This window comes from Pseudoalteromonas sp. SWN166, assembly GCF_015864485.1.
Classification (GTDB): Bacteria; Pseudomonadota; Gammaproteobacteria; order Enterobacterales; family Alteromonadaceae; genus Pseudoalteromonas.
Window position 1 is genome coordinate 1 of the sequence record NZ_JADYXB010000005.1, and the last position, 186,575, is coordinate 186,575.

The 186,575-nt window shown below is 38.4% G+C and carries 129 protein-coding genes, 1 tRNA gene and 5 pseudogenes; 36 read left to right on the plus strand and 99 right to left on the minus strand.

The features are described from left to right. Window positions 1-284: 284 nt before the first annotated feature. From I6F49_RS04310 to I6F49_RS04320, 3 genes are all read right to left on the minus strand, one after another. Entirely contained in the window at window positions 285-722 is a 438-nt protein-coding gene (locus I6F49_RS04310; RefSeq protein ID WP_197178640.1) for a hypothetical protein, read from the minus strand. A gap of 218 nt (window positions 723-940) precedes the next feature. Further along, window positions 941-2,929, minus strand: coding sequence for a DEAD/DEAH box helicase (locus I6F49_RS04315; RefSeq protein ID WP_197178642.1), 1,989 nt, complete (start codon window positions 2,927-2,929; stop codon window positions 941-943). 267 nt (window positions 2,930-3,196) lie between these two features. Then, entirely contained in the window at window positions 3,197-3,925 is a 729-nt protein-coding gene (locus I6F49_RS04320; protein WP_197178650.1) for an endonuclease, read from the minus strand. A gap of 153 nt (window positions 3,926-4,078) precedes the next feature. Between I6F49_RS04320 and I6F49_RS20620 the strand changes: the two genes are divergently transcribed. After that, window positions 4,079-4,384 carry a DinB/UmuC family translesion DNA polymerase gene (locus tag I6F49_RS20620; protein WP_442961243.1) on the plus strand — a complete coding sequence of 102 codons (306 nt, stop codon included), beginning with the start codon at window positions 4,079-4,081 and terminating at the stop codon, window positions 4,382-4,384. Window positions 4,385-5,284: 900 nt separating this feature from the next. On the opposite strand, the gene I6F49_RS04325 is transcribed toward I6F49_RS20620, so the two are convergent. Beyond that, window positions 5,285-6,892, minus strand: a complete 1,608-nt coding sequence (locus I6F49_RS04325) for a hypothetical protein (RefSeq protein WP_197178651.1) — start codon at window positions 6,890-6,892, stop codon at window positions 5,285-5,287. After that, complete coding sequence (locus I6F49_RS04330) at window positions 6,882-7,907, minus strand: hypothetical protein (RefSeq protein ID WP_197178654.1); 1,026 nt, start codon at window positions 7,905-7,907, stop codon at window positions 6,882-6,884. The genes I6F49_RS04325 and I6F49_RS04330 overlap by 11 nt, the downstream gene beginning before the upstream one ends. A 1,056-nt stretch (window positions 7,908-8,963) precedes the next feature. On the opposite strand from I6F49_RS04330, the gene I6F49_RS04340 reads away from it, so the two are divergent. Next, window positions 8,964-9,356 carry a hypothetical protein gene (locus I6F49_RS04340; protein ID WP_197178657.1) on the plus strand — a complete coding sequence of 131 codons (393 nt, stop codon included), beginning with the start codon at window positions 8,964-8,966 and terminating at the stop codon, window positions 9,354-9,356. Between the two features lie 250 nt (window positions 9,357-9,606). On the opposite strand, the gene I6F49_RS04345 is transcribed toward I6F49_RS04340, so the two are convergent. Then, complete coding sequence (locus I6F49_RS04345; RefSeq protein ID WP_197178659.1) at window positions 9,607-9,972, minus strand: hypothetical protein; 366 nt, start codon at window positions 9,970-9,972, stop codon at window positions 9,607-9,609. 393 nt (window positions 9,973-10,365) lie between these two features. After that, the gene (locus I6F49_RS04350) at window positions 10,366-10,896 is read right to left on the minus strand and encodes a hypothetical protein (protein WP_197178661.1); all 531 of its coding nucleotides are present in this window, start codon (window positions 10,894-10,896) and stop codon (window positions 10,366-10,368) included. A gap of 128 nt (window positions 10,897-11,024) precedes the next feature. On the opposite strand from I6F49_RS04350, the gene I6F49_RS04355 reads away from it, so the two are divergent. Further along, the gene (locus I6F49_RS04355; RefSeq protein WP_231615031.1) at window positions 11,025-11,243 is read left to right on the plus strand and encodes a helix-turn-helix domain-containing protein; all 219 of its coding nucleotides are present in this window, start codon (window positions 11,025-11,027) and stop codon (window positions 11,241-11,243) included. A gap of 183 nt (window positions 11,244-11,426) precedes the next feature. Then, on the plus strand, window positions 11,427-11,576 hold the full coding sequence (locus I6F49_RS20625) for an antitoxin Xre/MbcA/ParS toxin-binding domain-containing protein (protein WP_442961244.1): 150 nt from the start codon (window positions 11,427-11,429) through the stop codon (window positions 11,574-11,576). A 202-nt stretch (window positions 11,577-11,778) separates the two neighbouring features. On the opposite strand, the gene I6F49_RS04365 is transcribed toward I6F49_RS20625, so the two are convergent. Genes I6F49_RS04365 through I6F49_RS04375 form a run of 3 tightly spaced genes read right to left on the minus strand, consistent with a single transcriptional unit; the run spans window position 11,779 to window position 17,551 of the window. Further along, window positions 11,779-12,444, minus strand: a complete 666-nt coding sequence (locus I6F49_RS04365) for a hypothetical protein (protein ID WP_197178663.1) — start codon at window positions 12,442-12,444, stop codon at window positions 11,779-11,781. Continuing rightward, window positions 12,445-16,026: a VPA1269 family protein gene (locus tag I6F49_RS04370; RefSeq protein WP_197178671.1), complete on the minus strand. Its 3,582-nt coding sequence runs from the start codon at window positions 16,024-16,026 to the stop codon at window positions 12,445-12,447. A 13-nt stretch (window positions 16,027-16,039) separates the two neighbouring features. Beyond that, complete coding sequence (locus I6F49_RS04375) at window positions 16,040-17,551, minus strand: tyrosine-type recombinase/integrase (RefSeq protein ID WP_197178673.1); 1,512 nt, start codon at window positions 17,549-17,551, stop codon at window positions 16,040-16,042. Window positions 17,552-17,637: 86 nt separating this feature from the next. Here I6F49_RS04375 and nrdB point away from each other — a divergent pair. Together nrdB and yfaE are read left to right on the plus strand one after the other, a co-directional pair. Further along, window positions 17,638-18,441, plus strand: a pseudogene (gene nrdB, locus I6F49_RS04380) (class Ia ribonucleoside-diphosphate reductase subunit beta); the annotation flags it as partial. Continuing rightward, on the plus strand, window positions 18,441-18,713 hold the full coding sequence (gene yfaE, locus I6F49_RS04385; RefSeq protein ID WP_197178675.1) for a class I ribonucleotide reductase maintenance protein YfaE: 273 nt from the start codon (window positions 18,441-18,443) through the stop codon (window positions 18,711-18,713). The pseudogene nrdB and the gene yfaE, both read left to right, overlap by 1 nt. An 87-nt stretch (window positions 18,714-18,800) precedes the next feature. On the opposite strand, the gene aldA is transcribed toward yfaE, so the two are convergent. The 3 genes from aldA to I6F49_RS04400 are packed head-to-tail and all read right to left on the minus strand — an operon-like array spanning window position 18,801 to window position 22,072. Then, entirely contained in the window at window positions 18,801-20,249 is a 1,449-nt protein-coding gene (gene aldA, locus I6F49_RS04390) for an aldehyde dehydrogenase (RefSeq protein ID WP_166419025.1), read from the minus strand. A 4-nt stretch (window positions 20,250-20,253) separates the two neighbouring features. After that, window positions 20,254-21,018: a 2,5-didehydro-3-deoxy-L-galactonate 5-reductase gene (locus I6F49_RS04395; RefSeq protein ID WP_033016439.1), complete on the minus strand. Its 765-nt coding sequence runs from the start codon at window positions 21,016-21,018 to the stop codon at window positions 20,254-20,256. Window positions 21,019-21,049: 31 nt separating this feature from the next. Continuing rightward, window positions 21,050-22,072, minus strand: coding sequence for a zinc-dependent alcohol dehydrogenase (locus I6F49_RS04400; protein WP_197178677.1), 1,023 nt, complete (start codon window positions 22,070-22,072; stop codon window positions 21,050-21,052). Window positions 22,073-22,362: 290 nt separating this feature from the next. Here I6F49_RS04400 and I6F49_RS04405 point away from each other — a divergent pair, with 290 nt between their 5' ends. Further along, a complete protein-coding gene (locus tag I6F49_RS04405; RefSeq protein WP_197178679.1) occupies window positions 22,363-24,318 on the plus strand; it encodes a CRTAC1 family protein in 1,956 nt (651 codons plus the stop codon). A 70-nt stretch (window positions 24,319-24,388) separates the two neighbouring features. Here the strand turns inward: I6F49_RS04405 and I6F49_RS04410 are convergent. The 11 genes and pseudogenes from I6F49_RS04410 to I6F49_RS04460 all read right to left on the minus strand — a co-directional run bounded on the left by I6F49_RS04410 (window position 24,389) and on the right by I6F49_RS04460 (window position 41,113). Beyond that, window positions 24,389-24,885, minus strand: a pseudogene (locus tag I6F49_RS04410) (helix-turn-helix domain-containing protein). Window positions 24,886-24,999: 114 nt separating this feature from the next. Next, a complete protein-coding gene (locus I6F49_RS04415) occupies window positions 25,000-27,363 on the minus strand; it encodes an alkaline phosphatase D family protein (RefSeq protein ID WP_197178681.1) in 2,364 nt (787 codons plus the stop codon). Between the two features lie 305 nt (window positions 27,364-27,668). After that, window positions 27,669-27,794: pseudogene (locus I6F49_RS04420) on the minus strand (IS3 family transposase); the annotation flags it as partial. A gap of 98 nt (window positions 27,795-27,892) precedes the next feature. Beyond that, complete coding sequence (locus I6F49_RS04425; protein ID WP_166376309.1) at window positions 27,893-31,360, minus strand: TonB-dependent receptor; 3,468 nt, start codon at window positions 31,358-31,360, stop codon at window positions 27,893-27,895. 465 nt (window positions 31,361-31,825) lie between these two features. After that, a complete protein-coding gene (locus I6F49_RS04430) occupies window positions 31,826-34,165 on the minus strand; it encodes an alkaline phosphatase D family protein (RefSeq protein WP_197178683.1) in 2,340 nt (779 codons plus the stop codon). Between the two features lie 67 nt (window positions 34,166-34,232). Continuing rightward, a complete protein-coding gene (galE, locus tag I6F49_RS04435; RefSeq protein ID WP_197119162.1) occupies window positions 34,233-35,261 on the minus strand; it encodes a UDP-glucose 4-epimerase GalE in 1,029 nt (342 codons plus the stop codon). Between the two features lie 10 nt (window positions 35,262-35,271). After that, window positions 35,272-36,426, minus strand: coding sequence for a galactokinase (galK, locus tag I6F49_RS04440; RefSeq protein WP_197178685.1), 1,155 nt, complete (start codon window positions 36,424-36,426; stop codon window positions 35,272-35,274). Beyond that, window positions 36,423-37,478 (minus strand): UDP-glucose--hexose-1-phosphate uridylyltransferase, encoded by a 1,056-nt coding sequence (locus I6F49_RS04445; protein WP_165740989.1) that lies wholly within the window; start codon window positions 37,476-37,478, stop codon window positions 36,423-36,425. Before I6F49_RS04445 ends, galK begins: the two co-directional genes overlap by 4 nt. A 12-nt stretch (window positions 37,479-37,490) precedes the next feature. Beyond that, window positions 37,491-38,573, minus strand: coding sequence for a glycoside hydrolase family 117 protein (locus tag I6F49_RS04450; protein ID WP_165727475.1), 1,083 nt, complete (start codon window positions 38,571-38,573; stop codon window positions 37,491-37,493). Window positions 38,574-38,582: 9 nt separating this feature from the next. After that, window positions 38,583-39,521: a sugar kinase gene (locus I6F49_RS04455; protein ID WP_197178687.1), complete on the minus strand. Its 939-nt coding sequence runs from the start codon at window positions 39,519-39,521 to the stop codon at window positions 38,583-38,585. Further along, on the minus strand, window positions 39,518-41,113 hold the full coding sequence (locus tag I6F49_RS04460) for an MFS transporter (RefSeq protein ID WP_165727473.1): 1,596 nt from the start codon (window positions 41,111-41,113) through the stop codon (window positions 39,518-39,520). The genes I6F49_RS04455 and I6F49_RS04460 overlap by 4 nt, the downstream gene beginning before the upstream one ends. 326 nt (window positions 41,114-41,439) lie before the next feature. Between I6F49_RS04460 and I6F49_RS04465 the strand changes: the two genes are divergently transcribed. Both I6F49_RS04465 and I6F49_RS04470 read left to right on the plus strand, forming a co-directional pair. Continuing rightward, window positions 41,440-43,779 (plus strand): agarase, encoded by a 2,340-nt coding sequence (locus tag I6F49_RS04465; protein ID WP_197178689.1) that lies wholly within the window; start codon window positions 41,440-41,442, stop codon window positions 43,777-43,779. A 171-nt stretch (window positions 43,780-43,950) separates the two neighbouring features. Next, a complete protein-coding gene (locus I6F49_RS04470; protein ID WP_149605600.1) occupies window positions 43,951-44,565 on the plus strand; it encodes a GntR family transcriptional regulator in 615 nt (204 codons plus the stop codon). A 291-nt stretch (window positions 44,566-44,856) separates the two neighbouring features. Here I6F49_RS04470 and pbpC read toward each other — a convergent pair whose 3' ends face one another. From pbpC to I6F49_RS04510, 8 genes are all read right to left on the minus strand, one after another. After that, window positions 44,857-47,247 carry a penicillin-binding protein 1C gene (gene pbpC / locus I6F49_RS04475; RefSeq protein ID WP_197175231.1) on the minus strand — a complete coding sequence of 797 codons (2,391 nt, stop codon included), beginning with the start codon at window positions 47,245-47,247 and terminating at the stop codon, window positions 44,857-44,859. Next, complete coding sequence (locus tag I6F49_RS04480; RefSeq protein ID WP_197178691.1) at window positions 47,228-53,152, minus strand: alpha-2-macroglobulin family protein; 5,925 nt, start codon at window positions 53,150-53,152, stop codon at window positions 47,228-47,230. Before I6F49_RS04480 ends, pbpC begins: the two co-directional genes overlap by 20 nt. Before the next feature lie 65 nt (window positions 53,153-53,217). Continuing rightward, window positions 53,218-53,811: a DUF1287 domain-containing protein gene (locus I6F49_RS04485; protein WP_197160966.1), complete on the minus strand. Its 594-nt coding sequence runs from the start codon at window positions 53,809-53,811 to the stop codon at window positions 53,218-53,220. Window positions 53,812-53,838: 27 nt separating this feature from the next. Further along, entirely contained in the window at window positions 53,839-54,318 is a 480-nt protein-coding gene (locus I6F49_RS04490; protein WP_197178829.1) for a hypothetical protein, read from the minus strand. Window positions 54,319-54,539: 221 nt separating this feature from the next. Beyond that, window positions 54,540-55,262: a SapC family protein gene (locus I6F49_RS04495; RefSeq protein WP_166419035.1), complete on the minus strand. Its 723-nt coding sequence runs from the start codon at window positions 55,260-55,262 to the stop codon at window positions 54,540-54,542. Window positions 55,263-55,285: 23 nt separating this feature from the next. Then, window positions 55,286-56,839, minus strand: coding sequence for a tryptophan halogenase family protein (locus tag I6F49_RS04500; protein ID WP_197139631.1), 1,554 nt, complete (start codon window positions 56,837-56,839; stop codon window positions 55,286-55,288). An 80-nt stretch (window positions 56,840-56,919) separates the two neighbouring features. Then, window positions 56,920-59,691 (minus strand): TonB-dependent receptor, encoded by a 2,772-nt coding sequence (locus I6F49_RS04505; RefSeq protein WP_197178693.1) that lies wholly within the window; start codon window positions 59,689-59,691, stop codon window positions 56,920-56,922. Window positions 59,692-59,942: 251 nt separating this feature from the next. Then, window positions 59,943-60,710 (minus strand): IclR family transcriptional regulator, encoded by a 768-nt coding sequence (locus tag I6F49_RS04510; protein ID WP_165727465.1) that lies wholly within the window; start codon window positions 60,708-60,710, stop codon window positions 59,943-59,945. A 235-nt stretch (window positions 60,711-60,945) separates the two neighbouring features. Here I6F49_RS04510 and I6F49_RS04515 point away from each other — a divergent pair, with 235 nt between their 5' ends. Together I6F49_RS04515 and I6F49_RS04520 are read left to right on the plus strand one after the other, a co-directional pair. Beyond that, window positions 60,946-61,719: a phytanoyl-CoA dioxygenase family protein gene (locus tag I6F49_RS04515; protein ID WP_007378079.1), complete on the plus strand. Its 774-nt coding sequence runs from the start codon at window positions 60,946-60,948 to the stop codon at window positions 61,717-61,719. Window positions 61,720-61,796: 77 nt separating this feature from the next. Further along, window positions 61,797-62,900 carry a 6-bladed beta-propeller gene (locus I6F49_RS04520; protein WP_197178695.1) on the plus strand — a complete coding sequence of 368 codons (1,104 nt, stop codon included), beginning with the start codon at window positions 61,797-61,799 and terminating at the stop codon, window positions 62,898-62,900. A gap of 234 nt (window positions 62,901-63,134) precedes the next feature. Here I6F49_RS04520 and I6F49_RS04525 read toward each other — a convergent pair whose 3' ends face one another. After that, entirely contained in the window at window positions 63,135-65,600 is a 2,466-nt protein-coding gene (locus I6F49_RS04525; RefSeq protein WP_197178696.1) for an agarase, read from the minus strand. Window positions 65,601-66,100: 500 nt separating this feature from the next. Between I6F49_RS04525 and I6F49_RS04530 the strand changes: the two genes are divergently transcribed. Then, window positions 66,101-67,096 carry an alpha/beta fold hydrolase gene (locus I6F49_RS04530; protein ID WP_197160968.1) on the plus strand — a complete coding sequence of 332 codons (996 nt, stop codon included), beginning with the start codon at window positions 66,101-66,103 and terminating at the stop codon, window positions 67,094-67,096. A 136-nt stretch (window positions 67,097-67,232) separates the two neighbouring features. Here the strand turns inward: I6F49_RS04530 and I6F49_RS04535 are convergent, their stop codons facing one another. Further along, entirely contained in the window at window positions 67,233-67,661 is a 429-nt protein-coding gene (locus I6F49_RS04535; protein ID WP_007586178.1) for a hypothetical protein, read from the minus strand. A gap of 663 nt (window positions 67,662-68,324) precedes the next feature. Between I6F49_RS04535 and I6F49_RS04540 the strand changes: the two genes are divergently transcribed. After that, window positions 68,325-68,711 carry a YkgJ family cysteine cluster protein gene (locus I6F49_RS04540; protein ID WP_007586180.1) on the plus strand — a complete coding sequence of 129 codons (387 nt, stop codon included), beginning with the start codon at window positions 68,325-68,327 and terminating at the stop codon, window positions 68,709-68,711. Here I6F49_RS04540 and I6F49_RS04545 read toward each other — a convergent pair. From I6F49_RS04545 to I6F49_RS04560, 4 genes are all read right to left on the minus strand, one after another. Beyond that, window positions 68,682-69,023 carry a hypothetical protein gene (locus I6F49_RS04545; RefSeq protein WP_166418992.1) on the minus strand — a complete coding sequence of 114 codons (342 nt, stop codon included), beginning with the start codon at window positions 69,021-69,023 and terminating at the stop codon, window positions 68,682-68,684. The two genes, I6F49_RS04540 and I6F49_RS04545, sit on opposite strands and share 30 nt — an antisense overlap. A gap of 198 nt (window positions 69,024-69,221) precedes the next feature. Further along, the gene (locus tag I6F49_RS04550; protein WP_231615032.1) at window positions 69,222-70,973 is read right to left on the minus strand and encodes a beta-agarase; all 1,752 of its coding nucleotides are present in this window, start codon (window positions 70,971-70,973) and stop codon (window positions 69,222-69,224) included. Window positions 70,974-71,154: 181 nt separating this feature from the next. Further along, the gene (locus I6F49_RS04555; RefSeq protein WP_165727460.1) at window positions 71,155-71,973 is read right to left on the minus strand and encodes an alpha/beta hydrolase; all 819 of its coding nucleotides are present in this window, start codon (window positions 71,971-71,973) and stop codon (window positions 71,155-71,157) included. 11 nt (window positions 71,974-71,984) lie between these two features. Further along, window positions 71,985-73,094 (minus strand): Zn-dependent alcohol dehydrogenase, encoded by a 1,110-nt coding sequence (locus I6F49_RS04560; RefSeq protein ID WP_197178698.1) that lies wholly within the window; start codon window positions 73,092-73,094, stop codon window positions 71,985-71,987. A 36-nt stretch (window positions 73,095-73,130) separates the two neighbouring features. On the opposite strand from I6F49_RS04560, the gene I6F49_RS04565 reads away from it, so the two are divergent. Then, window positions 73,131-73,985 (plus strand): helix-turn-helix transcriptional regulator, encoded by an 855-nt coding sequence (locus tag I6F49_RS04565; RefSeq protein WP_231615033.1) that lies wholly within the window; start codon window positions 73,131-73,133, stop codon window positions 73,983-73,985. Here I6F49_RS04565 and I6F49_RS04570 read toward each other — a convergent pair. The 8 genes and pseudogenes from I6F49_RS04570 to I6F49_RS04600 form a co-directional block, all read right to left on the minus strand. Further along, the gene (locus tag I6F49_RS04570; protein ID WP_197178699.1) at window positions 73,971-75,248 is read right to left on the minus strand and encodes an NAD(P)/FAD-dependent oxidoreductase; all 1,278 of its coding nucleotides are present in this window, start codon (window positions 75,246-75,248) and stop codon (window positions 73,971-73,973) included. The genes I6F49_RS04565 and I6F49_RS04570 overlap by 15 nt on opposite strands. A gap of 16 nt (window positions 75,249-75,264) precedes the next feature. Then, on the minus strand, window positions 75,265-75,573 hold the full coding sequence (locus I6F49_RS04575; RefSeq protein WP_197178701.1) for a 2Fe-2S iron-sulfur cluster-binding protein: 309 nt from the start codon (window positions 75,571-75,573) through the stop codon (window positions 75,265-75,267). A gap of 60 nt (window positions 75,574-75,633) precedes the next feature. Then, window positions 75,634-76,806 carry a cytochrome P450 gene (locus tag I6F49_RS04580; RefSeq protein ID WP_197178703.1) on the minus strand — a complete coding sequence of 391 codons (1,173 nt, stop codon included), beginning with the start codon at window positions 76,804-76,806 and terminating at the stop codon, window positions 75,634-75,636. Between the two features lie 449 nt (window positions 76,807-77,255). Beyond that, window positions 77,256-78,365 carry a mandelate racemase/muconate lactonizing enzyme family protein gene (locus I6F49_RS04585; RefSeq protein ID WP_165741463.1) on the minus strand — a complete coding sequence of 370 codons (1,110 nt, stop codon included), beginning with the start codon at window positions 78,363-78,365 and terminating at the stop codon, window positions 77,256-77,258. A gap of 316 nt (window positions 78,366-78,681) precedes the next feature. Further along, window positions 78,682-78,915, minus strand: a pseudogene (locus I6F49_RS20310) (SMP-30/gluconolactonase/LRE family protein); the annotation flags it as partial. A gap of 62 nt (window positions 78,916-78,977) precedes the next feature. Next, window positions 78,978-80,252: an RNA-guided endonuclease InsQ/TnpB family protein gene (locus I6F49_RS04590; RefSeq protein ID WP_331461440.1), complete on the minus strand. Its 1,275-nt coding sequence runs from the start codon at window positions 80,250-80,252 to the stop codon at window positions 78,978-78,980. Window positions 80,253-80,296: 44 nt separating this feature from the next. After that, complete coding sequence (locus tag I6F49_RS04595; RefSeq protein ID WP_331461441.1) at window positions 80,297-81,040, minus strand: SMP-30/gluconolactonase/LRE family protein; 744 nt, start codon at window positions 81,038-81,040, stop codon at window positions 80,297-80,299. A 282-nt stretch (window positions 81,041-81,322) separates the two neighbouring features. Further along, the gene (locus tag I6F49_RS04600) at window positions 81,323-83,650 is read right to left on the minus strand and encodes a beta-galactosidase (RefSeq protein WP_197178705.1); all 2,328 of its coding nucleotides are present in this window, start codon (window positions 83,648-83,650) and stop codon (window positions 81,323-81,325) included. A 439-nt stretch (window positions 83,651-84,089) separates the two neighbouring features. On the opposite strand from I6F49_RS04600, the gene I6F49_RS04605 reads away from it, so the two are divergent. Next, a complete protein-coding gene (locus I6F49_RS04605; RefSeq protein WP_197178707.1) occupies window positions 84,090-86,459 on the plus strand; it encodes a TonB-dependent receptor in 2,370 nt (789 codons plus the stop codon). 363 nt (window positions 86,460-86,822) lie between these two features. On the opposite strand, the gene I6F49_RS04610 is transcribed toward I6F49_RS04605, so the two are convergent. The 7 genes from I6F49_RS04610 to I6F49_RS04640 form a co-directional block, all read right to left on the minus strand. Then, window positions 86,823-87,443 carry an FKBP-type peptidyl-prolyl cis-trans isomerase gene (locus I6F49_RS04610; protein ID WP_197178709.1) on the minus strand — a complete coding sequence of 207 codons (621 nt, stop codon included), beginning with the start codon at window positions 87,441-87,443 and terminating at the stop codon, window positions 86,823-86,825. A 69-nt stretch (window positions 87,444-87,512) separates the two neighbouring features. Further along, window positions 87,513-87,899, minus strand: coding sequence for a hypothetical protein (locus I6F49_RS04615; RefSeq protein WP_197178710.1), 387 nt, complete (start codon window positions 87,897-87,899; stop codon window positions 87,513-87,515). Between the two features lie 53 nt (window positions 87,900-87,952). After that, window positions 87,953-88,043: transfer RNA gene (locus tag I6F49_RS04620), tRNA-Ser, on the minus strand. A gap of 136 nt (window positions 88,044-88,179) precedes the next feature. Further along, window positions 88,180-88,557: a hypothetical protein gene (locus I6F49_RS04625; protein WP_197139600.1), complete on the minus strand. Its 378-nt coding sequence runs from the start codon at window positions 88,555-88,557 to the stop codon at window positions 88,180-88,182. A 203-nt stretch (window positions 88,558-88,760) separates the two neighbouring features. Continuing rightward, the gene (locus I6F49_RS04630; protein ID WP_197178712.1) at window positions 88,761-89,309 is read right to left on the minus strand and encodes an NAD(P)H nitroreductase; all 549 of its coding nucleotides are present in this window, start codon (window positions 89,307-89,309) and stop codon (window positions 88,761-88,763) included. 128 nt (window positions 89,310-89,437) lie between these two features. Then, complete coding sequence (locus I6F49_RS04635; RefSeq protein WP_197178720.1) at window positions 89,438-90,121, minus strand: HvfX family Cu-binding RiPP maturation protein; 684 nt, start codon at window positions 90,119-90,121, stop codon at window positions 89,438-89,440. A 93-nt stretch (window positions 90,122-90,214) separates the two neighbouring features. Then, complete coding sequence (locus tag I6F49_RS04640; protein ID WP_197178728.1) at window positions 90,215-92,176, minus strand: oxidoreductase; 1,962 nt, start codon at window positions 92,174-92,176, stop codon at window positions 90,215-90,217. 219 nt (window positions 92,177-92,395) lie between these two features. On the opposite strand from I6F49_RS04640, the gene sppA reads away from it, so the two are divergent. Both sppA and ansA read left to right on the plus strand, forming a co-directional pair. Further along, on the plus strand, window positions 92,396-94,261 hold the full coding sequence (gene sppA, locus I6F49_RS04645) for a signal peptide peptidase SppA (protein WP_197178730.1): 1,866 nt from the start codon (window positions 92,396-92,398) through the stop codon (window positions 94,259-94,261). A gap of 82 nt (window positions 94,262-94,343) precedes the next feature. Continuing rightward, window positions 94,344-95,354 (plus strand): asparaginase, encoded by a 1,011-nt coding sequence (ansA, locus tag I6F49_RS04650; protein ID WP_197178740.1) that lies wholly within the window; start codon window positions 94,344-94,346, stop codon window positions 95,352-95,354. Window positions 95,355-95,423: 69 nt separating this feature from the next. Here ansA and gndA read toward each other — a convergent pair whose 3' ends face one another. Continuing rightward, window positions 95,424-96,797, minus strand: coding sequence for an NADP-dependent phosphogluconate dehydrogenase (gndA, locus tag I6F49_RS04655; RefSeq protein WP_197178741.1), 1,374 nt, complete (start codon window positions 96,795-96,797; stop codon window positions 95,424-95,426). 379 nt (window positions 96,798-97,176) lie between these two features. On the opposite strand from gndA, the gene pyk reads away from it, so the two are divergent. Further along, complete coding sequence (gene pyk, locus I6F49_RS04660; RefSeq protein ID WP_166419052.1) at window positions 97,177-98,613, plus strand: pyruvate kinase; 1,437 nt, start codon at window positions 97,177-97,179, stop codon at window positions 98,611-98,613. Between the two features lie 278 nt (window positions 98,614-98,891). Here the strand turns inward: pyk and I6F49_RS04665 are convergent, their stop codons facing one another. The 10 genes from I6F49_RS04665 to thrS all read right to left on the minus strand — a co-directional run bounded on the left by I6F49_RS04665 (window position 98,892) and on the right by thrS (window position 109,691). After that, complete coding sequence (locus tag I6F49_RS04665) at window positions 98,892-99,716, minus strand: LytR/AlgR family response regulator transcription factor (RefSeq protein ID WP_197178743.1); 825 nt, start codon at window positions 99,714-99,716, stop codon at window positions 98,892-98,894. Beyond that, entirely contained in the window at window positions 99,713-100,786 is a 1,074-nt protein-coding gene (locus I6F49_RS04670; RefSeq protein ID WP_197178745.1) for a sensor histidine kinase, read from the minus strand. Before I6F49_RS04670 ends, I6F49_RS04665 begins: the two co-directional genes overlap by 4 nt. Before the next feature lie 252 nt (window positions 100,787-101,038). Further along, entirely contained in the window at window positions 101,039-102,595 is a 1,557-nt protein-coding gene (locus I6F49_RS04675; RefSeq protein ID WP_197178747.1) for a SulP family inorganic anion transporter, read from the minus strand. A gap of 127 nt (window positions 102,596-102,722) precedes the next feature. Next, on the minus strand, window positions 102,723-103,181 hold the full coding sequence (locus tag I6F49_RS04680; RefSeq protein WP_007375323.1) for an Lrp/AsnC family transcriptional regulator: 459 nt from the start codon (window positions 103,179-103,181) through the stop codon (window positions 102,723-102,725). Window positions 103,182-103,287: 106 nt separating this feature from the next. Then, the gene (locus I6F49_RS04685; RefSeq protein WP_197178749.1) at window positions 103,288-103,929 is read right to left on the minus strand and encodes an MBL fold metallo-hydrolase; all 642 of its coding nucleotides are present in this window, start codon (window positions 103,927-103,929) and stop codon (window positions 103,288-103,290) included. A gap of 1 nt (window position 103,930) precedes the next feature. Further along, entirely contained in the window at window positions 103,931-105,748 is a 1,818-nt protein-coding gene (locus I6F49_RS04690; RefSeq protein WP_197178751.1) for a M14 family metallopeptidase, read from the minus strand. A 624-nt stretch (window positions 105,749-106,372) separates the two neighbouring features. Further along, complete coding sequence (gene rplT / locus I6F49_RS04695; protein WP_002960711.1) at window positions 106,373-106,732, minus strand: 50S ribosomal protein L20; 360 nt, start codon at window positions 106,730-106,732, stop codon at window positions 106,373-106,375. Window positions 106,733-106,747: 15 nt separating this feature from the next. Beyond that, the gene (rpmI, locus tag I6F49_RS04700) at window positions 106,748-106,948 is read right to left on the minus strand and encodes a 50S ribosomal protein L35 (RefSeq protein WP_002960713.1); all 201 of its coding nucleotides are present in this window, start codon (window positions 106,946-106,948) and stop codon (window positions 106,748-106,750) included. A gap of 212 nt (window positions 106,949-107,160) precedes the next feature. Next, on the minus strand, window positions 107,161-107,721 hold the full coding sequence (infC, locus tag I6F49_RS04705) for a translation initiation factor IF-3 (protein ID WP_007375325.1): 561 nt from the start codon (window positions 107,719-107,721) through the stop codon (window positions 107,161-107,163). 59 nt (window positions 107,722-107,780) lie between these two features. Continuing rightward, window positions 107,781-109,691, minus strand: coding sequence for a threonine--tRNA ligase (gene thrS / locus I6F49_RS04710; protein ID WP_166419058.1), 1,911 nt, complete (start codon window positions 109,689-109,691; stop codon window positions 107,781-107,783). 355 nt (window positions 109,692-110,046) lie between these two features. Between thrS and I6F49_RS04715 the strand changes: the two genes are divergently transcribed. Further along, window positions 110,047-110,493 (plus strand): DUF3010 family protein, encoded by a 447-nt coding sequence (locus I6F49_RS04715; RefSeq protein WP_007582681.1) that lies wholly within the window; start codon window positions 110,047-110,049, stop codon window positions 110,491-110,493. Window positions 110,494-111,144: 651 nt separating this feature from the next. After that, window positions 111,145-112,878 (plus strand): AMP-binding protein, encoded by a 1,734-nt coding sequence (locus tag I6F49_RS04720; protein WP_197178753.1) that lies wholly within the window; start codon window positions 111,145-111,147, stop codon window positions 112,876-112,878. 99 nt (window positions 112,879-112,977) lie between these two features. Here I6F49_RS04720 and hflX read toward each other — a convergent pair whose 3' ends face one another. The 7 genes from hflX to I6F49_RS04755 all read right to left on the minus strand — a co-directional run bounded on the left by hflX (window position 112,978) and on the right by I6F49_RS04755 (window position 120,984). Further along, window positions 112,978-114,330, minus strand: a complete 1,353-nt coding sequence (gene hflX, locus I6F49_RS04725; protein WP_166419060.1) for a GTPase HflX — start codon at window positions 114,328-114,330, stop codon at window positions 112,978-112,980. Window positions 114,331-114,505: 175 nt separating this feature from the next. After that, window positions 114,506-115,858, minus strand: coding sequence for an NADP-specific glutamate dehydrogenase (gdhA, locus tag I6F49_RS04730; RefSeq protein ID WP_197178754.1), 1,353 nt, complete (start codon window positions 115,856-115,858; stop codon window positions 114,506-114,508). A gap of 372 nt (window positions 115,859-116,230) precedes the next feature. After that, window positions 116,231-116,704, minus strand: a complete 474-nt coding sequence (locus I6F49_RS04735) for a DUF1456 family protein (protein WP_002960721.1) — start codon at window positions 116,702-116,704, stop codon at window positions 116,231-116,233. A 117-nt stretch (window positions 116,705-116,821) separates the two neighbouring features. Beyond that, entirely contained in the window at window positions 116,822-118,066 is a 1,245-nt protein-coding gene (locus I6F49_RS04740) for a lipoprotein-releasing ABC transporter permease subunit (protein ID WP_197178762.1), read from the minus strand. Then, complete coding sequence (gene lolD, locus I6F49_RS04745; RefSeq protein WP_197178764.1) at window positions 118,056-118,754, minus strand: lipoprotein-releasing ABC transporter ATP-binding protein LolD; 699 nt, start codon at window positions 118,752-118,754, stop codon at window positions 118,056-118,058. Before lolD ends, I6F49_RS04740 begins: the two co-directional genes overlap by 11 nt. Next, window positions 118,747-119,964: a lipoprotein-releasing ABC transporter permease subunit gene (locus I6F49_RS04750; RefSeq protein WP_197178770.1), complete on the minus strand. Its 1,218-nt coding sequence runs from the start codon at window positions 119,962-119,964 to the stop codon at window positions 118,747-118,749. The genes lolD and I6F49_RS04750 overlap by 8 nt, the downstream gene beginning before the upstream one ends. Window positions 119,965-120,111: 147 nt before the next feature. Continuing rightward, a complete protein-coding gene (locus I6F49_RS04755; protein WP_197178835.1) occupies window positions 120,112-120,984 on the minus strand; it encodes a LysR family transcriptional regulator in 873 nt (290 codons plus the stop codon). 129 nt (window positions 120,985-121,113) lie between these two features. Here I6F49_RS04755 and I6F49_RS04760 point away from each other — a divergent pair, with 129 nt between their 5' ends. Further along, a complete protein-coding gene (locus I6F49_RS04760; RefSeq protein ID WP_197178772.1) occupies window positions 121,114-122,235 on the plus strand; it encodes an S-(hydroxymethyl)glutathione dehydrogenase/class III alcohol dehydrogenase in 1,122 nt (373 codons plus the stop codon). A gap of 67 nt (window positions 122,236-122,302) precedes the next feature. Beyond that, a complete protein-coding gene (fghA, locus tag I6F49_RS04765; protein WP_197178774.1) occupies window positions 122,303-123,145 on the plus strand; it encodes an S-formylglutathione hydrolase in 843 nt (280 codons plus the stop codon). Here the strand turns inward: fghA and I6F49_RS04770 are convergent. Further along, window positions 123,099-123,473 carry a hypothetical protein gene (locus I6F49_RS04770; RefSeq protein WP_197139555.1) on the minus strand — a complete coding sequence of 125 codons (375 nt, stop codon included), beginning with the start codon at window positions 123,471-123,473 and terminating at the stop codon, window positions 123,099-123,101. The two genes, fghA and I6F49_RS04770, sit on opposite strands and share 47 nt — an antisense overlap. 76 nt (window positions 123,474-123,549) lie before the next feature. Continuing rightward, window positions 123,550-125,055, minus strand: a complete 1,506-nt coding sequence (locus I6F49_RS04775; protein ID WP_331461442.1) for a BCCT family transporter — start codon at window positions 125,053-125,055, stop codon at window positions 123,550-123,552. A gap of 221 nt (window positions 125,056-125,276) precedes the next feature. Between I6F49_RS04775 and I6F49_RS04780 the strand changes: the two genes are divergently transcribed. Next, on the plus strand, window positions 125,277-125,693 hold the full coding sequence (locus I6F49_RS04780; RefSeq protein WP_197178776.1) for an MgtC/SapB family protein: 417 nt from the start codon (window positions 125,277-125,279) through the stop codon (window positions 125,691-125,693). Between the two features lie 106 nt (window positions 125,694-125,799). Continuing rightward, window positions 125,800-126,984, plus strand: a complete 1,185-nt coding sequence (locus I6F49_RS04785; RefSeq protein ID WP_197178778.1) for a DUF1624 domain-containing protein — start codon at window positions 125,800-125,802, stop codon at window positions 126,982-126,984. A gap of 77 nt (window positions 126,985-127,061) precedes the next feature. Here the strand turns inward: I6F49_RS04785 and I6F49_RS04790 are convergent, their stop codons facing one another. Then, a complete protein-coding gene (locus I6F49_RS04790) occupies window positions 127,062-128,969 on the minus strand; it encodes a beta-ketoacyl synthase (RefSeq protein WP_197178780.1) in 1,908 nt (635 codons plus the stop codon). A 126-nt stretch (window positions 128,970-129,095) separates the two neighbouring features. Here I6F49_RS04790 and I6F49_RS04795 point away from each other — a divergent pair, with 126 nt between their 5' ends. Next, the gene (locus tag I6F49_RS04795; protein WP_197139550.1) at window positions 129,096-130,106 is read left to right on the plus strand and encodes a GlxA family transcriptional regulator; all 1,011 of its coding nucleotides are present in this window, start codon (window positions 129,096-129,098) and stop codon (window positions 130,104-130,106) included. A gap of 62 nt (window positions 130,107-130,168) precedes the next feature. On the opposite strand, the gene I6F49_RS04800 is transcribed toward I6F49_RS04795, so the two are convergent. Genes I6F49_RS04800 through I6F49_RS04810 form a run of 3 tightly spaced genes read right to left on the minus strand, consistent with a single transcriptional unit; the run spans window position 130,169 to window position 133,200 of the window. Continuing rightward, a complete protein-coding gene (locus tag I6F49_RS04800) occupies window positions 130,169-130,681 on the minus strand; it encodes an MgtC/SapB family protein (RefSeq protein WP_165740703.1) in 513 nt (170 codons plus the stop codon). Window positions 130,682-130,688: 7 nt separating this feature from the next. After that, window positions 130,689-131,801, minus strand: coding sequence for a GNAT family N-acetyltransferase/peptidase C39 family protein (locus tag I6F49_RS04805; protein WP_197178782.1), 1,113 nt, complete (start codon window positions 131,799-131,801; stop codon window positions 130,689-130,691). 4 nt (window positions 131,802-131,805) lie between these two features. Next, the gene (locus tag I6F49_RS04810; RefSeq protein ID WP_197178784.1) at window positions 131,806-133,200 is read right to left on the minus strand and encodes a RimK family protein; all 1,395 of its coding nucleotides are present in this window, start codon (window positions 133,198-133,200) and stop codon (window positions 131,806-131,808) included. A gap of 306 nt (window positions 133,201-133,506) precedes the next feature. Between I6F49_RS04810 and I6F49_RS04815 the strand changes: the two genes are divergently transcribed. Further along, entirely contained in the window at window positions 133,507-133,848 is a 342-nt protein-coding gene (locus tag I6F49_RS04815) for a zinc ribbon domain-containing protein YjdM (RefSeq protein ID WP_197178786.1), read from the plus strand. Between the two features lie 148 nt (window positions 133,849-133,996). Here the strand turns inward: I6F49_RS04815 and I6F49_RS04820 are convergent, their stop codons facing one another. The 6 genes from I6F49_RS04820 to I6F49_RS04845 form a co-directional block, all read right to left on the minus strand. Then, window positions 133,997-134,500 carry an REP-associated tyrosine transposase gene (locus I6F49_RS04820; protein WP_165727428.1) on the minus strand — a complete coding sequence of 168 codons (504 nt, stop codon included), beginning with the start codon at window positions 134,498-134,500 and terminating at the stop codon, window positions 133,997-133,999. A gap of 270 nt (window positions 134,501-134,770) precedes the next feature. Further along, entirely contained in the window at window positions 134,771-135,778 is a 1,008-nt protein-coding gene (locus I6F49_RS04825; protein WP_197178788.1) for a DUF4238 domain-containing protein, read from the minus strand. Window positions 135,779-136,167: 389 nt separating this feature from the next. After that, window positions 136,168-136,644 (minus strand): GreA/GreB family elongation factor, encoded by a 477-nt coding sequence (locus tag I6F49_RS04830; RefSeq protein WP_197178790.1) that lies wholly within the window; start codon window positions 136,642-136,644, stop codon window positions 136,168-136,170. A gap of 185 nt (window positions 136,645-136,829) precedes the next feature. Next, window positions 136,830-137,780, minus strand: coding sequence for a protein translocase subunit SecF (gene secF / locus I6F49_RS04835; RefSeq protein WP_197178792.1), 951 nt, complete (start codon window positions 137,778-137,780; stop codon window positions 136,830-136,832). Beyond that, entirely contained in the window at window positions 137,773-139,611 is a 1,839-nt protein-coding gene (gene secD, locus I6F49_RS04840; RefSeq protein WP_197178793.1) for a protein translocase subunit SecD, read from the minus strand. The genes secF and secD overlap by 8 nt, the downstream gene beginning before the upstream one ends. Before the next feature lie 110 nt (window positions 139,612-139,721). Beyond that, window positions 139,722-140,183, minus strand: coding sequence for a hypothetical protein (locus tag I6F49_RS04845; RefSeq protein WP_197178795.1), 462 nt, complete (start codon window positions 140,181-140,183; stop codon window positions 139,722-139,724). Between the two features lie 108 nt (window positions 140,184-140,291). On the opposite strand from I6F49_RS04845, the gene I6F49_RS04850 reads away from it, so the two are divergent. The 4 genes from I6F49_RS04850 to I6F49_RS04865 all read left to right on the plus strand — a co-directional run bounded on the left by I6F49_RS04850 (window position 140,292) and on the right by I6F49_RS04865 (window position 147,048). Next, window positions 140,292-142,070: an ABCB family ABC transporter ATP-binding protein/permease gene (locus tag I6F49_RS04850; RefSeq protein ID WP_197178797.1), complete on the plus strand. Its 1,779-nt coding sequence runs from the start codon at window positions 140,292-140,294 to the stop codon at window positions 142,068-142,070. A 551-nt stretch (window positions 142,071-142,621) separates the two neighbouring features. Next, the gene (locus tag I6F49_RS04855; RefSeq protein ID WP_197178799.1) at window positions 142,622-144,700 is read left to right on the plus strand and encodes a M13 family metallopeptidase; all 2,079 of its coding nucleotides are present in this window, start codon (window positions 142,622-142,624) and stop codon (window positions 144,698-144,700) included. A gap of 265 nt (window positions 144,701-144,965) precedes the next feature. Further along, complete coding sequence (locus I6F49_RS04860) at window positions 144,966-145,679, plus strand: YebC/PmpR family DNA-binding transcriptional regulator (RefSeq protein ID WP_024592923.1); 714 nt, start codon at window positions 144,966-144,968, stop codon at window positions 145,677-145,679. Between the two features lie 79 nt (window positions 145,680-145,758). After that, window positions 145,759-147,048 carry a leucine-rich repeat-containing protein kinase family protein gene (locus I6F49_RS04865; RefSeq protein ID WP_197160510.1) on the plus strand — a complete coding sequence of 430 codons (1,290 nt, stop codon included), beginning with the start codon at window positions 145,759-145,761 and terminating at the stop codon, window positions 147,046-147,048. 93 nt (window positions 147,049-147,141) lie between these two features. On the opposite strand, the gene I6F49_RS04870 is transcribed toward I6F49_RS04865, so the two are convergent. From I6F49_RS04870 to glk, 6 genes are all read right to left on the minus strand, one after another. Further along, entirely contained in the window at window positions 147,142-148,266 is a 1,125-nt protein-coding gene (locus I6F49_RS04870) for a sterol desaturase family protein (RefSeq protein WP_197178801.1), read from the minus strand. Window positions 148,267-148,478: 212 nt separating this feature from the next. Then, entirely contained in the window at window positions 148,479-149,483 is a 1,005-nt protein-coding gene (gene gap, locus I6F49_RS04875; RefSeq protein ID WP_165727417.1) for a type I glyceraldehyde-3-phosphate dehydrogenase, read from the minus strand. Window positions 149,484-149,492: 9 nt separating this feature from the next. Next, complete coding sequence (gene eda, locus I6F49_RS04880) at window positions 149,493-150,113, minus strand: bifunctional 4-hydroxy-2-oxoglutarate aldolase/2-dehydro-3-deoxy-phosphogluconate aldolase (RefSeq protein ID WP_002959756.1); 621 nt, start codon at window positions 150,111-150,113, stop codon at window positions 149,493-149,495. A 33-nt stretch (window positions 150,114-150,146) separates the two neighbouring features. After that, window positions 150,147-151,997: a phosphogluconate dehydratase gene (edd, locus tag I6F49_RS04885; RefSeq protein ID WP_197178803.1), complete on the minus strand. Its 1,851-nt coding sequence runs from the start codon at window positions 151,995-151,997 to the stop codon at window positions 150,147-150,149. 336 nt (window positions 151,998-152,333) lie between these two features. Then, on the minus strand, window positions 152,334-153,347 hold the full coding sequence (locus tag I6F49_RS04890; protein ID WP_165740595.1) for a LacI family DNA-binding transcriptional regulator: 1,014 nt from the start codon (window positions 153,345-153,347) through the stop codon (window positions 152,334-152,336). A 38-nt stretch (window positions 153,348-153,385) separates the two neighbouring features. Next, on the minus strand, window positions 153,386-154,378 hold the full coding sequence (gene glk, locus I6F49_RS04895) for a glucokinase (RefSeq protein WP_197178805.1): 993 nt from the start codon (window positions 154,376-154,378) through the stop codon (window positions 153,386-153,388). A 291-nt stretch (window positions 154,379-154,669) separates the two neighbouring features. Here glk and I6F49_RS04900 point away from each other — a divergent pair, with 291 nt between their 5' ends. The 3 genes from I6F49_RS04900 (at window position 154,670) to I6F49_RS04910 (ending at window position 161,108) form a co-directional block, all read left to right on the plus strand. Then, window positions 154,670-155,686, plus strand: a complete 1,017-nt coding sequence (locus I6F49_RS04900; protein ID WP_165727413.1) for a LacI family DNA-binding transcriptional regulator — start codon at window positions 154,670-154,672, stop codon at window positions 155,684-155,686. Window positions 155,687-155,941: 255 nt separating this feature from the next. After that, the gene (locus I6F49_RS04905) at window positions 155,942-159,127 is read left to right on the plus strand and encodes a TonB-dependent receptor domain-containing protein (RefSeq protein WP_197178807.1); all 3,186 of its coding nucleotides are present in this window, start codon (window positions 155,942-155,944) and stop codon (window positions 159,125-159,127) included. 73 nt (window positions 159,128-159,200) lie between these two features. Beyond that, the gene (locus tag I6F49_RS04910) at window positions 159,201-161,108 is read left to right on the plus strand and encodes an alpha/beta hydrolase family protein (protein WP_197178809.1); all 1,908 of its coding nucleotides are present in this window, start codon (window positions 159,201-159,203) and stop codon (window positions 161,106-161,108) included. Between the two features lie 338 nt (window positions 161,109-161,446). Here I6F49_RS04910 and I6F49_RS04915 read toward each other — a convergent pair whose 3' ends face one another. The 6 genes from I6F49_RS04915 to I6F49_RS04940 form a co-directional block, all read right to left on the minus strand. Continuing rightward, on the minus strand, window positions 161,447-163,855 hold the full coding sequence (locus I6F49_RS04915) for a glucan 1,4-alpha-glucosidase (protein ID WP_197178811.1): 2,409 nt from the start codon (window positions 163,853-163,855) through the stop codon (window positions 161,447-161,449). A gap of 10 nt (window positions 163,856-163,865) precedes the next feature. Next, window positions 163,866-165,371: an MFS transporter gene (locus I6F49_RS04920; RefSeq protein ID WP_010555040.1), complete on the minus strand. Its 1,506-nt coding sequence runs from the start codon at window positions 165,369-165,371 to the stop codon at window positions 163,866-163,868. Beyond that, the gene (locus I6F49_RS04925) at window positions 165,364-167,223 is read right to left on the minus strand and encodes an alpha-amylase family glycosyl hydrolase (protein WP_197178813.1); all 1,860 of its coding nucleotides are present in this window, start codon (window positions 167,221-167,223) and stop codon (window positions 165,364-165,366) included. The genes I6F49_RS04920 and I6F49_RS04925 overlap by 8 nt, the downstream gene beginning before the upstream one ends. Before the next feature lie 90 nt (window positions 167,224-167,313). Then, the gene (locus I6F49_RS04930; RefSeq protein ID WP_197178815.1) at window positions 167,314-169,164 is read right to left on the minus strand and encodes a glycoside hydrolase family 13 protein; all 1,851 of its coding nucleotides are present in this window, start codon (window positions 169,162-169,164) and stop codon (window positions 167,314-167,316) included. Window positions 169,165-169,166: 2 nt separating this feature from the next. Then, a complete protein-coding gene (locus tag I6F49_RS04935) occupies window positions 169,167-170,660 on the minus strand; it encodes a tryptophan halogenase family protein (RefSeq protein WP_197178817.1) in 1,494 nt (497 codons plus the stop codon). A gap of 109 nt (window positions 170,661-170,769) precedes the next feature. Beyond that, the gene (locus I6F49_RS04940) at window positions 170,770-173,553 is read right to left on the minus strand and encodes a TonB-dependent receptor (protein ID WP_197178819.1); all 2,784 of its coding nucleotides are present in this window, start codon (window positions 173,551-173,553) and stop codon (window positions 170,770-170,772) included. Between the two features lie 662 nt (window positions 173,554-174,215). Between I6F49_RS04940 and I6F49_RS04945 the strand changes: the two genes are divergently transcribed. Then, window positions 174,216-175,838 carry an alpha-glucosidase family protein gene (locus tag I6F49_RS04945; protein ID WP_197178821.1) on the plus strand — a complete coding sequence of 541 codons (1,623 nt, stop codon included), beginning with the start codon at window positions 174,216-174,218 and terminating at the stop codon, window positions 175,836-175,838. Window positions 175,839-175,929: 91 nt separating this feature from the next. Here I6F49_RS04945 and I6F49_RS04950 read toward each other — a convergent pair. Next, window positions 175,930-176,131, minus strand: a pseudogene (locus I6F49_RS04950) (TIGR00645 family protein); the annotation flags it as partial. Between the two features lie 198 nt (window positions 176,132-176,329). Between I6F49_RS04950 and I6F49_RS04955 the strand changes: the two are divergent. After that, window positions 176,330-176,572 carry a hypothetical protein gene (locus tag I6F49_RS04955; RefSeq protein ID WP_007582596.1) on the plus strand — a complete coding sequence of 81 codons (243 nt, stop codon included), beginning with the start codon at window positions 176,330-176,332 and terminating at the stop codon, window positions 176,570-176,572. A gap of 225 nt (window positions 176,573-176,797) precedes the next feature. On the opposite strand, the gene topA is transcribed toward I6F49_RS04955, so the two are convergent. Continuing rightward, window positions 176,798-179,518: a type I DNA topoisomerase gene (gene topA / locus I6F49_RS04960; RefSeq protein ID WP_197178823.1), complete on the minus strand. Its 2,721-nt coding sequence runs from the start codon at window positions 179,516-179,518 to the stop codon at window positions 176,798-176,800. 248 nt (window positions 179,519-179,766) lie between these two features. After that, entirely contained in the window at window positions 179,767-183,741 is a 3,975-nt protein-coding gene (locus I6F49_RS04965) for a beta strand repeat-containing protein (RefSeq protein WP_231615035.1), read from the minus strand. Window positions 183,742-183,934: 193 nt separating this feature from the next. Here I6F49_RS04965 and I6F49_RS04970 point away from each other — a divergent pair, with 193 nt between their 5' ends. After that, window positions 183,935-185,269 (plus strand): dicarboxylate/amino acid:cation symporter, encoded by a 1,335-nt coding sequence (locus tag I6F49_RS04970; protein ID WP_166421854.1) that lies wholly within the window; start codon window positions 183,935-183,937, stop codon window positions 185,267-185,269. A 99-nt stretch (window positions 185,270-185,368) separates the two neighbouring features. Here the strand turns inward: I6F49_RS04970 and sohB are convergent, their stop codons facing one another. Further along, window positions 185,369-186,385 (minus strand): protease SohB, encoded by a 1,017-nt coding sequence (sohB, locus tag I6F49_RS04975; protein ID WP_197178825.1) that lies wholly within the window; start codon window positions 186,383-186,385, stop codon window positions 185,369-185,371. Window positions 186,386-186,575: the final 190 nt, after the last annotated feature.

The window sequence follows — 186,575 nt, forward strand, 5'->3', positions numbered from 1 at the left end:
ATCAACGGATATTACAACAACGTTAGGCCGCATCATTATAATGCCGGTTTAGCGCCAAATGAATCTGAGGTTAGATATCAAGATTCTAAAACTGTGGCCAAATTTTATTGACCACTACAATATTGAAGTATTCGAGGGGCGAAGTACGAGGTAAACATGAGGAATCAAGGGAGATTTGAAGCTCCCTGACCCTATTAACTTTTGGAATTTCGTATTATTGTTGATTAGTTAAACTCTTCTTCATGAAGTAGCTTGTAAACTGTTTGAATAAAGTTGTTATGCATTTATTTAACCCTAGCAGAGTCTACTAAGTACTTTTTTGATTGTGTTTTATCTGCTAGTGATAAAAAACACTGTAACTCTGCTGGTCTATCGTAGCCAATTTTTAGCGAGCAGGTATTTTTAAAGAATACGTCAAAATGATACCTAGGGTGGATGTCTCCATTAACGTTGTCAATATCATCATCAAACCTAAAATAGCCATGATCCTCAGAAAGAATAGACACAAACGCATCTATGTATTTCGATATCTCTTTCCAATCAATTTCAAAGCCTTGATGAATTGATAGAACTATATCGTCATAGGAATGACCTGACTCACGAACAGTTTGAATCGCGTTCTTCATAACAGCTATAAATAGTCCACTAACTGGCTCTGCCATTTGATCGCAATTGAACGAGATTGTGTCATTACCAAAGTTGACTTGGAAAGGGTTAGCCATCGAGAAATATCCACTATCTTTATTGACGACAAACCGTTGTAAATCCTTCGTAAATACGGCAATATCAAAGCCATCTTGAGGAGTGATTGTTCTCAATTCAGGGTGAGAATTAATTACCTCTATAATGGTTAAGATATTCCATAGGTTATCTAATGGGGTTCTTACCGCGCATAACTTGTCTATAAGATATGCGGGGATATCATTAAAATAATACGTATTCATAATTTTTCGAAGCGTTTGAACTCAACATTGATGATTGCATTGAAATATTCATCGTCAAAATCCTCATCGCCCATCACTTCCGTCATTCTGTGGATTAATTTTGCCTTGAGTCTAGGGCTAACCCCCTTCTCTTCACAGTATATGGTCACCTTATCCTCTATAGAAGGTTCCTCTAGCCATACGATTAAATCCTGCTGGTTCTCTATTTCTTCCCTAGTGGGGATTCGAAGGTTCATGTGTCCATTGTTATTAATGCATTCTAAGCCTTCATTTAAATTTTTTAATAAGTTAGCGTCTGTTCTAGTCCCTAAAATTAAATGACTCTCTAGAAATGAACGAGCCATCATTGTGTATAGACCATTACGGAAAGATGAATTGACTCGAAGGTCTCTTGCAACACAAATAACAAAAGGGAACTCTAATCCCTTCGCGTTGTTGATATTCGAGATGAAAAACTTAGCGGAATCACTAGTTTTAGTTTCGTGTGATATATTCACAGGCCAGCCTAACCGTTCGATAATTTTACCAGATAGCTTTGTCATTTCATCATAGATATAATTAGCTTTATCTAAAAAAAGAACAGCTATATCTCCGGCTTCTACAGTTTTATGTCGATCCTGAATTTGGTTTATAACCGAAAAAATTGAATCAGAAAGACCTTGATTACGTTGCGATAAATGGATTGATGTAGATGAAAATTCTTGTGGGAGATCTTCAAATCTGCGTAATGGATCTCTACTTATAATTGCACGGGTATCTACTTCTTTATAATTATATCCACACGCAGCCCATTCATTATCTTTAAGCCACCTAAGCACTGGCTGTTCATACAACCCCATGCCTAGAGCATGAGAAAACATTAAATTCTTAGGATCTGTTCGGTAGCACTTTTTTAAAACTAAATCAGCATGACTAACTGAGTCATCAATTGTTCTAAAGATATTTTGAAATACATCACCGGCAACGAACACTTTTTTCTCAGTTACTAATTCACATAACTCTACAAAATGCTCACCGAAATCCTGACTTTCATCAATAAAAACATAATCAAAAATGTATTCGTGATCTTCATTGGAGCGATTATTCTTTATGTTTTCTATAGCTTGCTTGCATAACTGATCAAAGCTTCCTGCTGCGAAAGTGCCAAACGGTATTCCATACATATGGCAAATATAGCGATACATACCTGAATTTGGATATCTACCACTTCCCCATGAATGGAAACAAAAAAGCTTATTTTCCCAATCAATCTGTTTTTCGACTTTCATAAAGTTAAAAAATTCTGGAATACGGCTTTTCATACTTGAGGCAAGTATCTTATTGAAACAGGTAAAAGCTATCCTTGCTTCTTGCTCATTAGAATAGACCTCTTTGAGTTTATGCAGAAGAAGCTCTGTTTTACCAGAACCAGCTAAACCCTGAATCATAAACCTTTTATTCGTATTCATCTTAAATACAAAACCTGTTTGATCTGTATCAAAGAGAACAATCTTAGACTTTATACTGTCAAGCAGATTATTTGCATCAAGGTTGACTCTGTTTACATCATTGATACTTCCTATAACCAAAGACGTTAGTAGATCTGCAATTCTTTTATCTCTCGGATTTTCTAGCTTTAGAGAGGTAAGCTCTAAGTCACCATGCTCTGTAATTTCGATTAGCTCACGCCAATGCTTTTTTCTACCAATTTTCTTACGATATTCAAATTTCTCTGACAAAAAAGCTATGTCATCTATAAAATCATCGACGAATTCTTCAAATTTATCTACATTACTTCCAGTATCAACAAAGCATGGTTTATAGCCCGAAGCAAAAATTACAAATCCTTGTTCATAATCATAAGTGAGATCTTCTTTCGATAATGGTCGAGTTAAAACATAAATTTGCTTTTTGTTATTTTCTGCAAATAGTTCTAATAAATATTTGAGGTTAGCTGATTCAGCTAGTGCCTGAGACTCTGGGGTAAAAAAACAATATTCGGACATTACGTTTCCTTGAGTAGTTTTAGCTCTGAGCTACCGATGCTTTTTATATAGTGCCCTAGCCTATTAAATTACTTGGGATTTGTCATCAGGTATCGAGAAATAAAAACTAATAAACCTAGACTAAGGATTGCACCTTGATGTTCATATATAAGAGCTATCGATTGACTGCCTGTAGTCAATCGAGGATCATTTAAGGCCGATTACAGAAGCACTCTATTTCATTTATAAGACTGAAAAGGCTTGTTTATTGAAAAGACCTTGTAAGAATTATCTCACTTCACACCTACTTTTAACTACATTGTTCTCGCTTTTCTGTAAGCTAGATATTTTTTTTGCTCTAGTACATTCCCAGTCATCTACAGGGTACATTTTATCCCACGCATTCATTAGCTCTCGCTGTGATGAGCTCATATTATAACGTTTATAAGCGCCCTCCATATAAAGGTAAGTACGTGCAATCTCTCCTCTAGCTGATTCAGGCGGTTCTGCTTTTCTGTTATCTATCCTCATCGCACAACTACCGAAATCACTTTGTGCTGAGGGCAGCATAGTGAAGTTATAATTACTTCTTAACGCATTAACTGCACCTATAGCAGGATAAAGGTTAAACATGTCAGCCTGCATAAGGCGATACTCAGTATTAACTTTCTCCGCACATCTTCGACCTTTAAATAGCTTCCCTTTGCTATTAATACATTGACTATGTCCATCTCTCCATTCACTGAAAGTACGGCCAAAGTTCTCCGCAGGCACAATATGCTCCCACTCAACTTTTTTGGCACGCTTAAGATACTTAGTCGTGATAAAGCCTTTTGGTGCTGTTACTTTTTTCTGAGAATCAAATTCAGCACCGCAGTACAGCGTACTTCGGTGATTGTTATAAACTTGCTTTTCTAAAATCTTTTTCGCTTTACTAAATGATTCGATTTCTTGATTTGCAGCTAAGACCTTTGAGATACCTAATATTATAAGTAGTAAGGTTATTATTAATTTCATAGAGTTACCTGATAATTATTCTTTCGTATGAATATGCCTATAACTATGAAAGAGTTCAATATATAGAGTGGTAAGAGATAAATTTAAATAAAATGGTTTATTTATTAATATAGACTTGGACCCTTGGTAATAATGGGGTGGTATACAAATATTATGGTAGTTGACCACTACACTGTAAGCGAACTCAATGGCATCGCCTGTTTGAGCTGGGGTGAAGTAAAACAGAATAAAAAAGAAATCTACTCTACAAGAAGTTTCGAGGAAAGAGTGAGTGATTTAAATACATTAAAATCAGCCCTTGTGATACACGTAGTGATTGTTGAACGTAAGCTACTGGAACAGCAGTCATTAGTAAAACGACTCGTTATATTCGCTCCAAGCTCGCCACATGAGGATGTGTATTATAAAAATCTTTGCTCTATGATTTTCCTATACGTACATCTGATACAAGTGTCATAGCAGATGCTGTTATACATGTTATTAATGATATTTTTAAATCTAACACCCGCTTCTATCGCTGCGGTATTAGCGCAATAGAAATAGAAATAGAAATAGAAAGTGAAAAGATCACAAAATCATGGAACATCAAACAAGCTTTTTTATCGCCGTACTACACAACACTTTGTGTCAGATATCCCAATCATAAATTGTGATTAGATAATGTTATTCACAAATAAAATTGGATGAAACTAACGAAGTTAAAATTTGCAATGCATTCCGTAATAATTAAACTAGAGTCTGCTAAAACTTATGAAAAAAGGGTTGTTACAATACTCGGCTAAAGGAATTTGTAAATAAAATGCAAGTAGATGCAGTTTTATGAAATTTTATTCCTTTATTTGTAGAAGTCCGTATCTGACTATAGATTTTAATGAATAGGTTCATATTTGTAATTGCTTTCATTAATGAACAAGGTGAAATGCTTAGCAGCAAGCGTTTAAATGATGATATTCTGTCATTTTATCTTTTTTAGCCCTTTATAAAGACGAGCTTGCAGGGCTTGTTGTTGAATCAACCTTTAATTGGTGTTGTTTATGTGAAAGCATAATCCACAGACTTGTTATAACGCAGTGTGTAAGCACTCTCAGAAACTGGGCTGGCATTGGTGTTAAACGACGACTGAGACGAAAGCCAAGTGCCTTAATTAATAATGCTTAGATTGTTAGTATGCAATATGAGAGCTACCTCTTTGTTCGTTTTGATTTAAAGATTCGACACATTTATCAAAACGGGTAACTCACACTTTTGTCAACTTGATGTGTCAGAGCAAATACATATAAAAATATCGCCTGCTTAACCGGAGTTTTCTAATGGGTTACTCCTTTTATTTTTAATTTGATAGCTCTGCTTAATATCAGACTAAAAGCCAACGATTTTAAACTGAGTACAAAGAGTATTGAATTGAAGTATGTATTTCTGACTTAATATCTGGCTATCTCTATGAGAACTATAATCCAAAGCAGTTGAAGATTTATAAGACTCATACTTTTCACTTTCATACTCTTCTCTTTTTAATGTAGAAGTCACTACTACTTGATTACCAATACTTTCAAATATTTCAATCATTTTAAGTTCTTTATCAGTAGATAACTCTCTGTCCCGAAAAGAATCAATTATGAGCGGAAACTCATGTTTAAATATAAAATGAAAGGCATATAATTTAGCAAAGTAAAATTCTTGCTCTTCACTGCCTGAATAATTAATAGACTTTCTTGTAAATAAACTGTCAAATACTTGAATGCCATTTTCATCGATTAGCTTATACGCCATATTCATTACTTCTATTATGGTCCTAATAAGCTGACCTTGTTGGACTGATAATCCTTGTTGTTTTGAGCTAGAGTCATGTAATTTTTGCTTTAATGTTTCAATTTCTTTTTGTTTTTTATCTAGCTCTTTGTCTAGGCTACCAGAATTTTCTAGTTCATCTTTAAATAATATGATGTCTCTTAATTCGGGGGTGACTTGTATAAGTTCTTTGTTTATTTCTGATTGAGTGTTATTAATTTCATAATCTAAGCGAGATATTATTTCTTTCTTTATTTGGATATTCTTATCGACAGAAACCAAAATAGAATTTCTTACCTGTTTGTTACTTACATCAAAAGTTACTTCCTTCGATTTATAAGTAATGTTAGTACTTCCGCAGTCATTGCAATTAACTTGTCCAATACTGATGGTTCTATTTAAAGAATTTAATTCAGCTTGCAGATTGTAATACTTATTTATACGACTACTTTCCCTATTTCTTTGCTTCCTTAATTCAGTAATTTTATTATTTAATGTTTTCAGTAAAGCTTCTTGTTCTTTGTAAAACTTAAAGTTAGCCGAGGATTTCACATTTTGTAACACTGTTTTACTGATCTTAAATCTATCAATTTCTTTTACCAACTTCGTTTCTGAACTACGAAGTTGAGCTAATGAATCCTTAATTTTTTTTATCTGTTCAATTGACAGTTCAATCCCAGTTATGCCTTTTAATGCGTATAACATTTCAATAAAGTCAGTTTTATTGTAAAAACCACTATTAAATATCGAAGAAGTATCTCTTTTGTCCTGTCCAACAAAGAATAATTGATAAAACAAATTTAAATCGACTAATTTAGGAAAGCTTCGGTGAACGATTTCAGGTAACTTATAAATGTTTTTATCGAAATAGTACTTAAAATCAGAAAGCGACTCCAAAATATTAATTTCATCATCAACCAAAACAGTAAAAGTATCTTTTTTTCTAAGTATTTTGTACGTTCGATTGTGCATTTCAAAATGAATAAAGAAATAATATTTTGCTTGTTCGAAACCTGCAGGCCAAATAGGTTCATTACCTAAAGTAAACATTAAGCCCTGTATGACAAGAGTTTTGCCTTTATTGTTATCGTTGCTAAAAATAATATTTAGATTTTTACCAAATCGATCTTCTACAAATGCTTCAGATTTATTACCAAATGCAAATTTTTTAATTATCATTTATCAGTCCATCCCTTACCATCGCAACTAAAAAGAGGGTCGAATCAGAGTCCATATGTTCAACTTTATCTATTAAATTTGTTCGAATATTACTCACAACATCTGTAACTTTCTTATTTTTATCTTCGCAAAACTCTTTGAATATAGCTTCAAATAAGCACCAGAAATTTATTTGGTTATTTTTATTAAAGAATGCTCTGCTTAGAGCTGCATTTTGCTCATATATGTGATCCTCAATATCATCTTCATCATGAAACCGTCTCGTGAATCGGATATAACTTGCAGGGCACTTCCTGGAATTACTAAATACATCACCACCGACAAAACGGTTTAAAACAAACACCTGCAATTGTTCCGTTTTTAAGCTTCTATCTAGTGTTAAAACATCAATTGGTTGTTCGATTCTTATATTTTCAATTTCTGAATTTTTTAGTGCAGTTTGTTTATCTCTTATTTCGGTAAATATAGCTTTGAAAAACTTATCATCATCAAGTTTAGATGATTGGAAACGCATCAAACCTTTTACATACATTTTTTCTTCAGAGCGATCTTCTACGAATAGAATTCTATCAAAAAAACCTTTTAAATTTATATCATCACTTAAACTTGCTTTAGCCTTTAAACCTGCAATTAATTTTTGTTTGTGGGTCTCTTTAAAGTTTTTAATGTCGTAACAAGATAGAGATGGTTCCTCTACATAATCTTCTTTAAGATGAGGCATAAAGAAAATAAACTCTTTAAAAAAAGGTTTGAATTCAGATATATAGTTATTATAAAGTGTTATCAAATATTTCCCAATTTTTCTAGGAGTAAGATTTTTCTCATTTTTGGCTTGTATATCCCATAAATTTTCTTCATCGCACATCCCAGAAACATCATTAAAACAATCAATAGTTAATATACTGATTTTTTTATATTTTGGACTTTGAGTAGCTAGATAAAGAAGGGATTTAGTCTCGAAAACAGAAGCCTTAAAATTATTTCGTTCAGTGTTCGTGAATACATAGTGCATCAATTTGATTCCATTCGAATTAACTTAGCATCCCGAGTGAATAAAAGTCCTGAAGCAAAGTTATTAATTTTTTATTTAGTTTACAATATTTATCAAAAGTAACAACTTTTTCCTATACAGCCTCATCATATGGACCATAAAATATGGAGTTTTTTTATAAAATTAATTTAATACTTTGTCTTACCATAATTTACTCGGCACCAAATAAGTTACATTTACCGGGTTGCTCGTGTAATCGGTAATCGGTAATCGGTAATCGGTAATCGGTAATCGGTAATCGGTAATCGGTAATCGGTAATCGGTAATCGGTAATCGGTAATCGGTAATCGGTAATCGGTAATCGGTAATCGGTAATCGNATCGGTAATCGGTAATCGGTAATCGGTAATCGGTAATCGGTAATCGGTAATCGGTAATCGGTAATCGGTAATCGAGCATTGATATTAGTTAAATACCAAAGTTAATTGTTCTTGATACTATATTAAAATAATTGAGCTAAGAGCATTGATTCCTCCCAGCTTAAACTAAAGATAATCTAATGCTTAGTAGCATGAAAATATCAATTAACTTCTTAATATTTAATTAATTAGTGTGATATCGAAAAAAGTATGGCATGATTTTCTATGTATTTAATTGTTAATAGGCAAAGGGAGTTCAGTGGATTATCACGATGCTTGAAGCATTTACCAACTTTACCGATAATAATTTGTATATCAATTCCAAAAAAATCTTTTACTAATAATACTAATTGTTACGGTACTCTACATGGTGCATTTACAGATTGTGATTATGAAGAAGGTAATCAAATATAGTTGATTAGAGACCTTAAAATATTAAAATTTTTATTTCACAGAGTATTTCTCTCTGTTATAGGGAGAGGGCCACATTATATTGACTATTATTCGATTGGCTTTCCTAACAAATGACCATAGTTCCAATTACAGCTATTTGCATATGCCCGGTGAATGTGGAGGAGATTATGACTTTTGTGATTGACCACCATCATCACAACCAGAACATAACAATGTGTTAAGTTTAAAGTATTTACTTGTGAGCAGTGATGAAGATAAAAAAATTATTATTTATAATCAATGGTTTATGGAAGTCAACTAAAGCTGGCAGATTTGTTAGACTGGCTTTTGGTTATGTCGAGCCCGGATTTGGAGATATAATTGAAGGCTTTGTAAATAAAGTAGTGTCATTGTTTTCAATCGCGGGGCTTATATGTCTATATACCGATATTATTTTTAACTTAGGATATGTTGAAATAGCTAAAACATTCAGTGATATAGTAATATCATCTTTTTCTGTCTACACAACAGTATCAAGCGTTGTAAAGTTCTTATTTATGCCTGTAATTGCTGTTAAAGCCTATTTAGACGTAAAATTATTCTGGCATATAATGACATCTATCGTTTTGGTTGCATTTCCTTTTGTATATTTTTCCTATTAAATAATTGAATCGTCAATATCCAAATATTTTTCATTTGATAATTATAAAAGTTCCGTTTTATTTTAGAATATGAAACACCTGCTGAATTTTCATCAGCAGTCAATGTAAGGTGTCAGTGGCACAACTAATGTATGAATGTTAGTACTTCTTTGCATGAACTATCAATATTATTATCCCAATTTGAATGCTAATTCATCATAAAGCCAACTTAGTTGCAAAAGCAGCCGCTAAACTAATACAACTCCTAGGTTTAATTAACGACAGCGTAATCAAGTACAACAAGATCATCAATGAACTCTTTGCCAATCCCAAACTTTTTGGCCAATAGAATTCCCTCTCCGGACTGTATCCCGTGTAAATTTGTATCCCATAAACAAAGACCAACTAAATAAGGTTTATCTAGATTCACACCTCCAATAGCCTGTTTTTCACACAGCATATCAAAGTCATCTCTAGCTTTCCCAATAAGATATATTATGCCATTACTTGCTTCATATGGAGGGAAATCTTTATCGTCTATTGAAATATACCCAGAAGCAAGCTCTAACTGGATAGTTACACCGTAGTTGAGCAATGAAATTAAGTCTGTTAAATTTGTTTCTTCTGTTGCCAGCATTAATATTAATCCTCACTTTTATATTATTACTTCATACAGTGCTAAAAATATGATCTAGTCATTTTAATCGACAATCAATTCACCATACTTATTTATTTAATTTCAAACATAGAGATGTTCGGGTAAATATTAACCCTATAATTTATTAATACCATTAAATGATATACTTGTTAAACAGTAATTACTTTAAATGGTTAGCTTAAGCTAATTTAGTTAATATTATTTCCTTACGGACATGCAAGTCAGTATTATTAAACTAAATACCCTGTTATTAAAGCTAAAAAATATGGAGGAATTAAAACCAAAAGTAGAAATAGCCAAGAACAATATTATGCATATGACTTCCTCAAAATTAAATATGCCCATAGACTAGTAGACAAAAATTATTACAAATTAATAGTCAGATTTAAGTACTAATAGGACTTCTTTGTTATAAAGCTCAATTAATTGATCTATAACCCCTATTTTGTTTTTAAGAAGGCTAGATTTATTTTTTAATAATTCATGAGCAGGCTTCATTATTTCTTCTAAATCATGACTATTTGCGTATGATTTAGAATACGCCTCAAGGGCTTTGTCATATTCGAACATTTCAAAAATAAATCTAGCTCTTTGTGCTCGACAATCTTTAATAAACTCAGTTAACAACCAAGCTCTTGTCTTAGTAATGTCATTACTATCATAAAATAAACGAGTTTTTTTATAAGTTTTGAACTTATTATTTGCAATTGATGACTCTTCTAACTGTCCTTTTTTAAGCAATTTTTTTACATAGCCAGACACTTTTTTCTCTATTTCTGAGAGCTCAAAATGTTCTGTTTTAGTCAAACAACAAAAACCGACACTTACCTCTTTCATAGTAAAGTGATCTACGTTACTCATACTAATCACAGTGTGAAAAAATGAATCCAGATTTAAATCCATGAACCTTCTCATTTTATGACTTATAATACATATAATATGTACTATAGTACATATGTGAGTGACTAACAATATGGGATTATTATCTTTTTTAAGATTCGGGTCCTAATAGAATGCGGTCAGTAATAAAGATGATTGGTAAAAATATAAAACTAGCACGTGTAAAAAAAGATTGGAGCCAAGCAGATCTAGCTCATCTATTAAATGTAGAACAAGCCTATGTCAGCAGAATTGAATCTGGCGCTGTAGCTGTCTCATGTGAAAGAATATATGAAATAATGAACTTGTTAGATTGCGATACTGTTGATATATTTCCACCAATCTCGACAGTGAGAAACAACGTTAGTTAAAGAGGTTATACAATATTTAGGTACATATCTTAAGGTGGAGCCAGTATGAAACATGAATCAAGTAAGTCAAATAAGGTTACCTCCGAGACATTTTTTAAATGTTCAAAATGGGAATTTTATAGAGTTAAATTCTGAAGTAATTAGAAAATTACGTGTTTAATCGGTATATATAAATTTTTTAGAATATTATTTCACTCAAAAATCCAAGCTGATACTTGGGTTAGAAGACCGAATAAAGCTTTTGAAAACCTATCGGCTTTAGAATTTATGTTAAAAGACAACAAAGAAAATATTGATCACGTTTATAGATATCTACGCGCACAACTATTCTGAGGTTAATAACTCTTATTTGTTAATTATGATTTTAGGCCTAATGACTAGGCAATTAACTGGTTACTAGAATAGATAATTTAAGATCTATAATAACTTACTAAGCCTTCTTTTCCTGTAGCTCACAGTCATACATATACTCATATTCAGCGGTCCACATGTCAAACAAATACAATTAAGCTTTAGCCGTATAAATTAGTGCAATTTAAATCAAACTATTAAGGGCTTTTAAGCTAATTGGCTTTAATATCGTTTGTTTACTCAATGAACAGACAAGTCTCTGGCTATTCCCTTCCCCTTTCAAGTCACAATCTCTATCAAGCAACTCATGAAATATAGTTGTTATAGCTAATCTTTGAATATCAGATATCAATGTAGAGGCTCTATCTATATCTATGGAATCATCGCCGCTTGATCCTGCTTCAACAAGCTCTTGTATTGAAATCCCAGTAGATGCTTCACGTATCAAAAATTGTTCTTTTAAAATATTTTCCAACATTCTATTTCTATTATTCAAATTATTAATAATGATTTGAGCTGTTAGCGGAAACTCTGTCTTCGATTTACCCTTTATCGAACTATCTGCCTTTTTAGTTATTCCTAGTTGCTCATATAAATCGAGCAAAGCCTTATAATTACCCGCTTTTTGCCTATCATTATAGATAAACTGTGCTGTAATTTTTCTTTTTCCAAACTGAGTATATTTTTCAATCTCTATAGGTGAGACTTCATTCCCTTCTTTTATTATTTTATTACATACTTCTTTTAATTCTTCCAGAGTATTTTTAACTCTTTTGTTATTAGTATCTTGAATTAAAGCGTTTACTTTTGCATTAGTAAAATCTAAAGTATCTTGTGTAATATTACTCATTTAATTGACCTCGATTAAAGACTCTTCAATGGATGTTAAGCTTGTACCTAAAGCATTGAATTTTTCTGTACCTAAATTCTGAAGTAAGAGTTCTGGTGAACTGAACTCTTCATCGGTAATCTTTCTACCCATCATTTCACACACATCATATAACTTATAAAGTATTGCTATTTTTTTTATATTCTCATCGGGTATGAGGTGGAGTGGGTTCGATTGCTTTGATAACGATGCTACTGTTGATAAAAACTTTTCTAAGTATTGCGAAGACAACTCCAAATTAGAGTCTTCTAAACCTAATACTACAGCCTGCGTAGTAACTTCCATACAAGCATCAAATAAACTCATCTCTTCAATATTAACACCATCAGGCTGTGCATCAGAATTCAAGTTCAGTGGAAGGTTCTTGTTTTTCGAAGCAAGAGATACAGACTCATCAATTAACTTTTTTCTTCGCCTAGATTCAGTCACTTTAAATGCTAGAGTTTTTGTTAATTTATCAGCTTGTCTTTCATATCGTTCAGCGATGATATGACCATCTTGTAGCGATGGATTATCGTAATATGTATTGGCTTTTTCAATCAGTTGCTCTCTTTCATCTAGTAATTTTTTTATTTCCATACCTATAATATTAAAATAATATATCTGCTCTGCGAGGAATCGAGGCCCAGTTCTAAAATATCGACAATTACCACAATTAAAATCACCTCCCACAACACGACTCAATTCAACTTTAACCCCACCCTTAACATAGCTGACATCAATTCCACCGTCAGCACAGTTAAAACTCGAACAAATGCCACCATTAATAACTTGATCACGTCCACCATCTTTGAAGTTAGGTCTAGCTTTATAAATACCCTCAACATTCCACTCATCAACAACATCAAATAATGCAATTAAATCTTCATCATTAGAACCACCATTTTTCAATAGTTCCCGTTCATTAGCTATTGAAATACCGGTTGATTGTTTTGCATCTCTTAAAATTTTCATGAACTCTTCTCTAGACTTCTTATAGTAATATAAAGTCATAATATGAGATGCGTGGCCAACTATCATTTGAACAACTTCAAGCGGTACTCCGTTATCTAGTAGGTCTGTAATACCGTAAACCCTCAATGAGTGTAAATCATATCTAGAAAGACCATCATCACTAAATGCTATATATGAGTCTTTAAATTGAGGATACTTGTCTTTATAAAGATCTTCAGCTTTTGTCAGTACCTTATGAAATAATTTGGTTATGCTATCAGAAGTAATTGGCATCAATAATTGATCTCTATTGAGTGCATCTAATTTCGAGACTGACTCAGTTCGTCTCCTGAATAGCGGTGTATAATATGGTATATTTATCTTTAGGCCTGAATATATAAAAGGGCTTTCATCTCTTTGGTTACAAGGCATGACTATTGCTGGAGAGTACTTATTATTAAACTTCTTTTGTTCATCTAACAAACGCCAAACAACATTAAGTGTTTCATTATCCGTATTAGTTGGCCAAGGGATTTCATACCCTATATTTTTCCCACCACTTAAAAGCTCTAATCTACTTTGAGTTTTATTTGTATTTATGAAAATATTTAAATCTTCATTTCCTTCACTCGACTTTGAACGTAATACTCCCGTACGTCCAAAATTCTGAGTATGAGTTTTCCCATTAGGATAAATAAATTGACTAAGTGGGTGACTGTTTTTTACATACTTTTGAAGATCGTAATCCCAGATATAATCATCTAACAGGCCTTCATCCAACCATCGAGCCTGCATACCTCTCACAGGAAGAGACAGTAGCATATGTAAACACCTCGGTATTGTAGCGTCAAAAACATCACTATCTACCGATTTTGTTTCGAAGTTGTAAAGTCTTAACTGTTTACGGTTTAGGCCATCTCGATATAATTCATAGTTGTTACGACTTAACACTTCTACACAAAAGCTATGTAATATACTTGGCATTGATTCACGAGTCGTTACTGAGTTTTTACTAGGGGAACCGAATGGTTTATTCTCAATAACAGGACTAGCTACATTTTCTCCAAGTTCAATCGACTCCTTCTTTGACCACCAGACAAAGAACGCTTTAATATTACTCCAATCATTTTGTTTTGTGTATAAGCTAGAAGAACCCTCATCTTGATCTAAATATTCAAATAAAGTACGTCGGAGTGAAGTTTTTTTCTCTCCATTTGAATAAATAAAATTATTTTTAATTTCGCGTAAATTTCCAATTGGTAAATTGATGGACTCTTCGACAATCCAAGCCCCAAACTTGTTCAAAGAGGTTATTACCGACTTTGACTTACCTCTAGAAAACTCTTTAAGGTTTTCAACAACAGATTCATCAGTATATAATTTCATGAAATAGAATTGAGCGCTTTCCAAAAGAGTGTGCTGTGTCCTGAGCATTCTATTTGATGTTTTATTAAAATCAGTTCGGTTGAAACGACCATGATCACGTAACCAATCCTCATTTTCGATATACTCAAAAAGATTCCGCCATGCACCTAAGGAAACGCCCCCGGTTGAATAGCCTTTAGCTCTATAGAAATCACGATAACTACCTGATATATCAAGTATAAAATCCTTCGGGATATCTTGAATTTTTATAATGTTTGAACAAGATACGACTCCACGAAGTGATAATCGGTGACCAGTCATATCTTTAATATCAAGTTGTCCGATGTAATTTAGATAGATAGATATAAGAGAGTCAGAATCTGTTGACATATATTTAGTGACTATATTGTTTGTCGAATATGAAAATAAATAAGGTAAGAAGAGATAATTTCTATTAGCTAAAAATAGGAGTAGTGAGCCTAAACTAGCTTTAAGTATTCTAAAAACATCAGAAATAGGAACTCGGCTACATTTTCTTTTAAATGCTCTCAGATAGTCGTCTAAAGTATCTTCAATAGGTTCAATGCAACTGTAAGCGATTTCAACAGATTCTTTAACTTTGAGTATTGATGTCAGTTTACCTATTGGAGACTTTAATATGCCAGCTACACTCTTATATCCTTTTAGAGGCTTCCTTGTATCACTTGGTAAAGTAGGGAAAGTACGCCTTGTCGCATATACTAACCACTTGATAATTTCAATATCTGAATACCCTTCAAATGTCTTCTCCCACGAAATCCACAAAATAGAAAGTTGGTGAGTTGTGAGACCTTTTTTAATTTTATTTTTAGACGATATTACTTCAAATTCTAGATTATAAATAAAGTTGATTTGTTCAGATAATGCGGCATCTATATTAAAACCAGCTTTTACTAGTTCATTATATGTATTAACTGAAGGAAAGTTATTATATGCATCTCTTGTTATACACCCATCAACTGCGACTGATTCTAGCCTCTGCTTTAAAATTAACTCGGAGAATTCATTTAGTAAATTTACAACCCCACCAACATGGGTAACTTTATCTATATTTATAACTACTGTGTTATGGGAGTTATTATAAAGTACAGTATTTCCTGAACTATAGCCTTTATCACACACTAAGAAGCTGAGGTCTGTCGTGAACTTTACAGACTCTAAAGGGTTTGAATTAACTATTTCTTCCCATTCATTAAAGAGATCCATGCCTGCCCTACTATTAGTTTATTTTCGATAAATTAGCTAAGCATTTGAAGTCTTGTGACTGCCAATTTGTATTTTTCGCCTGTTTAAATGCCAAATTTTGACTCAAATAATTTCTAGATGTTTCATCCTGCAAATTATAATAAATTGCAGTCGAGCTATGCCGTTTATGTCTGAGAATTACTTTCGCGAAATCAATACCTTTCTTCAGGGTATTCGCTATATAGAAACCACAAAAATGTCTCAAACAATGCGTACCGTAACTTTCCCCACATAATTCAGTAGAGGCACGACTAAGCCTCCTATAATAAGTGTTATAAGTTAAAGGTGTACCGTTTGTATTTAAACAAAATAAATATGGATGACCTAATCTTGATTGTTCAAGTAAATGAGGTATTAATCTTTCAAAAGCCATTCGTGCATAATCATTAACCCAATCTAAAGTGTATCCATATTTTGAATTTGCACCGTAGGGAACTGATATTCCTTTCCAACCTAAATGGTACTTCCCCACAGCATTAGTTCTCGGTTTAGGGTCATTGAGATACTTTAGTGTGGATTTGTCTAAAGAAATATGACTGGTATCATCTAGTTTGAAATTCAATAAAACTTGCTTCCTATCGATTAATTTATTCGAAGTTGGACAATACGTTTTACTATGAGGAGGTGATAAAATGATGTCACTGCAAATAATACTTGTTTCACTTGCAACAATATCAGTGACCATAATGTTAAGGGCCTCACTAGCCCTTAGCCCAGTGAAAGCACAGAGCAAGTATAATGCTCTTTGATTTATATCATTTGTTCTATCCAGTAGGGATTCAAGTTTATCAGGAGGGAAGAACGAATACTTTGAATTACTATTATGAAACACCATTTTAGGATCATGTTCATAAGTGACCCCACTATTATTCCAACTATTTGTTTTGGAGCCTAGGTCTAAGTGCTCTAATAACGAATAGGTATTATTTTTAAAAAATTTATTTCCCTGTGCAGACATTCCTGAAAATAAATCTCTAATATTAAGTATGTTGTAATCTAGGTAATTAGATACATAGGCAGCATATTGGTCAAACTCATTTATCAATTTTCTTATCGTAGTCAAGCTTACCCCATCCCAACTTAAACCATACAAACAAGTGTTATTTACTGTACCGCAATATAAATCCTCGAAAAAACATAAGAGCATTTGTTGTGGATGCTTTTCCCATTTTGAAATCATATCTGAACGATGAAGGCAATACTGAGTTAGGTCACCTACGACCCTGAACAAATCATATAGTTTAGTAGTATTTTTACCTCGCTTCGTTTTATACAAATGATTTATATAGCAAAGTAAAGAATAGGACAATGTACCATTACATAAGTAAACTAAAGGAAACTCTCGTTCAGGAAATTCAGCGCAACTCGTCCATTGAACAATATAAGAAGTTGATTTTTTAAAATTCAAAGTGGCACTTTTGATTATATAATGAATGTCCATAGTATGAGCAACAACTCGAACATTAGCAATATTTTTATTATCCATCTAAAACTATCAAATCATACTTGAAATAACTAAATATCAGTTACTTATCTAAAAAATAACTTAGGTTATATTTCTTGTCCATAAAAGAAACGTGGGCATTTAGTGAAACGATTCACAGCCGCTCGTACACGCATATTATTCGTAATGTTACACAAGCCCCTGAACTTATTTTTGATGACATAGTTAGCAACGATAAAATCAGCGAACGCGCCGATGCTGTAACCACATACTATGATGACTTAATTAATTCAGTATCGCTTTACAACCTTTACGGTGAAGGCAAGCATGAAATTAACGGCAAAACAGTGATCGTTAATTTGTTCGAACTTAAAAAGAAACTTTACCTTGCCATGATGTCGGTAAATATTCTTGAAGCCATTCGTTTTTATGTAAGCTTTGCGTGTTCGTTTGCGTTTGCTGAGCGTGAATTAATGGAAGGTAACGCTAAAATCATTAAGCTTATTGCGCGTGATGAAGCACTTCATCTTTCGGGTACTCAGCATATTTTAAATATTATGCAAGACGGTAAAGACGACCCAGAAATGGCAATTGTTGCAGCTCAGTGCCGCGACGAAGCTATTAAAATGTTTGTAGAAGCCGCAGAGCAAGAAAAAGAATGGGCAGAGTACCTATTTAAAGATGGTTCTATGATTGGTCTAAACAAGCATATTTTATGTCAGTACGTTGAGTACATTACTAACGCACGTATGACCGCTATTGGCTTACCAGCACAGTTTGAAAATAACAGTAACCCTATCCCATGGATCAATTCATGGTTAGTGTCTGATAACGTGCAAGTAGCACCACAAGAAGCAGAAATTAGCTCATACCTTGTTGGTCAAATCGACTCGCAAGTAGATGCCTCTGAATTTGGTGACTTTGATTTATAATGAGTGACAAGTCTACTGCAAGCATAACGCTTGCAGAAAACAGCCAGTGTATAGAATTTACCACTAGCTGCCCTTCTGTTTTACAGTGCTTAGAATCAATGAAAATAGACGTTGCATTCCAATGCCGCGAAGGTTACTGCGGCGCCTGTAGAGCAACGTTAGTGTCAGGTAACGTCGAGTATAACGAAGAGCCACTGGCGTTTGTGCGCGAAGGCGAAATACTCCTGTGCTGCTGCAAGCCTAATGGTGACATAAGCATAAATTTAAAATAATTTATGAACAAAATAAAAAGCCGATAATAAATTATCGGCTTTGTTATTTATAAATCAACGACCCAGGGAGATTGTTGTTTAATTATATTATTTTTCTTTTAAGTAAACGGTTTTCTTTTCTAGATATTGCTCTAAACCAAACTTACCGTCTTCACCGCCAAAACCACTTTGTTTCCAGCCATTATGAAAACCTTGATGCTGCTCACCCATACCACGGTTAATATATACCTCACCCACTTCTAATTCGTTAATAGCTTTATTAATATCAAAAAAGTTTTGAGTGAATATATAGGCGCTTAAGCCATAAATACTGTCGTTACAGTACTGTATTGCTTGGTCCATATCTTTAACTTTTACAATAGGGAGTACTGGGCCAAAAGTTTCTTCGTGTACTGCAATGTTATCTTGCTTAACGTCTACAAGTAACGTTGGTTCGTACCAACAACCACCTTCGAAACCCTCAACAGAAGCAACTTTACCACCAGTGGCGACAGAAGCGCCTTGTTGAATACTTTGTTGAACAATGTGGTCAATGTTGTCTATTTCACGTTGATTACATTTAGGCCCCATTTGTGTATCTGGGTTCATAGGATCCCCAACACGAAGTGCTTTTACTGCTGGTATAAATTTAGCCATAAATGCATCGTACACAGACTCTTGAACATATAAACGCTCAACACAGGTACATACTTGCCCGCAGTTAGCAAAGCGACCCCAAAGCGCACCTTCAACAGCCTCATCAAGGTCGGCATCTGCCATAACAACCATCGGGGCTTTACCGCCAAGTTCAAGCATTACAGGCGTCATGTATTCTGCGCTAGTTTTATAGATTTGCTTACCTGCAGCAGTAGAGCCTGTCATGGTGATCATTTTAGTAATTGGGCTTTCACACAATGCTTGGCCAACAACAGAACCTGATCCATTAATAACGTTTAGCACGCCAGCAGGAATCCCCGCTTCGTTTGCTAAACGACCCAGCTCGGTGGTTGCTAAAGGTGTTTCTTGGGTAGGTTTTAATACAATAGAGTTACCTGTAATCAACGCAGGTCCAATTTTACGACCAGCCAATGCCAGCGGAAAATTCCACGCAGTAATACCAACAACTACGCCACGCGGCACTTTATGAATGTATATTTTTTCATCTTCGTTATCTGAAGGTAAAATATCGCCTTCAATAGTAAGTGCATGGTCGCATGCATAGTCAATAAAAGTCGCTGTTACGTCGACTTCCATTTGTGCAACTGATAGCAATTTACCTTGCTCTGCAACAAGCATTGGTGCAAGAATATCTTTATTTTCACGAATTTTATTAGCAAACACGCGCAATATATTTTGACGTGTGCGAGCTGTCAATTTAGCCCACTTTTTCTGGCCTACATTCGCTGACTCAAGTGCATACTGCGCATCTTCTATACAGCCTTTTGGTATTTCACCAATTTTTTTACCCGTAGAGGGGCTTAGTATTTCAATGATGCCGCTCGCTTTAGACGCAACATATTCACCGTTTATAAAATTTACATTATTATGGAAGTTCATTGAACTATCTCCCCATCCATCCGCCATCAACCAATAAAATAGCGCCGTTTACATAACTAGCAGCCTCAGAAGCCAAGAACACTGCGGGCCCTTTAAAGTCTTCAGGATTTCCCCATCGACCTTGTGGAATGCGCGCTAAGATGGCTGCATTACGCTCTTTGTCATTGCGTAATGCTTCAGTGTTATCGGTATCAATGTAACCTGGCGCAATGGCATTTACATTAATGCCTTTACCTGCCCATTCGTTAGAAAGCGCCATAACCAATTGCCCAATAGCACCTTTACTAGCTGCGTAACCTGGTACTGTAATACCACCTTGAAAGGTAAGCAAAGAAGCTGTAAAAATAACTTTACCCTCGCCATGTTCTATCATTTGTTTGCCTATTTCGCGGCTTAAAATAAATTGAGCATTTAAGTTAACTTCAATCACTTTATCCCATAAATCATCTCCATGCTCAGCCGCAGGAGCACGTAGGATTGTACCTGCATTATTGACTAAAATATCAATTTTAGGAAAATCGCTTTTAACATCATTAATAAAAGAATAAAGCGCATCACGATCACCAAAGTCACATTGATAGGCTTTAAAGTTTCGGCCAAGGGCTTTAACTTCTTTTTCTACTTCTGAGCCTTCAAGCTCTAAGCTTGCAGACACACCAATAATATCAGCGCCAGCCTGTGCTAAACCTAGTGCAATACCTTTACCAATACCGCGCTTACAACCTGTAACAAGGGCTACTTTGCCTTCTAAGCTAAATTTTTCTAACATATTATTCATTTTAATACCTTTATAATTTTTATTATTGTGGATTACATTCAACAAGCGCTTTCATGCCTTCTGGATTTCCATCCATACTCGAAAATGCACTACTAATATCAGTTAACGAACTAACCGAACTAATAAAAGGTTTAAGATCTATTTGGCCCGATGAAATTAACTCTATTGCCCAATCAAAATCTGCCGCTTCGTATACGCGCGCACCTAATAACTCCAACTCTTTCCAAAAGAATTGAAATAAATCGATTTCAGGTTTAACACTGTGAATAGCCACCATGACTATACGACCCCGACGCCCTGCTATTTCGGTCATAGCCTCTATTGCGGGTTTTACGCCTGATACTTCAAATACAACATCTGCACCTTTTGTTTGCGTCCAGCTATCTACATAGGCTGCTAAATCTTCTTCAATGGGATTAACCGATTTAACACCTAGCTCATTGGCAAAAGCACGGCGGCTTTCGTTAGGCTCAGACACGAGCACTTCTGCACCAACACTTTTAGCAACCGCAGCAACTAATTGCCCAATTGGCCCGCCACCAAGTACAACCACTTTCTCACCCGCTTGTAAGCGCGAGCGTCGTACATCATGGCACGCAACCGATAACGGCTCTATTAATGCGCCTTGTTTTAAATCAACGCCTGCTGGTAATTTATGCAAAGTACGCGCTTTAACTGTCCAGCTTGACTGAAAAGCACCTGGCGTATCTATTCCCATAAACTTTAAGTTTTGACAAATATGCGTATGCCCTGCATTACACGTAGGACAATCGCCACACCAATCTAATGGACGTACTACCACGTTTTCGCCTACAGCAAAGCCTTCAACGCCTTCACCTATTTCTGCAACAACACCTGATATTTCATGGCCAATTGTTTGCGGAATAGACACTCGTTGATCCATTACGCCGTGGTATATGTGCATATCTGTACCGCAAATCCCAACGTATCCAACACTCAATCTAATCTCACCCGCTTTAGGTTTAATAGATGTGCCTTCAACAATGTTAAATGACTTGTTACCTATATATTGTGCAGCTTGCATATTTTTATACCTTCAAGAATGTTTAATTAAATAGTAACCAAGTAAAGCATCATTAAAACAATGCCGATACGAGGAATATCAAAGTGAACTATCACACCTTAATATGGTTTATTGTTAACAATTTACACCTAGGTATGTTGTTTGTAAAGCCACTATCAAAATTTAATATAACTTTAGAGCGCAAAAGCCAATACGTTAAAAAGCATTAAGAATAGTTATTAAAATTTACTTGTATGTTTTAATATCAACATATATTGTCAACAATTAACACGGTATAAAGAGGGACAATAATGATTAAAAACAAAAAATCTGCGCTTAGCGTAGTGATTATCAGCGCTCTAAACTTAGCGGGATGCAGTCAAAACATACAAACACACACGCCCAGTAGTAAAACAAATAACAACGTAGTCTTTTCTGACGTATCTGAACAAGCAGGTTTAATAACACAAAAAAATTGGAAGTATGGCGGCCCTACCATTGCAGATATAAACAGTGATGGTCACTATGACCTACTACTAACAAATCACGACACCACTCCTATTCGGTTATTTATGGCAAATGGCGATAATACATACACACTACAAGATAATATTTTTCCACGAGCAGATCTTCATGGGATGTCGGCCGGTGATTACGACAACGATGGCGATCTCGACGTACTTATTGCCCTAGGTGGCGGAAATGGCACCAAACCTAAACCACAACGATTACTTAAAAACAATAATGGCAAATTTGAAGATAAAACTGTTGAAGCTGGCTTATCTAAAATGGGAGCTCGCGGGCGCTCTGTGCGTTGGATTGATGTAGATGGCGATGGCGATCTGGACTTTATACAGATAAACGCCGAGAAATTAATTCACGAAAACTCGCCACGTAATATAATTTTTGAAAATATTGGTAACGGAAAATTTGCTCATCACCCCTCACCTTCTTTTGAAAATATAAAAGCCGAGCGCGTATTATTAACCGATTATAATAACGACAACATACTCGATATTTTTGGCTTCGATGCTTATAATAATTTAAGTATATACAAAGGAAATAACGACTTTTCATTTACTGATGAAACTAACAACGTTATTACAAATAACAAAGAATATAAAAACACGTTAGTTATTGCTCAAGCTGATATTGATAACGATGGTGATATGGATTACTACCTAGCTCGCGGTAAACCAAATTACCAAATAGCTAATAATAGTATCTCGTATAACAAAGAAAATAAGCGGTTAGATTTGCGCGATGAAGGTAACAAGAGTCACGACGGTATAACACTCATTACAGACAACACAAACTCAGGAAGCCTTATATTAAGTGACTTTTATCACTTCCCACGCGCCAAACTATTAAGCCAAATGGATGTATATATCGGAGAGCAAAAAAAATTAATTAATACACCTAATAAAAATACAACTATTAGCCAACAAAAAGCGCTCGGTTTTCCAACTAAGCTTGATAAAACCGGCTGGTACATTGGTTATTTAGGTAATAATAAATGGCGTGTTGAATGGGTACTTACAGATAACCTTGCATGGGATATACGTGCATCGTTCAAAAATGTAGCTGAATACCAAAGTGATTGGCAGCCACAAAATCAAGTCCTTACCGATGTATTACTACGTAACGATAACGGTAAGCTAGTTGATATTTCATCTAAATTACCAGCATTAACAAACAGTAATAACTGGGGTGTTGTACCAGGAGATTTTAATAATGACACTAAAATAGACTTTATGGTTTATCGCTTTGGTAAGTTAAAAGAGCGTATTTCTGATGTACTCTTAATAAATCAAGGCGATTACAAGTTTGAAGCAACAACAGTACATAATGCCAATACTGAAATAGGCCAAGATTCTCATGGTGATATGGGGGCTGCCTTTGATTATGACCAAGATGGTAAATTGGACCTACTCAGCGGTGATACAGACAACGGCCAGTGGCATTTGTATAAAAATACCACTGAGTTAAGCGACGCTCATTATACCCTTATAAGAGTTGGCTACTCAAAAAGTGGTATTGATCCGTATGGTGCAAAAGTACAAATTAAAACGCCAAGTGCAGCTCAATATCAAGTTATTGGTTCGCAAAGCGCATCTCACTCGCAAAGCTTACTTAATATTGTGCATTTTGGATTAGCACAAGCTGATACGCTTTCATCAGTTGTAATTACATGGCGAGATGGCAGCCAAAAAACGCTCACTAATGTTAAGGTAGACTCACTAATAAAAGTGGGAGAATTTAAGTAAGTCCTGTTTAATATGTACTAGCTCAGGCTTGATCTGACAGTTACCCATTTTTCTAATGATGACTGTTAGTTTAGATTTGAGCTAAATTCTTTTCTGCCCAAACCGTTTTTCCATCCAGTAATGTTTTAAGTGGTGTTCGACCGCAACATACTTTCCCTTGATGAGTCCGATCATTGTTGTAGTAATCCATCCATTCGTCCAGATCTTTTTATAGTTCTTCCTTAAGCGTATAGCTAACAATTGAACGAACACCACTACCTGAAACAAACACGCCTAATTTACGAAGCTCATTGCTGCTTCTATGATGGCCGTGAGCAGGATAGTCAACTGCATATTTAATGACGGCTTGCTCTGTTTCTTCGTCAACGCGATTCTTTATATTTGGTGTACGGCGGTTCTTTTCGATTAATGCATCAATCCCCCCTCATTAACGAGTTCTTGATAACGATAAAATGTATCTCGTGATACGCCCATGACTTTAAAGGCTCTTGATACATTGCCTAGTTCTTCAGCGAGGTTAAGTAAACCAGCTTTGTGTTTTATGGTTGGGTTGTTAGTATGCAACATGAGAGTTACCTTTTTGTTTGTTTTGATTTAAAGATTCGACACCTTTATCAAAACGGGTAACTCTCACTTTTTCAAGTTGAATTGTCAGATATTGTCTGAACTAATACATATAAGTTAACTTAATATATTTTTGCCTTTATTCTCTTGTTGATGAATAGTTACTGGCCATCCTGGATACTGATTACTTGCTTTACCATCGGCTATATCTATTAAAAACTTATATGCTTCCATTGTGTATGTCAGCTTTTCAGAATCAAATGTAATAAAGCCAAAACCACTCCCTTTCTCATGTGCCTTTACATAACGATTACTGGATTTACCAACCTGTGGATTTCCTACCGCATAGACATAAATCTTATTACCGAAAGTGTCATTATATTCGCCAGTTTCTCCAAGGCCGTGTGCTGGCCGGTTTTGGTAAGGCATGCTCATCGAATCAGGTTTCCACCATCTTGGCCAACCGGCAGAAATAGCTGGCGTACAAAAAGCCCAATTGCTATCTCTTTGCTGGTTTACGCCATATTGCGATAAAGAACCTAAATGGGTATCTCCACAAATATGTAACGCCATAGAGTCACGCATTGCGTCAATTGCACGGTTACGTGCAGATGCAGGCCAACCACTCGAATCAAAATCATATTTCAAGAAGCGATCAGGCAAGGGCTGATGAGTAGAAATAGCAGCAAACACCGTTTGACTTAATACCGCTTTTAATTTATGTCCACGCCAATCATTACCCCACTTTATAAGAAAGTTCTCTTGGCGGTTTCCTAACAGGTCTAAGCCGGGGGGATTGAATATAGGATTATAAAAAAGTGGGTCTTCATCTTGTCCCGTTTCGCCAACCGCAACATTAATACGCTCTGGGCCACTTTTCCATTGTCTGTCGGCAAGAATCGCAAAACCGACACCGCCATATAGCATAGTGCCATAATACGAGCTAATACCATTAGTTGGCGTTGGATCATAAGGATCTGGATTATGGTTGAGAGTGGTTTTATGTATCATATTTACCACGCGTGCAGAATCAATATAACCACCTAATGCACTTGCTGAAGGGTCTTTGGAAATGTTTTCCATCCTTGCACCACCTTCCCCCCACAAATTACCTTGGAGTACATCATGATCATCGGGCAAACAAATTGTCGGTTGATTACGCATTACCTCTTTGAAAGCCAAGCCAAACTGATAGAATTTGCGTAAGTAATTTAAAATCGCTAAATTATCTGGAGTACGAATTACACCAAATCCGCCATGACTTTCATAAATTTGATCACCAGAAAAGAACACCAAATCGGGGTTTAGTTTTTCGACATTTTGAGCAACAGGTTGGTACGGAAAACCATAATCATTTTGACACGTGAGCGCGGCCATTCGTAATTTTTCACTCGCTGGGTTCGCTTTTATAATCCCTGAATATATATCTGGGGTTTGTGTACCATCTGTGTGTTTTTCACGGTATACAACCCGAAAAGGCGTATCGCGTGTTTCATCCCAATTAGCAATACGAAAGGTCGCCAACCAGCCATCATGGTCTATGACTTGCGAATCAATAGCGAGCCACTGATCATCACGCTGTATTTGTAGTTCTATTTGCTGATTATCTTGCTCACCTATAGGCCCTGTGTAAGCACTCAACTTCATCACAAAGCCTTCATCACTCAATGTATCGTTTAACGAATACATAGTCCAAAGTATCGGACCAAACGCTTGTTCATCTATTACTGAAAATGCTTCACCTTGCATGGTCCAATTACTAAATTTATATCGTGCGCCCAACTTGTCTTCAGGTGCATTTTCATATGTGACGGATGGAATCGAAAAGTTACTCACCAACGCCACATTGCCTAATAATTCAGTGGCTGCAGCCAAATGAGTGAGAGTACCTATCACTTTTCCTGACGACGTTAAACTAGCCGTTAACTCTAAAGCCATGGCACCTGATTGAGGTGTTCCAGTCAGCGTTAAAGTAACAGCTTGATCCTCTATCGGAATCGATATAGGCACGGTGTTATTGCCTAACACTAAATCGTTGTTTTTAATACCAAGGTCATAACCCTGCTGTACAAAACAATTACTACGGTATTCATTTAATTCACTTTTAGCACCAAGACGAATACCCGCGCCACCATCGTTGCTGTTTTGCTCTAAGCGAGACACTTGCACCGACATTGTAAAAGCTTGGTCAAGATGCGCTATTTGGTGAGTGAGTGAATGAACACTACGATTACCACCTCTACTTCTACATTCAGCAGCACCATTAACTACGCGCCAATCCTCCATTGGATTAGCCCAATATTGTTTTCCAAGCCATACTCTATCATACGTTTTATACCAATTATCATGATGAGATTTAGTACCGCGGGTAGTTGTTGAAGCCACTGTCCCAAAACTGCTAGTGCAACCAGAAATTCCTGTAGCAGCAACACCAGCAGCTAGTATTTTGAGGACTGAACGACGAGATATGTTTTTGTTCATAGTTTTAATCTCACAAATCAAATATTGTTAACAGTAAACAAACTATATTTGATTTTTTACTAAAGATCAGCATTTTTTTTCTAAAAACGGTTACAAATTGATAAAAGTTAATTGCAAGTATTATCAGAGATGTTTACCTAGACACTAAATATTTTAGCTAGCTTGTTATAAAAAGGTATTATTGCAGATAGTTTTCTTAACCCGCCCTATATAAAGCTTTGTTTAGATAACCGATTAGAGCTTCCCACTATGAGAAAACTACAGTAACAATTTCTAAAATGAGATAGATTCTCCACTTTCAGTTAATAAATTTTTTGGGCTTGTTTATAAGTCATATCGCCTTTTTCTACAGCGTCGACAACTTGCAATTTAAAGCCTAATGAATAATCTCGTTGTGTTCTTTTAATCGGTGTATTATTTGACTTGGTCATAATAAGCCCTAAATGTGTAAACACATTTCAGGACGAGACAAGTAACAAAAGCCAAAAAGCCCGCAGCAATGCTGCGGGCTTTTTATTAGATTAAAAATTTAGAAATTAATACGGGTATTAAGTCTAAATGTACGTCCGGTATGATACTGGTAGACCGTGCGTGACTTAGTTGCATCCCCTTCTAGTGGGCTGCCTTCGGAGAACGTTTGGCCACCAGCATTTAAGAAACGACTCGTAAAGTATTGGCGTACGCCTTCGTCGGTTACATTGGCAACTTGTAGTGATACCGTCATGTAGTTATTTACTTTATAACTTGCAGAAAAGTCGAGCGTTTTACGTCCCTCTTCCCACAGCGATCCGTTTTCCCATGAGCGTTGTACAAGCTGATCGGTTGTCCCTTGGTAAGATAGACGTAATTGATGACCATCTTTTTCCCAAAAACCCGTTACGTTGTAGCTATGCTCTGGCGTATAGGCAACCGCCAATGAAGGAATTTTTACATTATTATCAATCGATGATACTTCTTGATCGTACTTACTGTCTTGATATGTATAGTTAGCCTGTAAGCCAAGGCCGGACCAAATACCCGGTAAGTTATCGTAGGTTTGCATGTATTGAAGCTCTAACCCTTTAATACTTGCCCCTTTACCATTTTTAATACGGGTAGTGTTAAATTTGGCACACATTTGCTCTAAGTCACCTGAATACATCCACTCTTTTTGATAATCCTGGCCACCTTGGAACCGTTTAGGCATACACCCTTCTAAGCTATCTTGGCCAGCAATCAGTACTAAATCATTTGGATCATAGGTTTCGCCTTCTGTTAAACCTACGTCACGTAAATCATCCATGTAAGTAACGATTGTTTCTGATTCTTCAAAGTTAGTCATATCTTTATAGAATAACGTCGCGGCTAATAAGCCGGAATCATTAAAGTACCATTCATAAGATAAATCTAAATTAAATGATTCAAGAGGGTCTAATTTAGGATTAGTCAGTGTAATTGAGTTATTACGATTTTCGCCACCCCATTGCGTTTCTCTCACTTTAAAACCAGGGCGAAGCGAGTCAATTTGCGGGCGTGCCATTGTTTTTGATGCTGCGAAACGAATAATGGTATCTTCACTGTATAAGTAATTTAGATTTAAACTCGGTAAAAATAAATCATATTCATGCTCATCCGTAACGGCAAAAGAGCGTAAACTTCTGTCTTCCGTTGGTAATAAATTCCCTGCTTCATCATAAACTCGTTCACCGTAAATCCAATGTTTTTCTGTCGAAACATCAGAATGACGCCATAAATACCACTCAGATTCAAACTCGCTACCTTGTATCGCGTTAGGATCATGACACGGGCCTTGATCTGGTATCCTAACATCATCAGTCTTATCATTGGTTCCTAAGGTGTCATAACCCAAACCATCCGTTCTAGACCAACGAATTTCTTCATTATAATTAGTGCCATAAAACGGAGTCGCTGCACAAAGCGGTAAACTTGGGTCACGCAGTTCTGCAAGCTTGAATGGATCCATTAAACGGGCATTATTTGATGGGTCATAAGCAAACTGCACACCTGATGCACCTTGAACTTCAACCGTTGTTTTAACATAACGAACACCGACATCACCACTAATGCGTCCATCTAATAACTCAAAGTTGAGCTTTGTGTAAAATGCTAGGTTATCGAATTCTGTATTTCTTGTATTTGAATTATCAGTATTAAATGCCACTTCTGGGCTACCTAACGCAACTTCAAACGCTTTGAAAGCTGAAAAGCTATTCCAACCATCAGTTACATTATCGCGACCATAACCAAGGCCTGCCATAAAATCATCTACTGGGAATTCATTGCCGTCTGTAACCATTGCCCCGGTGATATCACGTAAGCCACTGCCTAAAACCGCAGGTAATCCAGTATTTGGGTTTGTAATTACAACGCCTTCACCTACACTGTTAAAAGACCCTTGCTGTGCATCAACATACTTAGAACGTTTAGACCATTTAGCACCAAATTCGATTGAACGAAAGTTATTTGAATCTAGAACGTAGTCAAAGTCGACAAATAATGACTTTTGTTCATCTTCTACCCTATTTAAAGTTCTGCCCATGTAAGATAAATGCTGAGCATCTAATTCGTCAGGGTTAAACCCGGTAGTGCTATAGTTATCCCACAGGCTTTCTGGATCACCAAAGGTATTATTTTCGCCATAGTCAATTAAGCCCGTACCGGTTACTAAATTACACTTCCCACTAATACAGTCATAACCCACAGGTTCCATATCTTCAGGCGGAACATTTTTTAAACTCCATGCACTAATGTTTGCAAAATTTTGTAATGCTACATATACAGAATTATTGGGTATTTGCTCAGTTTTAGAGTAACCAACTCCCGCATCCATCGTTAATGAATCACTAAAATTATGGTTCATATCTAAAGAAAATATTTGATTGTTATTTTCAAAATCCCCTTCAGATTGTACCAAGCCACCACTGCCAAAGCGGTTAACAAATTTAGTAAATGTATTCGTTTCTAAATCAATGGTACGCCAGTCTTGTTCAGGATCTGTATATTCAGCAGTTACACCAGCCAAACCAGGGTCTTCACCTTCAACCAAGTTTTTAGTTTCTACTGAGCGGGTGTTAATTCCATGCATAGAATTATTTATATCTTGCTTACCAACAATAGCATTAAAGTTAAATTCTGTATTTTCTGTTGCGCGCCATTGTAAACCTAGACTGAAATTCACACGATCATTTTGACTTTCTTGATATTGATACTGTACGGCTCGAGGTGTAATACCTACAGCATTTTCAATAACATTACCGTTAGTATCTTTCGCTAAAGGGGATTCTAAGGCATACCAATCTGTTGCCGAGTATTGATCTTTACGATACGCATTGGTTTCTTTAACTGCTGTTACAACCACGCCAAACGTATCATCAAAAAACTTTCTTGAAAATGTACCCGACACTTTGTAATTATCTTCTTCTGATAAGTCATTGTAACGACCTTCGAGCGTCATGGTGTTTATTTCGTAGTTTAAATCTAACGGCTTAGTTGTTGTTAAATTTATATTGGCACCTAATGCCCCCTCTTCATGATCGGCACTTGGGGTTTTAACCACTTCTATTTTAGATAAGATATCTGAAGAATACTGCGATAAATCGACACCTTGACTATAACCTGTTGAGCCAAGCTGGACACCATTCATACTGATGTTATTTTGTTGTGAATTAGCGCCACGAACAGTCACCCGTGCGCCTTCACCATCAACAGATTGCACCGACACACCAGTTACACGAGAAAGCGCATCAGCGATGTTTTGATCAGTGGACTTACCAATGTCTTCAGCGTTTATGGAGTCAACAACGTTTTCAGCAAAACGCTTATCATTAATAGATTTTTTAAGACTGGCGGCTAACCCGCTGACTTCAATTATTTCAATATCGGCTTCTACTTTCGATTTTTCTTGTGTGCTTTCGTCTTGCTTGGCGTAAACCAATTGTGTTGCAAGTACTGCAGCTGTAATCGCGCTCAACTTGAACGCTTTGTTGATGATTGTCATGTGTGTTCCCTTTCTAAGGTATTATTATGTTGTCAGGTTAATCTTTTGTAAACAATAATATAATAACCAAACAATTGTCAACTGTATTTTGTTAACAATCTTTGCTTAATTATAAAAAAGCAACTTAATGCGTAAGCATTAAATTGCTCTTAATTAACAGTGTTAAAGTAAATATTTACACAGAGTTTATCTAGGGCGTGTTGATCTTTGGTGGGTTAATTTGCAGCAGTATGTTTGGTTTTTAGGCAAGGCAGAGCCTATAAAGTGTGGTTATTCCCCATAAATAGGCGATAACGCAGCATAAATACCAAACATGCGCTGCCTGTTGGGTTCTTTCTAGGGACGATTAACTCTTTGTTGCTCGGTTTTTACTTAGCCCACTAGGTTACAAACCTCGCGCCGCGATTAAATCGCCCCTAGATTGAACAAATTTCAATCCACAAAGATCAACACGCCCTAGCCTAATCAAAATTCTTTTATATACGGCCAACCAGCAAACTGTTTGCCTATAGAAGGATCGGTATTCCATTCCCAACACTCTAACTGATAATATTTTTTAGCGTGATTTATTTTAATAATTCCGTAACCTTCGCTTTTTAAGTTTCGGTCTGCTAAAAATTTACCCCACGTTGTATTTTGTTTAGCAAAAAGCTTATGCGTTACTTTTGGATTAGCTGCAGCCAGTACACGCATTTTATTACCAAACGTGTCGGTAAAATCACCGGTATTTTTGTCGTTGTTTCGCTGATTGGGTAAAGGTGCGTGGGGTTCAAACCAACGCTGCCAAAACGCCGCACTAGCTGGGCCTGCAAAAAATAAGCTGCCATCATCAAAGGTATTGATTCCTTGGTAGGCAAGCAACCCGAGGTGTTGATCTCCCGCAATTACTAATGCATTAGCGTCACTTACTAGTTTTACTGCGCGTGTACGCCCATCCGCCGGGTAGCCATGTGCATCGTAATCTATTAATGCTTTGCCATTTTCATCGGTTTGAGGCGACCCCCACATGGAAGCTGTAATACATATTTTAGGTTTACCCGGGTGCATAGTTTGCCAGTCTTTTAAAAAGGCTTCTTGGCGTTTACCTAATAACTCACCCGTTGTGGCAAGCTTATTAGCTTTGTAGTCAGGTGGCGTTTTAAATTTACGATCCTCAACCATCGCAAAGCTAATTCCGCCATATTCAAAAGTGGCGTAGGCTACAGGAATATCATATTTAATAGGCGTAGGGTCGTAAGGGTCTGGATTATGCCCATTTTGCATACGGTAAATCATTCTAACTAAGTCTTTATCCCACTTATAACCACCGTCTTCTTCTTTTGGCATATCGGAGTGCTCGGCTCCATCGCCCCACAAGTTACCTTGCAGTACATCATGATCATCAACCAAAACAAGTGTAGGCTTATCTTTTATACTATCGGCAAATGCCCAGTACCATAAGTACCATTTATATAAGGTATCTAGTTTGGCATCTTTTGTGTGCCGACCATAACGAGTTGGGTATGTTTCATAGTACTGATCGCCACAAAAAACATACATATCAGGGTTATGATAATTGGCATTTTCAACAAGCTCAGTGTGAGGGAATAAAATATTATCTTTGGTGTAACGCCCTAAATCGCGCTCGCTGCTAATAAGGCGCGTGTAATGTGTGTTGTCTAAGCTTTTGGAGGTAGGAATAATACAAGAGTACAATGCAATCGTGAATTCTTTAGTATTTTGTGGGTCCTTAGCAATAGTGCCAAAGTATAAAGTGTCTTCAGGCTTTTGTGGGTTAACAATTCTGTATTGAGCTTGTTTTAAATAGTTCCAATTACTTAACCTAAACCTTGCTACAAACCCATCTTCAATTTTTGCTGTGCCTGCATGCTGCCAATCCAATTGGTTTTCAAACTTATATTGCAGCTCTACGCGTGAAAATTCTTTAATATTAATAGGCATTAACTGACAAGATAACTTGAGGACCTGTTTATTAACGCTATACATACACCCCATAACCGGGCCTAAGGTATTGGCATTATTTAGAGTTATTTTACCGCCACCGGTTTCAATATCACTAAACCCCCAACGTGCGCCTGCTACAAAAGGCTCTGAGGAGCTTAATAACGAAATCCCCCCTTGCAGTTGATCTGCGGGTACTTTGTGAAGTACTGCAAATCCTAACTCCTGGGCTGTATTTGTGTTACTTGCCACAAGACGAATATCAAAATGGTGTGCATCTATTGGGTCTAAATGGCAATCGAGTGTTATTTTATCGCCGCTTTTATATTGTTGTATATTAAATGGAGCACGATTAATAATAGTAAAATCAAGCGCTTTGCTTTCATCATCAAACTGTCTAAATGATAATTTACCTAAACTGTCAAAGGCGGCAATTATTCCGCCATTTTCGCCACCAGCTCGCTGTGCTAAAGCAGCACCTTTAGCTGATAGCTCACCTTTGCCAATTCCTAATAAAAATCCACAAAAGCCCTCTTCATTCGGTGTTAAATTGCGTACGGTGGCTTTTATACGCCCACTTTGTAATGAGCCATTAAGTTGCCTGGTGAGTAACGATACAGTACGCGCTTCAAAATCTTTTCCTTCTCGGGTACATAAAAGCTCATTACCTATACGCTGCCAATCTTGTAGTCTGTTGCCCCAAAAATGCTTACCAAGCCACACCTGCTTACTAAAATTCGTATTATCTAATGGCGCAGTTGAGGTTAAGTCACCTCGGTATGATGCAAATAATCCGCTGCAACCACTTAACAGGCTTGAACTTAGTAGACCAGCGCTGAGTTTTAAAAAACTTCTCCGTTTCATTTTAATCACCTTTATTATTGTGTGTGGATTAGGGCGCCTTGTGTAGACAGTGCTTTACATAAGGAAGTTATACATTTGGATAGCCATTAGGGTTATTACTTTGCCAGCGCCATGTGTCTTTCATCATGTCTGCGAGGGTATATTGACATTGCCAGCCTAAAACAGACTGGGCTTTAGATGAATCGGCCCAAAAGGCAGCTAAGTCGCCATCTCGGCGCTTTACAATGTCAAAGTTAATATCAACTCCGGTATACTCAATAAATGCTTTTACTATGCCAAGCACAGAATAAGGAGTACCAGTGCCTAGGTTAAATGCTTCATATAGACTGTGGTGTTGCTCGCCAAGCCATTTAAGGGCTTTAATATGACCATTGGCTAAATCACTAACGTGTATATAGTCACGCTCACATGTACCGTCTTCAGTAGGGTAATCGCCTCCAAAAATAGCTAATTTGTCACGTTTACCTACAGCAACTTGAGCAATAAAGGGCATTAAATTGTTAGGAATACCTAATGGGTCTTCTCCTATTTGGCCGCTAATATCTGCGCCAATAGGATTAAAGTAGCGCAGGCTGGCTACTTGCAAACCGGTATTTGAGGCGACTATTTCTTGTAGTATTTGCTCAATCATTACCTTTGTTTGCCCATACGGGCTTGCTGCACGCCCTAGAGGTAAACTTTCGGTATAAGGCACCGATGCGCCTTGTCCATAAACTGTAGCTGATGAGCTAAACACGAGTTTATCAACATTATATTTAAGCATGCATTGGCATAAATTTAAGGTAGACACCAAGTTGGTATAATAATACTCAAGTGGTTTTTCTATGGATTCGGCTACCGCTTTTAAACCTGCAAAGTGAATAACCGAATCAAATTTATGCTCGCTAAACGTGGCAGACAACTTATCGTTATCAAGTAAACTGGCGTGAATAAATTCAACTTTTCGCTTTGATAACGCTTCTACGCGAGTTAGCGATTCACGACTCGAGTTACTTAAATCGTCTATTACTACTACGTCAAAACCATCTTTTAATAAGCTTAAAACAGTGTGGCTGCCAATATATCCCGCCCCTCCTGTTACCAGTACTTTTTTCATTAGATTGTCCTTATGCTCTTATAAGTGATACACCAGCTGAAGGTACGCTTATGTAAATCGTTTCTTTTAATCCTGTTTGTTGCTCGTACTGCGTTTCAATAGCACTAATTACATTCTCTACCAAAAAATTAGGAACAAACGCCACTACACAACCACCAAAGCCACCGCCCGTCATTCTTACGCCGCCGTGTTCATTAATTACTTTTGCGATAATATTCACAAGAATGTCAATTTGGGAGGTGGTTATTTCGAACAAATCACGCATAGAGGCATGGCTTTGTGCCATTAGTGTACTTAGTTTGGTTATATCGTTATTACTAAAGGCTTGCATGGCTTCTAATGTGCGCGCATTTTCATACACAATGTGCTCTACACGCTTGGCTACTTCAACGCTTAATGTATGTTTTTTTGCCTCAAACTCATCAATACTTACATCGCGCAAGCTCGGTTTAGACAAAGCTTCTGCCCCTGCATAACATTGCTCTCGGCGTAAGTTATATTCGCTATCAAGCAAGCCTCGTTTAACGTTTGAGTTAACCATTAAAATAGTCATCTTTGGGTCAATGCTCACTTCAATTAAATCAAGTGAGCGGCAATCTATACCCAATGCTTGTCCTTGCTGACCACACGCCGATATAAGCTGATCCATAATTCCACAGTTGCAGCCCACAAAATTGTTTTCAGCGGCTTGTGCAATTTGAGCTATGTCTTTTCGCTCAATAAACAATTCACATAAATGATTAAATGCATAAGCAATACCTACCTCAAGTGCAGCCGATGAACTAAGACCAGCTCCTTGCGGGACATTACCTGTGATGCATATATCGCAGCCACTGAGTTTATGATTTCGTTTTTGCAGTTCATCAACTACGCCGCGAACATAATTACTCCACGTTTGCGTACTGTGGCTATTAAGCGGTTTATTTACTAAAAAGTTGTCGGTTTGGTTATCGCAATCAAGTGCAAGTACATTTACTACATCGTCAGTTCGAGGGGACACCGCAATGTAAGTAGCGTATTCAATGGCACAAGGCAGTACAAAACCATCATTGTAATCGGTGTGCTCACCAATTAAATTAACACGCCCTGGGGCTTTGACAACAAAGTCGGCATCGCGTCCAAAGTGGTTTGAAAAAGCTAACCGTGCGCTTTGTTCAACATTCATTTAGTGTTCTCTTTATAATGCGTTAGTGATTGTTTCTTCAAAATAGTGGCAGCTTGCTCGGGTGTAATATCACGCTGTGCTTCGGCCATCATCTCGTAACCAACCATAAATTTTTTAACACTGGCTGATCGTAGTAATGGCGGTAAAAACTGCGCATGTAATTGCCAAAATAAGTGGCTTTGACCATCATAAGGCGCGCCATGCCAGCCCATAGAGTACGGAAATGAACATTGAAATAAGTTATCGTAACGAGTTGTTATATTTTTAATAATTTCAGCTAGACTACTTTGTTGAGCGTCTGTCAGCTGTATCATTTGAGTAATCGCAAACCGAGGCAATAGCAGTGTTTCAAATGGCCATGCAGCCCAATAAGGCACAACCACCAGCCAATCATCGTTTACACAAACCACGCGTTCTTGCTTTTCAATTTCACGTTTTGCGTAATCAAGCAGTAAATTACTTTTATACTTTTCGTAATATCGTTTGAGGTTTTCGTGTTTACGCGCAACCAAACTAGGTAATTTATTTTGTGCCCAAATTTGACCATGTGGATGTGGGTTAGAGCACCCCATTACAGCGCCTTTATTTTCAAATACCTGAACCCATTTGTAAGTTTTTGATAACTCTATGCATTGCTCTTGCCATGTGCTTACTACATTTGTAACTTGCGAAACACTAAGCTCTGGTAGTGTTTTTGCATGATTAGGCGAAAAACAAATAACACGCGCAGTGCCACGCTCTGTATGCATACTAAATAGGGGATCGGTTTGCTCCACATCAGGCACACCTTCACGCAAGGCGGCAAAGTCATTAGTAAACACAAAGGTGTTTTTGTAATCTGGATTTACTTCACCGTTAATACGCGTATTGCCTTTACATAAAAAGCAGCTTTCGTCGTATTCTGGTTTAACCTCAATATCTACACTTTCTTCTTGACCTTGCCATGGGCGTTTAGCCCGGTGTGGCGACACCAACACATATTCATTTAATAATGGGTTTAAACGCCGGTGTGGATGCTCTGTCGGGTCAAATTGATTTTGTTGCTCACTCATTCTTTACTTTCCCTAGTTACTGTTTTGAAAGGTACCGGCGTCGAGCACTTGCTTACGAGGAGTAAAACGACAAATATAGTTCCAGTTCCAACTGGCATCGTATTTATGGCACAACCCCCAGCTAATTCCAGGTGCTGGATTTTGCTCAAACCCTTGCGCTGGTCGATATAAGCCTATCGCTTCTGGACCGCCTTTTATATGCGCCATAATTTCAAAATTAATACCGTCCTGAGCAAATTGAATGGTGTTTTTTTCAGGGCCATCGGTTGTTAGCAAACTAGCAATACCCCCTTTATAATTCCAAACAACGACCTCATGACCGCTATTTGAAATAGGGTTATAAGGCGATTTAACATAAGGACCTAATACATCATCAGCAATAGCAACACCGTGTTTTATTTCACGACCACCAAAGTTCATTCCTTCACCTTGGGTTTCGCCTTTGTAGTACAAGTAAAATTTATTATTAAAAAATACTAAACATGGGTCGTGTACTTTATGACTATCAAAACTACCTTTAGCTGTTACTGCAAAACGACTGTCTTCATCACCAAGCCATTTACCATCTTTGCTTGGGCTTACAATCGGTTTTGGTGATTTTATCCACGGCCCAAATGCAGATTCAGAGTGAGCTATTGCAATATGTTCGTACTGACGATTTGTATAAGGTGTTTGTACTGTTTGATAAACCAAATAATAATGACCTTGGTGTTCAAACACTTCAGGCGTAAAAATTGCTCTGTCGTCGTAATCACCTGGTTTACCTGGGCTTACAGCTAAGCCTTGTTCTTGCCATGTAATACTGTCTTTTGAGGTGGCATGCCAAACTTGCGTTAAATCCCATGGAAATACTTTGTCATTCGGATTAGTAGAGTTAAAACCAACCGTTTCCCCCTCACCTTTGGTGTACCAACAATGGTAAACACCATCAATGTATAAAACAGATGAAGGATCGCGACGTATAACCCCTTCTTCATAGGCAAAATCACCCAGCAACGGTTCTATATCAAATTCTGTAAGCCACTGCGGGCCATATTTATCGTAGCCACGCTCTATTGCACGCTTACTTGCTAAACTTAATTTTTTATCAGACATGTTAATTCCTTACTTACCTAGGCTTATATTTAGCGACTGGTATACGTCAAGAGGTAAAATCGCGCCTTGATACTGCACAACTTGTGAGGCAACACTGTCAGCCATTTCTAATGCATTTTGAGGGTTTTGTGCACACATTCTGGCGGCTAAGTAGGTTCCGGCAAATGAGTCACCTGCCGCTGTACTATCAACTTGCTTTGCAGCGGGTGTAAACGGACATGACGCTTTAAGATCATCTTTGCAATAAACCTGCATCCCGGCACTACCAGCTTTAATAACAATTTCGTCGATATCAAATTGTGTACAGTACTGAACAATCTCTTCAATGCTTGAATGACCGAATAACACACGGTGATCATCAAGACCTGGTAAAACTACATTACTAAGCGCATAAGCACGCTCTAGCCATTCAATAGCGTGGCTTTTTGATTGCCACATACGCGCGCGATAATTAGGGTCGAACGCAATTGTGCAGCCTTGTTTTTTAAGAGCAACTAATAATGTGAGTAAACCTTGTTTAGATTCATCATCTAAAATACCTAAACTAATGCCACTGAAAAACACCCAGTCTGATTCTTTCAAACCTAAATTAAATGGCTTTTGAGTATATAAACTCATCATATGCTTCGCTGCTGATTGATTACGCCAATAATCAAAGCTTCGCTCACCATCAGCATCCGTTGAAATAGCGTAAATACCCACGTTATAGTCTGCTGTTGTAATCACGTTTTGTGTATTAATACCTTCTTGTTGCCAACATTTGAGCATATTGGCACTCAGGACGTCGCTACCTACAGCTGTAAATAGCGCGCAATTTAGTGTGTTAGCAAAACGCTTTGCATACACAAGAGCATTGTAAGTATCGCCCGCAAATGACTGCTTGCATTCGCTAATACCTGTTGGTACTAGCTCAACCATACATTCGCCTATAGCGAGTAAAGTACTCACACACCCTCCTGTACTTTTTTAGTGTGTAGGCCTTCTAGGTAGACTTCAATTTCTTCTATCGATTTATTTTTAGTCTCTGGCATAAACTTAAATAACAATGCAAAGCCGGCTACACCCGATACGGTATAAAGTAAAAAGATGTTTGCAGCGCCTAAATTACTTAGCTGCCATGGGAAAAACTGCTGAACAAAATAGCTAATTACACTGGCTATAAATGCAAAGGTAGGAATGGCCACACCTCGAATACGAGTCGGGAATATTTCAGAAAATATTACCCACATAATTGGCCCAATCGAAAAGTGAAAGGCTGCAATAAAGCCCGCTATACCAAATGATATAAGTGGCGCGTTTATAGTTGCTGCGCGTGAAATTAAATCGCTTTCAAATAATTGCTGTTGCGAAGCTGTAAGTACGCTCGCTAAAGCCTGCTTAAATTCAATATCACTGTGATACACGGTACCAATTATGTGCTCCAGTCCTGTAATAGAGTTTAACGCTGAAAACGAGGTTATATCTTCAGCCGACAAACTATATTCTGCCTGGCTAAAGCCTAAATAACACATAAACAAACTAATTGTTGCAGCTGCTAATCCCCAAATAACAAGGGGTCTGCGCCCTAACTTATCTATCAAAGCAATAGCTACCACAGTAAATACAATACTGACTAAACCAATTAAAACAGCGTTAAAAAAAGCAGCATCAGTGCCGACTCCCAGTTGTTCAAACACCGTTGGAGCATAAAACATTATGGCGTTAATCCCCGTCACTTGCTGCACAATAGCAATAGTAAAAGCAATAATGACAGCTGTGCGAACACGACTTTCGAGTAGTTGTTTAAATGAAGAAAAATACCCACCTGTTTCGCTGTAATCAACCAAGCTCTCTTTAATACTCTTAAGTTGCTCTTGGGCCAATTCAGTATTTTTATTTAAACGATGCAAGATAGTTATAGCGCGTGTTTCGTTGCCTTTCATAACTAACCAACGCGGGCTTTGGGGAATAGTAAATAATAATAAAAACCATAAAATAGCAGGAATAATCTCAACGCCTAGCATCCAGCGCCATAAATTATCTTGTACATTCCACTGTGTTACCCACTCAAAATTACTGTGAGCTAAATCAACAAGTAAGTAGTTAGCAAAATACGCTGCGGATAATCCAACAACAATATTTATTTGAATCATAGACACTAATTTACCACGGTACTTAGACGGTGCAACTTCACCTATATACATAGCAGCGACCGATAAAGACGTGAATGCTAATCCACCTATAAAACGAGCAGTAACTAATAGCTCGTAACTTGGCGCGAAAACCGATGCAATTGCCGACAGTATGTATATAAACGCAATGCCTATTAAGGTATTTTTTCGGCCAAACATATTGCATATGTAACCGGTAATGACTAAAGCAAATAGCACACCAAAACCAGGCGCACTTACTACAGTGCCTATTTGGATGTCAGATAAATTAAATTCTGCAGATACAAAACGAACCGTACCTGAAATAAGAGCAGCGTCTAATCCAAAAATAAAGCCACCAAAGGCGACGATAAATGCAAAGAAAAACACATTACGTTTGCTACCATTCATACTTCTATCCAACTTTGTTGTTATCATTGTGTGTTGCTTTATATAGAGAATAAAGCGAGTGCTAGTGTCAAAACCCAACATTGTTAACAATTAACCATGAGTAATAACTTCGAGACTATTTCAAAATTAACGCACTTGCAACATCTATTTTAAGAAATCATGCTTTAACTTAAACTCTTTTACAATTAACATTAAAAATTAGTTAAACAAAATCAAAAGTTTATTATAAATAACACATAAAAACAAAAATTGCATATTGTCAACAATATTCAATTTGGTTTTTTTGTTGTATGGTATGTTAAATTGTAATTAAAGGTTGAACAGCAATGAAATATAAAAAGAACATACTACTCACATCGCTCTTACTTGCGCTAAGTGCCTGTAACCAACAAGAAATCAAGGTTGAAAAACCAACCAATGAGCCTACAGAGGTTAATTCAGCAGATACATTAATGTATTTATTTGCTGATGCTGCACACACACAGCTAACCCCAGTTCAATACAAAAGTAATGCAGCCACTGTAAAGGCAGAAAACTCTGTATTAGATGTGACATTTCAATCTAAGAAAAATTCGTACGCTAGTATTGTTTTTTCACCGGAAAAACCTTGGGATTGGAGTGAATTTAGTGATTTTAATCTTGCCTTTGAATTGGCAAACCCAGGAACACACTCTGTACAAATCTATTTAGATATCTCCGATATTGACGGTGCTAACTATACGCGTAGCGTTAATGTACCGGTAGGTGGATACAACACGTATTACGCAAAGCTTGACGGCCACGACCTTGCAACCCCTGATGGCGAGGAAAATGTAGAACTAAACTTTACCTCAGGACTTCGTTCAAACCCTGATACATGGGAGTCTGATGAGGTACAGTTTATTTCTATGTGGGGTAAAAAAAATCTTAACTTAAAAGGCATCGCTAAAATAGCAATTAGCGTGCAAAGTACATTGCATGACAAAGAGCTGGCAATAAAATCTATTTCACTTCGTAAAAACCCTCAATTTAATACTGCTTTTTTAACCAAAATTGTTGATGAATTTGGCCAAAATGCCAAACAAGAATTTTCAGGGAAGGTACATTCAGAAGCCGAGCTATTGAGCGACAAAAAACAAGAAGCAGCACAGTTACTTTCTAAACGCCCTACTAATCGCTCACGCTTTGGTGGCTGGGCAGAAGGTCCAAAATTAGAAGCTACTGGTTATTTTAGAACGGCTAAATATAATGATAAATGGTCATTAGTCGACCCTGATGGCTATTTATACCTTGCAACTGGAATTGATATTATTCGTCTTGCAAACTCAACAACACTAACTGGTTACGATTTTGATCAAGCGTTGTTGGCTAAACCAGCTAATGCAGGTGTAACACCTGAGGATTCAAAAGGGTTAAACCAAGTAAATAAAGAAGCGCTTAAAAGCCGCTTTGTAGCGTCACAAGTGCGTAAAAATTTATTTGAATGGCTACCTGATTATAATGAGCCTCTAGGTAAACATTTTGGCTATCGTAAAAGTGCGCATTCGGGTCCGTTAGAACACGGCGAAACATATAGCTTTTACGCAGCTAATTTAGAACGTAAATATGGTCAAAATAATGCAGATTACATGCAAAAATGGCGAGAAGTGACTCTTGATAGAATGATCACATGGGGCTTTAGCTCACTGGGTAATTGGACTGATCCGAGTTATTACGATAATCAAAAAGTGCCCTACTTTGCCAATGGTTGGATTATAGGTGATTTTAAAACCGTATCAAGCGGAAGCGATTTTTGGGGAGCCATGCCGGATGTATTCGACCCTGAATTTACAGTGCGTGCTAACGAAACCGTTAGTGTTGTTGCAAAAGAAGTTAAAAATTCGCCTTGGGCAGTAGGCGTATTTATTGATAACGAAAAAAGCTTTGGCCGCCCTGATTCCGTTAAAAGCCATTATGGTATTGTAATAAACACATTAGGCCGTGATGCTAAAACAGTGCCTACTAAAGCTGAATTTTCTCGCTTAATGAAAGAAAAATATACTGATGTCGCTAAACTTAATAAGGTATGGCACTTAAACTTAGCCTCATGGGTTGAGTTTGACAAAGGTGTAACGGTTGATATAAAAAATGAAGAACAACTGAGTGATTTTGCTATTTTACTTACAGCCTATGCCGACAAGTATTTTAGTGTTGTAGATGCTGCTATGGATAAATACCTGCCAAATCATATGTATTTAGGTGCACGTTTTCCGGATTGGGGCATGCCAATCGAAGTGGTTAAAGCATCTGCTAAGTATGTAGATGTAATAAGCTTTAATGCATACAAAGAAGGCTTAAGAGAAGATAAATGGGCATTTTTATCACAATTTGATAAACCAGCAATTATTGGCGAATTTCATATTGGCGCATCTGACTCGGGTTTGTTTCACCCTGGGTTAATACATGCAGCTAACCAGCAAGACAGAGCAAAAATGTATACAGATTACATGAACTCAGTCATCGACAACCCTTACTTTATTGGCGCACATTGGTTTCAATATATCGACTCGCCAATTACTGGTAGAGCCTACGATGGCGAAAACTATAATGTTGGCTTTATTAGCGTTACAGATCGCCCCTATACTGAAATGGTTGAAGCAGCTAAAGCAATGAATGAGTCTATGTATGAACGACGTTTTAAAAAATAATCGTAAATACAGCCATTAATTGTACATTTATTGGTCTATTGTAATGTGTTGACAATAGACCATTCCACTTTTTTTATATACACTGAGATAAGTACATGATCTTGACTAAATTAACAAAGCTTATTAATTAATGTTAGGGTCAGATAAAGTTAATCAAATTTAGGAATAAATATGGCTGGTAACAGAGCAACTAAAATTTTATCTGTAAAAGATCAAATAGCTGAGCAATTACGCTCAGATATAATCTCTGGTGAAATGCCACCACAAACTAAGTTAAATGAAAAAGAGCTGGCAGAGCGATTTGGTCTTTCTCGCGGCCCTATTCGCGATGTTATATTACAGCTTACAAAAGAAGGTTTACTTATTTCTCGCAATAACTGTGGTGCGTCTGTAAATAGTGTTTTAGAGCCTAAATTACAACGCTTAATGATAAAACTTCGCCGTAGTATTGAAGAGTACGCAATCACTGAATTAAACGGTAATTTAACTGATCAAAACATTGCTGAACTAGAAGGCATTTTAGCATCTTTAGAAGACGCGCTCGATAGAGAAGATTATACCGAAGTAACTAAAATTGATATTTCGTTTCATCAGTATTTAATATACCAAGCTGGTGGCGAAGAACTTGTTAATATTTGGTATCCGTACGTAATGCGTATGCGCTTAAACTATAAGCGAATTACTTCAAGTTCTGAATGTGTAAACGAGCACCGCGCTATTCTAGAAGCACTAAAAGCACAAGATAGCGCCGCAGCAGTTAAAGCAGTAAAACATAATATTAAGTAACGTACTTTCGAAGTCATTTTGATACTCCGCTATGTGAACTAGCGGCTATGAAGTCATAAGGGCGTGTTGATCTTTGTAGATTGAAATTTTTTCAATCTAGGAGCCGATTTAATCGCGGCCCGAGATTTGTAGTCTAGTGGGCTACCGAGCAAAAGCTCCGCGTCCAGCTCACGCCCTTACCATCATCCACATCCATGTAGGTAAGAAAGAGTAAATCGCTCTCGTTTATATAAATTTCAGTTATAAAAAACTACCCTTTATTTATTACATTAAATGCATGAACACTCAATATCACTGAACGAGCTTTACACGCATTGAAACTGATGCGCTACGCCCTAAATTATCAACCACTCTTACGTCAAATTCGCCTACTTGCGGGTGCCAGAAAAAAGGCGTATCTCGCTCTACTTTACCTACAAAACTGTTATCTACAAACCAGTATAAAATACGTGAATCTGTATCTGTGGTTGCACTAAAAGGCAGGCTTTCTTGCTTTAATTTACTGGCTCTTATCGTGTAGCTAATTAAGTTACTCGGAGATGTAATAGTCGGTGCTGAGCCTTGTGTACTCGTGTTATTAATTAAGCATGAATCTAAATAAGGTGGAGGCTGGCGTTTAACAATACCTGCTTGCTTAAATAATCTGACTAAGTCAGATGGCCAAAATTCATAAACTGCTTTTGTCGTTGTAAATTCATCATACTGACAAGCACGTAATCCCGACGCTTTATCAATATAAATTTCACGATGTATATCGGACACTTTAATTGGCGACTTACCTGGGATAAAAAGCCCTTTTTCTGTTTTAGGGCAATGCACATTAGGTAAATCACCTGTTGTTGAACAAATATCTACTTCTGTAATATTTAAACCACCTGGTTTTATATTGCCTTTGATTAAGCCGTAACTATCTAATGAACGTATTATTTCAAAAAATAAAGGCGCGGCTGCTTGTCGCCCAATAAAAGATGGGTGCCCTTCTCCTGAAAAATTACCAACCCATGTAGCTAAAACATACGGGCCAACAATACCTACTGACCATGCATCACGAAAAGCAAATGAAGTACCGGTTTTCCAATATACAGGATATGATTGCCTTCTTTCTTTTTGAAATGAGATCTCATCAACTGCACTATTTTTACTTAGCATTTGTAAAGTCAGGTAGGCTGCCTCTGGGCTGATGAGTTGCTTGATATGTTTGTTTGGGTTGTTTGGGCTGTTTGGGTTGTTTTGGTTAATAACAGCGGCGTCTTTTTTTAATATAACTTCATCCTTATACACCCCTAAATTAGCTAACATGGCGTATAACTTAACGAGCTCTAGCATCGTTACTTCACTGCCGCCCAGCGCAAGCGCTAAACCATAAAACTCTTTAGGCTGAAGCTTTTTAACATCGGCAGCAACGAGTAAATCGTATAACCCCACTTTTTGTAAGCGATACATCAAATTAACGGCAGGCACATTACGGCTCAACACGAGCGATTCAGTAGCTGATATAGGGCCTAAAAACTGTTGATCGTAGTTCTCTGGTGTATATCCTCCAAAGCGTTTGGGGGCATCTTTTACAAGCGTTAATGGATGAATTAACCCTTCGTCTATAGCAAGCGCATAAATAAATGGTTTAAGGGTTGAACCTGGCGACCGTTTAGCTCTTACACCATTTACTTGACCGCTAATGTCATTATTAAAAAAATCCACAGAGCCTAATTCAGCAACTACTTCCATAGTTTTATAATTTAGTAAAATAGCAGACGTATTACTAAGCCCGTCTCTTTGCCTACGATTAATATAATTTTTTGCATGGCGCTGAAGTAAGTTTTGTAAATTAAGGTCTATCGACGTTTTATATTCTCCCGGCTTTAGGTGCGGGTACTCGCTTTGTAAATTATTAATAAAATGTGGGGCTTCAAAAGGTAAGTCTGAAGAGGCATATACCTTTATCGGTAATTGCATAGCTGCTAGCCAATGTTTATCCTCTGGATATTTTTCAAGCCAACGAGTAAACAGTTTTTTTCTTGTTTCTAGCAATACCAATTTAGCCGACTTTTTAATGGGATTTCGTTTGGTTGGGTTTTGCGGAATTAAGCTAAGTAATAATGACTCAGGTAAATTAAGATCAATGGCTGGTTTCTTAAAGTAAATTAAACTGGCTGCACCAACACCTTCAATATTTGATCCATAAGGCGCTAAATTAAAATACGCCTCGAGTATTTGGTTTTTACTGTAGTGTCGCTCAATTTGTAACGCTCGAAGTATTTGTTCTACTTTTCCAAAAATAACATGCGTGTTCATCCCAAAGTGCAACCGGGCTACTTGCATTGTTATTGTTGAGGCACCAACTCGGTGACTTCTTTTAATATAGCTAGTATAAAACGCATTTATTAAAGCAATAAAATCGACACCAGTATGCTCATAAAAGTCTTGGTCTTCATACAATAAAGTCGCTTGTTGAACGCTCAAAGGGATTTTATCTATTGGCGTCCATAATCTATATCTATCGTCTGCGGCTAAATTTAAACGAAGTAATTTACCACTGCTATCGTAAAAAGCCGTTGAGTAAGCATTAGGCTGAGTAATATCAGGCTTTGGAGTAAATAAATACAACAGCACTGCAAGCAGTGCTGTTGTAAAAAAAGCCGTTTTTATTATAAAACTAAACTTTTTATTTAGCGGCGGTAACATCAAAACGACCCGATTTTGAGTGCGCTTTAATACTTAAATCATACATAGATTCAGCATAAGCCGATGGCACTACAAAGCTGCCAGATGCAGTAGCCTTAACTTTGTAAGTCAGCTCAGTCATGCTATCGCCAAAGCTGCCATACAATATAACGCGATCCTCTCGTATATCTTTATAGTCAGAGGTCCAGCGGTTATAGCTATTGCGAACGCTGTCTCTGAGCACTTCAAAGCCACCAGGTAGCAAATCAATAACAGCAACATCCGAAATATTTTTACCCGTTGTACTACGCACTCGTAATACAACGTTTAGCTCTTGACCTTGAACAGCGGTGGTTACAATATTACCTTTATCGTCTTGGTATTCTCTGACAACTTCTAAACCATTACTTAATGACTTTTGTGGCACGTTTGTATCAAAACCAGCTTGGCTCATCATGTAAAATGAGCGAGGTGGCGCTAATACATCAAGCGTTTTAACGTCATTTAAAAACGAGGCTTTAGGATAAGGTGCATAAGTTACGTCTAATGCCTTTTTATCTGCCTTTGTCGTTGTTGCCATTATTTTTACATCTTCAGGCTGGGCTTGTGATAACGCAACTTTTGAGTATGCCGTCATAGCAAGTACAGACCAAGCAGACGACAACGTGTTGTAGTCTCCTTTAAAAATAGGGTCAACTACAGTAAACAAATCATCTTTAGTTAACTGCTTTAAGCGAGCAGGAAAATGTTTTGATAACAAATAAATATACTGTCCGTCGTGAGCTAGACGAGAGTCGTAAGCGCCCCAATTATCGTGTTGCGTATTTTGCCCAATTTTATAGCTATTGATCAGTGCTTGCGCTTTATCGCTTGCACGTAATAGCTGATAAGTTGCGCCCATAAACGCGGACGTTATATCTTGCTGCCATATTTTGCTATTACTCGCATTTACGCTTTTTTCTAAATCAGATAAGTAATTAGTTGTTACCTCACCTTGTCGTGTTAGCAAATAAATAGCATAAGCGCGGTTTCTGTCATTCGTCTCTAAAGATCCGCTCGCTATACTGCGCACACCTTCAAAACCACTGTTCCACATATCATAAGGTATTGCGACGCCCGCTTCTTTTGCATCTAATAAAAAATGCATAACATAAAGAGAAGAATAAATAGATGCACTAGAATTACCCGGCCATAACATAAATCTACCATCAGGTAACTGACGTTGACGAAGGGTGTCTATTAAGTTGTTTATACGCTCATGTTTATAAGATACGTCGCCCATATAACTTGGGTGTTCTAAATAACTCAGCACCGGAAACACACTACTCACCACTTGCTCGGTACACATATGAGGAAAGTTATCTAAATAACTAATAAGACCATCAACAAGGGCTAACGGGCTTTGTGAAGCGGTAATATTATTTTGTGCTAAATTAGGATATAGCTGTCTCGAAACCGCTATTTCTTTTTTACCTGATTCACTAAAGCCACTTTCAAAGCTACTAACAAATGCAACCGCAGGGCGTACACTTAACGTAGCCGTACGTTGGCTAACATTGTCTCCCGACAGCGCAGTAAATGTAATTGATGCAGCGCCAAGCTTGTCGAGCACTTTTACTCTAAACGTTAATGTGTCTTCTGATTTTTCATCAATATTTAGCGTTAGTTTTTTATCACTTATTATTTCAATGTTGCTTGAAGCAAGCGCTTCTACCGTAATTGGCAGTTGTTTACCTGAATCCTCAACGCCATTGGCAATACCAAGTACAATATCAAACTCATCGCCTGGTGCCGCTGTCGTTAATATATTAGGGCTTAATACAAAGGGCCCTTTTACAAGTGTTGTACTTTCTTTAACACCAACACCCTCGTCATTTACGGCAATCGCAATTACACGTACCTGACCTACAAAAGTATCTGGGATAGTGAACGTATGTTTTTTCGTTTTAGCATCAGCCGATAAAATACCAGACCAAAATGCGACTGGTTTTTGTACCTTACGAGAAAACGGGTTAAGTTGCTTGCTCTTGCGGTTCATTGCCATTGATTCAGCATAACCACCACCGGCAGCAGCAAGCTCTTGCACTAGTTTAAATTCAGGTAAAATAAGATCAACAATTTGCATAGTGCTAACTTCTAATGCACGTTTTTGTAAGAAGTGATTTAACGGCTTTGGCGTCCGATAATTCGCCACTTGTAAAATACCTTCATCTACAGCAAATAACAGAACACGTGAAGGTGATTTGGCACTATATGAAATGACTAAATCGTCACCTGGTTTTACTTTATCAGGTATGTTTACGTCAAAATCTATTGCGCGTTTACTACGATCAATCGCAAATGGTTTAACTGCGTAGCTTAATGGGCTTGTAAATATTTCTTTCGATTCAAGGCTTCGAACAAATGAAACATTAACATACGCATTGCCTTCTATTCCTTTAGGTAGCGTTATTGTTTGTATGCTACTTGTTGTTTTACTCTCAAACCATTTAAAAGCGTGTACTTTATTGGTTTCAATTGTAATTAAACCCGAGCCAACATAAGGCGCTACAATACTTATTTCAATTGTTTCGCCCGGTTTGTAATCCGGTTTATTTAATTTAACTTGCAGTTCAGCATTTTTTTCAAGCTTACCCGCTATGTTACCCGTACCGGTTACCGTAAACGATACTCTACTGACGGTATTCCCTTTGCCATCAACGAGTTCTACTAAGTAATCACCTGGCTCAGCAGTGGGTAATTCGTAGTCTGCGCCATCTTCTTTAATGTAAAACGGATTGCTTGATACCTGTTTGTTTTTTCTAACCGATTGGTACTTATAAGTGCCGTTATTTTGTTGCACCAACGTAGATACATATTGTTGTTCTATTAAATTTAGCGATAAATCATCACGCGCAACTTGCTCAGTTTCTGAATTAATATTAATAAATTTTACAACACGTTTTGACTCTTTTGATATGTAGCTTAAATCGCCATCGGCTTTATAACCAACTAATTGCTCAACTGGCGAAACAAGCACCGAGCTGCTTGCGCGAACACTTTTACCACCGCCTTCTTCATACCCTTGTACTGCAAAATTTAACTGATAAGTACCTGCCTCATAGCGGGTTAAGTCAATATCAAACTCTGCCTTGCCTTGTTCATCAGTTTTGGTTTCGGTTAATGATTCATTACTGTGTCTAATATTTTTCCCTTCACTGTGGGGATCAGAAAACACATAATCTTTGTATTCATTAAAGTAAAAACCAGCTGGAGATAAACGTAAATCAGCAGTAACACGTCTATTTTGAGCAGGTGTACCAAATAAGTTTTGAAGGCTCACCAATGCTTTAAATTTTGAGCTGTTTACCCACCCCTTTGCAGATGACTGAGAAAATTGACTGCTGATTTTCAATCTATCGGGCACAAACTCTTCAACTTTAAACTCAGTACTGCCTAATTGGTCGCGGCTATTATTATTTTTAATAAGCTGGACCGATACATAATACGTTCCAGTGTTGGCGCTATTTTGTGTTTTAAAGTCAAAATCAAGCAATCCGTACTTATCCAAGCTCACACGTTTATTATAAACAGTTGCCCCTTTAGGATCGGTAATTATAAGTTCAAGCGGTATATCGCCCAGTTTTGTAAAGTTTTGTTGCTTCACAATCGTGGCAAGTTTAACGCTATCGCCTGGTCGATAAATTCCACGGTCAGAAAAAACAAACGCATCTATTTTATTACTACCACTGAGCCCAGAACTTACACCGCCGGTATCAAACCGAGAGTAGTTAACCATTCGGGCATAGCGATTATAAGGAATAAAAGACATGTCACTTTTAGTTTCTACTACAAAAGCAACGGGAGTTTGATCATCAGTAAACCACTTTGTGTTGTCGAAAAATGCGTGCCCCTCAGAATCTGTTTTAGTATTTAAAATAACTAATCCGTTTTTACCCAATAACGACACCTTCGCTTTTGCTACCGGTTTTCCTGTTTCAATAGATTGGACAAATATATCGCGAGATCCATCTGCATTATTTTTTACCAAAATACCTAAATCAGTAATAAGGATAAGTCGTTTTTCTTGGGGTCCATATACGTAATTATCTTTTGTATTTAACGCTTGAGCATTTATAAAAAATAAGCCTAAACCAACTGACTCATTATACTTACTACTCAAATCAATAGATGAATAGACCGCTTTTTTAGGGTGCTCCGATTTTAAATTAACTTGTCTGGTAAAAATTGAACTTATGTTTTCTTCTGTAAAGTAATAATTATTAAATTCTGGATTAGAAATATCACCACTGGTTTGACTTATAAGGTGGTTAATTTGATTGGCTTCTACCCTACCTACTTTAACTTGAAGTGCGTTTACACCACGGGTCAAAAATGACAATTTATGGTCACCATTTTTTGATAATATAGACCCTTTAGACATAATATTTACTTGTGTCGGATACGCCGGCGTATCTAAAATAGTGTCGTATTTATTCACCATTGTAAATTCACCCGTCGACTTTAATCCCTTATCAATCGCGATATAAACTTGCTGGTTTTGAGGGGCGTCAAACGTAAAACTGTGTAACTTAGTTGTATCTTGCGCGGTAGGAATCGCATTTAACTTAACTTTTTGAGATTGCTTAAGCACTGCATCAGTAACCTCTCGTGGACTACCGAAGTACTTATAATTACCTTTTGAATCTTTAGTCGGTAATACGTAAGCAATCGTTTTACTAATCACATCTTGCGATGAAATATCGTCTGTGAAGTCTAAAACAAGTGTTTGTTCGGGCTCCCCTTGCGTATTTTTTACCATCAACACATTGGCAGTATTTACTCTAAAAAAGCTATTTACACTTGGGATCAACACGGCGTCTTTAATCTCTACTATTGTTTGAGAAGGACCCATAACCGGCTTTACACCGTTATTAAGAACAAAATACAGATAGCTTTCGGTATCTTGAATACGTATTTGCTCTGAAGTAATGTAAATCTCTCGTTGATGCTTGTCGTAAGTAACATCAAATTTATATTGTGCGAGTTCGTTCTTGCCATCTTGATCAAGTGATTGAGTCAGCTTTAGATTATGTTTTATAGTGCTTATATCTGTTGGGTGAGTCGCGTTTAATGTTGCAACCACCTTGTGACTTTTTTTAACGTTAGGATCTTGATAAAAAGCGAGCGAGCTAAGTGTTAGTTCAAAATCGGGAGTTTTAAATACATGCTCATTATCGCTTAGATGTATATCACTTTTAAAAATAGATGAATCAAAACGTACTGTATATTCTTGCCCTGCTGACCAATCTTGTTTTGGGATAAATTTAAGCTGGCTTTCACTATTCCAAGACCACTGTCCAATGAGCTCTGGCGTGACTTTTATACCTGTGGGGATCACTTTGCCAACAAGCGCAAGCTTGGCCACAGAGTAAGACACTGCATCCGTGTTTTCTACATCATCTAAAACAGGAGCAAAATCAATATAAAGCGGTTCAGGGTTTAAAACATCAGATAAAGTGGTAACAGCAGGTGTAGAGTGAGTTGCTTTGTAACTAATTGGCTGTGGTAAGGAAAGAAAAAAACAATAGCCTGCTATAATTAATATCAGCATTAGCACGGCGCTAAAAAATGCTGTTTTGCGCTCTTTAGCAAACCTAAGCACATTATTTATAGCAGTAATTAACCATTTCGGTTTATGCCAAATAATGACACCAAATACATTTAAAATAACAAAAAATGTGGTCAGTAAAACCCACACACTGCCAACTGCTTTTTCGGTTACATTTACGTTGCCAAGTAAGCTTGCAACCAAACTAAACAAACCCGTTCCTATGGCTGAAAAAACAATACTCATAAATAAGCTCGCTATTTTGGGAGCGAGTTTACTTTGTTTAAGATTAACCTCTTTTGGGTTAGCCTCTTTTGAATCGGTTTTTGTATTCACGTTCAAAATCCTTTTTCTTTATACTGCAATATCAATAAATGAGAGAACTCATACTTATAATCTGATTATTTATATTCTTGTGGGACGAAACGGTAATGCCCCGTAATTTTAAAATCGAAAAGCATGTCGCTTTTTTCAGGTCCTCGTCCAATATTATGAACAATTAATGGATTCCCTGTGTCTTTTGCTAACTCATTCACAACCATACCAATATGCGGCAAATTACCTGGCAGCATCCACGTTACAATGTCACCCGTTTTATAGTCGTTCGCGTTATTTGATTTAGTGAGCACTTGACCATGATTTTTAAAGTAAGCCTGTAAGTTTGGCACTCGGCGGTGATCTATATTTTTATCAGGTTTGGTTAAACCCCAAATACGCTTAGAGGGATATAGCTCAAAGCTTTTTAGCATGTCCTCATGCACAAGCTTTTGCAAATCAATACCTAAAAGTCGATATGATCGAATAACAACATCGGTACACACCCCAACATTAGCGGGCACATCGCCACCCGGATAAGCAATAGAGCGATAAGACCCATCGTAGGTAACGTTATGTGTTGTTCTTTCAAGCAGCGCTGCAACAATATCGTCATCAAACGATGCCGCATAGGCATTTACACTAAGTAAGCTCAGTAAAAAAACAGTAAAGCGTGTCATATGCAATCCTTTGAAAATGTTAATTAACTACAACGCTTGAACCACGTGTTCAGGCACGTTTATTTTCTTGCCATTATTTGTAAAGTGCTTATCAAGACCATACGCCATTACTTCAAGTGGTGCAGCATCATAACCAACCTGCTGAATTTCGGTTATGTAACGCAACATAAAAGCCTCGGCGCCAAGTTCACTCCATTGGGCTACGTGAACAAGTTCATGAAAATGCACAGCTAAATTATCAGCCACGTAAGGAAGCATGTAGTAAGTGTTTTTGTATGTAGTACCAGCCGCATCCATGTCAATAAAATCGCCTAGCCCCATTTCACGCAAAAAAGGAAAGTTAGGTTTGGGTATTTCATCGACAATAACGTAAAAGGCATTTTTTAAAAATTCAGTAGGATAAAACCCAGCAAACTCACTGGCAAATTTTTCACAGCTAATTCTTTGGTTTTTATATTTAATATTTGTTGCATCAATCCATTGTTCTATTTGTTCGAGCATGTCCATTCTCTTAATCATCAATGTTTACTGGCTAGACATTTCCCATTGCGATACAAGCCGATAAGTTAAATGATACCAAAACCAAGGCAAATAATCGAACTCCAAAACCTAAGAAGTGAACACATAATAGTCTCGAGTTGTAGTTCATTCCTTATTTCATAGGTATGAGCATTAACTAATTCACACGAACAATCAGTGGGTGTAAGTAACGCTAATTAATAAAAAACTTATTTTAAATCGTGTAACCATTTTACTAATTTTTGAACATGTCCGCTCGAACATATAATTAGATGACAAGCTTGTATGTAACCCATTGAGTGCAGAACGTTTAGTGTTTCTGCAGATAGTTGTTGTAGTGTATCTGCGGCAATAGAATACAAGCCATTGTAGCCTTGTGTTTTGCCATTTGGTTGAGTGATGTTTAGCTGCACTGCTTCAATTAAATCGTGTTTTAGTAAGGTATTGATAAACGCGGTTGTGCGTTCGCCGCCGTTCATAAGCTTAATTAGCTGCTCACTCACATTAGTTAGATAAGCAGTTGGCTCTGAATTTTCATCAAATAATTGTACCCCTTCGCTATTACTTACTCTTGGGTGCTGCTCGTTAATTGTAACGGCTAACTGGGTTTGCTCACTATTATTTGAAAGCCTATTACCTACGCCTAGCTTAAATGGTTGTCGCTGAATGTGTAATGGCACGTAAGTAGCTTGCCAGATATCCTTTTGTAAAAATAGATTTTGTCCCTCATCAAAACCGGTTAAAGCAAACAGCTCAAATTGCCCAGTCTGATTATTTTTCATAAAATAGACTGGGTAGTCTAATGCAAGTTGAGAAAGCTCATCGGCAACAACCGGAATGTAGTTTATTGCCTCACCGTACTGTGCACCTCGCTCAGTTTTAATGCGAGTGTACTTATGTGTATTTTTATCGAGTAATACTGAGTTTGTCATAGTGTGTCGCTCTTATGTTTTAACTATATTTGCTGCATACCAAATTGATTAATTTGCACTAATAATTCTTTATTTGTAGGTAATTTATTAAGTAATTTTTGGGTGACTTGCTGGTTGTTATTAACAAGCGCAATGGCCTTTTTAAAATAACTTTCTGAGTTGCCATACAGTTCGCTTGAGCCTGTAAACCCCATGCCATACATCACATATTGATAGCTTGCTGCTGGAAACACTTCTTGTGAATGATCAAAGTGGTTATCGCTTGGTGTATGAAATTCCCAAAGTGATAAGTTATCTTTTAAGCTTTGTGGAATAGTACTTTGATGACAGTGCGCTTGCCAAAATGGGCTGTCGGTTCGTTTACTCAACATATAATGCAACTTTAAAAAGTCGATTATTCGCTCCCATCGATAACTAAATGTGCGGTTAAAACGCTGCGCAGTTATATTCATTACATGCCTATTGGCCGGAAATTGCTGGGCAACAAAATTGGCTGATATTTCTACCAGTAATAAAGCAGAGGCTTCCAGTGGCTCCAAAAAACCAGCTGAGAGGCCTACTGCGACACAGTTTTTATGCCAAAATTTTTCACGATGTCCTGGTTCGAAACTAAGCTTTTTAACTTTGTATTCGCTTTGCTGATCTTTATTAATATTTAAGTAATCAAATAATTGCTGCTTAGCATCTTCATCACTAATGTGTTTACTAGAGTACACATGCCCTACTCCACGGCGTGTTTGTAACCCTATATCCCAAATCCAGCCAGATGTTTGTGCTGTAGATAAAGTATGCGAGCATATTGGTTCGTCATCTTTGTATGGCATGTGTATGGCAAGCGCACTATCAGCAAATAATACATCTTTACAAGATTTAAACCCCACCCCTAAGTTCTCACCTAGTAATAACGATTTAAAGCCACTGCAATCAATAAATAGATCCCCAGCTATCTCTATTTTATTATTAAGGCTAACGCTTTTAATATCGCCATTTGTGCAATTGTTTACACCGACGACAGTGCCTACAATGTGTTTAACATTAAGATTATTAATGCAGTGGTTTTTTAAGAATGTAGCGAATAAGCCTGCATCCAAGTGATAAGCATAATTTGCTATTGCACTAAATTCGGGTGTGGTGATTTGTTTGGGAGCTAATCCGCTTTCGCATATTGATTGCTGCGCACTTACATACTGGGCAAAAGGAAGTTTTGGCTCGTTTTTAGTTAGCCAACTAGTAGCTAAGTTATGTTCATACATCCCTGTTGGTAGTTCAAGCGGGTGATAGTAATAGTCGTCCTCTTCACCTGTAATCCATTTGGCAAACTTGGCGCCTTGTTTAAACGACACATTACACTTTTGAATAAACTCACTCTCACGTATTCCCATATCTTTAAGGGTTCTTCGCATAGTAGGCCACGTCCCCTCACCTACTCCCACTGTTGGAATATCAGATGACTCTAACAGCGTAATATTTATTTTTTTACTGTGATGCTTTTGTAAATAAGCTGCAATTATTCCTGCACTTAGCCATCCTGCTGTTCCACCGCCAACTATTACTATTGATTTAATATCATCGTTCATAGCAACCTCGTTAGTTAAAAGGCAAAAACGACAGCGCTGAGCTGTCGTTTTGTATTATTTGTCAAAAACTAACTTATCATTTACCATTTAGCACTTAAGCCAATGCTAAAGCGCGGACCATATTGCTCAGCAGATACTAATTGCTCTGCAAAACGACCATGGCGGCGTGTTGTTTCATTAGTCAAATTAAGTGCATCAAAGCTAACACCCAAGGTGTCGTTAATGGTGTAATTAAAACTAAAATCTAGCTGACCGTACGCCTCTGTAAATGTAGGCTCAGTTCCCAAAGACAGTAAGAAATCATCGCGCCAGTTATAGGCTAAACGAACTTGGTAATCATCGTTTTCGTAAAAGCCGACCAAATTACCTGAGTCGCTTAGTCCTGCTAGTGCAATTGTTTGGTCAAAATCATACGGTTTAAACGATTCATCGCTATTAACTATCGTATAATTAGCAACGACGCCAAAGCCTGTATCAGGCACCATGTACTGCGCATTTAATTCCCAACCATCTACTTCACGATTTTGAAGATTATCTGGCGTTGCAATATCAAATTTAACAATCGGGTCTGACGCTTGGCTTAAACATGCTGGGTTAGGTGTATCTGAACTATCAGGACAACCAGGGCGGGGGTTAACACTTGGATCGCGTAACGGCTCGCCATTTACATCATTTAGCGTACCTTGCACTACGCCTGCACCAATGAAGTTTTCAACAAACTTTTTAAAGTAACCAACCGATGCATAGCTTCCGTCGTCTCCATACCACTCAACTGAAAAATCAAAGTTATCTGATGTAATTGGCAATAAGTTAGGGTTACCTTGCGATGCATTAAACGGTCCTTCAGGACGGGCATTAATGGTAGTTGATGGGAACATACCACCAATACCTGCACGGGCTAATGTACGACTATATGAAAAACGAGTTTTAAAGCCGTCATCTAAGTCGGCGCTTATATCAAAGTTTGGTAATATACGTGTATAACCACCTTCAAGCTCCTGCGGTGTTGCTGTTGCAGCAAATACAGGGCGAAGTTCTTCAGCATGACGATAGTTAAAAGCAACAACCCCAGGCTTGACTGAATAACCTGTTACATCGGTGTCTTCGTAGCGCACACCGACATTCATATCAATTGGAATATCGTTAAATTCGGTTTTAAGATCAAATGATACATATATCGCGAGCGTTTGCTCCTCAACCCCATTTGTAGAAATATTTGGCTCAATAAATAATCCTTCATCTCTGACAATATCTACAAAATCGTTGGCACTGTAAAGTGGAATAAATGGAAATAGCTGATCAGAACCTGAAAACTCATCAGCAAAGTCACCTTGTTCATCAAAGGTTAGCCCTAGGTTGTCTAGGGGAATATCGACAAATGAAAACTGCTCAGAAAGATAAGTATCAATTTGGTAATCGGTATACATTACACCAAAATTAATAGCGCTGAGTGCCCCACTCTTCAAATTCTCCCATTGTCCACTTGCATGATACTGCTTAATGGTATTTTTCATTTCATAGCCACGGCGCTGATATAAATCAGATACGATATTAGCAGGATCGTATGCACCGCCTGGCAATGTAGAGTCATCGACAGTAATACTCGGAATATCACCCGAAAAGTTAGCGCCAATTGATTTAACAGAACCCGGTACATTTTTTAAGTTAGCAATCGTTTCGGCAGTATCTCCATCAGGGTTTGAGTGCGATGTAGAGTTATGAGCGTCAAACGTAAGTTTCAATGAATCGCTGGCTTGCCACGCTAAGTTAAGGCCTAGTGAATCATTTTCTTTTTTTTCGTAGAGTTCCCACGCCCAAAAATTCAACTCATCATTTGCATTTTTAATATCAACTAACGTACCGTTGGCATCAGTTGTACCGGTTGGATTATCGAACCAAAATGCCATTTTATTGGTGTTACTAGTTTCTTCGAAGCGCGATAAAGTGTAATCCAGCGTAGCCGTTAAGTTATCACTTGGAGCATACTGTAAAACCAGCTGCGCATTTTGACGCTCGCGCTTAGTTTCAAATCGCTCCATTTCTGGCGTCCAAGGTACCCAATAAGTACCCGTTGGATTAGCTGTTGTATCAATTGCACTGCTATCTACTCCTGTGGGGTTAGCGCGATTACGTACCCAGCCTTGCGATGTACCTACGCGCTCTCGGCCACTTTCTCGCTCTGAATGCGACAGCGCAAGTAAAACACCAAATGTATCGTCTGCAAATGTTTGGCTAACCATTCCCGAAATTTCAGGTGTTAAATTAGAATCTTCAGAGCTGGTATCTAATATTCCTTTTGCATTAGCAAAGGCTTTAAAGCCATCAAAATCAAACGGCTTTGCTGTATTTATATTAATGGTTGCGCCAATCCCTCCGGAGGCTACATTCGCTTTACCTGTTTTATAAACAGACACACCCGATACACTTTCTGCTGCTATTTCTCTAAAGTTAAAGCTGCGTGAAACACCCGCCTCTTGCAATACAGAGGAGTTAGGCATTTGGCGGCCATTTAAGGTGACAAGGTTAAAACCTGGACCAAAACCACGGACACTAACTTGGTTGCCTTCATTGTTTGCACGGTCGATTGATACACCACTAATACGTTGCAGCGATTCAGCTAGGTTAGTATCTGGTAACTTACCAATATCTTCAGCTGAAATAGCATCTACCACGCCCGATGAGTCTTGTTTTATTGACGCAGATTTACTTAATGCGCTTCTAATACCAGTTACTTGGATAACTTCAACATCACTTTGTACAGTTGTCTCGTTTTCCTGTGCGGCATAACTTACAGGAGAAGTTATCAGCATTGCTGCGCAAATCGCATTTAATTTAAATTGTGTGTTAGTCATTTTTGCACCTAAATATTGTGTTTATTACGTGTAATCGTTGACGGATTATTTACGGGATGCTTATTGTTACCAAAATATTGTTAACAATTAACTTTACAATAAATTAGTTTAGCTAACTAAGTCAAACAAATTGACCATTTATTTTACAGTTAGCGTTGGTTTTTTATTCGATATTGTAAGCAAGCAGTAAAGTACTGAGACTTATGCATGATTGTTGAGCGGGTTGCTTCCTACAAAAGCGCCAGTTGGTATTAGCGCTCTAATAACGAGGTTATTTTTTTTGCGGTATTTTTAAGCTCGCTAATTACACTGTGTTTATTAGCGTGAGTGTTTAGGGTTGAGTCAAAAGAAGAAATGGTCAATGCAGCTATTAAATTTGCATTAGGCTTGCCAATTAAGACACTAAAATCGTGTACTCCGGCGATAAGTGGATTGCTTTGCATTATGTGCCCTTGCACTTTGATTGTGTTTAGCTCATTTAATAATGCTTTATAGGCGTCTTTACTAGCACTGTAAATTTCATCGTGTTCGATAAGCATTTGCCGCACTTCGTCATTACTGTTGGCTAAAAGCAGTTTACCCGCGCTTGAGCTACTAAGTGGAAATAAAGCCCCCTCTGCAATACTCAAATGCATAGGGCTTTTGCTACGCGCTTGCACTACCACCATAGCTTGGCTTTGATAAAGCATACTTAGATGACATGACTGTTCAATATTTACAGCTAGATCTTCCATATGTGGCAAGGCCGATTTTAGTACATTATCCATTGGTGAAATACTTCGCGATAAATTATACAACTTTAATGACAAATGATATCGACCAGAGGTTTCAGAGCGAATTAGATAACCGCGCTTTTCAAGCCCAACAAGTACTCTATAGACTTCGTTAGGTGTTTTTAAAATACCAGCCGCTATCTCACTTTGTGTACAAGGCCTTTTATTTTTTGCTAAAAATTCTAATATATCCAACCCCTTATCTAAAGCAGGAACTGCATATTTAGTTTTTGATTTATCGTTCATTTGTACTTATTTATGCCTTTTAAAATTGATAAACAATACGTTTGTTTATATATAAATTTAAAACTTTTTTTTAGTTTGAAATTTTCAATAATAATTTAAAATCAATAACTTAATAAAACAAAACCCATTCATATATGAATTCTATATTTTTATATAAATTACGCTTGACCTAAATGCTTAACCGAGCAATCATTGTTAACAATATACAACTGTAAGAGAAAATGGAAATATATTTATGTCACACACTTATTTAACACCACAACAAATAGCTGATTTTCACCGTGATGGTTATATTATTGTCAAAAATTACTACAGCGCTGATGAAATTGAGCTATTACAACAAACTGCTTTTAATGACGATACACTCTATGAGCGAGCATGGGACAAAAAAGACGCCGACGGCGCTGTAAGTAAAGTCTGTTTATGGCAAAAAACAGGCGACGATTTATACAGTATGTTTTCTCGCGGTCGTCGTTTAATTGAAGTATGCGAAACACTTATTGGCGAAGAGGTGTACCACACCAGCACTAAAATTATGATGAAAGAACCATTTGTAGGTGGCGCCTGGGAATGGCATCAAGATTTTGGCTACTGGCATCGTGATAACTACATGCTTTATCCAAAATCAATTAGCTGTATGGTCGCCATTAATAAAGCGACGCAAGAAAATGGTTGCTTGCAAGTACTTAAAGGCTCACATCATTTGGGACGATTAGATCACAGTAAAACGGGTGACCAAAAAGGCGCCTGTTTAGAGTTTGTAGAAGAAGCAATGAAGTACCATGAACTTATCAATGTAGAACTTGAACCAGGTGATGTACTGTTTTTCCACTGTAATTTACTGCATAAATCAAATCAAAACCGTGCTGCAGAACCTCGCTGGTCAATGATCAGTGCTTACAATGCGATTAGCAACCAACCATTTAAAGAAAACGAAGCTGTTTATTACCCTTTAAATCGCGTTAACGATGATGCTATTTTAAATTTTAAAGCAAAAGAACGCACTTAAAGTAACCTTCTAGCCTAAACCAGCTTATGCATTATAGCCCAATGCATAAGCTGGTTTTTTTATATGGAAAATTCTGTATGTTAACCTCAGAGCAAAAACACCTTATACCTCACGCTACTCCTAAAAATGACGAAGACCCGCACGGGAAAATAATTGGCCAAGGTCAATTTAAATACAAAATAGACGCCCACTGGGGGAAGTTAAACCCAAATAAATACCCTATAGAAAATTGTCATGCGATGGTGATGGACTCACAAGGGAGAATATTTATGATCACCGATAACACGACTAATAATATTTTAGTGTATAGCCAAAACGGTGAATTACTTGACGCTTTTGGAAGCTCTTTTCCTGGTGGACACGCTATAAAAATTGTAAAAGAAGGCGAGCAAGAATTTTTATACATTGTAGATAGTGGCTGGATTGTTAATCGCCACTGGGATGGTCACAGCACAGAGCAATGGGATAGCCCTACTAACAATGTCATTCCACAGGCTGGCTTTATTTCCAAAATGACCTTAGATGGCAAACTGATTTACAGTATTGGCCACCCACAAACGTGCGGTGCTTATAAACCCGAGCAACCTTTTCGTCCTACTGATATTGCCATTGCCCCCAATGGGGACTTATATGTAACCGATGGTTATGGCAGCGACTTTTTACTGCATTATGATAAACAAGGCCGCTATATAAACCATTGGGGCGGTCACCATAATGATGACGAAAATTACAATTTACACAACACCCACGGTATTGAAGTAGACTTACGCGATCCATCAAATCCCACATTAATAGTAAGCTCTCGTTTTGAGCAATGTTTAAAAGTATTTTCGTTTGATGGTAAGTACCTTGATAGAATTAGCGCTAATGGGGCATATATTGGCGGTCCCGTGTTCAAAGGCGAACTATTTTATGCACCTGTTTGCTGGTCGCATATTGACAATAAAAATGCTGACGACTCTGGCTTTATTAGTATATTTGATAAAAATAACACGCTCATAGCTAATTTAGGAGCACCGCAACCCCAGTACAAAAATGGTGAACTACAGCCGATGCAAAGTAACGGGGACATTTTTAATCACGTGCATTGTATTTGCGTAGATCAAGACGACAACTTATATGTAGGCCAGTGGAACTCCTCTAAAACATACCCAATTAAATTAATAAAACAACCATGCTAAGTTTAACGCTCTGAGAATAGTGTTTATTTTTAATAATGAGTACCTTGTACTCATTATTAAGCATAAAACTCACAGGCTTAACAGCAAAAATACACCTAAAGCCATTCCTCGCATATTTAGTATTAGTTTATTTGTATTGTGTTAGGCAGTTGTAGCGATACAAATAAAAAACTGCGAAGCTATCATATAGATAAACCCGCAGTTTGTTTATTACTAAACCTTTATTACACGTTTTTAGCGAGTAATGCTTTTACTCATTTTAAAGTTTTGTAATGTAAGTGAACTAACAGCGCCGCCAGTGTCTGGAAATGTCACTTCAATACTATTCGTTTTTGCAAGGTCGCTATAAGGTACCGGTATTTCAAGTACACCAAAGAAACGTTCGCGTCCTAACCCTCCATTAACCTGGTCGTACCCTCTAAAATCAGTAGGTACAGCGACTTTATTACCATTAACAGAAACCGTAGGTGTAAGCGACTTACCATGAGGACGACCAACACCTAAGCGTAATACTGCCTCGCCATTAGTTCCTTTATCAACGTTATTAATTGTAAAAAACTGAGTTGAGTTAGCAACAATATCTTTAACCACAGCACTTGCGTAGTGCTTAGTTTCTTGATTAATATTATTAATTATCACATTACTTTGATGACTAATTTTAATGATCATCGTTGACTCTGTGCCCAAATTAACTAAATCAGGTAATACTGTACTATCGTTATCATCAAGGACTGGTTTACCTTGAGCATCAGGATGTAAATGCTTAATGTTTACGCCAGTAACGCTATTAGAACCACCGCCTAAAACACTTAAATCAATATTGGTTGGTGAATTTTCAAGGCTGTTTAATACCAAATAAACATCTTTGCCATCAACATAAGCATCTGCTTGTATATCCAAATCACTCGCCCAGCTATCGATTCGCGTCCCTTTAATATCTGACCAAAGCTGGTAAAACTTAACCATTTCGGTGTAAACCCACTGCTCGCCGGTTTCACCTTCTCCCTCTTTAGCTTGACGTAGTAAACGCCAGTAATACGGAATGGTATCGCTTATACGGCCCCACTCTGCTTTTAATGGAATAAACGGTATGGCTTTATCAATACGGTTAGGCCTTTCCATAAAGCTCATAAGCATAGAGCTCATTGCTTTTAAACATAGCCAATCACGTTGCGGTGTCCATTTAGTGCCAAAAGACCCTTGCAGTTGCGATCCATATTCCGAAATGACTATTGGTTTAATACTCCCCCATTTATAAGCCATGTATTGCTCAACCATATCAAGAGTCGCTTCCATGTTACTACCTTTACGGTATTGCTCTTGATGTTGACCACCAGGGCCGCCTGGAAAGTTTGGAAAATCGTATAAGTGCATCGAAATAAAATCCATTTTATCTCCTGCAATATCTAGAAATGCCTTGTCGCGTTGCTTCCAATTATCAAAATAGTTTGCCCCTTTTTCATAATCAGGAAATGCCACTGTAAAACCGCCTACTTTTACATCGTTCAATGCTGAATTATTATGAACTACATCTGCAACTGAGTTATGTAGCCTAAAGATGTCATATAGACTTTCTTTGTCATAACCTTTATGAGGAAAGTCGTGTAGTTCAAATAGTGGCTCGTTCATAACTTCAAGGTATGTTGGGCGCTTTTGACCTAGAGTATCTGATGCGCCAGCTTTAAAGTACTTTTGTAAAAACTGCGCCATATAATCACCAAGCGCGGTGCCTAGTGGTTCGCCGGCAGTATCAGTTTGCGAAAAAGACCAGTTTTGGTTACCAATTTTAGTACCATCTGGGTAATAAGGGTGCTGCTGTGCTGCGACAATTAAATCACTGTTACGCCCTTCATGCTTTCGCATTGCTTTAGCTTCATCTGTGGTAATATTGGAGTAATTCCATTTAACACCGCCACCATTAGTTGTAGCCGTTACCGCACTTGCATAACCTGGTTTAGCCGAATCTTCTGGTAACTGTGTTAATTGATATTTCATGCTGCCGGTATCGCGGCCAAAATATACATCATAATTTTCTAAAAAGTTCGTCATTAAATTAGGATCAGCATTAGGCGCATTTAAACTTTGAGCATTATTTCCAAACCAGTCACTTTCGGTATTAGATGAGTGCAATGTAATAAACTTACGACGATCAAAACTATCAAACTGACCCACCGCATGCTTAGTATCAATATTAAACTGTACCTTGACTGTATCGTTACTAACGTTTGCACCGCTATTTACTTGTTGCTCAACAACAAACTTACTTTGATTTGCACCACACTGCGATTTAACAACTAAATTACTACCGTCTGATGTGTTAGTTGGTTGAACACATTTACCTCCTGATACATGCTTAATAGCATTAGCCGACGTTTTAGTAAACTTCACTCGGTTATCAAAGTCACAACCCGACCACAAAACAAGTTGCTGTCCATCGACGGGGTTTGCTAAGCCGCCAGGGTGGACGCATAAACCCGACTTAACGTGCTTTATACTCCCACCAGATGTCCAGCTAAACCCTGCTGCATCACCGCTACAGTTATTGTTTAATACTACTTGAGTACCATTTACTGCATTATCAGCGGTTCTAAAACACATTTGTGAAGACGTTTGTTTAATAACAGTGCCAGCGTGTGCATTAAAAACGCTTGAAAGTAATAGCGCGCTCGAAATCGCGCAATACAATGAGCTTTTTTTCATTTTTTGTTACCTATCTTGGTGTGAAAATTAATCCTTTGTGTAAAGGCATCGAATTCACAATCAATATAATGTCAACAATTAACTGTATGCAACAATAAATTAATGATTTGTTCAAATTTCACGCTTTAGTACCATAAATAGGCACGTGAATTTAAAGTTTAAATGAACAACATGAACACAATATTTATAGTTACAAATAATAGTCACTTATAACACACACGACAAAAAACAACCGTAAGCATATGTTACTAAATACTTTTTAATTTATCGGCATGAAATAAGTACAAGAATTAAATTTTTATATATGCACTTAGTTTTTTAAGAATATATTTTTTTACGACAGATTCGAATTGATATTTTAGAGGTTAAACTGTTAACAATTATTATATTTTATACTTAGACATTTAAGTAAATTGGAAGTTTTAATGAATGTAATTATTAAGATGGCTGGTCTAATTTGTTAATAAAGCAGTATTACCAAAACATTAACGAGTTTAGTTATGCACCCAGATATACAAAACAATCTTAAAATAAGACCTGCTCACATCGCCTCATTTATTGTGTTTTTATTAGTATCTATGTCTACACTTACCGCCAAAGTGTACGCCACAGATGCTGTATGGCCTTCAAAAACCACTTACAAATATGCAAACGTAAATGGTAAAAAAATATTTTATCGAGAAGCAGGCAAGCAACATGAGCAAACAATTGTACTTTTACATGGTTATCCGTCGTCATCACATAGCTACCGTGAGCTTATTCCTCTTTTATCAGGGCGTTATCATGTGATAGCACCTGATTATTTAGGCTCAGGTTATAGCGACCGCCCAAACCCAGAAACTCAAAAATATACATTTGAGTTACTGGCTAGATATGTTGAAGGACTACTGACAACGCTTAAAGTAAAGCGCTACAGCCTCTACATTCAAGATTTTGGAGCACCTGTAGGCTTTAGAATGCTGTTAAGTAATCCTAATAAACTTGATGCACTTATTGTACAAAATGGTAATGCGTATTTAGAGGGGCTAACCCTACCGAGGCAAGCATTTTTTAAAGCCGCGAATGAAGATAGTTCGAAAGCTCAGCAAGATAAAATTTATTCGTTCACGTCTGAACAAGCCATTATTAATAAGCAGTATTTACGAGACGTACAAAGTAACCCAGAAGTGATGAGCCCAGATAGCTGGACGCACGATCTTCACTTTTTACAAACCAAAGCCGATAGAGTAATTCAAGTGCAATTGCTACAAGATTACTACAACAACCTTCTCGACTATCCAAAGTGGCAAGCTTATTTACGCAAGTACCAACCACCAACGTTAATTGTATGGGGTAAAAACGACCCAGCATTCATAGCCGAAGGCGCTAAAGCATACTTAAAAGATGTACCGAACGCTGAACTCTATTTACTCGATTCAGGGCACTTTAGCGTTGAAGAAAAACCAGTAGAAATTGCAAAGTACATTATCGACTTTATGAATAAGCTAGCTCAATAGTAAGCCTTTTATTTTGGTTTAGTATTTATAGCGAACATAAAAAAACGCTGAGGGTATAAACCATCAGCGCTTTATTAAGCTCAAGCTAAATCCACAAAAATCACATTTAATATGGATAAGTTATACTTTTATGTATTTAACCTTCTTCTTCAATAAGCGACTCTAGTAGGTCGTGTATTTCAGCTTTAAGCTCTTTGTCTTCAATTTTATTGGCGCTGACTTTAGCATTTTGAAGGTTTTTAATAGCTTCATCTTTTTGGCCAAGCTCAAGCTGTAATGTAGCCATTGAAAAAGAAACCGACGACATGTGATCTTTGTTATTAATCGCAATCGACTTTTCTAATGCTTTTTCGTAAGTAGTAATTGCCTCTTCTAACTCTTCGGTAAAATCAGCTAAAGTTTCCCATTGTACAGGGTGATCTTTTGAGGTGTTTTCGTTTTCAATACAAATAGCTTTTAATTGAGCAAATAACGACTCAAACTTTTCACGGTTATTTTTGTTAGCCGCCGCCATTAAATCTTCTGCTAGATCATGTACCGCTTTATATACTTTTGTATTCATCATCACTGGTTATCCTTTAATGCAGCTAAACTCATTTACTCACTCAATTTAGCTAAAATGTATCATTACAGTCATTATAAAACGTATTTAAACAACTGATTTATTTAATTTGGTGTATAGCGTAATAATACATTAATAATGAACATCGCGTAGGCGTTAAACACTCTGAGATTAAACTTTATCGCAATTACTCTTGGTAAACTTACACGCTGAATAAACTTGCAACCCAATCCAACGTAAAAATGGTCGTAAAGACTTTAAGTGCAATGACAACTAAAAATAATAGGATGATTGCCGCTTTGGCTTTGCTACTTTTAAGATTGTTCCAATACAATAGCTTTGCATTAAATTCTGTTTTTAACTTAGTGACAGCCTCCTTCATAATAACGCCCTGCTTAGGTATCTGCGCTCAGCAACATTTAACAATCACACAGTTGCTCAAGCGGGGTTTGTAATATTTTTCGCTACCTTTAGAGTAAACCATTAAATAAAGCCTGTACTATATAAAATGTAACAAAGGGTTTTAACTTAAGTTATTGTATCTAACTATTGTTTACACACCCAAAAATTAAAGGAAGGGTAAATTCAGTAGAGCGTTAATAATAAATTTGGTGCTACACTAATAACTAACTTAAACTCGTTAACAGCCAACCAAATTAGCAAATTATGAAAGAATGCAACCAGTGTGGTAAATGCTGTATTAAATATGGCGGCGGCGATTTAAGCGCAACGAAAGAGGAAATAGATTTATGGGAGCTCTTTAACCCCGAAATTTATGAATACGTTAAAAACAACGAAATTTGGTTTGACCCAAAAACAGGCTTAAGACTTCAAGTGTGCCCATTTTTAGAAATTGCGCCTAAAAAAGATCCTCTCGCTAAAAATATGTATACCTGCAGTATTTACCTCGACCGCCCAGAGGACTGTCGCCACTACCCAAGCCTCATTCCTGAAATGATCAGAGACGAATGCGAAATGATTGAACCTATCGACATAAAAAATCAAACCAGGGCTCAACATAAACTAGATATACTTATGATTGATAGTCGGTAACTCTCTTTTAAACTGCAACAGGTTATTGGTTATTTTTTTATTTTTAAATAAGAGTAAACGTGTATACCAACAACCTATAGCCACAACAATAGAGCCAAAGCAAATTACAAATAAGGGTATTATAGGCTCATTCCATCCCATTGGAATAATTATAATAAATGGAGTTACACTCGCTAAAAGAACCATAGGTAAATTAAAAACATTAAATTTTTTTAATAAAATTGATATTGGTACCCCATAAACAAGTAGTGCGGGATAAACATAAAATAAGCTTCCGCCAACCATTAAGGCATCTGTTTTCTTTTCGGCCAATAGCACAAGTAAATATAATACACATAAAGATCAATCACTAATGCATACGAATTATGCCATCTATTTTTAAAATTTAATAAGACTTCTGTGATAATTAAAGATTGTCTATGAATTTAAAAAGCGGACGAATAACAACTAAGGCCACTAATAATTAGTGACCTTGCTTTTTATATCATAACAAATAGTTAGTTTTTTAAATTAAATATCATCACTGTACTCAAACGCTTGGAGCGTCACGCTGCTAACAAATCCGCCATCATCAGGATATGTAACTAATATTGTATTATTGGTTTTTAACAGTTCGTTTGGTACTTCGATTTCTAGCATACTAAATACTTGTGGGCGAAATACTTGCTCATCACCGGCATAATCGGTTGGTACAGTAACTAAAGTGTCATTTACTTTAACGATAGGTTGTTGAGCTAAATCATGCTCTCTACCAAAACTTAAACGCAATATACCTTTACCATATTCACTTATTTTTACATCGTTAATGTTAAATTTAAGCGCTGTATTGGCTTTAATTGCCTGTTTGTAGGTTGTTGCATAGTATTTATGCTCGTCAGACTCAGCAATAATTTTTATATTGTCGCTGAACGTATATTCAATAATTACTGTGGCTTCTGCGCCTATGTTAATGCTTTTTGGTAACTCATTTTTTACACCAATATTTTGTGATGTTGTTGTAAGTGTTGGCTCACCATTAGCAAAGTGCAAGTGCTTAATTTTAATGTTATTAATCGGATTGCTTGGTAGCTCTGTTAAATTTAGCAAGGCGCTATTAGCACTTGTTTCTAAATTACTGATAATTACATATGCTTTGTTATTGTTTACATAACTATCTACTAGTAAGTCGGCTTCGTTTGATTCAGTATTAACACGTGTGCCATTTACATCTGACCACAATTGATAAAATTTAATAATGTCGGTGAATACATATTCATCGCCTGTTTCACCTGTTTTTTCGTCATTGTGGCGTAGTAAGCGCCAAGCATAATCGCGTCCCTCATTACCACTCCACTCTGCTTTTGCTAAACTAAATGGAATGGCTTTAAGTATGAGATTCGGTTTAGCCATAAATTGCATCATCATAGGGCTAAACGATTTCATAGTTTGCCAGTCATTTATTGCAGTCCATGGCGTTGCTTCTGTTTTATGGTCACGCCCGCCGTATTCCGAAATCATGAAAGGTTTTACCTTACCTAGTTTAAGCTTTTCGTATTGCTCCATCATATCCATAGTGGCTTCTATACGGGCTCCTTTAAAGTTAGCAACGCCTTTATCGCGGTTTAAGTAGCCAAAGTCATAAAGGTGAATCGAAAAATAATCCATGTATTCACCGCTGGTATCTAAAAATAGCTTCATTCGCTCATCCCAACGATTGAAATTGTTATCGTCAAACCATGGAAAGGCAGTGGTGTACCCACCAATCTTAATACTTGTATTAACTTTTCGTATGCCTTGGGCTACTTCGTTATGAAAAATAAATGTATCGATAGGCTTACCGTGATGTACATCAACAAGTTCGTAAAGTGGCTCATTAAGTATTTCAAGGTATTGTGGGCGTGCTGGGCCTTTGTTCGGTCCTTGGTTGTCATTTCGATAAAATTCATTTACAAAATGTCCCATGTATTGACCCACGGCATCGGTATTAGCAAAGCTCCATTCGCCTTTGCCTTTATGATTACCAATCCAAAACTGATTAATTTGCCCGCCTATCATTACATGGGCTCTATTGTCGTATTTATGAAGCTTCGACAACGTTTTACCATAATAATCTTCGCGAGCAGTTTTGCCATAAGCAGCGATACTCTCAGGGCTTGCGTACCCTAGATTATTTGGGTTTTGCTCAACTTGAGTCGCGTAATACGGCATAGAACCGTTATCACGACCAAAGTACACATCAAGGTCGTTAAGTAAGTAGTCGAGCTTATCTTTTCCCCCTTCCAATCGGTTGTTGTTAGCATCGAGTGCATAACAATATATTTGCTTCTATCAAAGGTTGATAGGCCGTCAATACTTCGCTTTACGTTTAAATTTACGGATACTTCTGGCTGTGCGACTAAATTGCTTGATGCAGTACATGCAAATGCAATTAAAAGTGAGCTAATGACTTTCATGGGTTATTTCCTTATTTTAATTGTGTGTGAGTTTTGCTTTCTAATTGAGCAAAAAAGATCATAGTTTTAGCTACATGTTCGTGCCAATACTCCCAGCAATGGGTGCCTGCAAAAATATCGAACGTATGAGGAACATTTTCATCAACTAGCTTTTTTGCAAGCGCAGTATTAGCACTAAAAAGTACATCGTCTTTTCCGCAATCAAATCGCAGTGGCGGTAATGTCTTTTTATTCGCGCTCAATGTTTTAAACACGTCGCCTTTGTACTTATCAGTGGTTTTTTTTAGTGGCTTTAGAGTGTGTTCATCAACAAAGTGATTAAAGTCGTCAAGCTCAGTAATTGATGAATGCGCTGATATACCGCTAAAAATAGTTGGATGCTTTGCACCTAAACATAATGCTCCATACCCTCCCATTGAAAGGCCCGTAATATAAATATTTGATGAGCTCGAGCACATTGGTTGAGTTTGAATAACAGCGCTAATCACATCATCAACTATCCATGCTTCATAATCTGCATTTTTAAGTGGCAAATACCCGCTGCCCTCGGCGTGCGCGCCATCTGATGGCATCACTAATACAAACTCGTTAAGGCCACTGCTACGAAGCTGCTGATACACTTTATGTACGCCCCCTAGCTGGCTCCACACCCAGTGGCTACCATACACACCATGCAGTAATACAATTATAGGTACATTTTTATTACTGGTTGCTTCTTGGTAAATGCTTATATCACCTCGCCCTTTTAAGTGGCTGCTATACGCGGTTAGCGTTACAAAGTTATCAGCGGTGTAGCTGCTATTTGATATTTCTAAACGATGAATTGCCATTTTATACTCCTTTAATCATCAAACACGACGACACCTTTAGCGATACGCCCTGCTAGCATGTCGTCAAAGCCTGTTTGTAACTCATCTAACGAGTAAGTTTTTGTGACTAGCTCATCGAGCTTGAGCTTTTTTGCGTCATAAAGGTCTAGTATTTGAGCAAAGTCGCGCTTAGGATTACATTGCCCGTAGAGCGGATTTATATAAATTTTATCCCACTCAAATAGTTCGCAATCAAAATCTATTTTTTGCTCAATGCCACTCACTTGTACCGCAACTCCCGCGCTGCGTATTAATGCTAATGGCGCTGAACCAAGTGCCGGCACTGCTGTACACTCAAAGGCATAATCGGCTCCGCGACTATTTGTTAGCGCTTTAACTTCGTTTATCATGTGAACTAAATCAGGGTCATACTTTTTAGCAAGTACGGTATGTGTAGCACCAAATGCTTTAACTTGTGTTAATCGCTCCGGTGACAAATCAATTGCTATTATTTTAGCGGCGCCTGAAATTGCAGCCCCTTGTATTGCATTTAGTCCTACGCCTCCACAGCCTAATACGGCCACTGAAGAACCTGCTTTTACTTTAGCTGCATTAACTACTGATCCGTAACCGGTCATTACGCCGCAACCAACAATACTTGCACTTGGAAAAGGAATGTCACTGTGTATTTTTATAACTGCAGCAGCCTTAACGACGGTGTATTCGCTCATCGTACCTAAATGAAATGAGCGCTCTAAGCTATTGCCATTATGCTCACACGCTTGTTTACCTGCGTGTCCGCATAAACCATTGCCAGTTACGGGGCTATTTACTTCACAAATGTGTAAATTACCCTCTTGGCACTGGAAACACTCACCACACGGAATTGCCCAATTTAGTATTACTTTATCGCCGATAGTAAATTCCGTTATACCTTCGCCCAACTCAACAACGGTTCCTGCGCCTTCATGACCAATGATAAATTTTTTATTCCACGTTTTAATTGAATCCCAATCTGTATGACAAATACCTGAGGCTTTTATTTTAATTTTTACTTCGCCAGCACTTGGTTTTCCGACATTAACGGTATCGAAGAAAAAACCGCCTTTTCCATCTGCAATTGCAGCTTTTGCCTTGTACATGTAGACTCCTAAGTCTCTAAATATAAGTATTATGTTATGAAGCAACCGACAATTTACTGTGAACCGTTTTGTATAAAAGACGGTTACGATTTCGAAATTCATCATGTAAGTTATCTTCAGCACGATAGCTATTCATGTTTTATGCACTTTCATCAGGTGCATGAATTTATATTTTTTGAACAAATTGACGGCACTTATTTTTATCATCAAGGTGAATCGATTCTTTCTGATTTTGAGGCCGTTTTTACACCCGCTATGGAAACCCACGACTTTGCTTTAAATCCGCGCCCTAAATCTTGGTATATTGTGCAATTTATGCCTGAACGCCTTAATAATCAGGCCTTACAAGAATTTATAGAATTACTAAAAACTGGTTTGCATTTAAGCTTTAGCATTGAAATGCAAAAAAGGATTCATAAGTTGCTCGCTTGGATGCTTAGCGAATTTAACGAAAATCCTAAAAGTAAAACCTGTGCTCAACTGTTTGATAGCTTAATCACTATGGTGTGCGAATATGGTAAAAGCAGTTTATCTAAGCAGCAAACGTCATTAAGTAGCTCAGCAAGTTTTAAAAAGCTTGCTCCGGTAATTAATGAGCTTAAAACAAATAACGGCCTTAACCTGTCACTTGAGCAAGCCGCAGCCCTTTGCCATTTATCACCTTCGTATTTTTCAAGGGTATTTAAAAAGCACTTTAGAGTGCCTTATTCCGACTACCTGATTCAGCACAAGTTATATAATGCCGCACGGTTACTCGGGCAAAGTGATGTTTCGGTGACTGATATATCTTACGATTTAAGCTTTTCTAGCCCGTCGTATTTTATTAAGCAGTTTAAACATCACTTTAAAGTGACTCCGCATCAGTATCGACAGCAGTTACGCCTGAAATAACTGAGGTTTTGCAAGTGCTATAGTCAAATTGTTCAATACCTGTTTGTTTACCTTTAAACCTTGCTTAATAGCCTGTGTGCCAAGTACATAGGCCTTTGCATAATTAACAGCTTCCACACAAAGCAGTGTGTCGTTATTAAAGTACCAAAGTGAAAATTGACCGGGAGCTTCTTGGCGCTTAATAATCTCGTTATAGCCTTGTGATAAACCTACTATTTGTAATTTATATTCGTATTGATCTGACCAAAACCAAGGGAGTGCAGGAGCTGACGTATTATTTTTAGCTAAAAACTGCGCAGCAACTTTAGCTTGGTCAACTGCGTTTTGTACCGACTCAAGTCTGATCCAACGATTATAAATTTTATTAAAATGAATAGTGCAATCACCAATTGAGTAGATATCAGGGTGTGATGTTTGGCATACGTCATTTACTTTTATGCCTTGCTCAACCACCAGCTCAGCATCTGTTGCAAGTTGTGTATTTAGCCTTACACCTACGCCAATTAAAATAAAATCGGCGGGATACTCACTGCCATCACTACATTGCACATAATGTTTATTGTTTGTGTGCTTAATTTGTACAATATCTTTTGCTGTTTGCAGGTCTACCCCCTTCGTTTTGTGTAAATCAGTTAAAAAGTTAGACATAGCAGATGATGTGACTCGCGATAGTATTTTTTCTTGTTTTTCGATAACCGTTACTTTAGCGCCAAGTGCAATAAAGGATGACGCCGATTCAAGGCCGATATAACCTCCACCAATAATCACCACTTCTTTGTTAGTGCTTGCACTTAGCGCTTTTTTTATTGCTACGGCATCACTATGTGTTCGCATTGCGAAATATTGAGAGGTGCCATATTCATCTACAGTTTCACTAAGGCCTTTAATGGGGGGTATAAAGGGCGAGCAACCAGTCGCGATCACTAATTTATCAAAATCTAGTTGTTTATTATTTTTAAGAGTCACTGTTTTGTTATCTTTATTAATTGCAGTAACACGCTCACCTAAACATAAATCTATATGGCTATCTGTGTAGGATTTTTGCACCTTTAAAGGTATTGATTTTACCTCTAACGATTGCAGCGTTTTTTTAGACAGCGGTGGCCTGTGATATGGCAGTTCAGGATCGCTATCGAGTAATATAATTTTACCCAGCCAACCTTGCTGGCGTAAGTTAAATGCAAAGTTAACGCCGCCATGGCTTGCACCAATAATAACAACGCTTTGCTGCAGTGAGTTTGGCTCTAATTGTGTGTTTTGCATAATGCTGTACCCGCTTTTAATTGGCTACTCTGAAGGTCATGCCATCAATATTTTCAGACACCTCAATTTGGCAACATAAACGGCTGTATTGCGTTACGCTATCGTCCAGCTCTAGCATGTCGCTTTCTATCTCATCGGGTTTACCTACTTTTTTAAAGTCATCCGGTGTTAAGTAAATATGACACGTTGCACACGAACATACACCGCCACAATCACCATCAATACCAGCAACACCATTTGCTGATGCCAGTTCCATTAGCGAGCCACTGTCGCCCTCTACTTCAACTGCATCGTTTTTTTTGGTTATAAATATTACTTTCGCCATCGTATTAATCCTCTACTTTTACTTGTTACTGTATTTATTTAACTATTTTCTACGGTGTTTTTATTTTGATTTAAAGCTAACGTGCAGACTGTTAAAGCCTACCTTTCTTGAAAACTCACCGAGTTTTTCAATATTTTCATCTGCTTTTATTGTCTCTATTTGAGCAACTTTATTAGCAAGTGATAACACTAGTTGATGTAGAATTTGGCGGGCATGCGTTGCGCCCAAACAATTGTGATGGCTAAAACCAAAACTAATATGCGGGTTAACTTTTCGATCGAAGTCGACATTGTTGGGATCTTTGAATACCTTTTCATCGCGATTAGCCGACGCCCAACATAACGAAACTCGTGTGTCGGCTTTTATAGCGTGCTCACATACGCTTGTGTCTTGCGTAGCGACACGGCCCATTTGCGTAAGCGGCGAAAAATAGCGAATTAGTTCTTCTACGGCCCTGTTTAATATTTCAGGCTGATCATCAATACGCTTTAAATCGCTGATGTTTTCGCTAAAGTAGGCAATAGAGTTTGTGATCGCGTTTATAACGGTGTCGCGCCCCCCTGCAAAGGTGAGGATCATCACACCTTTTATTTCTTCTTTACTCAGCTTTTTACCGTTCGCCTCTGAATTTAAAAGCACTGAATATAAATCATCACCCGGGATTGCAATGGCGTTTTCTATTTGCTCATCAATGTAGTTGTATAGAATATTGGCTTTATCGCCATCAAGGTCACTGTCTTCACTTCTAAATACATGAGTACCCCAATCTATCCATGTTTGTGCTTTATCCATTGAGGTATTAAGTAACAGCGTTAACGCTTTAGATTGAAGTGGTAAAGCAAATTGTGACACCACATCAAACGACTCTGCTTTAAAGGCGTTTTCAATAGTTTCATCAATAATGGTTTGTAAACGCGCTTGGTAACATTCATCTAATGGGCGTTTAAACCAAGGGTTTAATAATTCACGAAAGCCACCGTGCTGAGGAGGGTCTACTTCAAACGGAATTTGGCGTGTTTCACGTATTGCCACTTCTGATGGAATTACAATACGTCCAGGTTTAGCACCCGATTGAAAAACAGCACAATTATGCGCTGCTTTTCGTACATCTTTTAAGCCTAAGATCATATTTACAGGATCGTTTTGGTCATCCATTTGACCCATTCCTGTTACTTTTCGTTGCTGTGCAAACGCATCGGGAAACTCGCTAATACCAGTTACTTTTGACGTCATAATGAAACCTAATTTCTATTATTAATCTATTTTTGATACACCATTTTAATCACAACTTAATGATACAAATACACGGATTTGGCTTAAAAATGGTAATTTGATGCTCTTTATTGCTATTTTTAAAATATAAAAAAAGCCAGCAATTTAAGCTGGCTTTGGTGGGGTTGTGAGAGCCCTTAACTAATTAATTTAAAGCATTGAAATAAAACTATTCTCGGCGTTAATTACAACCATCGGGTTTACAGCAGACTTAGCAATTTGGGTTTGTGTAAAACAATCAATATTTGCAATGGCAATAACTATTTACCTTTATAAAAGCGTCCACAAAATCAGTACTCATAAATTAAAACTTATGACAAAGAGATTATCATTCATTCCTTGATAAATAATTTCTACACTGAATTTGTGGACACACAACAACTCTTTTCTTTTATTACTAATTTTTCTAGTTACGACTGTTTAATTAAATGTGTTCTCATTAGTTGAGGGTCAAATTCTACACCCGTCCCAATTATATCTGGCGCGCACGCTTGCCCATTTTCAAGCTTTAAAGGACGTGTTGTATATTCATCTATAGGGAATGAATGAACTTCTAAAAAACCAGCGTGAGGCTGAGATGCCAACAGTGATACATGTAGTTCATGCATGCCATGGCTACAAATAGGTAAATTATGGGTATATGCCATACTCGCTACATGTAACCACCCTGTTATGCCACCAATATTTGATGCATCTGGTTGTAAAAAACCTAATTTAGCTTGACTAATCGCATAGCCAAATTCGTGCAATGTATGCAAATTTTCACCCATTGCAAGCGGTATTGAAGTCGCTTGTGCTATGCGAGCAAAGCCTTTGTAATCATCAGGTATAGTCGGTTCTTCAAACCAGGTTATGTCGTATTTTTCAATTGATTTAGCAAAACGAATAGCTTGCTCAACAGTCATTGAGTAATTGGCATCTACCATAAGTATTTTATCTTTACCTATTAGCTCTCTTACTGCGGCTACACGTTCTATATCTTCTTTAAAGTTGGGTTTACCGACTTTAATTTTTACTGCATTAAAGCCACGATTTAAATAACCATCTATATTACTAAGCAGTTTTTCTTGGCTAAAGTTTAAATCTATTCCGCCTGCATAGCATTTTGTTTGGTCACTGCTACCACCCGCAACTTGCCATAATGGTGCATTTAAGCGCTTACACTTAATATCCCACAGCGCTATATCAACTGCTGAAATCGCAAAGCTAAGTAGTCCACCTCGGCCAACATAATGAAGATCCCACTGCAATTTGTCCCAAATTGCCATGATAGACATAGAATTTTGTCCAATTAGACCGGGCTTTATTTCATCGTTAAGGAGTGAATAAATTGCGCGACCACCTTTGCCGCCAGTGTAGGTATATCCCATCCCTTCATACCCGTCGTGAGTCATAATATGCACTGTAATAACTTCAAAGTGAGTGTGATCGCCATGCTTTGCATCACTTAACACTTCTGCTAGCGGAATTTGGTAATACTCGACTTTTACACTTTTGATTGTTTGTGATGATACTTTCATTAAGCCACCGAATTAGTTAACATGACACTGTTCATTGTTAACAATTTACAACAGGTATTTGTTGTTGTAAAGGTTATCTGTTTAATTAAGCGAAATTATCCGAAGGTCTGTTTATCTTTGAGAATTAAAATTTGTTCAAACTCGAGACTATTTAATCGCAGCGTGAGATTTGTAACCTAGTGGGCTAAGTAAAAACCGAGCAAAGCTTCCGCGTCCTGCTCACGCCCCTTACCTTCATTCATGTAGGCAACAAAGAGTAAATAGCCCCTATCAAGCGTGTTTATAGGGGCTTTAATTTAACAATAGAATAACAAGACTATTTTAAATCAAGTGCCAATAGCTGTGTATGCGCTGTTATATAAACGCGGTTTTGTGATTGATTAAACGTTAGATTAGCACTAATATTTGGCATTTCAATTTGAGCTAGTAGCTCAGCATTTTTATTAAATAACCATAACCCATTGGGACCTGTAGCAAATATAATCCCACTTTTATGTACCTTTAAACCATCTGGTAAGCCTAGGTCATGCTTAATTGCTGGTGGTAATTCTTGACATCCTCCCCCACCTCGCTAAGCGCCTGAACAAGTTCAGGAAAGGAGGGGGATTCCGATTAGTTTAAAACCATCGGGGCTTTGTGATCACTCACAATGCAAGTTCCTGCTTCAACAAGCTGACTAATGTCAATCTCTCCACAGGCTAGAACGCGATGACCTCGCGCTAAAATATTTAATGCGCCAACATGATCCGCATTATTTTGATAACAGCACTTCACACACTCAAACTTAGACTGCGTTAATCGGTTATCTTTTGATTGATGATCACACGCCGGACACGTTTGACTGGTATGTTTCGGATCAACAAAAATAACCTGACCGCCGAGCCAATCCTGCTTATATTTCAGCATCTCTTTAAACATTCCCCATCCTTGATTGAGAATGACGCGGTTTAAGCCAGATTTTTGTTTTACCATTTTTCCATACTGCTCACTGTTGCCTTTGCTGTTTTTCGTCATATTTCTAATTTTAAGATCTTCTAGCACGATGATTGCGTGGCTTTTGCTCAACTGTGTTGAGATCTTATGTAATTTGTCATGACGAATATTGGCAACTTTCGTATGAAATGTTGTGATCTTTGCTTTTAATTTTTTCCAGTTACTTGAAAATTTCACTTTTCTAGCAAGTTTCTTCTGTAATCGTTTGATCCTGATTGTCTGTTTACTGGTATCTATCGGCTCCACAAAACTGCCATCAGAAAGGGTAATTAGGCGTTTCACGCCTAAATCTCCGCCAATCATGGCGTTTGATGGGTGCTTAGGTGGTGCGACTTCTTGTTCAACTTGGATTGAAACAAACCAGTGCTTACCTTTTTGTGAAACAGTGACGTTTTTAGCTTTACCTAAAATAGCTTGGCTTTTTCTAACATTAACCCAACCGATTTTAGGTAAAAAAATACGTTTCCCATTCTTGTCGATTTTAAAGCCTTGAGGAAAACTAAAGCTATTCACCTCTCCTTTTTTCTTAAAAGTAGGCATCCGTTTGAGTGGTTGGTTTTTATCGAATGCGTCTTTAAAGGCGCGTTCAAGCTGTTTTAATGTTTGTTGGATAGTTTGTGCGGGCGATAGTATTAAAAAGCCATACACCTCGCTTTTCTTCCAAAGTTTGGAAAAGAAATCCAACTCTTGGTAGTAGCAAATCTTTTGCTTATTCTGTAACTTAAATAAGTTAATCGCTAAGGCTTTATTCCACAAGAATCGACAATTTCCCGCATATTGCGCCATTTTAGCGTTAATATCGGGTGTTGTTTTTAAGCGGAATTTATAAGCTTTGCGAATAATCATACTGTTATTATATACAGTCAATAAAAAAGGAACAACCCATTTAGTCACTTCGCGACTATCGCCTTATATCACCGACCTAAAGGAACGGTGTTTTACGGCAAAAGTTGTTGAAGTACTCCTAGATAAAATAAAGATTTACTTACCACTGCACCACTGTCATTTAAATCATACTGATACCACGCAGGTTTATTAGCATTAGATGCCGCCACATATAACGTTTTATTATCAGCTGATAATGCGACCCCATTAGGATAAATAAGATCACGATCCAATAAGGTAAGTTCCCCTGTATTTTTAAGTGAATATACCCCCTGAAACTTAAGCTCTTTGCCTTCATCATCTAATTGATTAGGTAAACCATAGGGTGGATCACTAAAATAAAGCATGCCTAGGTCGTTAAAAACGCCATCGTTTGGGCTGTTAAACTTTTGTCCATTATAATGACTTACAATTTGTAGGTATTGTGGTTTAGGCGTGCTTAATGGCGTCTTCATTTTTGATATAACACGTGAGCGCGATTGCAAAAGCACAAGCTCATTTTGTTTATTTACAATTAAACCATTTGAATAGCCACTATGCGCTAAGTACAAACTTGCACCTTTACCTGGTGTATATTTATAAACCTGATGATTAGGTATATCAGAATATAATAAATATCCTCCTTGATTAACCCAAACCGGCCCCTCTAGCCAGTCATAACCCGAAGCGAGGGTTTTAACATGGCTATTTAAGTTAAGCACTTCAAGCGCTTGCTCATTAAATATTTTGTAGGGGCCTTGCTCGAATAAAAGTGTGTTACTTTGCTTAGCAGATACACCAAAACAGAAAACACACACAGCGTTTAGGCCGTGTTGATCTTTGGTGGGTGAATTTGCAGCAGTATGTTTGGTTTTTAGGCAAGGCGAAGCCTATGTAGTGTGGTTATTCCCCATGAATAGGCGATAACGCAGCATAAATACCAAACATGCGCTGCCCAAAGGGTTCTTTCTAGGGACGATTAACTCTTTGTTGCTCGGTTTTTACTTAGCCCACTAGGTTACAAACCTCGCGCCGCGATTTAATCGCCCCTAGATTGAACAAATTTCAATCCACAAAGATCAACACGCCCTAGTATATATTTAATTTTTTGCATTATTATACCTGCGTTCATATAACGATTTATTCACGCTTTTAGCTGCATCTACAAGCGGTTTGTAAGGAATGTCAGCTACATTTACAAAGCCTACATTGTAGTTTTCACCATCGTATGCTCGCCCAGTTAGTGGAGAGTCTATGTATTGAAACCAATGCGCACCAACAAAATATGGGTTATCTATAACGCTATTCATATATTTTTTGTATTTAGTACCACGCTCTTGCTGAGATTGAGTGTGTATAAGGCCTGGGTTTAATAGCCCAGAATCAAGCGCACCATTATGAAATTCACCTATTATGCTTGGCATATCTATATCAGATAAAAATGCCCAAAAATCTTCATTTAATCCCTCTCGGTAATAGTTGTAGCTCATCACATCTACATGCGCGGCAGCGGCGGCTCTTATTTCAGGCGTCATACCCCAGTCAGCAAAACGTGCTCCCATATTCAGCTGGTTGGGAAGATGTTTAGCTATAGCAGCGTCAACCACTGCAAAATACTGATTAGCATAATGAAATAACATCGCTGATAAATCGATATTAGTTTGCTCGTTAAACTGCGTGAGTGTCACGCCTGAAGCAAACTCATCCCATGAGGCAATACGTGTATTCCACGCTTTATTAAGTTTGCTAATTTGGCTGTACTTATTTTTCATTAAGGTAACAAATTGCGCTTTTGTCGGGCTATTTTGAGCATTATTTTTAAGTGTATTAATTGCTATGCCGTAACGTGCGGCGTCAGAATTCATCATGCCCCAGCTTTTTTCGTTATCAATAAATACACCAACACACCAAGGGCTGTTTTTAACTTGCTGGGCTACTTTTGCAAGCGTTACATCTGCGCGCTCAACGAATAATGGATCAAATGGGTCAGGTAATGGGCTCCAGTAGTCGTTACCACTGCTTACCGTTTTGAAATTACCAATGATCCACGCATTAGCAAAGTAAGGTAATTGGTTAGTATGGTAATAGTCTTCTTCTATCCAATTGCCAAAAGAAGTAAAGCCCCATGAAAGCATGCGTTTCACTGTGGTGTTTTGCCACTGTTTCATTAAGTCATTGTTGTTATGGGTTTGATATTTTCGCTCTAAATTAGCGCGATAAAAGCTAAACGTTTCACCTTTTTTAATTGCACCACTGTGAACTTCGCGTCTGTAGCCGTAGTTATCAGCTAAAGGGTTATTTTGCTCGGGTAACCAATTAAACATATCAGCTCTAAGTGCTGAGCTTTTATAGCGTGTTGGCCACGCTGCCTCTGGGGCTGGGTTTAACCCAAGAGAATCCTCTGGTGTTAAATCACCAGCTTCGCGCTGCTTAATATAGCTTTGGTCAAAATCGTAACCGGTTATAGTTGAAGTATTTGCCATACGAACGTTATCAATGCCGGTTGAAAAAAACAGATAACCTTCTGGGTCGACTAAACTCCATTTACCTTGGTATTTTTCGGTTCTAAAATATCCCGTTGCCTTTAATTGTGGGCCGTTTTTCCAGCCACTATATTTAGAACGTCCTTTCATTGGTGAGTTTTGTAAGTTAATTTGCTCTTTTTGAGAAATAACTTGTAGCTGCTCTGTTGAAGATACTTTATTGGTAAAGTCTAATTTTGCATTTTGCCCAAATTTATCAACTAACCCTTTAAGATAGTGAGTATCAAAATTAGTTGGCTTTATAAGGCGTAAGTTGTCTATTAAAAAACGTTTATCCTCTAGTAGCCCTTTTACTCCAAATGATATTTTTACAATGCTGCTAACGTCGATAGTTTTTTGTCCGCCTCTATAGATTATTGGCGTATAACTGCTTTTCCAACTTGGTGGGTTTGAGCGAATACCTGAATTAACATTTAAATTTGCGCCTTTTAATTCTATGTAATACGTATTTTGAGACTTTGCTGGCACAACAACACTTCGAGATTGAAATTGTCCCGACTTGTCTATTGTCTTTATGTATAGGTGAGTAGAAGCCTCATCAGGGTTTTGTATATCAAGTGCAAGGGCAAAGCTTCCTGTTGCTTGCCAATCCCATCCTTTTGGATTAATGAATTCAAAGTCACTTTCTACATTAGATTTAGATTTTAATGTCACCGCTAATTTATGGTTTCCACCTTCCTTTATTAATGTACTAAAGCCATTAATTGTATTTATATATTGGCTGTAATTATCCTGTTCAAAATCAAAAATTATATGCTCTTTTTTTAATGGAGTGGCTCCTTTAGTTGAATCTTGATCTGAAGCTTTCGCATTGTGACACCCTGCAAGTACCGATAAACAAAAAAACGAGGATGCTAATTTTACACTATAAGGATTGAGAAACATGTTGGCCTACTATTGTGCGTGTTTAAATGTGTACTTTTGAGCAATAATTGATAGCTAAAAAGCGTTAAAACTACACAAGATAATTACACATACGACGATATAAAACAATTAACTGTTAACAATATGGTGAATTTAAGAAGCGTTATATAATAGATGGAGCTATTAAAAAATATAAATTATAGGTAAAAAACATAAAATTCAATACTTTAAACACTACTCTCCATAATCATTAGCAGATATTCTTTGAGGGTACTACGAGTAGATTTGTTACAGTAAAGTAGAGTTAATGCCAGATTAACTTCTATAGTAAAGCAAACAGTTTATCGGCACTTTTAGTGGTTTGAACGCAAAATACAAAGTTATACTATAACATTGTTGATTCGTTAATTTTACGGTGTTATATTATATCACAACATAATAACCACGAACCAATATATCCATGACAAAGTTAACATTAATCTCCTCTGCTATTTTTTCTGTTTTATGTTCTCAATCAGCTTTGGCTGCAACCGTTACTGGTAAAGTAATGGATGATAAAAATCAACCAATTAAAAATGCCTCTATCCATGTGCATGGCAAAAACCAAAGCGTTAAAAGTAATGATTTAGGCGAGTTTGCTATCGATATAGATGCAAACAGCCAATTACATATTAGTAAAGACAACTACATAGACTCTCGTATTGCTGTTACCGAATCTTCAAATAATCTGTCTGTGTCACTTAAACCAACATCGGTTGAAACAGTGGTTGTTTATGCCTCTGCACTTCATAAGAACAGCCTAGAAATGATTTCACCTGTAAGTGTGCTTTCAGGTGATGAATTAAGAAATAAATCTAAACCAACACTTGGCGAAACTCTTAAAGGTTTACCAGGCGTAAATGCTAGTTACTTTGGCCCTGTATCATCAAGCCCAATTATTCGTGGTTTAGATGGCCCTCGCGTTAAAATTATGCAAAACGGTTTAGATGCCAGCGATGCATCACGCATTGGCCCTGATCATGCAACATCAAGCGATAGTTTAGCTGCAGAGCAAATTGAAGTATTACGTGGTCCAAGCACCCTACTTTATGGCTCTGGCGCTATTGGTGGTGTAGTAAATGTGGTTGATAACCGCATTCCTACTAGCAATATTGACGATTTAACAGGTGCGGCTGAATACAGCCACGACACTGTATCTAACGCAAACACAGTTGCTGCAAAGCTTGAAACTGGTAATGACGGCTTTAATTTTCATTTTGATGGTACAAAACGCAGCGGCGACGATTACCAAACACCAAACTTTACTATCACCGATGATGATGGCGATGTTGAAAAAGAAGATTCAGTAGAGAACACCTTTATTGATAGCGAAACGCTTAACTTTGGCACTAGCTATGTTGGAGAGCACCTAACGGTTGGTTTTTCTTACGGCAGCATTGATACTGATTACGGCATTCCTGGGCATGAGCATCATCACGATCACGAAGGTGAAACTGAAGAAGAGCATGCAGAACATGAAGATGAAGCTGCTGAAGAGCCAGTTTACGCACATTTAGAGCAAGACCGCTGGCAAGGGCTTGTAAGTTACGCTTTTCATAATAACTGGATTGAAACCATCAACCTACGTGTTGGCTATACAGATTATTCGCACAGCGAAATTGAAGATGGCGAAATTGGTACTACTTTTAAAAATAAAACGACTGAAGCACGTTTAAATGTAGAGCATAAATTTGCTGATTGGCATGGCATGGTTGGCTATCACTACAGCGATTCTGACTACGATGCAATTGGTGAAGAAGCATTTACACCCGCGAGTGTAACGACAACTAACGCATTATATTTACTAGAAGAGCGTGAGTTTGGCGACGTGACAATAGAGCTTGGTGCACGTGTAGAAGATTACAAAATTGAAAGCCAAATCACGGCACACGAACATAGCCACGATGAAGTAGAAATAGATCATAGCGACGAAGAAACTATTGGATACAATAAAAGCTTTACCAATTTAAGCGCCTCTGCCGGTGCCATTTGGCAGTACAAGCCGGGTCATAGTATTGCGACAAGTATTTCTCACTCAGAACGAGCACCACTTTCGGCAGAGCTGTTATCAAATGGTTTACACATTGCAACTGGCACTTATGAGCTAGGTCTTGGTTACAACATTGAAGATAATGAAGCGCATTTTGAGCCAGAGAATATCAAGCAAGAAACCTCAACAAACCTAGATTTAAGCTTTAGACGTTTTAGCGGTGATTTTGGTTACACCGTTAACTTTTTCTATAACGATATTAAGAACTTTTATTTCCAAGAAAATACAGGTTTAGTTTACGATGAAGAAGATGGTTTAGAATCAGCTATTGGTGCACATGACGATGCTGTTGCGGTTTATCAGTTTACAAGTAAAGACGCAGAGCTTTATGGAATTGAGTTTGACGCACATTACCAAGTAACCCCAAGCGCTATGGTTAAAGTATTTGGTGACTCAACTCGTGCAAAACTAAAAGACGACGAAGGCAACTTACCGCGTATCCCTGCCAATAAATTAGGCTCTGAGTTACAGTACGATTTAGGTGACTTACAACTAACACTGACGGGTACTCATTACTTTGATCAAAACGATGTAACTGCATTTGAAACAAAAACGGACGGCTATACGTTATTTGATGCACAAGCTAATTACCAATTAGGTTTAGGCAGTGTAGATGCACAGCTTTATATAAACGTGGATAACATTACTGATGAGTTAGGCTTTGTGCATAGCTCATTTATTAAAGATAAAGCCCCACTACCTGGCAGAAACTTCCGCTTTGGTATCCGTGGCTACTTTTAATAGCTGACAAGCTCTTTAGTTTATATATTTAAAAACCGCATTTTATTAAGGCGGTTTTTTATTTTTAGAATATATAATATCAACACGCAGTAATACTTAATCGATTTGAAGGATTAAACCTGACGCTAACTGCGTTAATAATTTCTGATATACGACTGCATGGATGCAGGAGGTAGAGCAATGCAAAAGCAATTAGTGGTAACAACTAAACAACGAAATTTTTGCCTTGTTATCGACACAATTTTCTTAGCGAAAAATAGATCACTTAATTAAGCTAATTGGTATAAAACTCTTAAATTACAAACACAAAAAAGCCGTGTTCAAATTGAACACGGCTTTTTAAATTCTTAATTAGTAGTTAAATTAAGAAAGGATTTCGTGTAGCTCAACGTCAAATACAAGCGTTGAGAAAGGTGCGATTGCAGCACCTGCGCCACGTTCACCATAAGCAAGCTCATGAGGAACGTAAATACGCCATTTAGTACCTACAGGCATCATTTGTAGTGCTTCAGTCCAACCTTTGATCACGCCACCAACTGGGAATTCAGCAGGTTGACCGCGCTCGTATGAGCTATCAAAAACAGTACCGTTTACTAATGTACCGTGGTAATCAACACGTACTGTAGACTCAGCAGTCGGCTTTTCGCCTTCGCCAGTTGCTAGTACTTCATATTGAAGACCAGACTCAGTTACTGTGATTTCAGGACGTTTTGCGTTTTCTTCTAAGAATGCAATACCTTCAGCAGAAAGTACTTGTGACTCTTCTTCACGACGAGCTTGAATCTCTTCGTTAATTTTTTCGAATGCAGCTTGGATCTCAGGGATCTCAACTTGAAAAGCGCTACCAGCGTACGCATCTTTCATGCCTTCAAATACTGAATTTAGGTTTAAGCCTTCAAAAGGATTAGACTTAAGTTGCTCACCCATTTGTAAGCCAATACCGTAACTTGCTTTTTCAGCATCTGTAGTAAAATTATCTGACATAATGTGTTGTTCACGTTTTGTTAGTTAAAAGACACATATATGCTATCACAAAATAAACCGTGTTTGGGGCTAGTTTTTGCTGACTTTCACCTTAATTAGGCCAACAATGTAGCTGCAAAGCGGTAAAGTGAATAAAATTCCAGCAAGTAAAGGGATCGCTAGTAATCCTGACTCACCAAACAGTAAATAGGGTACGCCAAGTAGTCCTATACAACCAATAAAAATAGAACCGATTACCGGCCAATGTTTGTCGTATTTGGTAATGAGATGAGCAGCTAAAATATTAAAGCCCGCACAATAAACTAAAGCGGTAATGAGGGAATTTTCTGGTTGTGCGTCACTCGCCATTTTGACCAATAAAGTAATAGCGCTTTGATAGCAGTAACCAAACACAGTCCATAATAAAAGATGCTTTATTAATTGCTGCGAGGTTGAAAGGTTTGTTGCTTTTGTCACTTACTAAACTCCACAAAGCAAAAAACCGCCCATAAGGCGGTTTTTTTAAATAATGGTGGAGAGATAGGGATTTGAACCCTAGATGGGCTATAAACCCATGCCGGTTTTCAAGACCGGTGCATTCGACCACTCTGCCATCTCTCCGCACGGCGCGAATAATATGGTTAAACGTGTTATTTGTAAAGGGCTAAATATAAATTAATCGTAAATATTAGTTAATCGATTAAAAACAAATCACTTTACTCTTTTGTTACGCTAAAAAAGTTACAAATTTATTCGTTTAATAATATTGTTTTGGTCTGCGCGCAATCCAAGAACAAATTAAGCATGCTAATAAACTCAGTGCTGTGAATGTTACGCTTTGAAAAATTAAATCAAATCGATTTAAATCATCGCTTGGCACAACCACAAACATAAAAGCAGGTAATATGCTAAGTAGTAAAACATAGCAGCATATTTTAAATGCACGGCCAAAATCAAAACGCTTGGTCTGTTGCATCCAAACAGTGAGCAACACCAGCATGCCGATCGCAGAGCCTGCTATAAAGTGCGATGCATTTGTATTCATTGCAACATACAGTGTTACAAAGGCACCAATGATTCCCCAAATCGACCACGCTAGCCAATTCTCTTTTTCTTGTAAAAATAAATTTCCCATAGTTTTCGTCTTCTTTATCGTTATTTTTATTAAGACTTTCCATAATGTATCAAAAAACAACCGATTAAAAAACAAACTGAAGAAGATTTAGTAAATTTAGTGCTTCCAAGCGCTTCTTGCAGCCAAGCCATTAACTTTTGAATAATACTCTTTGTAACCTTAATGAATTATGACTATGTAAATTGCGCAAAGTTCATACTATTTCACAAATTACTAAAATAGTGTTCTGGCTTATGGCGAGGCGATTTTTTACAATCGACTTCTGGTGTACCTATATATAAATACCCTACTATTTCATCTTGCTCATGTAAGTTAAGTGCTTTTTTTACTGCCGCACTTTGTGCAAAGTAGCCTGTGCGCCAAATGCCGCCTAAACCTTGGGCAAATGCAGCTTGTTGCATTGCAAGCACACTGCACCCTGCACTTTGTACTTGTTCAATACGAGGAACTTTTGGGTGTTCTTGATATTTAGCAATCGCTATAACAATCATAGGTGCACGAAGGGGAAGCTCTTTCGCACGGTTAATTACTTTTTCTGCTTGTTGCTCTGCTACTGCACTTTGATGATAAATATCACCCAATTTATTACGCGCTTCACCTTCGACAATTATAAACTGCCACGGGGCAATGCAACCATGATCGGGAACGCGTAATGCTGCTTGCTTTATTATGTCGAGCTGCTCAGGTGTTGGGCCTGGCGAAGTTAGTTTAGAGTCTGATTGTCGGGTAAGTAAAAGCTCGATAGCGTTCATAACAGTTTCTCGAAAGTCAAAATACTAGAGTAACATTTAAAACCTTAATAAATAAATACTGGGAGCCTAAAACGTAAAATGACCGCACAAAATGAATTTATGCGGCCTTTCTTAAAGTAGGTTTAGCGCTATTGATTTAAAATATTTCGCTTTAACCAGAAGTCGATGCTAACAAAGCGACCTCCTCCCATAAAAAATAAGCTAAGGAGCATCGCAAAGTATATTGCAGAAAACTCTATACCATTATTTAAAATAGATGGTTTGCCTTTTTCGTAGAGGTAATCAGGAAAGCCGTGATCTTCAACTAAGCCACGGATTTTTCCTATACGGTCTTGTACTTCTAATGAATTTTCGAGGCTTTCTTTAGCACCGGGAATTGATAACCAGTCGAGTACTTGCGCAGCACTTGTTTCTGGATTAGTTGGCGCAACTGCAAACCAACCGTTATGCCAATGCACTGAGGTTGCTGCAACGACCATTGTGAACATAAGTGGGATACTGACCAAGCGAGTTAAAAGGCCAAATAATAAAAACCAACCACCTAAAAACTCACTCCAACCAGCTAAAAAGGCCAGTAAGTCTGGAAACGGTAATCCTAAACCCCATTCACTATTACCAAACCACTGAACCACATCAGGCGATGCTAAAAATTTATCAAAAAAGCCTTCTGTTTCACCGCTTATAGAGAGTTTATTATAACCCGCTATAATCATTACTGGGGCTAAAATCAGGCGAAATAGTAAAGCGGGTAAACCATCTAAAAATGATAATTTACTCAATACTGTATTATAAATATTGATTAGTTTATTCATGCGTATCCTGTGTGTTCAATGTTTATTAAGTTATAGACTATAAACAACAAAGACCGCATGAATTGAGAAACTAATTCAATTTATTTACAAATATTAAATACTTCTTGCTACTTGTAGGGCTTCAAAAATAGCGCGTTTTGCATCAATAGCTGCAGCTAGTTTAGCCCCACCAATTACATGTACTTGTGCATTTTCGCTCTGATTTTTTAGCACTTCATTATTAGAAACCTGACCAATACAGGCAATAACAGTGTCTACTGGCAGTACTTGAGTTTCGCCAGCAACATTAATAGTTAGCCCGTTTTTATCAAAACTTTGGTATTGGCAATCAGCAATTTGTTTAACACCATGCTGCTTAGCAACTTGACGATGTATCCAACCGGTTGTTTTACCAAGCTCACTACCAAAACGTCCCGCACTGCGTTTTAACATATACAATTGACGTTCGTCTTTATGCGGTTGAGGTTCACACTCAATGCCCCATTGCGATTTAAAGTCGCTAATTGTTTGTGATTTATGCTCACTTAAAAACGCAACCATATCAAAACCAATACCGCCGGCCCCTAAAATAGCAATCGATTTACCCAGCTCTACTTCGCCGCGTATAACTTCATCATAAGCAAACACACGCTTATCATCGCTACACTTAATTGATGCTTCACGTGGGCGAACGCCAGTTGCAAATACGATATCGTCATAGTTTTTAAGCATTGAATCGTCATAAGCTTTACCAAGCTCTACAGTTACTTTTAATCGCTCAAGTTCATTAGTAAAGTAAGTAAGGGTATGGTTAAAGTCTTCTTTACCCGGTATTTGCATGGCTAAATTAAATTGACCACCCATTTGCGATTTTTGATCGATTAACGTGACCTTGTGCCCTTTTTGAGCCAAGTAACAACTTGCCGATAAACCCGCAGGACCCGCACCAACTACTAATACATTTTTAGCTTTGGTTGCTTGTTCTAACGGGTAATCTAGCTCAAATGCAGCTTGTGGATTAACTAAACACGTAGCACGTTTATTTTTAAATACATGGTCTAAACAACCTTGGTTACACCCTATACAAATATTAATTTGCTTAGATTGATTATTTGCGTATTTATTAAAAAACTCTGGATCGGCAAGTAATGGGCGAGCCATTGAAATTAAATCGGCTTCGCCTGCATTTAAAATATCATTAGCAATGTCTGGCGTATTAATTCGGTTAACAGCAATAACTGGCACGCTCACCACGTCTTTTAAACGTTTTGATGCTTCTTTAAATGCACCTGGCGGCACCATACTCGCAATAGTCGGTACACGTGCTTCGTGCCAACCAATGCCAGTGTTAAAAATATCAACGCCCGCTTTTTCAAGCTCGGTAGCTTGAATAGTTACTTCATCGGGTGTTGAGCCGTTAGGAATTAAATCAATAACCGACAATCTAAAAATGATTAAAAATTGTTCAGATACTTTTGCCCTTACCGCTTTTACTATTTCAAGCGCAAGTCGCATTCTGTTTTCTAGGCTGCCACCAAACTCATCTTCACGTTTATTGGTGTGTGGCGCCATAAACTCATTAATCAAATACCCTTCAGAACCCATCACCTCTACGCCATCGTAGCCGGCTTTTTCAGCCATATAGGCAGAATGCGCAAAGTCTTTAATTGTTTTTTTAATAGAGCTAAGTGACATCGCTTTAGGTTTATAAGGATTAATAGGTGCTTTTATTGCACTGGGTGCTTGGTTAAATGGGTGGTATGCATAGCGACCTGCATGTAATAATTGCAAACAAATTTTTCCGCCGTGCTTATGCACCGCATCTGTGTACGCGCGATGTTTAAATACATCGTAATAACTATTAAATGAAGATGAAATGGGTGTTAACTTGCCACGTAAATTTGGGCTGTATCCGCCCGTAATTAACATAGCAGTGCCGCCTTTAGCACGCGCTTCATAAAAAGCACGCAAGCGCTTGCGGTTATGCCAGCCTTCTTCAAGGCCCGTATGCATTGAGCCCATGACTAAGCGGTTACGTAATTGTGTGTGTTTTAATTGTAATTGTTGTTCTAACATCCTGTGCCCCGTTAACTGGTCTAACCTGTATACATTAGCTAATTCTGCTTTAATGGCAAGCAATAAGCAATATGTGCCTTCATTTAATTAAAAATAGCTGTAAAAACATGTGCTAATACCATCTCATAAACACTTCGTTACGATTTAGCAGTTAAATTTATTTTTATTCTAGGCTAAGATGGAACTAATGTATTAACTGTACCAAATTAAGGAGCTATTTTGATAGCAAAGGTATTTAAAGGTATTTGGGCTGGAATCAACTTTTCACGCCGTTTAATACTCAACATTCTGTTTTTATTACTGGTCATCGTTTTTTTCGTTTCGCTTTCAAGTGACGACGATAAAATAATTGTAGAAAATGGCTCTGTGCTTAGGCTTAACCTTAATGGCCCTATTGTTGAGGAAAAAACTTATATAGATCCAGTCGAAGCTGCAATTAGCGATGCTACTTCTGGTTCTGAAGCGCCAAGCGAAATTTTACTCGACGATATTGTTGAAGTAATAAACGAAGCGACTAAAGACGACCGTATTACGGTGATGCTGCTTGATTTACAAGAAATGCCTAAAGCGCATTTAAATAAGCTCAAGCAAATTACTAATGCTATTGATTCATTCAAACAAGCAGGTAAAAAAGTAATTGCATCGGGTTATTACTATACTCAAGCACAATATTATATTGCATCACATGCTGATGAAATAGCTATGCACCCGTACGGTAGCGTAGGTATTGAAGGTTATGGCATGTACCCACTTTACTTTAAAGATGCTCTTGAAAAGCTTGAAGTAACGCAGCATATTTTCCGTGTTGGTACATTTAAGTCAGCGGTAGAACCTTTTATTCGTAACGACATGTCTGATGCAGCTAAAGAAGCTAACCGCGTTTGGTTAGGCGCTCTTTGGAGTGAATACAAACAAGATGTTGCCGCTGTTCGCCCTTTTGATGAGTCAAACTTTGACGAAACAATGGACGTATATCTTGAAAAAATGAAAGCTGCCGATGGCGATGCAGGTAAATATGCACTTGATCACCAGTGGGTTGACTCATTAAAAACTAATCAACAAGTTCGCAAACAGTTAATTGATTTAGTTGGCGCACAAGAAGACGGTAAAACGTTTAAGCAAGTTTCATTTCGTGAATACTTGAGCTTGGTTAAACCTCCTATTGAATTTGATAATCCTATTACTGAAAAAGTAGCCGTTGTTGTTGCTAAAGGTACGATTGTTGATGGTGAGCGTAAAGCCGGTGAAATTGGTGGCGACTCTACAGCAGCCCTTCTTCGTAAAGCGCGCCTTGATGACAAAGTTAAAGCGGTTGTACTACGTATAGATTCAGGTGGCGGGAGTATGTTTGCCTCTGAAGTTATTCGTGCAGAAGTATTAGCACTTAAAGCTGCTGGTAAGCCCGTTATTGCATCTATGAGCTCTGTAGCTGCATCGGGTGGTTATTGGATTGCTTCTGCTGCAAACGAAATTTGGGCAGCACCGAGTACTATTACAGGTTCAATTGGTGTGTTTGGTACGTTCATGACATTTGAGAAAACTTTATCTAAAATTGGTGTTTATTCAGATGGCGTTGCAACCACCGAAATGGCTGGTTTTTCAATCACTCGCCCACTTAACGAAAAAATGGGTGAAGTAATTCAAATGAGTGTTGAAGAAGCATACGGTCGCTTTTTAAATGTTGTCGCTGATGCGCGTAATATGACACCTGAGCAAGTTGATAAAATTGCCCAAGGTCGTGTTTGGATTGCATCTCAAGCGCAAGAACTTGGTTTAGTTGATAAGCTAGGCGACAAACAAGATGCGATTGAAGCCGCTGCTGCACTTGCTAAACTAAATCATTATGAAGTTAAAACTATTAAACAAGATTTAAGCCCGCAAGAAAAAATGATTCAAGACATTTTTGGTAACGCGTCTATTAAATCTATGCTTGGTTTTCAAACACAAAAAACATCAGTGTTAGCAACGCAAGCTAACTTGCAAAGCGTTATTAACCAATTAAGCACTGAAGTAGAAAACCTTAAAGATTACAACGATCCACAGGGTGTATATGCTCGTTGTTTAGTGTGTAACGTTGCACAATAAAAGTGCACCTACTACTCTAAGCAGCTGTATTTAAAGTTACTTAACGTTATACTAAGCCCAGTTTTTTTACTGGGCTTTTTTTATGAAACGTAAACGCATTTATATCGCTTATACAGGCGGTACTATAGGGATGAAAAAATCGAGCCGAGGCTATATTCCGGCTGAAGGTTTTTTAACAGAAACAGTGGTTAATAACGCAGAGTTTAACCGCGATGAAATGCCTTTATTTGATATTCACGAATACTGCCCGCTTATTGATTCATCAGATATGTCTCCTGAGCATTGGCAACTTATTGCTGATGACATTAAAAGCAAATATCAAGACTATGACGGCTTTGTTGTCCTACATGGTACCGATACCATGGCATATACAGCCTCAGCACTGTCATTCATGTTCGAAAATTTAACTAAACCTGTGATTGTAACAGGCTCACAAATACCACTATCTCAATTGCGATCTGACGGACAAGTTAACTTACTCAATGCCATGTATTTAGCAGCCAACTACCCTATTGCTGAGGTAAGCTTATTTTTTAATAACCAGCTATTTAGAGGTAATAGAGCAACTAAAGCACATGCTGATGGTTTTAATGCATTCGCCTCACCCAATCTCGATCCTTTAGCGCTATCAGGTATTAGCATTGAGCTTATTAAAGGCCAGCTTAGCCCTTATGTTGAAAACGAACTTCAAGTAACCCCTATTACACCTCAACCTATTGGTGTGCTTTATTTATACCCTGGTATTAGTCAAGAAGTGGTTAAAAGTTTAGTTAATGGCAGTATTAAGGCGCTTGTGTTACTTAGCTTTGGTGTGGGTAATGCACCACAAGATCCTAACTTTTTATCAATACTTGAAGATGCAAGCAAGCGCGGTGTCGTCATTGTTAATTTAACCCAGTGCTTAAAAGGCCATGTAAACATGGGCGGTTATGCTACAGGTAATGCGCTGTTAAATATTGGTGTAATTAGTGGGTACGATATGACCCTTGAGGCCTGTTTAACTAAATTGCATTATTTATTTAGCCAAAAGCTAGAGGTCGAGACGATTCGTCATTTAATGCAAGACAATTTACGTGGTGAGTTAAGCCGTTAAATTTCGCAAAGCTAAAAATACAAAAGGCACGCTAAATAGCGTGCCTTTATCGTTTTAAACAACTGTTTATTATCTAACTTTAGCGTCAATATCTACTAGGTCAGTTAAATGGCATGTTTCACCACTGTGGGTTTTTACGCCATGCTCACCAAAGTAATCACGCTGGGCTTGTACTAAATGCCCATTACTCGGTGTCGTTAATGTTGCTAAATATGTTTGTGTAGCGCCCAATACTGGAAATGCTAAACCCGTCATTATTGCTTGGCCGGTAATTTTTCGTAAAGAGTTAGACTCTTTTTCAAGGGTATCAATAAACTGAACACCTTGTGCAACACTATCAAGGTAGTCAGCACGAATAATACAACCAGCACGCCACGTTTGAAGCGTTTTAGATAAATCAACTTTCCACTGGTGAGTACGAGATGCACCTTTAATTAGCGCTAAACCTTGACGATATGCAAGTAAACTTGCAAGTAAGAAGGCTTCTTTTAGCTCTTCTAGATCAATCTCAACACTGTTAGTTGATTTAGACGCATATGACATTTCTTGTGCAGCTGTTGTATTACACGCATTAGTTAAATGACGAGCTTGTACAGCAGCAACGAGTGATGGCACAGCAATGCCAAGCTCTAATGCATTTTGGGCAGTCCAAAGGCCAGTACCTTTAGCGCCTACTTTATTATCAATTAAATCTGCAAGCGGCACATTATTATGATTTTCAAGTGACAATATATGGCTAGAAATAGAGAGTAAGTAGCTGTTTAATTGACCTTCTGACCAGTCATTAAATATCTCAGCAACTTCTTTAGGTGAACGGTCTGTGCCGATACGTAGTAATTGATATACTTCTGCAATAAGTTGCATAAGTGCATATTCAATACCGTTGTGAACCATTTTTACAAAGTGTCCACTGGCTGATTGACCAACACGTGCAAAACACGATTCGCCATTAAAGCTTGCTGCAGCTTTTTCGAACCAAGGTTCTATTCGACCCCAACCGCCTTCAGAGCCACTTGCCATCATTGCAGGACCGTGGCGAGCACCTTCTGCCCCACCTGAAATGCCCATAGTGGCAAATTCAAATTTATTTTGGTATTTGAGTTTGCGAGTTATACCATCTTTATAATTACTGTTACCGCAATCAACAATGATATCGTTACATTCTACGCCTGCTTCAACTAGTTCATTACAAACAGAATCAACTAATTCGCCAGCAGGAACAAGTAACAAAATAGAACGAGGTGCTTCTAAACGTCTAACCATGTCTCTTAAGTCAGAAACAATGTGAAGCCTATCAGCCATGCCTTGAGATTTAGCACAACTTAGTAACTCTTCACCCGCATGTGGGTTTTTGTCATAAGCGACTAGCGTTATCCCTTTTTCAATCAAGTTTAGGGCAAGATTTTTCCCCATAACGCCTAACCCTACTAATGCAACTTGCATTTAGTGTCCTCCTCGGTAACAACTATTTGGGTAGAAAATTCAGTGTATAAATTAAATAATACCGCGTGCATTATACTCATGCAGTCATAAAATGCTAACCATGAGCAAGTAACAACATGCTTTTTTATTACAGATAAATAAGCTATGTAATTATATCAAACATCGATGCTCTCGGGTTGACTAAAAGCAAAGCTAATTGAAATTAAGATCATTGACGCATTCTGACACCGGTGTCATAATGATGACACAATAGTTTTGTATAAAATAGTGGCAAACATTTGAAGTTTGCTCATAACTAAAATATTTTGTTCTAATATAGTTAGATTAAGTCAACAAAATAATCGTCAACATGCTTTCACCAAGCACTCAGGAGAAATTGATGCTAAGACGCACAAAGATAGTCGCTACCCTTGGACCTGCTACCGATAGAGATAACAACCTAGAAAAAATTATTATCGCTGGGGCAAATGTAGTACGTTTAAACTTCTCACATGGTGTTGCCCAAGATCATAAAGACCGTGCACAAGCAGTGCGCGATATCGCAAAAAGATTAGGCAAGCATATTGCTATCCTTGCTGACCTTCAAGGTCCTAAAATCCGTGTTTCTACTTTTAAAGAAGGTAAAGTAACACTTGCTGTAGGTGCAAAATTTACCCTTGATGCAAAAATGGAAAAAGGCGAAGGCGACGTAAACTCTGTAGGTATCGACTACAAAGAGTTACCTAACGATGTAACCACTGGCGATTTACTTTTACTAAACGATGGCCTTATCCAACTTAGTGTTGATGAAGTTGCTGGGCATTTAGTACATTGTACTGTAACTGTTGGTGGCGTTTTATCTAACAATAAAGGCATTAACCGTTTAGGTGGTGGCTTAACGGCTCCAGCATTTACTGAAAAAGACAAAGAAGATTTAATAACTGCCGCTGAAATTGACGTAGATTACATTGCCGTATCATTCCCACGTAGTGGCGACGATATGCGCTACGTACGCTCACTTGCTGAAGCTGCTGGTTCAAAAGCACAACTACTTGCAAAAATTGAACGTGCTGAAGCCGTTGAAACACAAGAAGCCGTTGATGACATTATTCTAGCGTCTGACGCAGTAATGGTTGCTCGTGGTGATTTAGGTGTTGAAATTGGTGATGCTGCACTTATGGGCAAGCAAAAACTAATTATTCGTCGTGCTCGTTCATTAAATCGTACTGTAGTAACAGCAACGCAAATGATGGAATCGATGATCGATAACCCTATGCCTACACGTGCAGAAGTTATGGATGTGGCAAATGCTGTTCTTGATGGTACTGATGCTGTTATGCTTTCAGCTGAAACAGCAGCGGGTGATTATCCTGAAGAAACAGTGGCAACTATGGCACGTGTTTGTTTAGGTGCTGAGTCGCAAAAAGAAACACACGTTTCTAAGCATCGTTTAGATAGTCGTTTTTCTAACAACGCTGAATCTATCGCGCTTTCTGCTATGTATGCAGCTAATCACTTAGATTCGGTTAAAGCAATTATCACACTCACTGAATCTGGTAGTACGGCTAAATTAATGTCGCGTATAAGCTCAGGTTTACCTATCTACTCGCTTTCTCGTCATGCAAGCACATTAGGTCAAACTGCACTTTATCGTGGTGTTTACCCGGTGTTTTTTGATTCTACAAAAACTGAAAAAGACGGCATGGTAAAAGCAGCACTTGATACACTTGTAGCTCAAGGCTCACTACAAGCTGGCGATACAGTTATTATTACTCACGGTGACTCAATGGAAACTGTGGGCGCAACTAATACAATGAAAATTGTAACCGTTGCATAATTAATACCAATTCGCTTAATTAAGTGATCTATTTTGAGGATAGAAAAACGTGTTGATAGCTAGGCAAAAAACTCGCTATTTAGTTGTTCTCGGCAATTGCTCCTGCATTGCTCTACCTTCTGCATCCATGCAGTCGTAAATGAGAATTTTTTAACACAGGTAGCGACACGTTTAGTCCCGCAAAATGATTAAGTATTATTGCGGATTGGTATAATTACTAAATATAAAAAATGCGAGCTTAGCTCGCATTTTTTGTATCTGTAGTAAAAGCGTTGGTTTTAACTTGCTAGTGCTGCTTTTACTTTATCACGGTAGCTACGGCTTACTTTAAGCTCTTGTCCGTTTTCAAGTACTAATAAATACTCACCACTTACCTGCGTAACTAACTTACTAATTTGCTTTGTATTTACTATTGCACTGCGGTGTACGCGTACAAACAACTGAGGGTCGAGCTCTTGTTCTAGCTCTTTCATTGTTTTACGTAAAATATGTGTTTGACCATCTTCACAATGTAAACACATGTAGTCGCCAGCAGCATCAACCCATTGAATAGTAGCAACGGGGACTCTAACTATTTCCCCCTGCTCTTTTACAGCGAGTGACTCTGGGTAACGCCTGTCTGTTAAGGTGTCGCCAGTGGCTAATTTTTTTAGAATTTCTTCGCAATTATTACCAGTGATCCCGGCTACAAAACTCGCTAGTTTTTTCTTATGGGCGTTGTCTTGCTGCGTTTTTAAGTAGGTATGCACTTTTTCTACCGCCTGTTTTAGTCTGTTATCATCAACGGGTTTTAAAATGTAATCTAAAGCATGAATTTCAAACGCTTTAACAGCAAATTGATCAAAAGCAGTTACAAACACAATAGCAGGAAGCACTTTTGTGCTTTCACTAAGCGCTCGGGCAACTTCAAAGCCATTCATGCCTGGCATTTGAATATCTAGAAATACTAAGTCTATTTTTTCGTTTTTACATGTTTCAATAGCATCAGCACCTGAGCTGCATAGTTTGATTACTTCAATATCAGCAAACTCTGCAAGCCTTACATCTAAACCTTTACGTGCTAATGGTTCATCATCAACAATAAGTGTTTTTATTTTTATCATTTCTTCACAGCCTTCTCAAACGGGATTCGCAGATTAACTTTTAATCCACTTGGCGTATTATGTGATAATACAAACGAATAATTATTCTCGTAGAGCGTTTTTAATCTATCTTTTGTGTTTGCTACACCAACGCCCTGTGCATTGACTAACTGGCCATCTTTTATGTCTGTACCTGGGCCGTTATCGCCAACTTCTAATAATAATTCGTTAGCAAACACCTGCGCTTTAATATCTATTACACCACCTTCTGTTAGATGAGCAATAGCATACTTAATTGCATTTTCAATAATCGGTTGCAAAATTAAGCTTGGCAATAATGCTTGTTTAGCTTCCTCGCTTACTTCAACGTTAACTTTTAGTCGTTCGTCAAAACGAACACGTTCAATTTCAAGGTACAACATAAGTGCATGCAGCTCTTGCTCCAACGGTACTTTTTTAATTGGATCGGTATTGAGTGTATAACGCAAAAAATCACTAAGCTTCGACACCATTAAATTAGCATCTTTGTTTTCTTTTACCAAAATTAATGTGGAAATAGCATTAAGTGTATTAAATAAAAAATGAGGATTAAGTTGGTATCTCAACATTTTTAATTGTGCTTCGTGTGCCATGGTTGTCGCTTTAAGCGCTTTTTGGCGTTCACCTTGTAACAATTGATAATACTTAACACCAAAATATAATCCGCTCCAACACAGTATAATATAAACTGAATCTAAGCCTTGTTGCAGGTAATAAAACCACTCCTCAGGCCTATAGCCATGGCGATATATTTCCCACAAATTAAATTTTTGAACAACAGCCCATAAAGTACCTGTTATATAAGAGGCACCAAATACTACAATCATTAATACCCAGGGCGAAGCATTCCAAATTTTACGGTAGATATACCTAAGCGGCACTGTCATTAAGCAACCAGCGTAAGCATTGAGTAAAATAACAAATACGTAAATATCACGCATTTCAAATACTTTAGAGCCAATATAATTTACTAACGCATAACCAATCCAGCCTGCAATTTGCAAAAGCCAAAAAAAGCGTTGTCTGTTATCGACTAAAGATTGCCAGTTCAAAATAGATATTTACTCCGTATAGTTAAAGACTAATTTTATAAAATAGGCGTTTGTTATTCTTTATTATTTTTACCTATGTAGGGATGATTTTTATAAAATTAGGTAGTCTTATTATATAGATTTATGAGTTTGCATAGCACTACAGCCTACCTTGCTTTTTAAGAGTCTTACCGCAAACAGATAGTCGAAGCACTAAAAAAGCGAAAGGTTAATTCACCTTTCGCTTTTTAGACATAAACAGCTTGGTGTAAATTAAGCTAGTTTGTCTGAGGCTACTTTATAAGTAGGATCTTCAATTACATTTACTTCAACTAAATCGCGTGCTTTGTGTAGTAACTGCGTACAGTCTTTACTCAAATGACGTAAGTGAAGTTGCTTACCCGCTTTAGTGTACTTATCAGCGAGTGTATCTATCGCTTCTATTGCACTGTGATCTGATACACGGCTATGTTTAAACTCAATAATGACATTTTTAGGGTCGTTTTTAACATCAAACAATTCTGCAAAGTTTTTAACTGAACCAAAGAAAAGTGGACCATGTAGCTCATATACTTTAGCCCCGTCTTCATCAATGTAGTTCGTTGTGTATATGTGTTTAGCATGCTGCCAAGCAAATACCAGCGCAGATACAACAACACCTACACACACTGCAATCGCTAAATCAGTAACAACCGTAACACCCGATACAAGTACTATTACGAAGGCGTCAGATAGAGGCACACGCTTCATCATTTTAAAGCTAGCCCATTCAAACGTACCTAATACAACCATAAACATAACACCCACTAGCGCAGCTAATGGGATCATCTCAATTAAGCTTGAAGCAAAAATAATAAACGCCAGTAGCATTAAAGCGGCACTAATACCCGATAAACGCGAGCGACCACCTGAGTTAATGTTGATCATTGATTGACCAATCATTGCACAACCACCCATAGCACCAAACATACCACAAGTAATATTTGCAGCGCCTTGGCCTATACACTCTTTATTACTATGACCACGGGTTTCTGTAATCTCGTCAATTAAACTAAGCGTTAATAAAGATTCAATTAAACCAATAGCCGCTAAAATAAGTGCATAAGGAAAAATGATTTGCAGCGTTTCAAATGTGAACGGTACCATTGGAATATGAAATTGCGGTAAACCGCCAGCAATTGTTGCAGCTTCGTCGCCAGTCATACCTTTTAAGAAATCAACAACAGTATGCGCTTCTAAATCCAAGCCAATTACTAAAGCTGTTACTGTAATAATAGCAACTAGCGTAGAAGGTACAGCCGTAGTTAGTTTTGGTAAAAACTGAATAATAGCCATCGTTAAAGCCACTAATCCAAGCATAATGTATAGCGGATTACCCGTCATCCATTCTTGTCCACCCATACCATCAGGGACTTTAAATTGCCCTAATTGGGCTAAAAATATAACAATGGCTAAGCCATTTACAAAACCAAGCATTACCGGATGGGGAACCATGCGGATAAACTTCCCGAGCTTAAAGACACCGGCGAGTATTTGCAGTATGCCCATGAGCAGCACAGTTGCAAATAGGTACTCAACACCATGATCAAGTACTAAACTTACCATAACAACAGCTAGTGCACCGGTTGCACCTGAAATCATACCAGGGCGGCCACCAAATATAGCCGTAATTAAACCAACGATAAACGCGGCATATAGACCAACTAAAGGTTCTACATTTGCAACAAAGGCAAACGCAACAGCTTCTGGAACTAAGGCAAGCGCCACAGTTAATCCAGATAGAATATCGTTTTTAGCAGAGCTAGGCGCCCTACTGAGTAAGTTAAACATTGAGTTCCTCAAATGGAGTTATGGGTATAAAAAAAGCGCTAAATTCTATCAAAATAGCGCTCAGTTAACAATTGTCATTGTGCGGTAAAGCTAAACTAAAAGGGGTTTAGCTTTACAAAGAAGTGCTTTATAAAGGAAGAGAAGTACTGCGTTTTACACATGTCATAGTTACGTTAGAATGTACTTCCTGTACATATTCTAAGCTTAACAAGTTATCGCGAACAAAGTGCTCATACCCTTCAATGCCTTGTGAAATTATGCGCAGCATAAAGTCCATTGTTCCGGCCATTGTGTAACACTCTGTGACTTGATCGTAACTCATTATAAGTTTTTCAAATTCAGCAAGGTTCTTTTTACCGTGGTTTGATAAACGCACATGTGCGTATACCAGCATATCAAAGCCAAGCTTTTTCTCATCTAAAAGAGCCACTTTGCTTTTTATATAACCATCTTGCTCTAGCTTGGCAATTCGACGCCAGCATGGAGATTGAGACAAGCCTACTTTATCTGCAATTTCTGCGGTTGATAAACTAGCATCTTGTTGTAAAAGTGCCAATATTTGGCGATCTACGTGATTTAGAGACATTTTATTTCTTATTTATCAAATAAACTGGTTAAATTATACAGCCATTTTAAAACACAGTCTGCTTATTTTTAATTTTTATACAGTTAACTAACCTTAAATAAGTTATTTAACCAAACTTACCACTGACAAAGGGATTTGTTTGTTTTTCAAAACCGACTGTCGTGTCGCTTCCGTGTCCAGCTAAAATTTTAGTGCTATCCGGCAGTGTAAGAATTTGCGTTTTAATTGATTCAATAAGTTGCTCACTATTCCCCTTAGGAAAATCAGTGCGCCCTACTGAGCCCTTAAAAATAACATCACCTACTATAACGCACTCGTGCTCTTGTTGATAAAACACAATGTGACCTGGTGTATGCCCCGGGCAATGTTTCACTAAAAAGCTAAGTTTACCTACGCTTACGGTGTCGTTATGGTTTAACCAAATATCTGGATAAAACGGCTCAATAGCTTTAAACCCGAACATTTGTGCTTGCATAGGCAAGTTTTCAAACCAAAAGTACTCATCTTTTTGTGGACCAATAATTTGTACGTTAAATTGATTTCGCAAAATATCTGCCGCACCCACATGATCTAAATGCCCGTGCGTTAACCAAATAGCATTTAGTTTTAATTTATGCTCATTTAGGGCCGCGATTATTTTTTCTGCATCGCCACCAGGATCCACAACTACCGCTTGTTTAGTTTCGCTACACGCAATGATACGGCTATTCTGTGCAAATGCAGTGACGGGTATAGTTATTATTTGCATATTAGATTTCTTTACTTTTTTGATCCGGGATAACCACTTCTTCTTCGAATGACATAAGTATCGGATACTTTAAGTACGCTTGATCATAAAATGGACTTTGCTCATATAACCAATTTAATCGTGCATCAGCGTCATTCGCGAATGATTTATCTTTAAGCTTCTCGTCAAACTTAAGCGCTAACTTTGGATTGTCTTTTAACATTTGGCGTGCAAACGGAATTAGCGCATAATTTTCCATGTACTCAGTACGCTGAAAAATTGTATTAAATTCCCCCCAAGCAAAAAATGAATCAGGTGCCTCAGGGTGCAACAAATGCACAGCAAGCTCACCTGCTTTTTGTTGGGTATTGACTTGATACCAACCATCTAAATCGACATTGATAGCAGGCACATAATCAAAAGTTGCTGACACTCTAAAACGCCCTTCAAATGGTGCTTTATCAAACGTATAGTCTTTTACTTTAGCTACTTTTAAAGGCTGTGTATTCGCCCCTTCAAGTTTATTAATAGAGACACCGTGTAGCTTTAACTTTTCAACAATATTGCCATATACAGGCGGAATAAAAAACGCTTTAGGGACCTCAACTGTGTGCTGTACATCTTTTTGCCAATAAATAGGTAAGTCGGTATAGGTGTGTGCTTTACCTAAATACTTAACTTCATTTTGGCCAGAAAGTGCATTCATGCTTGATGAATACTCAATACCTTTAAACTGCGCAATTGTATCAGCTTGCTTGGAATAGCCACGCTTTACTATTAACTGTTTAGGAACAAATTCCTGTTCTTTTTTTACTGCATTAGCTAATTCATGGCTGTGCTTTGATAGCGCAGTAATAGCACCATCTAAAAATACGTAAGTTCCTAATACACGTTGCTTGTAAGGCTTCAATGAGTGGTTTTCTACTAAAATAGTCGGTAATGACTTTAAATCGCCCCAACCATTTGAAAAGCGCGGCGTGGCAACCCATCCCGCTAATCCTTTTTTAAAGTCGCGCTTGTCCATAACAAAAACAAGTGGCCCTGGCGTGTGGCCTTGTTCAGCCAGCGTATCGTCAATCAGAGGCTTAAAAAACTGGTTTAGTGCATCAGATACCGCAGGCGACTCGCTTGAAAATACTGGATTGTAGCCATAAGTCACATCGTATTGGTAATCTGCACCATCGGTTACGTGTACATCAATGTATAAATTTGGGTTGTAGTCGTTAATAACCTTTAAAACACTTCTAACTTCTGGCGTATCAAGTTTAGTAAAATCACGATTTAAATTAAGGTTGTTTGCATTTGTTCTAAAGCCCATTTTTGCAGGGCCCCGTTGATTGATGCGATTGAATGCACTGCTACGTTCGTGTCCATCTACATTTAAAATAGGAATAAATAATATGTTTACCTTTTTTAAAATGTCACGACGCTTACCCGTCGCTATGTCTCTAAGTAGCATAAACATGGCATCTTTACCGTCTATTTCGCCAGAATGAATACCTGCCTGAATAAAAATAGTCGGCTTTGTACTATTAGCCATTTGTCTTGCTTCAAAAAAGCCTTGCTCACTGGCAATTAGCATTTTTATTGCACGCTTGCTATTACTATAGCCAATAATTTGAGATTGAAACTGAGTCGGATTTGCAGCAACTAACCTATCTACGAATGCCATTGTATTTGCATAATTTGGTGACGCTTCACCTGAAGATAATTCAAAGTCGGTAGTTAACGGACCTTCTTTTTGTAAAAGCTCTACACTTTTTCCTTGCCACTCTATGAGTGGAGGTAAGTGCGCGTCATACGCCACACTTGCAGATAAAACTAGTAAACTTGCAAACATAAAATTCTCTAACAAACGCCTCAATTATATAAATTATATCAACTAAATTTTTTATAATGAGAAAACTGCGGTGATTCAACAAAAAAATACAGCCAATTACATGTCACTCATTCACGCATGTCTTTTAAGGCTTTATAACACTATTAAGTACAGTCATTCATTACATTACTATTTATACCAATTCCAATAAATAGCTGATCTATTTTACTTGCTAAAACAACCCATTTCTTTGTTGTAAATTTCGCAAAGGGAACACCATTTACATCAATTTACGCCTAGAACTGAATTATTTTTTCGGCGTAAAATTTAGATCACATACTTAATGGAATTGGTATTATAAACCCAATTTAAAAAACACATAAAACAACTCCGCTAAATTATTAAAACCAAAGTAATACCAATCCGCAATAATACTTAATCATTTTTAGGAGCTAAACGTGTCGCTACCTGCGTTAAGAAATTCTCATTTAGAACAACTAAATAGCGAATTTTTTGCCTAGCTATCAGCACGTTTTTCCACCCTCAAAATAGATTACTTACTTAAGCGAATTGGTATAAGTTATTAAATTACAGGCACAAAAAAAGGAGCCATAGGCTCCTTTTTTAATACTTATATGAAAAAGCTTAAGCGGCTAGGCCTTCTTTTGCTTTTTCTACAAGCGCTGCGAATGCAACTTGGTCGTAAACAGCGATATCTGCAAGGATCTTACGATCGATTTCTACAGATGTCTTTTTAAGACCATTGATAAAACGGCTGTAAGACAGACCATTTTGACGTGAAGCAGCATTGATACGTGCAATCCATAATTGACGGAAAGTACGTTTCTTCGCACGACGGTCACGGTAAGCGTATTGACCCGCTTTAGTAACAGCCTGGAAAGCTACGCGGTAAACACGTGAACGTGCTCCGTAGTAACCTTTTGCTTGTTTTAAAACTTTTTTGTGACGTGCACGTGCGACAACGCCGCGTTTAACTCTTGCCATTTCTAAAAACCCCTATTAAGCGAACGGTAACATACGTGAAACTAGACCATGGTCATTTTTATGAACCATCATCTTAGGACGTAGGTGTAACTTACGCTTAGAAGTTTTCTTAGTCAGAATATGACGAAGATGCGCTTGTTTACGCTTGAAACCGCCAGAAGCAGTCTTTTTGAAACGCTTAGCAGCGCCACTGTGACTTTTTAGCTTATAAGCCATTGCAATAACTCCAAATTGTATTGCTTTTAAATTAGTAAGCAGGCGTGAGATATATTTCTATAGCTCCACTTTTAGGCCTAACTTACTGCCATGTTCCGGTGAAGACCCAGCATAAATGCCGCAATCTTACTTTAAAACCGGTTAACTCAGGTGAATATTCGCATATTACTTGCAGACCTGAGCTAATTTCGGTGCGTATTATCGCTTAAAAATTATTTTTTAGCAACAGGCGCCATCATCATAACCATTTGGCGACCTTCAACACGATTTGGGAAAGACTCAACTACTGCAAGTTCTTCTAAATCGGTTTTGATACGGTTTAATAATTCTATACCAATTTCTTGGTGAGCCATTTCACGACCACGGAAGCGGATAGTAATCTTAGCTTTATCGCCAGCTTCTAAGAACTTACGTAAGTTGCGAAGCTTAACCTGATAATCACCTTCATCCGTACCAGGACGGAATTTGATTTCTTTTATCTGGATCTGCTTTTGCTTCTTCTTCTGCTCTTTTAGTTCTTTGCTTTTTTCAAAGATGAACTTACCGTAATCCATGATTCTACAAACAGGCGGCTCAGCGTTTGGACTGATCTCAACAAGATCAACACCCGCTGCATCGGCCATAGTTTGCGCGTCTTGTAATGACTGAATTCCAGCTTGTTCGCCTTCAATGTCAATTAAACGAACTTCTTGCGCTGTAATTTCTTCGTTAATACGATTTTTTTGAGCTGTTTGTTGCCCTTTCTTGCCGCCTCTAATAGTACGTTCCTCCAAGAATATCAATAATATAAGCGTGTAATTGGCTGTTTGTTAATGCCTTACACGCTCGATTTTTACTGTCGATTTTTAATTTCTTCGCTAATTTTAGCTACAAAATCATCGACATTAAATTTGCCTAGGTCTTCACCTGTGCGAGTACGCACTGCTACTTCTTGTTGTTCAACTTCTTTATCGCCAACAACAAGCAAGTATGGAATACGCTTAAGTGTATGCTCACGGATTTTAAAGCCAATCTTCTCATTTCTCAAGTCAGCAGCGGCTCTAATTCCAAGTTTATTTAATTTTTGTACAACTTCTTTAACATAAGGAGCCTGTTTATCGGTAATATTCATGATTACCGCTTGCTTTGGCGCAAGCCAAGTCGGGAATAAACCAGCGTACTCTTCTGTTAAAATACCAATAAAGCGTTCAATAGAACCTAAAATGGCACGATGTATCATTACAGGTGTACGACGTTCGTTATTTTCTGCTACATAGGTAGCGCCTAAACGACCCGGTAATGCAAAGTCTAATTGCACTGTACCACACTGCCACGCTCTGTCTAAACAATCGTACAAAGTAAATTCAATTTTCGGACCGTAAAATGCGCCTTCGCCCGGAAGATAATCAAATTCAATATCATTTAGCTTAAGTGCTTCGGCTAAAGCAAGCTCTGCTTTATCCCACATATGGTCTTCACCAATGCGTTGTTCTGGACGAGTTGAAAGCTTAACTACAATCTTCTCAAACCCGAATGTCTCATATGTATCATAAACCATCTTAATACACGCTGAAACTTCGTCCATTATCTGCTCTTCGGTACAGAAAATGTGAGCGTCATCTTGTGTGAAGCCACGTACACGCATTAAGCCGTGTAATGCGCCTGATGGCTCATTACGGTGACAACAGCCAAATTCAGCCATACGAAGTGGTAAATCACGGTACGATTTTAAACCTTGGTTAAAGATTTGCACGTGTCCTGGGCAGTTCATTGGTTTGATTGCGTATTCACGCTTTTCAGACTCAGTGGTAAACATTGCTTCTGAATACTTTTCCCAGTGACCTGATTTTTCCCAAAGTGAACGGTCCATCATCATAGGACCTTTTACTTCTTCGTACTCATATTCGCGTAATTTTTCACGTACAAATTCTTCAAGCTCGCGGTAAATGCTCCAACCATCGTTGTGCCAAAATACCATGCCTGGCGCTTCTTCTTGCCAATGCCATAAATCAAGCGCTTTACCAATACGACGGTGATCGCGTTTTTCAGCTTCTTCAAGGCGTTTTAAATACGCTTTAAGTTGCTTTTTATCGCCCCACGCTGTGCCGTAAATACGTTGTAGCATTTTGTTGTCTGAATCACCACGCCAATATGCACCTGCCACTTTCATTATTTTGAAGTTTTGGCAAAATTTCATGTTAGGAACGTGAGGTCCACGACACATGTCTACATATTCTTCGTGATGATATAACCCTGGACGGTCATCTTTAGCAATGTTTTCGTCCAAAATTTCTATTTTGTATGTTTCGCCACGCGCTTCAAATGTATCGCGTGCTTCTTGCCAGCTTACTGTTTTTTTCACTACGTCGTAGTTTGTTTTAGCTAGTTGCAACATACGCTTTTCAATTGCTTCAAGATCATCTTGTGATAATGAATGTTCCATATCGATATCGTAGTAAAAACCGTTATCAATAGTAGGACCAATTGCCATTTTTGCGTCTGGGAAAAGTTGCTTAACTGCATGACCAATTAAGTGAGCACAAGAGTGACGAATAATTTCAAGGCCGTCATCGTCTTTTGCGGTGATGATCTCAAGGCGAGAATCTTCACAAATTTTATCACATGCATCAACACGGTCGCCATTAACACGACCGGCAATGGTCGCTTTAGCTAAACCAGGACCAATATCGTTTGCAACATCAAGCGTGCTTACAGGGTTTTCAAAACTACGTTGACTTCCGTCTGGAAGAGTAATAACTGGCATTATAAATCCTTACTACAGTGGTGACACCTACAATGTATCACGTGTATTTTTATTAAATTAAATGAGAATGGCTCGACAACGCTTTTACGAATAAGCATTGACTAATTAATGTAGATGACGAGTCTATTCAACTACAAGCATATATTGTCGCGTGCTGTGCATTTAATTACAAGTTTAAAGGGGTGAAATCCACCCATTTTGAGCACAAAATGTAGCTTTTAGTGCAAAAAAAATCATTTAATTAAAATATAAAAGCATCAACGCGCTAATTACGCGCCTACAGCTATACCTGTACTCGCATTTTAATGTACGTTGCGTATAATACTGCGTAATTAAGTAATTTTAGAGAATAGACATGAGAACATGTGGTGTAGAAATTACCGGTAGTGATGTACTACTTTGTATTTTAAGTAAAGATAATGACGTATTTGATATTCGCGATGTGCGCCAAACACGCTTTACCTTAGGTAACGGTAACGACACTGAAGTAATGCGTAAATTTCAATTTGATTTTGCAAAACTAATGCAAGACTACCAAATTGATTCTGTTGCAATTCGTGAGCGTCAGCCAAAAGGTAAATTTGCTGGCAGCGCAAAAGGATTCAAAATGGAAACCGCGATTCAATTAATCGACAATTTAGATGTACGTTTATTTACCACAACAGAAATTAAAGAACAGGTAAAGCGTAATCCTATTCCTATTGATTTTGAAGAAACGGGTCTTAAAAAGTACCAAGAAAATGCATTTGTAAATGCCTACGTTTATATAATGAAAAAAACATACCGCAGCGACGAAATGTAAACTCATTGCTCGTTTAAAAACGCGTACTTACTTTGTAAGACGCGTTTTTTTGTATCTAAAAAACATGATTAGATTTTATAAAGGTACTCATACCAACCTGCTTATATACGGGGTCTATTTAACGTTAAGAAAATTACGCTAGAACTAGGCAAAAATTTTTGTATCTAGGGCGTGTTGATCTTTGTGGATTGAAATTTGTTCAATCTAGGGGCGATTTAATCGCGGCGCGAGGTTTGTAACCTAGTGGGCTAAGTAAAAACCGAGCAACAAAGAGTTAATCGTCCCTAGAAAGAACCCAAAGGACAGAGCATGTTTGGCATTTATGCTGCGTTATCGCCTNACAGAGCATGTTTGGCATTTATGCTGCGTTATCGCCTATTTATGGGGAATAACCACACTGCATAGGCTCTGCCTTGCCTAAATACCAAACAATCTGCTGTAAAATCAATCACGAACGGTCAACACGCTCTAGTTGTTCTAAATAAAAAATTTTTAACGACGTTATAGTGCAATTTAATTCGTTAAATTGATCAAAGATTTATGCAGGTTGGTATAATACATTAGTCTAACCACTCTTCTCTTTGTCGACAATATGTGTTTATTTTAACTTTGTAGTTTACATAACTCACACACATTTTCATGGAGAGAGCAATGCACACACACACTATTGCGGTAAAAGAAGTAGAACAAATAAATCACTTACCGTTATCGCAAAGCTATTTTAAAGGTATACAAAGCACACCTTTAACAAATTCAACCATTGGCGAGTACTTTGACTTTATTGTCGACAAAAACCCAGAGGCTTTAGCCGTTGTCGTTCATCATCAAGATATTCGTTTAACATATAAAGAGTTTCAAAAAGAAGTTAATCAACTTGCTATGGGCTTACTGGCCCTTGGTGTAAAACCAGGAGAGCGCGTTGGTATTTGGTCTCCCAATAATATTGAATGGTGCTTAACCCAGTTTGCAACAGCTAAAATTGGCGCAATAATGGTGTGTATTAACCCTGCATATCGCCCTAACGAATTACAATACGCTTTAAATAGTGTTGAATGTTCAACTTTAATCACAGCATCAAACTTCAAAGGGAGTGATTATTTAGAAATGCTTAATAGTTTGGCTCCAGAACTTGCAAGTTGCGATAAAAACAAACTTAATTTAAAAGCACTGCCTACTCTTAAAAATATAATTCGTATCGGTGATGAAGAATCTCCTGGTATGCATGCGTTTAATGATGTTATTAACTTGCCAACATCGGCACATGAGCTTGAATTAAAAGCAATAGGTGCAAACTTAAATGCAGAGCAAGATATTAATATCCAATTTACATCAGGCACAACAGGCAACCCAAAAGGCGCAACGCTTACACATAAAAACATTTTAAATAATGCGTTATTTGTTGCTGAGTCTATGCACTTTACAAGCGATGATAAATTATGCATTCCGATCCCGCTGTATCATTGCTTTGCTATGGTACTAGGTAGCTTATTATGTGTTAGTAAAGGTGCTGCAGCCATTTACCCAGGTGATTCGTTTGATGCAAAAACTACCCTTGATGTCGTGCAACAAGAAGGCTGTACAGCGCTGCATGGTGTACCTACTATGTTTATTAGTGAGCTTGAACTAAGTAACTTTAACGATTACGACCTAAGTACTTTGCGCACAGGTGTAATGGCCGGTTCAACGTGCCCTGAGCAAGTAATGCGAAAAGTGCAAACACAAATGAACATGCATCAAGTGCTCATTGCTTACGGGCAAACTGAGTGCAGCCCCATAAACAACATTACCGAAACAGATTCATCAATAGAACGTCAAGTAACGACCGTTGGCCGTGCGCTTGCGCATACCGAGGTTAAAATTATTGACGAATTGGGTAACATTCAACAAATTGGTCAACCTGGAGAGGTGTGTAGTAAAGGTGCAGGTATAATGCGCTGCTATTGGAATGACGAATCTAAAACAAAAGCCACAATAGATGACAGCGGTTGGCTGCACTCTGGCGATTTAGGTGTAATGGATACTGAAGGGTTTGTCACCATAGTCGGCCGTATTAAGGATATGATTATTCGCGGCGGCGAAAACATTTACCCGCGCGAAATAGAAGAAGTGCTTTACACCTACCCGGGTATTCAAGATGCTGCCATATTTGGTATAACAGATGAAAGGTATGCCGAGGAAGTGTGCGCTTGGATCCAACCAAAAGAAGATGCAGTGCTTGATGAGCAAGCAATTCGTGAGTTTTTAAAAGACAAACTAGCCTACTTTAAAATGCCACGACATATCCGCTTTGTAGAAAACTACCCAATGACAGTAACAGGTAAACTGCAAAAATTTAAAATGCGAGAGCAAATGCAAGAAGAGCTAAGCGACAAAGCCTTCTCCTAATTTTTTCTCTACAAAAGCCTGAGCTCTGAATAATAAATCTACCTCAGCAACGATTAAAAAGCACAGCCAATTGGCTGTGCTTTTTGTGTGCTGGACTTATTATAAATCTAACATTCTCTTTTTTAAACGTTCTAAATCAATCGCACTTGAGCGTACTGTTAATTTAATATGGCTATATTCATACTCTTCTTTAACCACACTCATACTTGATCGAATTTCGCCTACTATACCTTTAGCGGTGTACGGTATAATAACGTCTTCTTCAATCATGTCCTCTTGAGCAATATCAACAATATATTTATGCAGTTTACTAATGTCGTCAGGGTTACGAGTAGAGGTCATCATCGCATCAGGAAATTCTTCCATCAGCGATTGCTGTTGCTCAGTACTTAATTGGTCTGATTTATTCAGCACTAATAATTTTTTGCTGCCTTCAACACCGACTTCTGCCAATACTTTATGTACTACTTCAAGTTGCGAGCGAAAAGAAGGGTCTGACGCATCAACAACATACAAAAGTAGCGACGCATCATGTGCTTCAGCGAGCGTTGAGTGAAACGAAGCAACCAAATCGTGAGGTAACTTTTTAATAAAACCAACTGTATCCGATACGAGTATACGAGGCTGCGTAATGGGATATAACGCACGAACTGTAGTATCTAGCGTAGCAAAAAGCTTATTTTCGCCCTCTACATCACTGCCAGTAATAGCACGCATCATTGATGACTTACCGGCATTGGTATAACCAATTAAAGCCACTGAAAATAGCTCAGAGCGCTGCGTTCGTCTGTCCATCATTACATCTTGAACACTAACAAGTTCGCGCTTTAATTCTGCTAGCTGGTCACGTACTTTACGGCGATTTAGCTCAAGTGTGGTTTCACCCGCACCTTTACCCATTTGGCGTTCTTTATCACCGGTTGATGTTTCACGAAGTCGAGGCGCTACATAATTAAGACGAGCAATTTCAACTTGTAATTTTGCAGTTTTAGTTCGCGCATGGCGGCTAAATATTTCAATAATTATGCCGGTACGGTCAAATACTTCTACACCTAACTGGTTCTCAACATTACGTAGTTGAGAAGGCGTTAAATCGCAGTCAAAAACTACAACATCGGCACAAGCAAAATCTAAATCGTCTGATGGGATTTCTGACGGCATGTCGGATAATGGATCGTCATCAAGAACATTTTCATCCTCTTGCTCTTCTGCAGCAGACCCTTTATTACCAGTAAGGTGCGCTATTTCTGCTAGTTTGCCTGAGCCAAGTACATTAACCTTTTGGGTAGAACTTTGCTTTTGCGATTGAGTACCTACTACTTTAAACCCTAAAGTAGTCACCAAGCGCGCAAGTTCTGCAAGCGACTCTGTAGCTTCGTCTCCTTTAAACTGTGGTGTGCTAATAGAAATAAGTAAGGCGTTTGGAAGTGATGCTTTTGCAGTTGTTTGCATAAATTTTTGTGTTAATGCACTAAGGTGCAAACCTATTTTTCATTCGAAAGTAAGTTGATCCTACGCTGTTATAGCTCAGCTTTATAGAGTTATAATTAACTAATCACATTTATAACTAAATCTAGCCACAATTAGGTATAAATTTATGGCTAGATTTGGCATTTAATCGTGTTTTTTATACTACGCCTTGCTCAATCATTGCATCGGCGACGCGCCTAAAGCCTGCAATATTAGCACCTAATAAAAGGTTTCCTGGCTTACCAAACTCTATTGCGGTGTCGTTGGCTGTCACAAATATATTTTTCATAATTTGCTTTAGCTTTTCGTCAACCTCTTCAAAGGTCCAGCTTTGCATACTCGCATTTTGTGCCATTTCTAATTGGCTTGTTGCAACGCCGCCAGCATTTGCGGCTTTACCTGGCCCATACGCAATTTTTGCAGCAATAAAGCTCTCAATAGCCTCTTTTGTAGAAGGCATATTTGCGCCTTCACTTACTAATAAGCAGCCGCCGGTTAATAATGCGTTTGCATCGCCCTGTGTTAATTCATTTTGTGTGGCGCATGGAAAAGCAGCGTCTGCGTTAAATCGCCAAACAGCATGCCCATCTTTAGGGTAGTCATTTACAGCAATATAAATAGCATCGGGGTGAGTTTGTTTGTATGCACTTAAACAATCACGCGATTGCTCTTTTAAACACTTAATAAGGTCTAAATCTATACCCGACTCATGATACACAGTGCCACGAGAGTCGCTGCAACTTACTGGTGTTGCCCCCATTTGATAAAGTTTTTCCATAGCATAAATAGCAACATTACCTGCGCCTGAGACTAAACAGCGCTTACCTTGTAGGCTATCGCCGCGTGCTTGTAGCATGTAGTCAGCAAAATAAACGGCGCCATAACCCGTTGCTTCTTTGCGTACTAGCGATCCGCCCCATAACAAGCTTTTGCCTGTTAATACACCTTCATAGCGACCAGTTAAACGTTTATATTGACCAAACAAGTAACCTATTTCTCTCGCGCCTACACCTATATCTCCAGCGGGTACATCGGTTGTAGGGCCAATATGGCGATAGAGCTCGCTCATAAATGATTGACAAAAACGCATTATTTCAGCGTCCGATCGACCTTTTGGATCAAAGTTTGCCCCACCCTTACCGCCACCGATTGGTAAACCCGTTAAAGCGTTTTTAAATATTTGCTCAAAACCTAAAAATTTAATGATGCTGGCGTTTACACTGGGGTGAAAACGTAAACCACCTTTGTAGGGGCCAAGTGCAGAATTAAACTCAATTCTGTAGCCTTTGTTCACCTGAATATTACCTTCGTCATCAACCCAAGGAACTCTAAACATAATTTGACGTTCAGGCTCAACTAAGCGTTGAATAATGGCATTTTTTTTGTATTTTTCTGAGTTTTCTAAGATAGGTTCGAGTGATTCAAGTACTTCTTCAACAGCTTGATAAAACTCGCATTGTGCAGGACTACTATTTTTTAATTGTGCAATTGTGCTATGGATATAATTCATAATTATTCTTCCGCGTTAATAATAAAAGTATTTATCAAATGTTAAAATAAACGTGATCAAGTTTATGATTCATGCTTTAAAGTCTTAATTTAATATGATTAACTGCTACCTTAGCATGGAAAGTTAAGATATTTAACGTGCAGCACTTGAATTATTTTTAATTGGAAGTTTGATTTTTATTTATTAAAGATGAATTTAAATTCACAGTTACACGTAAAGATTTGTGCAAGGCTAAACTGTAATGTTTTTAAAAGGGAATTTTAGAAGTGTTAGGTTAGGTGTGGGTTTGTTTAAAAATATAACAATTAATGGGCTTTATACTGCATTGCGCTCGCAAAACCCATTAACTAAAAGCTGATTAGCTAAAACCAGTTACTCAGCAGATTCTTCTGGACGGTGCTGCTTTTGAACACCAGTTAAAAACAAGCGTAGTATTTGATCGTTACAAACACGGTAATGTTTGTTGTCTACTTTACGAGAAAATGCACTTAACTCATGTTTGCTTAAGTCAAAATCAACAAGTGCCAGTGTTGCAATAACATCTTCTGCTTTCATGTTTAAAGCAATACGCAGCTTCATGAAGATAATATTGTTATTTAGCTTTTTCTCAGGCTCTGGTTGCTCACCTTCGCGTTTGCCACGTTGGGTGTTAATAAACCCATTTAAAAAGCTAGCAAACTCAGTATCACTTATTGGGGTAAAAGCCTCTTCACCTTCTTTAGTTAACCATGCAATTACTTGCTCTTTGGTAACAGTATGCTCTGCTGATGCAAAAACATTGACCATAGCAGTATCAGTTAAGTTAAAAGTGTAGCGAATGCGGCGTAAAATATCGTTATTAGTCAAAGTAAATCCCAAAGTGAGGTATAGCAACCAAGCAGTTATTGCTTAATTTTAAATAAGCACCTAGTTTAACAGGTTTACTAATACCACCCTATTAATTTTTATTTAAGCTTCTTATACCTAGTTACCTAGCACCTTGGCAGGATCTACGCGCGTTGCTTGCCATGCAGGATAAATAGTGGCAAGTATCGCTAGCACAAACGTAACAATCACTGTAATACCAATGTCTTCAAGTGCTAATTTACTTGGTAAAAACTCTATAAAATAAACACCTTCAAGCGGGTTAGCACCAAATAATTGGCTTATCCAGGTAAATAGCTCGCTTATGTTAAGCGCCAATACCACTCCAATTAATGTCCCGAGCGCGACTCCTACAAATGCTTGCATTAAGCCCTGCATTACAAAGGTGGCTAAAATAGTACTGTCTTTTGCGCCCATGGTTTTTAAAATAGCAATATTGCCTTGTTTTTCGCGCACTTCCATCACCAAAGACGACACAATATTAAAACTAGCTACCGCAATAATTAAAAACACCACAATATAAACAATGGTACGTACCATTTGAATATCTTGATACAGGCTGCCTTGCGTTCTAAACCAGCTAGAAATATACACATAGTCATCAATAGTTTGGCCCACTTTTAGCGCTATTTGATGCGCCGAAAACACATCATCAACGCTTAATCGTAGCCCTGTTACTTGAGTATCGTCGTAACCTAATGCTTGCTGCGCCTTGTTAAGGTGGATAAACGCAGCGGTACTATCAATTGGGCCGCCCATTTCTATAACGCCCGCAAGGTTAAGTGTTACGCGTTTAGGTGCTAATAATGACTTACCTTTTTGGCTTATTTGGGGAATTAGCAACGTAATATTATCGCCGACTTTGGCATCTAACTGTTTTACTATTTGCTTGCCTAAAATAACGTCATCAAGGCCTAACTGGCTCACTAATTTACCGCTGGTAAACTGGTTTACCGCCGATACATTACTCTCGAGCGATGGCTCTACACCACGAATTTCAACCGCTTTTAACTGGCTTTTATATTGCGCCATACCATTGACAGCAATAAATGGCGCAGCCCCTGTTACATGCGGTTGTGTTTGTAAATCCTTAACTTTTTGCGACCAATTTGCAATAGGCCTACTTGGTGCTACATATTCAACCTGCGGTACCACGCTTAGCAAACGGTGTACTAGTTGCTGCTCAAATCCATTAATTACCGACAGCGCCACTATTAAAACCGCAACCCCTAATAAAATACCAATGGTTGACGCTTTAGCGATAAAACTAACAAAGCCGTTTTTTTCGTCTTTATGGCCTGAGTAAGCTCTAAAGCGTTTACTTAAAAATGCACTAAGCAACATGCTGCGACTCTTTAATGGCTAGTTTTCCATCATCTAAATACGCTATTTTACCCAGCTTATCGGCAAGTTCTAAGTCGTGTGTAACCACTACAAAACTGGTGTTTAAACTTTGGTTTAGCTCGTTAATTAGATCGTAAATTTTAATCGCATTTTGTTTATCTAAATTACCGGTTGGCTCATCAGCAAGCACAAGCGCAGGTTTAGTAACCAGTGCACGGGCTATTGCCACGCGTTGGCGCTCTCCACCAGAAAGTGCAGACGGTTTATGTGAGCTGCGATGTGCAAGGCCTACTTTTTCGAGCATATCGAGGGCTTGTACTTTAGCCTCTTTTGCACTTAAGCCTTTAATTAATAATGGCATAGCTACGTTTTCTACCGCGCTAAACTCCATTAATAAATGATGAAATTGATAGATAAACCCTAAGTTTTGGTTTCTAAATGCGGCTTGCTCTGTTCGCGAAAGCTTGGCAACTTCTTGGTTTTTTATTTTAGCGCTACCCGAACTTGCGGTATCTAATGTACCAAGTATATGTAAAAGCGTACTTTTACCAGAGCCTGAGCTACCCACAATCGCGAGCATTTCGCCTTGCTGCAAAGCTAAATCAACGCCTTTTAATACTTCGACTTGGTTGTTGCCGTCTTGATAAATTTTACTTAAATTTTCACAACTAATAACTAAATCATTCATAACGTAATACCTCTGCTGGTTTTACTTTTGCGGCTTTACGCGCAGGATATAAGGTAGCTAAAAAGCTCATAGTAATACTGGCAAACGCTATTATTACTAAACTCAAAATATCAAATTTTACCGGAAGCTCTATACCTGCAAGTAAGTTTAAACCTACTAATGCAAGTAACTCATTTATATACAAACTAAATATAACACCTAAAAACGCACCTATTGCAGTACCTATTACGCCGTTATATAAGCCTTGCACCATAAATACCTTTTGAACTTGGGAAGGTGTTAAACCTAGCGTTTGAAGTATGGCCACTTCACCTTGTTTTTCACTCACCATCATGGTTAATGCCGATACAATATTAAACACCGCCACCAATACAATAAGCGCAAGCAACATCGACATAATGCGCTTTTCCATAGCAACGGCTGCAAATAAAGTCCCTTGAGTACTGCGCCAATCACTATAATTATGATCATTTAAAATAAGCTGGCTGGCTTCAATAAATTCATCTAGCTCGAACGGTTCGTGCAACGAGATACTTAAATTAGGGGCGGTATTTTTATCAAGCTTAAGCACGCGTTGCAGCGAAGCGCCACTGGTAAACGCAAGTGCCATATCGATTTCAGAGCCGGTTTCGTATATTGCGGCAACTTTAAATAAACGCTGGCTAGGTACTCGCCCAAGAGGTGTATATGTTGAAGCATTAGGCATAATAACGCGCAGCTTATCACCCACGCTAACGCCTAATTTACGGCTCAAATAACGGCTTATTGCAATACTGTAGTTTTTGTTAAGTACAGTTTTCCAATCGCCTTGCACTATTTTGTCGGTTATTTTATATAAAGACCCGTTATCGTCATAAAGGCCCTGCAATAAAACACCGTGTAAATCTTTATTAGTTTGTAAAATAGCTTCGCCGTGGCGATATAAGCTTACATGGTCAACATAGGGAGATTGTTCGAGGTCGGTTTTTAGGGTATTCATTTGTGCAGCAGTATGTGCTTCCGCTTTTATTTCAACATGAGGAATAAGCCCTAACATGTTCGTTTTTAAGCTATTTTCAAAGCCATTCATTACACTGCTGACCGTAAATAAAGCCATTAAACCAATAGCAATACCGGCGATAGAAAAAAACGATATAAACGATATAAACGCATTTCCCTTAGAGGAGCGACTATATCTAAGCCCTATAAATAAGCTAACCGGTTGAAACATATTATTTTTAACACTTATCCTAAAAGTATTGAGCAATAGTAGCACGAAAAAAGTGCCTTTGGGTATGACGTAAAATGTAAGAAATAATTTAAAAATCTGATACTTGGCTATATTTAAAGCAATATGTATTTAACCATTAACTCGCGGTTAAGCTTTAAGTCCTGCGACTAAATAATCGAGTAATACGCGTACATTAGTGGCCACAAACTGCCTTGGTGGATACACGCCCCATACGCCCTCTTGCTGTGGTTGATAAGCCGTTAGAATAGGAACTAATTCGCCAGAAGAAATTTCGTTGCCAATGTAGTAGTCGGGTAACTGTACAATACCCAACCCTTTTTTTGCACCATCTACCAGTGCCCAACCGCTATTACACTGCAAGCGGCCCGCAATTTTAATGTGCTTATCACGATTGTTTTCGTTTACGCGCCAATAACTACTATTACCAACTAAGCATTGATGATTATTTAATTCACCTAAAGTATGAGGCTCGCCAAAACGCCTTAAATATTCAGGCGCAGCACACATAATAAAGCGCCTTGCACTTAACCTGCGAGCTTTTAAGCTTGAATCTTTTAGATGCCCTAACCTTATTGCTAAATCAAAGCCGCCTTCTAGCAAGTTTTCTTGCTCGTTACTTAATGTGGCAACAACTTCTACCTCAGGATGGTCATACATAAAGTTATTCACTAAAGGCATTATGAACGTTTCCCCGTACATAACCGGAGCCGTGAGTTTAATTTTACCCTTTGGTGTAGTTTGGTGCGTGGCAAGACCTTGCGTTGCTTCATCCATTGCATACTGTAAGTGCTTTATTTGATGTAAATACGCTTCACCCTCTTTAGTCAAAACGACTTTACGGGTTGTACGGGTTAAAAGTTGAGTATTTAAACGTTGCTCAAGCGCTGTTACATGTCGGCTAATATGCGCAACCGACAGCCCAAGCGTTTTAGCCGCTGCGGTAAAACTGCCCTCTTCACCTACCGCTATAAACTCATCTATCCCATCCCAACGCGCCATTATTACCATACTGTAAAAGTGTTTTAATAAATCAGAGATTATCATTGTTTGAGAAACAAATACAATAGCCACATTGCCCAAGCAAATTGGGTCTACAATTATTATCTAACCACTACAAAGGATAAACACATGTCTGAATTTATTAAATCAAAAGCTGCCATTGCTTGGGGTCCTAATCAACCACTTAGTGTTGAAGAAGTTGATGTGATGATGCCTAAAAAAGGCGAAGTAATGGTAAAAATTACCGCTACTGGTGTATGTCATACCGATGCATTTACATTATCGGGCCAAGATCCTGAGGGCATATTTCCTGCTATTTTAGGCCATGAAGGCGCAGGCGTTGTATACGCAATTGGCGAAGGCGTAACCAGTGTTGAAGTTGGGGATCATGTTATTCCTCTATACACGGCTGAATGTGGCGTGTGTAAAATGTGTACTTCAGGTAAAACTAACCTATGTTCTGCTGTGCGCGAAACACAAGGTAAAGGCCTTATGCCAGACGGCACAACACGCTTTTTTAAAAACGGCCAACCTATATACCACTACATGGGTTGCTCAACGTTTTCTGAGTACACAGTACTTCCAGAAATTTCATTAGCCAAAGTAAATAAAGAAGCCTCTTTAGAAGAGATTTGTTTACTAGGTTGTGGTGTTACAACAGGCATGGGTGCAGTAACAAACACTGCAAACGTAAAACCTGGCGACACAGTAGCAATTTTTGGTCTTGGTGGTATTGGTTTATCAGCCATTATTGGCGCAAAAATGGCAGGTGCGGGTCGTATTATTGGTGTTGATATAAACACCACTAAATTCGATTTAGCAACAAAACTTGGTGCAACTGATTTAATTAATCCAAAAGATTTTGATAGGCCAATTCAAGAAGTTATTGTTGAAATGACCGACGGTGGTGTTGACTACTCGTTTGAATGTATTGGTAATGTTGATGTAATGCGCTCTGCGCTTGAGTGTTGTCATAAAGGTTGGGGTGAGTCGGTAATTATTGGCGTAGCCGGTGCTGGCCAGGAAATATCAACCCGTCCGTTCCAACTGGTAACTGGGCGTGTATGGCGTGGTAGCGCATTTGGTGGCGTTAAAGGTCGCTCGCAACTACCTGAAATAGTAGAACGTTATATGGCTGGCGAATTTGCTCTTAACGACTTTATTACCCATACAATGGGCCTTGAAGATATTAACGAAGCATTTGATTTAATGCACGAAGGTAAAAGCATTCGTACGGTAATTCATTACTAATATTTGCTTAAATACGTTTAATAATAAGCCGTAATACTTTTAAGTTTACGGCTTTTAAGGATTAAGTATGTTAGAAAATATCTCAAGTGTAAAAGTGTCTGGCGGTTGGCATAAACAATATACTCACGCTGCAACAAGTACACATTGCACTATGCGCTTTGCCGTATTTTTACCGCCTGGTGCAAGTGAGGCAAACAAAGTACCTGTGCTTTATTGGTTATCAGGTTTAACCTGTACTGACGAAAACTTTATGCAAAAAGCAGGCGCGTTTAAAAAAGCAGCAGAGCTGGGTATTGCAATTGTAGCGCCTGATACCAGCCCGCGCGGCGAAGATGTACCCAATGAAGACGCTTACGATTTTGCACAAGGTGCTGGCTTTTACGTGAATGCAACGCAAGCTCCTTACAACACCCATTTTAATATGTACGATTATGTTGTTAGTGAGTTACCGGCTCTTATTGAACAACACTTTCCCGTCACAAGCACAAAGGCAATTAGTGGTCACTCCATGGGCGGGCACGGTGCATTAATGGTCGCGCTTAAAAACCCTAAAGCATACGTTAGTGCATCTGCGTTTAGCCCTATCGTTAACCCAATAAACTGTCCGTGGGGCGAAAAAGCATTTACAGGGTATTTGGGCAGTGATAAATCGCTTTGGGCACAGTACGACACGTGCGAGCTGATGAAAAAAGCCAAACAAACTGATTACTTACCGATGCTGACTACTCAAGGCGATGCTGATGGTTTTTTAGAGGAGCAACTTAAACCACAAAACTTAGTGGCTGTTGCTAACGAAAAGAGCTACCCGCTAACACTGGAGATGCAAGAAGGTTACGATCATAGTTACTTTTTTATAAGTAGTTTTATTGACCAACACTTATTATTTCATCATCAGTTTTTAACTGCTTAGACTCATTAGTGTGTAGAGATGACTTTTCTACTTCTACACACTCTTTTAGACTTTTAGTGACCTGCCTACATACTTGCGTTGTAGTGCTTTCCCCCTTCACTAGGCTAACAAGAGCCGAATCTATCTTTAATCCCATATCAGTAAAGTTAAATCCGTTTTTATCTGTAGGCACAGGTTCGAGTGGATTTTTATAAGGCTCTGAACGAGCAGGACTATTATTATATTTATTATCACGTGCATTTGACTGTGCTTGGCCGTCAATAATAGCGCCGGCAACTGTGCAGCCACTTAGGTAAATAACACATAAAAATAAAGTTAGCGTTCTCATGATTCATCCTGTTCAAAAACATTACCTAAATTATATACAACTTTAAAAATAGCATTGTAAAAATATGTAGGCATGATTACCTGAACTCATTTATAAACTCTTTTGTAAAACCCACCAGCTGAAAAATAAAAATAACTAAAAATGGCAAAGCGCCAATAATCGCAACACTTCTGTTTAACGGTTCGTTATTTTGCACTAACAAAACAAACGCGCATAAACCTAACGCAAACGACCAAGCATATAAGCTCCATGTTTGAGCTTCATTTGCACCACTCAGTTCACGAATTACTAAAACGGCAGAATCCGCTGAAGTTGCTACAAAAATAAGTAACAGTAATAAGCTTGACCAAATTAATAAGCCACCTTGCCACCCTAGCTGCTCAAAAAATACAAATAGCCCTTGTGTATAATCGGCTTTAATAGCCGCTAAAATACCTGCATTATGCGTTTGATCCCACGCAATCGCAGAGCCCGAAAACACACTAAACCAAATAATGGTCACTAAGGTTGGTACAAATACAACACCAACAATATATTGCCAAACTGGGCGCCCTTGGCTTATTTTAGCTAAAAACACACCAACAAACGGGCCCCACGCTAACCACCAAAAATAGTAATTGTATGTCCAGCCATTTGCCCACTCAGGCTTTTTTAGTACGCTTTCAAACTGCCATGTGCCTGTGGTTATAAGTTGAATGTAATCCCATGTGCCTCCCAAAGCTATATCTATAATTGGCTGTATAGGCACAAAAATTAATAGCCATACAATAAGCATAAAAGCTAAAAGTACATTAAATTTACTGAGCGTTTGAACGCCTTTTTTAAGCCCTAATGTTGCCGATACCGTATACAAAATAACGATTAAGCTAATAATGATAAAGCCAGAAAGTAAAACTGACTCTACGCCTAACTTTAGCTCGAGGCCCTTGCGCAGTAGCAAAGTTGAATTTGCAATAGTGCCTACAACACCAAAAAATATCGCCAATATGGCTATTAACTTAATGCTAAACCTTAGCTTTAGTTGCCAGCCTCTATTTATTAAACCTTTTACAGCACTCATTACTGGTGCACTTATGTCACCCGCTTTACCGCTATTGCTAGTAAGCCCACCTAGCACCAAACCAAATACTGCATAAAGTGCCCACGCATGTGCACCCCAGTTAACTAAGGTAAGCGCTAAACCACTTGTTTGAGTATTTGGATATAAGCTTTGTTTTAATGGCGAGCTAACCGTATGTAAAGCAGGCTCTGCAACGCCCCAAAATATTAATCCAGAACCCATACCTGCTGCAAATAACATAGAAAGCCACCCAAACAGGCCAAACTCAACCTTTGCTTGTGCGCCTCCAATTTTACGCTGTCCTAAGGGACTTATCGCAATAGCTAAAACGGCAAAAAGTAACAGGTTAACTAATATAAAAAATGGCGACCCTAAATAACCTAATAACTCACTAATAATAGGCTGTAAGCTTGTAGTTAATAATTGTGGAAATAAAAAAGCAATAACAGATAAACTTAAGCAAAGTACTAAGGCTGTTTTCTCGAGTCTGGTTGGCGTGTTATTTAGAGGCAAAAGGTTCACATAACAGTATTTAAGTTTGCCGAAAAGAATACGTCCCTTTAGTACGCAGATCAAATTTGATCAATCAAATTGTTGTGTAAAAGCGTTAAATAGCTGTGTAAATGTTTCTCTATTAGTTAACTTTTTTGTATTTAAAAACCTTAAGATACTGAATTTAAATTAATTTATAACTGGCCTAATGATTGCTATTTGTTTACAAAGTTTATCAACAGAGAACAGTAATGGAAATTGATTTGCAGTGGAACGAAATCATAGATAATTTAATTCATCTTGGTATCGCTTACATACTTGCCCTACCTATGGCTTACGACAGAGAGCGTAGTAATGATGGCGCAGGGCTTAGAACCTTCCCGCTTGTTGCAGTTGCATCATGCGGGTATGCACTTATTGCTATGTCGGTTTTAGATGGTGCAGAAGCACAATCAAAAATATTGCAAGGGATCATTACCGGTATTGGATTTATCGGCGGTGGCGCCATTTTAAAAAATAACCAATCAACATCCGGCACAGCCACTGCAGCAAGCATATGGAATATGGGCTTAATAGGTATTGCTGTTGCGTACAGCCGTTACGAAATAGCTATATTACTTGCAGTAATTAACTTTATAACGCTCAGGTACGTTAAAAAGTTTAAATAGCTTTTAATGAAGCTAATACACAGTCGAGGAGTGAGCAACCGAACTCGCACACTGATACTATATAACATATAATACACGCAAATTTTATAACGTGCTTTGAATCTAAATGTCGGACTCAGCTTTAACCCCCCGATTACATCATATTGATTTACTTCGGGGTATTATCATTATATTCATGGTTATAGACCATGGCATGTACTATTGCCTAAACTACTCGGTAACCGATCCGATGACCATTCCCGGTACCGATGCACTCACTTTTTTTACGCGTTTTGTATCCCATTTTTGCGCGCCACTTTTTGTATTTTTAGCGGGCCTATCGGCTGCTATAACGGAGCACAAATACGCATCCACTAAAGCATTTTCACAGAGCTTGATTGTTCGCGGCTTAGTGCTAATTTTATTTGAATTTACTATCGTTTCTTGGTCTTGGAGCTTTAACCCATTATACCCAATGCTATACGCACAAGTTATTTGGGCAATCGGCTGGGGGTTTGTAATATTAGGTCTTTTACGTTTACTAGGCATCTATGCCGTTTTTGTAGCAGGCTTATTGTTAGTATTCGGACATAACCTGTTTAATGGTATAAGCTTTGAGCCTAATACATTTGCACACACTGTTTGGTCCATTGCACATCAAAAAAATGTACTGGATCTCCCTTTTGATTTTAAAATTAGAACAACCTACCCAGTTGCCCCTATTATTGGCTTAATGGCATTGGCCTATTGTGCTGGTGTTTATTACAAAGGCCAGCAGTACAGTGCAAAAGTAATTAACTATGCAGCATTAATAGGTGCTAGTTGCCTTGCTTTATACACTTTACTTCGTGGTTTTAATTTGTATGGCGACACTTCAATATTTACTGTCCATAGCAGTACTTTTGATACAGTTATGTCGTTTTTAAATCCAACAAAATACCCACTTTCGTTGCAGTTTATGCTGTTAACCGTTGGCATTGGGCTAATAGCCCTTAAGCTTTTAAGCCATGCTAAAACTGACTTTTCACGTAATTTTTTACAAGTGCTAGGTAAAACCAGTATGTTTTCATACCTAATTCACTTGTATTTATTACATGCTATTGCGTGGCTACTTATTCCTGCTTTAGGGTTAAACTTTAGTGATATGACTTACGGCGACACTCTCGTTGGCTTGCCTGAAGGTTATGGCATGAGTTACACGGCAACACTTTTATTTATAGGCGTTGTTATTGGCCTAACAACCCTACTCGCTAAGCGCTATATTGGCTGGAAGCGAAATAACAAGCACAGCTTAATTGCTAAATATATATAGCGTTTATACAAGTTAGCATCAAATAATAGACATTAAAAAAGGCGCTTAAAAAGCGCCTTGCTAACAAGTATATGTGCTTAAAACATATCTTGATAGGAATTTGTTGTACTAAACGTAATTGCTTTTTCAAAGCCTGGCAACTGAATGCTTTGCTCGTCAATTACAATGTCGTTGTCGTCAATGAGTCCGTCGCCAAAGCGGTAAATAAGCTCGTACTGGCCTAAATCGGCTTGCGTTTTATACGTTTGCTGCGCAGCTTTAATTGCTACATTTTTCTGCGCGTAACTAGTCATAACCTCATTGCCATGGCGCTTAGCGAGCATTTGCATTGTCACTTTTGGCGAAAGCGCGACAGCGGTTGCATTGTTACCGCCAAAGCCTTTTGAATTTATAAAAGCTATATCCATTTCACCGCATTCGTAATGGCTATTACGAATATCAAGGTGGTCGGTATAAACATCGTCAGCCACTTTATCAATCGTGGTAATACCCGGCATAATATTGTGACTAAATACACCTAGAGCTATCGCTAATTGATCGCCACTTGCAGGAGCTATAGTATGTCCAACATAAGCTTTTGGCGCTGTCACTTTCCAATTATCAATAGCAAATGTTTGTGCTACTTTGTGATATATCAACGATTCTGTTACGCGGTTTAACGGTGTACTTGAGCCATGCGCTAAAATAAAGCTACGTTCTTGCAAAGCTTCTTTGCCTAAAAGGCTCGTTGCCAAAGCAGCCGATTTAGCCATGGTGATATAGTTACCAGGACCAGGTGACGTAATTGATTTTTTTATGCCATCTGCATTAACAAATACATCAGGTACAGAGCCCATAATGTCAGCGCCTAACTCAAGAGCTAAGGCATCATCCATCAAAATCGCAACTTGTGCACCTTCACCTAATGTAAAGCCACAGTTATCCCCAAACGGACGGCTGCTTTTACGGTAATCAGGTTCTTCATCATTTGATAAGTTATCTAAACGGCGCAAACCTTCAACATTGGCAAGTGCGCTCATGTTACCAAAGCCTTCAATCACTTCTGGTGTAATAGCACACTCAACACTTGCTACAACTGCAACACGCGTACGCCCTGCCTGTATATCGTTAACCGCTGCACGTAAGTTATATAAAAACGTAGCACAGGCTCCTGAGGTCGAAAATGTAGTCCCCACATTGCCAGTAACATACGCGTTAATAAAATCAGTCGACATGGTATTTAAACCCAGAGCTAACTGTTTAGTGCTAACACGGTCGCCTTGTTGGCGCGCTTTTACTAAACCGCCAAGGCCTTTGTCGTCCATTTGGCCAATAACCGATGCTGAATAGGTACCAATTTTATCTGGCTCTACGCTATTCATAATATGCTGCCAATCAAGCCCTGTTGATTTAATCGCATCGGTCGCTGCAAAAATTGTCGCTTGTAGGCCACGTGGCTGATAACGGCTGTTATACATAACAGATGGATCAAAACCAGTTGGAAATTGCCCTGCAGATTTAATTGGGTTATCACGCGTTGAGTTGTGTTTTACATCAATGTCGGCGGCAATAGTTACTTTAACTTTTTTGCCTTCAAGTTCTTCAACCTGCCAACTCGCCGGAACCGGCGTTGGTAAATCGCGAGCGCGCGTTTCAAACACAATAGCGTTTTCGCTTGATGCGCTTAGTGTCATTTTTTGCTGCCACGGTGTGGCATCGGCATCAAAGTGTTCCTTTTCAATTTTACGAATAAGTGTACCAGCAATAATTTGCTCACCAAAGCGTGCTTCTATGTCGCTTTGCTCAACATTATTACCTTGTGTATCTTGTAATTGGCCGTTTACAACGCTTACTAGATTCATCAGTGTGGCGAGGCCTAAAAATGTTTCACTGCGATCTTGAGCGTTTAAACTATCTAACACGATACGGCGATAACCTTGATGAAAAGAAGTACGGCCAGCGGCGTTAATACCACCCATGCCTACTATAACGGGTAATGCAGTCATAATTTACCTTTAAAAAACGTGTTATTAGAAGAACAGCCAGTTTAAATGGATTATGCACTATGCATTGTGCTTTAATAGCCAAATATTCAGCACAAAAGGCCAAAATGTACTGGTCGGAGCATTTATATGACTGACAAACACACTAATCCACCACTAAACATTGCTATAGCGGTTTATCCGCATTTATTAGTGACTAGTTTAACGCTGCCAATTGAGATGTTAAGAGCCGGCGAGGCCTTTGCTAAAGGCCATATTGATAAACATGGCTTTAGACCGCTTGCTATAAATTTAGTGGCTAAAAATGCAGAATCTATAGCTACTCGCGCAGGCCTTGCGATAATTCCTGATTGCATAACAACTAATGCGCCCTATAGTGATTTAATTATAGTGCCTGGTATTTGGCGCAATCCGCGCCCAGTGGTGCGTACAAATCAAGACGTAGTTGACTGGCTAAGCGAGAGCTTTAGCGCAGGCAGCCATATAATTGGTGTAGGCACTGGCAACTGCTTACTAGCTGAGGCTGGCTTACTTGATGGGCACCCTGCTACCACCCATTGGCACTACGCCAATCAATTTAGCCACGACTACCCGTTAGTGCGCCTAAAACCCGACTTTTTTATAACCCAGTCAGAACGCATGTATACCGTAGCAAGCCTTAATGCCCTTGCAGATGTGATCGTACATATTATTAGTCAGTACTATGGAAAAGCCGCCGCTCAACATGTAGAGCGAAACTTTTCGCACGAAATACGTAAACCCTACGAAGATCAACGCTACTTAGAAGGCGCAGTTGACCGCCATCCCGACGAGCTAATTGCGCAAATTCAGTTTTGGCTAAAAACAAATTTAGCCACCGAGTTAAACCTTCAAGAAGTCGCTGCCCAATTTAGCTTGAGCTACCGTACTTTTACACGTCGCTTTAGAGCTGCTACCAATCAAAGCCCTATTGAGTATTGGCAACAATTACGCGTAGAGGGTGCGAAGGAGTTATTAGCATCATCAAATTTATCAATTCAAGAAGTGGCTTTAGAAGTGGGATATAACGACCAAGGTCATTTAACACGCGTGTTTAAAAAAGTATTAAGCCAAACGCCTAGTGGTTATAGAAAAGTAGTTAGACGAAAGTTATTTGGTTAGTCGTCATTTAATAGCACTTGTTCAAAATGTAATTATTTAAATAGCACTAAAAAACGCCACTTTTAGTGGCGTTCTGATTCGTTAAAATCCTTTCGATAGTAGCGCTTTTGATAGTTTTTTACTTTAGTGTGTACGCCTTTACTTAAGCTTTTAAATTTAGCCTCAAGTACGTCTACACCATATAAAATACCCACTACCAGCACCGAAAGTTTTATTGCAGCGCCAAGGTTTTCGGTCGCTATCATAACGCCTATTGATGCAAGCACCCAAATGGTTGCAGCTGATGTAACGCCAACCACCGCACCATCTTTTGCAAGCATAACGCCTGCCCCTAAAAAGCCAATACCTGTAATTATTTGCCCAACTACACGAGAATGATCTATTACATCCCCTTGTAAATTAAACGCAGTGGATAAAAACAAATACGTACCCAAGGTTATTAACGCTGAGGTACGAATACCTACAGGTTTGCCGCGCAATTGGCGCTCTATTCCAATAATGGCACCGCAAAAAGCCGCAGTACCAATAGCCGCCCACGAATACGGGGCTACATCAATTAAATCTAAAAAAGTCACTGTTAACCTATCTTTTATTAGCGATAGCCACCGCCGTTCGTAAACGCTGGCTACCAAATGCTGACATTTTACTAAAATCACTTCGTGCAATAGGCACATATTGGCAATCTATTGCGAGTTGTTTATCGTTACCGGGCTCACAAAACGGATCGTGAACATACACGCAGTGCTCATCAAGGTGTGTAACACACACCCAATGTGGCGATTTTTTACCATCAAAGCTGTATGTACTAATTAATAACAGCACACTAAAGCCTTTACTTAACCACTGCTCAATATGCTCAAGCTCTACATCTTTATGCGTAAGCGGTATGTTTGCTTGCGCTATACCATCTACAAATTGTTGATGCACTGTGGCAAGTACCACTTTTTTGTTCTCGTTACGTACGCCATCTAAAAACAAAGGCTCTGTGGTATTAACCATTACCTCGCTTTTAAAACCCCGCTTGTTAGCGGCAAGTGCCAAACCAAACGGATGGCAACCACCATGACCCGAGGTCATAAAAATAGTGGTACCTTCACGCCAGAGTGCTAACTCATGTGACTGGTTAAGCTCAGTAGTCGGCTCAAGTGCACCCATAGCCATTAATAGCGCAGCAGGTCCGCACGTAAACTCGGTAGTTTGCTGATACCACGGCGTTAAACGCGCCACTTTTAACTCACTCGTTTGTCGAATGTTTTTTTGCATCCGTAGTGCGTCACTGTGGTCGTCGTAATAATCGCTGTATTGGCCAAACACTCTGTAACCTAAACTTTTATAAAGCCCAATTGCACTTTCGTTATTTACTGCTACCTCTAAACGAAGGTAAATACGAGCGCGCTCACTCGTTTCTTTTTCAAGGCTAGTAAGCAGTGCTTTTGCAATGCCCTTACCTTGCATTGTGGGTAGCACAGCAAGCGAATATAAACGCGCTAAACGCGTGCCTTTATGGCACCACACAAGCCCATAACCACATAGTTGCTCGCCATACTCTGCAACAAGTAAAATACCGTGTTTTGCACTTAGCCAGCGCTTTAAACTGCGCGGGCTAAGTTTGTCGTTATTAAAGCAGGCGTTTTCAACGTCAATCAGTGCATTTAAATCACTGCCAAGCGCCTTTCGAATAACAAGCTTGCTCATGTTATTATCCACGGCCTCGTGCTTCTAAGCGTTGTTTAAACTCATCCATAATGATCATGTATAGCTCATCGCCTAAATAGCCGTCTTCTACTTTGTGATCAATACTTGGGTTGTCGTTTACTTCAAGCACGTATGCTTTGCCTTGATGCTCTTTAACATCTACGCCATATAAACCCCTACCCACTGTTTTACATGCTTTTAATGCTGCATCTAACACCGCTTTTGGTAACTCAAATGTTGGCAATGTTTCAAAACCACCTGAGAAAAACCGTTTAGCGTCGTGGTTATAAATTTGCCAATGGTTACGCGCCATTAAATAACGACATGCATAAATAGCACGGCCATTTAACACACCCACTCGCCAATCGTATTCGGTATACATGTACTCTTGCGCGAGCACTAATGCGCTAAATTCAAACAACTCTGTAAGCTTAGCTTCAAGCTCATCACGGTTTGACACTTTATAAACACCTTTTGAGAAAGACCCTTCTGGCATTTTTAAAACAAGCGGATACGTAAACGCATCTTCTAATTGCGCAAGTGTTTCACTTGATTGATCAGCCACTACAACCGTTTTTAAACTTGGCACTTTTTGATAATTAAATGCATCGTGTAAATACACTTTATTACAACAACGTAAAATAGACTCAGCATCGTCAATAACCACTAAACCAAGGTTTTGCGCTTTGCTCGCAAGGCGATATGTTAGATGGTCAATCGCCGTTGTTTGGCGAATAAATAACGCATCAAACTGGGCTATATTGTCAATTTCGTCAAAGCTTAGGGCTTGTGCATTAATCCCATGTTTAGCGGCGGCTTTAATAAAGCGTGCAATGGCGTCTTTATCGCTCGGCGGTACTTTTTCGTTATGATCAACAAGTATTGCCATGTCCCATCTAAAACGACGTTGTACCGAACCAATTCGCCATTGTGTTTTAGTAAAGTTATCTAGCTTGGCAACAAAGTCGCTGTACTGCTGCTCATTTAAAGACGACAACGACCCTTGTTGTAATAAGCCTTGCTCATCAACAAATAAAATAGGTGCTGGGTATTGTTTAAATACCGACTTTGCCGCTTTTGATTGTAAATCGTTTAGTGCATTACCAAAGTAAAGTGTGCCATCTATTTGGCCTACATTTAACATAGGGGCTTGGCCACTACGAAGTGCGTTTATTGTTTTTACACTTGGCAAAACTTGGTGCTTGCGCGCCTCAGCAAGTAACGAGCAATAGTAACCTTTGCTCAAGTATTGGCTTGAGTCGCACAGATTAATAATGCGTGTTTTTGGTTCATTTTGTTTTGGGTAATCACGTAAGTAGGTATTAAACGTAATTACATTTTCGAACGATTGAGCAAGCGTTTGCTCGTTGTTATCAACCACAATTAAGGTTTTAAACACGACTTTTCCTAGTTAAGTCAAAATATAAAAAGCATGCTTAAGTAACATTACTAAGCATTATAAATAGAAACACCCATCGTACTAAGTGGGCATTGCGCGAATCACTTAATACGATGGGTGCTTTAACAGGTACCTACTGTACGAGTTAGCGCTTAAATTGCTTAAGCGACATGTGCTTTATATGCCCTTTTTTTAAAACGCACAAACGAGATATTTTTAGCGTGAAGATGAAAAATATTGATTAACTATATTTTCCATCTAATGCCGATTAAAATATGCAAAACAGTACTTTATAAGAGTTTAAAAATGTCGCTACCTGCTTGCCCAAAATGCCAATGTGAATACGTTTACGAAGACCAACAACTGCTTATTTGCCCCGAGTGCGCTCATGAGTGGAACCCGAATAATACAAACGATGACGACGCTATTTTAGTAAAAGATGCCAACGGCACTGTGTTAAGTGATGGCGACAAAGTGACAGTAGCCAAAGATTTAAAAATTAAAGGCAGCTCGCAAGTAATTAAAATTGGCACCAAAGCGGTAGTTAGAAGAGTGCTTGATAAAAAAGATCACGAACTAGATTGCAAAGTAGAAGGTATTGGCGAAATGATGGTGACAGCAAAGTTTGTGAAAAAGGCTAACTCGTAGGTCGGATAAATGGCGAAGCCATGCCATCCGACGCTTAATAGAAGCCGAAGTTATTTCATTCAACAATAAACTTTTATACAAGGCTAAAGTGTATTATGTTGCTATGCCTTTGTCGGATGGCGCTTCGCTTATCCGACCTACGAATAATTTATATTTTTTCGCCGCACCAATTGTTCGTATAAATCCCTTGTTTTACGGCTCTGTGAAAACTTGAATAAGGCCAATCAACTACTCGACTAACTAAACCATGCTTTAACGGATTAAAATGAACATAGTTAACATGGTGCCAATAATCATTATCATCCCTAATGGTATGCTCCCAAAAACGGCGTTGCCAAATTCCGCGCTCATTTTTACGTTTTCTTGTTTGAGTTAAAAACTCTGTTTTTGGGAGTGATTTTGAAAATCGCTTTTTAATTTCTCGCCAGCGCCCAGAATAATCCGTATCGTTATCTGGTAGGGTTAAAACCGCATGAAGGTGATCGGGTAGCACAACCCATGCATCTATATAAAATGGTCTTTGTGATTTAACAACGCGGATAGACTCTCTTAACAAATCAATATGCTCAACTAACAACGATTTATTACGGTCGAGCAAATTAACAGTAAAAAAATATGACCCTCCTTTTACATAATTCCGACGATATTGCATTGTATGTCCACTATATTATTTGATACCTATTAGATAAATAAAGCGTAAATTTAGGATATATACAACATTGACGTAGGTCGGATAAATGGCGAAGCCATGCCATCCGACAATAGGTTTATGAACAAAGATAGGCGTTTATTGTGTTAGTAATTAGGATGGGTATCACTGTTATTCAGTGCTTAACTGCATTGAAAAGTAAGAGATCACCGCTGTTAAAATTTGCGGTGGAAAGTGAGTTTTAGCGCTTGCTGTCCACCTCAGGGCGTGTTGTTATATTTCAATGCCAGGATGTAACTCTCGTAATTTCTCATCTGTAACACCAAAAACTGAAAAAGGATTAATCCCCATCGAAAACTCAACACCATAAAATGGTTTTAATTCATACTCTCTGTTCTGTGGATATTCAACATTATCAGTAATACTCATTAAATTAATAATGCGATTCATTTGCTCTAATTCCGATATTGCATTATCCGCAGTGGATAACATAAATGGGACTTGAGGGTTTACCCCGAGCAACTGTAGATTCATGTGATTAGTTGCCCAATCGTTATTCCTTTTCGCGACTATTAATGAATTAGAAGTTGATCTTATGATGTCAAAGTTAATTTTAAACGTATCACCTTTTGATAGTTTGTGAAGTTCCTGTTTAGGTGGAGGCATTTCCATACCTTTAGGTATATAAAAACTTTCAATAAATGAACAAGCAACAAAACATTTTTTAGGACTAAGGGGGTAATATATGGTCGTAGTTGGATTATTGAGAAAACCAGTCATATAAACAGGGTTATCAGTTCGTACAAAGTAATCATCCTCTGCGGCTTCAAGAATCACCCAATTTCGATTTGCAATATACTTGTTTTCATCACACCACTGGCAACCAATTATTTTATCTTTATATGATTCGTCACCACCGTTCAATTCTTCTAACTTATCCCTATATTTAAAATAACTTGGAGTCCTTACAGTCTGAGTAATAATAAACTGTCCCCATTTCATTCTTTCATCTGGCGACAAAAACTCATTCAATAACAGCTTTTCATAAAGCAAACTGGCTTGGTTTTCTAATTCAGTATCAAGCCGATCTTCAACAGATTGTGAATATAAATTATATTTAAAACCCCATACCGTTTTGCCTTTATCTTTATGCGCTTCTACAACACATTGTCTATTCTCGCAAAAGTAATAATAACTGTAATGCCAACCTTCCTTTTCGCTTGTCCAGTTTTGATTGGCGAAAGTAGGGCTAAAATGATTCTTATTAGTTGGATTCTTCATAACCCCGCCTGCAAACATAAAACCTTATTGAACAACACTTTTGGGGTTTATAACACCCCAAACGGCTTAAATTACTTAGCCCAATAATTCCACTAAATAACTTCAATGTACACAGATAATTACCCTGGTGATAAAATGGGCTTTGTTGTTTTACACCAAAACGACTTTTCATAATGTTATGAGACAATTTTACCTTTGTCGGATGGCGCTTCGCTTATCCGACCTACATTTAAATATTACATACACACCACGTTACGCCATAAAAGCATTGACGTAGGTTGGATAAATGGCACAGCCATGCCATCCGACAATTAATTTATGAATATAAATAAGCGATTATTACGTTGGCATGGCTTTGCTAGATGGCAGTCCACTTAAAAAACAAAACCTTATAAGATCTCTACCACCACATATTCGTGAACTTTACCTGCAATAGTTAACGTAATTTCATCATCAATCTGTTTATTTAGTAACTGCTTACCCATTGGTGCGCCGGGTGTGACTACAGCAATTGCATGTTGTTTAACATTTACGGTTAAACCACCAGCGGCTGGGCCTAAATAAAACCATTTTTGGGCTGCGTTATCATCTTCTAAACATATCAGCGAACCGACGGCTATTTTGTCGGTTGGTTTTTCGTTAAAGGCAGGCTCAAACAATTCTATGCTTTTATAGCAATCGTTTACGCGCTGGGCTTGGCCTTGTGCTAAATAAGCGGCTTCGAGCCCTAGGGTATCGTATTTATTTTCGGCTATGTTTTCTTCATGTGTGGCGGTGTCGTGCGCGGTTTTTGCCGCCACTTTTGCTGTTGTAAGCTGCGCTTCTAGTGCAAAACGAAGATGTTCAATAACGTGGGTTTTATTCATGGGGATTAATACAATACAGGCTGTAAAAAATAAGGCAGCTAGTTTAACATTTTTGCGAGGCTTAAAACCATTGTTTTAAACCCCGCAAGGTTGGTTGGAATACTAGCGGGGTTTTAATAAGCATTAAACTAGCAAAGAGCCATTGATTGGTTGGTACGGCTCTTTGCTGTGCTTTATTAAAAACCTTATGGCATATCTAATAATGTTTGCGTATGGGCATCTACTTTAATTTCGTAGTTTTTAGCGCTTAAGCCCAATAGTTCTGGCAAGGTTGCCGCTATACAAATAGACGAGAACGTACCCACTACGATGCCGGTAAATAATGCAATAGCAAAGCCTTGCAGTGGTGCGCCTGCAAGTAGCCAAACGCTGGCAACCGTTGCAAGTGTGGTACCCGACGTTATTAAAGTGCGTGTTAACGTACTTTTAATCGCATTATTAATAATAGTCGCTGGGCTAAGTACATTATTTGATTGAACACGTAAAAGCTCGCGTACTCTATCTCCCACTATTATTGAGTCGTTAAGTGAGTAACCAATAATAGCCAGTAAACTTGCCAGCACGGTTAGATTAAACTCAATTTGTAATAGTGAAAATAACCCAAGTACAAGTATTAAGTCGTGCACTAGCGCAACCACAGAGCCAACCGCTAGACGCCATTCAAAGCGAACTGCAAGGTAAAGCATTACCGCAATCATTGCAGCAAACATGGCTAAACAACCTTGATCAAATAACTCATCGCCCACTTGTGATCCAATATAGGCCGATGATAATACCTGTGCGTTTATATCATCGTTTTGTGTAACGGCGCTTTGCCAATCAAGGCTATTAGCTGTTGTTGATGTTGATGTAGTTGATGCGCTTGGCGCTTCTCTTAATTGAAAATGGCTATTACCTTGCGCGGTTAGCTCAAAATCACCGTTGTGATTTTTAGCAATAAACGATTGAAGCTCTTTTAGTTCAACACTTTGGTTGGTTGTAAACTCAGTTAAATAACCGCCGGTAAAATCCAGGCCGAAATTTAGCCCTTTTTGCATAAGCGTAAATACTGATAGTAGCACTAAGATGGCGCTTAAAAGCATGCCCGAAAAGCGTAAACGAGTGCCCTTTTCACCTTTTAAAAAATAATTAAGCATGTGCTTTTACTCCTGCTTTTTTACCCATTTTTAAATACAACGTTTGGCTTAATATTTTTGATACGTACACACCTGTAAATACAGACGTTAAAAGCCCCAGTGCGAGTGTAATGGCAAAACCTTTAACGGGCCCATAGCCTATGCCGTATAAAATAAGTGCGGTTATCATGGTGGTTATATTGGCATCAAATATTGTATTTGCGGCTTGTTTATACCCCTCTTGAATAGCCTGATACGGTGCACGGCCTTGGCGGCGTTCTTCTTTAATGCGTTCAAATATTATTACGTTAGTGTCTACCGCCATACCTATGGTTAGTACTAGGCCTGCAATACCCGGCAGCGTTAATACAACCCCTGGTAATAATGACATTAAGCCCACAAGCGACGTTAAATTTAATATAAGTGCTACGTTTGCAATAAGGCCTAAACGGCGATACCAAAGCGCCATAAATGCAAGGGTAATACCCATACCTAACATAAGCGCAGCTAAGCCATTACTAATGTTTTCACTGCCGAGGCTTGGCCCTATTGTTTGTTCGTGTACAATTGTAACGGGTGCTGTAAGCGAGCCTGCACGGAGTAACAATGCTAGATCGGCTGCCGCTTGTTGGCTTTTCATATTGGTAATACTAAAACGCGAACTTAAATGCTGAGCAATATTAGCAACATTAATAACTTCGCTTTTTTTAACTACTTCGCCTTTAGCGTTTTGAGAATACTCAGAGTAAACCGTCGCCATTGGCTTACCAATATTGGCTTTTGAAAACGCCGACATTGCATCCCCGCCTTGGCCGTCTAGGCTTAGCTGTACCAGTGGTTTACCCCAATCGTCGCGGCCTATGTTAGCATTATTAATATGGTCTCCTGTAAAAATTGGCACAGGGTCAAGCTCAATCGTACCGCCCGATTGCATATTAAATGTTTGTCCGCCTATTTCTTTTAATTGATAAAAACCAAGCGATGCAGTTGCACCAATAATACGTTTTGCTTCGGTTGGATCTTGCACACCTGGTAGCTCTATACGAATGCGATGTTTGCCTTGTTGCTGTGTTACCGCTTCGGTAATACCTAACTCTTCAATACGTGAACGAAGAGTTGTAAGGGTTTGCCCCATTACTTCTTTATCAAACGCACTGCGGCCTTGCTCTGAATAACTAAATTTGGCGGTTTTAACGCTGCCGTTATTGCTTGTTACAACGGCTAAATTAGCAAAGCGGCTTTGTAGCTCTTCAATAACAGGGGTTAACTTGTCGGTTGCATTAGGCAATGCGTTTATTTCAAACCCGTGCTGAGTTTGCTGCGCTTTTATACCATGTGCTTTTTGCTTAATAATAATTGATTTAGCTTGTTGATACGCACTGACTAATTGCTCATCAACGGCTTTATCTAAATCTACGTCTAGTACAAATAGCACACCGCCATTTAAATCAAGGCCCAGCTTTATTGGCGATAAACCAAAATCTTGTAACCATGTAGGGCTGGTTGCATGCTCAACAATTTTTACTTGCGTGTTTGGGTATTGCGCTTTTATAGCCGCTTGCGCCTGAGCGCTTTTAGTTGGCTCGTTTAAAAGTACATTAATAGTTGATTGTTTATCTACGCCCTGCTCAACCTCAAGCCCTTGGTTATTTAAAAAGGTAACTAGGGTTTTAGTGCTCGGTAAAGATTGTGTTTCGCTGTGCGGAGCAGTACTGATGTGCAACCACGATTTATTTGGATATAGGTTTGGTAATGCGCTAATAGCTAATAATACCAATACTATTAGCATGGCTATATAGCTTAATTTGAACTTAGCCGTAGACGGCTTTTTATCTTTTTTAAAACTTAACATGTTGAATCCTTACTATCAGCCATTAGCTGATAACGTACTTTTTAAAAGCACAATTAATCTGCAGGCTAAAACTTTAAAAGTTAAAACCTAATAAAATTAAATAAGGAAAATTAAGCGTGGTAGGTAGTGACAGCAGTGTAGAGTAAGTTAACGTCTTTCCAGCCACTCAAGCGCGACTTTTTACTATTAGTAACAAGCGTATACCAAGGTTGTATAGGGTTAACAGCGCGTGGTTTTAAAAATATATGCCTAACAAGGTTTTGAGCAAAAAATTCAAAAACAACATCGTATTCAGACTCACTTTGAACAGTGTGCAAAAACAATGATGAATTATTGGCAGTTAACCGTGGTTGGTGCGCGTCAAAATCGGTTTGATGCGTTTTTTTATGCTGCGTAGTATCTACAGACTTAGTAATAGGCTGTATTTTAGTTAAATCGGCAATATCAGTAAGCGAAACCTGCGTACTTACATTAATATTTAAATTTTGTGAGGCGCCCATAGCATTGCTTTGCACACTAAAAAGTGCAGCAAGTAGCAAAAAGGCAGTTAAAAACACTCTAAATTTAAACATTCACGTTTTAAAACTAAAATAAGGGATGCGTAGTATATAAGGGCTAGTATTTGAAATACAATAGCCTTTAGTTATTTACTATCTATTTTAATTTTACTGAGACTTTTAATGCGCCCCAGACAAAGCAGTGAAAAACGACCAGACGCCATGAATTTACGCCAAAGTGTAAAAACACTGTGGCCCTACCTTACAAAATTTAAAGGCCGTGTTTTTATTGCACTTATGGCGCTTATAGGCGCAAAAGGTGCCACGCTTTTAATGCCTTGGGCACTTAAAGAAATAATAGACTCGGTTGATAAGTCGATTAACCCACTGCTAGTTATTCCCGCTTTATTGTTATTGATGTACGGCGCGCTGCGTTTTGCTAGCGTGTTTTTAGGTGAAATAAGAGATGCTGTATTTTCGCGCGTAACCGAGCACGCCATGCGTGATATTGGTTTAAAAGTATTTAAGCATTTGCACTCGCTTGAGCTGGCTTTTCATTTAGACAGGCAAACTGGCGGTATTAGCCGCGATATAGAACGCGGTACTAGCGGGTTAAGTTTTTTAATGCGTTTTTTAATGTTTAACATTGTGCCTACTTTGTTTGAAATACTGACCGTTGCGATTATTTTTGGCACGTTGTTTTCTGTTTGGTTTGCGCTTATTACATTACTGGCCGTCGCTATTTATATTACTTTTACTGTGGTGGTTACTCAGTGGCGAAACCGCTTTATTAGAGAAGCAAATGCTGCCGACAATCAAAGTAATACCCGCGCCATAGACAGCCTACTTAATTATGAAACTGTAAAATATTTTAATAATGAGCAGTTTGAAGCAAAAACATACGACACCTTTTTAGCAAACTGGGAAAAAGCCCGTTTAAAAAATAGAATGTCGTTGCTCGCGCTCAATTCAGGCCAAGCGCTTATTATTGCTTGTGCTATTACCGCGTTAATGTGGTTGGGCTCAACCGAAGTAGTTGCAGGTGCGCTCTCTATTGGTGAACTTGTGATGATTAACGCGTATATGATTCAGCTATTTTTACCGCTTAACTTTTTAGGTTTTGTGTACCGCGAAATAAGACGCGCGCTAACCGATCTTGAAAATATGCTTGGGCTACTTAACAAAAAACCACAAATAACCGATGCACTTAATGCAAAAGAACTCAATATTAGCCAAGGTGAAATAACATTTAAAAATGTAAGTTTTAGTTACGATGCGCATCGCCCTATTCTTAATAACCTTAGCTTTAGTGTTAAAGCTGGCAGCAAAGTAGCCATTGTTGGTGCCAGTGGTGCTGGTAAAAGCTCATTAGCCCGACTTCTTTATCGTTTTTATGATGTAAGCGGTGGTGAAATTAGTATTGATAATCAAGCCATAAATTCAGTAACACTTAATAGTTTACGAAAAGCCATTGCAATAGTCCCGCAAGATACCGTGCTGTTTAACACGACTATTCGTGAAAATATCGCTTACGGTAGGCCATCAGCAAGCGATGCAGAAATTGATGAAGCCATTGCTATGGCGCATTTAAAAAACTTTATAGCAACTCTTGATAAAGGCGATAAAACGCTGGTTGGCGAGCGCGGTTTAAAAGTATCCGGCGGCGAAAAACAGCGTATTGCTATTGCGCGCGCTATTTTGAAAAAGTCCCCTATTTTAATTTTTGATGAAGCAACTTCTGCTCTCGACTCTCATTCTGAGCAAGCTATACTCGCAGCAATGCGTGAAGTGGCCAGTAACCATACGAGTATTGTTATTGCCCATCGCCTTTCTACTATTACCGATGCAGACACCATTATTGTGCTCAAAGCCGGACAAATTATTGAGCAAGGTAAGCACGATGAGTTACTTACTCTCGCCGGAGAATACGCCCGTATGTGGGAGCTTCAGCATAAAAAATAAGGGATAGTAGGCGTGAGTTTACCTCGCGCTTTTAAGCTAATTTAAACAAGCGCGGCATAAAGCCGCGCCTACAAATAAATTTAAGCCCCAGCCCATGAATAAACCTAAACATTGCTGTTAAAGCGTAGGCGTGAGTTTACCTCGCGTTTTTGAGCTAATTTAAACAAGCGCGGCATAAAGCCCGCCTACACATAAATTTAAGCCTCAAGCCCACGAATACATCTAAACATCGCTATTAACCGTGGGCGTGAGTTTACCTCGCGCTTTTAAGCTAATTTAAACAAGCGCGGCATAAAGCCGCGCCTACAAATAAATTTAAGCCCCGGCCCACGAATACATCTAAGCATCGCTATTAACTGTAGGCGTGAGTTTACCTCGCGCTTTTAATCTTGCTCTTCTTGCTTAATCTAAGTTTTATCGAGCGCTGTGGTGATTCACCTCAAAAGGTTTGTTTGTATGATTAATATCAATAACAATCGATAAGTTAAATATTCGTAACAATAAAATGATTCGCACCTATTTGAATCAAAAAAGCTCCTCAGGGGAACATAATGAAAAAGAGTTTAATTGCCGCAGCATTAGCTGCCACATTTATTACCGGTTGTTCAGAGCCGCAAACAACAAAAACAGACGAGCAACAACCTAAAGTAGCTACAGCAACAGTGGCAGAAAAAGCCGAATTAGGTAGTTTTGGTGTTGATTTAACAGCGCGTAACGAGGCCGTTAAACCAGGCGATGACTTTTTTATGTATGCCAGCGGCACATGGTATGACAACTATGAAATGCCTGCAGATAAAACTCGCTACGGTGCATTTTCAGGATTAGCTGAGCGCAGCGAAGACGATGTTAAAGCTATTATTGAAGAAATAGCGGCGCGTAAAGATTTAAACGCAGAAGAAAAACTCGTTGCTGATTTTTACAATGCGTATATGGATACCGAAACGCTTAATAATCTAGGTGTGGCGCCAATCAAACCATTGTTAAGTGAAATTAGTGATATATCGTCAACTGACGATTTAGCTGAAATGTTTGGAAAGTCTTGGTTAACCGGTAATAAAGCCCCTTTTGGCGGCGGCATGTGGTTCAATCGCCTAGACCCTAATAAATATGAAATGTCACTCGGTGCTGGTGGTTTAGGCTTACCCGATCGCTCTTACTACCTTGAAGACGCTGAGCGCTTTGTTAAAACGCGTGCAGCCTATGTTGCCCACATTGCTGATATGCTTGAATTTACAGGCACTGAAAATACCGCTGAGCGTGCTCAAGCAATTGTTGATCTTGAAACTAAGATTGCACAAGGTCATTGGCCTCGTGAAAAACGTCGTAATCGCGACTTAACCCTAAACCAAGTTGAACGTGCCGATTTAAGCACTGCTTATCCTGGCTTTAACTGGGATTTATACTTTGCACAAACAGGTTATAAAGTACCTCAGTTAAATGTGTCTCAGCCTGAGCCAATAAAAGCGATGATTGAGCTAATCAATCAAGAAGACATTGCAGTATGGAAAGATTACTTAACGTATCACGCTATTAGCGGTAACGCGGGTTTACTATCAGAGGACGTATTTAATACTAACTTTGCTTTTTTTGGTAAAGAACTAAACGGACAACAAGAACCTCGCCCTCGCTGGAAACGTGCAATAAGCGAAATGTCGGGTACGACCTCTCTTGGTTTTGCTATTGGTAAAATATACGTAGCGCGTTACTTCCCTGAGTCATCAAAACAGCAAATGTCTGAGCTGGTTGAAAACCTACGTACAGCCCTGGGTGAACGTATTGATAACCTAGAGTGGATGGGCGATGCCACAAAAGTAAATGCGCGCGCTAAGCTTGCTGCATTTGTACCAAAAATTGGTTACCCCGATGTTTGGCAGTCTTATGACGGTTTAAGCATTACCAAAAACGATTTAATCGGTAATGTGAAAAACATGCGTGAGTTTTTCCACGCAGAAAGTGTTGAAAAAGAGCTACAAAAAACAGATCGTAACCGCTGGGGCATGACGCCACAACGCGTAAACGCTTACTACAACAGCTCATTTAATGAGATTGTATTTCCGGCTGCGATATTACAACCGCCATTTTTCGATCCAAATGCCGATCCGGCTGTAAACTATGGCGGTATTGGCGCTGTAATTGGTCATGAAATGGGTCATGGGTTTGACGATCAAGGTTCAAAATCAGACGAAAACGGTGTGCAACGTAACTGGTGGACTGATGCTGATCGCGCTGCATTTGACAAAAAAGCAGACCAACTTGCTGCCCAGTACAGTAAGTACGAGCCAATCGAAGGTAACTTTGTAAATGGTCGAAATAGCCTTGGTGAAAACATTGGTGATGTAGGTGGTTTATCAATGGCTTATCATGCTTACAAGCTAAGTTTAAATGGTAAAGAAGCGCCTGTTATTGACGGTGTGACTGGCGATCAACGTTTCTTCCTTGCATGGGCACAAGTATGGAAAGAAAAACGTACTGAACAAAGCATGCTTAACCAACTTCGTGGTGGCACACATGCACCAGGTCGCTTTAGAGCACAGGCGCCACGTAACCACGATGCATGGTACAAAGCGTTTGATGTAAAACCAGGCGATGCGTTATACCTTCCTGAAGATGAACGTGTACGCATTTGGTAAATAAAATGGGGCTTTAGTTAGTCTCGTTTAATTTTATTACCCTTAGGCAACTCATTAAATGAGTTGCCTTTTTATTTAGTTAAATTTGCTCTGAAAACCACCTTTTAGCCCTCCCTAAAATCCCTTAATAACATGCACTTTAGATGGCTTTTAAACGCGACAGTTTTAATCAGCTTTAATACTTACTAGCCCTTGAATGCATTTACCTTTAGAATACGTACTATAATTTTATTCTATTATTTACATATATTAAGGCGAAACGCAGATGGGAAGAGCTTACCAAAACAAAAAAGATTCAATGGCTAAGACTGCGGGTGCTAAAACTAAAGTTTATTCTAAGTACGGCAAAGAAATTTATATTTGTGCTAAAAACGGCGGTGTAGACCCAGATGGTAACTTATCATTACGTCGTTTAATTGAGCGCGCTAAAAAAGACCAAGTTCCAGCACACGTTATTGACCGCGCAATAGACAAAGCAAAAGGCGGCGGCGGTGAAGACTACTCAGCAACTCGTTACGAAGGTTACGGCCCTGGTAACTGTATGATTATTGTTGACTGTTTAACTGACAACAACAAGCGTACCTTTGCTGATGTACGTGTTTGTTTTACTAAAGCAAATGCTAAAATTGGCGCTCAAAACTCTGTTTCACATTTATTTGATCACCTTGCTATTTTTGTATTTGACGGTGATGACGATGAAACGGTACTTGAAGCACTAATGATGGCTGATGTTGATGTAACTGACGTAGAAGTTGATGACGGTAAAGTCACTGTTTTTGCTCCTCACACAGAGTACAACAACACACGTACAGCGCTTGAAGAAATGGGCGTGACTGAATTTGACGAAGACCTAATTAGCTTTGTGCCACAAATTGAAACGCCTATTGAAGGCGAAGATGTAGAAGTTATGGAACGCTTTTTAGCCATGCTAGAAGATTGCGACGATGTACAAAACGTTTACCATAACGCGCAATTCTAAAGAACAATTTAGTAAGTTAGAACGACTTTAAGCCAACAGCTATGTTGGCTTTTTCATTTTTAGAACGTGGTATAAATATATGAACTCCCTTAAAGAGCTTAAAAGTGGCAAGCTTGTTGGTGCTACTCACCTGCAATTAGTAGAAGAGCTAACCACATTTCCTGAAGAAATTTTTAGCTTAGCTGACACGCTTGAAGTGCTCGATTTATCAAATAATAACTTATCAACACTACCTGATGAATTTGCCTGTTTAACACGCCTTAAGCGAGTATTTTTGTCGTTTAATCAGTTTAAGCATATTCCTGAGATTTTAGCTAAGTGCCCTGCTCTGATAATGGTTGCATTTAAAGGCTGTAAAATAACTGAGTTTAGTGACTATTGTTTACCAAAAAAAATTGAATGGCTCATACTAACCGACAACAATATTACTGAGCTGCCTCAAAGTTTTGGCCAATTTACACAGCTTAAAAAGTTAGCGCTTGCGGGCAATCAAATTAAGCAGCTGCCAAGTAGCATGGCGCAGTGTAAAAATCTTGAGCTTGTTAGGCTCTCTGCTAATAACTTAACACACGTAGACGACTGGCTTTTTGAACTGCCTAAACTTACTTGGCTGGCGTTTGCCGGTAACGATTTTAATAAGCCCCAGTGCCTTACAAAGTGCAGCTTAGAAAATAAGCCTCTTAACGATTACACTCTTAGCCATGTTATTGGTCAAGGTGCCTCGGGCGTTATTCATTTAGCAAAATCGGCTGATAGCGCTGTAGCAATTAAATTATTTAAAGGTGCAATTACCAGCGACGGCTACCCGCTTGATGAAGTAAATTGCTGCTTACAAGCAGGCGACCACGCTAGTTTAATTAAGGTACTTGCTTATATTGAACAAAGTGATCAGCTAGGTTTAGTGATGGAACTAATAGATAAAAGCTTCGCTAATTTAGGCCTGCCTCCAAGCCTCGAAACCTGTACGCGTGATACCTTTAATAATGATTGCCATTACTCAACTCACGCTATTTTAAAAATTACAAAACAAATGGCAAGCACACTGCACCACTTGCATACTAATAAAGTGAGCCATGGTGACATTTATGCGCACAATACTATGATTAACCAAGACCATGATGTTTTGTTTGGTGATTTTGGTGCTGCTACTAATTTAGCCATGTTAAGTGAGTATCAACAAAAGCAGTTAGAGCTTATAGAAGTAAGAGCCTTGGGCTGTTTAATTGAAGACTTATTAGGCACGGTAACCGGCGATGATAGGCAAAGTGAGCTATTTGATAAAATGTCCGATATGGCAAAACGCGCTATGCAACCTGTATTAAATCAAAGACCTACATTTACTGAATTATTAGAAGAGCTAAATATATAATTCAGTATTAATTAAATAAATTCTAAAAGGGAGCAACGTATAACGCGTTGCTCCCTTTTAGTTTATATTGTGTATTTATTCGAACTTTCGAATTTATTTAGTGCGCTTAAACGGGTAAACCTGTTGTTTAAGCATACCTACCGGCATGTAATCCCCGACTACACCGTATGCTTCTGGCCACTCTTTTTGGCCTTTAACAGCAGTACCAAACGCGTAATCTAAAAACGAAAAATGCGCAGCGTAGTTGCGGTCAATCGCGGCTTTATCTGACGCATGATGCCAATGATGAAACTGCGGTGTAACCATAAAGTACTTAAGCCAGCCAAACCTAACGCGTACATTTGCATGGTTAAACACAGCCTGTAAACCCACAATTATGACGTATAAACTAATTATTTGCTGTGAAAACCCAAGTACAAATATGGGCGTGAGCACTAAACTGCGAGTAACCAGTATTTCAAGAATATGCTGGCGAGAGCCCGCTAACCAATCCATTTCTTTGGCGCTGTGATGTACACCATGAAAACGCCATAGTAAAGGAACTTCGTGATAAGCACGATGCACCCAATATTGCATTAAATCGGCCACGAGTATAATTAAAAACAACTGCACTACAAATGGTGTTTGCTCTATATAACCTTGAATAGTCGTTGATACAGCCCAGCCAAAGCCATAATGCACAAAGTGGTTAGTAACGAGTAATACAAAACCAATAATTAAATGATTTACAAAAAAGTGGTTTAAATCTCCCCGCCATTCGCTACGTAATATTTTTTGATCTTTACGATGTGGTAGTAGCTTTTCAATCACGATAAATATAAGCGTTGAGCCGAGCAAATCTAAAATAAACCAATCAAGCCCTATGTAAGGTGTGTCGCTTGCAAACTCGTTTACCTCAACGTTTGGTCCGCCAAACATAATTGCCAGAATAATAAAAAACCACGCTGTAGCTCCTAAGCGTTTATTGGTATTACGTACAAAGTTAAGTAGCCCCAAACTGCCCGAGACCAATAATGATGCAAACATAAGCTGACGTAAAAAATCGACACTGTAGCTTTTTCTCAGCTCTGGTGTGGTTAAGTATTCAGGAAAGTGAAACGCTAATACGCCTAAGCAACTCAGTATTGCTAAAAAGCAGGCTATGTAACCACTTATGTTGCCCTCACCTATCTGAAGATGATTTGTGCGAAATACCTTTCGTGATAAAGCTCTGATCATTTTTATTATTCCTTGCTTCGTTGAGTTGATTAAATACAACGAAATTCCATTGATTTACACACCCACATATTAACAAAATTTAGGGTATAAAAAATACAAATAGTTCCCTCCATAGTCTGAGTTGCAAATATACAGATAAACCAAACGCAAAAAAGCCACGCAATGCGTGGCTTGGTTGGATAAAGCTAAAACTTTACATCATTAGGGCTGTATTATAAAAACGCGCCTAATGCTTTAACTTGGTCTAACATGCGGTTTGAGAAACCCCATTCGTTGTCGTACCAAGCCATTACTTTTACTAGATTGCCATCGGCTTTAGTTTGCGTTGCATCAAAGATAGATGACGCAGGGTTATGGTTAAAGTCGATAGAAACAAGCGGAAGCTCATTATATTGTAAAATATCTTTCATTGAACCCGTTGACGCTTCTTTCATGATTGCATTGATTTCTTCTGCAGTCGTGTCGCGCTTAGTAATAAACGTAAAATCAACTAAAGATACGTTGATTGTTGGTACACGAACCGACATACCGTCTAATTTACCAGCAAGTTCTGGTAATACTAAACCAACAGCTGCCGCAGCACCTGTTTTAGTTGGGATCATAGATTGAGTTGCACTACGAGCACGGTATAGATCAGGGTGGTATACGTCAGATAAATTTTGATCATTCGTATAAGAATGAATAGTAGTCATACTACCTTTTTCAATACCTACTGTGTCGTTAATTGCTTTTGCAAGCGGTGCTAAACAGTTAGTAGTACAAGAAGCATTAGAGATGATGTGGCTATCAGCGTTAATTACATCGCTGTTTACACCATGAACCACTGTTGCATCCATATCTTTACCTGGAGCAGAAACGATTACTTTTTTAGCGCCTGCAGTAATATGTTTAGCTGCATCTTCGCGTTTAGTGAAAAAACCAGTACATTCTAAAACGATATCTACATTTAGTGCTTTCCACGGTAAGTTTGCAGGGTCACGCTCTTGCGTTAACGTTATTACGTCATCGTCAATTAACATGGTGTTATTTTCAAGTGTTACTTTTTTAGAAAATTGACCATGAACTGAGTCATACTGCGTTAAATGTGCATTAACGTTAGCAGGTGCTAAATCGTTAATTGCTACAATTTTAATTTCGCTGTTTTGAGCTGACTCATAAAGTGCACGTAAAACATTTCTACCGATACGGCCGTAACCGTTAATTGCTACATTAATCATTTTAGACTCCTATTTAAGTTCACTTGCTTGGCGAGCAAGCGCTTCAATTGCTTGCCAGTCTTTATTTTCAATTAGTTGTTTATCTAGCATCCACGTACCACCAACACATATAACGTTATTAAGCGCTAAATAATTAGGTGCGGTTGCTAAGCTAATGCCGCCAGTTGGGCAAAAAGTAATGTGTGGTAATGGGCCACCGATTGATTTAAGCATAGCCGTTCCACCTGCTGCTTCTGCAGGGAAGAATTTTAAATACTTAAAACCATGCGACGCAAGTTGCATAACTTCACTTGCAGTTGCAGCGCCTGGTAAAAATGGTATATCTGATGTTTTAGCCAACGCAATAAGCTCATCGCTCACACCTGGACTCACCATAAAATCTGCACCTGCGGCAACCGAAAGATCAAAACTTGCTTTATCTACTACCGTACCAGTACCTACATAGGCTTCAGGTACTTCTGCTTTCATCAGCTTTACAGCTTCTGCAGCAATAGGTGTACGTAGTGTTATTTCTAAGGCTTTTAAGCCACCGTTATATAACGCTCTTGCAAGTGGTGCTGCATCTTCTAATTTTTCGATTACAACCACTGGCACTACGGGTGCCGATGCTAAGATTTTTTCAATACTCATTACTTGTTCCTCATTACCCAGTATGGCTAATATTTATTCAAGTCCAAAAGCACTCGCGCCTAAATCGGCACTGCTTACGATGTTTCTAAATCCAGTAAATAATTCTCTGCCTGTACCAAATGTGGCACTTGGTTGGCTAAGTTCTGCTTCACGTTTAGCAAGATCTTCGTCGCTAACGTGTACTTTTAATATTCCGTTTGGCGCATCAAGTGTCACTAAATCACCCTCTCGGATTTTAGCAATAATGCCGCCTTCTACAGCTTCAGGTGCTAAGTGAATAGCAGCTGGTACTTTACCTGATGCACCCGACATACGACCGTCAGTAACAATGGCTACTTTAAAGCCTTCATCTTGAAGCGTTGCCATTACTGGCGTTAACTTATGTAGCTCTGGCATACCTTTCGCTTTAGGGCCTTGCTCTTTTAGCACGGCAATAAAGTCTTGGTTTAATTCGCCACGCGTGTATGCATCTTGCAGAGCACTTTGTGAGCTAAATACTTTTGCAGGAGCAGTAACAACCTGATGTTCAATAGCAACCGCTGACACTTTGATAACGGCTTTACCTAAGTTACCCGTTAGAAGTTGCAGACCACCTTGCTTACTAAAAGGGTTACTCACTGGGCGAAGTACTTCTTCATCGTGTGAGTTTGCAGGGCAATCTACCCATTTAACTTTAGTTGGGCCGGTTGAGTTGCTCATAATAAGGCTGTCGTCTTTATCTAAACGAGGCTCTGTCATGTAAGGTGCTAAACCATCGCCTAGCATTGTTTTAACGTCTGTGTGTAAGTAACCAGCGCTTGCTAGCTCTCGCATTAAGAAACCCATACCGCCCGCTGCTTGGAAGTGATTTACATCAGCTGAGCCGTTAGGGTAAATACGTGTAAGTAGTGGTACAACTTCTGATAAATCAGACATGTCTTTCCACGTAACCTGAATGCCAGCCGCTTTTGCTATCGCAACAATATGAATAGCATGGTTAGTAGAACCACCTGTAGAAAGCAGGCCTACTAAGCCGTTTATGATCGTTTTTTCGCTGATCACATCAGCTAAACATGGGCTTTCTTTATCATCTGTAAGCTGCTTAAGCATAGTTTCTACAGCATTACCTGTAAGACCATCGCGAAGCTCAGTGTAAGGATTAATAAACGAGCTACCAGGAAGGTGTAAGCCCATTATTTCCATTAACATTTGGTTTGAGTTTGCAGTACCGTAGAACGTACAAGTACCTGCGCTGTGATAAGACGCGCTTTCAGCTTCTAATAAGTCTTCACGGCTTACTAAACCTTGTGCAAATTTTTGACGAATACGTGCTTTTTCTTTATTAGGAATACCTGACTGCATTGGGCCTGCTGGTAAAAAGAACACAGGTAAATGACCAAACGACAATGCACCAATTAATAAACCCGGGACTATTTTGTCACAAACACCTAAACAAAAAACGCCATCAAACACATCGTGCGAAAGAGAAATTGCCGTAGACATAGCAATTACATCACGAGAGAAAAGCGAAAGTTCCATGCCGTCACGCCCTTGCGTAACACCATCACACATTGCAGGAACGCCACCAGCGACTTGTGCTGTAGCATCGAATTTTGTAGCAATGTCTTTAATTAAATCTGGGTAATCTTTGTATGGCACATGAGCCGAAAGCATATCGTTATATGAGTTGATAATAGCAAGATTTGGCTGCTCATCAGCCTTTAAGCGCGCTTTGTCATCACTGCTACAAGCAGCCATAACATGGGCTATATTTCCGCAACCTAAACCGGCACGAACTCTTGTTTGTTTTTTTGCGTGCGAAATACGTTGTAAATAATCTTGACGGGTATTTTTACTGCGTTCGATAACGCGCTGGGTAACTTCTTGAATACGAGGATGTAACATAATTTAACTCATCTCTATTAGTTAGAGGATAAAGGCTCAGTAGCAACTACAGACTCCACGTAAATAACTGTACTGAGCATCTTTGATTTACCCGTTCAAAGGTACGCTACCAGGGAGCCTCTCACAACAACCCTGACACCGGTGTCACTGTATTAACGCATAGCAATGACACCGGTGTCAACCCCGGGTAACAAAAATAGTTTAATATTTTAACATGACCGAATAATGACCTATTTGATTTTTAGGCACAAAGTATATTTTAGCAAGTTTAGAGCAAAAAAAAGCCCGAATAAGCGTCACTCATATTCGGGCTACTGTGAAAGTGTTTTTAACTCACTATTTTATCGCAGAGGTAGACTCACGTGTAATTAAGCGCGATTCAAGCGTTACCTGATATGGTTGTTCTTGAGGCTGAGCTATATGAGATATAAGCTGTGTTACGGCTTGTTTTGTCATTTCCTCAACGGGCTGTGCAATAGTCGTTAAACCAGGCCAAATATGACGCGCAATAGGTGCGTTATCAAAGCCCGCAATAGAGATATCATCAGGTACTTTAAGTTGGCGCTGGGTAGCTAATTTTAACACCGCTGCCGCCATGTAATCATTTGATGCAAATACAGCGGTTGGCCTAGGTGATAAATCTAAAATACTGCGTGCACTGTCGACGCCTGAGTGATAACTAAAGTTACCCTCCTCGACTAAGCGCTCATCAAATTCTATCCCATGGCTTGCAAGTGAACGCCTGTAGCCTTTAAAACGCTGTTGCGTGGCACTGTGATCTGGGTGACCTTTAATAAACGCAATTGATTTATGACCAAGACTAATTAAATGCTCGGTAATTTCAAATGCGCCTTGCTCATCGTTGCTACGCACAGAAATTGAGTCATCTTGAAGTAAAGCCGATGCAACTCTTGCGTAAGGAATTTTTTTAGATTTTAAAAAAGAAACGAGTTCAGCAAAATCACCAAAAGGAGGCGTTAATACAATGCCATCTAATCGAGAAGTCTGTAGTAATTGCTCAATATTATTAATAAGCGCTTCACCACGAAACTCACAAGGGTGTATCAATAAGTTATAGTTATTTTCTTTGCATGCTTCTAAAGCGCCCGTTTGCACCCGAGTGATATAACTTTTACTGGGATTATCGTAAAGACAACCAATAATAAAGCTACGATTTTGTGCAAGGCCACGCGCAATAGGATTAGGTGTGTAATCAAGTTCTTTAAATACCGCGAGTACCTTTTCTCGGGTAGCGGCACTTACATTTGGCTCATTATTTAAAACACGCGAAACGGTTTTTTTAGAAACCCCAGCATGGCTTGCTACACTATTTATGGTTACTTTTTTCATCTATCCATTATCCAAATACAACCAATAAGGCCTAAGCCCTATTTGCTATTGTGTAAACACGCAGCAGCGCCAATAAGCGGTATATTGTCTTGTGTTACAAGTGTTACAGGGATTTGCCCTGCGTACTGCGACATAATACCTTTTTGCGAAAATCGTTCAACAAAACGACTTTCTAAAAGTCTTGCTTGCATACGAGGCAGTATTCCACCGCCGATAAATAATCCGCCTAAAGCACCGTAAACAACGGCTAAATCGCCGGCTACGCTGCCAATCCAATCACAAAATTGGTTAAGCGTTGCATCACACACAGCACATTCACCGCTATTGGCGAGGCTACTTATTTGCGCCGCGTCTAAATTTTTAGCCGTTACACCCTTAACTGCAGCCATGGCCTTGTATAAATGCGCAATGCCAGGGCCTGAAAATACTGTTTCGATAGAAACATGGGGATGATCTTTACGTAACTCATTTAATAATAAGGTATCGAGCTCATTAACAGGTGCAAGCGATATATGCCCTCCTTCTGAACTTAAAACAGCGGTAGATTGCGACGTTCTAACTAAACACGCTGCACCAAAGCCAGTACCTGGACCTATAACACCAATGTTTGCATTGTCATCAGCTTGACCCGATTTAACAATGACATTTTGTTTAGGATCTAAATACGGGGCGGCGTATGCAAAGGCAGCAAAATCGTTTATAACTTCTAGTTGTTGTAAATCAAAATGAGTTTTAAATTCACTAACACTAAAATGCCAACCTAAGTTAGTTAAATGCACTTGCCCGGCTTTGATTGGGCCTGCAACGGCTAAACATGCGCGTTTAGGTTTAATATGCGGGACTGTTTGTAAATATTGCTCAAGCGCACTTTGAAGTGAGCCAAAATTAGCACTAGGAAAAATATTAATGTGCTCTATTACAAATTGGTTAGTGTGTTCATTAAAAGCAGTGATTAAAGCAAAGCGGGCATTAGTGCCGCCAACATCAGCAACTAAGATGGGATCAAATTGTGCAGAAGCGTTTGGGCTCATAGTATTATCTCTTTTGTTAAGCGACTTATGCTTATTATTTTACAATGGTGTACCATTGTTATTTATACTTTGAGCTATCACCTCAAAGTAGCTATCACAGTAAAAAAATGCTGCCTATAAAGATATAGACAGCGAATACGTTTTGACAACAAAATGATAAAACATTGATATTATGACACCGGTGTCAGCCGTTTATCAATAAAAATATACGTTAATTCACAAAAAGCTTGAAATTATTCATTAATAAACGAAAATGACACAATTATTTATCAAACTAATTAAGTTGTAACAATGAAAGGTAAAGCCACCTCATTTGATATTGCCCACTATGCAGGGGTATCTCAATCAACTGTATCTCGCGCTTTACGTAACAGCCATCTTGTTAATGAAGAAACACGTAAGCGTGTTTTTGATATAGCTAAAAAACTTAATTATAAAGTTGATAAAAATGCCAGTAACTTACGCACTCAGCAAAGTAGTACGCTTGCATTACTTTTATTTGAAGACCCCACTTCTGACGAGTCACAAATTAACCCTTTCTTTTTAGCCATGCTTGGCAGCATTACCCGTGCTTGCGCTAAAGAAGGTTACGATTTATTAGTTTCATTTCAATCGGCCAGTGCAGATTGGCAAGCAGACTACGAAGATAGCCACAGAGCTGATGGTATTATTTTACTCGGTTATGGTGATTACATTGATTACCAACCAAAATTTAGCACCTTACTTGAACAAAATACGAAGTTTGTTTGTTGGGGTGCAACCGTTGATAATCGCCCAGATTTAACTGTTTGTTGTGACAACTACGGTGGCGGTAAGCTTGCCGCTGAGCACTTTATTGCTCATAGCAGAACTGATTGCGCTTTTATTGGTGATGCATCTGATCATAGCCCTGAATTCTTTAGTCGTTTTCAGGGCTTCAAAGATGAGCTATTGGCTAACAATGTTAAAATAAACGAACGTAAAATGGCTAATGCTATATCCACCGAAGAATCTGGGTATCACGCCACTCGCTCGCTTATCGCTAATAATATTAAATTTAACGCCTTATTTGCTGCAAGCGACTTAATTGCTATTGGTGCAATACGGGCTCTTAAAGAAGCTAATATCAATGTACCAAAAGATGTTGCGGTAGTGGGCTTTGATAACATAGCCATTGCAAGTTACGTAAACCCACCGCTGACGACGATAGAGCAAAACACCACTGTAGCTGGGCAAATGCTAGTAGAGAATTTATTAAAACTAATACGTGGTGAAGAAGTACAAAGCACCCTATTACCTCCTATTTTGATTCCTAGAAAGTCGAGCTGAGCCTTCTATATTCAAGCTGGTACCGATTACATCTGTTCACATTCATTTACAAACAAAAAAACTCATATTAAACAGTCAGTTAAATTAAAATAAACCCTAATAATGCTAGTTAGCACCGCCCAGAAGCGCAACATAAAATCAACCTTGTTTACTATTTTATTTACGTAATGTAAATTTATTGTGCTGCCATAATTCCACTTTATTTACTTAGTGGTTTTGTAGCTTAAATAACAATAATACTTCAGGGATTTTAATATGTTTAAAACTAAAGCTCTATCAAATGCAATAAGATACTCTTTATTGCTAGGCTCTGTAGCCTTAGCGCCTAACGCGCTGGCTCAAGAAAATGACTTGAATTCAGACGTGGAATTAGAAGAAGAAGCACCTGAGCGAATAGTTGTAACAGGCTCACGTATAAGAAAAGCTGAATTTTCAAATGCATCACCAATTCAAATAATCAATGGCGACTTATCTCGTGAAATGGGTTTATTTGATGCAGGCTCAATGCTTCAATCAACTAGCCAAGCGGCTGGTGCTCAAATAGATAATACATTTGGTGGTTTTGTACTAGATAACGGTCCGGGCGCTGCAACAATCGGGTTTCGTGGTTTAGGTGCAGAGCGTACTCTTGTACTCATTAATGGTCGAAGAATGGCTCCAGCAGGTGTAGGTGGTGCACCAACCTCTCCTGATTTAAATTTAATACCTGGCGTTATGATTGAGCGTGTAGAGAATTTATTTGACGGCGCATCAACCGTATATGGTTCTGATGCGGTAGCTGGTGTAGCTAACGTAATATTAAAGAAAGATGTGGAAGGATTTATTGTTGATGCATCTTACCGTCAACCTAAAGGTGATGGCGGTGAAGAAACTGTACTTTCGGGTATGTGGGGTAAAACCATGGATAATGGTTTTATCACTGTAGGTGTTGAATATTCAGAGCAGAAATCCCAATCTCTAGCTGGTAACCCTTTTGTTAAAGGGTGTGAAGAACGCATTTGGGAAGCTGAAGATGGCAGTATTGTAACTAGAAATAGTGGTAATGGTCCTGTAGCAAGTGGTGAAGACTCTTGTGATATCTTCCCTCTTACAAACAGAATCGGTGGCGTTCCATTTTTTGGTAGCCTTTATTACACTCCAGATTTCACAAATACAGGGATCCCTAACTTTAGTGAAACAACTGTGGCTGAATCAAATGCAGGCTTTATTCCATCTTGGGTTTTAGGTGATTTTGATGGCGATGGGATTAATGATGGAGCATTTGTTGATGGTAATGGCGATGGCTTTCGTGATGTAGACTTCCAAGACCCGTTTTATGCATTTCAACAGTCTGATTATTACAAAGGTGGTGATTACAGAAGTAAAAATGAGCGTATCTCATTAATGCTTAATGGTGAATATAACTTCCAAGATGATAACGACACAACTTTCTACTACGAAGGTTTATACGCGAGTCGTAAATCACCAATTTTTAGCCCCGGCGCACAAATATTCCAACAAGTATCAGCATCTAACCCTTATAACCCATGTGGTACAAACGGTATTGACTGTTTTGGTGTGCTAGGTGTCGGTCCTGATGGCCCATCTTCAGTGCAGCCAATTATTAACATTCGTGGTGATCGTGATCAAACTGAGGTTGAAGTATCACAATATCGTTTAGTTACCGGTGTTACTGGTAACCTTGGTATGTTTGAAAACATCGGTTTAGACAATTGGTACTACGATGCTTCTGTTTCGTACAGCGCTTCAAAAGGTACTGATCACCGTGTTGGTATTAATGAAGAGCGCTTGATTAACTCTTTAGATACAGCTGTACTTAACGATGATGGCACAGTTACCTGTGGTACTGGTTCTGACGGTTGTGTTCCGGTTAATTTATTTGCAGATAATATATTTCAAGAAGGTGGTGGTACCCTTTCACCTGAAGAAGCTGCCTACTTATTTATTGACCGCGATATTGAAACTAAAGTAAACCAGTTTGTTTTCAATGCATTTATGGGTGGTGACTTTTTTGCACTACCATGGAATAACGAAAATGTTGCAGGTATCGTTGGTGTTGAATATCGTCGTGACGAAATTGAATCAAATCCAAATGCTGCAGCTGCAGATGGCCTAGTGTGGGGCTACTTTGCTGACCAAGGCGCTGATGGTGCACGTAACTTAAAAGAAATATTCACAGAAGTTGAGTTCCCTTTACTTAAAGGTGTTAAAGGTGCTGAAGAACTTACATTTACAGCTTCTGGCCGTGTATCTGAAGAGTCTTTTTACGATGCAGAATCAACTTATAGCATTAAAACTATCTACCGTCCTGTTGAGTGGTTTACTTTACGTGCTACAAAGGGTACTTCGTACAGAGCACCTAACTTACGCGAACGTTTCTTAAACGGTACATCAGGATTTAATAATGTTGCAGATCCATGTGTTGTTCCTGAGGATGCTCGTGAAGCGGATGCATTTAACCCTAACTCACCAATAACGTATAATGCAGCTGAAGATACCCGCGACACAGCAGTACTAAACGCTTGTCAAGCATCAGGGATTGATCCAACTACTCTTGGTTTAGGTCAAGGTGGTACTGACTCTTATACAGCTAACTACAGTGCAGAAATTGAAACTGGCGGTACAACAGAGCTTACCCCTGAAACATCAGTGGCTAAAACTTACGGCTTTATTTTTGAACAGCCATTCACTGATGCATTTGATTTAACAATGTCATTAACGCGTTTTGATATTGAAGTATCAAATAGTATTGCTGAGCCAAGTGCAGGATACAGCATTAATGAATGTTATTCTGCTGATGGTAATGATGCATTCTGTAGCCGTATAGGCCGCGATGCAAATGGTCAAATTGATTTAGTTGATGCTAGCTTTATTAATATTGGTTTAATTACTTCTAAAGGTTTTGATTACAATATTTACTTTGAAACAGACACAGTAATTGCAGAGGAAAACTTAGGTATTACATTAGACCTTCAAGCTACTCGTATGACAGAGCAAGTTTTTGATGTACTTGGTACTATTGATGACAATATGGGTGAGCCAGATTCTCCAGAATGGCGCGGTACAGCTCGCTTACAACTTAAATATTCTGATTTTAGATTTAACTGGGAAACGCGTTTCATCGGTAAAGGTCGTGAAGATGAAGATGATTTAGGTGAGTTTGAAGAAGGCACAGCAGGCTGTCGTGGTTTAACTGACGCTAATGGTGCTCCACTTAAATGTCGCCCTGTTGGCTTCACTGAAGACTACTTTGTACATAATATTGGTATGACTTGGTCTAACGATGCTTATAAAGTGAACTTTGGTGTTCGTAACGTATTTAATGAAGCTCCACCAAAAGTTGACCCTGATGGTTCTTTCTCAAATACTAACATCCCTCTAGGTGTTGGTTATGATACGTCAGGCCGTAGCCCATACATCAGTTTTACAGCTTCTTTTTAATTAGAATTGGCTGAGTAAATATTCAATCCAGATGGCCTAATATTTTAGGCCATTTTTTTTGAGGGAATAAAAAATGAAACTTAAAAAAAGAATGTTAGTAGGATTTACCTTACTGAGCCTCTCTTCTTTCGCTAATAGCGAAACTGAAGATGCAACACAAGTGAGCAGTATTGATGCTTTCTCAATGTCATCTGCTATTCGTAGTGTTGTAGCATCACCTGATGGTAAGAAGCTTGCTATTTTAAGAGCAACTACCAAAAATGGTGACTATATAATTGAGATAAGAGATCCAAATAATCTAGAAGCAGACCCTGTAAGATTGGGCGCTGATAAAATGCTGATATCTTCCATCGTATGGTTAAACGATGAAAAACTTGGTGTTATGTTCAGACAGATACTAGAAGACGGTAGTCGTAAATACTGGGTTAATAAGTTTGCAATAACTGATGCAGATGGCAAAGGCGATTGGTTATTACCATTTAAGAAAAAGCGAAATGTTCAATTTAATATAATCAATATACTTCCAGACAAAAAAGATGAAGTACTGGTAGAAGTTGATATTAACAATAACTACATTCCAGATGTAGTGCGATTTAATATTAACACTGGACGAAGCGTTACTGTAATGCGCGGAAATGAAAAAGTATCAGGCTCGTTTGTTTCTGACTACGATGGTGAAATAAGAATAGCCCAAGGTTGGAATAAGTCTGATAACGCAATCGATTATTATGCCCGAGATAAAGGCAATGATGATTGGAAAGTAATTAAGCAAGTAAGTCCTAAAAAGCGTGAAAATTTTGAGATATTAGGGTTCACTAAAGGTAATCCTAACGAAGTTTATGTTAACGCCAACCTAGGTGAAAATACGACTGGCATTTATATATATAATATTAAAACAGGTCAGTATTCTGAACGTCAATTTGGCCTTAAATCTGTAGATACCGACGGTGTTATACTTGATACCGATGGCACTTTACAAGGCTTTCGCTATACAACCAAGCAGCCTAAATTTTATTTCACAGACCCTAACCTTCAAGCACTTAACGAATCTGTTGCTTCTTTATTTAAAGATAAATTTGTACAAATCATTAGTAGCTCTGATAACGATAACGTATTAGTAGTGAGGGTATCTGCTGACGATAACCCAGGCAGCTATTACATTGTTACTAATAAACAGAAGCTAACTAAAATTGGTGATCGACTTCCGTTTATTGATAAAAGTAAATTAGGCTCAGTTAAGTACATCTCTTACAAAGCAAGAGATGGACGTAAAATAAAAGCGTATGTAACTATTCCTGCGACCAAAGGTCCTTACCCAGCGATAGTACTCCCTCACGGTGGTCCTTGGGTGCGCGACTCTATTGTGTTTGATGATTGGGCGCAGTTACTTGCTTATCATGGTTACGTCGTTATTCAACCAAACTATCGTGGTTCTACTGGTTACGGTTTAGAGCATTGGATGGCAGGTGATAATAACTGGGGCTTGAAAAAACAAGATGATTTAGACGATGCTGCACAATATTTAATAGACAAAGGCTTAGCAACTAAAGATAAACTTGCTTTATTTGGTTGGAGTTATGGTGGTTACGCTGCATTTGCTGCATCTATGCGTGAAAACAACATATATAAATGTGTTGTTGCAGGTGCTGGGGTAAGTGATTTAAGTCGTATTAATGCGACCCTTAACGAAAATCGATTTTTAAGTATTTTGCAACGCCCTACTATTTCTGGTGTCTCTCCTGTAGAGCAAGTAGAAAAAGTAAATGTTCCTATACTGGTTGTGCATGGTGATATCGACAGTCGTGTTCCAGTAAAACACAGTAGAGACTTCGTATCTGAGCTTGAAAAGTACAAAAAAGACTTTAAATATATTGAGCTTGAAGATGCCGATCACTTTTCTGATACGCTTTTCTACGATCATAAAAAAGAATTTTATACCGAGTTGTTATCATGGTTTGATAATAAGTGTGGCCTCAAATAATGTAACTCAAAAGTGACATTCATTTTATTTAAAGAGCATTCTTTTGTTTTAATATTAAGTGAGTACATAACAAAAAGGCTTCTAAATTTATTTAGAAGCCTTTTTTAATAACTACAGCATTTTATACCAATCCGCAATAATACTTAATCATTTTGCGGGGCTAAACGTGTCGCTAACTGCGTTAAAAAATTCTCATTTACGACTGCATGGATGCAGAAGGTAGAGCAATGCAGGAGCAATTGCCGAGAACAACTAAATAGCGAATTTTTTGCCTAGCTAACAACACGTTTTTCCTGCCTCAAAATAGCTCACTTAATTAAGCGAATTGGTATTATATATTAGTCTTTAAGCGATTCGGCAACCACAGGGTAATAATCCCAAACTTGTTTATCACTGAGTGAGCGTACAAGCTTGATGTATTCTGCGTGTGTCCAAGCTAGAGGTGTTGCTGAGTTTGTGCCCTCGCCTAATTCATAACCTGCTTTATTTACGCCAACGCCATCCCATACTTGCTCAGGTAGCATCATGCCGCTATTAGCAAATTGCTCTAGCCCTTTTACGTAACTATTTTTAATGTCCGCTTGTTTTGCATCATCTAGCGTATTATTTGCGTTTGCGGCCGCTATTTCATAGTGTCCGCGTTCACCTGTAAAAAATGGCCATACACGACCACGTTGGCCTGGCGTGTTGCTCCTGCTTTCGGCGTAATTAGTACCTGTGGTTTCATCTTCGCCGTAACCGTCGTTGCCATAACGGCGATAGCCTGCAAATGTGCCGCTACCATCGGTAAAGTTAAAGCTGTATTTAACTTGTAAGTTATCTTCAAGCGTTTCGTCGTCATACTCAGGTAGAGTTTTAACTATACTTGAATCGTTGGCACTTCTTACTCCATAGCGGACTAATTCTAAAAAACCACCATCTAAAATCTGCTTTTTGTTAAAACCTTCACGGCCATTGTTGGCGTTAATTTTAGTATTAGAGTTAGCGTCGGTGTCTTGACCTATACGAATAAAATACTCGCCATCGGTGCTATCACCTTTTAAATTACCTTCGGTGGTAAACATTTGCGATTCTATATCATTGTTGTACTTTTTAGCCGTTGCTAAATAACGATCTGCATTTTGAGTATCACCGCTGAGTGTTGCTATGTCACTGGCTGTTATAAGGCCAGCAACAACGGCAGCCGTTGTAGAGGGAGAATAACCACTTTGCTCTTCCCAGCGCTCTTGCTGTGTAGCAGGTGGAGTGATTTGCATGTCGTTCCATAAAATTTTAGCTCTTCCGCCATCAACTAAAAAGTCAGCTGCCGGTTTTAGCATGCGTGCGTACCAATCTTTAAGTTCGTTATCACTTAGTACGTTTGCTTGATGTAACTTCCACGCAAGCATAATCGGCATAGCCGTTTGATCTAGCTGTACCCCTACCCATTCAAGTTCACCGTCAACATGTGTTTTTTGTAAAAACCATCCTGTATCACCATTGTTACCGGGGGTTTTGCTAGTAACTTGTACTTTTTCAAGGTATTCGAAGGCCGTTTTTGCAGTCGCTGTATCGCCTAAGGCCATAAATGCCATAGCTACTTGATAAAAATCACGAACCCATACCGCTTTGTAACCAGTCGAACCCTCTTTGGCTGAAACAGTTTCACCCCAAGGATTAGAAAGTGAGGCAATGAGCGCACCCGCATTAGTTTTGTCTTCTTGCGCTTTTAGTACCATTGCACTGGTATAAAGTAGCTTACCGTCATCGGCTGTTTGCTTAACCATTGTATTTAATGGCTCAAGGCTTTGTAAATAATCTTCCCAGCCTAGCGCTTCACCTTTACCGTTGTAGGCATCAAGCACATTTTGATAACCTTTAGATAAGCTCTGTGCACCTTGTTGCTGGCTTTGCTGCTGCGTTTTACCAAAGCTTAGTGCTAAATCAAATGTGGTATTACTATCGATATTACCAAGCTCTGCCAGCAGAGTGACGTTACCGGCCTTATCGCCAGTGTTTGAATATTGTTTGCTTAGTGTGTTTTGTTTTTTAAGTGAGGTGATGCCATCGCTCACACCTGTAAAGCCTACACTTTGCATTTTGAATGGCGTAGATGATTGCAACGTTAAAAAATTATCATCTTCCCATGCTACTAAGCCTTGCTCAGTGGTTTTTGCAAAATCACCTAAGCCGTTGTTGTTTATATAAGGGTTAACAGCAACATACGCTTTCACGCCTTTAAGTGATGTATTAAAAATACTGCGTACAAACAATGTTTGTCCGTCAGGGTCGGTGAATATGTGTTTTTCGAGGGTAAAACGCCCTTTCTTATCTGTACTTGTTACTTTGTAAGCAAGCGATAGTGGTCTGCCTTTATCGTCTTTATGTAAGTAATCAATTGTAACGTCTAAGTCGTCAGCTTCAGTGACTGTAAAATCTTTACCGGTTACTACAAACTGCATATCTTTAATTTGAGCTTGGTGAATGAGTCCAAACATAGTTTCGGTGATCATACCTTTGGCAATTGAAAACCATACTTTTGATACTTCACCTGTCGCAGCATTGTTATTATATTGGCCGTTTTGGTATTGCTCAAAAGAAGTACCAATTCCGGTTTTACCCGCGTAAGCCCAATATGGTTCAGCACCTGGTGCGCCAGGAGCTGCTGAAACTGTAGCGTCAATATTTTCGTTATTCGTATTTTGTGCACCACAGGCTGTTAAGCCCAAAGTTAAAAGAGCGGTAGTAATAAGGTTATATTTTTTCATTGTGTGACCCTTAGTTTGAATTTTTAACGCGCATTACAGCAATCGCAGCAACAACGAATGATGCAGCACCAATTAATAATGCGTAAATAGGCTGGTTAGAAAATACGTGGCGTAAAATAAGCCCTAAAATACTAGCGGCAAGCAATTGCGGTATAACAATAAAGAAGTTAAAAATACCCATATACACGCCCATTTTATTACTCGGTAATGCATTACTTAACATTGCATAAGGAAGCGATAAAATAGAAGCCCATGCAAAGCCAACGCCTATCATTGGAATAAGAAGCATTTTTGGGTCTGTTATAAACATAAAGCTCGCAAGGCCCAATGCACCTAGTAGTAAGTTAAAGCAATGTGCGCCTTTTAAGCCCATCTTTTTAACTAAGAATGGAATACACATAGCGGCAATAGCCGCAAAGCCATTGTAAGCTGCAAATAAAATGCCGACCCAATCAGCCCCATCGTTAAAGGCTTTACTTGTTGCATCACTGCTGCCGTAATGAAAGCTTGTTACTGCGGCTGTGGTGTATATCCACATAGCAAATAACGTAAACCAGCTAAAAAACTGCACCCAAGCAAGCTGCTTCATTGCCTCTGGCATGGTAAATACATCTTGTACTACTTGGTAAAAACCGCCTTGTATTTTGTTAGCAGCCTTTAATGCGCTTGCTATCCACTGCACAATACCAAACGCTAGTAAGCCACCAGCAAGTAGGTATAACTCTTTTTCAAGCGATAAACCCATTACTAATGCAAGGGTTGCTAAACCTAGCACCACAAAAATAATGGCACCTTTATTAAAGTTGATATCTACTAATGCGGTGTTAGTCGGTTTGGCAGTGTGGTTTTCAAAAGCAGCTAATTGCTCAGGGCTATATTCTTTGGTTCGCATAACTGTCCAAAGAACTGCGACTAGCAATACGACCCCACCCCAATAAAATGAATATTTAACAGATTCAGGGATTTGCCCTGGCGCAGCGGTATTACTTACGTCAAACCAATTGGTCATCATCCATGGTAGCGCTGAGGCTAATACCGCACCAATACCAATAAAAAAGCTTTGCAAGCCATAGCCCGTAGCACGTTGTTTTTCTGGCAGGTTATCGCCTACAAGTGCTCTAAAAGGTTCCATAGTGACATTGATTGAGGCATCCATAATCCATAACATACCTGCAGCAATCCAAAGGGTTGGTGAATGCGGCATGATAAAGAGTGAGATAGTAGTAAGTACCGCCCCTATGAAAAAGAATGGACGACGACGACCAAAACGCCCCCATGTTTTATCACTCCAATAACCAATTATTGGTTGCACTATTAAGCCCGTTAGCGGTGCTGCAACCCATAAAATAGGAATATCATCCACTTGTGCGCCTAGGGTTTGAAAAATACGGCTCACATTGCCGTTTTGTAGTGCAAAACCAAATTGAATACCTAAAAAGCCAAAGCACATATTCCATATTTGCCAAAAACTTAGATTTGGTTTGTTGCTGTCATAATTATTATTTTGATTATTCATGATTAGCCTTATTAGTTAAAACTGCGCTACTAAATGCATCTAGCGAAAGCATAAGCTTTGTAACTTCTTTGTCAGTGATGATCTTTACCGTGTTTTGTTCAAGTAAGTCGTGTAGCGGTTTATTTCGCTCAAAGGTATTAGCTTGCTCTGGTGTTAAATTAATTAATACCGTTTGTGGCTCCTCACTAAAATTACTAAAAACATAAACAGATTGCTGTCCCAGCGAGCGTACAAAACCAACAACGCGTTCGCTATTGCTAAGTGAAAGCTCTGACATGGTTCCACCTACAACAGCGGGTAAACTATTAAGAGCCATTATTGATTTATAATAATCACGAAGTGATGCTTGCTCGCTTGACAAGTTAGCGCCGTCGAATTTGCCGTTGTTCATCCATGCTTGATGCGCTGGTACACCAATGTAGTCAAAAATACTGGTGCGAGTAGATGTGCCAAAACCTGCGTTTTCAGATCCGTCCTCCCCCACATCTTGAGCAAAATATAATAAAGTAGGTGCGCGACTAATTAAGCTAGAAACTACCATTGCTGGTTTCCCCCAGCGTGCATCACCTGCAAAATCGGGGCTCGCAATGCGTTGTTCGTCGTGGTTTTCTAAAAAGTGCAACATGTGCGATTCAATATCGTTAACGTGGCTTTGGGCTGCAAAAATCGTATTAGCAGCTTGCTTACCCTGCATAATGGCTTTTAATGTGTCGTAAAAGCCGACTTTGTCATACAAATAATCCATTTTTCCTTGCTGAATATACGCTCTGTACATTTTCGGGTTATAAACTTCAGCCAATAAAAATGCATCCGGTTTTTGTATTTTGATTGATGAGTTTAAAAAACTCCAAAATTCAACTGGCACCATTTCGGCCATATCGTATCTAAAGCCATCAACGCCTTTATCAAGCCAGTACAAAGTGATATCTCTAAATTTATACCAACTATTAGGAAGCTCTTTATTTTGCCAAAAAGCGTAATGAGCGCGATAATCTTGTTTTTTTAGCTCTTTAGGTAATGCAGGAAAGTCATAGCTGCCATCAGGCTTTACACCATAGTTAACTTTTACGGTTTCATACCAATCGTTTATATCAGGTTTTGGTGCTCGCGCCCCATTCCCCGTCCATTTTGCTGGCGTTTCATCAAAAAAACCGTCAGCTAATGGATGCGTATTACCACCTAAAACGGAGTAACTTTCTGATGTTGGTACTTGAAAAGACTGCCCAGGTACATAATAAAAGTTGTTATTTTTATCGTACTCTTTGTTGGTGTCGTCTTGTTCACCAAAGTCTTTCACTCCTTTGGGTTTTGCTACTGATTTATAATTACGCGCAACATGGTTAGGCACAATATCAATAACCACTTTCATACCATGTTGATGAGTGCGCTCAATCAGATCACTAAACTCACCCAGCCTATTGGTTACATTTATGGCTAAATCTGGGTTTACGTCGTAGTAATCTTTGATTGCATAAGGTGAACCTGCACGGCCTTTTACTACATCCGGATCGTCTTGGCTAATGCCGTACTGTGTATAGTCGCCCACTAACGCATGGTGCAAAACACCGGTATACCAAACATGGGTCGTCCCTAGCTCTTTAATGCCAGCTAATGCAGCATCGTTAAAGTCAGCAAATTTGCCTACACCATTTTGCTCTTTTGTACCCCAAGGTACATTTGCGGTTTGTGTGTTACCAAATAAACGTGTAAACACTTGGTATACAACAGGCTTTGTTAACTCATTTTGCGCCTGTTTAGGCATTTGCTGCGGTTCGGTTTTATTATTATCTGAGCAGGCACTTGTTATAAGTGCGCTACACAGTAATGCGGGTACATAAACTGATTTTTTCATTGTGTGTCTTTTTGTCAGTAGTGTTATAGCTTTATACTAAAGATAACTGCAGCAAGCATACAGTTGCTGCATACGTATTCACTTAAACATTCACGGCGTATTAATCACTAATACCGTGGCAGCCATTGGCATTAAGTCAATACTGTTAGTTAGTTTAAAAGTGTGTTGTGTGAATAATGTCTGCGCATTGGCATTTTTTGGTATAACTTCTTGCATGTAATTAAGATTATGCTTTTGTGTTACTTTGTTTTTATTCATAAAAACTAATACAGTTTGCGTGTCACTAACGCGAGCATAACTATAAACACCATTGTTCGGACTAAAATGAACGAGCTTGCCCTTTGTAAGCGCAGGGCTTTGCTTTCTAAAGTTAAGTAGCGTGCTAATGGTCTTGTGCATATCGCGCTGCTCTTCGCTTAAACCAGCACCTGTAAACGCATTAGTTTTTTGATTTTTGAACCCACCAGGAAAATCAATTCGTATATCACCATGATCTTTACTCGGCGTGTTATCTAATATCACTTCCGTTCCGTAATACATTTGAGCAATGCCGCGCGTTGTTAAAAATAACGTCATCGCCATTTTAGTTTTAGCTAAGTCTTGCCCAAGCTCTGTATATACTCGGCTCATATCGTGATTATCAGCAAACACTATAATGTTGTTGGTATCTGGGTATAAAAAATCGTTAGCTAATGACTGATATACTTTAACCCAGCCTGTACTCCAGCTTTCATCTTCATTTAAAGCTTGAATTACCGCTTCTTGTAATGAAAAGTCCATTACACTGGGTAAGCTTGATGTGTACCCATCTTTATTTACTTTGCCGCGTTGCCAATACGACGCTATTGCAGGGTTTGAAGTCCACTCCTCACCAACAATATTAAAGTGTGGGTATTCATCCATAATGGCTTTTGTCCAATCACTTAAAAACGCTTTATCTGAATAAGAATAGGTATCTACACGAATACCGCTTAAATCGGCGTATTCAATCCACCAAATAGCGTTTTGAATTAAATATTCACTTAAAAGTGGTTGGCGCTGGTTTAAATCTGGCATGCTAGCAACAAACCAACCATCGCTAAATTGGCGTTTATCGTAGTTGCTTGCGTGTGGGTCTTGAATTGTTTGGCGCGCATGGCTTGTCGCATTTTCACCATTTTTAAATTCGCCATTAAAGTTAATCCAATCTTGGGTGGGTTTGTCTTTAACCCAAGCATGTTCAGAGCCAAAATGATTAAGTACCATATCCATAACAAGACCAATGCCCTGCTCTTTTGCTTTTACAGATAACGTTTTGTACAACTGGTTTGAACCCATACGTGGATCAATGTTATAAAAATCTGTGATCGCGTAACCATGGTAAGAATAGTCAGGCATGTTGTTTTCAAGCACAGGTGTTAACCAAAGCTGTGTCACGCCTAAATTATTTAAATACGGTAGCGCATTAATTACGCCTTGAATGTCACCGCCATGTCGCCCGCCTTTAAAGCTTGGATTTGCACTCTCTAGCATACCTTTAACTGTATCGTTTTTTTCATCACCATTAGCAAAGCGATCAGGATTAATTAAATACAAAGTATCTGCATTTGTGAAACCTTGACGTTGCGCGCTATGTTTATCTCGGGTAAGTAAAGGAAATTCAAAACTATGTTCAGGGTAGCTACTCTTAAATTGTAGCGTTCCTGCTTTAGCCATATCGCTAATACTTAAATGTAGAAAAGCATAATTAGGGTTGTCGGTGCGCGTTACGTTATTAAGTTCAACCCCTTTATACTTATCTAATTTAAATTTTTCGTTAGCTATATTTTCCTCGTGCACGAGTATCGTAATGTTATTTTTATTCATGCCTATCCACCAATTGGCAGGCTCTACATTAAGTGCATAACTAAAGCTTGGTAAGCTACATGCGCTTACTAGTAAAAGTGTGTTTAAAAATCGCATTATTAAACCTTTTTAATACTGGCTAAAAAATCTTGATGAGTTGGTAGCTGCGCAACTGTTGAGTTTATCAATGTTTTTAAGGTAGAAAATAAATCGCTCAGTTGCTCATCACTTAACGAATCCACAATACTATTGTAGTCATCAGGGATAAGCCCTTGCCCTATCATTACTTGCTGCCAAGCAACCTCAGCAAATAACTCGTCGTCTTCGCGTACTACCTTGCCAGTTTGCTTAAATAAATTCATTTTTTGGCTCAGGGAGTCAGGTATATCCATTTGCCTACACTGGCGCCAAAATGGAGAGTCTTCTCGCTCGGTGAGTTTGTAATGTAAAATAATAAAATCACGTATGTGCTCTATTTCAATTACGCTTTGTTTATTAAACTCAGTTACTAGCGCATCGCTAATGCCATTGTGTGGAAATAGCTTAATTAAGCGTGTAACCGCAGTTTGAATTAAATGAATACTGGTTGACTCAAGCGGTTCTAAAAACCCACTTGATAAACCAACCGCGACCACGTTTTTATGCCACTGCTTTAAGCGCCGACCTGTTTTAAATTTTATAACGCGCGGCTCTGTAATTGGCTCAGCGGGTAATTTTTGAAGAAGTAGCTGTTTAGCATCATCGTCTGATAAATATCTACAGCAATAAACAAGGCCATTACCAATACGGTTTTGCAGCGGTATTTGCCATTGCCAGCCTGCACTATGTGCAATAGAGCGCGTATAAGGCTTTAGATCATTGGTACTGTGTGTTTGAACGGCCACTGCACTATCACAGGGTAAGTAATGAGACCAATCAATAAACCCTGTATTAAGTGTTTGCTCAATTAACAAGGCACGCAGCCCGGTGCAATCTATAAATAAATCACCACTAATTTGACTATCGTTATCAAGTGCTAGGCTTTTAATATTGCCTGTAGTTAAGCATTGCTCAACATGGTCTATTTTTGCATCTATGTGTTTAACACCGCGCGATATAGCCAACTTTTTTAAATATTCGGCGTAAAGTGTGGCATCAAAATGGTACGCGTAACTCAGCCCAGGCAGTTGGGTATTTGGAATGGTATTTAAAGGGGCAAACCTATGCTGTTTAGCCGCTTGGTAATTGAGTGAAAAATCCCATAGTTCGTCTTCGCATCCAGTAACTTGGCCTTTTAACCAAAAGTTATAAAAATCACAAAAAGGAAAGTCTTTACCAAACGAGCCAAACGCATGCATATAATTATGCTTTGGCGTTTTCCAATTTTCGAACTCAATACCTAATTTTATTGAAGCATTAGTGGCATTAATAAAATCTTGCTCGTTTATACCCAGCGCGTTATTAAGCTGAACAATCGGCGGTATAGTGGCTTCGCCAACCCCCACGGACCCAATAGACGATGATTCTATCAATGTGATATTAATTACTTTACCTAACACTTTATTAAGCAAGGCTGCTGTTATCCATCCTGCGGTACCACCGCCTGCAATTACCACGTGTTTTATTGATTTCATATTATTATCCACGTTTTATTAAATTTAAGTACGGTTAAAAAGTTAGGTAAACTAGCTATAAAAAAGCCCCTGTAACATAAATTACAAGGGCTTCTACACACAGTTTTTATTATAGCTTGTAGCTAAAGCCTAACAAGTAAGTACGACCGTAATCTTGGTAATCACGTACTTGTAAAGCATTGTCGCCAGAAAGCGACGTAAACGGTTCTTCTGTTAAGTTTTGTACTTGAAACTGAATTGATAAACCTTCAAGGCTTTCAATACCCGCTTCACTAAAGTCGTAACCCGCTTGAACATCCCAAATAGTTTCACCTAAAATATCAACTTGTTCCGTGTCAAAGCCTAAGCCATATACATCGCCTTTAAAGGCACTACGTTTACGCATACTGGTACGTAACTGCATGCCATGCATTTCGTAGTAAACCGTTAAGCTTTGAATTTTATCTGAAAGACCCGGTAGTTCGTATTCGTTACCATTTTGATCTTCAATATCAGACTCAATACCTGTATGGCTAGCTATTAAACCAAAGCCTTCAAGTGATGGGTGAAATAGTTTAAATGGTAATGCCAGTGATAGCTCGTAACCATATAAATCGCCACCGCCGCCATTTATTTTACCACTGCCTGTACCCGATGATGTTGCTGGTAATTCTCCAGTAGATGGGTCTGCAACACCCGACATATCAATTGCGTACGTGCCGTCAAAAATCCACTGAGTTAAATCTTTATAGAAAAACGCAGCAGAGAAGTAACCTTCATCGCTAAAGTAATTCTCGTAAGTAAAGTCGTAACCGGTTGCTTCTTTAGGCTCTAAATTTGGATTACCACCCGATACAGACCAGTAGTTACCATTTTCATCTGGCGTTTGATTATATGACGCATTAACTGATGAATTCATTTCATCTAAACGTGCACGAGAAATTGTTTTAGCAGCACCAAAGCGTATTGTTTGTTGCTCATCAATCGCAAGAGACAGATTTAAGCTAGGTAATACGTGTGAGTAATCATGACTTATGTCTGTAGGTGATGTAACAACGACACCATCAACAGTACTAAATGCATTACCTTGTGATGATTGATCAGTTTGTACATAACGCACGCCAACATTACCCGTTAGTGCAAGACCGCTTACTTCAGCATTAATATTTGCTTGAACAAATGCAGAAGTGATTTCTTCTTTTACAGTCCACGATTTAGTCGCATGACTTGTATTTGTTAAGCTCTCTGCAAGTAAGTCGTAATAACCATCATTCACTAAGCCATTTACGTCATAAGCAATCATGTCGCCCATGCCAATAAAGCCTAAATCAACACTTCCGTTGCGGTACTGTTCTGGCACGCTAAGCATGCCTGGGTTATCTAATGAGAAACTAGATAACGTCATGAAGTAACCTTCTGAATCTTTTGTTTTCTCACGTTCTTTGTAAGACATACCAAATTCAATAGAGCTTATGTACTCGTTTTCTAATACCTTTGAAGCGGCTATTTTTAATGTTGATAATTCATCTTCAATAGTAGGTGCATTTATAAAACCGTCTTGCGCTTGGTTTTCATATTCAGTACCAGTTAAACCGTATTTATCGTTAAGTGCAGAGCTTGCACCCCACGAAAGCGGGCCACCTAACTGAATTAAACCATAATCACTATAATCTAAATCATGTGAAAAAGTAGCCCCAGTGTTACCACCATTAAATGTGTAACCCAAGTTATCTGCCACACCGCGAGCATCGCCACGGCCAGTGCCTGAATAGCTTTCAACACTCCAGATTTTACGCTCTACTTGTGAATAACTTGCATCAAACTCTACTGACCAAGAATCGTCAATATCGTATTTAGTATTAAAACCAAAAGCTGTAAGTTCGGCTTCGCGTTCTTCATAGTCATTACGAACTACAACACGCTGACCTTGGGTTACAGCGCTTGTTATAAAGCCTGATGCTTCATCAACTACTACACTGTTTGAGTCGATACTACCTTGTCCCCACGCGAATGGAACTTCAATACCGCGTAAGATTTTTTCATCTGTAAAATCTACATATAACGCATCAAACGTCATACTTAGATTGTCTGTAGGTGCTGCTTCTAAAACAAGCATTGCCGAGTCACGCTCAAGCGTTGATGAACGCACGTAAGGTTTAGCACCACCTAAAATTGAATAATCGTTACCATTTTCATTGAACTCTGGGTAACCCCACGAGTTCCAACGTTTTTCTTGATTTGGTGAACTCATCGTATTTAAAGCAAATGCAACACCAATGGTATCGTCTGCAAACTGGTCAATGTATGAAATTGTACCTCGGTAACCGTCGTCGTTACCATCTGGGTTTAATTTATCAAAGCTGGTTTGCTCATACTGTCCATTTACTTGTACAACACGTTCGCCTTTACTTAAAGGGCGCACGGTTTGCATATTAATAACACCGGCAATGCCTTCAGCATCTATACTTGCATTTGGCGTTTTATAAACAGTTACACCGCTCATAATTTCTGATGGGTAAAGGTCAAATTCTACGCCGCGGTTATCACCAATAGATACCTGTTCACGACCATTAAATGTAGTACCACTTTCGTTTTCACCAAAACCACGAATAGAGACACGACTTGCTCGGCCGTCTAAGCGCTGCGCTGTTAAGCCAGGTAAACGCGCAATCGATTCAGCAATTGAAGAGTCTGGTAATTTACCAATATCTTCGGCTGATATAGATTCTACAACCTGAGTAGAGAAGCGTTTAGTGTTAATAGACTCAACCACACTGCCACGAAAGCCTTTAACTTCGATAACTTCTACATCATCTTTTTTTATTGTATTTTCTTGAGCAGCCTGTGTAGCAAAGCTCGATAAGCCTGCAGCTGTTAATGCCAAAGTTAATATACTTGGTTTGAACATAGACATAATGTTTTCCCGTTACCCATATTGTGATACCCGCGTTCAATGTTTAAGTGATAGTTAAACAAGGCGAGCTAATTTTGTTGTCAGGATGAATATTAACGCCAGATTTATTTTATTAACAACTTTATGCATACGTATTCAACAATTAAAGCACTCTTTTATATTAACATAAAACTCACAAAACAGATTTTAACTGCATGATTTTATTAAATATAAATTAAATAAAAAACACAAAGCACACATCAATAGTTAAATCGATTCTATTGAAACTTAATGGCACCTTCACTTAAATGTAAACAAGGTGAAATTAATTAGCACTGTTATATAAAGTTTAAATTACTCCACATTTACCAAGCGTTAAATTGGTCAGACCATTTAATACAAAGCCTGAGGTATATTTTCCTTACGCTACAGTCTGTTAGGTTTAATTTAACTAAAAAATGAATGAATAACGTAATTGGTAAACAATAGACACACAAAATGAGCACTGTTAAAGCTACGCTAAGCGCTTATTTTTAATAATTTTATTGCATTATTTTTAGTGCATACGTATGCAGACTTTTTACAGGATTAAAGGCTTCACGTATGCTTTTTGCAAATAACGTGATTAATCGTAATCACAACAAAGAATAGTCTAAATACTGTGTGGAATGACGGAGAAAAGCATGACCCAAAAGCAGTGGTATAAAGGTGCGGTTATTTATCAAGTTTATCCGCGTAGCTTTCAAGATAGCAACAACGATGGCATTGGTGATTTAAAAGGGATTATTAATCGTATTGATTACATTAAAAGCTTAGGCGTTGATGCAATTTGGATTTCACCTTTTTTCAAATCGCCGATGAAAGACTTTGGCTACGATATTAGCGACTACCGCGACATTGACCCACTTTTTGGTGACTTAAACGATTTTGATGAACTAATAAGCCAAGCTCACGATCGAGATATTAAAATAATTATAGATCAGGTATTAAGCCACACGTCAGATCAACATCAGTGGTTTTTAGATAGTCGTGATAATTTAACAAACGACAAAGCTGATTGGTATGTTTGGGCCGATGCTAAAGATGATGGAACAGCTCCAAATAACTGGCTGTCTATTTTTGGTGGTGGCGCATGGCAGTGGGAACCTCGCCGTGGACAATATTATTTGCATAACTTTTTAACCGAACAACCCGATTTAAACTTTCATAATCCTGATGTAAGGCAAGCTGTGCTTGATAACGTGGAGTTTTGGCTTAAAAAAGGCGTTGATGGCTTTAGACTCGATGCTATTAACTTTTGCTACCACGATGCATTACTTCGCGATAACCCTGCTAAACCAAAAGATAAACGCCAAGGTCGTGGTTTTAGTGAAGATAACCCATACGCATTTCAGTATCATTACTACAACAACACTCAGCCAGAAAATATTGAGTTTATGCAAGACATTCGCACATTACTTAATAAATACCCAGGTACTGTATCGCTTGGCGAAATCTCATCAGAGGATTCATTGGCGACAATGGCGCAGTACACCCAAGGTGGCGATAAGCTGCACATGGGATATAGCTTTGAGCTCTTAACAAATGATTATTCAAGTGAATATATTAGAACTACGGTTCAAACTCTTGAACAACGTATGACTGAGGGTTGGCCGTGTTGGGCATTTAGCAACCATGATGTAGAGCGCGTAGCAAGTCGCTGGAGTGAAAATGGCGAAATAAACCCTCAGCAATGTAAAATGCTAACCGCCCTACTTGCTTCCCTTCGTGGCAGTGTATGTATGTACCAAGGTGAAGAATTAGGTTTAGGTGAGGCAAGTGTTGCCTTTGAAGACTTACAAGACCCATATGGCATAACATTTTGGCCTAATTTTAAAGGGCGTGATGGCTGTAGAACGCCAATGCCTTGGGAGCAAGCTGATTCACCTCATGCGGGTTTTAGTGACGTAAAACCTTGGCTACCTGTTGATGATGCACACAAACAGCAATCAGTCGCTGTGCAAACTAATGATAGCAACTCAATTTTAAACGCCTACCGTGAGTTTATGGCGTGGCGCAAGAGCCAAACTGTTTTACTTGAGGGTGATATTGAGTTTATTGAAACGCCTGAGCCTGTACTTGCTTTTTATAGAACGCTTGGAGCGCAAAAAATGCTTTGCCTGTTTAATCTAAGCTCTCAACAAACAGCTATTAATATGCCAACATCAATCGTTAAAGAATATAACGAGCTTAGCCATCACAGCGCAAAATTAAGCCAAGACACATTAACGCTTGAGCCTTATGCTTGCTTTTATGCAAAGTGTTAATCACATAAAAATTACGTTTAATTTTATAATTAAGCTATAAAAACAGCAAAGCCTAAGTTAATTACTTGGGCTTTTTTATGTATTTTATCTTTTAGTGACTTTGAGTTTTGCTGTTTAAATAGTTAGTTAAAGCAAGCAAACAAAGCACCTGATATTACAAACGTGACATGAATAATCACTTTCCAAAATAGTTTATGACTTGGGTATACGCTGGAGTTATTAAATACTTTTAATAACTCAACAGTAGAAATAGCGACTATTGCACTTATTAACTTCATCTTTAAACCTAAAAACCAATACAACACAATACCGCGAAATACCGACAAGCAAATTACTCATCCTTACGATAAAAATATTTCGTTATCTTTTATTTCATTTTCGTTTAAAAATCAATATACCAACAGAGTTGTTCTGGATTGGGCACTACTGGTTTAAACCTGACTTTAAACTGGGTAAATCAGTCATCACACCATTTTTTTAGGAATAAACGAATGAAAAAAGCATTGCTAGCATTAATCGTAGCACCACTATTTGCAGTATCTGCGACTTACGCGGTAGCAGACGATGCGCCAACAGCTTCAGCCGAAATGGTAAAAGAATACACAGAGATGTGTGTTAACTGGGCTAAAGATGATGACGTAAGCAATGAAGAGCTAAATGCCTACGTATTAAAATGCGTAAATGATGAGCTTGAATCTGAAGGCTATAAAAAAGTATCTTCTGTTAAAATTTAATCATACCAATTGCATTAAATTAGCGATCTATTTAGTGCGATAAAATGACTATGTTTTTTAATAAAAATTGATATACCCAATACACTTAGTTAAATGTACTGCTAATAAAGCCGTTGCGAAAACATTTAACTAGGCACAAAAAAACCGGAATAGACACAAGCTGTGCATTCCGGTTTTTTTATGACTTTTTAAAACTATAAAAAGCTATGAATAAGAAATACCTACTTATTCATCCTCTTTTTTAGTTTTAGGCTTTGCTTTGGCTTTAGGTTTTGCTTTAGCTGGTGCCTTTTTTGCTGCGGCTTTCTTTTTAGGCGCTGCTTTTTTCTTCGCTTCTTCTGTCCATTTACCTGCTTCATAATGAGCAGTCCAGCCAGTTGCTTTACCGTCAACTTCAGTCATAACATACTGAGCTTTATTTTTACGGCTGTAGCGTACAACAGCAAGATTACCATCAGGATCTTTAGCAGGTGCATCGGCTAGGTAATAAAACTTAGGCGAAATACGGTCTCTAAAGCGTTTTAATTCTTCTACCTTAGGTGCACGTGTTTCTCGTGACTTAGGAAAAGTATTTGCAGCTAAAAATATACCTGCGGCGCCATCACGCAGTACAAAGTACGCATCTGACTTTTCACATTCTAACTCAGTTATGTGAACAGGGTCTTCTTTTGGTGGAGCAGCCTCACCACTTTTAAGTAACTTACGTGTGTTTTTACACTCGTCATTATTACAGCCAAAGTACTTACCAAAACGACCAGATTTAAGTTCCATGTCAGAACCACATTTATCACATTCGATAATAGGTCCATCATAGCCTTTAATCTTAAAAGTGCCCTCTTCAACTATATGCCCTTTACATGCAGGGTTGTTACCACACACATGCAGTTTTCGAGTTTCATCGATAAGGTATGAATCCATTGCCGTTTCACAAATCGGGCAACGTTTCATCTGCATTAGCTTTTCAGTTTCTTCGTCTTCGACATCGGCTGCAACCGCTTCATCGCCCGACACTAAGTTCATTGTCGTTGTACAACGCTCTTTAGGTGGTAAGCTATAGCCAGTACACCCTAAGAAAACACCAGTTGATGCTGTGCGTATACCCATTTTTCGGCTACACGTAGGACATTCAATATCCGTTTCAACCATCTCGTTGAGACGCATACCGCCATTTTCTGGTTCATCTTTAGCGACAGTTAATTGCGTTGAAAAATCAGCATAAAATTTATCAAGAACTTCAGTCCATACTCGCTCGCCTTCAGCGATGTCATCTAAACGGCCTTCCATTTTTGCTGTAAAATCAAAATTCATTAAATCAGTGAAGTTTTCAACCAAACGATCAGTAACTATTTCACCCATTTTTTCAGCAAAGAAACGGCGATTTTCTACACGTACATAACCACGATCTTGAATCGTTGATATAATTGACGCATAAGTAGATGGACGACCAATACCGCGTTTTTCAAGCTCTTTTACTAAACTTGCTTCACTAAAGCGCGCTGGCGGTTTAGTAAAATGTTGCTTAGGATCAAGTTCGATTAAAGAAAGGACTTCACCTTCTTTAACAGCCGGTAATGATTGATCTTCTTCGTTCTTTTTACGTATTGCAGGCTGTACTTTAGTCCAACCATCAAAGCGTAGCACACGCCCTTTTGCTTTAAGTTGGAAATCGTTAGCTTCAACTGTAAGCGTTGTTAAATCGTATTCAGCAGGTACCATTTGGCACGCTACAAACTGACGCCAAATTAGCTCGTACAGCTTTTTAGCATCGGCATCTACACCTTCAACATGCCCAGATAACACGGTAACACTTGAAGGACGAATAGCCTCATGCGCTTCTTGTGCATTACCTTTAGAGCTGTAGCTAATTGGATCTTTTGGTAAATATTTAGCACCAAACTCGTTCGTTACGTACTCACGACACATTTCAACCGCATCTTTTGAAAGATTAGTTGAATCGGTACGCATATACGTAATATAACCGCCTTCATACAAACGCTGAGCAAGCATCATGGTCTTTTTAACGCCATAACCTAAACGTGTACTTGCCGCTTGTTGCATGGTTGAAGTAATTAATGGCGCACTTGGGCGACTTTTACTTGGTTTTTCTTCAACGCTAATTACTTTATATTCTGCATTCTCAAGGCTTTTAACCGCTGCGCTAGCCTGAGCTTCATTTACAGGCTTAAATGGCTTTCCTGCTTGTTTGGCTACTTCTAAGCGTAACTCAGACTCAGTATTTTTAACGTCAGCGTGAATATCCCAAAATTCTTCTGGGATAAATGCTTTAATTTCACGTTCACGCTCTACTAATAAGCGAACTGCCACTGACTGAACTCGTCCTGCAGAAAGTCCTCGAGCAACCTTAGCCCAAAGTAAAGGTGAAACCATAAAACCAACAACACGGTCCAAAAAGCGACGTGTTTGCTGAGCATAAACCATATCGGTGTTAAGCTCGCCTGGTGTTTCAAATGCTTGTTGTATTGCGTTTTTAGTAATTTCGTTAAAAACTACGCGCTTATACTTTGAAGGCTCGCCGCCAATAATTTCCTGAAGGTGCCAAGCAATTGCTTCCCCTTCTCTATCCAAATCCGTTGCGAGATATATTTGGTCTGCATTTTCTGCCAGCTTTTGTAATTCTTGAACAACTTTTTCTTTACCAGGCAGTATTTCGTAATGCGGATCCCAGCCTTGGTTTGGGTCAATACCCATACGCGCGACTAAGTTTGTATAATCTCGTTGCTTTTTATACGCTGCTTTTTCTTCTGGTTCCATTTTACGAACTTCTGCTGGCGTTTTAGTTGCCGGCACTTTAGCTTTGCTCGAACCTGAAGTAGGTAAATCTCGTACATGTCCAATACTGGACTTTACGATGAAGTCATTACCTAAATATTTATTAATTGTTTTAGCCTTAGCAGGAGACTCTACAATTACTAGCGATTTGCCCATAGTTGCCTATTTCTAACCAAATATTAAAAATGTGTTTACCGCTATAAGCGGCGCGAATATTTATAGGTATATCTACAAACACTAGTTGTTACAAGCTTTTAATACAAACTTTTCAGTATTTACTGAATAAACGAACAATTTTTGTCGTTAAATTAAACAAACAGGTGTTTTTAGATTAATTGATGTGGAATATATAGAACAGAAACAAAAATGCCAACCTAAAGGTTGGCATTTTTTATTTTAAACGATTATAAATCGTCTTTTACTGCAACCGAAAATGGAGAAACTAAACCAGACGGAGCTTTAACTGAAATATTTAAGCTACCCGATGGACTCTCGTTACCACCTGTTAGAGGTTCCCGTTTAATACCAAATGAAACACCTACTGGGATAAAGCTCGTAGTATTAGGAAATACATAACTAGTTTCGCCAGTAAGTTCACCGTTATCAGTACTAATAGATACCTCAGTACCTGCAGGCAGAGGATTGTTATATATATCTGCAATATACATAATCAAACTAACACTATCAGTCCCCGTTGCACTCTGAGTTAAATCTATTCCACTGACTTCACACATCTGCTGACTTGCGGGATCACTTTGTGAACGACGTACTAATGGACTATTAGGATCACTATTTACATGCACATCAGATGCTGTTACGCCTACAGCAGTTGCACAGCTATCTGCATATGTTACTAGCCTAAAGAATGCTGTATCACCCGACATAACAATTTCTTGGTTTTGAAATACATTAACCATTTTACGGCTACAAATACCTGCAGTTTCATCTTCTTCACGACATAGCAGACCATTATATAAACCATTCTCTGTAGTCCAAGTACCACTACCATCAAAATCAACAAACTCTTCAAATTCATCACCCGTTGAGTTATTGCGTGAACAAGGGGCAGTTCCATCATTACAATCTTTACCGCCATAAGTACCATCTTCGTTGTTATCAATGAAGGCTTCAGGAATATCAAATAAATCGTCAAAAAAGTCTGTGCTATCAAAGTAGCCATTACCATTTAAGTCTGAAAAAGTCTCTTCGCCAATAGCATAAGCAAGCACTGTTGCTCGACCACCTAATGGACGATCAACAACTAAATTGCCCAAAGTATCCACTTCAACAATACCTAATGGGCAAGGCAAACCACCATCACATTTTTGTGCAATTGTATTCTCGTACATTGAATCAGTAAAAGGTCGAGGATTGGTGCTTGTCCATGTGACACTACAAGCGCCATTAGTAGTTGTACAGCTCGGTTCGATAACACCTCCTTCAGTAATAAAAGTAACAGCCGTACCGTCTGGAACAGGATTGTTAAAATGATCCGCTAATCGAGCGTTAACTAACACCTCCGTACCATCAATATTTAAAGCATGTGGATTGAAAATAGAGCGCGATAAAGAAAAACTATTCTGATCGGCAATACCCGTACTAACAACTAGGATATCCGAAGGAGCAGTTACGATAACAGTCTTACCTTCAACCTCTTCTTCGCTTGATGCAATTACACGTACGGGTGTTGCAATCGAGCCTGACTGAACTGATGTTGTTACTTCGCCGCTGAGATTGGTAATAGCACTGGCTGTGCCTAATGTAATTCCACCTACAGCTGTTGAAAGTTCAAAGTTAACGGTTCTTGACGCTAAATCGTTCCCGTTTGAATCGACAAGTTTGAATGTTACTTCTGATATCTCAGTTCTATCAGCACCACCAGTGCCTTTTAAAGCAATCACAGGCTCAGTAACTTCAACAAACTGTAAAAAACCAATATTTGCAGGTGATACATTAATAGTTGTATTAGCAGATACTGTATCACCACCGGTAATAACTGTGGCAGTAATTATATCGCCACCAACACAGGTGAGAGGTCGGTATGTTGAGCGAGCAAAACCACCAATACTAGTCACCGTTTTATCAATTATTGCCTGTCCTGAACTTACACAACCAGATGAGAACTCAACAGTTAATGGATTTGTGTATAATTCACCATCTTTAGAGATTTCAATAGAGACTAAAGCAGTAGCTCCAGCCGCTAATAACTCATCATCGGCAATAGAGCTTGAAATAGAAATTTCAATATCTACAGCAGCAATTTGAAACGCCTTAGTTAAGTTACTCTCAAGTACAGACACGGTGATTTCACCTGCCCCTACGTCTTGTCCAGGAACTATATCGAGTAGTGCGATACCATTAGCATCTGTAATTGCAGTTCCTGTGGTCGGTGAAATTGAACCAATAGTTGTAGTTGCAGTAACTAGTGTTTGAGTAAGTGGTGTTGTAGAATTTTCATTCGTTACTTCAATGAATAAAATAGCTGAAGAATCGCCTGAGATACTTGTTATCTCTTCACATAAACTTGCATCTCTGATTGTTTTAAAATCAACCGGGCAATTTTGCAAAATTTTAAAATTGATATCGGCAGTGCTTTGATTAGGATCAATAGCATCACCGCGAGTATAAAAGCCTACCGTTTCTGTAATTGCCTCATACTGCGCTGTAACATTGCCGGCACCTTCAACTGTACCTGGTGTTAAATTTAAAGTGGCAATACCATTAGCATTTGTTAGCGCAGTACCAGAACTTGGTAGAAGGCTACCTAAAGTAGAGCTAAAAGAAACCACTTTTCCCACTACTGGATCACTATTCGAATCTAATACTAAAGCTTGCACTAAGCCATTATTGCTTGCACTAATCTCACTTGTTTGAATTAGTGTTGTTGACGATACTAAACTTAAATCAATTGTGAAATTCTCAGCATCCCCTTGTTCAGGCGAATCTCCGGCAGTTGTATATGTAAAAGCTTCAGCTGTGTAACTCGTGTTATCGCTATCAATATATTCGGCCGTAATTGAACCGGCTCCGGCTTCTGTCCCTGCTAATAAATCAACCTTCGCAATACCTTGGTCATTGGTCAGTGCAGTACCATTAGAAGGATTAATAGTACCTAAGCCTGATAAATTAAATGCGACTAACTTAAAGGCACCAGGTTCACCGTTTAATAATAGTTGTGCCTGGGCAACAGCAGGGTTTAAAAAATCTACATTACGAGCAGTCGAACCATCACTTGCTAATAAGCTAACCGTAATTTCAGCTTTTTTAACAACGATAGATTCAAAGTCAAAAGCTTCAGATGAATACGTAATACCATTATTTACGTAAGTTACAAATAATTCTGAAGCACCTTCAGTATCACCTGCTAATAGTTCAATAGTAGCAATACCATTGCTATTGGTCAAAACGCTACCAGAACTAGGGTTTAAAATACCTATATTACTAGCTAACGAAAAGTTAACACTTTGTGAGCTAACTGGAGTACCGTCATTAAGTAGCATTGCTCTTAGTTCTAGAGGTGTTAATGAAGTAACTGTATTTGATTGAACATCAGTTTCACTATCATAACCTTGTATAGTTAATGTATATTCTGGCTCGCTTCCCTCTTTACCGTCAGATTGAAACGAGAAACTTGAGGTGTAAGTAACACTGTCAAGGGTAAAACTTGCTGTAACTTGACCAGCGCCTTCAATTGTCCCTGATGTTAATTCTACCTTCGCTTGCCCATTTGTTTGTGTAAGTGCCGAATTTGCACTTAAAGAACCAACATTACCCGATAGAGAAAATGCTATGACCTCACCAGATACCTGACTACCGTTATTAGTAAGGGTAGCGATTAAATCGATTGGAGTATCGCCTGAAACTGAATTTGTTACAGCTCCATTAGTTTGTGAAAAACCTTGAAACTGAATTTCATATTCTTTGTTTGGATTTAGTCCAGCATCACCTGTTGAGCTAAACGAAAAGCTATCAGTATAGGTTGTGCCATCAACTGTGTATGTGGCAGTTACTTCTCCAGCACCTTCTACGGTACCAGCCAGTAGTTCAACTTCGGCTTCTCCATCTGCATTTGTAAGTGCCGATGTTTGGCTTAAAGCCCCAACTGTATCAGTTAGTGTAAATGTAATACGCTTACCTGCAACAATTTCACCATCTTGAGTAAGAGTTGCTCGTAAATCTAAAGAAGTAGCAGCCGTAACAGAGTTAGACTCTGTTGCATCTACTTGTGAATATCCCTTCAGTGACACAGAGTATGTACTAGTCTCTGTAGTCGAGTCACCATCACTAATAGAACCATCTTTTTCAAGTGACCCACCGCCACCACAGGCTGTAAGAAAAAAACTGAGCAATGAAATGCTGAGTAGTCGCATTAAAGGCATAAACCTCTCCCTAGCGTTGTTATTATAATCAAAATTAATTTTCACTTAATATTAACCTATAACTTAGTATAAAATCACAGTTTTTTATTACTTTTTTGAGTGAAATATTTTTAAATAAATACTAACTTTTTCTGTAGTAAATATTTCCTTGCTGGTAGTCTATGGCAAATTTATAAAATGTAGATCAGGAAATATGTCAAAAATCCGTTCAATGAGTTTAACCACTCGCATCATGATTGGTATGGCGCTTGGGGTTACAGTAGGTTTTATATTTCAGGCTATATTAGCTGGTGAAGACGATTATCTAATACCTCTTGGGTTATTCTCTTTGCCAATTAAAGCCTTTTTTGTTGATGGTATTTTCCATGTTGGTGGACAAATATTCATTGCCAGCTTAAAAATGTTAGTTGTGCCTCTTGTATTTGTATCGCTTGTTTGTGGTACCTGTAGCTTAAGTGACCCTAAAAAATTAGGTCGCCTAGGTGGTAAATCTATTGGTTTATATTTATTAACTACAGCTATTGCTATAACAGTGGCGATTACACTAGCACTACTATTTAGTCCTGGTGAAGGAATAAGCCTCCCATCTAATGCAACTTACGATGCTAAAGAAGCCCCTACCCTTGCACGTGTAATTATAGATATGTTTCCTACAAATCCTTTTGAGGCAATGGCCAAAGGCAATATGCTTCAAGTTATTGTGTTTGCGCTTTTATTTGGTGTAGCAATGGCATTAAGTGGTAAAGCGGGTAAACGCGTTGCTACCGTATTTGAAGATTTAAACACAGTAATTTTAAAACTAGTTACGCTTTTAATGAACATTGCCCCTTATGGCGTGTTCTTTTTAATGGCAAAACTATTTACAACTATTGAGCTTAGTTTAATTGTGAGCCTAGCTAAGTACTTTGGTGTTGTAGTACTCGCACTGTTATTACATGCTTTTGTAAACTACACATTGCTTTTAAAAATATTAACAGGCTTAAACCCGCTTATTTTCTTAGCAAAAATGAAGCATACATGCTTATTTGCATTTAGTACTTCAAGCTCAAGCGCTACCATGCCTATTACACTTGAAACAGCGACCAAAAAATTAGGCGCTAACAACTCTGTTGCCTCATTCACTATTCCCTTAGGCGCTACTATTAACATGGATGGCACGGCCATTATGCAAGGTGTGGCTACCGTGTTCATTGCACAAGTGTTTAGTGTCGATTTGACCATATCTGATTACTTAATGGTTATATTAACAGCAACACTTGCCTCTGTAGGTACAGCAGGCGTACCTGGTGTTGGTTTAATTATGCTGGCAATGGTACTTAACCAAGTGGGTTTACCTGTAGAAGGGATCGCAATTATTATCGGTGTAGACCGCTTACTAGATATGACACGTACAGCAGTTAATGTAACCGGGGATTGTATGGTTACCTGTGTTGTTGCCAAGTCTGAAGGTGAGCTTGATGAGAGCATCTTTAACGACCCCAATGCCGCTAAAGATTTAGAAGATTATCATAAGTCTATTGATTCATAATCTATGACTATTGAGTTATAAAAAAACCTTGATGTTTTGCATCAAGGTTTTTTTTTCGAGTAAAAATAATTAGCTTGTTCTCAGGTTAAATATTCTAACCTAAGGATTTAGGGACTTAAATTTAGAAAGTAAGTTTATCCCTACTTTATTTACGCCACTGCTCAAGCCAAGGGCTAACTTATCGCTCAATCCCTTTTTAACCTTGTATTTAATTTTATAAATTTGGCGCTCATGTTGTTGCTCTAGCAATGCATCATCACTTGTTTTTATAACATCTACCAAGCCTTTATCAATTGCCTGAGTTGCAAACCAATGCTCACCTGTTGCAACTAAATTAATATCAAGGCATGGACGTTGAGTGCTTACAAACGTTTTAAATAAGTCATGTGTTTGTTCAATTTCTTCACGAAATTTTTCACGGGCCTTATCTGTATTTTCACCAAATAAAGTAAGTGTGCGTTTAAACTCACCTGCCGTTATTTGTTCGAACTCCACATCGTTTTTCTTTAATATTTTATTAAAGTTAGGTATCTGAGCAATAACACCAATAGAGCCAACAATAGCAAAAGGGGCTGCGAGTATCTCATCGGCTACACACGCCATCATGTAACCACCACTCGCTGCTACTTTATCAATTGATACACTTAAGGGTATGCCTGCGTTTTTAATACGCTGTAACTGAGATGCAGCAAGTCCGTATCCATGTACAACACCGCCACCGCTTTCTAAACGAATAAGCACTTTGTCTTTACTTGGATCGGCGATAGATATAATTGCTGTAATTTCTTCACGTAAGCTTTCTACTTCGTGAGCATCCATACTACCCACAAAGTCAATTACATATAAACTAGGTTTAGGCTCATCTTTATCTGCTTTTTTACTTTGCGATTTAAGCAGTTTTTGATGCGCTTTAAGCTCTTTTTTACCCAACGTATTTTGTAAAAAACTTTCTTTAAGTTCAACTAGCTGCTCTGATATATCATCAATTTGTATTTCACCTTTTTTGGCCTTTGGCTTAACTGCAGCGCCAACTATTAGCATTAAAACAACTGCGATAGCGATAACAAAAGTAACTGTTTTAGCAAAAAACAAACCGTATTCGTATAAAAATTCCAACTGGTTTCTCCATTTATAAATTTCAGCTAATTTAGCATGCTTTAAAGCAAAAAAAAGCCACTTTTCAGTTAACACCATTCAGTTAAGCATGTTTTGACTTAATGGTGTACCGAGTTTTTGAAATTCGAACGGTCCTACTTTTGGGCCGTTTTCTTTTTTCTGGAAGAATATAACGTTTCACTCGCTCTCG

What these genes read in the sequence shown, in the direction of transcription:
- I6F49_RS04310 (WP_197178640.1), bottom strand. Translation starts at nt 722, where the DNA reads ATGGCTAACCCTTTCCAAGTCAACTTTGGTAATGACACAATCTCGTTC.
- I6F49_RS04315 (WP_197178642.1), bottom strand. Translation starts at nt 2,929, where the DNA reads ATGTCCGAATATTGTTTTTTTACCCCAGAGTCTCAGGCACTAGCTGAA.
- I6F49_RS04320 (WP_197178650.1), bottom strand. Translation starts at nt 3,925, where the DNA reads ATGAAATTAATAATAACCTTACTACTTATAATATTAGGTATCTCAAAG.
- I6F49_RS20620 (WP_442961243.1), top strand. Translation starts at nt 4,079, where the DNA reads ATGGTAGTTGACCACTACACTGTAAGCGAACTCAATGGCATCGCCTGT.
- I6F49_RS04325 (WP_197178651.1), bottom strand. Translation starts at nt 6,892, where the DNA reads ATGATAATTAAAAAATTTGCATTTGGTAATAAATCTGAAGCATTTGTA.
- I6F49_RS04340 (WP_197178657.1), top strand. Translation starts at nt 8,964, where the DNA reads ATGAAGATAAAAAAATTATTATTTATAATCAATGGTTTATGGAAGTCA.
- I6F49_RS04345 (WP_197178659.1), bottom strand. Translation starts at nt 9,972, where the DNA reads ATGCTGGCAACAGAAGAAACAAATTTAACAGACTTAATTTCATTGCTC.
- I6F49_RS04350 (WP_197178661.1), bottom strand. Translation starts at nt 10,896, where the DNA reads ATGGATTTAAATCTGGATTCATTTTTTCACACTGTGATTAGTATGAGT.
- I6F49_RS04355 (WP_231615031.1), top strand. Translation starts at nt 11,025, where the DNA reads ATGATTGGTAAAAATATAAAACTAGCACGTGTAAAAAAAGATTGGAGC.
- I6F49_RS04365 (WP_197178663.1), bottom strand. Translation starts at nt 12,444, where the DNA reads ATGAGTAATATTACACAAGATACTTTAGATTTTACTAATGCAAAAGTA.
- I6F49_RS04370 (WP_197178671.1), bottom strand. Translation starts at nt 16,026, where the DNA reads ATGGATCTCTTTAATGAATGGGAAGAAATAGTTAATTCAAACCCTTTA.
- I6F49_RS04375 (WP_197178673.1), bottom strand. Translation starts at nt 17,551, where the DNA reads ATGGATAATAAAAATATTGCTAATGTTCGAGTTGTTGCTCATACTATG.
- yfaE (WP_197178675.1), top strand. Translation starts at nt 18,441, where the DNA reads ATGAGTGACAAGTCTACTGCAAGCATAACGCTTGCAGAAAACAGCCAG.
- aldA (WP_166419025.1), bottom strand. Translation starts at nt 20,249, where the DNA reads ATGAACTTCCATAATAATGTAAATTTTATAAACGGTGAATATGTTGCG.
- I6F49_RS04395 (WP_033016439.1), bottom strand. Translation starts at nt 21,018, where the DNA reads ATGTTAGAAAAATTTAGCTTAGAAGGCAAAGTAGCCCTTGTTACAGGT.
- I6F49_RS04400 (WP_197178677.1), bottom strand. Translation starts at nt 22,072, where the DNA reads ATGCAAGCTGCACAATATATAGGTAACAAGTCATTTAACATTGTTGAA.
- I6F49_RS04405 (WP_197178679.1), top strand. Translation starts at nt 22,363, where the DNA reads ATGATTAAAAACAAAAAATCTGCGCTTAGCGTAGTGATTATCAGCGCT.
- I6F49_RS04415 (WP_197178681.1), bottom strand. Translation starts at nt 27,363, where the DNA reads ATGAACAAAAACATATCTCGTCGTTCAGTCCTCAAAATACTAGCTGCT.
- I6F49_RS04425 (WP_166376309.1), bottom strand. Translation starts at nt 31,360, where the DNA reads ATGACAATCATCAACAAAGCGTTCAAGTTGAGCGCGATTACAGCTGCA.
- I6F49_RS04430 (WP_197178683.1), bottom strand. Translation starts at nt 34,165, where the DNA reads ATGAAACGGAGAAGTTTTTTAAAACTCAGCGCTGGTCTACTAAGTTCA.
- galE (WP_197119162.1), bottom strand. Translation starts at nt 35,261, where the DNA reads ATGAAAAAAGTACTGGTAACAGGAGGGGCGGGATATATTGGCAGCCAC.
- galK (WP_197178685.1), bottom strand. Translation starts at nt 36,426, where the DNA reads ATGAATGTTGAACAAAGCGCACGGTTAGCTTTTTCAAACCACTTTGGA.
- I6F49_RS04445 (WP_165740989.1), bottom strand. Translation starts at nt 37,478, where the DNA reads ATGAGTGAGCAACAAAATCAATTTGACCCGACAGAGCATCCACACCGG.
- I6F49_RS04450 (WP_165727475.1), bottom strand. Translation starts at nt 38,573, where the DNA reads ATGTCTGATAAAAAATTAAGTTTAGCAAGTAAGCGTGCAATAGAGCGT.
- I6F49_RS04460 (WP_165727473.1), bottom strand. Translation starts at nt 41,113, where the DNA reads ATGAATGGTAGCAAACGTAATGTGTTTTTCTTTGCATTTATCGTCGCC.
- I6F49_RS04465 (WP_197178689.1), top strand. Translation starts at nt 41,440, where the DNA reads ATGAAATATAAAAAGAACATACTACTCACATCGCTCTTACTTGCGCTA.
- I6F49_RS04470 (WP_149605600.1), top strand. Translation starts at nt 43,951, where the DNA reads ATGGCTGGTAACAGAGCAACTAAAATTTTATCTGTAAAAGATCAAATA.
- pbpC (WP_197175231.1), bottom strand. Translation starts at nt 47,247, where the DNA reads ATGTTACCGCCGCTAAATAAAAAGTTTAGTTTTATAATAAAAACGGCT.
- I6F49_RS04485 (WP_197160966.1), bottom strand. Translation starts at nt 53,811, where the DNA reads ATGACACGCTTTACTGTTTTTTTACTGAGCTTACTTAGTGTAAATGCC.
- I6F49_RS04490 (WP_197178829.1), bottom strand. Translation starts at nt 54,318, where the DNA reads ATGGACATGCTCGAACAAATAGAACAATGGATTGATGCAACAAATATT.
- I6F49_RS04495 (WP_166419035.1), bottom strand. Translation starts at nt 55,262, where the DNA reads ATGACAAACTCAGTATTACTCGATAAAAATACACATAAGTACACTCGC.
- I6F49_RS04500 (WP_197139631.1), bottom strand. Translation starts at nt 56,839, where the DNA reads ATGAACGATGATATTAAATCAATAGTAATAGTTGGCGGTGGAACAGCA.
- I6F49_RS04505 (WP_197178693.1), bottom strand. Translation starts at nt 59,691, where the DNA reads ATGACTAACACACAATTTAAATTAAATGCGATTTGCGCAGCAATGCTG.
- I6F49_RS04510 (WP_165727465.1), bottom strand. Translation starts at nt 60,710, where the DNA reads ATGAACGATAAATCAAAAACTAAATATGCAGTTCCTGCTTTAGATAAG.
- I6F49_RS04515 (WP_007378079.1), top strand. Translation starts at nt 60,946, where the DNA reads ATGTCACACACTTATTTAACACCACAACAAATAGCTGATTTTCACCGT.
- I6F49_RS04520 (WP_197178695.1), top strand. Translation starts at nt 61,797, where the DNA reads ATGTTAACCTCAGAGCAAAAACACCTTATACCTCACGCTACTCCTAAA.
- I6F49_RS04525 (WP_197178696.1), bottom strand. Translation starts at nt 65,600, where the DNA reads ATGAAAAAAAGCTCATTGTATTGCGCGATTTCGAGCGCGCTATTACTT.
- I6F49_RS04530 (WP_197160968.1), top strand. Translation starts at nt 66,101, where the DNA reads ATGCACCCAGATATACAAAACAATCTTAAAATAAGACCTGCTCACATC.
- I6F49_RS04535 (WP_007586178.1), bottom strand. Translation starts at nt 67,661, where the DNA reads ATGATGAATACAAAAGTATATAAAGCGGTACATGATCTAGCAGAAGAT.
- I6F49_RS04540 (WP_007586180.1), top strand. Translation starts at nt 68,325, where the DNA reads ATGAAAGAATGCAACCAGTGTGGTAAATGCTGTATTAAATATGGCGGC.
- I6F49_RS04555 (WP_165727460.1), bottom strand. Translation starts at nt 71,973, where the DNA reads ATGGCAATTCATCGTTTAGAAATATCAAATAGCAGCTACACCGCTGAT.
- I6F49_RS04560 (WP_197178698.1), bottom strand. Translation starts at nt 73,094, where the DNA reads ATGTACAAGGCAAAAGCTGCAATTGCAGATGGAAAAGGCGGTTTTTTC.
- I6F49_RS04565 (WP_231615033.1), top strand. Translation starts at nt 73,131, where the DNA reads ATGAAGCAACCGACAATTTACTGTGAACCGTTTTGTATAAAAGACGGT.
- I6F49_RS04570 (WP_197178699.1), bottom strand. Translation starts at nt 75,248, where the DNA reads ATGCAAAACACACAATTAGAGCCAAACTCACTGCAGCAAAGCGTTGTT.
- I6F49_RS04575 (WP_197178701.1), bottom strand. Translation starts at nt 75,573, where the DNA reads ATGGCGAAAGTAATATTTATAACCAAAAAAAACGATGCAGTTGAAGTA.
- I6F49_RS04580 (WP_197178703.1), bottom strand. Translation starts at nt 76,806, where the DNA reads ATGACGTCAAAAGTAACTGGTATTAGCGAGTTTCCCGATGCGTTTGCA.
- I6F49_RS04585 (WP_165741463.1), bottom strand. Translation starts at nt 78,365, where the DNA reads ATGAAAGTATCATCACAAACAATCAAAAGTGTAAAAGTCGAGTATTAC.
- I6F49_RS04600 (WP_197178705.1), bottom strand. Translation starts at nt 83,650, where the DNA reads ATGTTTCTCAATCCTTATAGTGTAAAATTAGCATCCTCGTTTTTTTGT.
- I6F49_RS04605 (WP_197178707.1), top strand. Translation starts at nt 84,090, where the DNA reads ATGACAAAGTTAACATTAATCTCCTCTGCTATTTTTTCTGTTTTATGT.
- I6F49_RS04610 (WP_197178709.1), bottom strand. Translation starts at nt 87,443, where the DNA reads ATGTCAGATAATTTTACTACAGATGCTGAAAAAGCAAGTTACGGTATT.
- I6F49_RS04625 (WP_197139600.1), bottom strand. Translation starts at nt 88,557, where the DNA reads ATGGGAAATTTATTTTTACAAGAAAAAGAGAATTGGCTAGCGTGGTCG.
- I6F49_RS04630 (WP_197178712.1), bottom strand. Translation starts at nt 89,309, where the DNA reads ATGAACGCTATCGAGCTTTTACTTACCCGACAATCAGACTCTAAACTA.
- I6F49_RS04635 (WP_197178720.1), bottom strand. Translation starts at nt 90,121, where the DNA reads ATGAATAAACTAATCAATATTTATAATACAGTATTGAGTAAATTATCA.
- I6F49_RS04640 (WP_197178728.1), bottom strand. Translation starts at nt 92,176, where the DNA reads ATGTTAGAACAACAATTACAATTAAAACACACACAATTACGTAACCGC.
- ansA (WP_197178740.1), top strand. Translation starts at nt 94,344, where the DNA reads ATGAAACGTAAACGCATTTATATCGCTTATACAGGCGGTACTATAGGG.
- gndA (WP_197178741.1), bottom strand. Translation starts at nt 96,797, where the DNA reads ATGCAAGTTGCATTAGTAGGGTTAGGCGTTATGGGGAAAAATCTTGCC.
- pyk (WP_166419052.1), top strand. Translation starts at nt 97,177, where the DNA reads ATGCTAAGACGCACAAAGATAGTCGCTACCCTTGGACCTGCTACCGAT.
- I6F49_RS04665 (WP_197178743.1), bottom strand. Translation starts at nt 99,716, where the DNA reads ATGATAAAAATAAAAACACTTATTGTTGATGATGAACCATTAGCACGT.
- I6F49_RS04675 (WP_197178747.1), bottom strand. Translation starts at nt 102,595, where the DNA reads ATGTTTAACTTACTCAGTAGGGCGCCTAGCTCTGCTAAAAACGATATT.
- I6F49_RS04680 (WP_007375323.1), bottom strand. Translation starts at nt 103,181, where the DNA reads ATGTCTCTAAATCACGTAGATCGCCAAATATTGGCACTTTTACAACAA.
- I6F49_RS04685 (WP_197178749.1), bottom strand. Translation starts at nt 103,929, where the DNA reads ATGCAAATAATAACTATACCCGTCACTGCATTTGCACAGAATAGCCGT.
- I6F49_RS04690 (WP_197178751.1), bottom strand. Translation starts at nt 105,748, where the DNA reads ATGTTTGCAAGTTTACTAGTTTTATCTGCAAGTGTGGCGTATGACGCG.
- rplT (WP_002960711.1), bottom strand. Translation starts at nt 106,732, where the DNA reads ATGGCAAGAGTTAAACGCGGCGTTGTCGCACGTGCACGTCACAAAAAA.
- rpmI (WP_002960713.1), bottom strand. Translation starts at nt 106,948, where the DNA reads ATGGCTTATAAGCTAAAAAGTCACAGTGGCGCTGCTAAGCGTTTCAAA.
- thrS (WP_166419058.1), bottom strand. Translation starts at nt 109,691, where the DNA reads ATGCCAGTTATTACTCTTCCAGACGGAAGTCAACGTAGTTTTGAAAAC.
- I6F49_RS04715 (WP_007582681.1), top strand. Translation starts at nt 110,047, where the DNA reads ATGAGAACATGTGGTGTAGAAATTACCGGTAGTGATGTACTACTTTGT.
- I6F49_RS04720 (WP_197178753.1), top strand. Translation starts at nt 111,145, where the DNA reads ATGCACACACACACTATTGCGGTAAAAGAAGTAGAACAAATAAATCAC.
- hflX (WP_166419060.1), bottom strand. Translation starts at nt 114,330, where the DNA reads ATGCAAACAACTGCAAAAGCATCACTTCCAAACGCCTTACTTATTTCT.
- gdhA (WP_197178754.1), bottom strand. Translation starts at nt 115,858, where the DNA reads ATGAATTATATCCATAGCACAATTGCACAATTAAAAAATAGTAGTCCT.
- I6F49_RS04740 (WP_197178762.1), bottom strand. Translation starts at nt 118,066, where the DNA reads ATGTTGCTTAGTGCATTTTTAAGTAAACGCTTTAGAGCTTACTCAGGC.
- lolD (WP_197178764.1), bottom strand. Translation starts at nt 118,754, where the DNA reads ATGAATGATTTAGTTATTAGTTGTGAAAATTTAAGTAAAATTTATCAA.
- I6F49_RS04750 (WP_197178770.1), bottom strand. Translation starts at nt 119,964, where the DNA reads ATGTTTCAACCGGTTAGCTTATTTATAGGGCTTAGATATAGTCGCTCC.
- I6F49_RS04755 (WP_197178835.1), bottom strand. Translation starts at nt 120,984, where the DNA reads ATGGCGCGTTGGGATGGGATAGATGAGTTTATAGCGGTAGGTGAAGAG.
- I6F49_RS04760 (WP_197178772.1), top strand. Translation starts at nt 121,114, where the DNA reads ATGTCTGAATTTATTAAATCAAAAGCTGCCATTGCTTGGGGTCCTAAT.
- fghA (WP_197178774.1), top strand. Translation starts at nt 122,303, where the DNA reads ATGTTAGAAAATATCTCAAGTGTAAAAGTGTCTGGCGGTTGGCATAAA.
- I6F49_RS04770 (WP_197139555.1), bottom strand. Translation starts at nt 123,473, where the DNA reads ATGAGAACGCTAACTTTATTTTTATGTGTTATTTACCTAAGTGGCTGC.
- I6F49_RS04780 (WP_197178776.1), top strand. Translation starts at nt 125,277, where the DNA reads ATGGAAATTGATTTGCAGTGGAACGAAATCATAGATAATTTAATTCAT.
- I6F49_RS04785 (WP_197178778.1), top strand. Translation starts at nt 125,800, where the DNA reads ATGTCGGACTCAGCTTTAACCCCCCGATTACATCATATTGATTTACTT.
- I6F49_RS04790 (WP_197178780.1), bottom strand. Translation starts at nt 128,969, where the DNA reads ATGACTGCATTACCCGTTATAGTAGGCATGGGTGGTATTAACGCCGCT.
- I6F49_RS04795 (WP_197139550.1), top strand. Translation starts at nt 129,096, where the DNA reads ATGACTGACAAACACACTAATCCACCACTAAACATTGCTATAGCGGTT.
- I6F49_RS04805 (WP_197178782.1), bottom strand. Translation starts at nt 131,801, where the DNA reads ATGAGCAAGCTTGTTATTCGAAAGGCGCTTGGCAGTGATTTAAATGCA.
- I6F49_RS04815 (WP_197178786.1), top strand. Translation starts at nt 133,507, where the DNA reads ATGTCGCTACCTGCTTGCCCAAAATGCCAATGTGAATACGTTTACGAA.
- I6F49_RS04820 (WP_165727428.1), bottom strand. Translation starts at nt 134,500, where the DNA reads ATGCAATATCGTCGGAATTATGTAAAAGGAGGGTCATATTTTTTTACT.
- I6F49_RS04825 (WP_197178788.1), bottom strand. Translation starts at nt 135,778, where the DNA reads ATGAAGAATCCAACTAATAAGAATCATTTTAGCCCTACTTTCGCCAAT.
- I6F49_RS04830 (WP_197178790.1), bottom strand. Translation starts at nt 136,644, where the DNA reads ATGAATAAAACCCACGTTATTGAACATCTTCGTTTTGCACTAGAAGCG.
- secF (WP_197178792.1), bottom strand. Translation starts at nt 137,780, where the DNA reads ATGCTTAATTATTTTTTAAAAGGTGAAAAGGGCACTCGTTTACGCTTT.
- secD (WP_197178793.1), bottom strand. Translation starts at nt 139,611, where the DNA reads ATGTTAAGTTTTAAAAAAGATAAAAAGCCGTCTACGGCTAAGTTCAAA.
- I6F49_RS04845 (WP_197178795.1), bottom strand. Translation starts at nt 140,183, where the DNA reads ATGTTTAAATTTAGAGTGTTTTTAACTGCCTTTTTGCTACTTGCTGCA.
- I6F49_RS04850 (WP_197178797.1), top strand. Translation starts at nt 140,292, where the DNA reads ATGCGCCCCAGACAAAGCAGTGAAAAACGACCAGACGCCATGAATTTA.
- I6F49_RS04855 (WP_197178799.1), top strand. Translation starts at nt 142,622, where the DNA reads ATGAAAAAGAGTTTAATTGCCGCAGCATTAGCTGCCACATTTATTACC.
- I6F49_RS04860 (WP_024592923.1), top strand. Translation starts at nt 144,966, where the DNA reads ATGGGAAGAGCTTACCAAAACAAAAAAGATTCAATGGCTAAGACTGCG.
- I6F49_RS04865 (WP_197160510.1), top strand. Translation starts at nt 145,759, where the DNA reads ATGAACTCCCTTAAAGAGCTTAAAAGTGGCAAGCTTGTTGGTGCTACT.
- I6F49_RS04870 (WP_197178801.1), bottom strand. Translation starts at nt 148,266, where the DNA reads ATGATCAGAGCTTTATCACGAAAGGTATTTCGCACAAATCATCTTCAG.
- gap (WP_165727417.1), bottom strand. Translation starts at nt 149,483, where the DNA reads ATGATTAATGTAGCAATTAACGGTTACGGCCGTATCGGTAGAAATGTT.
- eda (WP_002959756.1), bottom strand. Translation starts at nt 150,113, where the DNA reads ATGAGTATTGAAAAAATCTTAGCATCGGCACCCGTAGTGCCAGTGGTT.
- edd (WP_197178803.1), bottom strand. Translation starts at nt 151,997, where the DNA reads ATGTTACATCCTCGTATTCAAGAAGTTACCCAGCGCGTTATCGAACGC.
- I6F49_RS04890 (WP_165740595.1), bottom strand. Translation starts at nt 153,347, where the DNA reads ATGAAAAAAGTAACCATAAATAGTGTAGCAAGCCATGCTGGGGTTTCT.
- glk (WP_197178805.1), bottom strand. Translation starts at nt 154,378, where the DNA reads ATGAGCCCAAACGCTTCTGCACAATTTGATCCCATCTTAGTTGCTGAT.
- I6F49_RS04900 (WP_165727413.1), top strand. Translation starts at nt 154,670, where the DNA reads ATGAAAGGTAAAGCCACCTCATTTGATATTGCCCACTATGCAGGGGTA.
- I6F49_RS04905 (WP_197178807.1), top strand. Translation starts at nt 155,942, where the DNA reads ATGTTTAAAACTAAAGCTCTATCAAATGCAATAAGATACTCTTTATTG.
- I6F49_RS04910 (WP_197178809.1), top strand. Translation starts at nt 159,201, where the DNA reads ATGAAACTTAAAAAAAGAATGTTAGTAGGATTTACCTTACTGAGCCTC.
- I6F49_RS04915 (WP_197178811.1), bottom strand. Translation starts at nt 163,855, where the DNA reads ATGAAAAAATATAACCTTATTACTACCGCTCTTTTAACTTTGGGCTTA.
- I6F49_RS04920 (WP_010555040.1), bottom strand. Translation starts at nt 165,371, where the DNA reads ATGAATAATCAAAATAATAATTATGACAGCAACAAACCAAATCTAAGT.
- I6F49_RS04925 (WP_197178813.1), bottom strand. Translation starts at nt 167,223, where the DNA reads ATGAAAAAATCAGTTTATGTACCCGCATTACTGTGTAGCGCACTTATA.
- I6F49_RS04930 (WP_197178815.1), bottom strand. Translation starts at nt 169,164, where the DNA reads ATGCGATTTTTAAACACACTTTTACTAGTAAGCGCATGTAGCTTACCA.
- I6F49_RS04935 (WP_197178817.1), bottom strand. Translation starts at nt 170,660, where the DNA reads ATGAAATCAATAAAACACGTGGTAATTGCAGGCGGTGGTACCGCAGGA.
- I6F49_RS04940 (WP_197178819.1), bottom strand. Translation starts at nt 173,553, where the DNA reads ATGTCTATGTTCAAACCAAGTATATTAACTTTGGCATTAACAGCTGCA.
- I6F49_RS04945 (WP_197178821.1), top strand. Translation starts at nt 174,216, where the DNA reads ATGACCCAAAAGCAGTGGTATAAAGGTGCGGTTATTTATCAAGTTTAT.
- I6F49_RS04955 (WP_007582596.1), top strand. Translation starts at nt 176,330, where the DNA reads ATGAAAAAAGCATTGCTAGCATTAATCGTAGCACCACTATTTGCAGTA.
- topA (WP_197178823.1), bottom strand. Translation starts at nt 179,518, where the DNA reads ATGGGCAAATCGCTAGTAATTGTAGAGTCTCCTGCTAAGGCTAAAACA.
- I6F49_RS04965 (WP_231615035.1), bottom strand. Translation starts at nt 183,741, where the DNA reads ATGCCTTTAATGCGACTACTCAGCATTTCATTGCTCAGTTTTTTTCTT.
- I6F49_RS04970 (WP_166421854.1), top strand. Translation starts at nt 183,935, where the DNA reads ATGTCAAAAATCCGTTCAATGAGTTTAACCACTCGCATCATGATTGGT.